This is a genomic window from Micromonospora craniellae, from assembly GCF_014764405.1.
In the GTDB taxonomy this organism is placed as follows: domain Bacteria; phylum Actinomycetota; class Actinomycetes; order Mycobacteriales; family Micromonosporaceae; genus Micromonospora; species Micromonospora craniellae.
In genome coordinates, this window is record NZ_CP061725.1 from 5,910,410 (window position 1) to 6,141,095 (window position 230,686).

Consider the following 230,686-nt stretch of genomic DNA (forward strand, 5'->3'; position numbering starts at 1 on the left):
TCCGGTCTGCCGGTCTGGACCTGCGCCGAACTGCTGGCCGAGCCCGCCACCGAGCCATCCCGGGCCGGGCCGACCACCGCCGACCCCGGCGCGTCTGTCGCCCGACGCGGTGACCTCGCGCAGATCCTCTACACCTCGGGCACGACCGGACGCCCCAAGGGGGTGGCCGCCAGCCACGCCAACCTCACCGCCGGTGCCCCGCACCATCCACACCGGCTGGCCCTGGCCCACTCGGAACGGTTCCTGCACGCCTTCGCGATCGGCACCAACGCCGGGCAGACCATGCTGCTCAACGCGTTGACCGCGAAGGCCGCCGCACTCACTCTGCCCCGGTTCACCCCGGCCCGGTTCGCCCGGCTGGTCGAGGCCGCCGGTACCGGCACCGTCTTCGTCGTCCCGTCGATCGCCGTCGAGCTGCTCGACTCCGGTGCCCTGCGCGGGCGGGACACCAGCGGCGTACACCTGATCGGCTCCACCGCCGCGTTCCTCGCACCGGCGGTCGCGGCCCGGCTCGCCGAGGCGTTCCCGCAGGCCACCGTCGTCAACTACTACACCTCCACGGAGGCGGCCCCGGCCCAGACCACGATGATCTACGACCCGTCCCGGCGGGACGCGGTCGGTCGGCCGGTCGGCGGCCAGCTCATGGTCGCCGACGCCGACGGCAAACCGCTGCCCGCCGACACGACCGGAGAGGTCTGGCTGCGCGCGCCCTTCCCCCGCGCCTACTACCGCGACGAGGCGGCCAACCGGGCCACCTTCCGCGACGGGTGGGTCCGCATGGGCGACGTCGGCCGGATCGACGCCGACGGCTACCTGTACCTCACCGACCGGCACCAGGACGTGATCAAGACCGGTGCGTTCAAGGTCTCCACCCTGGAGGTCGAGGCGGCGCTGCACGAGCATCCGCTGGTCGCCCAGGTCGCCGTCGTCGGTGTCCCGCATCCGGTGCTCGGCGCCGCCGTGGCCGCCGCCGTGGTGCCCCGGCCGCAGGCCGGGCCGGACGGCCTGTCCCTGCCCGTGCTGCGGGGTTTCCTCGCGGACCGGCTGGCCGACCACCAGTTGCCCGCCCGGCTCCTGCTGCTCGACGAGCTGCCCCGCAACGAGGGCGGCAAGGTGCTCAAACGGCAGCTCACTCACCTCTTCGAGAACTGACCACCACCAGCACAACCCTGGGAGCAGATGTGGGCACCGCCGAGGCGACCTCCGCACAGCACGCAGTCTGGTTCACCGAGCGGGCCGGCGTCGCCGGCACGGCTTATCACATGGCACTGGGCGTACGGTTCGCCGCCGGACTCGACCGTCGGGCCCTCGTCGCGGCCTGCGAGGCGGTGATCGAACAGCATCCGATCCTCGCGGCCAGGATCACCGGCGACGCCGACGGCACCCCGCGCCTGGCGCCGGCCGACACCCGTCCGACGGTCGGCTTCGGGGAACTGACCGATGCGCGGGTGGCCGAGGAGATCGCCCGCACGTACGACCTGGCGGCCGGACCGCTGGCCCGGTTCACCCTGCTCACCGACGCCGACGACACGCACCTGCTGCTCGTCACCGCCCACCACCTGGTCTTCGACGGCATGTCGAAGGGCATTCTCGTCCGGGACCTGGCCGCCGCGTACGCCGCCGCCCGCGACGGCGGATCCGTGGCCCCCGCGCCCGACGAGTACGCGGGCCTCGCGGCTGCCGAACAGCAACGCGTCACCGTCGACCTGCCCGGCGCCCGCGACTACTGGACGCGGCACTGGTCCGGGCCCGCCGACGTCGTCCTGCCCGGCCTGCGGCGGCTGCCCACCGGCGCGGAGCCCGGTGCCGCCGTGCCCGTCGACCTGCCCGCCGATCTGGTCGACGGCGTCGACCAGGCCGCGCGGTCGATCGGGGTGACCCGCTTCGAACTGCTCTTCGCGGTGCTGCACGCGCTGCTCGCCCGCTACGGCAACCGGGACACCCCGGTCGGGGTGGCGCTGTCCACCCGCACCCCCGAGCAGGCCGACCGGATCGGACTGTTCGTCAACGAACTGCCCGTCGTCGCCGACCCGGCCGGCGGGACCTTCCGCGCGCACGCCCACGCCGTCCGGGCCCGGCTCCGCGAGGTGTACCGGCACCGCGCGGTGCCGTTGGCCCAGGCCGTGTCCGGCCTGCGTCCCGCACCGGCGTTGACCCCGGTCAGCATCGGCTACCGGCGGCGCGGCGGCGCACCGGTCTTCGCCGGGGTGGCCAGCGAGGTCGACTGGACGCTGTTCTGCGGTGCTGCCCGCAACGCGTTGCACGTCCAGGTGGTGGACGCGCCCACCGGCCTCACGGTCAGCCTCCAGCACAGCCCGGCGGCCATCGACACCGCCGTCGTTCGCCGCATCGGCGGACACCTGCGCACCATGCTGGCCGCCGTGGTCGCCGACCCCGATCAACCGGTGGCGGAGCTGCCGCTGCTGCCCGCCGACGAGTTCGACGAGGTCACCCGGGCCTGGAACGACACCGCCCGGGCGTACCCGGCCGACGCCACCGTCCCGGCCCTGTTCACCGCCCGTGCCGCCGTGGACCCGGACGCGGCGGCCGTGGTCGACGGTGACCGGACGCTGAGCTACGCCCAGCTCGACACCGCCGCCGCCCGGCTCTCCGCACTGCTGTGTCGGCGGGGCGTCGGGCCCGGCTCCCTCGTCGCGGTCGCGCTGGACCGCTCCTGGACGGCGGTGGTGACCGTGCTGGCGGTGTGGCGCTGCGGGGCCGCGTACCTGCCGGTCGACCCCGGCCACCCGCCGGCCCGCCGGCAGGCCGTGCTCGCCGACGCCGCCCCGACACTGGTCGTGACCGGCGTCGCCGCGCCGGACCCCGCGTGGCCCACGCTGGTCCTCGACCGCAGCGACCTGCTCGACGGACCGGCACCGACCGAGCCCGTCACCGGTGCCCCGCCGACCGCCGACGATCTCGCCTACGTGCTCTACACCTCCGGGTCGACCGGACACCCGAAGGGCGTGGCGGTGCGCCACGGGGCGCTGGTCAACCTGCTGCTCGGCGTACGCGACCTGCTGGGTGGCGGCCCGACGCACCGGTGGCTGCACCTGACCTCGCTGTCGTTCGACATCTCCACGGTGGAGGTCTTCCTGCCGTTGATCACCGGCGGCACGGTGGTCGTCGCCTCGGCCGTCAGCGCCCTGGACGGCGCCGGTGTCCTGCGGTTGATCCGCGCCGCCGGTGTCACCCACGCCCAGGCCACCCCGTCCGGCTGGCGGGTGCTGCTGGAAGCCGGCCTCGGCGACCGGACCGAGTCGGCGGGCGGGGACGTCCCGCTGGTCGCGGTCGCCGGCGGGGAGGTGTTACCGGTCGCACTCGCCCGGGAGCTGCGGTCGCGCACCGCGCGCCTGATCAACGGGTACGGCCCGACGGAGGCGACCGTGTACGCGACCATGGCGGAGATCCCGGCCGACCCCGATGAGATCACCATCGGCCGGCCGCTGCCCAACGTACGGGCGTACCTGCTGGACGAGGCGGGCCGTCCCACGCCCGTCGGGCTGCCCGGGGAGCTGTACCTGGGCGGCGTCGGGGTGGCCGCCGGCTACCGGGGGCGCGACGATCTCACCGCCGAGCGGTTCGGGCCCGATCCGTTCGGGTCGGCCGGTGACCGGTTCTACCGCACCGGGGACCGCTGCCGGTGGCTGCCGGACGGGCGGATCGAGTTCCTCGGCCGCCTCGACGACCAGGTCAAGATCCGGGGGCACCGGATCGAGCTGGGCGAGATCGAGGCCCGGCTGCTCGACCACCCCGAGGTCACCGCTGCGGCCACGGTGCTGCGGCGTGACGCCGAGGAGCCCCGCCTCGTCGCGTACGTGGTGCCCCGGCCGGGCGCCGTCCCGGAGCCGGTCGAGTTGCGCCGGCACCTGGCGCTGACCCTGCCGGCGGCGGTGCTGCCCAACGACTACGTGACGCTCGACCGGCTGCCGCTGAATCCGAGCGGCAAGGTCGACCGGGCCGCCCTGCCCGCACCGGCGCCCCGCGACGTGGTGGCCGAGACGCCCGGCGGCGTGGTGATCGAGGCATCCGGCAGTGACGACGATCCGGTGGTGGAGCAGCTCCGGCTGATCTGGCAGGAGGTGCTGCGGATCCCCGACATCGGCGTGCACGAGGACCTCTTCGACCTCGGCGGGCACTCACTGACGGTGACCCGGATCAGCGGCCGGATCCAGCAGCGGCTCGGCGTCGAGGTGCCGCTCGACGCCTTCTTCGACACCCCGACCATCGCCGAGATCGCCGACATCGTCCGGCAGTCCGGGAAGGAGTTCTGATGACCGGTATCCCCGACCTGCGGGCACGGATCGCGGAGTTGGTCAGCGAGGCCACCGGAGGGGAGGTCGCGGCGGCCGACGTCCTCACCGGTGGGTCCATGATCGCGTTGGGCGTCGACTCCCTCGGACTGCTGCGCCTGGTCGACGCGATCGAGCTGGAGTACGGCGTCGAGGTCGAGCTGACCGGCGACGGCCGTCCCCTGGACACCCTGGACGACCTCGTGGCGTTGCTGGCCGACGCCGGTCAGTGAGCCGGCTGCCCCGACCGCCGGACCTCGGCCCCGGGTGACACCGGTGCGTCCCCGGCACCGGGCCGTCGTGGACCCGGTGCAGGGACACCCGTGCTCAGCTCGCCGTGCAGGTCGGTGTCGGTGCGCTGGGCGTGCCGGTGGCGGACCCGAGGAAGCCGAAGGCGGTGCTGGCGCCGGCGGCCAGCGCGCCGTTGTAGCTGACGTTGCGCGCGGTGACCGTCGAGCCCTGGCTGGTGACGGTCGCGTTCCACGCCTGGCTGACCGTCTGGCCGGTGGCGAAGGTCCAGGTCACCGTCCAGCCGCTGATCGCCCGGTTGCCGGCCGTGACCCGTACCTCGCCCTGGAAGCCGCCGGACCACTGGCTGGTCACCGTGTACGTGGCCGTGCAGCCGCCACCACCCGGCGGGGGAGTGGTCGGGGGCGGCGTGGTGGGCGGGGGCGTGGTCGGCGGGGGCGTGGTGGTGTGTCCGCCCCAGCCGGCGGTGGAGTCCAGCCAGGCCGCCCGGCGCAGCATCCAGTCCCGCATCACCTGCACCTGGCCCTGCCAGGTGGGAGCGGTCGGCGTGACGAAGAAGCTGATCATCCGGGTGGTCAGGTTGGGCCAGCGCTGGAAGTTGCGCTGGGCGCCGTTGGCCAGGGGCGCGCTCAGCGCGTTGATCCGGGCCTGCAACGAGGCGTCGGAGAGCGGCCCACGGCGAAGCGTCTGCCACCGTTGCCGGACCTGGTTCACGAAGGCAGGATCGCGCAGCAACTGGGTGTACCAGTCGTTCGCCACCGGCTGTCGGACCTGCTGGTGCTGCCACCCGGAGGTCTGGTCGTTGGCGAAGAAGCCGCCCACGCCGAAGCTCAGGTCGTAGTCCCAGAGCGGACCGGCGAAGATCTTGGTGTCCCGGTCCTTGTAGAAGTACGCGCTGCGGACGTACGAGTCCATCTCGCGGCTGAGTTCGTTGACGATGAGCTGGTCGATGAAGGAGTCCACGTCGATGTACGCCCGGTAGCCGCTGACCGGGTCGGCGAAGTCCGGTGCGCGCAGCACGTCGTGGAACTCCTGGATGTGGGTGCGCAGCCAGTCCCGCTGTTCCGGCTGCAACGGCGACGGGTCGGCCACCTCCAGGTAGTTCCAGCAGCTCGCGGCCGGACCGGTGCATGGCAGCGTGGGCTCCTCGGCGGCCATCCACTCGAACTTCCAGATGTAACCGCCGGTGATCCTCGGCAGCGTCCGGTCGTCGGCACGCAACTGCTTGAGGTCGAGGCGGTTCTTGGAGTTCTTGATCGTCTCCACGATCATGTAGACGCCCAGGTAGTCGTCGGCCCCGACCGGACCGGCGTCAGTGTTCAGATAGAACTCGGCGAAGGCGTAGCGCGGGGCGGGCAGGCCCATCTCGCGGCCGAGGTCGTAGACGAACGCCTCCCGGATCAGTGCCTTGTCGGTGAACGGTCCGCGCAGCACCCAGTCCGAGTCGGCGGGCATACCCAGCACCGGATAATCGGCGTCGTCGTCCTCGTTGTCCCAGAACTCGACGCGGAACGGCGTCTTGTCGAACGTCGCCGAGGACTGGCCGCGCAACCGGAAACCGGCCCGGGTGGCCATGGTGGGCGCGGCACCCAGCGAGGTGGTCCCACCGCCCGGCTCGAAGATCATGGTGGTGGCGTCGAAGTACTCCCGGTCCGGCCGCCCCGCGCCGTACGAGTCGATCAGGATCACCGGCAGGTCGTGGGCGGTGGTGGTGTTCTGAGCGACGTACATGGCGGTGCCCGGCGCGCCGGAGGCGGTCTGCCCGACGAAGGCCTGCGCCCGCAGTTGGGTGGTCCGGGTGAAGCGCAGCGCGGTGCCCGAGTAGACCGGCGACTGCGCGGTGGGCAGGTTCCCGTCGGTGGTGTAACGGATCTGCGCGCCGCTGACGGTGGTGCTCAAGGCCACCGTCAGCGCGCCCTGGAAGGTACCGCTGGGCACCGAGAAGACGATGTCGCCGACCAGGTCGTCGGCGGCGGATGCGGCCGCCGCGTCGGCGGCGGTCCGGGTGGCGGCGCCGGTGGTCGGCTCGGCGCCGGCGGGCGACGGTGACGGGGCGAGCAACCCGGCGACCAGCACGGCGACGGCTGCGATCGCGGCGGTGCGCAGTGGTGCCGCCGCGGTGCGGACGGTCAGACGCACGATGCCTCCTGAACGGATCGATGGGGGATGGTGGTCGGTGCGGTGCCCACCGGTGCGGTGCCGCCCTGGAAGTGCCGCCGCAGTGTGCGTCGCCACGGCGAGTCCGGCAGGTCCGGACGGAGGGCGGCCAGCCCGGTGGCGTACTTGGAGATGCGGACGGGGCGCAGCCCGGCACGCCAGAGCAGCCGATCCGCGTGCGTGGCGGCGGAGCCGGTCTTGGTCTCCACCACGGCCAGGTCGGGCAGCCGCAGGACGAGGTCGCCGTCCTGCCAGGTCAGGGCGGTGTCGACGGTGACCCGGCTGGCGGTGGCCGGCAGCAGCAGCGTCGTCCGCCGGTATCCGGTGACCAGGACCGGTGCCAGGGTGCTGCCGGAGGCGGGCGCGACCGCCTCGCGCACCAGGGCCTCGTCCACGAAGGCGCGGCCGGGGCGCACGGTGGCCCGGTCCTGCGGGTGGTACGGCAACCGGTGCTTGGTGATGCTGCCACGCGCCCCGCTGATCTTGACTTCCAGCCAGCACTGGGCGGAGTCGAGGTAGGTGCGGGTCCGCACCTTGAACCGCCGCCGCCGCCGGTAGGCCGCGCAGTGGTAACTGGCCAGCAGCGGGGTGTCGAAGTAGACCGACTCGTAGCGGAAGCTGCGCTCCCCGTCGATCTCCAGCACCTGCGCGTACGCGGCGAGCTGGCCCAGCAGGTCGGGCAACTGGTGGACCGGGACGACGTACTTGCGGTCCACCCTGGTCTGCAGGGCTGCCTGCCCGAGGACGTCGGCCAGTCCCACCGGGGTCATCGCCGCCAGGACCGGGTCGACCGGCGACGCGGTCACCGGTGGGCTCCCGCCGGTGCGGCAGTGCCGGCCGCGGCCGTGGCGCTGCTGGGCCGGCCCTTCACCGAGTACCGGACGTCCACCACGGTCGTCTCGTTGACCAGGTCGAGTCGCTGCACGGTGACGACGTGCACCCGGCCGCCAAGGAGCTGTTCCAGTTGCGCGACGAGCGCGAGATGGTCGGTGACCGCCGAGTCGAGCACCAGGATCTGGTGCCGGTAGTGGCGGAGCAACCGGGGATGGTCGCCGAGGAACATCACCACCAGGATGAGACCCATCAGCCCGGCACTGAGCCAGAGCTGGGTGGTGCTCAGCGCGCCGAGGATGCCCAGCGCCAGCGCCGAGAAGTAGTACGCGACCTCGTGCTGGTCGAGTTCGGTCGACCGCAGCCGGATGATGGACAGTACGCCGAACAGGGCCAGGCCCAGACCGAGCCCGGCACCGACGTTGCTGGCGCTCAGGGCGCTAGCAACCGCCAAAACGCCGACGTTGACGCCCAGGTAGGCGACGACGAGGTCGCGGCGGCGGTGGCGGGGGAAATAGAGCCCGAAGACGAGCAGGGCCACCGCGCCGACGTCGATCGCGAACAGGATCAGCTGCGACATCTCGTACGTTCCTCCTGGGTCGCCACCGCGCCGGCCGGCGATCGTCCACAGCACCTCCGACGCACCGTGCAGGACCGGCCCAACGCCACCGAAATTTCCGGTGAACTTGCGGGAAGTAGTCCGGGAATATTAGACCGACGGTTCGTAGCAGGTCAATAACTCTCGGTATTCTTCTCAGTGGCGGGGCGTGGACGCCCGGTGTCTGGAGGCGTTGTCACACGTCGAGCCGCCGCCCTCCGGTGAGGTCGGTCCAGGGGGCGGGCGGATGTTCGCGCCGCTGCGAGTGTCGGTGCGCTTCCTGGTAACCGGAATTTGCGAACTACTTCCGGAAGTCATTGTCGATCGGCCGGCTGGCCCGCCGACCTCATGCGCGGTCCGTCGCTCGCGGAGGTGGCCGCGCAGCAGATCGACGTGCGCTCGTGGAGCCGGTCCCGGACTTCCGGTCACGTGACTGCGCTGACCCGCTTCCGCGGCGCTATGCGACCACCATGCTGCGGGCCTGGGTCAGGCCCCCGACCATCTCTCGTAGAGCGGCGACGATCGACGCCTCGTTCTCCGGCCGTAGCCGGGACACCGGGACGGAGATGCTCACCGCGTCCACCGCCGGGGACGACAGCGGCACGGCCATCGCGAAGCAGACGATGCCCTCGGCGTTCTCCTCGCGGTCGACGGCGTGACCGTCCGTCCGGACGTCGGCCAGCGCGGCGTGCAGGGCGTCGCGGTCACAGACGGTGTGCGGGGTGAGGCGGGGCAGCGGCCAGGTCAGCATCGTGTCGACAATGTGCTCCGGGTGCCCGGCCAGCAGGGCCTTGCCGAGGGCGGTGGCGTGCGCCGGCAGTCGGCGCCCGATCGCGCTGTAGAGCCGCAGCCGGTGAACCGACTCCCGCTTGGCCAGGTACACCACCTGGTCGCCGTCGAGCCGGCCCAGGTGGACGGCCTCGCCGAACCGGCGGGACAACTCGTCGAGGACGCCGCCGAGCAGGCCGACCCGGTCGTCTCCGTCGAGATAGGCGGCGCCGACCCGTAGGGCCCGCAGGCCGAGCCGGAACCGGGTGCCGGTGTCGTCGGCCTGCACCCAGCCGCGACTGGTCAGCGTGCGCAGCAGCCCGTGCAGGCTGCTCTTGGGGATGCCGAGGGCCCGGGCCAGGTCGCCCAGTGCCCACGAGCGTGGCTGGTCGGCGAGCAGTTCGAGCAGGTCGAGGGTGCGTCCGGCCGACTTGACGGGCTGGAACTCCTCTGGCGCGGTGGGCACCGGCCCACTCTAGCGAAGCCGGTACGCCTCCAGTAAGGTCACGTACGTGACTGACGTTCAAGGATCTGAACAGCTTACCGTTGGACGGGTGCTTCCGGTCGTGGTCCTCGACGACGCCCGGCACGCCGATCCACTCGCCTCGGCGCTGGTGAAGGGTGGTCTGGCGGCGATCGAGGTGACTCTGCGTACCGCTGCCGGGCTGGACGCGATCGCGGCGGTGGCCGGGCGGGGTGACCTGACCGTCGGTGCCGGCACCGTGCTCACCGTCGCGCAGGCCGAGCGGGCCGTCGCCGCCGGCGCCCGGTTCGTGGTGACCCCCGGTTTCGCGCCCGCCGTGGTGCGCTTCTGCCAGGAGGCCGGAGTGCCGGTGTTCCCCGGCGCGGCCACCGCGACCGAGATCCAGATGGCCCTCGACGCCGGTCTGAACGTGGTCAAGTTCTTCCCCGCCCAGCAACTGGGCGGCACTCCGATGATCAAGGCGCTCTCGGCGCCGTTCCGCGACGTACGGTTCATCCCCACCGGCGGCATCACGCCCGCCGTGATCGACGACTATCTGGCCCTGCCCGCCGTGCTGGCCGTCGGCGCCACCTGGATGGTGGCGTCGGACCTCGTCGCCGCTGAACGGTGGGACGAGATCACCAGCCGGACCGCGTCGGCGGTGGCGGCGGCGGAGTCTCGTGGCGGCACGCAGCGCAGCGGAGCGCCGGCATGAGCGAGCAGGTTACCGGGCTGAGCCCACGTCCGAAGGACGAGTGCCGGTTCGACCTGGTCTCGCTCGGCGAGGTCATGTTGCGGCTCGACCCCGGCGAGGGGCGGGTCCGCACCGCCCGTCAGTTCCGGGCCTGGGAGGGCGGCGGCGAGTACAACGTCGCCCGGGGCCTGCGCCGCTGCTTCGGCCTGCGGACCGCGGTGGTCACCGCGTTCGCGCAGAACGAGGTCGGCCGGCTGCTGGAGGACCTCATCCTGCAAGGGGGAGTGGACACCAGCTTCGTCAGCTGGCTGCCCTACGACGGCATCGGTCGCAGCGTCCGCAACGGCCTGAACTTCACCGAGCGTGGTTTCGGCGTACGCGGCGCGGTCGGCACCTCCGACCGGGGCCACTCCGCCGCCAGCCAGCTCAAGCCGGACGCCGTGGACTGGGACCACCTCTTCGGCACGCTCGGGGTGCGGTGGCTGCACACCGGCGGCATCTACGCGGCGCTGTCGGAGACGGCCGCGGAGACCGCCGAGGCCGCCATGACCGCCGCCCGCCGGCACGGCACGATCGTCTCCTACGACCTGAACTACCGGCCCAGCCTCTGGAAGGCGGTGGGCGGCCAGGACCGCGCGCAGGAGGTGAACCGGCGCCTCGCCGCTCTGGTCGACGTGATGATCGGCAACGAGGAGGACTTCACCGCCTGCCTCGGGTTCGCGGTGCCGGACACCGACATCCACAGTGGCGCCCTGGACACCGGCAACTTCAAGACGATGATCGAGGCTGTCGTCGAGGCGTACCCGAACTTCAAGGTCGTGGCGACCACGCTGCGTGGGGTGCACAGCGCGACGGTCAACGACTGGGGCGCGGTGGCCTGGTCGGGCGGCGCGTTCGCCGAGGCGACCCACCGGCCCGGCCTGGAGATCCTCGACCGGGTCGGCGGCGGCGACAGCTTCGCCTCCGGGCTGATCTACGGCCTGCTGGAGCGCGACGGCGACCTGGCACAGGCGGTGGAGTACGGCGCTGCGCACGGCGCCCTGGCGATGACCACCCCCGGCGACACGTCGATGACCAGCCTGGCCGAGGTGGAGGCCCTGGTACGCGGAGCCGGGGCCCGGGTGCAACGCTGAACGTCGGCCGGCCGGGTCGGGACTCACCCGATCCGGCCGGTGAGCACGGTGACTCGCACGTGCTCGCGGAACCGTGTCTCCGGATGCAGCGCGTCGCCGATCATCGTGGACAACTCGGACCGCTTTTCGGGCGGGGGCAGGGCGTCGAGCGGGAAGGCCGAGTGGACGCCACCGACAAGCTCGTCGAGGTCGATCTCGTCGGTGTAGTCGACAGCCGTCACGGCCACTTCGTAGCCGGCCCGGTCGAGTCCGGCGCGATACCGGTGCTGACGCTCGATCGTGGCCGCGGCGAGTGTTCCGTGACGACGGGGAGTGACCGGCTCGTCGGCCCGGCGATGTCGGTGTCGGCGACTATCCTCACGCCTCGTGACCTCGCAGCTGAACGACCTTCCCACCGACCTGGCCGAGCTGTTCGCCGACGCGCAGTCGCGCCGCCGCACTCTGCCCGTGTCACTCCCGCCCGGCCGGACGGTCCACAGCGAAGAGGGCGACGACGACGAGCGCCCCGCGTTGTGGCTCAGCGACGGTCCGGCGCCGTCGGGACTGTGGCCGGATCTGCACGCGGCGCACGCCGGGTCGGGGCTGTGGCCGCTGCTCCTCGACCATCTGCACGGCGCGCCGGATCGCCCCTGGGCCGACGGTGAGCTGTGGCCGGCGAGCAGTTCCGACCCGGCGGAACACGATCCCGAGCGGCTGCTGGCCAGGTGGTGGTCGGACCACACCACCAACTACGAGGGCGGTGAGCCGACCAGGAGGCAACTCGCCGTGACCGCGCCCTACGGTCAGGACTGGCCCGGTCTGGCCGCACCGGCACCGCCCCGGGTGGCGCCGCAGGAGCACGCCGACCACTGGGCCGAGCAGTTGTCACTGGCCCAGCCCGACATGCGGCTCGGTCTGGTCGCCGCCGAGCGGGGCAGCGACGCGCTCGCCGTCCTGGGCTGGCAGGGGCCGGTCAACTACACCAACGACGCCGGCCGGCTCTCCGCGGTGCTGCGCAGCTGGGAGGACCGGTTCGGGGTCCGCGTGATCGGCCTCGGCTTCGCCGAGCTGTATCTGTCGGTCGCCGCTCCGCCGACGACGGTCGAGGAGGCGCTGCCGATCGCGGCCGAGCACTTCGCCTTCTGCCCGGACAACATCTGGCAGGGGCAGAGCCCGTGCACGCTCGCGGGTTACGCGGACCGCATCGTCAACGCCCCGACCTGGGCGTTCTGGTGGGACTGACGGTCGGGGACCTCAGGCGGCGGGGTGTTCGGCCGGCTCGGTGGTGAGGGTGACCAGGAACGCCGCGTGGTCGGTCGTCCCGCGCATGCCGATCGACCGGCTGGCGGTGATCGTCAGGTCGGGGGTGGCCATGAACTGCTGCACCCCGCCGTCGTGCAGATGCTGGTAGCCGGCGGGTACGCAGGACCGCACGTCGGGCGTGCCGCCGTGCCGCAGGTTGAGGTCGCCGCTGACCACCGTGGGCTGATAGCCGGCACCCGCGTGCAGCTCGGGTACGGCCACCCCGAGCAGGTGCCCGCACTGGGCCAGCGCCAACGTGGAGCTGGTGTACGCCAGGTGCGTGGTGCAGGCGTAGAACACGGTGCTGGCGTCCACGCAGAGCCAGGCGCGCTGCTCCGGGTCGGCCGGGTCCTGCGCCGGGAAGACCCCCCGGTGCAGCTCGTGCCCCCGGTACGGGTCGGCGGTGTGGGTCAGCACGCCGACGCCGTACTGCTGGCCGTTGACGCAGCGGTAGGGCTCTCCGGTGCGGCCGTTGCGGGCGGGCTGGAAGGCCGCGACCACGGTGCCGGAGTGCACCTGCTTCATGGTGCGCTCCAACGCGTCCACGTCACCGGAGCAGATCTCGTTGAGCGTGACGATGTCCGGGCGTTCGGCGCGGATCACCTCGGCGGCCTGGTCCACCGCCCGCCCGGTGTAGCAGCCGGTGGCCATCCCGCTGTTGCACAGGTTCATCTGCAACACCCGCAGCGGGGTGGGTGCGGTGGCCGGGGCGGTCGCCGAGCAACCGGCCAGCAGCGCGGTGGCCGCGAGCAGGCCGAGGGCGGCGCGCAGCGGACGGGGGACGCGGAAGCGACGACGAGCCAATGCACCTGCCCTGGACGTGCGGAGGGGTGGCAAGTGTATCGACCGCTCCGTCCCGGTCGTGACGCTGTGCGATCGGCGTGGTCGGGCTGGGTGGCCACACCGATCGTGTACGTGGCGTCCTGCTTGAGCAGTGCCGTGCTGCCGTCGGTGACGATCTCGGTGTACGCGAGACCGTTCTGGTGCCGCAGGTACCGTCCGGTGTGCCCGTGTGTGGTCACCTGCAACGATCGGCGGGCGCCCACCGGCAGCGCGACCGGTTGCCGGGGCGTGATCGACCGGGACGCGTCGATCAGGGCGCGATTGACGGCGCGTACCCGGGCCTCGTCCGTGGGCTGCCACTCGTACGCGAAGAAGCCGCCGCTGGGGCTGTACTCGTGCCCGGGTGCCCGCAGTCCCAGACCGCCGAACTCGCCGAGCACCGCGATCCGGGAGGCGGACGGCACGGGGGACCAGCGGCGGGCGTTCGGTACCGGCACGGTGAACTCGGTGAACCCGCCGGTGGCGGTGCGGCGGTAGTGCAGGTGGTGGCGGTTGTCGGCGGCGGCGCGCTGCACCCCGGACAGGGCGCTCTCCACCGGGAACGGCACGTTGACCCGTTCCGGCAGATCGACGCCGAACTGCGGGGCGTCTTCGGTGGCACGGCCCGGGCGGGGTGGGCGGATCACATCGACATCAATCATCATCTATGGCGGGCCGTCGGTGGGTCGGGCGCCGGGCGCCGGGTTCAGTCCCGCAGCGGGTACGGGATGAAGGTGCTGCGGTTCTCGTCCAGGTCCAGGTGCCGGCTGATCGGCGGGGCGGCCCGCTGCGGGCAGGTCATCCGTTCGCAGGTCTTGCAGCCGGGCCCGATCGGGATCGCCGCCTCGGACGCGTGCAGATCCATCCCGGTGGAGTAGACCAACCGCCCGGCGTGCCGTGTCTCGCAGCCCAACCCGATCGCGTACACCTTGCCGGGTTGGCCGTAACCGCCGTGGTGACGGGTGATGGTGCGGGCGATCCAGAGGTAGCGCTGCCCGTCGGGCATCGCGGCGACCTGGGTGACCACCCGGCCGGGCGCGCCGAACGCCTCGTAGACGTTCCACAGCGGGCAGGTGCCGCCGGTGCGGGAGAACGGAAAACCGGTGGCGGACTGCCGCTTGGACATGTTGCCGGCCCGGTCCACCCGGACGAACGAGAACGGCACGCCGCGCGCCCGGGGACGCTGCAACGTGCTCAGCCGGTGGCAGACCGTCTCCCAGCCGATGGCGTAGTGCTGGGTCAGCAGGTCGATGTCGTAGCGGCGATGCTCGGCGGCGGCCAGGAAGTGCTCGTACGGCAGCAGCAGCGCCGCCGCGAAGTAGTTGGCTAGGCCGACCCGGGTCAGGATCTGGGTCTGCACGTCGTCGAAGTTCTCCGACTCGACGATCTCGTCGATCACGTCGGCGAACTCCAGCAGCGCGATCTGCGCGGCCATCCGCATCGCCTCCTGCCCGCCCCGCAGCGAGGTGGACAGGTGCAGGGTGCGGGTCTGCGGGCGGTAGCGGTGCAGGTCGCCGCCGAGCGAGCCGGCGTCCTCGCGGGTGACACGTACCCCGTGCCGCTGCGCCAACCGTTCGCGCAGCAGTACGCGCACCTCGCCCCGGCGCAGCGCCATCCGGGCGGCCAGCCGCTCGGCCTCCTCGTCCAGGTCCGGCACGTAGTTCTGCCGCCGGTAGAAGAACTCGGTCACCTGGTCGTGCGGGCTGCGTCCGAGCCGTTCCCGGTCGCCGACCAGCTCGGCGAGCTGCTCGTCGGCCTGCTGGTAGCGACGGTGCAGGTCGATCACGGCGGCGGCCACCTCGGGCAGCCGGGTGGCGAGTTCGGTGAGCTCGGTGATCCCGGCCCGGGCGGGCAGGGCCTCGCGCAGCCCGGCGACCAGGCGCGGGGTGTCGTGCGCGGCGAACACGGTCGGGTCGACGCCGAACAGTTCGGTGATGCGTAGCAGCACCGGGACGGTCAGCGGGCGGGTGTCGTGCTCGATCTGGTTCAGGTAGCTCGGGGAGATGCTGAGGTGGCGGGCCAGCTCGGTCTGGCTGATCCCGCGTTCCTCGCGCAGCCGGCGCAGGCGGGCGCCGGCAAAGGTCTTGGTCATCGCCGCAACCTCCCGATCGGCGGACTGGGTCGGGCCACATTAGCACTGCTGCGAATAGAGGCTTTCGCAACTTTGCAAAATCGCTCTCCGGCTTTTCAATAATTGGCTATTTCCGTCTCTCGACCTGCCCCGACAGTCCGTGTGACCGTGAGTGGCACACCGGTGGGCGGCGTCGGCGTCGACGCGCCGATGGGTCAATCGAGAAGCCGAAGGGGATGAATGCGATGCTTTCCACGGTCGAGCAGTTGCAGCACGAATGGGAGACCAACCCCCGCTGGCGCGGAGTACGGCGCAGCTACCGCGCCGAGGACGTCATCCGGTTGCGCGGCGCCATCGGGGAGGAGCACACCCTGGCCCGGCACGGGGCCAACCGGCTGTGGCGGCTGCTCAGCAGCGAGGACTACGTCCACGCGCTGGGCGCGCTCACCGGCAACCAGGCGGTGCAGATGGTCCGCGCCGGGCTCAAGGCGATCTACCTGTCCGGCTGGCAGGTGGCCGCCGACGCCAACCTGGCCGGGCACACCTACCCGGACCAGAGCCTCTACCCGGCCAACTCGGTGCCGGCCGTGGTGCGCCGGATCAACAACGCGCTGCTGCGGGCGGCCCAGATCACCACCGCCGAGGGCGACACCTCGGGGATCGACTGGCTGGCGCCGATCGTCGCCGACGCCGAGGCCGGTTTCGGCGGTGTGCTCAACGCGTACGAGCTGATGAGCGCGATGATCGCGGCGGGCGCGGCCGGCGTGCACTGGGAGGACCAACTCGCCGCCGAGAAGAAGTGCGGCCACCTCGGCGGGAAGGTGCTCATCCCCACCGGGCAGCACATCCGCACCCTGGAGGCGGCCCGGCTCGCCGCCGACGTCGCCGGTGTGCCGACGGTGGTCGTGGCCCGTACCGACGCGCAGGCGGCCACGCTGCTGACCACCGACGTGGACGAGCGGGACCGGCCGTACGTCACCGGCGAGCGCACCGCGGAGGGCTTCTACCGGGTCCGCAACGGCATCGAGCCGTGCATCGCCCGAGGGCTGGCGTACGCCCCGCACGCCGACCTGATCTGGATGGAGACCAGCACGCCGGACCTGGAGGTGGCCCGCCGCTTCGCCGAGGCGATCAAGGCCGAGCACCCGGACCAGATGCTGGCCTACAACTGCTCGCCGTCGTTCAACTGGCGCAAGCACCTCGACGACGCCACCATCGCCAAGTTCCAGCGCGAGCTCGGCCACATGGGATACAAGTTCCAGTTCATCACGCTGGCCGGCTTCCACGCGCTGAACTACTCGATGTTCGACCTGGCCCGGCGCTACGCCGCCGAGGGGATGCCGGCGTACGTCTCGCTCCAGGAGCGGGAGTTCGCGGCCGAGGCGGCCGGCTACACCGCGGTCAAGCACCAGCGTGAGGTGGGCACCGGCTACTTCGACCTGATCAGCACGGTGCTCAACCCGGCCGCCGAGACCACCGCGCTGCGGGGATCGACCGAGGAGGAGCAGTTCGCATGAGGTACGAGATCATCGGCCAGGTGGCGGAGCGCTTCGACGAGGTGCTCACCGCCGAGGCGCTGGAGTTCCTGGTCACGCTGGACAGCGAGTTCTCCGCCCGCCGGGTGGCGCTGCTGGACACTCGACGGGCCCGCCGGGACCGGTTCGCCACCGGCCAGCTACCCGACTTCCTGCCGGATACCTTCGGCGTCCGTGCCGACCCGAGCTGGCGGGTGGCACCGCCCGCGCCCGGACTGGAAGACCGGCGGGTCGAGATCACCGGCCCGCCGGACCGCAAGATGACGATCAACGCGCTGAACTCCGGAGCCCGGGTGTGGCTCGCCGACTTCGAGGACGCCACGGCCCCGACCTGGGACAACGTCATCCGTGGCCAGCTCAACCTGATGGACGCCCTGGACCGCCGGATCGACTTCACCGACGCGCGCGGCAAGCGGTACGCCCTCGGCGACGACCTGGCCACCATCGTGGTCCGTCCACGTGGCTGGCATTTGGTGGAGAAGGGGATCGTGGTGGACGGTCGACCGATCTCGGCCAGCCTGGTCGACTTCGGGCTCTACCTCTTCCACTGCGCCCGGCGGCAACTCGCGGCCGGCGCGGGGCCGTACTTCTATCTGCCGAAGCTGGAGGACCACCGCGAGGCGCGGCTGTGGAACGACGTCTTCGTCTTCGCCCAGCACTACCTTCGGCTGCCGCAGGGCACGATCCGGGCGACCACCCTGATCGAGACGATCACCGCCGCGTTCGAGATGGAGGAGATCCTCTATGAACTGCGGGACCACTCGGCGGGGCTGAACGCCGGCCGGTGGGACTACATCTTCAGCATCATCAAGAACTTCGGGCAGTGGCCGGACTTCGTCCTGCCGGACCGGGCCGAGGTGACGATGACCGTGCCGTTCATGCGCGCGTACACCGAATTGCTGGTGCGGACCTGTCACCGGCGCGGGGCGCACGCGATCGGCGGGATGGCCGCGTTCGTGCCCAGCCGCGACCCGGCGGTCAACGAGACGGCGCTGAGCCGGGTGCGGGCCGACAAGGAGCGGGAGGCCGCCGCCGGCTTCGACGGCTCCTGGGTGGCCCACCCCGGCCTGGTGCCGACCTGTCGTGGGGTGTTCGACGCGGTGCTCGGCGCGCGCCCGCACCAACTCGGCCGGCAGCGCGACGACGTCGAGGTCACCGCCGCCGACCTGCTCGCCGTGGACAAGACCCCCGGTCAGGTCACCGAGGCGGGACTGCGATCGAACATCGCGGTGGCGCTGCGCTACGTCGACGCCTGGCTCGGCGGGGCCGGTGCGGTGGCCCTGTGGAACCTGATGGAGGACGCGGCGACCGCCGAGATCGCCCGCTGCCAGGTCTGGCAGTGGCTGCACCACGGTACGCCGCTGGCCGGCGGCGGCAGCGTGACCGAGGAGCGGGTCCGGACGATCCTCGCCGAAGAACTGGCCGCCCTGGTCGAGGGGCGCGGTGACACCGCCGGGCGCGAGCGCGCCGGGCACGCGGCGCGCATCGTCGAGGAAACCGCCCTCGGCGAGGACCTGCCCGCCTTCTTCACCACCGGCGCGTACGCCCGACACCTCAGCCCGGTGCGCCGCCCGGCCCCGGCCGCCGGATGAGGTATCCGGTGCTCCGGCGGCAGGGCCCGGCGGGACGTCGGGTGCGGGCCATGTCGGTCGGGCCCGGTCGGACTGAGCGCGGCGGCGGAATGTCATCGGGCGGGTGCGGGCCATGCCGGTCGGGCGCTATCGAGCTGAGAGCGTCATCGGATCGGAGCTTCTAGCGGCCATCGCTGGGAGTCGCGGAGCGGGGGGGGGGTGAGTCGCCAGCCGGGTGGTCACGACGGGCGACTGCACAAACGGCTCAGCTCGATAGTGGTCTCACCCGATACCACGAGGGCACGAACGCCGGCGGCGAGGTCGACCGCCACCCGGGCCTGGTCCCGCCGCCGTCGACCGGGAGGCGGCGAGACCAGGCCGGTCGGTCAGGTGTCGATCCGGGTGATGTTGCGGATCTTGTTTGAGGCGTCCAGCGCCGCCACCTTGTACGCCTCGGCCAGCGTCGGGTAGTTGAACACCGTGTCGACCAGGTAGTCGACCGTGCCGCCGCAGCCCATCACCGCCTGTCCGACGTGGACGATCTCGGTGGCGCCGGTGCCGAAGACGTGCACGCCCAGCAGTCGGCCGTCGTCCGGCGAGACGAGCAGCTTCAGCATGCCGTACGAGTCGCCCACGATCTGGCCTCGGGCCAGCTCGCGGTAGCGGGCGATGCCCACCTCGAACGGCGTGGTGCTCTCGGTCAGCTCGTCCTCGGTCTTCCCGACGAAGCTGATCTCCGGGATGGTGTAGATGCCGATCGGCTGCAACTCGTGCATCGGGCGTTCCGGCTCGCCGCAGGCGTGCTGGGCAGCCAGCCGGCCCTGTTCCATCGAGGTGGAGGCCAGCGCAGGGAAACCGATCACGTCACCGACGGCGTAGATGTTCTCCACGGTGGTCCGGTAGTTGGCGTCCACCTCGATCCGGCCGCGCCGGTCGGCGGTCAGCCCGGCCGCCTCCAGGCCCAACCCGTCGGTCTGGCCCTGCCGTCCGGCCGAGTACATGACCGTGTCCGCGACGATCCGCTTACCGCTCTTGAGTACGCAGAGCGCCGCGTTCTGGTGCTTCTCCACCGCGGCGACCTCCTCGCCGAAGCGGAACGTCACCGACAGGTCGCGCAGGTGGTACTTGAGCGACTCGACGATCTCCTCGTCGCAGAAGTCGAGCATCCGCTCGCGGCGTTCCACCACCGTCACCTTGGTGCCCAGCGCGGCGAACATGGAGGCGTACTCCATGCCGATCACGCCCGCGCCGACCACCACCATGCTGCGCGGCACGGCCTGGAGGTTGATGACTCCGTCGGAGTCGACGATGGTGCGGTCGTCGAAGTCGACGCTGTCCGGTCGGGCCGGGCGGGTGCCCGCAGCGATGATGGCCTTGTCGAAGGTGATTTTCGAGTCCCGTCCGGAGCCGCCGTCGACCCAGACCGTGTGCGGGTCGGCGAAGCGGCCGGTGCCGGTGATCAGGGTGACCCGGTTGCGGGTCAACTGGTTACGGATGACGTCGGTCTGGCGGTTGATCACGTGTTGGGTCCGGGCCGCCAGGTCGCTGACGGTGATCTCGTCCTTCACCCGGTAGCTGCTGCCGTAGAGGTCTCGTTGGCTCAGGCCGGTCAGATAGAGGACGGCCTCGCGCAGGGTCTTCGACGGGACGGTGCCGGTGTTGATGCAGACCCCGCCGAACATGTCGCGCCGATCCACGACGCCCACCCGCCGGCCGAGTTTGGCGGCGGCGATGGCGGCCTTCTGGCCGCTCGGCCCTGAGCCCAGTACCAACAGGTCGTAGTCATACACGATCACTAGCGTCGCAAGATGGCGTGGACCGCGCCAGGGCTGCCGACCAAGCGGTACGAGGGTTTACCTTCCTGGAATGTTGGCACGTTCGGCCATCCCCCCACCGCTAGCTGATCATGCTAGGTTAGGCTTACCTTACAGGAGGTGTGCATGGGGTTCGCCGCACAGGTGCGCGAGTTGACCAGGGCAGACCATCGGGCCGCGCAGAACGTGACGTACTTCGACGCCCTGCTGTCGGGGCAACTCGACCGAGCCGGGTACGCCGCGCTGTTGGAGCAGCTCCACGTGGTCTACCAGACGATCGAGGAGGCCGCCGAGGCGATGCGGGAGGACCCGGTGGCCGGACCGTTCGTCGTCGACGAACTGCACCGGTTGCCGCGGATCGAGGACGACCTGCGGTTTCTGAACGGCCCGGACTGGGCCACCCGGATCGCGCCGAGCCACGCCACCCGACAGTACCAGGAACGTCTGCGGGAGGTCGCGTTCACCTGGCCGGCGGGCTTTGTGGCCCACCACTACACCCGGTACATGGGTGACCTCTCCGGCGGGCAGGTGATGGTGCGGGCGGTACGCCGCACGTTCGGGCTCGACACCGACGGCGTCCGCTTCTTCCTCTTCCCGGACCTGGACGCGAAGGATTTCAAGCAGCACTACCGCGAGTTGCTCGACACGGCGCCGTGGGACGAGGTCGAGCGGCAACGCTTCCTGGACGAGGTGTCGTGGGCGTACCGGCTGAACACCGAGATGATCGCCGAGCTGGGCCGGGACGTGGTGCGGGGGAGCGCCGCGTGAGTGCGCCGAACCCGTTTCCGCCCGAGGTGGTGGCGGCCGTGATGCGGCACATGAACACCGACCACGCCGACGACTGCCGGCTGATCTGCCAGGGGCTGGGCGGTCGACCGACCGCCACGGCGGCCACCATGTCCGGAATGGACGCCGAGGCCATGTACTTCGCGGCCACCGTGGACGGTGCCCCGGTCCCGGTGCGGGTGTCCTTCAGCGCCCCGCTCACCGAACGGCGGCAGATCCGGGCCGAGGCCGCCCGGATGTACCGGGAGGCGTGCGCGGCGCTGGGCCTGACGCCGCGCCCCGACGCGAGCTGACCCCGTTCGATGTCGGGCGGCCCGCCGGTCACACCGGCGGGCCGTCACCCGTCGGTGCGGACCGGCATCACCAGCGGCGCACCCGTGCGCGGATGCGGCAGCACCTCGATCTCGTGCTGATAGACCTCACTCAGCCGGTCGGCGGTGAGCACCTCGACCGGCGGCCCGTCGGCGACCAGCCGCCCGCCGGCCAGCAACGCGATCCGGTCCGCGTACGCGGCGGCCAGCGCCAGGTCGTGCAGGACCACCACCACCGCGCCGCCCTGGCGGGCCCGCTCGCGTGCCAGCCGGAGCACCAACTCCTGGTGGTGCAGGTCCAGTGCGGCGGTCGGCTCGTCCAGCAGGAGCATCGGGGTGCGCTGGGCGAGCACCCGGGCCAGCGCGACCCGCGCCTGCTCGCCGCCGGAGAGCGCGGAGAAGACCCGGTCGGTGAAGGACTCGGTGCCGGTCAGCCGCAGGGCCTCGTGTACCACGTCGTCGTCCTCGGCGGCGTACCGGGTGCCCGCCCAGGGGGCGCGCCCCATCGCGACCACCTCGGCGACGGTGAACGGGAACGTCATGGTGGCGCGTTGCGGCAGCACGGCGCGGAGTCGGGCCAGCTCGACCGGGGTCCAGCGGTGCAGCGGGCGGCCGGCGAAGGCGATACCGCCACCGGCCGGCGGCAGGTCGCCGCAGATGGCGGCGAGCAGGGTGCTCTTGCCGGCGCCGTTCGGCCCGACCAGCGCCAGCAGTTCCCCGGCCCGTACGTCGAGGGTCACGTCGGTCAGGATCGGCCGGCCGCCGCGCCGGACACTCAACCGGTCGACCCGCAGACCGATCGGTTCACGGCCGATCTCGGTCCTCATCCCCATCCTCCCGCCCGGGCCCGGGTCCGCCGCAGCAGCCAGAAGAAGCACGGGCCGCCCACCACGGCGGTCAGCACGCCGAGCGGCAGTTCCTGGTAGTCGACCAGGGTGCGGGCGGCCAGATCCCCGGCGACGACCACGATGGCCCCGCCCAGCGCGCTGGCCGGCAGGAGCAGCCGGTGGCCCGGCCCGGCGACCATCCGGACCAGGTGCGGCACCACCAGCCCGACGAAGGAGATCACGCCGGTGAAGGCCACCGCGGCGGCGCCGAGCAGCGCGGTCACCCCGATCATGGCCAGCCGCAACCGTTCCACGTGGACGCCCAGATGCCGCGCCGACCGGTCACCGAGCGCCAGCAGGTCCAGGCGTCGGGCGGTGGCGACGGCGATCGCGATGCCGAGCGCCGCGCAGGGCGCGGTGACTCCCACGGCCGACCAGTTCGCCTGGGCCAGGCTGCCGAGCTGCCAGAACGCGATGGCGCGTACGGCGTCGGCGTCACCGAAGAACATCAGCAGGCCGATCAGCGCGCCGGCCACCGCGTTGACCGCGATGCCGGTCAGCACCAGCGTGACCACCTCGGTGCGTCCGCCGGTCCGGGACATCGAGTAGACCAGCCCGGTGGCGACGAGGCCGCCGAGGAAGGCCCCGACCGCGACGGTCCAGCCACCGAACGTGGCGACACCGGTGATGATGACCGTGGCGGCACCGACGGCGGCGCCCGAGGAGACGCCGATGACGCCCGGCTCGGCCAGCGGATTGCCGAAGACGCCCTGCATCAGCGCGCCGGCGCAGCCGAGCGCGGCCCCGACGACCACGGCGAGCACGACCCGGGGGAAGCGCACGACCCAGAGTGCGCTCTCGCCGTGCAAGGCGCTCGGCAGTGGCCCGACGTCGAGTCCCACGCGGTGCAGCAGCGATCCGAGCACCTCGGCGGGCGGCACCTGGACCTGCCCGGTGCCGGCCGCGACCAGGCAGAGCAGGACCAGGGTGACGCTCAGCCCGACCAGCAGCAGGGTCCGTCTCACGTGCACGGTCGGTGGACCGCCTCGGCGAGGGCCTGGATGGTGCGGCCGGTCCGGGCCCCGAAGCTCAGCAGCATCCCGTCGTCCATGTCCACGATCCGGCGATGCTGACCGGCCGGGGTCTGGCCGACGCCGGGCAGGGCGAGCAGTCCGTCGACGCCCTTGACCGACTCCAGCCCCTCGGTCATCACCAGGATGACGTCCGGTGCCGCGTTGATCAGACCTTCGCTGGTCAGTGGCCGGAACCGGGACAGTCCGATCTCGGTGCCGGCGTCGGTCGCCCCGATGGCCCGGATCATCTCGTCGGAGCCGGCGCCCTTGCCGCCGATCAGGTACACCCCGGCGGTACCCCGGACGTAGAGGAACGCGATGCGCAGGGGCGTACCGTCCGCCGGGGCGCTGCGGCGGGCCTCGGCGATCTCCGCGTCGACCCGGGACACCAGGAGTTCCCCGGCCGCTGGTACGCCGAGCGCGGCGGCGATGGCGCGGATGTTGCGGGGGATCGCGGCGAGACTCTGTTCGTCGTCGATCAGGACCACCGGGATGCCGGCCCGGCGGAGCTGGGTGAGCACCTCGGGTGGGCCGATGCTGGTGTCGGCGAGTACCACCGTGGGGTTCAGCCGCAGCACGGCCTCGGCGGCCAGGTCGTGGCCGGCGGGCGTGACCACCGGCAGGTGCGCGGCGGCGGCGAAGGTGGTGGAGGTGTCCCGGCCGATCACCCGGCCGCCAAGGCCGAGGCTGAACACGATCTCGGCGATGGACCCGTACAGGTTCACCGGGAGGATGCGGCTGGCGTCGGTGACGGTGACCTTCGTCCCGTCGGCCGAGTCGACGGTGGCCGGCAGGCTGCTGCCGGGATCGCCGCCGACCGGGACGACGTCGGTGTCGGCGACCACGGCGGTGGCGGGTCCGCAACCGGTCGCCGGGGTGGCGCCCGGTGCGGTGGTGGCGGCGTCGCAGGCGACGAGACCGAGCAGCGCGGGCAGCGCCAGCAGGGCGGGCAGCAGCCGCCTCATCGCTGTCCCTGCCGGCGTCGGCGGATCCGCAGGACGACCAGCAGGACCAGCAGCGCGGCGAGTCCGGCCACGATCGTGGTGAACCAGCGGCCGGCCGGTCCACTGTCGCTGACCTGGGTGGTGAGCAACGGCTGGTCGGCGCTGACCGGGTCGGCGCCGGTGCCGCCCGCACCGGTGGTTCCGCCGGCCTCGGCCGGGGCGGATCCCTCGACGGCGTCGGCCGAGGGGGGCACCCCGGCGGGCGCGCCGGAGGCGGCCGGTGCCGGTGCGGCGGAGGTCCGGGGGGTGCCGCCGGGCGCCGGGGAGGCCGGGGGGTCGGCCCGGGTGCTCGGGCTGGCCGCCGGTGCGGCGAAGGTGACCGGGACCTTGACATCCTGGGAGCGGTCGGAACTGCGGGTGTGGTCGTTGCGGCTGGCCACCACGCAGCGCCGGACGGTGCAGTCCACGTCGCCGATCGTGGTGGTCAGCCGGAGCCGGACGCTGAACGAGCCGCCGGAGCCGTACGGGACGGCCAGCCCCTCGCCGTACGCGGGCGGGTTCGACGAGATCCAGTGCGAGGCGCCGCTGGCACCGCTGGTGTCGATGCCGCCGCCGCAGGGCGAGGGTGGCGCACCGGTGCCGTTGTCGACGCAGTACGCGACGTAGATGCCCTTGGCGGTGTCGTAGCCGGAGCCGGAGACGGTGACGGTGGAACCGGCGAGGGGGATCGCGGTCGTCCGGCTGACGGAGAGGCGCTGGCCGTCGGGGCCCCTGCCGACCGTGTCCGCGTACGCGGGGCCGGCCGCGAGGGCGCCGATCACCAGCAGCACCACGCTGACCAGGGCGGCGGCGAGGCGGGCAGGCATGAGTGACCTCCGATAACTGGTTAGGCTAACCTAAGTAGATCTTGGGGGTTGCGCAAGAGGGTGTTCGGAGGATGTCGCAGAGGATTAGGTGAGCCTAACCTAATCGGGCCCTACTCCCTCCGAGAGGAAGACCCATGTCCGTACCCAGACCCGGCGGTATCCGCCGACGGTCGTGCCGGTGGGTGTCGGCAGCGGTGCTCGGTGCCGCCGCGTCACTGGCCGTGGTGGCCCCGGCGACGGCGGCGCCGACCGACGTCACCGCAGGAAGCCTCGACTGGGGCTTCAAGAGCTCGTTCCGGGCGTACGTCTCGACCGGTAACGGCAACCCGCCGATCGGGGTCGCCGACGGTGCCACCCGCAACGCGGACGGCACCTTCAAGTTCCCGGTCACCGGCGGCACGTACGACAGCGCCACCGGCGCGACCACCGTCAACTACGGCGGCACGGTCGTGTTCTCGTACCCGTCGCATTTCTTCAAGATCACCCTGGCCAACCCCACCGTGGTGGTGGACGGTGCCGGCGGTTCGTTGCTCGCCGACGTCGACCTCGAGGTCAGCGGCGGCGGGTTCGAGCCGGTGCAGATCGAGCAGGCCGCCATCGCCACCCTCGGCACCGGCGGCGCCAGCCCGACCGTCTCGGGTGACACGGTGAGCTGGAGCAACCTGGCCACCATGCTCACCGAGACCGGGGCCAGTGCCTTCGCCGGCTTCTTCACCGCCGGCACGGCCCTGGACCCGACATCGTTCACCTTCACCACCGGCCCGGGCGGCGGCGGTCCCGCCACCCCGTCGGTGACCGTGGATCCGTCCGCCGCCCTCGACCCCGAGGGGACGTCGGTCACCGTCACCGGCTCCGGGTTCGACCCGGACGCCAACGGCGGCGTCGGCGTCTACGTGGCGTTCGGCCCGAAGGTCGACAACCACTGGACGAACTCCCGCCCGTACAAGCCGGTGAAGTGGGTGCACAAGAACGCCTCGTCGTCCGCGGCGCAGGTCAGGCTCGCCGCCGACGGCACCTTCTCCACCACGTTGGACCTGGTGCCGAGCTACACCGACGGCAACGGCGACACGGTCGACTGCACGGTGACCCAGTGCTACGTGCTGACGTTCGCGGCACACGGCTCCGGCGACCGCAGCCAGGACACCTTCACGCCGGTCACCTTCCGGGGTGCCACCGGTGGGCCGAGCGGCGCCGAGCAGGAGATCACCGCCACGGTGCTCCAGTCCGGCCCGCTGACGCTGACCTCGTCCGGCAGCGCCGTGACGCTGTCGGACGTGCACCCCGGCGGGGTGGCCGACGGTGCGCTCAACGCGGTGACGGTCAGCGACCTGCGCGGCACCAACGCCGGCTGGAACGTGGTCGGTCAGGTGGAGGACTTCACCAGCGCGCTCGGCGGCACCATCGCCGCCGACAACCTCGGCTGGACGCCGAACGCGTCCGTGCTCGCCGACAATCTGGTGGGCTCGGCCGGGGTGGTCACTCCGGGCGGGCAGGCCAACCCGGGTGATGGCACGGGTCTGGGCGGCGCCCGTACCCTGTGCGGCTCCGCGGCCGGCGCCAGCGCCGGCAGCTTCCGGTGCGGTGCCGACCTGGGCCTCGGGGTCCCGGCCGCCACCGGTCCCGGTGACTACACCGCCACCCTGACCCTGACCCTGTCCTGACGCGTGGAAGGGCATCTTGTTGTGCGCAGACCGATGACGAGGTGCCCTTCCCCGCACCTGGTCGCCGTGACCGTGGTCCTCACCGTGCTCGCCACCGTGCTGGCCGGCGGACCGGCCGTCGCCCTCGCCGCGCCGGCCCCCGCGCCGTCGCCGAGCGACGCCGGGTTCACCTGGGCGGTGCAGCCGTCCGGACCGTCCGGCCCCACCGGCCGCAGCTACTTCGTCTACGACGCCGAACCCGGTCAGGTGATCGAGGACCGGGTGGCGCTGACCAACCTGAGCAAGACCACGATGACCTTCGCGGTGTACGGCGCCGACGCCTTCACCACCGACGACGGCGGCTTCGCGCTGCAACCGGCCAGCCGCCCACCGGTCGACGTGGGCGCCTGGACCCGGTTCGCCGAACGCACCTACCGGGTGCCGGCGGGCGAACAGGTTATCGTGCCGTTCCAGGTCGGCGTGCCGGCCAACGCCAGCCCCGGCGACCACGCCGGTGGCGTGGTCGCCTCGATCGCCCAGGTGGCGGAGGGGGGCGGGCAGGTCAGGCTCGACCGTCGCGTGGCCGCCCGGATCTATCTGCGGGTCGCCGGCCCGGTGCGCCCCGGCCTCCAGGTCGAGGCGATGCGGATCGGCTACGACAACCCGATCAACCCGTTCGGCACCGGGCCGGTCGTGGTCAGCTACCGGCTGCGCAACACCGGCAACACCCGACTGACCGGCACCACCCAGGTACGCCTGACCGCGCCGTTCGGTCTCGGGCTGGCCCGCACCGAGCCGGTCACCGTGCCCGAGCTGCTGCCCGGCGCGGCGATCACCGTCACCGAACAGATCAACGGCGTGGTGCCGGCCGGACGGCTGGCCGCCGCCGTGGCCGTCGACCCGGCCACCCCGGACCGGATGCTGCCCACCGTGACCCGCACCGCCGTGACCTGGGCCGTGCCCTGGGTCTGGACGGCGGTGCTGCTCGCCGCCCTCGGCGCGCTGCTGGTCAGCCGGGTGCGGGCGATCCGGCGGCGCCGGTCGACGCCGGCATGAGGTGGCTCGCGTACGGTGTCGCCCTGCTCGCCGGCCTCGCCCTGGCCGGCGCCCCGGCCCCGGACCCACGCGTGGCGGTGGACCGGGCCGAGGCGAAGCCGGGGGAGCAGGTGCTGGTCCGGCTCACCGGCTGGCCCACCGGCACCGTCGTGATCGAGCTGTGCGACGCGGGTACGCCGCCCCGCTGCGCGGTGGACACCTCGGCGCAGATCCACCTGCCCGCCACGGGTACCGGCGGCGCACCGCTGACCGTCGCCGCGCCGCCCGGTGGCTGTCCCTGTCAGGTGCGGGTGCGCACACTGGACGGTCGGCTCTCCGCGACCACGCCGCTGGGCGTGACCGGCGCGATCCGGCGATCCGGCGGCACCGTCCGGCAGACTGGAACCCGCCCCCCGGTCGTCGTCGGGGCGCAGGTCGAACGCGACGGCGGCTGGCCCGCCCTGTTCGGTGCCTCCGTGCAGCGGACCGTGGTGCTGCGGCTGCGCAACGACGAGCCGGTGCCGGTGGCGGTGGCCCTGTCGTTCACCGTCGGTCGGGGACCGGAGCCGACCGGCTTCGTCGCGTCCCCGGACACGCCGGACCTCGCCGCCGGGGAGGAACGCCTCGTGCGGATCCCGATGACCCTGCCGGCACCGGCCGTCGGCGACTACCGGATCCACGGCGAGGTGGTCACCTCCGGCGCGGCCCGCCGGGTGGAGGCGACCACCGACCACCAGCCGTGGGGGCTGGCCGGGCTGTTCGGCTTCGCGCTGCTCGTGCCGGTGGCGGCTGAGCTGCGCCGCCGCCGGTCTTCCGGGCGCTGAACCGCCCACTGCCCGGCCCGCTCCGCCCGCCTCCGGCGCGTCGATCAAGGACTCTGGAGGTGGCCGTCGGCACCGGCCTCAACCTGCCGCACTACCCGGCCGACGTGCAGCTGAGTGGCGTCGACTGGAGTCCCCGTACGGTGCGGCCGCCTCCCACCCGCTGCTGCGCGCCGCGCAGCACGTCGTCGACCTGGTGAGCGTGCCGTTGCAGGGCGAGCACTACACCCGTCGCCCGCTGCACACCCTGCGACAGCTCGACGTCGAGGTGCTCGTCACCGAACGACTCAGCTACGGCGCCATCGAACGCGTGCACGCCCGCCGGGCCTAGCCGGGCACCGAGGGACGGGACCTACCAAACTCGTACCGTTCGCCCTGTTTTGCCGACTCCGGCCAGGGTACCGCGATGCCATCCGGTCCTAATGTTCCAGGAGGTAGTCGCCGAGATGGATGCCCGCAATCCCGCAAAGGTGGTCAAGGAAGCGGTGGAGTCCGCTGCGGAGAAGGTCACCGACACCCTGACGTCAGAGGTGCCCGGCAAGCCCGGTAGCGCCGAGCCGACGGTGCCGGAGCCGACCACGCCGCAGGACCCGCCGCCACCCAAGCCGGAGCAGGGCAGCCCGCAGACCCGTACGCCGACCGGCGCGCGGACCGGTGCTCCGGCCGCTGCCGACGGCCAGCAGGGCGCCTACCTGACCACGGCACACGGGGCGCGGCTGCGCGACACGGACCACTCGCTCAAGGCGGGGCCCCGGGGGCCGGTGCTGCTCCAGGACCACCACCTGCGCGAGAAGCTCACGCACTTCGACCACGAGCGCATCCCGGAGCGGGTCGTGCACGCCCGGGGCGCGGGTGCGCACGGCGTGTTCACCGCGTACGGCGGGGCCGAGGCGGTGACCCGGGCGGGATTCCTCCGCAAGGGCCGTACCACCGACGTTTTCGTCAGGTTCTCCACCGTCCTCGGATCGCGCGGCTCGGCCGACACCGTGCGCGACACCCGGGGCTTCGCGACGAAGTTCTACACCGACGAGGGCACCTTCGACCTCGTCGCCAACAACATGCCGGTCTTCTTCATCCAGGACGCCATCAAGTTCCCCGACATCGTGCACGCCGCCAAGCCGCGTCCGGACCGCGAGATCCCGCAGGCCCAGGCCGCACACGACACGTTCTGGGACTTCGTCTCCCTGCACACCGAGGCGCAGCACCACGTGATCTGGAACATGTCCGACCGGGGCGTCCCGCGCTCGTACCGGACCATGGAGGGCTTCGGGGTGCACACCTTCCGCCTGGTCAACGAGGCGGGGGAGACGGTGCTGGCCAAGTTCCACTGGAAGCCGAAGCTGGGCGTGCACTCGCTGGTCTGGGAGGAGGCCCAGATGCTCGCCGGCATCGACCCGGACTTCCACCGGCGCGACCTGTACGACGCCATCGAGGCGGGCGCCTTCCCGGAGTGGGAACTCGGTCTCCAGATCTTCCCGGACACCCCCGAGGAGACGTTCGCCGGCATCGACCTGCTCGACCCGACGAAGATCGTGCCGGAGGAACTCGCCCCGGTGCAGTTGGTCGGCAGCCTGACGCTGAACCGTACGCCGACGAACTTCTTCGCCGAGGCCGAGCAGGTCGCCTTCCACGTCGGCCACCTGCCGCCCGGCATCGACGTCACCAACGACCCGCTGTTGCAGGGCCGCCTCTTCTCGTACGTCGACACCCAGCTCACCCGTCTGGGCGGGCCGAACTTCGCGCAGATCCCGGTCAACCGGCCGCACGCGGCGGTCAACGACATGCGGCGGGACGGCTTCCACCAGCACGCCGTGCATGCCGGGGTGGCGCCGTACCGGCCGAACTCGCTCGACGGCGGCAACCCCTTCCCGGCCGGCGACGCCGAGAACGCCTTCGTGGACGTGCCGGTACGCGTGGCCGAAGCGCCGAAGGTCCGGGCCAGCCCGGCGTCCTTCGACGACCACTTCAGCCAGGCGCGACTGTTCTGGCTGAGCATGTCCCCGGTGGAGCGGGAGCACATCGTCCGCGCCTACACCTTCGAGCTCGGCAGGTGCTACCACCAGGCGATCAGGGAGCGGCAGCTCCAGTGCCTGGCCAACATCGACCCGGTGCTCTGCGCCCAGGTCGCCGCCGGTCTCGGGCTGCCCGCGCCGGAGCCGACCATGCCGCTGGCCGACGTCACGCCCAGCCCCGCGTTGTCCCAGCTGGGACGGCAGTGGCCGACCGACGGGCGGATGGTGGGCATCGTCGTCGACCCCGACGTCGACCTCGACACCGTCCGCGACGTCCGCCGGGCGATCTTCGCCGCCGACATGGTGCCGCTGTTGATCGCCCCGCACGGCGGCCTGATCGGTGACCTGCCGGCGCAGCGCAGCTTCGCCACCGGTCGGTCGGTCGAACTCGACGCGCTGCTGGTCGCCGCCGCGCCGGCTCCGGCGCCGGACGCGCCACCGGCCCCCGACTCCCAGGTCGGCGCTCCACCGGCCGCCGGCCCGGTGGATCCCCGGGTGCTGCTGATGGTCGAGGAGTGCTGGCGGCACGCCAAGGCGATCGGTGCCTGGGGCTCCGGTGTCGCCGTGCTGGAACAGGCGGGCGTCGGCGGCACGCCCGGCGTCGTCACCGGGGACTCCGGCGAGGACGTCTTCGCGGGGGTGCACCGGCTGGTGGCCGACCACCGGGCCTGGGACCGGCTCTCCGCCTCGGTCGGCTGACCCACCGATCTGCCCCGGGACGGTCCGTCGCGCGGCGGCGGACCGCCCCCGCATCCGTGCACTGTCGGTCGCGCCCGTGCACTCACAGCCCTCCCCGGCCCCGTCGGGCCAGCGCCCTGGCGGCGCTGCCGCTGCGCACCGACTTCCACGAGTTCCCCGGGCGCTCACACCGGACGTGTGCGGAGCCCGGCTGGGAGCAGGTCGCCGACTACGCCCTCGACTGGGCCCAGCGCCACGCGGTCTGAGCCGGTGGGCTCCCGCCGGTACGCCGTCGGGAGCCCACGTCGGCTCACCCGGCGACCAGCATGCCGACGTCCACCCCCAGCTCCGGTGCGCAGTGCAGCAGGAACGCGGGCCACACGCTGCCGGTCCGCGCCCAGATCCACCCGAGCGCCAACCCCATCACCGTCGCGAAGAGGCCACCGGCGACGTTGAACCCCCAGACGCCGTCGAGGTCGACGAGGAGGCCGTGCCCGGCACCGAAGACCACACTGGTGAGGACGACGCCCCAGCCGACCGGCGCACCGAGCACGACCCAGGGAGTGCCGAAGGCACGGTCGAGCACCGCGAGCATCGCCGCGCGCCAGATCAGCTCCTCGGTCAGGTTCGGGATCGTGGCGTTGTAGGCCACCTGTTCGGCGCCCACCGCCGTGGCGGCCGACGGATCCAGCGCGACCGCCAGCGCGGTGAGCCCGACGAAACCCCCGAAGACGACGGCGATGGTGAGCAGCGCCGGCCGGGCCGAGCCGGGCGTGATACTCAGCCGCAGGCCCGCCTCGGCGCGCGCCCACCGGTGCAACATGCCGAACAGGACGGCCAGCCAGACCAGGTCGAGCACCTTGCCCTGCCAATGCCGATCGAGCGCGTCGAACACCGGCAGCGGCGCCATCCGCCCGGAGACTGCGGTGAGCAGCACGAGGTAGGCCACCACGGCGACCGCGAGCCAGGTGCCGGGTGACCCCGCGACCTGCCGCGCCGCTGCGGTGCCCCGCCGTGCCGCCGTGACCAGGATGAGGACCAGCAGCGTCACGAGCAGTGTGACAATCAAGGTCAGGGCCCAGGCCGTCGCCACCGCGACACTCCGGGTGGCCTCACCCAGCCCGTCGGGAACGATCCACGCGTACGCGACGAAGACCACCGCGAGCGGAACCAGCACGGGTACCACCCACCGGCCCGTCTCCGTCGGTCGCACCAGTCGCCCGACGTCCCCCGAGTCCGTCCCCAAGATCCTCATGCAAGCCGACGTTACCCTGCGCCCGCCAGTCGACCCGGCGGGGCGAGGCTCCTGTGCTCGGCCCCTGTCGACCTGACAGCACAGACGGATCGCACCCGCACCCCTTGCGCCAGTTCGCTGAATCGTGTGTCGTCGTCAGCGGACCATCGGGGGCTGGAAAGACGACACTCGCGCACCTTCTCGCCGGGAGGATCGGTTGCCCAGCGATCTGCCGGGACGAGATCAAGGAGGGCATGGTCCATGCGGCCGCCGACGGCAGGACGAGAAAGCTGTCCGTCGTGCCCTCGGCGACCATCAGACCCATGCCGTCGGCCACCACGGCTTTCGGCCCGTCCGGCTCGACGTGCCCGAGATCGAGTTGGACACCAGCGACGGCTATCGCCCTCGCCTCGACGAGATCGTTGCCTTCGTGAACGCCGGGCGATGAGCCACCGATGGAGCCACAACTTGCCCCCGTCCGCGCCGTCGTGACGGTGCACGTCTCATCGTGGCGGTGTAGCTGTTCGCACGTCGGCGTGTCGCCCAGCCACACTGCCACGATTAGGGGAATCATGTCGCGCTTCCTGTCATTCGCGAGGTCGTACCAGACGGGTGGTTCGACCAGCCCTTGGGGCGGTTCTCTGACGGGGAGACGCTGCCAGTGGTCGGCGGGAGACCGCCCGGGTGCTGCCCGGGCGGTCTGCGTCGTCGGTGCTGGTGCGTTCACGCGTTCTGTAGCGCCTGGTGCAGGCGGCGGGCCTCGGTGACCAGTCGGCTGGAACCACCTCGGGCGGCCACCTCGGCGAGGCCGGGGACGTCGAGGCGTACCCCGGTGGCGGTGGCGGTCTCGCTGGCCAGGGTCAGCACGTCGATGGTGCCGCGTGGGGCGGTCGGCGGGGTGAGCAGTGCGGGCAGCGTGGCGGCCAGCAGTCGCCAGACGGTCAGTGGTACGCCGGCCTGGGCGGCGTCGCGCAGTGGCTCGACGGCCCGCGACAGTTTGACACGGTCCCTGGTGACCAGCGCGCCGAGTGCCGTGCCGGTGCCCGCCGCGTCGAGCTGGCCGGCGGCGGCGAGGGTGAGCAGGGCGTCCAGGGTGGCCACCCGGTCGGGGGCGTGCCGGGCGCCGAGGCCGTACGCCACCGCCAGGTCGAGGGCGATCCCGCCGGGTCCGGTGATCTCGGCGAGCAGCGGCAGCACCGCCGTACCGTCGCGCTGGTCCAGGTCGGCGGTGTTGGCGACGAGGGGGAGCACGGAGGCGGCGACGACGCCCCGGTGACCGGGCAACAGCGAGGGCCACAGGTTCACCCAGCCGAAGTGCTCCACGCCGATCGAGGTCGGGTGCAGGGTGAGCAGCCCGTCGGGGTCGGCGTGACCGTCGGGCGGGCTCAGCTCGACCAGCAGCCGCTCCGGCGGCATGTACGGATGGTCCCAGCTGTACCGGCCCTGCCGCTTGCGGTGCAGGGTGCTCTGCCGCATCACCGGTTGCGGCAGTCCACCGTCGCGCAACCAGGTGGCGAGGCGGTCACCGGCCGGGGTGCCCAACGCCGCCGCCGTGCCGGCGACCGCCTCGTCAGCGTCGGTCGGCAACCGCAGCAACGCCTGGGTCAGATCCCAGTGCCCGGGTGTACGCGCACCGAGCGCCGCGAGTCGTTCCACAAGCGCCAACGGGTCGATGGTGCCGTTGGCGGCGGTGGGCAGGGCCAGCAGTCCGGTATTCCCCGGGTCGTTGACGTGCACGCCGATCTCGGCTAGCCGGGCGCGCAGCAGCCGGTGCACCGGGGGCACCCGGGGGTTCGTGCCGACCAGCTCCGGTGCCGACGGTTCGCTGCGGCGGACCGCGTCGAGCAGCGCCTGCCACCGGGAACGGGGGCGGGCGGGTTGCTCGACCCCGGCGCTTTTGAGCACGTCGACAAGCACCTCGCAGAGGCAGAGCGGGTCGTACTGGTGTTCGTTCGCCCACGACCAGTGCCGGCGTTCGATCACCGGGGCGAGGGCGGCGTGCACCCGGGGACCGTCGGTGGCGGTGAGTCGGACCATCCCGTCGAGGATCCGCTCCAGCGGAGTGCCCTGGTATCGGGTGCCGAGCAGCGCGGCGACCTCCTCGGCCAGCTCGTCGACGTCGGTGATCGGCGCGGGGGCCGGTGCGGACGGTGCCGGGGCGGGCAGGTCGTCGCCGCGCGGACCGGTGCGGGCAGGGCCGAGGTCGGGTGGCTCCGGCACCACGCCGTGACGGGCGGCCAGAGCGGCGGCGCGGTCGCGCAGCTCGACGGCGGGGTGGTCGGCACCGAGTGCGATCACCTCGGCGATCTCGGTGGCCCGGTCGGGGTGCTGGCGGGCCAGCTTGTCGAGCCAGGTGAGCTGGGTGCGGACCAGCGCCTTGTCGGGCCGGGTGAGCACCTGGCGGGAGGCGTCGAGGACTGACTCCAGCTCCAGGTCGGGCACCTGACGCAGCGCCTTCTGCGCCATGGTGGCCACCGGCGCGGGCGCGTCGGTGAGCAGGCGCAGGTGGTCGGTGGCGCGGGCGGCGATCTCGGCGCTGCTCAGCGCGAGCAGGCCGAGCAGGGTGGTGAAGGCGCGCAGCGCGGTCGGCCGGTCACCGCGCAGCAGGCGGCCGAGCGCACCGTCGACGAGTGCCGTCCGTTCGACCACCCCTTCGGCGCCGAGCTGGGCCAGCGCGGTCAGCAGGGCGTGCCGCTTCGGCTCGTCCCAGCTCTTCCAGTGCACGTCGAACATCATCTGCGTGCCGATGCCGTCCGCCTCGAACAACCGGGGCAGCATGGCCGGCAGGAACGGGTCGTCGCGGATCCGGTCCGCCACCGGGGTCGGGGCGCCTCGGCGACCTCGGTCGGGGAACTGCACGGCGGTCAGCCACAGCTGCACCGAGCGGTCGTCGGTGGGCGGCGGCGACCCCTCGACCCGCAACACCTCGGCGACGAACAGCCAGTCGTCGACCCAGGTGCGTTGGCCGAACCGCGCGGCCACCCGGTATGCCAGGTCACCGAGCCAGGTGACGCCGCGTTCCTGCGCGACGGCGAGGACCAGCCTGGCGGCCCGGGTGCCGTCCACCGGCACCGAGGCGCGCCCGATGATCGCGGCGGCCTGGGCGGCGGTCGGCAGGCAACCGACGACGGCGACCGCGAGCGCGGTGCCCGACCCCGTGGTCCACCACGTCTCCTTGTCCCGCTTCTTGAACCAGGCGGTCAGCTCCACGCCGATCTCGCGGCGGCGCGGCTCGGGCAGCCCGGTCAGCGCCTCCGCGACCTGCTCGGCGGAGCCGTTGCCGACCAGGTCGAACAGGTCGCTGGTGCCGCCTTCTGCCAACTCCTGCCGACGGCGCGGCATGCTCTTGATGATGTCGACCCGCGTAGGGCGCCTCACACCCGCTCCTCGACCCGGTTGGTGACCATCATGCGGGCGGCCAGGGCGTGCCGGCACGGCCCCCGTTGCCCCCGGTGCTTGGCCCACCAGGGGCAGGTGCAGGTGAGCGCGCCGTCGGGCAGCAGCCGGACCCGGTAGATCTGGTCGCCGCTGCGGATGGTGGCCGACGCCCCGTCCGCCTGCACCGCGCCGGCGTCGAGCAGCGCCCGTGCGCCGACCAGCCGGGGGTTGTCGCGCTCGGCCCGGCCCGCGTCGTACGGCATGACCCGGTGGAAGTATGCCGCCTCGGAGACGTCGTAACCGACCCGACCGGCGGTGCCGAGCTGCGCCAGCGCGCCCCGGACCCGGTCGGCGTCGATACCCGCCTCGCCTGCCAGCCGGTCCACGTCGACGGTCGGATCCCAGGACAGCAGCGCGGAGACCAGCTCGGCGTCGTCGACCACGTCGTCACCGGCCAGTGCGGTCAGCGCCGCGCCCTCGCCGGAGAAGCCACGGTAGGGCTCGGGGGAGAGGGTCAGCGAGAGCCGCAGCGCCCCGGTGTCCAGCTCCCACACGCTGGGTAGCGGCGCGGAACCGGCGCGCACCGTCGGGCCGTACACCCGGAGGGTCTTCGCGAAGCGCAGCATCGGGTGCAGCGCGACCAACCGGCTCGGCCCGGCCAGGCAGGCCGCCCCGGGGACCGGACGCGAGGTCAACCGCAACGACCGGCCGGCGGGCACCACCCAGAGCACCGAACGGCTGCCGCCCTTGGGCAGTCGCCGCAGGAACGTGGCGGCCTCGGCCGCCGACAGTTCCGCGCGGGGCTCGAAGCGGGCGGCGAGCACCTGCACCTCGGCGAAGCCACGCAGCCAGCGCACCGGCAGTGGGACCTTCTTCTCGACCACCTCGCCGTTCATCGTCGACACGGTCAGGTCGTCGGGGCCGACCGACATGTGCAGCGGATCCAGCCCGCCGACCCGGGACAGCGCCTCCCGCAGCGGCGTGTTGACGTCCACGTTGGTGGTGCCGTGCTCGACCACGTCACCGTCGAGGCCCTCGGGCAGCGCGTCGAGGCGGGCGTACACGCCGCAGCAGCCGGAGAAGGACTCGAAACGAAGCCGGTCGCGGCTGCCGGTGACCACCGGGTCGAGGCTGGCCGGGTCGACCGGCCGGTGGTAGCGGGTGCGGGCCACCTCGGCCACCGCCAGCAGGCCGACCGCCGCCGCCTGCGGCGTGGTCAGGAAACCACGGAAGAAACGGGGATTCGGGGTGGGCCCGCCGCTGGTCTGGAGGGCGAGCGCGCCGCCGCCGAGCGCGGAGGGGGCGAGGTACCGGTACGTCTGCACTGCGTTCACGCCGTCGGACGGTAGAGCACGCCCCTGACACGAGTCGGTGCGCGCTCGTTTCGTCACCGGTGGCCGGTCGCGTCCGCCCATGTACACGACCCAGGTCACCGCGCACGTCGCGGCACCACGCTCGGCGGTCAGTGGACCGCGACGGCCAGCGGCTCCGCGTCGGGCTCCGGAGCGTCGAGCTGGGCCGGCCGCACCACGAGGTGCAGCACGACCAGCGCCGACGCCATGCCACCGGCCACCACCAGGGCCATCGCCACCGCACCGTTGCCGAGGACCCCGACCATCGGCGCGGCCACCGCGCCGATGCCGAACTGCACCGAGCCGAGCAGCGCGGAGGCGGTGCCGGCGGCCTCGCCGTGCCGGGTCAGCGCCACCGCCGGGGCGTTCGGCAGCGCCAGACCGGCGGCCGCGAGCACCACCCACAGCGCCGCGAGCAGCGCCGGCAGGCCACCGAGCCCGGTCGCGGCGATACCGAGCAGCACCAGACCGGCGACGGTGCCGACCAGCAGGGCGCTGGCCAGGATCCGTTGCGGCGAGTAGCGGCGCAGCAGGCGTACGTTGGCCTGGGTGGCCGCGATCAGACCGATAGCGCCCGCGCCGAAGGCGAACCCGAACTGCTGCTCGTCGAGGTCGTGCTGCTCCTGCAGGACGAACGAGGAGCCGCTGACGTAGGCGAAGATCGACGCCATCGCCAGCCCGGCCACGAGCACCAGCCCGACGAAGGGCCGGTCGCGCAGCAGCGAGCGGTAGAGGCGGGCGGTGGACACCACGCCACCGCGCTGGCGGCGGGCCGGCGGCAACGTCTCCCGCAGACCGAACACGGCGACCAGCATCAGCAGGACGCCGAAGACCGCCAGCGCCGCGAACACCCCCCGCCACTGGGTCCAGCGCAGCAGTTCGCTGCCGAGGGTCGGCGCGAGGACCGGGGCGGCACCCATCACCAGCAGCAGGCGGGACAGCACCTGCGCGAAGGCCGTACCGCTGAACAGGTCACGGACCACGGCCATGGCGATCACGGCGGCGGCCGCGGCGCCGAGGCCCTGGACGACCCGAAGCGCGCCGAGCACGGCGATGCTCGGCGCGAGCGCGCACAGCACGGAGGCGACCACGTGCAGCGCGGTGCCAGCGATCAGCGGCTTGCGCCGACCGACGGCGTCGGAGAGCGGACCGATCAGCAACTGGCCCAGCGCGAGGCCGACCAGCGTGCCGGTGAGGGTCAACTGGACCGCCGCCGAGCTGGTGGCGAAGTCGTCGCCGATCGCCGGCAGCGCCGGCAGGTACATGTCGATGGTCAGCGGCCCCACCGCGATCAGTGAGCCGAGGACGAGGATGAGCCGGAGGCGTTGCCGGGGGCTCATCAGGTCGCCCGGCATCAGCGCGCCCGGCGGCGGGGCGCTCATCGGGCGACCTCCGGCCGGTCCGGACGCTGAGCAGGCAGTGGTGCAGCGGTCATAACTGGCTCCACCCCGCGACCGGCGAGCTGATTCCCGGTCGGCGTATTGGTAACGCAGCTCACAGCCGGTCGGGCGCCGGTGGACCCCCGGCCGACGGGTGCCGAGGCCAGGTCGCCCCGGCCGGCCGCCTTCGACCACGCCGACCAGGTGCCGGAGGTCAGCGAGTACGCGCTGGTGCGGACCGTGCCGGTGATGACATCGCCGACTCCAGAATGGACGGTGGCGGAAGCATGCCGCCGTCAGGCGGCTCGGATGAGGTCTGCGGCGCGCCACGCCAGCGCCATCACCGGCGCGTTCAGATAGCCGCTGACCAGGGTCGGCAGCACCGAGGCGTCCACGACCCGCAGGCCCGTCACGCCCCGGACCCGCAGCTGCGGATCCACCACGAAGTCGTCGTCGGGACCCATCGCGCAGGTGCCGACCGCGTGGTACCCGCAGTACCCGAGCGCCAGCCCCGCCTGGATGATCTCGTCGTCCTCGCGGACCGCCGGGCCGGGCAGCGTCTCGACGGAGATGCGCTTGGCGATCGGCCCGGTGGTGAACAGTTCCCGGGTCCGCCGGAAGGCGTCGACCGCCACCCGGCGGTCGTGCGCCGCGTCGAAGTAGCCGGCGACGATCCGGGGCGGCGAACCCGGGTCGGCGGAGGTGATGGCGAGGCTGCCCTCGCTCTCCGGCCGGGTCACCGTGACCTGCGCCATCAACCCCGACTCGGCCTCCAGCTCCAGCGCGCGTCCCGGCCGTCGAGGTGCCGCCGAGAAGGGCGCGACCAGCAACTGCGCGTCCGGGTGCCCGGCGGTCGGCGTGGCGCGGATGTACGCACCGACGTCGAACACCGGCAGGGCCAGTAGTCCCCGCCGGGTCAGCAGGTAGCGCAGCAGCTCCCGGCCCTGCCCGAGCGGCCCGCTCAGACGCGGGTTGTAGCCGACCCGTCCGGCCAGCCGGAACTGGATCGGGGTGGTCCGGTGCTCCCGCATCCCGGCACCGACCCGGGGCCGGTCGAGCAGCACGTCGACCCCGGCCCGGCGCAGCACCTCGGCCGGACCGATCCCGGAGACCTGCAACAACTGTGGGGTGGCGATCGCCCCGGCGGCGAGGACCACCTCCGCCCGGGCCCGGAAGTCGACCGGCTGCCCGCCCCGGAGGGCGTGTACGCCGACGGCGCGACCGTTCTCCACGAGAACGCGGCGGACGACCGTGTTCACCGCGACGTGCAGGTTGGGTCGGTGCCGGACCGGGTGCAGGAAGGCGTCGGCGGCGCTGCTGCGGCGGCCGTCGCGGATGGTGGCCATCAGGTAGCCGATCCGCTCGTCATCACCGGCGTTCAGGTCGTCCGTCCGGCGCCAGCCGAGTTCCTCCCCGGCCGCGATGGTCTCCTCGCAGATCTCGTCGGTGCCGGTGGCGGTGGACAGTCGCAGCGGGCCGCCGGTGCCGCGTACGTCGGAGGCGCCGAGCGGGTTGTCCTCCAGCCGCTTGAAGATCGGCAGCATGGTGTCCCAGCCCCAGCCGGGGTTGCCGAGGCGTACCAGCTCGTCGTAGTCGAGCCGGTCGCCACGGGCGTACACCATGCCGTTGATCGAGCTGGACCCGCCGACCAGCCGTCCGCGCTGCCAGACCTCCTGCCCGCCGGAGGGCACCTCGGCGGAGTAGTGCCACGCGGTGCGCCGGTCGTCCATCAGCCGGCTGAAGCCCTTGGGGATGCGCACCCACGGGCTGCCGTCCCATCCGCCGGCCTCGATCACCAGCACCCGGACGTCGGGATCCTCGGTCAGGCGGTTGGCCAGCACGCAGCCGGCCGAGCCCGCGCCGACCACCAGGTAGTCGTACACGGTCATGGGGAAAACCCTCCGGTTCGACGGCCCGGCAGGGACCTACCGTATTGCGTCGGTCACGCAGAAGGAAGAAGTGGGCGATCCGTGCCAGAAATCTTTACGCGGAGTAATCAGAGGTTGCCGTGAAGCCCGCCCGGCGACCGGTCTGCTGACACGTCGACGGGAGGTGCACAGTGGACGCGAATCCACGCCGCCACCACATCCTCGCCGTGACGCGTCGTCAGGGTGACGTCGACGTGCGGAACCTCGCCGCCGAGCTGAGCGTCGCGCCGGAGACCATCCGCCGCGACCTCAGCCTGCTGGCGCAGCAGGGCCTGGTCCGCCGCACGCACGGCGGCGCCTACCTGGGCTGTTCGGCGAGCGGGGCCGCGGCCGACGGGCTGGACCGGCCGCGTGGCGCGTCCTACCGACTCAGCGCGAACGCCAGCACGATCGCGGCGACGAGCGCCACCACGGCCAGCACCAGGGCGGTGATCTTCGCCGCGCTGTACGGGCGCTCACCGATCACCTCGCCGGTGCGGGCGTTGACCAGGATCTGGTACGACCGGCCGGCGTGCAGGTAGGCGGCGATCCAGACCGGCAACAGCATCAGCTTGTACGTCACGTCCGAGTAGCTGGTGTCGACGGAGTCGACGCGCTGTTCGTCGCCGCCGATGTCGCGGCGGCAGTCGCCGGCGATCACCGGTGCCATCCGGGCCTTCGCCGTGGTCAGCCCCGCCTCGGGCTCGGTGTCGTAGCGCAGCGCGTGATAGCCGGCCAGGTAGTCCCCGTGGTACGCGACCGCCTCGGTCAGCGGCCACGGGGCCAGCCGGTCCAGCTGCTGCTCCGGCAGGTACCGGGTGGCCGGGACCAGCACGTCGTCGAAGTCCCGCCGGACGGTGCCGCCGGCCGGATACCATCGGGTGCGGCGTACCTGCCGGGTCCGCATCTCCGCCTTGCCGTCGACGATCACCGTGTAGTTCTCGGTGACCCAGTAGTGCTGGCCGCGCTGCCCCCGGTACTGCGACACGGTCCGCGCGTCGAACGTCCAGTGCGGCAGGTAGGTGCCCTTGAGCGTCTCCGCCTCGCTGACCTTCTTGAGGCTGTTCGGCGCGAACCAGCGGCTGCGGCACCAGGTGCCCAGGGCGGTCCGCACACCGCTGCGGTCCACCGCGAACGGCAGCACCCCCTCCGGGGCGATGAGGCTGCCCGTCGCCTGGTCGGCCACCAGCGGCGCGGCGCAGAACTGGCACCGCTTCGCCAGCGCGTTGCTCTCGGTGCGGGCGCCGCAGCCGGGGCAGACGAAACTGTGCGCGCCGACCTGCGCCACCGGCTTGCGCGGCAGCGTGGCCAACTGGGCGTACGCGTGCTCGCGTACCTCCCGGCCGGCCCCGGCGATCTCCTGCTGGCGCCCGCAGTACGGGCAGCGCAGCACCGCCGCGCCCGGCGCGTACTCCACCCGGGCCCCGCAGCCGCCGCAACCGAACGTCGGCGGGGGAACGGTCGCGCCGTTCATCGCGGGGGCAGCGGCGGCGGGACGCTGGCCAGCACCGAGGCGAGCTCGGGAAGCTGCCCGGCGGGCTGCCACTGAGCCATGCCGGCCCGCCAGGCCAGCGTGTCCGGGCCCAGCGTGCCGGCGGCCACCTGGGTGGCCAGCCCACCGAGGTCGAACGGGCCCTGCCGCTGCCCGGCGACTCCGATGAACCACTGGGTCTGGGGCGGCAGCGGCGGCGGCTCGGCGCTCGGCGGCGGTGTCGGGGCGTGCGCCGCCGGTGCGTGGTGTGCGGGCGCGGCCTCGCCGGACATCGTGCGGGCCATCTGTTGCCCCATGGCCATGCCCATCCCGAGTCCGACGCCGGCACCCGCCTCGCCGCCCGGGTTCCTGGCCGCCTCCTCCAGCGCGGTGGCCGCCTGGAACTGGGTGAACCGGTTCAAGTCGCCGACCGCGCCCATGCTGGTCCGCTTGTCCAGCGCCCGCTCCACCTCCGGCGGCACGGAGATGTTCTCGATGACGAACGTGGGGATCGCGATACCGACCTCGGCCAGCTCCGCGGTCAGCACCCCGGCCAACCGTCGGCCGATGGCGTCCTGGTGGGCGGCCAGGTCCAGCAGCGGCACCCCGGCCGTGGCGAGCGCCCCGCCGAGCCGCCCCACGATGAGCTGCCGCAGGTACTCCTGCACCTCCTCGGTGCGGAACTGCGGGTCCGTGCCGACCAGCTCCCGCAGCAGTCGCTGCGCGTCCACCACCCGCGCCGCGTACGCGCCGAACGCGCGCAGCCGGACCACGCCGAACTCGGCGTCCCGCAGGATCACCGGGTTCTGGGTGCCCCACTTCATCTCGGTGAACTGCCGGGTGTTGACGAAGTACACCTCGGCCTTGAACGGCGAGTTGAAGCCGTACTTCCAGCCCTTGAGGGTGGACAGGATGGGCAGGTTACGGGTCTCCAGGGTGTAGGTGCCGGGCGGGAAGGCGTCGGCGATCTGCCCCTCGTTGACGAACACCGCCGTCTGCGACTCGCGCACGACCAGCTTGGCGCCCATCTTGATCTCGTTCTGGTACCGGGGGAAGCGCCAGACGATCGTGTCCCGGCTGTCGTCCAGCCACTCCACAATGTCGATGAACTCGCCCCGGAGCCGGTCCATCAGCCCCATCGCGCCTCTTCCTGTCGGTCCCGTGATGATCAGCGTTGCGGGCGACCGTACCAACCGGCGACCAGCTTCCCGGGCGGGGTGCGGCAGTCGGCCGGATACCGGACCGCCGGCCACGGCCATGCGTGGCTGACCGGATCGTTCCGCAGCGCAGCCCGATCGTGGCTGGTGCGGGCCCGTGCCGTCGCCACCCGCACCACAGCGCGACCGTAGACCGTGCTTTCGGCAGGCGCGGCTCCTGCTATCGGCCGGTGTGGTTCCGGCCCGCGTTCCGATGAGTGGTGCCTCCGCGAGCGCCACCATGGCGTCATGAAGGCGATCGTTCAACAGCGGTACGGCTCACCGGGCGTGTTGCGACTCCAGGAGGTCGACAAGCCGGCTCCCGCCGCGCACGAGGTCCTGGTGCGGGTGCATGCGGCCTCGGTCAACGCGCGGGACTGGCACGTGTTGCGGGGCGACCCGTACCTGGCGCGGCTGGCCGCGCCGCAGATGATGGGCCTGCGCGGCCCCACGCGGAAGATCCGTGGTACCGACTTCGCCGGGCGCGTCGAGGCGGTCGGTTCCGGGGTGGACCGGTTCCGCCCCGGCGCCGAGGTGTACGGCGACACCGGGGACGTCCACGGCGCGTTCGCCGAGTACGTGTGCGTCCCCGCCGAGCAGATCGAGGCCAAACCGGCGAACCTCAGCTTCGCGCAGGCGGCCACGATGCCGCTGGCCGGCAGCACCGCCCTGTCGGGCCTGCGGGACCTGGCACAGCTCCGGGACGGTCAGCACGTCCTGATCAACGGTGCCTCCGGTGGCGTGGGTACCTTCGCCGTCCAGATCGGCAAGGCCCTCGGGGCCACGGTGACGGCGGTGTGCAGTACCAGGAACGTCGACCTGGCCCGCTCCCTCGGCGCCGACCACGTCGTCGACTACACCACCCACGACTTCGTCCGCCTCGGCCGGCGCTACGACGTGCTGCTCGACCTGGTCGGCAACCGCTCCCTGGGCGACCTGCGTCGGGCGCTGGCGCCGGGAGGGACGCTTGTGCTCTCCGGTGGCGGAACCTCTCGTGGCCGACCCGGTCTCGTCGGTCCGATGGGTCTGCTCATCGGGGCCCAGGTGATGGCCCGCGTCGCCCGCGAGCGGATCCTCGTGCTCCCGACGCCGCTGAGCCGCGAGCTGCTGGCGGCGCTCCGCGAGCTCGCCGAGGCTGGCATGGTGAGCCCGGTCATCGACCGGACCTACAAGCTCGACGAGGTGCCCGAGGCGATCCGGTACATGGAGGTCGAGCACGCCCGCGCCAAGATCGTGGTCACCGTCTGAACCACCTGCGGTCGGGGTGGGACCGCTCAGGACCGGTGGATCGAGCCGTCGAGGTCGGTGAGCGGACGACCCGATCCGCCCCAGGACTGGGCGATGATCTCGGCGGCGATCGCCACGGCCGTCTCCTCGGGCGTGCGGGCGCCGAGGTCCAGCCCGATCGGCGAGGAGAGCCGGGCCAGGGCGGCCTCGTCCACGCCCGCCTCGCGTAGCCGGCGTATCCGGTCGTCATGGGTACGCCTGCTGCCCATCGCGCCGATGTACCGCGCGGACGTGCGCAGGGCGACCTGGAGCAGCGGTACGTCGAACTTCGGATCGTGGGTCAGCACGCAGAGCACGGTGCGCTCGTCGACGGTGGTCGAGGCGAGGTACTCGTGCGGCCAGCGCACCACGAGGTCGTCGACGTCGGGGAACCGCTTGCGGGTGGCGAACACCGGGCGGGCGTCGCAGAGCGTGACGTGGTAGCCGAGGAATCGGCCGATCCGGGCCACTGCGGCGGCGTAGTCGATCGCGCCGAAGACGATCATCCGGGGCGGGGGGACGTACGACTGGACGAAGACCGACACCTCGTCGCGGCGCTGCTCGCCGTGGGTACCGAGATGGACGGTGCCGGTGCTGCCCTGGGCCAGCATCCCGGCGGCCTGCTGCGCCACCGCGCGGTCCAGGTCGGGCTCGCCGAGGCTGCCGGCGACCCGGTCGGGCCAGACCACGAGCTGCGCGTCCCCGATCGACGCGGTGGCCACCGGCCGACCGGCGGTGATCGCGTCGAGCACCGCGTCGGTCTCGGTCAGTGTGACGCCCGGCTGCACCAGGACCTCGATGGTGCCGCCGCAGGTCAGACCCACCCCGAACGCGTCGTCGTCGCTGACCCCGTAGATCTCGGTGCGCGCCTTGCCGGTCTCGATGGCCTCCCGGCAGAGCTCGAAGACCGCGCCCTCCACGCACCCGCCGGAGACGCTGCCCAGCACCTCACCGTCGGCGTTGACCGCCATGGTGGCGCCCGGTTGCCGGGGCGCCGAGCGCCAGGTGCGTACGACGGTCGCCACGGCGAACGCGACGCCGGCCGTACGCCAGTCCGTCAGTCCGTCCGCGATGTCCCGCATGGCTGCACCATCCGTGGACACCGGTGTCATCGTCAACCCGACCTAAGTAATTGCTTAGGTCGACGTTGACTTTGTAAACGGCCCCGACCAGATTCTGGCGGGACCCCGGAGGAGCGACATCATGCAGGTTCCGGCACCGTTCGAGTACGAGCGCGCCACCAGTGTGGACCAGGCCATTGGTTTGTTGGAGAGGCTGGGCGGCACAGCCCGGCTGATCGCCGGTGGGCACAGCCTGCTGCCGATGATGAAGCTGCGCCTGGCCAATTTCGACTATCTGATCGACATCAACGATCTGCACCCGGAACTCGGGTACATCCGGCCCGGCCGGCACGAGTTGCGCATCGGCGCCCTCACCCGGCACCGCGAGCTGCTGGAGTCCGCCGAACTGGCCGCGGCGTTCCCGATCTTCGCCGACGCGGAGCGGGTGATCGCCGACCCGATCGTGCGCAACCGGGGCACCCTGGGCGGCTCGCTCTGCCAGGCGGACCCGTCGGAGGACCTGTCGGCGGTCTGCACCACGCTGGACGCGAGCTGCGTGATCCGGGGACCCGGCGGGGTGGAGCGGATCGTGTCGATGGAGGAGTTCCACGTCGGACCGTACGAGACGGCGGTCGGCGAGGCCGAGATGCTGATCGAGGTCCGGCTGCCGGTACGCCCCGGCGGCGGCAGCGCGTACGAGAAGGTCGAGCGCCGGGCCGGCGACTGGGCCGTGGTCTCGGCCGGCGCGGCGATCTGGCTGGACCGCGGCGTGATCTCCGACGCCCGGGTCGGGCTGGCCGCGGTCGGCCCGAACACCACCGGCATCCCGGAGGTCTCGGCCGCCCTGCGCGGGCAGGCGCCCACCGAGAGCGTGTTCGCCCGGGCCGGGGAGATCGCGGCGAGCCAGTGCGAACCGGTCACCGACCAACGCGGCAGTGCCGACTACAAGCGGCATCTGGCCGCCGAGCTGACCAAACGGGCCCTGCGCCGGGCCGCCGAGCGGGCGAGGAGCTGAGCATGCAGGTCACCATGACCGTCAACGACGTCGAGGTCACCCGGGAGATCGAGGGCCGGCTGCTGCTCGTGCACTTCCTGCGGGACGTGCTGGGCCTGACCGGCACGCACTGGGGCTGCGACACCAGCAACTGCGGCACCTGCGTGGTCTGGCTGGACGGCGAGCCGGTGAAGTCGTGCACAGTGCTCGCCGCGATGGCCGGCGGCCACGAGGTGCGTACCGTCGAGGGGCTTGCCTCCGGCGCCGAGCTGGACCCGGTGCAGCAGGGCTTCATGCAGTGCCATGGCCTCCAGTGCGGCTTCTGCACGCCGGGCATGATGATGACCGCGCGGGCGCTGCTGAACCGCAACCCCGACCCGAGCGAGCCGGAGATCCGCGAGGCGATCTCGGGCCAGATCTGCCGCTGCACCGGGTACTCCACCATCGTCCGGTCCGTACGCTGGGCCGCCGTGCACGAGCAGACCGCCGCGGCCCAGGTCGTCGAGACCACCGAATCACCCGCCGCCGGCGAGATCTCCGACGCCGGCCAGCCTGCCGGGAGCCCCGCATGACGACCGTGCACGAGCCCGTGGACACGTTCCACGACAACGACCAGAAGCCGGTCGGGTACGGCCGGATGCTGCGCAAGGAGGACCCGCGCTTCGTACGCGGCCGGGGCCGCTACGTCGACGACGTGCACCTGCCCGGCATGCTGCACCTCGCCATCCTGCGGTCGCCGGTGGCGCACGCCCGGATCGTCTCCATCGACACCAGCGCCGCCGAGGCGTCGCCCGGGGTCAAGGCGGTGGTGACCGGGGCGATGCTGGCCGAGCAGAACCTGGCCTGGATGCCGACGCTCTCCAACGACGTGCAGGCCGTGCTCGCCACCGACAAGGTGCGCTTCCAGGGCCAGGAGGTGGCCTTCGTGGTCGCCGAGGACCGGTACGCCGCCCGCGACGCGCTGGAACTGATCGACGTCGAGTACGACATCCTCGACCCGGTCGTCGACGTGCGCCGCGCGCTGGAGCCGGACGCCCCGGTGATCCGCGACGACCTCGACGGCAAGACGAACAACCACTGCTTCGACTGGGAGACCGGCGACGAGGCGGCCACCGAGGCCGCGTTCGCCCGTGCCGACGTGGTGGTCAGCGAGGACATCGTCTATCCCCGGGTGCACCCGGCGCCGATGGAGACCTGCGGCGCGCTCGCCGACTTCGACCCGATCGAGGGCAAGCTGCGGCTCTGGTCCACCACCCAGGCGCCGCACGCTCACCGCACCCTCTACGCCATCGTGGCCGGCCTGCCCGAGCACAAGATCCAGGTGATCTCGCCGGACATCGGCGGCGGGTTCGGCAACAAGGTGCCAATCTACCCCGGGTACGTCTGCGCCATCGTCGCCTCGATCGTCACCGGCAAGCCGGTGAAGTGGATGGAGGACCGCTCGGAGAACCTGATCAGCACCGGCTTCGCCCGCGACTACATCATGCGCGGCGAGATCGCGGCGACCCGGGACGGCCGGATCCTGGCCATCCGCACCAACGTGCTGGCCGACCACGGCGCGTTCAACGGCACCGCCGCGCCGGTCAAGTACCCGGCCGGGTTCTTCGGCGTCTTCACCGGCAGCTACGACATCGAGGCCGCCTACTGCAAGATGACCGCGGTCTTCACCAACAAGGCCCCCGGCGGTGTCGCGTACGCCTGCTCGTTCCGGATCACCGAGGCCGTGTACCTGGTGGAGCGGATCGTCGACTGCCTCGCCGACGAGTTGGGCATGGACCCGGCCGAGCTGCGGCTGAAGAACTTCATCCAGCCCGAGCAGTTCCCGTACACGACGAAGACCGGGTGGGTCTACGACTCCGGCGACTACAAGCCGACCATGCGGCTGGCCATGGAGATGGCCGGCTACTCCGAGCTGCGCCGCGAGCAGGAGGAGAAGCGTGCCCGGGGCGAGCTGATGGGCATCGGCATCGCGTTCTTCACCGAGGCCGTCGGCGCCGGTCCCCGCAAGAACATGGACATCCTCGGGCTGGGCATGGCCGACGGCTGCGAGCTGCGCGTGCACCCGACCGGCAAGGCCGTGGTCCGGCTCAGCGTGCAGTCGCAGGGGCAGGGCCACGAGACCACGTTCGCGCAGATCGTCGCCGAGGAGATCGGCATCCCGCCGGACGACATCGACGTGGTGCACGGCGACACCGACAACACCCCGTTCGGCCTCGGCACGTACGGCAGCCGGTCCACCCCGGTGTCCGGGGCCGCCGCCGCGCTGGTCGCCCGCAAGGTCCGGGACAAGGCCAAGATCATCGCCTCGGCCATGCTGGAGGTGTCCGTCGCCGACCTGGAGTGGGAGAAGGGCGCCTTCCACGTCAAGGGCGACCCGGGCAAGTCCGTCACGATCCAGGACATCGCCATGCGCGCGCACGGCGCCGGTGACCTGCCGGACGGGATCGAGGGCGGACTGGAGGCGCAGATCTGCTACAACCCGTCGAACCTGACCTACCCGCACGGGGCGTACATCTGCGTGGTCGACATCGACCCGGGCACGGCCCAGGTGACGGTGCGCCGGTTCATCGCCGTCGACGACTGCGGCACCCGCATCAACCCGATGATCATTGAGGGGCAGGTGCACGGCGGCCTGACCGACGGCGTCGGCATGGCGCTGATGGAGATGATCGCCTTCGACGAGGACGGCAACTGCCTCGGCGCGTCCATGATGGACTACCTCATCCCGACCGCGCTGGAGGTGCCCGACTGGGAGACCGGCTACACGGTCACCCCGTCGCCGCACCACCCGATCGGCGCCAAGGGCGTGGGGGAGTCGGCCACCGTCGGCTCGCCACCGGCGATCGTCAACGCGGTCGTGGACGCCCTGAAGCCCTTCGGCGTCCGGCACGCCGACATGCCGTTGACGCCGTCGCGGGTCTGGGACGCCATGCGCGGCCAGGCCCGACCGCCGATCTGAGGAGGCGACGTGTCGACGACGATCGCCGAACGCGCCCGTGAGCTGAGCGCCGCCCGGGAGCCGTTCGTGCACGCCACGGTGGTCCGCGCGCAGGAACCGACGTCGGCGCGGCCGGGCGACGACGCGGTGATCCTGCCGGACGGGTCGATCGAAGGCTTCGTCGGTGGGGCGTGCGCCGAGAGCTCGGTCCGCGCCGCCGCGTTGGACACCCTGCGCGACGGCGACACCCTGCTGCTGCGGGTGCTGCCGGACGGCACGGACACCTTCCCCGACACCCCGGGTGCGCGGGTGGTGGTGAACCCGTGCCATTCCGGCGGCGCGGTCGAGATCTTCCTCCGGCCGATGCTGCCCGCGGCGGTGCTGGGGGTGGCCGGCAACACCCCGATCAGCGCCGCCGTGGCGACGCTGGCGAGGTTCCTCGACTTCGAGGTCGTCGAGGCCGGTGACTACTACGGCGCGACCGCCGTGGTGGTGGCCGGTCTCGGCAAGGGCGAGCCGGAGGCGATCCGGGCCGCGCTGGACGCGGGCGTGGGCCATGTGGCGCTGGTGGCCAGCCGTACCCGGGCCGCCGCGCTGCTCGACGAGCTGACGCTGACCGACGACGAACGTGCCCGGGTGCACGCGCCGGCGGGGCTGGCCATCGGCGCGCGTACCTCGTCGGAGATCGCCCTGGCGATCATGGCCGACGTGGTCCGCGCGGTCCGGTGCGACGACCTGCGCCCTCCTGCGGGCGCGCCCGTGGTGCGGCCCCGGCAGGCGGTGGACCCGGTGTGCGGGATGACGGTGACCGTCGGACCGGACACCCCGCACGCCCGGGTGGACGGCGAGGACCACTGGTTCTGCTGCCCCGGATGCCTCGCACGCTTCACGGGCGGGTAGCCGTGAACGTGACCGGTCTGGTGCTCGCCGCGGGCGCGTCGGTACGCCTCGGCGAGGCCAAGCAACTGCTGCCCTACCGTGGGCGGACCCTGCTCGACGCCACCCTGGACCTGGCCCGCTCGTGCGGCTTCGGCCAGCTCCTGGTGACCCTCGGCGGCGCGGCGGACCGGGTCCGGGACCGGGTGGACCTGACCGGGTGCGAGGTGGTGGAGAACGCGGCGTTCAGCACCGGCTGCGGCTCCTCGATCAGCACCGCCGTGCGGGCGGTCGACCCGGGCGCCGACGCGCTGGTGCTGCTCCTCGGCGACCAGCCCGGCGTCCGCGCCGACGACGTGCGGCGGCTCGCCGCCACGGACGACACCCCGCTGGCGGTGTGCCGGTACACCGACGGGCTGGGGCATCCGTTCCGGTTCGGCCGCGCGGTCTTCGCCGACCTGGCCGACCTGCACGGCGACAAGGCCGTGTGGAAGCTGCTGCACTCCGGCCGCCATCCGGTGACCGAACTGTCCGTGGACGGCCCGGTGCCGATCGACGTGGACACCCGCGCCGACTACGAGCGACTGCTGACGGGTGAGACCCGGTGAAGGACGCGCAGGACGTCGCACGCCGCCTCGACGCCGTCGACTACCTGACCGACGACGGCCTGGCGATGGCCCTGTTCCTGGCCGTACGTCTCGGCAAGCCGCTGCTGCTCGAAGGGGAGCCCGGCGTCGGCAAGACCGCCGCCGCCAAGGCGCTGGCCCGGGCGATGGACACCACGTTCATCCGGTTGCAGTGCTACGAGGGCCTGACCGCCGGTGAGGCGCTCTACGAGTGGAACTACCAGCGACAACTACTCGCCATCCGGCTGGCCGAGGCGCAGGGTTCGCGGCTGACCGACGGCGACCTGTTCAGCGCCGAGTTCCTCCAGGAACGGCCGATCCTGCGGGCGGTACGCCACCCGGGGCCGGTGCCGCCGGTTTTGCTGATCGACGAGATCGACCGCGCCGACGACGAGTTCGAGGCGCTGCTGTTCGAGTTCCTCGGCGAGGCCGGCATCACCATTCCGGAACTCGGCACGTTCACCGCGCACACCCCGCCGATCGTCGTGCTCACCTCCAACCGCAGCCGGGAACTGCACGACGCGCTGCGCCGCCGTTGCCTGTACCACTGGATCGAGTTCCCGGCGCCGCAGCGGGCCGCCGAGATCGTCCGCCGGGCGGTACCGACCGCCACCGAGCCGCTGATCCGCACCGCGACCGAGTTCGTCGGCGCCGTACGCGGTCTGGAGTTGGACAAGGCGCCCGGGATGGCCGAGGCCATCGACTGGGTGGCCGCGTTGTCCGTACTCGGTGCCGCCGACCTCGCCGGGGACGACGTCCTGGGGACCATCGGCACGATCGCCAAGACCCCCGACGACCGCGTCACCGTGGCCGCCGCGCTCGGCACACCCCCAGCAGGGTCAGTGCTCGGCACATACCAGGGGGGCCAGTGCTCAGCACCTACCAGGAGAGTCAGTCGTGAAGCTCAACAATGATTTCGTGGTCAACATCCCGATCGAGCGGGCCTGGGCGGTCCTCACCGACCTGGAGGGGATCGCGCCCTGCATGCCGGGCGCCCGCCTCACCGGCGTCGAAGGCGACGTCTACAAGGGCAAGGTGAAGGTCAAGGTGGGCCCGGTCGTCTCCGAGTTCGCCGGCACCGCGCAGTTCGTCGAGAAGGACGACGCCGCGTACCGTGCGGTGATCGACGCGAAGGGCCGCGACGCCCGCTCGGCGGCGAACGCCGCCGCCGTGGTGACCGCCGCCCTGCGGCCCGACGGTGACCGGACCCTGGTCAGTGTGGACACCGACCTGCGCATCTCGGGCAAGCTGGCCCAGTTCGGCAGCGGCATGATCAAGGAGGTGTCGGGCAAGCTGCTGGCCCAGTTCGTCACGAACCTGGAGGCCAAGCTGGCGGCCGAGGAGACCACCGCCGCCGCCACCCCGGCCTCGGCCGACGCCGGCCCCACCTCGGCTACGTCGAGCTCCGCGACCGCCTCGCCCGGGCCCGCAGCCACGACCGTCGAGGAGACGGCGACCACCGGACCGACCGTGCCGCCCGCGACCTCGGGAGAGACCGCGACCGGGGATACCGCGGCCACCGGGGACACCGCGTCCTCGGGGGAGACCGGTACCGCTGGGGAGACCGCCACCGGCGGTGGGACCGCGACCACCGGGCAGGCCGCGACCGCCGCAGCGACGGCGAGCGCCGGACCGGCGCCGGTATCCGTCGCGCCCGTGACCCGGGGCGCCGCCACGTCCACGCCGTCCGCCGCCGCCCCGGCCCGGACCGACAGCGACGACGAGGCGCTGGACCTGCTCAGCATCGCCGGTGGGTCGATCACCAAGCGCGTGGTGCCGCTGGTCGTCGGTCTCATCGTGGTCGGCGCGGTGATCGCCTGGTTCATCGCCCGCAGGTGACCTCCGGCGTGCTGCGCGGCGTCGACCGGGCCGCGTTCGCGGTGGCGCTGGCCGACCGGTTGCGGCGGGCCGGCGTCCCGGCCGGGCTCACCCAGGTCGACGACTTCGTCCGGGCGCTCGTCGCCGCGCCTCCGGCGGACCGGTCGACGTTGTACTGGAGCGCCCGGGTCAGCCTGGTGCGCCGGCACGCCGATCTGGCCACCTTCGAGGCCGTCTTCCAGGCGGTCTTCGCCGACGCGCCGCCGCTGCCGTTGACCCGCGCGGCGGCGGCCGGGCCGGGCCGCCGTGACGAGGTGCACGTGCCGCTGCCCGCCGCCACCGACAGCACCGGGTCGGGCGGTGGACTGCCCTGGGCGACGCTGCCGCCGGCGGTGGCCGAGGCGGAGGAGTCCGACGCGGCGCTGCGACTGCCCGAGCGACGCCCGGCCGCCCTCGCCGGGCTCGCCGACCGGCCCTTCGAGGACCTCGACGACGGGCAGGTGGCGCTGCTCGGCGAGGTTCTGCGGGCCGCCGTGCACCGTTGGCCGACCCGGCGTACCCGGCGGCACACGGTCAGCCCGGCCGGTCGGCGGATCGCGCTGCGGCCGACCGTGGCCCGGGCCCGCCGGACCGGGTGGGAGCCGGTGGAGGTGGTACGCGAACGGCAGGTCCGCCGGCCGCGTCGGGTGGTGCTGCTCTGCGACGTCAGCGAGTCGATGCGCGCCCAGGCGACCGCCTACCTGCACCTGATGCGGGCGTTCGCCACGGTCAGCGACGCCGAGGTGTTCGCGTTCGCGACGACGTTGACCCGGCTCAGCACCGTGCTGCGGCACTCCTCGCCGGTCGAGGCGGTGGACCGGGCCGGGGCGGCGGTGACCGACCGGTTCGGCGGGACCCGGATCGCCACCAACCTGCGTACGCTGCTCGGCTCCCACCAGGGCGAACTCGTCCGTGGGGCCGTGGTGGTGATCGGGTCGGACGGCTGGGACAGCGACCCGCCCGACGACCTCGCCGCCGCGATGGCCCGGCTGCGCCGTCGGGCACACCGGATCGTGTGGTTGAACCCGCGCGCCGGTGCCCCCGGCTTCGCCCCCCGGGTGGCCGGCATGGCCGCCGCGCTGCCCTACTGTGACCGGCTGCTGCCCGCCGGTACGTTCCAGGATCTGCTGGACGCCGCCGGTCAGCTCCAGAGCGTGACGTGGACCGCTGGTTTGAAGTGACCCACGCTGACGCCCGCGCCGCGCATCATCGCCTGGATGGCGCGGGACGTGGAGGCGAACCGGAACAGTTCCGCCGCGGCCGAGGGCGTGCCCGCGCCATCCAGCAGCAGCGAGTGCCAGCCGTCCTCGGTGGGGGTGTGCGTGCCGGCCAGCAGCAGGAGGTCACCGTTGCGGACCTCCGGCGCGACGGTGAACGCGGGCGCGGGCGCGACGCCCTTGCCCCGTTTCGCCTCGCCTAGCGCGGCGGCGTGGCTCTGGAAGATCTGCTGCTGGTCCTCGGGTACGGCCAGCCGGCGCAGCATCGCCGGGACCGCACCCAACTGGGTGGTGGCCGACGGTCCGAGCAGCCAGGTCTGCTCGCGCAGTTGGGCCGCCGACGCCCGGACGCCGGCCAGCGGATGGTCCGGTCCGACGACGGTCACGAGCCGGTAGTTCATCACCGGCCGGCAGGTGATCGCCGGGTCGACGACCGGCGGCTGGGGCCCGATCGCGATGTCCACGGCGCGGGTCAGCAGCAGCGTCTCGAAGGCGCCCGCGTCACGTACGCTCAGTTCGACGTCGAGGTCGGCGGCGCGCCTGGTGAACAACTCGATCAGGCCCGGCGCGGCGAGTTCGGCGAAGAGGCTGCAGGCGGCGACCCGCAGCATCCGGCGGCCCCGTGCCGCAGCGGTCACCTCGACCACCGTCCGGTCCTGCAGGCCCAGCAGCTCCGAGGCGCGGCTGGCCAGCCGCAGACCGCCGGGGGTGAAGGCGAGCCCGACGGCGGTACGGGAGAACAACTTGTCCCCGAACTCCTTGCGCAGTTGCGCGATGTGCAGCGAGACGGCCGACTCGGAGACGTCGAGCTGCGCGGCGGCCTGCTTGACCGAGCCCATCCGGACCACCGCGACGTACGCGCGTAACTGTGCCGGGGTCATCGACGTCGTCCCTCCTCCCACCCCGATCTCACGATCCGGACGGTCCCTCGCAGCGAACCCGATCATGCCTGTTACGCCGCGTCGCCGCCAACCCTGCCTCGTCTTGACCCTCGACATGGTCGAGGGCGCAACCTGGTGCGGTGCGGGACAGCCGACCCGCCCGGTGCGCCACCCGCCGCGGACCGCCACCGGTCACCGACTCAGCAGAGGGACAACCATGTCAGAGTCCACGACGGACGTGAACGACGCCGTGATGGACCGCCACCACGACATACTGCGGGTGCGGTCCTTCCTGCCGTCGCTGCGGCTCAACCTGGCCGACGCCCACCGCCGGGCCGGCGACGCCACCGAGGCACGCCGCCATCTGGCGGTGACGGACCTCGCCGCGCTTCCGGAGGACGGGTACGGCACGATGATCCGGTCCGGCGTCGAACGGGCCCGACAGGCGCTCGACGCCGGGTCGACCGCACCGCTGGCGCCCTGACCCGCGCCGCCGTGACCGGTCCACCCGGGCCGGGCGACGACGGGGTACGGCAACCTGGAGGTGTAACCCGTCGAGTCGCAGGGGTGGCGAAGTCACGTGAGGCGAGTCCTGGTCTTCTCCCGGACCACCGGATACCGGCACGACTCGATCCCGGCCGGTGTCCGGGCCCTGCGCGACCTGTGGCCGGACGTGGTGGCGACCGAGGATCCGGACGTCTTCACCGGTGCCAAGTTGGCCGACGTCGCCGCGGTCGTCTTCCTCAACACCAACGGCACGGTGCTCACCGACGCCGGCCGGACGGCGCTGGAGGCGTACGTGCGCGGGGGCGGAGGGTTCCTCGGCGTGCACTCCGCCGCCGCCACCGAGTACGACTGGCCGTTCTACGGCGAGTTGGTGGGCGCCGGGTTCGACCGGCATCCGCAGGTGCAGCCCGCCACCGTCACGGTGACCGATCCCGATCATCCGGCCACCGCCCACCTGCCCGCCCGTTGGCCATGGGTGGACGAGTGGTACGACTTCCGGTCGTATCCGCGCGCCCGGATCCTGCTGCGGGTCGACGAGTCCACGTACGACGGTGGGCGCACCGGGGTCGACCACCCGCTGGCCTGGTGCCACGACCGGCTGGGCGGGCGGGCGTTCTACACCGCACTGGGGCACACCGTCGAGGCGTACGCCGACGGGACGTTCCGCGCGCATCTGGCCGGGGCGCTGCGCTGGGTGACCGGCGTGCCCCGGCCCGACGGCTCCACCTGACCCCTTGCCGACACCTTCCCGGCTGCTCTACAACGATGCCGGTGCCGCCGTCGCTGTGCGACCGGGCCGTCCGCGTCGCGCAGGTGCGGCGGCGACACGGGACGGCGTTGCCGCAGGCGGCGATGGTCTTCGTGGCCCGCCACCCGACCGTCGTGTCGGTGGTCGTCGGGATCCACACCGCCACGCAGGTCGCCGACAACGCGGCTCTCTTCGCCGCACCGGTGCCCCGACACGCTCTGGGTCGAGCTGGTCAGCGAGGGGCTGATCCCGGCGCAGGACCGGCCCCGGGAGCCGTCGGCGTGATGGACACGTCCTCGCCGTCGACCCGGACGCGGACCGGGTCGCGGTGCGGTGCCCGGTCGGCCACCACCGTGAAGTCGACGACCCGGCCGTCCCGCCAGGTGCAGTCGACCCGGTAGCCGCCGCGGGCGCGCAGGCCCCGGAAGGCCCCGTCGGCCCACTCCCGGGGCAGCGCCGGCAGCAGGTGGATGGTGCCCTGGTGGCTCTGCAGGAGCATCTCGACGACGGCGGCGGTGAGCCCGAAGTTGCCGTCCAGCTGCATCGGTGGATGGTCGCAGAGCAGGTTGTCCAGCGTGTTGTAGCGCAGCAGGCCACGGATCATGTGGCGGGCCCGCTGCGCCTCGCCGAGACGGGCGAAGACCGCGGCCCGCCACGGCCATGTCCAGGAGCGGCGGCTGTCGCCCCGCACGGTGGACTCGTCGAACGGTACGCTGGCGCGCTCGCCGCACCGCGCGGTGAGCGAGACCAGGGCCGCCGCCGCCAGGTCCGGGGTCGCCGTGGGGGTGATCTGGCGGCCCGGGAAGACCGCGAACAGGTGTGAGGTGTGGCGGTGCACGTCGTCCGGGTCGTCCCGGTCGGTCAGCCACTCCTGGAGCTGGCCCCACCGCCCGATCCGATGCGGCGCGAGCCGGGCCCGCAGGTCGGCGACGACGCTGCGGTGTTCGGCGTCGACGCCGAGCGTCTCGGCGCAGTCCAGGTAGTTCTGGAAGAGGTCGGCGACGATCTGCTGGTCGTACGTGACGCCGTGCTCGCGTGGACCGTGCTCCGGCGACCAGCCGTCCGGCGCGACGAGTCGGCCGTCCCGCTCGATCAGCCGGTCCTGCCAGAACTCGCAGATCTCCTTGATCATCGGGTGGGCGGTGTCGCGCAGGTAGGCGAGATCCTGAGTGAAGGCCCAGTGCTCGTAGAGGTGCTGCGCGTACCAGGCGCTGGCGACGGTGTTCCACTCCCAGGCGTTGCCGCCGAAGATGCTCTGACTGGTCCGGGCCGTCCAGCCCCGGGTGTCGGCGCCGAAGGCGTGGCGGGTCGCGACGCGGCTCGGCACCGCCACCTGACGGACGAACTCGATCAGCGCGCGGTGGCTGTCGCTGAGGTCGGCCGTCTCGGCCGCCCAGTAGTTCATCTGCACGTTGATGTTGGTGTGGTAGTCGCAGGCCCACGGCGGTCGGTCGCTGTCGTTCCAGAGGCCCTGGAGGTTGGCGGGGAGCCCGCCGGGCCGGGAGGAGCTGTGCAGTAGGTAGCGGCCGAGGACGAACATGGTCTGTTCGAGTGCGGCGTCCTCGCCGCCCGCGCGGTAGCGGGCCAGGCGGGCGTCCGTGGGCAGCGCGACGATCTCGTCGTCGGTGTGCCCCCAGGTCACCGAGACCCGCCGCGCCACGCTGGTGCTGTCGGCCAGATGCGTCTCGCGCAGCGCCGGGTAGGACCGGTTCGCCGCGCCGTCGAGGGTGGCCTCGACGGCCGGTTCCGGCGTCGCGCCACGCCACCCGGAAGAGGCGTCCAACCGGTAGTCGGTGCGGGCGTCCAGCAGCAGCGTCATCCAGGTCGCCGCCCGTACCCGCAACCGCGCGCCCACGGCGGTGACCACGCCGTCGGTGTCGGCCAGCCGCAGCCCGGCCGCGTACCGCAGGCCGTTGCCCAGCCGGCCCCGGAAGGCGGCGGTACGCGCGGTGGCATCGACGGTCACCGGCGCGCCCTGCGCACTGGTGAGGGCGATGTCGCAGTCGAGCGGGCCGGCGCGTTCGGCCTGGTAGCGCAGTACCAGCACGTCGGCGGCGCGGCTGGCGAACGCCTCCCGCCGGACTCGCTGCCCGGCGACGGCGAAACCGGTGGTGTGGATCCCGGACTCCAGGTCGAGCGCGCGGTGGTAGTCGACCACCGGGTCGCGGACGGCCGGACTCGACGGGTCGGCGGCGGCCGGAGCGGTCGACGTGTCGAAGGTGAGCAGCAGGTCACCGAAGGGGCGGTAGCACCCGAAGCCGGTGTCGCTCAGGTCGAAGTCGTCGTCGGGCCGACCGGCGAGGGCGTTGTCGTAGCCGTCGGCCCCGCCCCACAGGCTCTGCTCGTTGAACTGGACGCGTTCCCGTTCCGGCCCGCCGAAGAGCATGGCACCGAGCCGACCGTTGCCGATCGGCAACGCCTGGGACTGCCAGTCGGCGGCGGGCCGCTGGTACCAGAGGCGGTGGCGGCCCGGCGGACCGTCGAGTTCACGCGGCATCCTGCGGGCTACCCGGCCGCCGCGAGGACGTCCCGGATCATCCGGTGGCCCTGCTCCTCGAACCGCTCGTCGCCCACCCGGTACGCCCACCCCGCGGTGCCGATCGCGTCGCGGACCCGGGTCCGGTGCCAACTCCCCGGCTCGCGCGGGTCGGTGCCGTACCCGTCCAGGAACGCCGCCTCCAGCGCCGGGTTCCGGCGGAAGTCCTGCACGGCCAGCCGTCCGAAGTCGGTGTACGCCGGTCGCAGCGCGGCCCGGCCGAAGTCGATGACGCTCACCCGGCCCTGGTGGACCAGCCAGTTGCGGGGCTGCCAGTCCCCGTGTGTCGGCACGAGCGTGGCCGCTGGTGTCGGCCAGGCGGCGATCTCGGCGCGGAGCCGCTCCACCGTGGCCGGGGCGATGCGGTGCGGACCGGCGAGCCAGGCCAGCGCCCGGGCGTTCTCCCGGCTCTCGTGGTCGTCGTCGACGACCGTGGACTGCGCGTGCAGCAGGGCCAGCAACTCGCCCGCCTGCCGATAGGCGGCCGGATCGTCGACGTGTGCGGTGTCGAGCACCAGGTCGCCGGGGAGATAGCGGGTGACGAGCAGTCTGGCGGACTCGTCGCCGTGCACCAGGACCGGTGCGCGCTCCCGGCTGGTCCACGGCGTCAGCCAGTGGTGGTGGGCGCGCAGTTCCCGTGCGATGTGCTGGTCCTCGGGCCCACCGGCCTTGACGACGTACCGCGCCCCGTCCCGGGAGATCTCCAGCACGGTGTTCGGCAGCAGGTCCCAACCGAGATCCCGGGTCACCGTGGCACCGGGTAGCCACCGGTCCAGCAGTTCCCGCTGTGGTAGGGAGAGTCGGTCGCGTACGGAGGTCACCGCCGGATCCTACGTGCGGGCGGCGCGACGGCGCAGCCGCCGGTGACCGGCCCCGGTCACCGGCGGCTGCGCCACGATCCGTCCTACTCGGTCGCCGCCGCCCCGATCGCCGCGATGACGCGGGGGCGGAGTTCGGCGGCGCGGATGACCGCGTCCACCGAGCCCACCTCGACCGCCCGCGCGATGTTGTGCACCCGGTCGAACTCGGTGGCCACCTCGCCGAGCTTCTCCGCGCGGACCGACGAACGGAGCTCGTCGAGTTCGGCGCTGAGCGTGGCCCGGTCGGCGCCGGACGTGGACACCACGCGGGCCTCCAGGTCCCGTACCCGGGGGTCGGTCGCCGTGCGGGCGTCGACGTCGCGGGAGAACACCACGGCGGCGGCCGGGGCGCCACCGAGCACCGAGGCGTACGAGCCCTCCAGCGCCAGCACCGTCATGCGGGGGTTCAGCGCCTTGGAGAACACCACGAACGCCCCACCGTGGTACCGCGAGATGACGCAGAACACGATCGGGCCCCGGAAGTTCACGATGGCCCGGCCGATCTCGGCGCCGTACTCCAGTTGCAGCTTGCGCATCGACTCGGGCGACCCGTCGAAGCCCGACAGGTTGGCCAGCACCACCAGCGGCCGGTTGCCGCTGGCCGCGTTGATCGCCCGCGCGGCCTTCTTGGAGGAGCGGGGGAACAGCGTGCCGGCGGTGTACGTGTCCGGGCCGTCGGTGGGCGGGAAGCCCCGGCGCGGCACCGCACGCGACTCGATGCCGAGCAGGCAGACCGGTACGCCGCCGAGGTGGACGTCCTGCACCACTGCGGTCTCCGCGTCGGCCATGCCGGCCCACCGCTCCAGCACCGGGTGGTCCTGGTCGGACAGGGCGCGCATCACCGTACGGATGTCGAAGGGCTTCTTGCGGTCCGGGTTCGCCACCGGGGAGAAGATCTCACCGACGGTCGTGAAGTCGCTGCCGGCCACCGCGTGCGGGAAGTCGGAGACGTCCCGGTCGACGGGGTCGGTGGTGGCGCCCGGTCGCGGTCCCTGCTCGCCCGGCGCGACGTACGTGTGCTCGTAGTGCGACATCAGCACGTCCCGCGCGGCGGGCAGGTCCGGCGCCCAGTACTGCGCCTGCCCGTTGGGGCCCATCACCCGGTCGTAGCCGCCGATGCCGAAGTTGTCCTCGGCGGACACCCCACCGGAGAAGTCCAGCGAATGCTTGCCGGTCAGCACCATCGCCGAGTCCGGCGTCATCACCAGCACACCCTTGGTGTGCATGAGCATCGTCGCCTCGGCGTTCCAGTACGGCTGCGCACCCACGTTGATGCCCGCGACCACGATGTTGATCTCGCCGCCGTCCTGGGTGAACTCGACGATCCGCTTGAGCGCGGCGGCCACCCAGTCCATGTTCTCGGTGCCCGAGCTCATCGAGATCCGGGCGCCGGCGGAGAGCGCGTACCACTCCAGCGGCACCCGCATCCGCTCGGCCAGGTCCAGGGCGGCGATCACGCGGCGGCACTCCGGCTCGGAGAGCGCGCCCAGCGACTTGGTCGGGTCGCCGAGCAGCACCACCCGGGTCACGCCCTGCGGGTGCCGAACGGTCGGGGTGGTGACCACACCGGCGACGAGCGCCGCGTGGTTGCGGCCCTTCGGTCGCTCGACCGGCACCAGCACGTGGTCGTCGTCCAGGTCGTGCTCGACGAAGTCACCGAGCAGGCGGGTCAGCTCGTACGGGTAGACCGTGTTGCGGCTGCTCGCCCCCAGCACCTTGAGCCGGTAGTCGTCGAGCGGCTCGACCGGCTCGACCGGCGGCTCGCCGACGGTCAGCTCGGCACCGCCGGTGGCGTCGAAGGAGATCCGTACCGCGATCTTGGTCAGCTCGCCGGTGCGCCGGTTGCGCTGCCGACCGATGAACAGGATCTCCTCCAGCCCGGCGCCGGCCGTGGTCGGGCGGATCCGGGCGGCGAGGTTCTCCATCTCCTCCAGGGTGAGGCTGCTCGGCGGCCAGACGTAGATGACGATCCGGTTGGTGTGGAAGCGCTTCTTCGACGACCGGCGTGACTGCGCCCGCCGGATCGAGTCGAGGCAGGCGGCCACGGTGTCCTCGGTGGTCGGCAGGGCGACCAGCCGGCCGTCCTGCTCGCGCAGCTCGGTCAGGTCGCGGATCTGCGCGAACGCGACCAGCCGCTCGTCGGACGGGTTCTCCCGGGCCACACACTGGAAGAGGTAGACCTCCTCGTCCGCCGACGGCAGCCGGGTCAGGTCGAACTTGTGCAGCCGCTCCAGCTGCATCCGCTGTGCGATGTACGGGTGCAGGCCGCGGATCAGCCGCTCCTCGACCAACCCGGAGCCCGACGGGCGGAACGTGAAGTGGTGGTGCATCACCGCCCCGCCGCTACCCGCGACGGTGGTGGTCAACCGGCGGACCTGCGGCGGCAGCGGGTGCGCGTTGAGGATCGCCAGCAGCGCCGCCGCCATCGCGTCGAAGCGCTCCGGCTGGTTCTCCCAGGCCAGGTAGATGTCGGCGTCGACGGTGGGGCCGTTCTCGGCCAGCTCGGCGAGTCCGCGCAGCGCGTCGCCCAGCGTGTCGAAGCCGACGGCGGCCGAGACCAGGTCGGAGTCCGCGCGCGCGGCGACCACGAAGCGGCAGCCGGCCACCTCGCGGCTGGCCACCCCGGTCAGTCCCTTGTTGCCGTAGTAGCGCCGGGTCAACACCTCCAGCATCACGGTGTTGTCCAGGTGGCCGCGCTGCAACCGCTGGCCGAGCAGCCGGACCAGCGGCTCGGTGCTGCGGACCATCGCCGCGATGCGCTCGGCGCGGTCCGACGCGTCCGGCTGCGTGTCCAGGTGCCGCAGGTGCCGGCGGACCTCGGCGTAGACCCGGGCCCGGTTGCGGCGCAGCAGCGGTTGGGCGAACCAGGCGAAGGCGACCCCGCGCGCGAGGTCGGCGATCACCGGGAAGCGGACCTGCGTCGCCGCCAGCAGCCGTTCCAGCGCGAGGCCGGTCGGTTCGCGCAGCGCCTCGTCCGGCGGCGGCTCCCGCAGCCAGGTACGCAGCAGCGTCGCGACGACGGTGGCGTCGGCTGCCGCCCGCTGCTGCGCGAGGAAGATCCGGAAGACGGCTCCCTCCAGCTCGGGGGCGCGGTCCAGCTCGGCGACGCCGTAGTGCCCGAGCGCCCGGGCCAGCTTGGCCTGGAAGGCGTCCGGCACGCCGGCCCGCTCGACGTCGAGGCTCTGCAGGTAGGCGTGGAAGTACTCCCGGGCGCTGTGTACGTGGGCGGCCTCACCGTCCTCGCCGCTCGGCCGGTTGCGGCTCAGCTCGGCCAGGTCGGCGAAGACGTCGACGAGGTCGAGTTCCTCGGCCAGCGGCCGGTGCCCCTCCTCGGTGGCGGTCTGCCGCGCGGCCAGGTACTCGTCGAGCACGCGCCCGCCGTCGTGCGGGTCGACGTCGAAGCCGAGCAGCAGACCGCGCAGGTCCTCGTGACCGCGCCGGACGCGCTGGCGGGCCGGGAGCTGCGCGGGCCGGGTGGGCAGGTCCAGTTCGACGGCGGCCACCGGGGCCTCAACCGTCTCGGCGGCCCCGTCGGTCAGCGGCTCCAGCCGCAGCAGGGCCGCGCCGGCCTCCACCTGGCTGCCGACCGAGACGGCGCACTCCTTCAGCTGCGCCCGGAACGGTGCCCGCAGCACCGTCTCCATCTTCATGGCTTCCAGCACCAGCACCGGCGCGCCCGCCTCGATCTCGGCGCCGAGCGCCAGCGGTGTGGCGACGACGAGCGCCGGCATCGGCGACCGGAGCACCCCGCCCTCGTCGCGGCTGACCCGGTGCGCCACGCCGTCGACCTCGACCAGGTGGACCGGGCCGTGGGTGCCGGTGAGCAGCCGGTGCCGGGCACCGTTGACGACGATCTGCCCGGTGTGCCGGTCGAAGCGGTCCAGCTCCACGTCGGCGGTGCGCACCGCGCCGCCCGCCTCGATGCCGACCCGGAACCGCTGCGCGCCGGTGCGGGCCACCCGCATCCGGTACGTGACGCCCCGCAGCTTGAGGTCCAGCGGCCGCCCGCTGGCGTGCCGCACCTGGGGACGCCCGCCGGAGGCGGTGGCCAGCAGCCGCTGCCGCTCGACGCGCTCCTCCTCCTCGTACGCCTCGATGGCGGCGGCGGCCAGCGCGATGCCGGAGTGCCGGTGCGTCACGAGCCCGCCAGTGCCCCGGACCCGGTCGATCCAGCCGGTGTCCGCGCTGGCGTCGATCACCTCGGGCTGGTCGAGCAGGTCGAGCACGAAGCTCTTGTTCGTCGCGCCACCCTCGATGATCACCGTGGTGTCGGCCATCGCGCGGCGCAGCCGGCCCAGGGCCTCGTCCCGGTCCCGGCCGTAGGCGATGATCTTCGCGATCATCGAGTCGAAGTCGGCGGGGATGGTGTCGCCCTCGCTGACGCCGGTGTCGACCCGGATGCCCGGGCCGGCCGGCAGGTCCAGCCGGGCGATCCGGCCGGGGGAGGGCGCGAAGTCGCGGTCCGGGTCCTCGGCGTTGAGCCGGGCCTCGACGGCGTGCCCGCGCTCGACCGGCGGCCGGCCGGCGAGCCGCCCGCCCGAGGCCACGTGCAACTGGGCCTTGACCAGGTCGAACCCGGTGGTGGCCTCGGTGATCGGGTGCTCGACCTGGAGGCGGGTGTTGACCTCCAGGAAGGCGAACAGCCGGTCGCCCGGGTGATAGAGGAACTCGACGGTCGCCGCGCCCCGGTAGCCGACCGCCACGGCCAGCCGCTCGGCCGACGTCTTCAACTCGGCCGTCTGCTCGGGGCCGAGCACCGGCGACGCCGACTCCTCGATGACCTTCTGGTTGCGGCGTTGCACCGAGCAGTCCCGGACGCCGAGCGCCCAGGCGGTGCCCTGACCGTCGGCGATCACCTGGACCTCGACGTGCCGGGCGCCGGTGACCAGGCGCTCCAGGAACACCACACCGCTGCCGAAGGCCCGCGCGGCCTCCTGGCTGGTGCGCTCGTACGCGTCGGCCAGCTCCGCCTCGTCGGTGATCACGCGGATGCCGCGTCCGCCACCGCCTGCGGTCGCCTTCAGCATCAGCGGGTAGCCGATCTCGGTGGCCGCCGCGCGGGCGGCGTCCAGCGTCTCGACCGCGCCCCGGCTCCACGGCGCCACTGGCACACCGACCTGCTCGGCGAGCAGCTTCGCGCCGATCTTGTCGCCGAGCTGGCGCATCGCGTCGGGACTGGGCCCGACGAAGGTGACCCCGATCTTCTCGCACAGCTCCGCGAAGGCCGGATCCTCGGCGACGAAGCCCCAACCGACCCACGCGGCGTCCGCGCCGGTCTCCACCAGCGCCCGCTCCAGCGTCGCGAGGTTCAGGTACGGACGCGCGGCGGCGGGTCCGAGGTCGTGGGCGATGTCCGCCTCGCGGACGAACGTGGCGGTACGGTCGACGTCGGTGTACAGGGCCACGGTCTCGATGCGGACGCCGGTCTCCGCTGCCAGCTCCCGGACCGCGTGGATGAGCCGCATCGCGGCCTCACCACGGTTGACGATGGCGATACGGCTGAACACCCGACGGACCCCTCCGGTAGACCTACGGCGACACGCGTCAGGGCACGGTGGCCCCCGCACAGATCACCCTTCTGCCTACGGGCAACCAGCGCCATGTCGTAACCGCCGAACCCTGGCCAGCCCGAGTTGTGGGAACCCCACAAAACCTTTTGGCGGTCGCCTACGTGGCGGCGGCTGCGGCGAGGCAGTCAGGCCAGGTCGAGGACGCCGACGGTCTGGCCGCCGCTGCATTCACCCGTCAGGCGGAAGCCCAGCCGGAGATAGAAGCCCGCCGGCCCCCCGGCTCGCGGCTCCCAGGTGACGTAGGCCCGGGTCGCACCGTCCGCGCGGAGTTGCGCGCACACCGCCTCGACGGCGAACCGCCCGTAACCGCGCCCCTGCGCGTCGGCCGCGATGTTCAGCCGCCACAGGCCCGAGCGCCGGTCGTCGGGGTCGACGGCCGGGTCCCAGGGGATGTCCCGGAAGGCCATCACGAAGCCGACCAGCCGGTCGCCGTCATGGATCAGCCTGGGCCAGGCGTGTTCGGGGAAGACGTACGCCTCGGCCAGCGACTTGACCACCGGCGAGACCAGGTCCTGCTGGTCCGGGCGTACGGACAGGGCGAGTGCCGCCTCGTAGTTCTCCGGAGTGATCTGCACCAATCGCACGAGCGCACCGTAGTGGGTCACCCGTTCAACCGACGACCGGTTTCCGTCCCGTCGGTGGGCCCCCTTTTCAGCATGCTCTCAGCGTGACCGACTACTCTCTGCTGCTCATGGATGATCTTCCGCATCATAGTCCGAGGCCCCTCGTCGTCCCGGTCGCCCGTACGGCCGTCGACCCGCGACAGGGGCTGACTCGTGTCTGAATGGATCCTGCTCGGAATAGGCCTGTTGCTCACCGTGGGCACCGGCATGTTCGTGGCGTCCGAATTTGCCTTGGTCAATCTGGACCGGGGTGAACTCGAAGCGCGCCAGTCCCGAGGCGAGAAGCGGCTCGGTCCGACGATCGCCGCACTCAAGATCACCTCGACGCACCTGTCCAGCGCACAGCTCGGCATCTCGCTGACCACCCTGCTCACCGGTTACACCTTCGAACCCGCGGTCAGCTCGTTGCTGGCCGACCCCCTGGGCGCGGTCGGCGTACCGGACGGGGCGGTGACCGCCGTCGGCGCGATCGTCGGCATCCTGCTGGCGACACTCTTCTCGATGGTGATCGGTGAGCTGGTGCCGAAGAACTTCGCGCTCGCCGTGCCGTTGCAGACGGCGAAGTTCGTGGTGCCGTTCCAGGCGCTGTTCACCACCGTGCTGAAGCCGGTGATCCTGCTGTTCAACAACACCGCCAACGCGGTGATCCGGGCCTTCGGCATCGAGCCCAAGGAGGAGCTCTCCGGAGCCCGCAGCGCCGAGGAACTCAGCTCGCTGCTGCGCCACTCGGCCCGGGCCGGCGTGCTGGACCCGGACCACGCCACGCTGCTGGACCGCACGCTGCGCTTCGCGGGGCACGACGCGTCGGACGTGATGACGCCCCGGGTCAGGATGACGGCGGTCGACGCCTCGGCCACCGCCAACGAGATCATCGAGCGGGCCACCGCGACCGGCCTGTCCCGGTTCCCGGTGATCGGCCGGGACGTCGACGACATCGTCGGGGTGCTGCACGTCAAGCGCGCCTTCGCGATCCCGCCGACCGAGCGCGCCGGGGTGCGGGCGCAGGACCTCGTCGTCGAGCCGGCGCGGATACCCGAGACCATGCACCTCGACGTGCTGCTGCCGACCCTGCGCGGCGGCGGCCTGCAGTTCGCGGTCGTCTACGACGAGCACGGCGGCACCGCCGGGATCGTCACCCTGGAGGACCTGGTCGAGGAGATCATCGGCGATCTGGAGGACGAGCACGACCGGGCCCGCACCGTCATGCGGCGCCGGGGCCGGTCGGTCTACTTCGACGCCTCGCTCCGCCCGGACGAGATCTTCGAACGGGCCCGGATCGTGGTCCCCGAGGACGAGGAGTACGACACCGTCGCCGGCTTCGTCACCGCCCACCTCGGCCGCTTCCCCAAAGTCGGTGACGAGGTGGCCATCGAGGGCGGCCTGCTCCGCGTCGAACATCTCAACGGTGTCCAGGCCGACCGGCTGCGGTACGTGCCCACCGAGACGACCGACGAGTCCGGCGCGGACCGCCGGGCCGACGACCGCCAGGAAGGGGCGATCCGATGAGCGCCTACCTCCCCGGCATCGTCTGGCTGTTCATCCTGCTGGTGGTCAACGCGTTCTTCGTCGGCGCCGAGTTCGCGGTGATCTCCGCCCGGCGGTCCCAGATCGAACCCAAGGCGCAGGCCGGCAGTCGGGCGGCGCAGACCACGCTCTGGGCCATGGAGCACGCCACCCTCATGCTGGCCACCAGCCAGCTCGGTATCACCGTGTGTTCGCTGCTCATCCTGAACGTCTCCGAGCCGGCGATCCACCACCTGCTGGAGATCCCGCTGGCGAACACCCCGCTGTCGCCCGGCATGGTCTCGGTGCTCGCGTTCGTCGTGGCACTGGTGCTCGTCACCTTCCTGCACGTGGTGTTCGGTGAGATGGTGCCGAAGAACATCTCGTTCTCGGTGCCGACCCGGGCCGCGTTGATCCTCGCCCCGCCGCTGGTGGTGGTCGCCCGGATCTTCAACCCGATCATCTGGAGCCTGAACGGGATCGCCAACGGCATCCTGCGACTGTTCCGGGTCACTCCGAAGGACGAGGCCACCAGCACGTACACGCTCGACGAGGTGGCCACCATCGTGGCGCAGTCCACCCGCGAGGGTGTGCTCGTCGACGGCAACGGCGCCCTCACCGCGGCCGTCGAGTTCACCGGCAAGACCGTCGGTGACGTGGAGGTGCCGCTGACGGACCTGGTGGTGCTGCCGACGACGGTGACGCCCGCCGAGATCCAGCGGGCGGTGGCCACGCACGGATACTCCCGCTACCTGCTCAGCAACGACGAGGAGCCCAGCGGGTATCTGCACATCAAGGACGTCATGGACCTGACCGGCGACGCCTGGACCAGCCCGGTCCCGGCGAAGCGGGTCCGTCGGCTCGCGTCGGTCCGGCGCGACAGCGAGTTGGAGGACGCCCTGGCCGCGATCCGGCGCAGTGGCGCCCACGTGGCCCGGGTCCTCGACTCCGACGGCGGTTCCACCGGCGTCATCTTTCTCGAGGACATCGTCGAGGAACTCATCGGCGAGGTCCAGGACGTGACCACCCGCTGACCGGACACGTCTCACCGCACTCCGACCACCGGCGACCCGGCCAAACTCAGGGTCGCCGGTGGTCGGGGGACGTGGCGGACCGTCCCTGTTCGGAGGGCGGTCGGGGGACGAACCGGGTCGGTTGCGCCGAGGTGATCGGGGACTACCGGTTTCCCGTCCGGGCTGACAGGCTCTGGGCACCGTGCGGCGGGGCGGGTCGGGGTCCCCGTCCCCGCGCCACGGCCGACCGGCAACCACTGCCGGCCGGGGCGGCTCGGCCGGAGGGGAAGCAGGGGTGCGACGACTGCGGCGGGTCGCCGTCTCGGGTCTCGGCACGTTCGTGCTGACCGTGCTCCTGCCGGCCGGTCCGGCCCAGGCTGCCGCCCCGACGCCGTTTCCACCGGGCACGCCGCTGACCAGGGCCGCCGGTGTGTTCAGCGCAGTCATCCTGTTCGCCCTCGCGGTGGCGGTGCTGCGTGGTGGCCCCCGCCCGACACCTCCGCCCGGGGCAGGTCCCGATCCGTCCCCGGACGCCGATCCGGCGCTGCCGGCCGCGTCGGGACGTCAGGTCGCCGTCCTGACGCCGGACGCCTCCGCCCCGGCACTGACCCTGACCGACCGCTTCTCGCCATCACACACCGAGGAACTGCCCGCCCACACCGCCGTTCGGCCCCGCCCGGCGGGGCTCGCCGTCGCGCCGAGCCCGGGTACGCGGTTCCACCCGCCGGTAGGACGGACCGCCCCGGACCGGTCCAGGGTCGATCCGTACACCCTGGCAGTCGAGGTCAGCCTCGACGGCCGGACGGCCACGGTGTCGCTCGACGGTGCCCGCGCCGGTCGTCCCGGCCCGCCGCACACCTGGTGCCCCGGTGCCGAGGCGTCCTGCTCGGCGCCCCTCGCGCTCCTGCTCGGCGAGGCGTCCGGCCGCTGCCTCCGGGTCGACCTGGCCCGCTGCCCGGACGCGGTAGCCGTCGGCGGGCCGCCGACTCAGCGATGGTGGTACACGCTGCGGCTGGTCCGTCAGGTCATCGCCGCCGGTGGTCAGGTCACCGTGGTGGGCGACCTGATCGACGACCGCTTCCCGGCGCAGTGCCACCGGGTCGCTGCCCTCCGCCGGGGTTGGCTTGCGGCGGTCTGCCATGAGTCGCCGGGTGGTCGCCGTCAGCCGGTGACCGTGGGAAGCGAGGAAGGCGTCCGCCTCTGCGGGCGCTGCGCGCCGCAGTTCTCGGACGGCTACACCCACGGAGGTCTGTACGAAGCGTTCTGGATCGTCGAGCAGCAGATCGAGGAGTTTGATGGGGGTGTCGGTCTCTCCGGCCCGGATCAGTTGGAAGGCTGCGGTGATCGCGGTGCGCCGTTCCCAGACGCTCGGTGAGTGGGCGAGCATGAAGAGCGGTGCGTGGGACCTTCCCAGCAGGTAGTCACCCACGACACGAGGGGCCGCGCGGTCGACGAGGTCCCAACTGTCGATGTGTTCGTGCTCGGCGAGGTACAGGTCGAAGAGGGCTTTTCGGTCGTCGGCGGAGATGGCGCGCGCTCGGGCGCGAAAGTCGAGGATGCACACCGCGACGAGGCGTGCTTCATACCATTCACTTCTCAGTAGCGTCCGCACGTCGTCGAGTGAGGTGGACCGCAACGACTTCGCGAGATCGAACACGAACTTCATGCGGACGCCGATGACCTGATCGATGGGTATCCGCCTGCTGGTTCTCTCCCGCTCGTCCGGGGTGGCCAACTCGCGGAGTCGAGTGATGATCGCGTCGGGGGAGTCCGGTTCACCCATGCGACTGGTTGTCCGGTGCGAGGGGCTGAACCAGCATGGTGCGCCAGGTCTCCTGGGCGGGCCAATCTGTGGGGTTCGGTGTGCTGTCGAGTTTGAACCATTGGTACGTCTCCCATGGCGCACCTACGGGAACGAGCCCGGCACTGTCGCCCTCGGCCAGGGCGGCGTATGCCCCGCCGAGGCGCTGATGGCTCCCGAAGTGCAGGTGGGTGAGTGCCGGCCCTTTGTGGAGGGAACCCACGGAGACGGTGTCGTCACCGATGATCGTGTCGTCCACCGGTAGCCCTACTTCGACATCCATCTCTGTCTCGTCGACGGAGTGGTATCGCACGTATGCATGCTCGGATGACGCCTCGCCCTGGGTCTGCAGGGTGGACCAGATCGCAGCGAGCGCTCGCCCCTGACAATCGCGCAACTGCGTGACAGCGACGGTTTCCCGGACAAAGAGAACTCGGGGAATGTGGATGTGCTGGATGTCGGTGGAGTTGCTCGGTGATCCGTGGAGCCTGGTGATCATGCGGGACATCATCTTCTGCGACCACCGCTCGTTCAGGGAACTGCTCACGAAGTCGGGAGAGCACATCACCCCGCCCACGCTCTCACGCCGACTCGCGGATCTCGTGGACATGGGCAGTAAGCATTCAGGGCCACTCCATGACGTAGCCGTTGGTGGCAGTGTGTGATGGGTGGTGGCGGTCGTTGCTCGTGGTGGGTTAGCCGGGTGCCCAGGCGGGTGGTGTCCAGGGTCGGCCGAGGATGGCGTCGCGGATGGCGGTCATGACATCCGCGCCGTGTTTGGTCACTGTGGAGACGTAACCGCGGATGGCGTAGCGGTGTTCGGTGACCTTCTCGCTGGTGAGCCGTCCGGAGATCTTCTGCTGGGTCTTCGCGGGCCGTAGGTCGCGTTCGGCCTGGTTCGACGTGGGTGGGATGCGCAGGTCGGTGGTGAATCGCAGGATGTCGGCTTCTCGGTCGTGGAGGTCTTCCAGCAGTGCCCGGTGTTTCGGCTGTTTACGGCCGTCCACCCGGGCGACCTCCTTGAGCCCGATCCGCACGCCGTGCCGGTAGGCGTCGATCAGCGGGCCGGCGATGTGTTCGCCGATCGCGGGCAGGTTCTGTGCGCGGGCGAGGTTCGCGGCGTGGACGAGTCCCTGTAGCGCCTGGCGGATCTGGATCGGCCAGTGCGCGTCGGGGTAGGTCTCGGCGGCGTCCTGACAGTCGCGGATCAGGTGGGCTACGCAGAGTTGGTGGACCAGGTGGGCGAAGATCTTCGCGTCGTAGTTCTGGTAACGGTCGTGCACGACCACCCCGGTCAGGTCCGGCAGGACGAACACCTTGAACGTGTCGAGGCTGCGGTCACCGAGCAGGTACCAGGTGTAGAGGCGGGTGCAGGCGACCAGAAGGTACTTCTTGACCTTGCGGGCACCGACCCGGATCGGGGTCTCGTCGCAGGAGACCACATGCGCGAGGGCGATCAGCGTGCGGATGATCCGGTTCGACTCGGCCACCCCCGCCGCGGCCCGGCCGATCAACGCGTGGACGAACCCGTCCGACGGACGCGAGCCGGTCAACGCGGCGACCAGGTCAGCGCACCGGGCCACCGGAATCGCGTGCACCACCATCAGATAGACGCACCACGCCTGAAGATTCGGCCCGTACGAGACGCCTGCGTCCGGCACCCCCTCGGGGCGGGCCGCCACGTGCATCGCCCCGCACCCGCAGCGCACCGCGTGCCGATCATGCTGGGTGACCGTCGCCGTCATCGCCGGCACATCGACCTGCTGATGCGAGGCGTAAACCCCCAGATCAGCCGCCGATGCCAGATCCGATCCGCATCCACACGGCCCGCCCGGAAAATGATCCACAATGCCGTCCGGAAACGGTGACCAGGACAGCTGCGCACCCGGCGCACCCCGCTGCTTACCCCGCGACCGCTTACCAGCACCGGCTGCCGGCACCGGCGTGGACACCTCCGCCGGCGGCGTCCGTCCCGGATCATCATCCTTCGACGGCGGCATCCCCGAGTTCCCACTGTTACGCGACACCAGGCGTTCCAACCGCGCGACCCGATCAGTCAACTCCCGGTTCGCCTGGGTCAACTGTTCCACCTGAACGATCAGCCGTCGCGTGAGTCCGATCAACTCCTCGCGCGACAACTCCTCCAAGCCCGGCACCCACCGATCACAACACATCGATCGCACCCGGCCGCGCATCGACACACCGTCAAGATCGACCCAGCCCGTCAATCACAGACAGCCACTCACGGCCACCACCCGGAGTGGCCCTGAATGTTTACCATGGGCATGCTGACCAAGGAGGACGTCCCGTGCGGGATGCAAGGCGCCTACTCGCTGACCGAGAAGGGGATCAGTCTCGTTCCGCTCCTGTTCGAACTCGCCGTCGTCGGATCGATGCTCGATCCGACGACGCAGACGACCGTGCCGCAGTACGCGGACCTCTACGGCCACCCCGAACGGATCGCCGCTTTCCAGGACGAGCTACGCAGCCGCCACCTGCCCGCAACTCCCACGGTCTAGGGGACCGGCGGTCGGGTGGACTCGCGCAGTGCCCAGGCGACCGCCGCCACCGCTACCGGTGACAGCCATCCCAGCCCGGCCGCGACGGCCCGTACCGCACCGAGCAGGTCCGCCGGCTCGTGGTGCCCGTACACCAGGCAGCCCTTGAACGGCGCACGCAGCATGGTGCTGATGGCGCGGTGTTCGGTGGCGGCGGTCAACGCGATCACCGGTGATCGCCGGGCCAACGCCCGCACCAGGTCGGTGCCCTCGGGCGCGGTGATCCGATCGTCGAGCAACGTCACGGTGGGCCGCATCCGATCGGCGAGTGTCACCGCCTCACCGGCGTCGCCGGTGAGGGCGACCACCCGGATCTGTTCCCCGGTATCGAGCACGGTGCGGATCACCGAACGCTCGCCCGGGTGCGGATGCGCGATCAACACCCTGATCGTCGGCGCGGTGCGACCGGCCGCGCGTACCTGCCGACTAGCCATCACGCCGATGTCGCGCCTGGGCTGATACGGCTGCCATCCGGTCCCCGCTCCCGTCGGTCTCGGGCGGTGCGACGTCACCACCGACCACACAACGGTGCCGGGGCGCGCCGCGTTCAGCCCGTCACCGATCCGGCGTGCCGTCCGGGCCCGACCAGCGCACCACCGCCTCCGTGCGGTTCGTCACACGCAGCTTGGCGAAGACGTGGTTGAGGTGGTTCTTCACGGTCTTCTCGGTGAGCAGCAGGCGTCGGGCGATCGCCGCGTTCGAGTGTCCGGCGCAGAGCAGTTCGACCACCTCCTGTTCCCGCCGGGTCAGGCCGAAGTCCTGCCGCATCATCTGGATCTGCTCGGCCCGGCCCACCGTGTCGCGTTCCCGGTTTGCCTGTTCGCGCAGCACCGCGATGGTGACCGAGGCGCCCCGGGGGGAGAGCCAGCCCTGGCCGGCGGCGACCGCCTGCACGGCGCGCAGCAGTTCGGCCGGCTCGAACTCGCCGTGCACGAGGTATCCGCTGGCGCCGCCGCGCAGCATCCCGGCGATCAGCTCGTCGTCGGAGTCGCTCGTCAACACCAGCACGGAACTCTGCTGGGCGAGCTGGTGCACGACGCTCAGCCCGTCGGCGATCGGCATGCGATGGTCGAGCAGGGTCACGGTCGGACGCAGCCGGGCCGCCACGGCCACCGCGGTCCGCCCGTCCGGGGCCTCACCGACCACGCGTACGTCCTCGGCGCTGGCGAGGTAACCGCGGATGGCGGTCCGGACGATCGGATTGTCGTCGACGATCAGTACGTCGATCATCGGGAGGCCACCTGGCGGGCGCGGCCGGACTCCGGCACCGGGCCGGACAGCGGAACCCGTGCCACCACCCGGGTGCCCCGACCGACGCGGGACTCGACGCGCAGGGTGCCGCCGACGGCGTGGGCCCGCTCGGCCATGCCGACGATCCCGAAGCTGCCCGCGCCGGAGAGGCCGGTCAGATCCCCGGGCATCGGGAAACCCCTGCCGTCGTCGGTGATGGTGAGTTCCACATGTGCCTCCGAGCGGTGGAGTACTACCTGGACCAGCGTCGCCTCTGCGTGCCGGGTCACGTTCTGCAACGCCTCGCTGAGGATCTGGGCGAGTTCGTAGCGGGCCGCCACGGGAGGTTCGACCGCGTGCGCGATCACCTGGACCGGGACGTCACTGCGCGTCGACCACTGGGCGCAGATGCTCCTCACGTTATCCGGGAAGGGCCGGTCCGGCAGGTCACGACGCAGGCCGGCGAGCAGGTCGCGGGCCTCGCGGACGGCCGCGTCGGCCCCCTCGGAGACGGTGCCGGCGAGTTGCTCGGCCAGGTCCGGCTGGCGACGGAGCAGACCGGGCAGCGCGACCGCGGCGAAGGAGACGCCGCGCAGCGTCTTGGCCACCGAGTCGTGCAGCTCGCGGGCGAGGCGCGCCCGCTCCGAGGCGGCGGCGGACCGCTGTGCGGAGGTCACCGTCGCCACCGTCGCCTCGATGTAGCGGGCGAGCGCGGCGGTGGCCACCGCGGCCCCGAACCCGCAGACGATGTTGATCATAGGGAAGGCGAGCATGAAGGGTACGGCGACCGAGGCGCCGGCCGCGCCGCCGTCGGCGCGCAGCAGCTGCGTCGCGACGGCGAAGCCGAGGACCGCGTTGACGGCCCACAGTGGCAGCCCGTGCGTACCCAGCAGTGCGCCGGTGAGGGCGGCGTGGCCGGCCGCGTAGCAGAAGAAGCCGATCCCGCCGCCGCTGACCACCAGCACGGTGACCATCAGGGCGGCGTCGAGCGCGAGGAAACTCAATCGCCACCGGATCGTGTTCGGCCACGTGCTCAGCACGGTGACCTGCACCGCCGTCGTCGCGGTGATCAACCCGAGGGTGATGACCGCCGCCCACGTGTCGTCGACCAGCCGCAGTCCCACTCCGACGGCGGCGATGGTCACGACGAGCCGGCCGAGCAGGACTGCCCGGCAGAGAGCGGCATACGCGACGAACCGGCTCATCCGTTGTCGTCAGCTGATCGTGATCTTGTCGATGTCAGGTGCCGGCTTGTCGCTCCAGAGCCGGACCGCGACGCGTCCGGCCGGGACGGTCGCGTCGAACTGGAAGCTGCGCGGCGAGTCCCAGTCCGTGCCGGTGACGGAGAAGGAGTGTTGGCCGGCGTCGTTGATGGAGACCCGGAGGTCCCGTAAGCCGTCCGCTGTGTAGTCCACGGTGACGGTCCGGCGACCGGCCTCGGGGACGTCGAAGTATGCGGTGAGGGTGCCCAGGTAGCGCACCCGGGCGCCGCCGTCGCAGGCGGAACAGGTGGCGACCTTGGCACCGCCGCCGAGGGTGTTGCCCGCAGCCTCGGCCTGCACGGTGAGCGGCGAGAACGGCTCGGCGCCGGTGGTGGCGCCGGTGGTGGCGGTCGGGCCGGGGCTCCGGCTCGTCGTACCGGTCGTCGCGGGTCTCCGCGACGGTGTGGCCTCCGGAGCCGGCAGGGCCGTACCGCCACCGCCCGAGTGCGGTGTCGCGCTCGGGCGGTGGCTCGGTGTCCGCCCGGGCTCGGTCGGGGCGGTGGGGCCGGCGGGTTCCTGACCGGTCACGCTGGGCGGGGCGCTCGACGGGTCGCCCTGGCTCTGCGTGGAGTCCGACCGACCGTCGCCGTCGTTCGAGAGGATCAACGGCGGGATCAGGACCGCGGCCAGCACCATGGCGCCGGCCAGGCTGCCGATCCCCGCCCAGAGAGGCACCCGCAGGGATGTCGAGTCCGTCGAGGTGTCGAGGAACCGCTGGTCAGGGCCGCTGCTGTCCGAGGGCGGGTCAGACGGCACCGTGGAACCCCCTGAGTCGGGAGTCAGGAATCGGACGAGGGGCCCGCTTCTCCGTAAGCACGGCAGCGAATGTACACAACACCCATGTGTAGTTGCCTCGGCAAGGGTCGCTGTTAGCTGACCGTGACTTTGTCAATGTCCGGCGGTGGGCCGCTGTCGTTGTAGAACGTGACGGCGGTGCGGCCGGCAGGTATCTGTGAGGTGAACTGAAAGCTGCGCGGCGTCTCCCAGCCACCTCCGGTCACGGTGAAGGTCTGCGGTGCGCCACCGTTGACGACCACCTTCAGGTCCCGGGGGCCGTCGGCCGTGTAGCCCACCGTCACGGTGCGCGACCCGGCGGCCGCCACGTCCAGATAGACGGTGAGTCGGCCGAGATAGCGAACCCGGGCGCCGCCGTCGCAGGAGTCGCAGTAGGCGGTCTCCGCGCCGCCGCTGCGGAGATTGCCGGGGGCCTCGGCCTGGACGGTGACCGGCCGGAACTGCGCGGCCGGGCTCCGGCTCGGCGTGCTGCTCGGAGCGGCCGCGGCGGGCGTCGGCCGGACCGGCGTGCCTGGCGTGCCCGGCGTCGTGGCGGCCGGGAACGGCCCGGCGGTCGTCCGGCCGGGCGACGGCGAGGCCGGGCCGGTGGTGGTGGCGGCGGACACCGTGCTCTCCGGGGTGGTGCTCGGGGTCGGTCCGTCCTCCGCACCCAGCGGCGACAGGGCCGGCGGGGTGGACGGCTCCACCGGTGCCTGCGACGGCATCTGGTCCAGGGCGCGCATGCTCCCGTCCGGCGGTTCCGGCTGCCGGAACGTGGACCACAACACGATCACGCCGAGACAGGCCAGGGCGGCCGCGCCGACCAACCGCCACAGTCCGGGACCGGTCGGACCGGGTTGATCATCGCTTGCCGCAGACATGGCCCCGACGGTAGACGCCGGGCGGTGCCCGTTCCTGAGCCGAAAGACCCAGTCGGGCCCAAAGTGGTCAAGGGCCGGTCCGCTGGGCCCTGGACGGCCCAGAGCTGGGTCCTACGCCTCATTCCCCGGGTGGCCGGGCGTGGTTAGCGTACCGCGACATTCGTCGCCGACGAACGGATCGAGACCTCGGAGGTTCCATGCCAACCCGCGACCTGCCCGCGTCCGGGCCGCGCCGCCGGCCGCGCTGGCGGTACTGGATGGTGGCGGTGACCCTCGCCGTCACCGCCGCGCTCACCTCCTGGACCGCGATGGGACCGCTGCGCCTGGCCGCCGGCGCGGAGACCCCGCTGTCCCAGGGCAAGCCCGCCACGGCCTCGTCCAGCGAGGGTGACCGCTGGTCCGCCGAGCGCGCGGTCGACGGCGACACCAGGTCCCGCTGGTCCAGCACGTTCACCGACCCGCAGTGGCTGGGGGTGAACCTGGGCGCACCGGCCCGGATCGACAGCGTGGTCCTGCAGTGGGAGTCCGCGTACGCCACCGAGTTCGAGATCCAGGTGTCGCCGGACGGGCTGGCCTGGACCTCGATCTACCGGACCAGCACCGGCGCCGGCGGCACCCAGCGCCTCGACGTGTCCGGCGAGGGCCAGTACGTGCGGATGTACGGCACGAAGCGGGCCACCGGGTACGGCTACTCGCTGTGGGAGTTCCAGGTGTTCGGGGCGTTGACCGACGCGAGCGCCACCCCCGGCGCCCCGCAGACGTCGGGGGCCGCCTCCGGCACGCCCAGCGCATCCAGCACCCCGGGACCGAGCAGCCCGAGCCAGTCGCACCCGGCGGGCCACGGCACTGTCGCGCCGAGCCCCGCGGACTACGTGCTCGCCGAGCGGCCGGTCACCGGTGTGACGCCCTCGACGGCGAACCCGCCCCGCCGCGACCACCGCGAGTTCCAGGCCAACTGCGCGGTCAGCCACCGGCTGGAGGACGACCCGATCGTCTTCTTCAACCGGCCCGGGGCGTCGCACGACCACACCTTCATGGGCAACACCACGACGAACGCGGCGAGCACCATGGAGTCGCTGCCGAGGGGTGGGACCACCTGCCGGGTGCCGGGCGACAAGTCGGGCTACTGGATGCCGACGCTGCTCAACGGGAACACGCCGGTCGTACCTCGGGGCCCGCAGGTCATCTACTACAAGAGCGGCGTACGCGACTACACCAGCGTCCGTCCGTTCCCGCCCGGCCTGCGGTTCCTCGTCGGCAGCCCGATGACCACCGCCGCGCAGTTCGAGTCCTCGCCGGCCTACCAGAAGGGCTGGGAGTGCGGGAACAGCTACGACAACGTGGACTTCCCGGCGAACTGCCCCGCAGGTTCCCAGCTCAACGTCCGGATGCAGGCGCCGAGTTGCTGGGACGGGCGGCACCTGGACACCCCCGACCACGTAAGCCACATCGTGTACCCGGTCAACGGCGCCTGCCCGACCAGCCACCCGGTCGCGGTGCCGATGATCGAGTTCAAGATGGCCTGGCCGGTCAGCGGTGACATGTCGCAGGTGCGGCTCTCCAGCGGGCGGGGCTACTCGTTCCACTACGACTTCTACAACGTGTGGGACACGCCGACCCTGGCCGCGCTGGTGAAGCACTGCATCAACGCCGGCCGCCAGTGCGACAGCCGGGGCTTCGACCAGTTCGAGCCCGGTGCGGGCGCGGCCCTCGACGAGCAGTACCAGGTGCCCGGCAGCCGTACCGTCCTGGACCGGACCGGTTGGACCGCCACCGCTTCCGGCGGCGGCGCGGGCACCCCGGCGCGGATGTTCGACGGTGACACCGGCACCCGGTGGACCTCCGGGGCGCCGATGGCCAACGGGCAGTCGTTCACCGTCGACATGCGGTCGGTGCGTACGGTCAGCGGTCTCTCGCTGCTCTCCACCGGCGACGACCACGCCCGGGGCTACCAGGTGCTCCTCTCCACCGACGGAAGGAACTGGACCGGTCCGGTCGCCAGCGGCAAGGGCTTCACGAACCAGACGCTGGTGGACTTCGAGGCCCGGGACGCCCGCTACGTGCGGGTGGTGCAGACGGGTTCGGCCAGCAACTGGTGGTCGGTGGCGGAGTTCACCGTCTTCTCCGGCTGAGTTCTCCCATGCGACGAGGCGGGCGTGGCCCGGTCCAGGTCCACGCCGCCTCGCCCTGTCAGGTTGACTGATATCAGTCAATATGATAATCGGCCGGCGGTCTCTCCTCCTTGGCCCGGCGGTGGTTGACTCACGGTGATGTTCCGGCAACGTCTAGCGCAAGGAGATCCACGTTGGATAATATCCCGGTCGTCAGTTCAGTGACATCGCCAATTCGGGGTGTGCCGCCGGTGGAGGGACAATTCCGTGAAGCGTGACCAGTCACCTGTGTTGCCTGGCGACGGTGCCACGGACTACGCGCGTTATATGCGTACGGAGGCGTTGCTCGGTCTGCAGCGGTCCCCAGAGGAGATGATCCACCGCGACGAGCTGCTGTTTCAGGTGGTGCACCAGTCCACGGAGCTGTGGCTGAAGCTGGCGGCGGCCGAGCTGGCCGAGACGGCGGCCCGGGTGGACGCCGGGGAACTGGTGACGGCCGAGGCGCTGTTGGGTCGGGCGACCCTGGGCATCCGGCTGGTCACCGACCAGATGGAGATGCTCCGGCACCTCTCGCCAGCGGATTTTCAGGCCATGCAGCCTGCGTTGGGGAACGGGTCCGGCGCCGAGTCACCGGGGTGGCGGCAGGTCCAGACGCTCAGCCGGCGACTCGGCCGGGCCTTCCAAGACCATCTCGACGCCCGGGGGACCGCCCCGGCCGCGCTGCCCGACCTGGACCCGACGGACCCGACGCACCGGCTGGCCGAGGCCATGGTGGAGTGGGACGAGCGGGTGTCCTCGTGGCGGGTGCGGCACTACCAGGTGGCGCTGCGGATCGGCGGTCACCCACCGGCCGGCACCCCGGGCAGCCCGGCGAACATGCTCGCCAAACTCGTCGGGCACCGATTCTTTCCGGAATTGTGGCAGGTGCGTCTACGCACCCCCGACACGGAATCCGCCGCCCTGCACTGATTTTTCCTCGGCCCTCGGCCGACCCGGTTGCGATCCTCTTCGGAATGTCGAGGTGCGGTTCCGTGCGCGAATTGACGAGTTGGTCGGCGGGCGTGGCCGATCCCGGTGCATTTCCCTACGACCCGGTGGTCGACGCATTTCACCGGGTCGGCAAACATTTCGTCGACAAGGAGCTGCTCGCCCGGCTGGACGAGGCGCGCGCGAGGGTGGCCGGGCACGACGAGCGGGCCCGGCTGCTGCGCGACTTCCTCGACGTCGCCCTGGACAAGTGGGACGGCCGCTACGACTACCGCAGCTACCTCGCTCTGCGGCTGCTCCGGCTGCCCGACGGGACGGACGATCCGCCACCCGTCGGTGGGGGAGACGCCCGGCGGGTCCGCGACCGGCTCGTCGTCCGGCTGGTCGCCGACGCGGTGACCTTCGAGTTGGCGAGCGCCGCCAAGGTCACCGGACTGTTGCCGGAGCAGCGCCCGGGGCGGGCGGTGGTGGCCAAGCGCTGCCGGCTCGGTGTCCGCGCCGCCATGCCCGCCCTGGCCCGGCTCGGCCTGACCGAGACGATCGACGACGCCACGCCCGCCACCGCCGCCACCGCGCTGGCCACCGTCGCCGCCGGCCTCGACACCACCGGCGACCCGCCGCTGCGGCTGAGCATGTTGCCGGTCCACGTGACCCACGACGAGTACCTGTTCATCCGGGTGCTGCAAGCCTACGAGTGCGTCTTCGCCGGAGTCGCCGACGAACTCCGGGCCGTGGTGGTCGCCCTGCACACCGGGTCGCCCGCCCCGGCGGTCGACCGGCTCGGGTACGCCCGCGAGCTGCTCGGCACCGCCGGTTCGCTGTTCTCGCTGCTGGCCACCATGCAGCCCGCCGCGTTTCAGACGTTCCGGCAGTACACCGAGGGTGCCAGCGCCATCCAGTCCCGGTCGTACAAGCTCGTGGAGTCGCTGTGCCGTACCCCCGCGCCGCAGCGGCTGGACTCGGTGGCCTACCGGTCGGTGCCGGAGGTCCGCGCCCGGGTACGCGACGGCCAGCCGACCGTCGACGAGGCGTACCGCCGCGCGGTCCACGAGGGCCGGCTGGCCGAACCGGCGCGCCGCATGGTGGCGGCCGGCATGGGCAGGTTCGCCGAGGCCCTGGCGCAGTGGCGGCGAACCCACTACGGGGTGGCGGTGCGGATGCTGGGCCGCCGTCCCGGCACCGGCTACACCGAGGGCACGCCCTACCTGGCGGCGGTACGCGACCTGCCGGTCTTCGACGCCGTCGACCCCTACCCGCCTCGTCCGACTGGAGACCGTCCCGAGTGAACCCCGCCGACCTCCCGCCCGGCCCCGACACGCCGGCCTGCCTCGACCCGGCCGTGCACGCGGCGCTGCGCGCCGAGTTCCCGCTGCTGCGTTCCTGTGTCTACCTGAACAACAACTCCACGGGGGCGGTGCCCGCCGGTGCCGAGCGGGTGCTGCACGACTACTGGGACACGCTGCGCACCTGGCGTGACGACGCCTGGCAGGACTGGCACGTCGGTCTCGACCGGTACGCGGACTCGGTGGCCGCCCTGCTCGGCGCGCCACCGGGCAGCGTGGTCACCGACGCCAACCTGAGTACGCTGCTGGCCCGGCTGGCCTCCTGCTTCGACTACCGGCCGCCCCGCGACCGGGTGGTCATCACCGACCTGGAGTTTCCGACGGTCCCGTTCGTCTTCCGGGCGTTCGGTCGCTACGGCGCGCGACTCGACGTGGTCGGCACCGGCGGACCGGACCTCGACCAGGACGCCCTCCAGGCCCGCCTGGACGAGCGGACGCTGCTGGTGTGCGTCACGCACGCCGCCTTCACCTCCGGCGCCACCGTGGACCTGCCCCGGCTGGTGGAGGCAGCCCACCGGGTCGGCGCGCTGGTGGTGGTGGACGCCTTCCAGACCGTCGGGGTAGTGCCGCTGGACGTCACCGCGCTGGGCGTCGACGCCGTCCTCGGCGGCGCGAACAAGTGGCTCTGCGGCGTCGGCACCGCCTTCCTCTACCTCCGGCCCGACCTGGTGCCGCACCTGGAACCGGCGGCGACCGGCTGGCAGGCCGGCGACCGGGCGCTGACCTTCCAGCCCTCCACCGGCTGGGCCCCCGGCGCGCGCCGGTTCGCCGGTGGCACGCCGTACCCGCTGACGTCGCTGGTCTCCCAGGTCGGGCTGGACCTGCTGGCCGGGGTCGGCGTACCGGCGATCCGTCGGCACTCGCTCGCCCTCACCCAGCGGGTCCTGGACCGCGCCGCGCAGGCCGGCATCGCCGTGGTCAGCCCGACCGCCGCGCACCGGCGCGGCGGCGTGGTGTTCCTGGATGTGCCCGACGGCGAGGCGGTCAAGCGACGGCTGGCCGCGCAGCAGCTGATCTGTAGTTGGCGCGGCCACCTGCGGGTCGGACCGCACGCCTACAACACCCTCGACGAGATCGACGCGTTCATGGACGCGTTGGGCAAGGAGTTGGGTCGATGACCGTCACGCTCTCCCCGCGCGCGTTGATGAGCCTGCTCGCCAACGGGCCCAAGGCCATGGACGTGCTGGAGACGGCGCTCGCGCTCGGGCTGCTCGACGAGCTGGAACCTGGCCCGGTCCGCCTCGACGCCCTGGCCGCCCGCTGCCAGGTGCGCCCGCTGCGGCTGTACAAGTTCCTGGACTGCCTGGAGAGCCTCGGCTTCCTCGTCCGGGAGGAGCCGAGCGACGACATCGGCGCCACCCGCTACCGGGCGGTGCCCGGACTGCGCGCGGCGGTCGAGGCGGTGGTCGGCCCGGACGCGGTCGAACGGGACCGGGACCGCTATCCGTGGCGGTTGCTGCACGGCCGGCTCGCCGACAGCCTGCGGGGCGAGGTGAGCATCGGCGACGACGACTTCGCCTGGCCACCGAAGACCGACGCACAGACCGCCGACTTCGAACGCAGCATGGCCGTCGGGCTCGGACCGGTCGTCGAGGCGGTACGGCAGCACGCCGCCCGCCTCTGGCCGGGCCGGCGCCGGCTGCTGGACGTGGGCGGGGGCGACGGCACCCTGGCCGCGCACGTCCTGGACACCGCGCCGGGGCTGTGTGCCGACGTGTACAACCTGCCTGCGGTGGCGCCGCTGGTGGACCGCAACCGCATCGCCCGCGGCCATCCGGACCGGCTCGGCTTCGTCGGCGGCGACTTCCTCACCGGGGAACTGCCCCGGGGCTACGACGCGATGTCCTTCGTCCGCGTCCTGCACGACTGGCCCAACGAGGTGGCCGGGCGACTCGTGGCCCAGGCGTACGCGGCCCTGGAACCGGGCGGCCTGCTGCTGATCTGCGAGGAGTTCCGCACCCCTGACCGGCTGGCCATGCAGTTCTTCTGGAGCTACTTCCTGATCGGCGTCGACACCTGCGTGAGCCGGCTGCGCGAGGCCGGCTACTACACCGCGCTGCTCGCCGACACCGGCTTCACCGAGGTGGCCGTGCTGCCCGGCACCTGGGAGCTGGTGACCGCCCGGAAACCGGCTGGCCAGGGGTGAGCCACACTGCGCCGTGCAATGGGCGATCCATTCCCTTCTCGTACGGCGATCGGGTCCGTGCACCATTTGCCGACCGATTCATTGAATCGTCCCCACTTTCGGGCGGGGCAGGGGGCAGCGGCCGTGATTGTGCTCACGACCGGCACCCCTGATGCAGGTGGAAGCGCCTGTGGTCTCCCTATGCTGGCGCCAGATGATCGTCCGTATCCCACCGGTCCCCGGGTGTACCGGGGCGGGCGGCGGGCGCCTTGCGTGAGGCGGGGAGGAAGTAGCGAGCAATGACCGGCTCCACACGGATCTGGGACGGGTTGTCCATTCCCGCCCCCGGCACCTACCGACTCGACCCGGCGCACAAACGAATCGGTTTCCTCGCCCGGCACATGATGGTCAGCCCGGTGCGCGGCGAGTTCCGGGACGCCACCGCGCAGATCCTCGTCGCCGAGGACCCGCTTCGATCGACGATCGAGGCGACCATTCAAGCGGCCAGCCTCGACACGGCGAGTACCGACCGGGACACTCACCTGCGCAGCGCAGATTTCCTCGATGTGGAGGCGTTTCCCACCCTGGAGTACCGCAGTACCGGAATTGCGCGGCTGGAGAAGACCGATCCGATCTTCTACTGGGCGAAGCTCAAGAACCATCGCCTCGGTCGGCGGGCGGGCCCGGAGTCGGCCGCCCCGGCGTCCCCGGCGACCGCCCGGTTCGTGCTCGCCGGGGAGTTGACCGTCAAGGGGATCACCCGTGCGGTCGACCTCCAGGTCGAGTTCGGCGGTGCCCGGCGTGACCCGTACGGGCAGGACATCTTCGGGTTCAGCGCGACGGCGGAGATCAACCGTGAGGACTACGGCCTGGTCTGGAACGTGGCCCTGGAGAGCGGCGGGGTGCTGGTCGGCAAGAGCGTCCGTATCGAGATCGCCGGTGAGGCGATCCGGCAGGCATAGCCTTCACGCCGCGTTCACCGCAGCTTCCTGGCCGAAACGCATCCATCGATCGCGATGTCTGCGACAATTCGGCTGTGCCTGCCATTCCCGTCAGGCGGGAGCCCCCACCCGCCGCGGCAGGTGACAGTCAGGAGTCGTCCAGTGGCTCACGTCCGTACGGCCGCCCTCGCCACGGTGGCTGCCGTCGCCCTGTCCCTCGTCGTGGCCCCGTCGCCGGCGGGCGCCACCCCGCCCAACATCCCGTCGCACAGCACGGCGGTGAGCCGGCTCGGCGCGCTGACCGTGGCCGCCGAGTCACACCGGTCCAGCTACCGCCGGGATCTCTTCCCGCACTGGATCACGATCACCGGCACCTGCAACACCCGCGAGCAGGTCCTCAAGCGTGACGGCAGCAACGTGGTCGTCGACGCCAACTGCTACCCGACCTCCGGGTCCTGGTACAGCCCGTACGACGGGGTGACCCGGACGAACCCGGCCGAGATCTCCATCGACCACGTCGTGCCGCTGGCCGAGGCATGGCGCTCCGGGGCCTGGTCCTGGACCACCGCCCGTCGGCAGACCTACGCCAACGACCTGGGTGGGCCGGAGCTGTGGGCGGTCACCGGCAGCGTCAACTCCTCCAAGGGCGACCGGGACCCGGCGGCGTGGAAGCCGCCGCGAGCGGCCTTCCACTGCACGTATGCCCGGGCCTGGATCCAGGTGAAGTGGTACTACGGCCTCTCCGTCGACAGCGCGGAGAAGTCGGCGTTGACCGGCATGCTCAACACCTGCTGACCGCCCCACCCGGCTTGCGTGTAAGGAAGGGCCCCCTGCTAACGCCTCGTGCATAGGAAGGGTCCCTTCCTTACATCCGGGTGTCGGCTGCTCCGTCGCCAGAAACTGAATCCCGTTTACCATTACTGCTGATCCGCGGAGGCAGGGGGGTGTCTCCGGAGGGCGGATCGGCGCGGAGGGGAACACGGGTGCGGGGCGTACTCACGGGCTTTGCCGTCATCGCCACCGTCATCGCGATCGGCTACCTGGTGGGGCGCATCGGGCTGCTGGGGCCGGAGGGGCCCGCCGTGCTGTCCCGGGTCTCCTTCTTCGTCGCGACGCCCGCGCTGCTCTTCGAGACCGTCTCCCGCACCGACGTGTCCGCCGTCTTCTCGTCCGCCCTCCTCGTCACGCTGATCGGCACCACCGTCGTCGCGGCCCTCTTCGCGGCCGTCGCGATGCTCTGGTGGCGACGACCGGCGCCCGAGGCGACGATCGGCGCCCTCGCCGCCTCGTACGTCAACGCGGGCAACATCGGCATCCCGATCGCGGTCTACGTCCTCGGCGACGCCGCGTTCGTCGCGCCGGTGCTGATGTTCCAGGTGGCCGTGATGGCGCCGCTCGCGTTCGCGGTGCTGGAGTCGGCGGCGGCGCGGGAGCGCCGGTCGGTGGTCCGGGCGGCGGTCCGGCCGCTGGTGAACCCGATCACCGTCGCCTGCGGCCTGGGGGTGGCCGTGAGCGTCGCCGGCTGGTCGCCGCCCGAGCCGTTGATGCGACCGGTGGAGCTGGTCGCCGCGATGGCGGTGCCCGCCGCGCTGCTCGCCTACGGACTGTCCCTGCGCGGGGCCCCGCCGCCCGGCTCCGGTGACACCGCGTGGGACGTCCGGCTCGCGGTGGTGCTCAAGACGCTGGTCCACCCGGCGGTCGCCTACCTGGTGGCCCGCTACGGGCTCGGCCTGTCCGCACCGCTGGTGCTGGCCTGTACGGTCACCGCGGCCCTGCCCACGGCGCAGAACGTGTTCGTCTACGCCGTCCGCTACGGCCGGGGCGTGGTGCTGGCCCGTGACGCGATCCTCCTGTCGACCGTGACCGCCGTCCCGGTGCTGATCGCCGTGGCTCTGCTCGCCGGCTGACCGCCGCCGTCCCCGCACCCCGAAAAGCTTTCGAATCCTTTTCGGCTCACGGCGTTGGCGTCACCGAGGCCATTGCGCTTCCTTCACCACCTGATTTCCGGTGGCGGTTGGAGGTCGGGTCGGGGCGCGATCCCGGCCGCCGAACTTCTTGCCGAAATGGTTTTCGGGGAGCACGCTGTCGGCTGACAGTGATGTCTGTCGATCATCTGTCGTGTCGGCGCGCACCGCGTCGGCCCGTCGCCGGTGCCGATCCGCGGGCACCGGCACCACCACCGTCCCGCCCCCGTCCCCGTCGACTGGAGACCTCGATGCGACGACGACCCGTTGTCCGCACCCTGGCCGCCGGCTGCGCCGCCGCGCTGGCCGCGACCCTGGCCCTCACGGCGCCCGCCACGGCCGCCAACCCCATCATCACCACCATCTACACCGCCGATCCCGCACCGCTCGTGGTCGGCAACACGATGTACGTCTACGCCGGGCGCGACGAGGCGCCGGTGGGCACCAACAACTTCGTCATGCGCGAGTGGCACGTGCTCTCCACCACCGACGCGGCGAACTGGACCACCACGGCGCCCGCGCCACCATCGGCACCTTCGGCTGGGCTGGCTCGGACGCCTGGGCCAGCGAGGTCGAGCACCGCAACGGCCGGTACTACTGGTACACCTCGGTCAACGGCAACGGCCCCGGCTGGATGAACACCGCCTCCACCTCGCACGTGTCCGCCTGGGAGAGCCTGGCCGCGATCAACAACGGCGGAGTGCCGACCAGTTCCGCCGACCGCGGCAACCTGGCGTACGGCAACTGGCCCCAGCATGGCGCCCAGTGGATCGAGTACCGCTGGCCGAACGCGCAGAACATCAACCGCACGGCCACCTACTGGTTCGACGACAACCAGGGCATCGACCTGCCCGCCTCCTGCCGGGTGCAGTACTGGAACGGCGGCGCCTACGTCGACGCGCCGAACCAGTCGACCTGCTCGGTGGCCGGTGAGGCTACTCCACCGGCGACACGATGCAGGCCATCTACGACGCCGAGAGCAGCGGCACCGACTTCTGGATGGACCGGCTGCTGGCCCGCCCGGGCAACGACCCGGGCGGCACCTGGCTGATGACCCGGGGCCGGGGACTGTTCATGTACACCCACAACCCCTCGGTGATCGGCTTCGGCGGCAACACCGCCTACTGGGACAACATCAGCAGCCAGGGCGCCTACACCGTCACGGTCGGCTCGGGCACCCTCACCGAGCAGGTGGCGCAGCGCTGGCAGGCGCCCAGCCACTGGCGCAGCGTGTACACCGGAGGCTCGCTGCGTGTCGACGTCACCAAGTTCATCACCAACCAGATCGTCGCGGTGACCAACCTGACCGTCACCAACACCGGCTCGGCCAGCAGCACCGTGCCACTGCGGGTCACCTCGCCGTACGCCACCTCGGGCAGCGGCAGCGAGCTGAGCGGCAGCCGGCAGGTGAAGAACAACCCCACCACCATCCGGCCGCGCCTCTCCGCCGACGGCTTCACCGTCAGCAGCGGCGGCCTGAACCGGTCGGTGACCCTTGGCGCGGGGCAGAGCGTCACCACCAAGGTGCAGCTGGGCGTGGTCACCGACGAGATCCCTGAGTCGCTGACCGAGTACACCGGTTACCGCAACGCCACCCCGGCCAGCGCCTTCGCCACCCACGTACGCGAGTACCACCGCTGGTGGGCGGAGAACGTGCCCTACATCGACGTGCCCGACGCGGCCATCAAGAAGAACATCTACTACCGCTGGTGGCTGATGCGCTTCAACCACCTGGACGTCGACATCCCGGGCCAGGACTTCCAGTTCCCCATCTCGATCGAGGGGGTGACCGGCTACACCAACGCCATCGTGCTGACCCAGCCGATGCACGTCGACGACCTCAAGTGCCTCCGCAACCCGATCTACTCGTACGGGCCGTGGCTGTCGGTCGGGCAGCCGGCGTCGACCTGACCTCGACCACGCCGAACCTGGCCCAGGGCGCGACGACGACGGCGTCGTACACCGCCTCGGGCACCTCCACCGGCGCGGCGGTCGACGGGTTCCCCACCAACGCGCCGATCTGGGGGAGTACCGGGTCGTCGAACGCCACCGACTGGTACGAGGTGAACCTCGGTCAGACCCGGACCGTCGACGACGCCTGGCTGTACTTCCGGGACGACCGGGCCGGCAACCGTTACCGGGCACCGGCGTCCTATCAGGTCCAGTACTGGAACGGCAGCACCTGGGTCAACGCCGCGAACCAGGTGAAGACCCCGGCGGCGGCACGGGCCAACCACAACCGGGTCCGGTTCACCCCGATCAGCACCCAGCGGATCCGGGTCCAGCTCACCCACGCCTCCGGCTTCCGCACCGGTCTGACCGAGCTGAAGCTGTACGCCCGGGGCGGCGGTCCACCGCCGTCGGGCAACCTGGCCGGGGCGGCCACACCGTCGGCGTCGTACACCTCAGCCTGGGAGTCGGTGGCCGCGCTCAACGACGGCATCGATCCGCCGTCGTCGAACGACACGGTCAACCCGCGCTGGGGGACCTGGCCGAACCAGGGGCAGCAGTGGGCGGAGCTGACCTGGCCCACCGTGCAGACCCTCGGTGCGGCGGAGGTCTACTTCTTCGACGACAACGGGGGAGTGCGGCTGCCGGCGTCGTGGCGGTTGCAGTACTGGACCGGCACCGCGTACGCCGACGTGCCGGGAGTCGGCGGGTATCCGATCGCGCTCCACCAGTACAACCGGGTCACGTTCCCGTCGGTGAGCACGACCCGGTTGCGGGTGGTGCTGGAGAGCGGCGCCGGCTCGGTCGGACTGTTGGAGATAAAGGCGACCGGATGAACGGTCGGTGACCGGCGCGGCGGGCGGGTGGTGCACCTGACCGCCGCGTCCGGGGCCGGTCAGGGGTGCTCCGCGCGCTCCGGTGCCCGACCGACCCGGATCGCCAGCCGGTCGAGATAGCGCATCTGGAGCGCGACCAGCGCGACCAGGAACAGCAGCAGCAACGGCAGCGGGAGCACCGCGCCGAGGGCCAGTTCGTCGGCGCTGATCCGGCCGGTGGTGCCCTGCGCCATCGCCTCGACCGGCGCCGTCCGGGTGCCCGGGGTCTGTCCCACGATCCACGGCCACAGCAGTTGGCCGGAGCTGACCAGCCAGGTCACCAGCCCGGCCAGCAGCACCATCGGTGCGGCCGGGGCGAGCATGGTGCCGCCGAACCCGCCGCCGGCCCGCCAGCCGGGCTCCAACCCACGGAACAGCAGCGTGAAGAGGAACAGCGCCGGGATGCTGACCCAGCCGGGCGGCATCACCCCCAGGAAGGTGTTGACCTGGTCGAGGTCGCGGGTCCGCAGGTAGGACTCGATGGCGAGCGGCCCGGTGCCGACGAACAGCCACGGCGCGAACGGCAGCAGGAGCAGCTCGCTGAACCGGCCCAGCGGGCGCAGCCCGCCGATGGCGAAGCCGCCGGCCACGGCGACACCGATCGTGACGATCGTCGTCACCAGGGTCGGCAGCCAGGTCCAGATGAGCAACTCGGGCAGACCGGTGGTCGACGCCGGGCCGAGGTCGCTGGTGAACCGGAAGCTGCGACTCAGCCACGGCCACGCTACCCACAGCATCAGGCCGACGGCGACCAGACCCGCCACGGCCAGCCCGATCCGGGCCGGGCCGCTGCCCTCGCTCGTCGGGCCACTGTCCCCGCTGGTCGCGGCGTCCGGCGGGGTGGACGCCGGCCAGGCCAGGGCGGCGGTGCTGTGCGGCGGGGTGCTGGCGTCGGACGCGGGCCAGGCCGGTGCGGCGGTCGCTGCCGGCGCGGACGTGATGGGGTAGCGGGCCGGGGTGTCGGCGAGCTCGATCCGGGCGCGGGTGACCAGCAGCAGCGTCGTCGCGGCCAGGCCCAGCACGGCCAGGACGGCGAGCAGCAGCACCGCGTCGGCGGAACCACGGCCGACGTCCATCCGGGCCAGGGACTGCACGACGATGGTCGTCAGCGGGAACGGGGCGCGGTTGCTGGCGGCCAGCAGCGGTGCGACGAAGCTCTGCAACGTGGCCGCGACGATGCCGAGCACCAGCAGGCCGGCCACGGTCGCCGCCGCGGGCAGCGCGTCGGCCGGGCGGCGACGGCCGCGCAGCGTGGCGAGGAAAGCGGTGGTGGCGACGGCGACGACCAGCCCGGCGCTGCCGACCGCGGTCAGCTCCACGAGCGTCGCGTACGGGCGGTCCAGGGCCTGTCCGGGTTCGATGCGGTCGAGGCGCCAGGCGAGGATCAGCGCCACCGGGGCGTACCCGGCGACCGGCACGGCCAGCAGGGCGCGGGCCGCCAGCCGGGACCGCCGCCCGGCCTGGTCGGCGAGCAGGGCCAGCAGCGGGGCGACCACCAGGGCCAGCACGAGCGGCACGAGCGCCACCAGCAGCGTCATCCGGTACTCGCCGACGACGCCCTGCTCGAAGCGCTGTCGGTAGTGCTCGGCACCGACGTCGGTCGGCGGGCCGAGCAGGTTGTCCCGGGTCGTCGACCGCGAGATCGCCAGCCCGGTGGGCAGCAGATAGGACCAGAGCAGGGCGAGGAAGGCGGGAAGCAGCAGCACGAGCCCGATGCCGACGCGGGCGCCGGTGCCCAGTCGGGTGGATGGTGTCGTCACGGAGAGTACCGGGCTGGTCATGGTGCTCCTCGCCTCGTCGGATCCCTGGCCGGGCCCGACGATAGGCGAAATGATCAAGCCGGGCCACCGGAGCGTGTGCTTTTCGTGCGCAATGCAAGGAAGGGCCCCCTGCTAACGCCTGGGGTAGAGCAGGGGTCCCCTCCTTACATGCGCCCGCCTCGTGCTGTCGGCGGTCAGCCGAGCGCCGCCACCAACTCGGCGACCTCGGCGGCGCAGCCGTAGGAGAGCGTCACCCCGGCGCCGCCGTGGCCGTAGCAGTGCACCACCGGGCCGTGCGCGGTCCGTTCGGTCTCCAGCCGGACGCTCGGTCGGGCGGGACGCAGCCCCACCCGGTGCGCGAGGACGCGGGCCGCGCCGAGCGCGGGGACGAGCGCCGTGCAGCGGGCCACGATCTCTTCCGCCGTCTCCGGTCGGGCGTGCCGGTCCTCGTCGCCCTCCTCGGCGGTGCCGCCGAGCAGCACCGTGTCCGTCCGGGGTACGACATAGCGCAGCCGCCCCGGGTCGGTCTGGTCGAGCAGCCACTCGTCGAGGCCGACCTGCGTGACCACCACGACCTGTCCGCGTACCGGGGTGAGGGAGCTGTCGCCGGTCAGCTCCCGCGCCGCCAGGCCGGTGCAGTTGACCACGGCGTGCACGCCGTCGGTGAAGGCGTCGGAAAGGGCGGTCACCCGTCCGGGCCGGATCTCGACGCCCGCGCGCACCGACCGGTCCCGCAGCCAGGGTAGGTGCCGTGCCATGTCCACCACCGGCACGGTCAGTTCGTACCCGTCGACGTATCCGGGCGGCAGCCGGTCGCCGCGGACCCGGTCCAGCGTGGGCACCGCGGTCCGCCACCACGGCTCGGCGGTGGGTCGGCGGAACAGCTCCCGCCCGAGGCGCAGCCGCACGCCGGTCGCCGGGTCGTCGGCCAGCCCGCACAGCACCCGGTAGGTGGTGGCCGACCAGCCGGTCACCCGGGTCCGGGGATGGGCGCGGTAGGGGTACCAGAGCGCCGCGGCGACCGACGACGTGGTCTGCTCACCCGTCCCGGCGGCGATCACGTCGACCCGGTGTCCCGCCTGCGCGAGGCGGAGGGCACAGGTCAGGCCCACCACACCGGCACCGACGACCCTGACCCTCATACCTGGAGATCACACCACACCTCCGGGTCGTGGGGAATTCTCAAGGTTCCCTCAACCGCGCAGGTGAAGATCTATCGCTCTCGTTCGTCGCCGCTAGTTTCACGGCAACCGATGGACGTGCGTGACACGCCACAAGCAGGAGGAGGGGAGATGCGACGCACACGACTGCGTCTCGCGCTCTTCGCGCTGCCCGCCCTGGTGGGCGGAGTTCTCATGGCGGCGGCATCACCCGTGCCGGTGGGCGCGGTGCCCGCCGATCCGGGTGGTCCGGCCGACACCCTACGGTCCCATCTCGACGCGCACGACCAGGTCAGCCACGTCCGCGTCCAGTTGTCCGGCGCCGACATGGTGGACAAGGTGGTCGCCGCCGGGTTCGACCTCGAGCATGGTCTCACCCGCGTGCCGGACGGCATCGAGGGCGAGGTGGCGGTGACCGCCGAGCAGCGCGTGGCGCTGGAGGCGATGGGCGTGAAGATCCTCGCCGACGACGAGGGCTTCGAGTGGAGCGACGAGGCCGACGGGGGCCTGCCGGCCTCCGCCGCCCGCACGTTGGCGGCGGCCGGACACGACAACACGGTCCGGATCGCCCGCGCCGACTGGTTCACCACCAAGGGTCAGGGTTTCCTGTACGTCGAGGCGCGCACCACGGAAGGCAGCCAGACCGCGCCGATCGTCGGGATGCACGTGGAGAACGACTCGGGCAAGGGCACCGAGTTCGCCTTCGCCCGGACGATGAGCCGGTTCGTCGACTCCGGGCAGTACATGTTCCACCGGAACCTGTTCAAACTCGACACCGTCCGGACCGGATCCAGGTGACCAGTTCGATCGGTGGCGTGGTCACCGGCGCGGTCTCCGACTGGCTGGAGGACGGCACCCCGCCGCTGACCGCGAACCCCGGCTACCGGTCGGACTTCGTCGACGGCTACAAGCACCCGCAGCAACTCTTCGCCCGGGCCGAGGAGATCGCCCGCCAGTTCCCGCAGATCGCCGAGATCGTCTACCTGCCACACCGCACGAACGGCTACCAGCGCAAGGCGCAGGCCACCATCGGCGGGACCGGGCAGTCCGCGGTCGTGGTCAACTCGGCGGCGTGGGGGCACGAGGGCGGTAACGACGTCACCGTCGAGTTCGTGCACCGGGGCGGGGGAGAACCTGCCGCTCGCGGTCGAGGTGACCGGCACGGCGGTGCGCGTGGTGCTGGCCACGAACGGCAGCGGCGCGCAGGCCAGCACCGCCGCCGAGGTGGCGCAGGCGTTGCGAACCCGGTCGCAGGGGCTGATCGACCGGGCGCATCCGTACCGCAGCAACGCCGGCACCGGCGTCGTGGCGCCGACCACCGGCCCGGTGGCGCTGACCGACTTCCTGGACCAGAAGCGGGTCGGCGCACCGGAGGGTGAGGTGCCCCGTGGTCCGGCCACCATCCCGGTGCTGCGGATCGGCAAGCACCGCGACGGCCGTAACCCGGGCGTCCTGATCCAGGCGCAGGACCACACCCCGCCCGCCGCTGGGCGACGAGGCGTTCTACTGGCAGTCGGCGGCGCGGATCCTGTCGCAGGTGAAGGCGCACCGGCAGACCGTGGTGACGCCGCAGAACGTCGGCGGTTCCTCGGACGTCTCGGATCGCCGCAGAGTGGGGCAAGGACAAGAAGAAGCCGACGTCCACGCTCGTGCCTGGCGGCGGCCGGTACGCGGGCCCGGTGGACGTCCGGTTCGAGACCAGCGAACCGGCCACCATCTACTACACGACCGACGGCAGCCGCCCCACCCTGGTTCTCGCCGCGCTACCAGGCGACCGAGTTCCGGGAGCCGGGTCAGGTGTTCCGCGTGACCGAGACGACCACGTTCCACTGGTTCTCGGTCGACACGGCGGGCAACGTCGAGAAGGGCTACGACCCGTCGAAGAACGCGCAACAACTACCGCAAGGCGACGGTCACCATCACCCGGTAGCCGGCCTTCGGTGACGACACCTCGTCGGTGCGGGTCGCTCCGCGCCGACGGGGCGTTGTCGTGCGCGCGTCGACGTGGACCGTCGCCGACGCGCGTCGGGAACACCGCACCGGGTACGTCCCCGGGCGACCCGGACCGCGCCTGCGGGCGGCAGACGGCCCGGGCCGCCAAACCCAGCGACTACTTCCCGCCGCTGGGCGCCTCGGTGATCCTCGGCAGTCTCGCCGCCACGGTACTCACCTGGCGCGACCGGCGGCTGCGCTGGTGGGTCGCGGCCGCGACGGCGGTCTTCGTGGCCTGCGAGTTCCTTTTCTTGGCGGTCTTCTTCTGGCCGCGTAACGAGATCATGTTCGTGGACCCGGTGGGCACCCACTCCCCGGAGTACCTGCGTCAGGTCGCCGCCGAGTTCGTCGCCGGGCACTGGGTACGCCTCGCTGGCGGCGCGGTCACGGCGGCGCTGGCCTTCACCGCGCTGCTGCGCTTCGTCCGCGACACGGCCCGCGCGACCGGTGACCAAGCGGTGCGGGCCGTGTCCTGAGAGCCTGCGGGAGAGGATCGGCAGGCCAGCACGGTGGTGGGCTCGACGGCGCGTGCTATCAAGTAGGCGTGAATCATGATCGTGTTCCCGCCGCGTTTCCGGTTACGGCGAATGGCTGAGCGCAGACTGAGGACCGGCCTCGCGTTCGTGCTCGGCATGACCATGTTGTCGGGGTGCGCCGTCGACAAGGGCAGCGCCCTGGCCGCCGACTTCGAGGCCGACTGGGCCGGCACGCCGGACGTGGCGAGTGTCCAGGCCAACGCCGAGAACACGTTGCCCTTCTTCGGCTCGACGACCGGCACGTTGACCGTCCAGGAGGGCACCTCCGCCGACCGGGTCAGCGAGCTGGCGGGCGAACTGCGGCAGTACGTCGCCGGCCGCGACGACGTCTCGGGCAAGATCAACGCCGCCGACATCACCTTCGCCGTGGTCCCGGACGGCGCCCGTAACGACGAGGTGGTGTCGTTGTGGCGGTCGATGAGCACCGACTCCCAGGTGACGTCGGCCCACATCTCGCGCCCGTCCCGAGGCGACATCGACCGGTGGCGGATCGTCGGCGCCGCCCCTGACGTGGTCGGCGCGATGGAACTCTTCGACGACCTGACCACCGGCGGCGGCCGACACGGCACGCTGACCGGCGTCACGACGGTGCTGATCTCCACCGACCGCACCGTCGAGCCGGCCGTCTCCGTGGAGACCGGTGCGGACGGTGCGGTCCCGGTGGAGGCGATCGCCGCGTTCCGGGCGGTCGTCGGCAGGTATCCGATGGTCCGGGCAACCCTGCGGGTCGACCGGGTCAGCATCGTCCTGACGCGGCCCGAGGACCGGGTTGCCGCCGAGGAGGTGGCCCGGGCCCTGGCACCGAACATCGGCACCGTCGAGGTGACCAGCCAGAACCGCTGAACCACGGCGGCCGGGCCCGAGGCGATGACGGTTCACACCGAAGATGCCACTGGTTCGATCCCAGTATCGCCCACCGATAGTCCCTGACCTGGGGAAACGTGAGTCCGTGGTTGGCAGTGCGCGAACCGCCTCGGCCAGATGTGCGGTGGGCTGGGGAAACGCGTTCTTGCGGGGTGCGGGTCCCGCGTAGCGGTCGCGTGGTTCGAAGCCGATGCGTCGGCCGTCTGCCTACACTCGGCCAGCGTTGACGTTGCTCTCTTCCCCACGACTGGACCCGAGTCCGGACGCGACCCCGGACGCCTGGTCTCGCTTATCCGGTGTCAGCGCTACTCTCGCCCGAGGTCGGCGACCAGAGCAGCGTCGGCTGCCCTGGCACCGGCACCCGCGCTGTGCCAGCGGCAGCTGCCGCCGCTTTCGATTTCTTGAGCTACTTATTGCCGCGCTGTCGCCTCGCCGCCGGAGGTGCGCCTGTCGAGCCCGCTAACTACTCGACGTGACCACTCTTCGTACACATGATCTTCCCGACAGTGTCGGTCAAACCACCCGGATCGCCAGTCGATGATATTGGCATTCGATGATGCGCAGGTCAGGGTGGTGATCATTTCTCGCGGGGGAGGGCGTCGCTTTGGCTGATTCTGTTTATTTCTTGCATGCTCAGGGGCGGCCTCGTCGGTCGCGCTGGCCAGCGGTTGCGCTGGCGGTCGCGGTGCTCGGGTCAGGGTTTGACGTGGTGGACGGGTCCGGCGTCGCATTCGCGGCTTCCTCGTCGGCCCCGGATTGCTCTGTGACGGAGGCTGCGGACGAGGCGGCTGCTGCCGTGGTGGCGGCCGAGTGTGGTGTGTCGGTGGAGGCGGTGAGTGAGCGGACTGAGTTCGAGCAGGTGGTGGTCGATCCGTCGGGTACGCAGACGTTGACGGTGGCTGCGGTGCCGCAGCGGGTGCGCCGGGCTGACGGTTCGTGGGCGGCGATTGACCCGACTCTGTCGGTGTCGGGCGGTGCGGTGGTGCCGGCGGCGACGCTGACGGATGTTCGTTTCTCGGTTGGTGGGTCGGGGCCGCTGGCGACGTGGCGGAGGGGCGGTTCCTCGTTGACTCTGTCGTGGCCGTTGGGGGCGTTGCCCACGCCGCGGCTGCGTGGTGCGACTGCCGTGTACGAGGGTGTGCTGCCCGGTGTGAACCTGCATGTGACGGCGTTGCGGGAGGGGTTTTCGCACGCGGTGGAGATTTTGACTCCGGCTGCGGCGGCGAACCCGGCGGTGCGTCAGATTCGGTACGCGCTTGGTGGTGACCTCCAGGTCGAGCCGGATACAGGTGGTGGGCTGCGGCTGATTGATGCGGCCGGGGAGACGGTGGGGGTCACTCACGCGGCGTCGATGTGGGACTCGTCGGTGGATCCGGCGATCGGCGGCGAGGTGATCTCGGCGCGTGGTCTTGATCGAGTGGAGGCCGCGTCGGCGATGGGCGCGGAGCCGAGCGTCACCTCGCGGCGGGCGGGTGTCGCGCTGGAGGTCGGTGACGGTGAGCTGACCGTGTTCGCGGACGAGGCGATGTTGGATGACCCGACGGTGACGTGGCCGGTGTTCGTGGATCCGCCGTTCAACGGGTTGCGGTCGAAGTGGGCGTACGCGAACAACGCGAACAACAACTGGGATGTGGGTAACCGGGCCTGGGTTGGTCGGAACGATTACGACGGGGTGTTGTATCGGTCGTTCTTTGATTTCAACGTGTCGACGTTGCGTGGTACGCAGATCCTGTCGGCGAAGGTGACCATGAAGCTGGACCACTCGTGGTCGTGTACGCCGACGTGGGTGCACCTATACCGGACCAACACCGATGGGATCACGGTGTCCAGCGGGGCTCGGATGGCCTGGTCGACACGTCCGTTGCCGTCGTCGAACTGGCTGGACTCGTGGGAGGGCAACGCGAACGAGGCCGGTGGCTGCGGGACGATCCAGCCGGACGCGGACGCGGTCTTCGAGGGCGCCACCCTGAGGAACGACGTGCAGGCGCGGGCGACGGCGAACGCCACGACCTACACGGTCGGATTGTGTGCCTGCAACAGCGACGGTGATCATGAGGCCGTCCAGGGCCGGTGGAAGAAGTTCTTCACCGGCCACACGTACCTGATCGCGACGTACGACAAAAAGCCGAACCCGCCGGTCGCGCAGCCGTTCTCCACCACGACGGACTGCTACAAGGCGTGCTCGTCGCCGGCGGTGGTGCGCACGACGACGCCGACGTTGCGGGCGAACGTGTCGGATCCCTACAACGGAAACCTGACTGGACGTTTGTTTCACCTTCGCGTCAGTAGCGACCGATTCACGTTCCGACCCCGGTAGCGCGAAATGCCAGGCCTGGCCTGAAATAGAAACATCTCGCCGCGCACTACCCTGACCGGAATCGGCGCTTTTCACCCCGCGATCGTGTCTGATTCACCTTCACCCGACATCGACGCACATGGCGTCCGCCGAGCCGGGCCCCAGACGCCATACGCCTACTGCATGACCGAACGGCGCCCCTACCCGTCCGACCTGTCCGACGCCCGATGGGCGCTGATCGCACCCCGCCTGACCGCCTGGCGACAGGCCCGCACCGACGCCGGTGTCAGTGGACGCGCACCCACCCACGACCTGCGCGACATCTTCAACGCCATCCTCTACGTCAACCGCACCGGCATCGCCTGGCGCCACCTACCCCACGACTTCCCGCCGTACCGCACCGTTTACGGCTACTTCGCCGCCTGGAGCAAAGAAGGCATCTTCACCGAACTCAACTACCAGCTCACCGGCCTCGTCCGCGACCACCACGGCCGCACCATCGAACCAACTGCGTCCATCATGGACAGCCAGAGCGTGAAGACCTCCACCAACGTCCCACTGTCCACACAGGGCACCGACGCCGGCAAGAAGATCGTCGGCCGCAAGCGTGGCATCCTCACCGACACCCTCGGCCTCCTCCTCGCCGTCATCGTCACCGCCGCCAGCGCCAGCGACAACGCCATCGGCATGGACCTGCTCGACCGGGCCACCGCCGCCTACCCCACCCTGACCAAGACCTGGGTCGACGCCGGCTTCAAGAACCGCGTCATCGAACACGGCGCCGCACTCGGCGTCGACGTCGAGATCGTCACCAAGGACCCACAGATCAAGGGCTTCAGCGTGGTCAAACGGCGATGGGTCGTCGAACGCGTGCGCCGTGAGGCGCTGATTGATCGAGTGGAGGTGAGAGACCTTCGCCGCCGTCCTGTCGCAGCAGGGTGGTGAAGCTGGGGGCAGCCTGATCCGGGAGGTGCCGGGGAGGGTGGCAAGCGGCCCCGACAACGCCGGGACGTAACCAGTACTGCCAGATGGCGCGGGTCCGGCAAGCGAGACGGAGAGGTATACGCGAGGAACCGGTGTCTGAAGCCTCCTAACGATCCCTACCAGCTCGAACCTGGCGGATGTGGGCTGGGTGCGGTGCGTCCTGGTCCTCTTCTCTCGGGACGGGGAACTCCTGCGGCTGCTGACGTTCGGCGGTCCGGGAGGCCACGGTGAAGTGCTGCGGGGTAGCCGTGGCGATGCCGCGGGGGTATAGCCGGGTGCCTCCTTCGTCGAGCGATCAGTCAGTGAACACGGGAACTTTCCCGGCTTTGCCCGGGGCCGTCTCAGCCAGAGACGACGCCTCGGGTTGGGTTCACCGTCGGCCGATCGGGTCGGGAGAGGGCGGAGCCGCCGTAGTACTCCGAGGCCGGGAGAGCCGGTCACATGGGGAAGGGCGGCAGCGAGATCGCAAGGGAGGTACTGCAATGCCCGAAGACACGGTGGTGGATACCGCCGTCACGTGGCCGACCCCGGAAGAGGCATGGACGCGGGTACGGGGAATGCAGATCAAACTGCACCGTTGGGCGGCGGCCGACCACGGTCGCCGGTTTGACGATGTCTACAACTTCGTCAGCGACCCCGCCACGCTGGTCGTGGCGTTGCAACGGGTCGCCGGGAATGCCGGAGCCCGCACTGCCGGAGTGGACGGCGTCACCGCTGTCCACGTGAGCATGGCCGGGCCCGAAGTGTTCCTGGACCATGTCCGTTCCCTGCTGAAGACCGGCACGTTCCGGCCACTACCAGTACGGGAGAAGATGATTCCCAAGACCGGCGGGAAACTACGCCGGCTGGGGATACCGACCATCACGGACCGTGTGGTCCAGGCAGCGCTGAAGCTGGTCCTGGAGCCCATCTTCGAGGCGGATTTCCAGCCTTGTTCGTATGGGTTCCGGCCGAACCGGCGCGCGCACGACGCGATCGCCGAGATCCATCATCTGGCCACCGCCGGTTACCGGTGGGTGCTGGACGCGGACATCGAGGCGTGCTTCGACCGTATCGACCACCCGGCCTTGATGGGTCGGGTGCGAGCGCGGGTGAAGGACAAGCGAGTGCTCGCGCTGGTGAAGGCGTTCCTCAAGGCCGGGATCATGACTGAGCTCGGCGAGCGGAACGAGACCACGTCCGGCACACCCCAAGGAGGGATCCTCTCACCACTGCTGGCCAACATCGCGTTGTCGGTTCTCGACGAGTTCTTCGTCGAGCAATGGGCGGCAGCGGGCACCGGCCAGCAGCGCAGGCAACGACGCGCCAAAGGACTGGCGACGTGGCAGTTGGTCCGCTACGCCGACGACTTCCTCGTCCTGGTCCATGGCAACCAGGAACACGTCGAGGACCTGCGCGACCAGGTGAGTACCGTTCTGGCGACGATGGGCCTGCGCCTATCTGAGTCCAAGACCAGGATCACCCACCTTGCCGACGGGGTCGACTTCCTCGGCTTCCGCATCGTCTGGAAGCGGAAACGAGGAACGGACAAGTGGCATGTATACACGTTCATCGCCGACAAGCCGGTCCAGGCGCTGAAACGGAAGATCAAGTCACTGACCCGCCGGTTGTCGCACCTGAGCTACCGGGAGACGCTGGTCAAGATCAACTACATCCAGCGTGGATGGGCCAACTACTTCAAGCACGCGGTCGCCAAGCACACCTTCTCCCACCTGCAGAACTTCATCTGGTGGCGAGTGATCAACTGGGTGATGCGCCGCAACCGCATGACCTGGAGAGCCATCCAGCGATGGCTGCGCACCCCGCAAGGGTGGCAGCCCATCGCCTTCGACGGGGTCGAGTTGTTCAAGATGGCGAAGGTCCCCGTGACCCGATACCGCTATCGCGGCACCAAGATCCCGAACCCCTGGCAGCCCACACCGACAAGCCCACCCCCAACGGCATGACCTCGTGGAGAGCCCGGTGCGGTGAGAGTCGCACGCCGGGTTCGGCGGGCGGGTCCGGGAAACGGACCTGGAGCAATCCAGGCACCGCGCCCGGGCCCGACCCAACACCATCGGCTGGCTCATGCACCACCGCCGCCTCGTCCGCGACTACGAAGCCCGACCCGACCACTCCGCCAGCATGATCACCCTCGCCATGATCGACAACCTCGCCAAACGCCTCACCGCCGAAACCACCCCAACCTGGCGAGAACCCCTAAAAACACAACACACGCAGAATACGTGAATCAGACGTCCTCTGAGTTGATGTGAAGGCCCGGAGGGTGTTAGCTTTTCCGACACTCTCCGGGCATTTCGGTCAAATGACGGCTCTTCGAACTTGAGCGGAGTTCGCGACTGAGTGCGGCCCGAGCGTGAGGGCTCGCAGCTCATCAGTGATCATCTGAGTGTCTAGATCGGATAGTCACAAGTGAAGAGCTGCGAGCATGGTCAACGATACGACCCGGCTGCTGGGCCTGGACGGCCTGGTGGCCGATCGGGTCGAGCTGCACCCGGACGGTTCCCCCGTAGTTCACCTGTCCACCGGTGATGAGCAGGCACGATGCTGCCCGCAGTGCGGGTTCCGGGCCGTGCGGGTGAAACAGTGGACCACGACCCGGCCACGAGATCTGCCGATGGCGGGGCGGACGGCCCGGCTGCGGTGGCGTAAACGACGCTGGCACTGCGACCAGCCCGGATGCCCCCGCAAGTCGTTCACCGAACAGGTGCCGCAGGTCCCGGCACGGGCCCGGATCACCGGTCGGCTGCGCTACGCCGCCGGCGCTGCGGTCGCCGACGGTAACCGCACGATCGTGCAGACCGCCCGTGACCTGGGCCTATCCTGGCCGATAGTCGCTGCGGCGTTCACCGCACACGCCACGACGGTGTCACCGACCGAACCGGCCCCGGTGAGCGTGCTGGGCATCGACGAGGTCCGCCGCGGTAGACCACGCTGGAGTCTCGACGAGGTCACCGCGTCGTGGACCACCACCGTCGACCGCTGGCACGTCGGATTCTGCGATCCCGGCGGCGGGCAGGGGCTGCTCGCCCAGGTCGAGGGCCGCACCAGCAAGGCAGCAACCGACTGGCTCACCGCTCGCCCCACGGCCTGGCGTGAGCAGGTCCAAGCCGTCGCGATCGACATGCGCACCGTGTTCAAGGCCGCGATCCGCGAAGCCCTGCCGCACGCGTTGCTGGTCGTGGACCACTTCCACGTAGTCCAGTTGGCCAACCGGGCCGTCACCGAGGTCCGCCGCCGCATGACCATGACGCACCGCGGCCGCCGCGGTCGGGCGAGCGATCCGGAATGGCAGCAACGCAACCGGCTGACCAGGTCGGCAGCTCGGATGCGCGCCGAGCACGTCGACCGACTGACCGACACCCTGGAAAACCTGCCGACGAAGACCGGCACGCCGATCCTGACCGCCTGGAACGCGAAAGAGGACCTGCTCGACCTGCTCGCGCTGGCCCGCACCCACCCGGACAGAGAGACCACCGCCCGGCTGCTACATCGCTTCTACGCCGCTGCGCCGCCTCTGACCTGCTCGAACTGCACCGCCTCGCGACCACGATCGAGACCTGGTGGCCGGAAATCCTCGCGTTCCTGCACACCGGCATCACCAACGCCGGCTCCGAAGGCGCTAACCGCGTCATCAAAACCGTCGCCCGCGACGCCTACGGATTCCGGAATCCGGAGAACCAGCGACTACGGACCCGCACCGCCACCACCCGCCGGCACCGCGGACACCTCAACCCCGCTCAACTTCGAAGAGCCCAAATGCCACCCGCCGACGAAGGTCTGCATCGCGGCGACGTCACCGGTCTCTCTGGCTTGCCGCAGGCCGTCGAACAGCGCCTGGTCTTGCTCGCGCCGTTCGATGAAGGTGCGATCAAAGTAGTCGCGCAGCACCCGCTCGGATGCCTTGATCCGCTCGACTTCGGTCTCCCGGTACGCCCGGAGCATCTCTCGCTTGGTGCTCTCGATCTCGTGGATCTCGATCACCTCGCGGCTCGCTGTGATCAACTGCCTCAACGCGCCCAACGCGTCCGCCGCGCTGATCCCCCGTGTGACTGATCAGGTGGTCGCTTCGGCGGTGGGTAGCCAGGGACGGCCGGCGGCGAGTCGCGGACGTAGACCGCCCGTCGGACGAAGCGCCGGGAACTTACAAGCGAGTGGTCGGATGCCCCTGCCAGGGCGCGAGTCACTGGCGTGTCAGGGGGTTATGAGGGGTCGGGCTGGTCGGTAGCGTTGGCGGTGGTGGCGGCCGTTGGGTCGGTGGTGCGTCCTGCGCTATGCGAGGGGGTTCCGGGTGGATTCCTTGCCGGAGTTGACGTTCGGGCAGCGGTTGAAGGTCTATCGGGAGCGGTCCGGGAAGTCTCGGACGGTGCTGGGTGGGTTGGTGGGTCGTAGCGCCGAGTGGGTCAAGGCGGTGGAGACGGATCGGATCCTGCCGCCGCGTATTCACATGCTGGATCGGATCGCGCGTGCTTTGAAGATCGACGTGTCGGCCTTGGCGGCGGAGTTGGGTAATCGGTCTGCTGTGGTCAACGGGCCGGAGCATCCGGCGTTGGTGTCGGTCCGGGCGGCCCTGAATCAGGTCGCGCTGCCCGATGACGCCCCGCCGGTGTCCTTGTCCGGGCTGCGGGAGCGGCTTGCGGCGGGGTGGCGGGCGCGTCATCAGGCGGCGGATCACCGTACGGTGCTGGGCGGGTTGTTGCCGGGGTTGTTGCGGGACGGGCAGCGGGCCGTGTTGGCGTACGAGGGTGGCCGGCGGCGTGAGGCGCAGGCCCTGTGGGCGGAAACGCTGGGGTTGGCGCAGATGTTCGTCGCCTATCAGCCTGCTGCGGAGTTGTTGTGGCGGGTGACGGATCGGGCGATGGTGGCGGCGCAGGAGTCCGGTGATCCGGAGGCGATCGCCCGTGCGGGGTGGTTCCTGTGTCAGGTGCATCGGGAGGCCGGTGACTGGGACACCGCGATGAGGGTGACGCTGGAGGTGTTGTCGGCGTTGGAGTCGGGGGCGGCTGACGGGAGCGCGAATCTGTTGGCGTTGTGGGGGGCGCTGAACTTCGAGGCCGCGTACACGTCTGCTCGTGCTGGTGAGGAAGGTCGTGCCTGGCGGTACTGGGACCGCGCGGACCAGGTGGCGCAGCGCCTGCCGGAGGGCTTCTATCAGCCGCAGACGTCGTTCTCCCGGGTCGTCATGGGTGCTCACGCGGTGACGGTGGCGGTGGAGTTGCAGCAGTCGGGCGAGGCGGTGCGGCAGGCCCGTCGTCATGATGCGGCGGCGATTCCGTCGAGGCCGCGTCGGGCACGCCACCTGATTGAGGTCGCGCGGGCGTACTACGGCAAGGACGACAAGGAAGCGACCGTGGCGGCGCTGCGGCAGGCGTACGACTCGGCTCCGGAGACGATCCGGTTCAACGGGTACGCCCGTCAGATCACCGTGGACCTGCTCGACGGTCCGCGTTCCACCCGGGACGACGCTCGTGACCTGGCGGCGAAGGTCGGACTCGTCTCCTGAACCAGGGGTAGGAACCTTACCCAACCCACTCGGCCACCGAACGTAGCTTCTCGCTCACGGGATGCGGTGGTCGGTGCGAGTCACGCCCGGCCGCCGTGTCCCTCAGCCAGAGGGCGACGATGCTGCCGCCCTCGTGAGCGACGAGGGAGAGACACGTGCGGCGCGTCTGCAACTGCGGAGCCGACCTGCCGTGCCGGGCCCGGCATCGGATACCGATCAACCGAGGGCACTGGCCGCAGGCGGAGGACCAGCGGTGACCAGCCACGGTCCGGTCATGCCGATCTGGAGCTGCGGGGGCTGCGACATGCCGTGGCCGTGTCCGACGCGGCGGCGGGAGCTGCGCGCGGAGTACGCGGACGCGTCGGTGTCGCTGGCGCTCTACCTCGGTGCCTATCTCGTCCAGGCCGCCGAGGACATGCCCTGGGCACCCGCCGGCGCCCTGCACCGCCGCTTCATCGGCTGGACCAGACAGCCGCCGGAAGCACAGCAGCGAACTACAGGTCGCGGACGCTGACGGACCCCGCCGCACGGACGCCCAGAACTTGCAAGCGAGGGGTCCTCCACGCGCGACGTGTCGGGGTACCGTCCGACTAGGTGGTGACCGTTGAGGTCGCCTGGCCTCTTGAGCTTGGAGCGGCGCTATGGCCTCGTCCGTCGACCCGTGCTTCGGGGTAGCGCTGCATGAGTTTCGGGAGCGGCGCGGTCTGTCGCTTCGCTCCCTCGGGCAGCTCGCCCATCGGAGCAAGAGCCATCTGCACGAGTTGGAGGCGGGGCTCAAGGCTCCGACGGTCGACACAGCTCGTCACCTGGACCGCGTTCTCGGCGCGGGAGGTGTGCTTGCCCGGTTGGTGGAGGCGCCGATCGACCACGCTGCTGAGGCTGGCGAGTTGCGAGCGAGAGTCGCCGCCAGTGACGTCGGCGGAGATGTGCTCGATCGGATCGAGCAGGGCGTCGACGATCTTGCCAGTTCCTATCCGACGATGGCCCCTGCGGATCTTCTGCCGTTGGTGCGGCGGCATCTCGCCTATGTCGGGCGGTTGTTGGACGGGCGGGTCACGCTTGCTCAACAGCGGCGGCTGCTGGTTGCCGGTGGCTGGTTGGCGGTGCTGCGTGCGACCGTGCACATCGACCTGCGGCAGAGGGCCGCTGCGGCTGCCCACTTGCGAGCCGCCCGTGATCTCGCCGAACATGCTGAGCATGGCGAGATCCAGGCATGGTGTCTCGAAACCCGCGCCTGGGACGTGCTGACTCAAGGTGACTACCGGACGGCGCTTGATCTTTCCCGTCAGGCACAGCGGATCGCTCCGAAGGGGAGTTCTGCCCGCATCCAGGCGACTGCTCAGGAGGCTCGTGCGTGGGCTCGGATCGGGGATGTCGGTGCTACCCGACGAGTGTTGGACCGGGTGGAGCGGCTGACGGCGAACCTGCCTGTTCCTGAGCGAGCCGAGCACCACTATCGCTACGACCCGGCCAAGGCCGCCGCGTACACGGCCACGACTTTGGCGTGGGCGGGTGACCCCGGTGCCGAGCAGGTAGCGCGGGCGGTGTTGGCCGACCTGGATCCGTCCGGCGATGGGGGAGCGCGACCGCGCCGGTCCGCATCGGCCCGTCTCGACCTTGGTCTTGCCCTGGTCGCTGCCGGTCAGCCGGATGAGGCGGTGGCTCTGGGTGCGCAGGCGGTGGCGTCCGGGCGGGTGGTGCCGTCGAACTGGTGGCGGGCTGCGGAATTGCTGGCGAAGGTGGAGCAGTCGGGGACGCCAGAGGCGGCGACGTTGCGTGAGGCGTGCATCGAATACGCGCCGGGGCGGCAACCACCAGCGGACAGCACACCTAGTTAGCGGACGCTCACCCTCTGGCTCTGTGGGCGTGTCCGACGTGACGCTGGACCTCACTGAAACCGGGCGCGGACGAGGCACATCAGCAGGTGCCCTCCATGCCCTGACTACGGAGGGCCGGCCACATGACGGTGAATATTCGACTCCTGCGGAGAGTTGTCAGCCGGTACTTCCCGTCATCGCCCTCGGCGGCTCCCGGCATCGGAGAACGCATCCAGGCAATTGAGCAAGAGGCCGCCCGGCGACGGTTGTTGGACCTCGCGCGAGGCGTACCACCGCACCCGGCGTCGGGTGGGGATGCCTTGTGGTCGAAGCGGCGCATCTCGTACGACGAGTATCTGTCGGCCACGGCACTGACCCTCGCCCGCCGGCATCGGCCGGTCTGGTGTTGGCGGCGATGGCGGCGGGTCTGTCGGTGCGGAGCCGACTTGCCCTGCCAGGCCCAGCTCCGAATCTCGATCGAGCGCGGCCACTGGCCCGGGACCGGTGAGCGGTGAGCGGTGCGGAGCAAGCGATCCTGGCGGACCACCTTCGAGGACGTGACGGCTGGTTTCTGGGCGGTGTGCGGTGACCGTCCACGGTCCGGTCATGCCGATCTGGAGGTGCGGGGGCTGTGACCTGCCGTGGCCGTGTCCGACGCGACGGCGGGAGCTGCGCGCCGAGTACGCGGACGCGCCGGTGTCGCTGGCGCTCTACCTCGGGGCCTACCTCATCCAGGCCGCCGAGGACATGCCCTGGGCACCCGCCGGCGCCCTGCACCGCCGCTTCATCGGCTGGACCAGACAACCGCCGGACACACAGCAACGAGGCACAGCAACCATGCCAACCGAAACCGAACACCGCCAGACCGGATGACCTCGTACGACACCCGATCCGACCAGCCTGCCGTGATCGCACACCGAACGGCGGCGAATCGTCACGGCGGATTCATGTCGTAACATCGTCCTGTTTCTTTCCTGGGCGGTGCGGAGGACCGCATGGACGATGTGACCCTCCGGGCGCTGCGACTCGTCGAGGAGGCCCAGACCGGCGCCGCCGCCCCGGCGTTGGCGACCGCCGAGACGACGCTGCGCGAGGCCACCGGTGAGATCGCCGACGGACCGGCGGCGATGCATTTCGCCCGGGTGGTGGCGTTGACCCGGCTCGGCGAGCTGCGTGCCGCCGTCGCCGCCGCCGACCTGATGCTGGCCGCCGCGGACCGCGAGGGCAGTGCCGGATGGCGGTCGTGCGCGCTCTCGCTGCGCGCCACCCGGCGGCTGCGCGTCGGTGACCAGGACATCTCCGAGTACGACGTGGAGGCGGTGCTGCGGGACCTGGTCAGCGCGGAGACCGCCCTGCTCGTCGACGAACCCGACCCGGTGATCATGGGCAACGCGCACACCGGGATCGCCATCGGCTACGCCCAACTGCGTCTCTACGAGTTGGCCGCGCCGCAGTTCGAGGCGGCCTACGAGACGACCCGGCACCCTCAGTACCCGGACAACGGCAACCGGGCCATGTGGCTGTGCAACCTCGCCGAACTCAACCTCCAGTGGGCACTGGAGCTGTACCAGGTGGGTCAGGTCGCGGTGGCGGAGCGGCACACCACCATCGCCGAGTCGCACGCGACCCGGGCGGCGACCGAGGCGTCCGGCCCGCAGGCGCGGGTGTGGCGGCTGCTGGCGCTGCTGTACGCCGCCTGCGCCCGCGCCGACCGCCAGGACCCGGCCAGCGCGGCGACCGACATCCCCCGGTACGCGGCCCTGCTGGAGGACTCCGGCCTGCGGCAACAGCAGGAACTGCTGCTGTGCCGACCGTTCCACGCCGTCGCGTTGCGCCGTTCGGGGCGACCGGGTGAGGCGCTACGGGTCATCGAGCAGGCGGTGTCCGCCCTGCCGGCCGAGACCGACTGGCTGATCTCGGCGGCCCTGCACCGGACGCACGCGGTGCTGCTGACCACCAACGGTTCGTTGGACGCCGTACCGGGGCTCACCTACGGTGACGCGCTCGCCGAACTGCTCTGGCGGCAACGGCACCGCTGGCTGCACACGGCGATGACCATGCAGTCGTACGACGTGTTGCGCTGGCAGCACGAGCAGGCCGAGCGGGCGGCGCAGACCGACCCGCTCACCGGCGTCGCCAACCGCCGCGGGCTCGACGTCTTCCTGCGGAACCTGGCCGCCACCGGCACCTCCGCCGACCGGCTGGTGGCGGTGCTGGCGGTGGACATCGACCGGTTCAAGCACATCAACGACTCGCTGGGCCACGCCGTCGGCGACGAGGTGCTGCGGGCCGTGGCGCAGGTGCTCACCGCCAGCGTCCGTAAGGGCGACTTCGTGGCCCGGCTCGGCGGCGACGAGTTCGTCGCGATCCTGCCCGACGCCGACACCGCCGACGGCACGAAGGTCGCCCGGCGGGCGGTGGCCGCGGTGGCCGGTATGGCGACGTGGAGCGCTCGGGTGAGCGTCGGCGTGGCCAGCGGGCCGGCGTACTCCGTCGGCGACGCCCTCACCCAGGCCGACCGCGCCATGTACGCGGCAAAACGCGCGGGCGGAAACCAGGCGACCTACCGCCCGGCGGCCGTCGAGCAGTGATCCGCGAACCCGTGGTCGACATCGGCGACTACTGTGTGTGCGATAGTCGGCGACGGAGGAGGACCACGTGAAGCCCTGGCACCTTACCGCTGTGGTGATCACCGTGGCGCTGCTCGGATTCGTCGTCTGGGTCGTCATCGCATTCCTTCAGGGCCGGCGCGGCGGTCCGTCGGATCGGTGACGCCGGGCCGGTCGCCGTTCGGGCACCGGGCCGCCGGTGTGCTGACAGTCCGGTCGGGCACCGGGCCGCCGGTGCGGCGCGTCGGTCGGGGCGGCTACCCTGCGGCGGTGGCTGTCGACGCGGAACGGTTGGCGGCGTCGTTGGCGGTCCGGCTCGACGCGGTCACCTTCACCGACCTGACCGTTGACCAGGTCACCGCCCGGCTGATCGACGAGGTCGTGCACTGGGCGGGGGAGCAGGGCTGGCGGGTCTACCGGCGCGCGCCCAGCGTGGTGCCGTTGCCGCCGCCGATGTCGGATCGGCAGTCGGTCCTCGACGTGGCGTGTGCCCGCCCGGACGGACCGCCGGTCGTCGTCGAGGTCGACCATGGCACCCGGCGGCGTACCTGGGACAAGCTGCTCGCCGAGGCCGACGCCGGGCGCGTACCGCTGTGGGTGCGGTGGGGCGCCGGCCGGTTCGCCGCACCGCCGCCGCCGATCCTGATGGTCACCTGCGAGGTGTCCGGGCGGACGGACCCGGCCGGCGGACGTCTGCACAGTCGGCTGCCGCGCACCGACATGCCGCCGCCGGCGCACTCCGCCGCGCGGGTCGGCGAGGCGTCCCCCGTCGAGCTGCCGCTCCCGCCGCCCGGATCCTGACGGCTACCTACCCGACCTCCGGTGCGGGCCGGCGCTGAGCCTGGCCGGTCAGCGGCCGACGTAGGCCGCCAGGTGCTCTCCGGTGAGTGTGGAGCGGGCGGCGACCAGGTCGGCCGGGGTGCCCTCGAAGACGATCCGGCCGCCGTCGTGGCCGGCGCCCGGACCGAGGTCGATGATCCAGTCGGCGTGCGCCATGACCGCCTGGTGGTGCTCCACCACGATGACCGACCTACCGGCGTCCACGAGCCGGTCGAGCAGGCCGAGCAGGTGCGTCACGTCGGCGAGGTGCAGGCCGGTGGTCGGCTCGTCGAGGACCCAGACGCCGCCCTTGTCGCCCATGTGGGTGGCGAGCTTGAGCCGCTGCCGCTCGCCACCGGAGAGCGTGGTGAGCGGCTGGCCGAGGCTGAGGTAGCCGAGACCGACGTCCATCAGCCGCCCGAGGATGGTGTGCGCGGCCGGCGCACGCGCCGCACCGGCGCCGAAGAACTCCCGGGCCTCGCTCACCGGCATCGCGAGCACCTCGCTGATGTCACGACCGCCCAGGTGGTACTCCAGCACCGAGGCGTCGAACCGCCGGCCCTCGCACTCCTCGCAGGTGGTGGCCACCCCGGCCATGATCCCCAGGTCGGTGTAGAGCACTCCCGCACCGTTGCAGGCGGGGCAGGCGCCCTCGGAGTTCGGGCTGAACAGGGCCGGCTTCACCCCGTTCGCCTTGGCGAACGCCTTGCGAATCGGTTCGAGCAGGCCGGTGTAGGTGGCCGGGTTGCTGCGGCGCGATCCCCGGATCGGGGTCTGGTCCACCGACACCACGTCCGCCCCGGGCGGGATCGACCCGTGTACCAGCGAACTCTTGCCGGAGCCAGCGACCCCGGTCACCGCGACCAGCACGCCGAGCGGGATGTCGACGTCGACGCCCCGCAGGTTGTGCGTGGTCGCGCCCCGGATCTCCAGTGTGCCGGTGGGCTTGCGGACCGACTTCTTCAGGGCGACCCGGTCGTCCAGGTGACGCCCGGTGACGGTGCCGCTGGCCCGCAGCCCGTCGACGGTGCCCTGGAAGCAGACGGTGCCACCGGCGGCGCCCGCGCCGGGACCGAGGTCGACGACGTGGTCGGCGATCGCGATGGTGTCCGGCTCGTGCTCCACCACGAGCACCGTGTTGCCCTTGTCCCGTAGTCGCAGGAGCAGGTCGTTCATCCGGGCGATGTCGTGCGGGTGCAGCCCGGTGGTGGGCTCGTCGAAGACGTACGTGGCGTCGGTGAGCGAGGAACCCAGGTGACGGATCATCTTGGTGCGCTGCGCCTCGCCGCCGGAGAGCGTGCCCGCCGGCCGGTCGAGAGAGAGATAGCCCAGCCCGATCTCCACGAACGAGTCCAGGGTGTGTCCCAGCGCGGCCAGCAGCGGGGCCACCGACGGCTCGGCCAGGCCGTGCACCCACTTCGCCAGGTCGCTGATCTGCATCGCGCAGGCGTCCGCGATGGTGACACCGTTGATCTTCGAGGATCGGGCGGCCTCGCTGAGCCGGGTGCCGCCGCAGTCCGGGCAGGTGGTGAACGTGACCGCCCGTTCCACGAAGGCCCGGATGTGCGGCTGGAGCGACTCCTTGTCCTTGGCCAGGAACGACCGCTGCACCTTGGGGATCAACCCCTCGTAGGTGAGGTTGACCCCCTCAACCTTCACCTTGGTCGGCTCCCGGTAGAGGAAGTCCTGCATCTCCTTCTTGGTGAACTTCCGGATCGGCTTGTGCGGGTCGAGGAAGCCCGACTCGGCGTACGTCCGCACCGTCCACCAGCTGTCCGACTTCCAGCCGGGGATGGTGAAGGCCCCCTCGGCGATCGACTTGGAGTCGTCGTAGAGCTGGCTCAGGTCGATGTCGGAGACCGAACCCCGACCCTCGCAGCGCGGACACATGCCACCGGTACGGGTGAACGTCTGCCGCGTCGACTTGCCGGCCCCACGCTCCACGGTGATCGTGCCACTGGCCTTGACCGAGGCGACGTTGAAGGAGAACGCGTTGGGCGAGCCGATGTGCGGCTTCCCGAGCCGGCTGAACAGGATGCGCAGCATGGCGTTGGCGTCGGTGGCGGTGCCGACCGTGGACCGGGGGTCGGCGCCCATCCGCTGCTGGTCGATGATGATCGCGGTGGTCAGCCCGTCGAGGACGTCCACCTCGGGCCGCGCCAGCGTCGGCATGAAGCCCTGCACGAAGGTGCTGTAGGTCTCGTTGATCAGCCGCCGTGACTCGGCCGCGATGGTGTCGAACACCAGCGAGCTCTTGCCCGACCCGGAGACCCCGGTGAACACCGTCAGCCTGCGTTTGGGGATCTCGATGCTGACGTCCGCGAGGTTGTTCTCGCGTGCGCCGTGCACGCGGATCAGGTCGTGGCTGTCGGCGACGTGCGCCGCGCCCGCCTGCGAGCGGCTCTTCAGGACCGTGCTCATCGTGTCTCCCTCTGTCTTACCCGCATCCCGCACCCGGCCGGACAGCGGTTCAGGCGACCTGCTGGATGCGGATCAGGTTGCCGGCAGGGTCGCGGACCGCGCAGTCGCGTACCCCGTACGGCTGGTCGGTCGGCTCCTGGACGATGTCGGTGTCGCCGGCCTGCAACTGCTCGAAGGTGGCGTCGACGTCCCGGGTCGCCAGCACGATGCCGGCGTACGTGCCCTTCGCCATCATCTCGGCGATGGTGCGGCGCTCGTCCTCGGTGACGCCCGGGTCGGCGTGCGGCGGGTGCAGGACGATGGAGGTGCCGGGCTGGTCGGGTGGACCGACCGTGATCCAGCGCATCCCGCCGTACCCGACGTCGTTGCGGACCTCGAAGCCGAGCGTGTCCCGATAGAAGCGCAACGCGGCGTCCGGGTCGGTCTGCGGGAGGAAGCTCGCATGAATGGTGATGTCCATGCCGGTCACGTTAGTTGCGGCTGCCTGACCTGTGCTTCTCGATTCCTGATCGGTCTGGTGACCTGCTTCGACAGGCAGGCCGGGAGGCCCGCCGTCGCCTCGGTCGCCTCGCGTCGGTAGACACTCGGCGGCATACCGACCAGCTCGGTGAAGCGGCTGCTGAACGTGCCCAACGAGGCGCAGCCGACCGCGAAGCAGACATCGGTGACGCTCAGGTCGCCGCGCCGCAGCAACGCCATGGCGCGCTCGATGCGCCGGGTCATCAGATAGCCGTACGGTGACTCGCCGTAGGCGAGCCGGAACTGCCGACTGAGGTGCCCGGCGGACATGTTCACCCCACGGGCGAGCGCCTCGACGTCGAGTGGCTGGGCGTACTCGCGGTCGATCCGGTCCCGGACGCGGCGCAGTCGCGCGAGATCGCGCAGGTGGGCCGCTTCGGCGGGGCTGCTGGTCACCCGCCGAATGGTGTCACGTCGCGGCGGAGATGCCCAGGACCACCGGACCTCACATGAGCAGCGGGCCCCGGTCGACTCGTCGACCGGGGCCCGCTCGCCCGGTGCGGAAGGTGGGAGCCGGGCCGTGCTCCATCAGCCTGCGGACGACCGTCGTCGCACCCTCATGATTGGATCACCATCGTGGCCGGTGTCCCCGGCCGGGAAGGACGATGACGGCTGTGGGTTCCTCCGAGGGGCGGGTGCCGCCGGTGCGGCAGTTGCGGTTGGTGGTCGAGGCCGACGACTACGAGGCGGCGGTGCGCTTCTACCGCGACGTGCTGGGCCTGCCCGAGCAGGCGGCGTACTCCGGCGGCGACGGCGCCGAGGTGGTGATCCTGGACGCCGGCCGGGCCACGCTGGAGATCGCCAACCCGGCACAGAAGCGGATGATCGACGACGTCGAGGTGGGCCGACAGGTCGCGCCGCGCATCCGGGTCGCGTTCGAGGTCGACGACGCCCAGGCCACCACGGAACGGCTGGTCGCCGAGGGCGCCTCCGAGGTGGCCCCGCCGACGACCACGCCGTGGCAGTCGGCGTACGGGTGGTCGACCTGGACGTCGAACTGTCCGAGGCGCAGCGGTTCGCCAACCCGACCGTGGTGGCGCATCCGGACGGCGGGGTCGTGGTGCTGGCCGGTGTCGACCGTGCCGTCTTCGTCGCCGGGCCGGACGCCGCACCGGTGCCGCTGCGGGTGACCGGTCTCGACCGGATCGCCACCGTCCGTCCGCTGCCCCTGATGCACGGCGGATCGGCCGTCTCCGACAGCCCGGTCTGGCACCTCGTGCTCTCGCACGGCAACCTGATGGGCGATCTGCGGTACGCGGCACCCCTGCGCGTCGACCTCCCGGCGGGCGCGGTGCACTGGGAGGCCGAGCCGTGGCAGCTCGCCCCCGACGACTTCCCGGTCGACCTCGCGGGCATCCCGGAGCACGACCCGCACGTGTCGCTGACCGCGACGCTGCTCCGTGCGGGTGTGCGGTACGTGTGCTCGGAGGGCTCACGGATCCGGAACAACGTGGGCTCCGGGGCCGACTACTTCAGCTGCGTGACGCTGGACGCCGACGGCGCGGTGGCCGAGTGGACATACCAGGACTCCGGGTGGAAGCAGGTCAGCGGCAAGTGGGCGATCCGGGGCCGGTTCACCGGCTGCGGTGGGTACGCGCTGCTGGCGCCGGTCTTCCGTCGCCTGTGGAACGGACGTACCCGGGTGTTGCGGCTGGCCGACGGGGAGCTGCTGACGCCACGGCTGCCGCGCGGCCTGACCAGCGCCGAGATCCTCGACCACCATCTCGACCGTGGCTGGTGGCTACGCCTGGACGACGAGGTCGTGGCGGTCCCGGACATCCTCGGTTGACGGATCGCGCGTGGGTGGTCGGCGCGGAGGTGACCGTCGCCGCGTACACTGGCCGGCATCTGGCCGCGGATCGCGGCCCTCGCGCGAGGCGGTGATGGACATGGTGCTGGTCACCGTCCGCCGCTCGCGCCTGCGACGACGATAGTCGTCCGCTTCTTCGCGCGTTCCTCTCGTCGTGCCCGCCCTGCGCGTGCGGCCGACGTGTCTCGTGACGATCCTGCCCATCCCCACCGGGAGTCCCCGTGACCGTGCCCTCGCTGGCCTCGTCGTTGTCCGCCGCCGTCACCACCGCTGCCGCCGCGCTGCCGGGATTCGTCCCGCTGGTCCGCCGATCGGGGCGCGCCGACTTCCAGGCCGATGGGGCGCTGGCGGCGGCGCGGACGCTGAGGCGCAACCCCCGGGACGTGGCGGCGGAGATCGTCGCGGCCCTGCCGGCCGGAGGTCTGGTGGCCGCCGCCGAGGTCGCCGGGCCGGGATTCGTCAACCTCGGCCTGACCGACACGGCGTTGCTGGCCCAGGTCGCCGGCCGACTCGCCGATCCCCGGCTCGGCGTCGGCACTCCCGAGGCGGGCGTCACCACCGTGGTCGACTACTCGCAGCCGAACATCGCCAAGGAGATGCACGTCGGCCACCTACGCTCCACGATCATCGGTGACGCGCTCGTGCGGATCCTGGAGCACCTGGGCGGGACGGTGGTGCGGCGCAACCACGTCGGCGACTGGGGCATGCAGTTCGGGATGCTCATCCAGTACCGGGTCGAGCATCCCGCACCGGTCACCGAGGCGGCCACGATGCGCGGGCTGGCCCTGCTCTACCGCCAGGCGCGGGCGGCGTTCGACGCCGACCCGGCGTTCGCCGAGCGCTCCCGGCGGCGGGTGGTGGCCCTGCAGGGCGGCGATCCGGAGACGACGGCCGCCTGGCGGCGGATCGTGGCCGAGTCGACCCGCTACTTCACCGAGGTCTACGACCTGCTCGGCGTGCGGTTGACCGGCGCCGACGCGGTGGGGGAGAGCGCCTACAACGCCGCGCTGCCCGGGGTCGCCGCCGACCTCGCCGACCAGGCGGTGGCGGTGACCAGCGACGGCGCGCTCTGCGTCTTCTTCGACGACGTGCGCGGGCCGGACGGCGAACCGACGCCGCTGATCGTGCGCAAGCGCGACGGCGGGTTCGGGTACGCCGCCACCGACCTCGCCGCGCTGCGGCAGCGGGTCACCGATCTGCACGCCGACCGGCTGCTGTACGTGGTCGACGCCCGGCAGTCGCTGCACTTCCGGATGGTGTTCGACACCGCGCGCCGGGCCGGGTGGCTGCCACCGACCGTGCCCGCCGCGCACGTCGCGTTCGGCACCGTCCTCGGCGCCGACGGGCGGCCGTTCAAGACCCGGGCCGGTGACACCGTCCGCCTGGTCGACCTGCTCACCGAGGCGGTGGACCGGGCCCGCGAGGTGGTCGCCGCCAAGAACCCCGGCCTGACCGGCGCGGCGCGTGACGAGCGGGCCCGGCAGGTCGGCATCGGCGCGGTCAAGTACGCGGACCTGGCCACCAGCCGGACCCGCGACTACACCTACGACCCGCACCGGATGCTGGCGCTGACCGGCAACACCGGGGTCTACCTCCAGTACGCGCACGCCCGGGTGCGGTCCATCCTGGCCCGGGCCGACGGCGCCGACGAGACCGTCGACCCGGGCATCGTGCTGGCTCCGGCGGACCGGGCGCTGATCCTCGACCTCGACGGTTTCGCCGACGTGCTGGACGAGGTCGTGGCCGGGTACGAGCCGCACCGGCTCTGCGGTCACCTGCACCGGCTGGCGCAGAGCTTCACCACGTTCTACGAGCGGTGTCCGGTGCTGCGGGCCGAGCCGCCGTACCGGGGCACCCGGTTGGCGCTGTGCCGGCTCACCGGCGACACCCTGCGTACCGGACTGGGGCTGCTCGGCATCGACGCCCCCGAGCGGCTCTAGCGTCTCGTGCGGCGCAAGCGTCGTCGGGGCAGGGCTTCGGTGTAAGGAGGGGTCCCCTGCTAACGCCTGGTGTATAGCAGGGGACCCCTCCTAACTCGGAAGTAGACCCACTTCCTCCCGATTAGGGCCGCTTCGCGTAGCGGAGCGACAAGGACTAACACCCAGGGCTCAGCGCGGCTCGGACAGCCAGGGGTCGAGGCTGTCCGGTGCCGCGACGGCCTGCCGGACCCGGTCCTGTTCCGCCGGGGTCAGACGGAGGGACCGCAGCCGCTCGCCCCACTCGGTTACCCGCTCCGGCTCGTCCAGCGCGTCCGACAGCTCGATCAGGCAGGCCAGCGCCACCGCCTGCGCCACCGGTGGCGCGGCCTCGCCGTGCCGGCGCATTCCCGAGTTGAGCGCCCGGAGCGCCGCCCGGTCGTCGCGCTTGAAGTCGCGCAGGATCCGCGCGTTGTCCAGCACCCGGGCCAGTCCGGTCAGCTCCTTCGCACCGCCGTAGTCGAGGTCCGCCGGCTCGTCGCGTCGGATGAAAATGACCGTGTTGCCGGACGGGTCGACGATGCTGAACCGCGACGCGCCGGGCCGGTAGCGGGTGATCCGGGGCAGCCCTCGGGAGAGCACCTTGCCGTAGGTGCGACGCATCGCCTCGCTGAACGTCGCGTGGTAGGGCGCGACCGAGTCGACCAACACCAGACAACTGCCGGTGTTCTCGGCCGCCGGGTCGAGGCCGCGCGGTGCCGGGCCGTAGTGCAGCTCGAAGCCGCTCCACCGGAAGGCCAGATAGACGTACGGCTTGCGCTGCTCGTAGGTCACGGTGAAGCCGAGTGCCCGCCAGAAGGCGAGCATCTCCTCCGCCGAGGTGCAGGGCAGCAGGGGCACGGTGGTCTCGTTCGGGCGGACGCGGTCGTCGGGTTGCTCCTGCGGGTTCGGCTGCGACATGCCGGCAGTGTGCCAAGACCTTCCGGGCCGGTTCGAGATCCCCGGTCGTGTGGCGGACCGACGCGGTCTGATCTCGCGTGGACCGTCGGACGTGGGAGCGCCCGTCGTGGCGTACGTTCACACCATCGCGAGGGACCGAGCCGATCGAGGGATCGACACCCGTCTTGACAGCCGGCGAAGGGGCGTCGAGACTTCGAAACAAGCCCGAAACAGTGATTCTCGCCGATCGGTTTCGAGGGCTTGTTAACGCTAACAGTGGTTCTGATCCGGTGCGTCCGAGGAGAGTCGCCGATGCCGAGAGTCCTGGCCCGGGTGAGCGCCCTGCTCACCGCCTTCCTGCTGATGGTGTCCGCCGCGCCCGCGCCGCGCGCCGACGCCGCCGCACTCGACCCGTTCACCGGATACCTGATGGCGCACTTCATCGGGGAGTCGGCGAACGGCGAACAGATCTACCTCGCCCACAGCCGCGACGGGCTGACCTGGCGCGACCTGAACAACGGCGCGCCCGTCCTGCTCTCCACCATCGGCACGAGGGGCGTACGGGATCCCGCCCTGGTCCGCTCGCCGGCCGGTGACCGCTACTGGATCGTCGCCACCGACCTGCGTATCGCCAGCGGCACCTCGTGGAACGATGCGGCCAACCGGGGTAGCACCAACCTGGTGGTGTGGGAGTCACGCGACCTGGTGAACTGGTCCGCCCCGTGGCTGATCAACGTCGCCGGAGCGATTCCCGGCGCCGGCAACGCCTGGGCGCCCGAGGCGATCTACAACCAGGCCACCGGCGACTACGTCGTCTACTGGGCCACCAACTCCGCGCGCAACGGCGTCACCAAGCACCGCATCTGGTACGTGCGGACCACCGACTTCCGCAGCTTCACCGCACCCCAGCTCTACATCGAACGCCCCGGCACCCAGGGGCTGATCGACACGCAGATCGTCGAGGTGCCGAACAGTGTCGGCGGCTACCGCTACTACCGGGCCTCCGCCGACGGGCACATCACCATCGAGGCCAGCAACTCGATCCTCGGATCGTGGACCACCCTCGGGAACCTGTCGCACCTCGGCATCTCCAACGGCACCGGCGGCGGCAACGTGGTGGAGGGGCCGATGTGGGCCCAGTTCAACGGTCGCAACGAGTGGGCGCTCTGGCTGGACCAGTACGCCACCGGGCGCGGGTACCTGCCGATCACCTCGACGAACCTGGGCAGTGTCACCAACTTCCGGACCCGCACCGACCACGCCATGGGCGGCACCCGCAAGCGGCACGGCTCGATCCTCAACCTGACCGCGGCCGAGGAGAGCCGGGTGCTCGCCCGCTGGGGCGCCACCACGCCGGTCAACCGGATCCAGGCGTACACCCACCAGGACCGGTACGTGCGGCACGTCAACTACGACGTCCGCATCGACCCGAACGTCAACCCGGCCCAGGACGCCCAGTTCCGGGTGGTGCCTGGACTGGCGACGGCGTCCGGACACGTCTCCTTCGAGTCCGTCAACCATCCCGGGTACTACCTGCGGCACTACGACTTCGACTTCGTGCTGGCGGCCAACGACGGCAGCGCGGTCTTCGCCGCCGACGCCACCTTCCGGCAGGTCGCCGGGCTGGGCAACGCAGCCTGGAGTTCGTTCCAGTCCTACAACTACCCCGACCGGTACATCCGGCACTACGACTACCAGCTACGGCTCGACCCGGTCGGCGACACCCAGGCGCGCAACGACGCCACCTTCCGGGTCACCTCATAGCCGCGCACCCCGGTCCCACCCACGATCAGGGGCGTCGTGGGTGGGATCGGGGTGGATGTGTCGCGGGAGGCCGGCGGGCTCGTACGGCTGCCCCGGGATCGTGGACGGGACAGCGGGGAGGACTGGCGGTGCTGCTACGTCGACTGCGTGCCGGTCCGCGCGCCGATGAGCGCTGACCGTTCAGGCGGGGTCAGCGCCCCGCCGGTCGGGGCGTACCGACCCGGGTGACGCCGGAGCCGTGCTCGACCAGCGGCGCGACCAGCGCGGCCAGGACCCCGCCGAGCAGCGGGAAGACGATGAACACCCAGAGCTGACGGAGAGCGAGCCCACCTTCGAAGATCGCCGGCCCGAAGGCCCGCGCCGGATTCACGGCCGCCCCGGTCAGCGCGAGACCGACCAGCACCGTCGCGCCGAGCGTCAACCCGATCGCCAGGCCGGCGAAGCCGGACAGGTCGGTGCTGCGCTTGCTCACCACCAGCACGACCAGGACCAACAGGAACGTCAGGAGGGTCTCCAGCAGCATCGCGCCACCGGCGTTGATGTGGGTGCCGTAGCCGGTGGTGCCCAGCACACCGGTCTGGTCGGTCACGCCGCCCCACCGCACCAGCACCCAGAGCAGGAACGCGGCCACGGTGGCTCCGGCGAACTGCGCGACCCAGTACGCCACCGCCCCGATCAGTGAGATGTTGCCGGTGAGCAGCACGGCGAGGGTCACCGCAGGGTTCACGTGACTACCGGAGAGCTGACCGATCGTGTAGACCAGCGCGAGCACGACGAACCCGAACGCCAGCGAGACCACCACCACACCGCCCTCGGTGCGGGCGGCGACGGCGCTGCCCACACCGATGAACACCAGCAGGAGTGTGCCGATGAACTCGGCCACGTACCGCCTGAGGTCGACCATGGCGCCAGTCTCGCCGAGTCCGCCCGACGCCGTCGGACATACCGCAAAGCTGCGACCGAGAGCCCGGATCGTGGCACTGTGGCTGGCGCGGGCACGGCGTGTCGGACAGCTAGAGTGCCACGATCCTGCGAAGCGAGGTCAGTGCAGCCGGTCCGGGCGGTTCAGGCGCCGGTAGACCGGTGCCAGCCGTTTGTGCAGGTCCCGGTAGGCGGCGAAGATCTCGTCGTAGGTGGCCCGAAGCGCCGGGTCCGGGGCGAAGACCCGGTCGGTCCGCATCAGGTCGGGTATGTCGGCGAAGGTGAGCTGGCCGGTGCCGACCGCGCCGATCCAGCCCGCGCCCCGGGCGTTGACCGCCAGCGGCTGGGCGTCGCGCCGGATCTCCACGTCGAGCACGTCGGCGAAGATCTGGCACCAGGAGTCCGACAAGGCGCCGCCGCCGGTGATCGCCATCGAGGTGACCCGGGCACCGAGGAACCGGTCCACCGCCCCGGCCAGCCAGCGGGTGTTGAAGGCGACTCCCTCGAAGACCGCCCGCAGCAGGTCGGAGCGGTTGGTGTCGAGCGAGATGTTGAGGAAGGCGGCGCGCAGGTTCGGGTCGTCGACGGGGGCGCGTTCGCCGTACAGCCAGGGGGTGTAGAGCACGCCGTTGGCGCCCGGCGGCACGGTCGGGATGATCGCGTCGAACGCGTCGAAGATGCTGCCCTCGTCCCGGCTGACGTGCCCGGCGGCGAGCAGCGGGTCGTCGTACTCCACGACCTTGTCCCGGAGCCAGGTCAGGTTGGCCCCGGCGGTGGCCTGGAGGGCGGTCATCAGGTAGCGGTCGCCGATGGCGCAGGGCACCGACGCGATGCCCGCCGCCACGTCGGTCTTCTTGCCCGGCACGTGCGCCGCGATCCACGACGAGGTGCCCAGGTACAGGTGGGGTTCGTTGTCGCCGGTGGTGCCCGCGCCGATCGCCGCCGCGGTGTTGTCGATCGCGCCGGCCACCACCTCGACCGACTGCGGCAAGCCGAGGTGCGCGGCGGCGGCCGGGGTCAGTGTGCCGATCACGTCGGTGCAGGCCACGATCGGGGGCAGCTTGTCGGCGTCGATGCCGCAGTCGGCGACCAGGGCGGGGGAGTAGCGGATGTCGCCGGGCCGCCGGTTGTCGGTGACCCAGGAGGTCAGGATCGAGTCGACGGTGGCCACCGTCCGTCCGGTCAGCTTCAGGTTGATCCAGTCGAGGACGTTGAGGAACGACGTGGTCCGCGCGTACACCTGCGGCATCTCGTCGCGGACCAGCAGCATGTGCGCGGCCGGGTCCTTGCCGGTGGGCGAGGGCATCCCGCCGGTGAGCCGCAGCCACCGCGCGATGCGGCGCACCGACATCCCCTGGTACGCCGGGAAGCCGCCGAACTGTCGACGCAGGTGGGGTGCGCCGCGCATGTCGAGCCAACTGATGCACGGGGTCAGCGGCTCCCCGGCGGCGTCCACCGCGATGGTCCCCTCGCCCTGCGTGGACGCGCACACCGCGCGGACCGCCCGCATCTGCTCCGGATGCGCCCGGCCCAACTCGGCGGCGACCTCCCCGAGCGCCGTCCACCACGCCACCGGGTCCTGCTCGGCGCCGCCGCCGGGCAGCACCCGCAGCGGCACCGGCCGCTCGGCCCAGCCGGTCACCGTGCCGTCGGCGGCGACCAGGGCCGCCTTCATCCCCGACGTGCCGAGGTCGATCGCCAGTATCTGCGGTGCGCTGGCCGCCACCCGCCTCAGACTCCCTCGACCTGCGCGAAGACCCGGTCGAACCGGGCGAGCGCGTCGTCGATCACCTCGTCGGTGTCGGCCATCGAGGTGTACATCCGGGAGCCGGCCAGCGTGATGATGCCGTGCGCGGTGTACGCGGCGCCCATCTGCTCCATCAGTCGCTTGCGGGCCTTGTTCTCGCGCAGCAGCTTCACCGGGTTGCGCATGTCCAGCAGCATCACGCCGCTGCACTCCAGGTGCACGATCGACCCCTGGTTGTACGCGACGTACGGCAGGCCGTACGTGTCGATCAGCCGTTGCAGGCCCCGGGCGAGCCGGTCACCGGCGCGCCCGGCGATCACCGGCGCGTTGGTGCGGGCCATCTCCTCGATGGCGAAGTACCCGGCCGCGCAGGACAGCGGGTTGGCCGACAGTGTCCCGCCGACCTGGATGTGCGCGCCGCTCTTGCCGTCCAGCCCGGAGCCGAAGACCGCCATCACGTCGGAGCGCCCGCCGACCCCGCCGGCCATCGGGTACCCGCCGGAGACCGCCTTGCCCAGCACGGTCAGGTCCGGGGTGACGCCGAAGTAGCCGGCCGCGCCGCCCAACCCGAGGCGGAAGCCGGTGACCACCTCGTCGAAGACGAGCAGCGCGCCGAACTCGTCGCACAGCTTGCGGACCCCGGCGTTGAAGTCGCGGGGCGCCGGCCGGGTGCCGGACTCCGGGCCGACCGGTTCCACCACCACCGCCGCCGTGCCGCCGCGTAGCCGGTTCTCCACCAGCTTGCGCTTGAGCTGCCCGAGGTCGTGCGGGAACGCCTCCCGGGTCCGGCTGGTCGCCCCGAACGGGATGCCCTTGGCGTTCATCCGGTACGTGCCGGGCACCCGCAGCCCGTACACCATCGTGTCGGACCAGCCGTGGTACGCGCCGCCGACCTTGATCACCATCTTCTTGCCGGTGAACGCGCGGGCGCCCCGAACGGCCGCCATCACCGCCTCCGTGCCGGACCCGAGGGAGCGGTACATCTCCACGTGCGGCATGAACCGGTGGATGATCTCGGCGAGCTTGAGTTCGTACTCGTGGAACAGGCCGGTGACCGGCCCGGAGGCCCGCACCACCTCGGCCACCCGCTCGTTGACCGGGCCGTAGTTGCTGCCCAGGATCGTCGGCCCGCCGGCCTGGAGGAAGTCGATGTAGGTGTTGCCGTCCCGGTCGACCAGGTACGCCCCGTCGGCCTTGGAGATCGCCAGCGGGAACGGGTAGTTGAAGGCCAGATTGTGCTGCACCCCGCCCGGGATGCGCCGCTTGGCGCGGTCGGTGATCTCCTTGCTGGCCCGGCACTTGGTCTCGAAGTAGTTCAGCACGTCGCGCATCGCGTCGTGGCGCAGCCCGCGCAGCGGCTGGGCGGTCAGCGCCTTGAGCCGGCGCATCACGTCGTCGACGTCGGGATACTCGCTGATGGCGTACCCGAGCCGGGCGGACTCCGCCCCCGGCGCCGCGCCCTCGTCGACGGTCTCGACGTCGGCGGCGGTCCCTGGGGTGGCGGCGGTCGCGTCGGCGCTGGGCAGGTCCTCGTCGGCGGGTACCCGCAGCGGCTCGACCGCCTCGGTGATCTGCGCGGCGATCCGCTTCTCGTCGGCGCGCAGCTTGCCGAAGGCGATCTCGCGGATCGCGGTCGGGATGGTGTAGACCCTGCCCGCCTCGCTGGTCAGCGCCAGCAGGTACGCGATGGAGACCTTTTCCAGCAATGCCATGTTGAACACCGCCCGGTCCGGGTCGGTGCCCACGGCCACCACCCCGTGGTTGGCGATGATGAAGGCGTTGTCGCCGCTGGCCACCTTCTTCTGCACGTTACGGGCCAGGAACCCGGTACCGGACGGGGCGTAGTCGATGATCGCCACCTCCCGGCCGAGGAAGCGCACCTGCTCGTCGGTGAGCGCCGGGATCGGCTTGCGCAGGAAGGCCAGCGCCGACGCGTACGGCTGGTGGGTGTGCACGATCGCGTTGACGTCCGGGCGTTCCCGATAGATGTTGGCGTGCATTCCGCACTCGATCGACGGCTTGAGGTCGGCACCGGAGCCGTCGGGCACGTGCTTGCCGTCGAAGTCGACCAGGCAGATGTCCTCGACCCGCATCCGGTCGTAGTCGTAGTTGCTCGGGGTCACCGCGTACAGCCGGTGGCCGGGCACCCGTACCGAGACGTTGCCCTCGGTGGCCTTGAGGTAGCCCCGGGCGAGCATCGTCCGGCACATGTCGACCACGTGCTGGCGGGAGAGTCGGTGCTGCACGGTGCGCTCCTCGGTCGGCTCGTCGGCGGGCTCCATCCTCGCCGGGCGGACGGATCGAAACACCGTCCCGTGGGCAGCGAGAATCGGCGGCTCATTTATCCCGGCGTGACAGAATCGGCCGGTGAGCGCCCCCGTCTCCGCCACCCCCTGGCAGCGTCTCCCCGCCGACCTGGCCGCGGCCATGCGTCCGCACCTGCCGTCGACGGTGGCCGCCGTGGCGGGCGCGGTCACCGAGGCCACGCCCGCCTTCGCCGGCATCGCCGACGACACCAAGTTCGTCCGCGACGTGCACACCGCCGTCCAGGTCGCCCTCGACCGGTTCCTCGAACTGGTCGGCACCGACGAGCCCGCGTTGCCGCCCCGGATCCGGGAGGTCTTCGTCGCCCTCGGTGCCGCCGAGGCCCGCGAGGACCGGGGACCGGAGGCCCTGCTCGCCGCCCTGCGGATGGCCGCCCGCCTGCTGCTGCGTACCGCCTCGCGGTCGCTGGCCCGGCTCCGCCCGGTCGACACCGAGGAACTCATCGACCTCTCCGACGCGGTCAGCGCGTACGTCGCCGAACTGGCCGCGGCGAGCACCGACGGGTACGCCCTCCAGGTGCGCGAGCAGGCCGGTGAGGGTGACCGCCGCCGGCAGCTCGCCGACCTGCTGCTGCGCGGCGACGGGATGCCCGGCGCGGTGGTGGCGGCCGCCGCCCGGATCGGCTGGCCGGACCTGGACACCGTGGTGCCGGTGCTCCTGCCGCCCGACCAGGCCCGCGACGCCCGGTTCCGCTACGGCGTCGACGGCCTGGTCATCGAGCGCGGCCGGGACGCGGTGCTGCTGCTGCGGGCCGGTCCCCGGGCGGCCCGCGCCCCGCTGGCCGAGGCGCTGGCCGGTCGGCGGGCCGTGGTCGGCCCCGAGCTGGACTGGCCCCAGGTGCCGGCCGCCGTACGCCTCGCCGAACTGGCCGCCGGGCTGGTCGGCCCCGACCCCGGCCCGGTCTTCGCCGACGACCACCTGATCCCGCTGACCCTGCGCGGCGAACCGGGCGCCCTGGCGGTGCTCACCGCCCGCCGGCTGGCGCCGCTGGCTCACCTGCGCCCGGCCCAGCGGGACAACCTGCTGGTCACCCTGCACTCCTGGCTGCGGCACTGGGGCTCGCGCGCCGAGGTCGCAGCCGAACTTTTCGTCCACCCGCAGACGGTCAGCTACCGGCTCAAGCGCCTGCGCGAGCTCTACGGCGCCGACCTGGACGACCCGGCGACCCGCTTCGAGCTGCTGGTGGTGCTCACCAGCCACCTCAACGCCCCACCGCCCCGCGTCGGCCGACCGGACTGAACGGCGTGGTCACTCGGCCGTCGGCGTGACGAACTCCGGTTGGTCGAGTACGCGCAGCCAGGAACCGTCGGGCTGCCGTCGGACCACCTGGGCGCGGGCACCCGCGCCGTCCCTCGGCGGGGTGGAGGTGAGGGCGAGATCGCCGGACCGGAGAGTCGGCAGCGGCTCCTCCGGCTCGAAGCGGGGCCGGTTCGCCAGCACCTTCTCCCACAGGGCCTGGATGGCGGCGCGCCCGACGTCCAGCAATCCAACAGATAGTTCTTCTGGTATCTAGAATTCCCGGTCATGGAGTTGAGGCAGTTGGAGTACTTCGTCGCGGTCGCCGAGGAGGCCAACTTCACCCGTGCCGCCGAACGGGTGCGGATCAGCCAGTCGGGCGTCAGCGCGCAGATCCGGGGGCTCGAACGCGAACTCGGCGCGACCCTGTTCGACAGGTCCACCCGGACCGCGACCCTCACCGACGCCGGCCGGGCCGCACTCGCCCACGCGCGGGCGGCCCTCGCCTGCGCCGACGCGGTGCGGCAGGCCGTCGACGACGTGACCGGACTCGTCCGGGGCAGCCTCACCGTCGGCATGGTCACCGGCTGCACCGTCACGCCGTTCTTCGAGGCGTTGGCCGCGTTCCACCGGGCGCATCCCGCAGTGGAGATCACCCTGGTCGAGGAGACCTCGGTCCGGCTCCTCGACGCCGTCCGCTCCGGCGCCGTCGATCTCGCCCTCGTCGGCACCGCCGACGCCACCGCGCCCGGCCTGAACACCGTCACCGTCGTCAGCGAGCGTCTCGTCGCCCTGGTGCCACCGGAGCATCCGCTCGCGAACCGGACGGCGGTGGCGCTCGCCGACCTGGCCGCGTACCGGCTCGTCTGCATGCCGGAAGGCACCGGCATCCGGACCGTCCTCGACCGCGCCTGCCTCCGCCACGGCGTCCGGCCGACCATCGCCGTCCAGGCCAGCGCCGCGGACGCCATCGCCGACCTGGCCGCCCGTGGGCTGGGCGTCGCGGTCCTCAGCGAGTCGATGACCGGGCACTACGAGAGTCGCCTGACCGCCCTGCGGATCGACGACGTCGACGAACCGGCCCGACTGGCCCTGGCCTGGTCCGCGACGCCGGGTCCCGCCCTCGACCGGTTGGTCGCACACTGTCGCGACGCCCTGCCGGGCTCCCGCCGCTGACGGACGGCGTCTGCGGAATTGACGTGCGCGGCGACGCACCGGAGTTGTTAGGCTGGCGGCGCGCGGGTCAGCCGCGCGATCTGGCACGAGGAGCGCGACATGCTGTCGGGGGACGACGACATCTCGGGGTGAGCGGCCCCGCCGCCGACCGGCCACTGCCGGGGCGGCCTGTCATGTCACCGCCCTGTCTGTCCGACCGGGGCGCCGGTCGCGTCCCGGCCTTCCTCCCGAGGTCTCACTGCCATGTCCGACGTCTGCGTCGTCTGCACCAACCTCTCCTTCTCCTGGCCCGACGACACCCCCGTGTTCCGGGACCTGTCGTTCACCGTGCCGCCCGGCCGCACCGGCCTGGTCGCGCCGAACGGTGCCGGCAAGTCGACCCTGCTGCGCCTGATCGCGAGGGAACTGGCCCCCGCCGGGGGCGGGGTGACGGTCGAGGGGGTGCTCGGCTACCTGCCGCAGGACCTGCCGCTCGCCGGTGAGCTGACCGTCGCCGAGGTGCTGGGCGTCGCCCCGGCGATCGCGGCGCTGCGGGCGATCGAGGCCGGCGACGCCAGCGAGGAGAACTTCACCGTCGTCGGCGACGACTGGGACGTCGAGGAACGCAGCCGCGTCGAACTCGCCCGGCTCGGTCTGGACGAGGTGGCGCTCGACCGGCCGCTGCACACGCTCAGCGGCGGGCAGGTCGTCTCCCTCGGCCTGGCCGCCCAACTGTTGCGCCGCCCCGACGTGCTGCTGCTCGACGAACCCACCAACAACCTCGACGTCAACGCCCGGCACCGGCTCTACTCGGTGCTGGAGAACTGGTCCGGCTGCCTGCTGCTGGTCAGCCATGACCGGATGCTGCTGGACCGGATGGACCGCATCGCCGAACTCGACGGCGGACAGCTCCGGTTGTTCGGGGGGAACTTCACCGCCTATCAGGAGGCCGCCCGGGCCGCCCGGGAGTTGGCCGAGCGCACCGTGCGCAGCGCCGAGTTGGAGGTCAAGCGGGAGAAGCGGGAGATGCAGCAGGCCCGGGAACGGGCCGAGCGCCGGGCCGGGAATGCCGCCCGCAACCTCGGCAACGCCGGTCTGGCCCGGATCGTCGCCGGTGGACTCAAGCGCAGCGCGCAGGAGTCGGCCGGACGGGCCCAGCAGGCGCACGCCAGCCGGGTCAGCGATGCGCAGGGACGCCTGGACGAGGCCAGCCGGGCCCTGCGCGACGACCAGGCGCTGACGCTGGATCTGCCGGAGACCGACGTGCCCGCCGGCCGGACGCTCGTCGAGGGACAGCGGATGCAGGTACGGCACGACGGCCGTCCACTCTTCCCCGGCGACGGTCTGGAGCTGACCATCCGTGGCCCGGAACGTCTCGCGCTCACCGGCCCCAACGGCGTCGGCAAGTCGACGCTGCTGCGCCTGTTGACCGGGGAGATCGCGTCCGACGGCGGGCAGGTGCGTCGGGCCGACGGCCGGGTGGCGTACCTGTCGCAGCGGCTGGACCTGCTCGACCTCGACCGGACGGTGGCGGAGAACCTCGCCGCGTACGCCCCGGAGCGCCCGCAGTCGCAACGGTTGAACCTGCTGGCCCGCTTCCTGTTCCGGGGCACCCGGGCCCAGTTGCCGGTGGGCGTGCTCTCCGGAGGTGAACGGCTGCGGGCCACCCTCGCCTGCGTTCTCTACGCCCAACCCGCCCCGCACCTGCTGCTGCTCGACGAGCCCACCAACAACCTGGACCTGGTCAGCGTGGGCCAGTTGGAGAACGCGCTGAACGCCTATCGGGGCGCGTTCGTGGTGGTCAGCCACGACGAGCGCTTCCTGCACGACATCGGCGTGCAGCGGTGGCTGTGTCTCGACGGTGACGGCCTGCGCGAGGTCCCGGCCCCGGACGCGGACTGAGTGAAGGTGGGTGGATCAGAACGGGCGGAGAACCAGGCCGGCGGCGCGCGGGTCGCCGTCGTGGACGAGCGACTCGAAGGCGCCGACGTCGTCGAAGGCGAAGGCGTACGCCTTGCCCATGTTGGCGTGGATGATCCGGGCGTACTGGTTGGTCGGGTTGTTGCGGTAGAACTCGGCGGCGTTGGTGCTGGGTTGGGTGTGGATGGTGCCGAGGGTGCCCCGGTTCAGCGCGGCGCACAGCGTCCGGGAGATCGGGCCGACCACATGGTCGTTGGGGGCGGGCAGGTCGCCGTCGCAGCCCCACACGCTCGCCGACGAGGGGCGGTTGAACGAGGCGACGACCTGTCCGGCGCTGTGGGCGAAGGCCATCACCCGGCCCGACGTACGTCCGAAGTAGCGGACGGCTGGCCGGTCGCCGAAGGGCACCACGGTCAGCGTGCGGCTGGTGTACGCGTTCCACGCCGAGGCGATGTAGGAGTCCAGGTAGGTGCTGCTGAACAGACCCGCCCCGGCGGCCTTGCCCGGCGCCAAGACCCGCAGCACGGTGCCGTCGGCGCGGGTGTGGACGGTGTTCGCCCAGCCGGACTGGGACCGGATGCCGTTGATGATCGCGTTGCGGCCGTTGGCGACGATGTCGCCGGTCCGCTTGGTGACGCCGTTGGCGCCGGTCACGGTGACCGCGTGCGGCACCGCGAACATGTCCACCTGGGAGCTGTTGAGCCACAGCCCGCGTCGTTGTAGGTGAACTCGCTCCAGTCGAACAGGATGTTGCGGTTGGCGTCGCCGACGGCCCACGGGGCGGGCTGCACCAGGCCGGTCGGGGTGAGGAAGAACTTCAGCTTCTCGCCGAAGGAGAAGTAGACGCGACCGGAGAAGCCGCGCGGGAAGCGGATGGTCGCGTTGGCGCCGTAGGTCGGTCCGGGGATCGACGCGTCGGGCGCGGGCGACGGCGGGATCTGCCCGCCGGACCAGGGGATGAACGTGCCGCCCTGGTTGACGTACCCGTCGGCGGTGGCCTGGCGGCAGGAGGTGGGGGATCTCGACGACATCACCGGACTGCTGGCGGCCTACCCGGCGCGGTGGTCCGCGCGGCCGGCGAGGACAACGGCCGGACCTACCGCTTCACCGCAATCGGGGAGTGAGCAGTCATGACATTCGGATCGCACATCGCCGAGTTCGCCGACCGTCCGGTGGTCGAGGTGCCGCTGGACGGGCCGCTGCCGACCGTGACCGGCCCGGTCTCGTGGAGCGTCAGCCATCCTGACTTCGACGACCACAGCGAAGACGCGCTCTCCGAGGCGTTCGCCGCCACCTTCGAGCGGTTCGTCGCGCAGGCCGGTCCCACGGTGGAGTCGCTGGTCATCGAAGGGGAGCACCGGAAGAGCAGCGAACGACGACATGTGCCTTGTGACCACACTCAACCTCCGACCTGACCGCGTTGGCGGCGCGACCGTAACAGGCAGCTCCGACAGCCCCGGGGAAGATCGTGCTGATCGAGTAGACCGTGCTCGCGGCGCTGGCCGTCGGTGTCGCGGTGGCGGCTGTCCCGGCCGGACAGTGAGCTTGCGACGCGCTCGATCAGGCCGCCACCGTCCCCGCCCGGTCCGCACGTGAGGTGGCCGGCGCAGGCGACGCCGGTCCCGCCGATCCGGCGCGGATGAGAGCGCTACCGGCCGCGTACCCGGTGCGTCTCGTACGCCCAGATGGCGATCTCGACCCGGTTCCGCGCGCCGAGCTTGGCCATCAGGCTCGCCACGTGCGTCTTCACCGTGCTGAGACTGACGTGGAACTCGCCCGCGATCTCGCTGTTCGTCCGGCCCCGGGCCACCGCTGTGAGGATCTGCTCCTCCCGGTCGGTGAGCGGCTCGACGGGCTGCCGGGGTGGCGCGGCGGGTCCGGCGTCGGCGAAGGCGTGCAACAGGCGGGTGGTGACGCTGGGCGCGATGAGCGCGTCACCGTCGGCCGCGGCGCGTACCGCCTGGGTCAGCAGCACCGAACCGGCGTCCTTGAGCAGGAAGCCCCGGGCTCCGGCGCGCAGCGCGGCGTAGACGTACTCGTCGAGGTCGAAGGTGGTGATGACGACGACGGCGAGCGGCTCGGCGACCCGAGGCCCGGCGAGCCGCCGGGTCGCCTCGATACCGTCCACACCGGGCATCCGGATGTCGAACAGGCACACGTCGGGACGCAGCCGTCGGGCCAACTCGACCGCGTGGTGACCGTCGGCGGCCTCACCGACGACCTCGATGCCCGGCTGGGCGTTGAGGATCATCGTGAGTCCGCTCCGGACGATCTCCTGGTCGTCGGCGACGACCACCCGGACCGGCCGGTGGCCGTCGTCGACGGACAGGTCCGGCCGCCCGGTCGTCGGTCGGGTCACGCGGCGACCCCGGCCCTGGGCAGGACGGCGTCGACGATCCACCCCTGCTCGGGACCCGGCCCGGCGGCACAGCTGCCGCCGAGCAGCGCCGCGCGTTCGGCCATCCCGGCGAGCCCGTACCCGGAACCGAGGACCGGCCCGGCCGGGCTCTCGCCGTCGTCGCTGACGCGCAGCCGGACCAGGGCGTCGTCCACCTCGACTCGTACCCGGATGCGGGTCGCGTGCCGTGCGTGCCGACGCGCGTTGGTGACCGACTCCTGGACGAGTCGGTAGACCGCGCGGTCCACGGACGGGGCGAGCGTGCCCGCGTCACCGACGATCTGCACCTCCACGGCCGGGCCCTCCGGCGTGCCGGCCACGAAGCGGGTCAGGTCCGCGATGCGTGGCGTGGGTGCCAGCGCGGCGGGTTCGTCCGTCCGCAGCACCCGCACGATGCCGCGCATCTCGGCCAGCGCCCGCGACGCCTCGGCCTCGATGAGCTGCAACGCCTCGATCGCCGTCTGCGGGTGGGTGGCGGCCACGGCGAGACCGGCCTGGGCGCGGATCGCGATCGCCGACACGTGGTGCGCGACGGTGTCGTGCAGGTCGCGGGCGAGTCGTTCGCGTTCGAGCAGCGCGAGCTGGTCCAGCTCGCGCTGCCGGGCCCGGGCCCGGTACCGCACGCTGGTGCCCAGCGTGGCGACCGCGAACAGCACGACGAAGGCGGCGACCGTGTCCGCGAGACCGGCCTGACCGGCGCCGGCCCACAGGCCCAGCTTGCCGAGCACGATCGCGCCGCCGACCACGGCCGCCCGCCCGGAGCCCCACCGGAACAGCGCGTACACCAGCAGCAGGACGAACGCCAGGACGACCTGCCGGAGGGCGTCCCGGTCGGTCAGCAGCGGGACCAGCCCGCAGGTGCCGAAGGCGAGCGCGACCATCGACAGTGGCCGCGTCCGGCGCCACAACACCGTGGCCGTCAGCGCCACCGCCACGGCCACCGACAGCGGTCGCCAGGCCAGATCCGGCCGGACGAGACTCTCGACGAGCGCGGCCGGCGCGAGCACCGCGAGCAGCAGCCAGTCCCGCCACACGCGACGCGGTGCGCCGGACGGGGCGGGCTCCTCCCAGATCGAGCGCAGCAGACCCGACACGCCTCCATCGTAGGAACGGGACGGCCGCTTCGGATCGGCCCAAAGTACGAGCGACCGCGCCGAGGTGTCCGGGGTGGACGATGCGGCGGCGCCGGTGAACCGGACCGGCCGGTACGGCGTACCAGACGGTGACGGGCGTGACGGTCCTACCGTCGGGGTACTGGGTCCGGCGTCGAGGCGGGAGGCACAGGGTGCGGGTAGGTGGGGCGCAGCATCGCCGGGGGAGGCTCGCCGGCCTGGCGGTGGCGCTGGTGGCGGCGGCCGCGTGCATGGTGGAGCCGGTGGGGGAGCCGACCGGGCCGACCGAACCACGGGACCCGGCCTCGCCGAGCGCCGAGGTGACCCGGGCCGACGGCACCGACACCGTGGAGGAGTTCGAGCAGGACATGGCCGACGCCACGCGGCTGGCCGAACGGTACTGGGCCGATTACTTCCGCGCCTCCGGCCGGTCGTTCCAGCCGATCCGCCGGATCATCCCGTACGAGCGGGACGGCGAGATCTCCTGCGGCGGGCAGGAGGTGCCCCGCAACAACGCGGTCTACTGCACGGTCAGCGACTACATCGCCTACGACGTCAACTGGTCGTTCCGGGCGTTCCGGCAGATCGGCGACGCGTTCGTGTTCTACCTGCTCGGTCACGAGTACGCACACGGCATCCAGACCCGGCTGGGCATCCGCTACGACTTCACCATCCAGCAGGAGTTGCAGGCCGACTGCATGGCCGGGGCCTACCTCGGCGACTCGGTGCGGGCCGGCACCCTGACCCTCGACGAGGGCGACCTCGACGAGTTCAACGAGGGTCTGCTGGCCGTCGGTGACGACCCCGGTCAGCCGTGGTTCGCCGAGGGCTCGCACGGCACCCCGGAGCAGCGTTCCGTGATGTTCTTCCGTGGTTACGAACGTTCCCTGGCCGCCTGCGACCTCGGTTGACGAAGGTCACCGCGCCGGACGGCGCGCGCCGGGTGGCGGCGGCGGGCTGGAAGGATCGACCGGGTACCCGACCCGAGGAGGATCCGGTGAGCAGCGCCCGACCGGCCGCAGTGCTCTTCGACATGGACGGCACGCTCGTCGACAGCGAGCGGCTGTGGGACATCGCCCTGCAGGAGCTCGCGGAGAGCTACGGCGGCACCCTCTCCGTCGCCGCCCGCCGCGCGATCGTCGGCACCGGGATGGCCGACTCGATGCGGATCTTGCACGACGACCTGGGCCAGCCGCACCGGGATCCGCAGGTGAGCGCCGAGTGGATCAACGCCCGCATCCTGGAGCTGTTCCGCACCGGCCTGCAGTGGCGTCCCGGCGCGTTGGCGCTGCTCGGCGCCGTCCGGCAGGCCCGGATCCCGACCGCGCTGGTCACCTCCAGCGGCCGGGCCCTGGTCGAGATCGCGCTGGACACCCTCGGCCGGGACAGCTTCGACGTGGTGGTGTGCGGTGACGAGGTGGACTCCACCAAGCCGCATCCGGAGCCCTACCTGACGGCGGCGCGGCTGCTCGGCGTACCGATCGACGAATGTGTGGCGATCGAGGACTCGGCGACCGGGGTGGCCAGCGCGGTCGCCGCCGGCGCGGCGGTGCTGGCCGTACCGGCGGAGGTGCCGCTCACCCCCCGCGACGGCGTACACCAACTGGAGAGTCTGCTCGCCGCGGACCTGGACCTGCTCGCCGCGCTGCTGGTCCGGTTGCGGGCCTGAGCACCGTCGCCGCCCTGCGGAACCGACCGGGCCCCGGCGCCACATCGATGTGGCGCCGGGGCCCGGTCGTACGGCTCAGTCGTGGGCGATCGCGCCCAGGACGTTGATCCGGGCGGCCCGGATCGCCGGCAGGACGGCGGCGACCACACCGATGATCGCGGCCAGACCGAGGAAGAGTCCCATCTGGCCCCAGGGCAGCACCAGGTCGTTGATCCCCTCGCTGCGGAGCGCCTCGACCACCGCGGCGCCGAGGCCGGCGCCGACCACCACCCCCAGCAGCGCGCCGAAGACCGAGATCACCACCGCCTCCACGGTGATCATGCCCATGGTCTGCGACCGCCGCAGTCCGATGGCGCGCAGCAGGCCCAGCTCGCGGGTCCGCTCCAGCACCGACAGGGCCAGGGTGTTGATGATGCCGAGTACGGCGATCACGATGGCCAGCGCCAGCAGGATCTGGATCATCGTGAGCAGCGTGTCGAGCAGACCGGCCTGCTGCTCCACGAAGGCGTTCAGGTCGACCACCGACACCTCGGGGCTGTCCGCCAGCAGCGCCTCGATGCGCGGCTGGACGTCGGCGACCGACGCGCCCGGTTCGAGTTGGACGAAGCCCTGGCTCGGCCGCGGGATGGTGAAGTTGCGGGCGGCCTCCGTCGGCAGCACCATCTGCAGACCGGTCACCAGGGGAGAGTCCTCGAAGACGCCGGTGACGGTGTACGTGTTCGGCTCGCCCCGGGACAGCTGCACCGACATCGTCGAACCGACCGACAGGCCCCGCGCCTTCGCGGTCTCCTCGCTGACCAGCATCTGCCCCGCACCGATCCGGTCGATGTCACCCGCGACGGCATTCAGGCTGTAGACCTGGCGCAGCGCGGCCGGCTCGGTCACGGCGCCGACGAAGGTGCGCTCGTCGTCGACCATGGCCAGGTCCCCGTAGAGACCGTCGGCGACGCGTACCCCGGGGATCGCCTTCGCCTCCTCCAGCACCTCCGGGTCGAAGGTGGGCGGACGGGGGCCGCTCTGCGCCCCGGCGATCACCAGCTCGGCCTTGATGCTCTCCTGGGCCAGGCCGCTGATGCTGCTCTTGGCCGAGTCCAGGATCACCGTGATGCCGGTGACCAGCGCGATACCGACCATCAGCGCGGCGGCGGTGATGGCGGTGCGGCGCGGGTTACGGCCCGAGTTGAGTCGGCCCAGCTTGCCCGGCACCCAGCCGGCGAAGACCGAGCCGAGCGCCGCCACCACCGGCTTGCTGATCAGCGGCGTCAGCAGGGCCACCCCGATGAAGGCGAACAGCACGCCACCGAGGATGGTGGCCAGCGTGTTGCCGCCCGCGTGACCGCCCAGCCCGAGGAAGAGCAGGACGGCGCCGACCGCGGTCACCAACGCCCCGGCAACGGTGATCTTGGTGAGCGGGCGGTCCGGGGTGGCCACGTCCTGCATCGCCGCGATCGGCGGGATCCGGGCGGCCCGCAGCGCCGGCAGCAACGCCGCCAGCACCGTGATCACCAGACCGACCGAGAAGGCGCCGATCACCGCCGACGCGGGCATGCTCAACCCGGTCAGCTCCAGCCCACCCGAGACGGAGCTGAACAGGTACGCCAGCGACGCGCCGACGCCGAAGCCGGCCGCCAGTCCGAGCACCGAGGCGATCAGGCCGACGGCGATCGCCTCCAGCACCACCGAACCGATGATCTGCTTGCCGCTGGCACCCACCGCCCGCAGCAACGCCAGCTCGCGGGTGCGTTGCGCCACGATGATCGAGAACGTGTTCAGGATGAGGAACGTGCCGACCAGCAGCGCCACGGCGGCGAAGCCGAGCAGGATCCGGTTGAAGAAGGTCAGCCCCTCCTTCAGCCCGGCGGAGGCGTCGGCGGAGAGCTGCTCCCCGGTCTTGACCACGTAGTCGTCGCCGAGCGCTGCGGCCACGCTGTCGCGCAACGCGTCGTCGGAGACGTCCGACGCGGAGGTGACCGTGATGCTGTTGAAGACGTCCGCCTCGCCGAGCATCAGCCGTTGGGCGACCGGAGTGGTGAACATGACCTCGTTGACGCCGCCGAGGGAGTCCCGGTCACCGCTGTAGCCGAAGACGCCGACGATGGTGAAGTCCTGCCGGGGGCCCAGCGTGAGCACGCCCACCCGGTCGCCGACGGCGACCTTGCCCGCGTTCGCCAACGCCTGGTTGATCACGATCTCGTCGTCGGCCCGGGGCTCGCGCCCCTCGCGCAACTGCACCAGGTCGCTCTCGCCGGGCCAGTTGCCACCGAGCTGCGGCGGCCCGAACGAGGCGACCACCTTGCCGTTGCTGCCGATCATCCGGGCACCGTCGGCGACCACCACGCCGGTCGCGTCGGCCACCCCCGGCACCGCCCGGACGGTCTCCACCAGGTCGGCCGGGAAGGGCGCCTGGACCAGCTCGCCCTCCATCTCGCCGATCGCGACCTTCGGCCTCGCCGATACGCTCACGTCGACTTCCTCGTACGCCTCGGCGAAGAGTTGGTCGAAGGTACGTCCGAGCGTGTCGGTGAGCACGAAGGCGCCGGAGACGAACATGACACCGAGCACCACGGCCAGGCCGGACAGGACCAGCCGTACCTTCCGCGCCAGCAGGCTCTTCAGAGTCGCCCGGAACATCAGCCGGCCACCTCGGCGGGCGTGTCCAGCTTCTTCATCGTGTCCAGCACCGTGTCGGCCGTCGGCTCGATCAGCTCGGAGACGATCAGCCCGTCGGCGAGGAACACCACCCGGTCGGCGTACGCGGCGGCGGTCGGGTCGTGGGTCACCATGACGATGGTCTGGCCGTGCTCACGCACCGAGTTCCGCAGGAAGTTGAGCACCTCCGCGCCGGCCCGCGAGTCGAGGTTACCGGTCGGCTCGTCCGCGAAGATCACCTCGGGACGGGCCACCAGCGCCCGGGCGCACGCCACCCGCTGCTGCTGGCCGCCGGAGAGCTGCGCCGGCCGGTGGTCCAGCCGGTCCCGCAGCCCGACCGTGTCGATCACGACGTCGTACCAGGCCGGGTCCGGCTTGCGGCCGGCGATCGACAGCGGCAGCAGGATGTTCTCCTTGGCCGTCAGCGTGGGCAGCAGGTTGAACTGCTGGAAGATGAAGCCAATCTTGTCCCGACGCAGCTTGGTCAGGCCCGAGTCACCCAGACCGGTGACCGTCGTGTCGCCGACGTGCACCGTCCCCCGGGTCACCGTGTCCAGCCCCGCCAGGCAGTGCATCAGCGTCGACTTGCCGGACCCGGACGGGCCCATGATGGCCGTGAACCGGCCACGCTCGAACTCGGCGCTGACCCCCCGTAACGCGACGACCTGGGCCTCGCCGCTGCCGTACACCTTCCACACATCGCTCGCCCGGGCTGCGGCCGGTGCCGACTGGCCTGTCGTAGCGGTCACGTCTCGTACCTCTCCGTCGGTGTCAGATCGCGCCGCCCCCGCTGGTGCGGCACGAGTCCATCTTCTGTGCTGCCCGACGCGGTTCCGTCCGACTCCGGGCGGAGACGGGGCGGATTTCCGGGTGCGGGTACCCCCTAAGCGCCGTCAGGGTTGGCCCCGACGCCGCGCCGGTCGGCCGGTAGTCGCGGCCGACGCGAGTTCATCGTGAACGCTGCCCCCGTGTGAGGGTCAACAACATTTGGTCAACGGCGGTCACTGTAGGTGACGTATGCAACGCGTTCGTTACGCACCCGGCCGGACCAGGCCCGATTCGTACGCCAGCACCACCGCCTGCACCCGGTCGCGCAGCCCGAGTTTGGTCAGCACGTGCCCGACGTGGGTCTTGACGGTGGTCTCGCTCACCGACAGCGCCCGGGCGATCTCGGCGTTGGACAGCCCCCGGGCGACCTGCACCAGCACCTCCCGCTCCCGCTCGGTCAGCGCGTTGAGCCCCTTCGGGGGCACCGCCGCCGGGTCGGGCAGAGCCTCGGCGAAGCGGTCCAGCAGCCGACGCAGGATGCGCGGGGCCACCACCGCGTCGCCCGCGGCCACCGTGCGGATCGCGGTGACCAGGTCCTCGGCCGGTACGTCCTTGGCCAGGAAGCCGCTCGCCCCGGCCCGCAGCGAGCCCACCACGTACTCGTCCAGGTCGAAGGTGGTCAGGATCAGCACCCGGACCGGCAGCCGCGCGTCGACGATGGCCCGGGTCGCGGTCACCCCGTCCATCCGGGGCATCCGGATGTCCATCAGCACCACGTCGGGCAGCAGCCGGCGGGACAACTCCACCGCCTCCGCCCCGTCACCGGCCTCGGCCACGATGTCCAGGTCGTCCTCCGCGCCGAGCACCATCCGGAAGCCGGTACGCAACAGCGGCTGGTCGTCGACGAGCAGGATTCGGATCGGTCGGCGCGACGGTGTCGGTTCGGTCATGTCGTCCTCCACGTCCGCCGTCACCTGGACGTCCCGGCGTCCAGCAAGGTCTCGACCGGGATCCGCGCGTGCACCCGGTAACCGCCGCCGGGACGTGCACCGGTGCGCAGGACACCACCGTAGAGCGCGACCCTCTCCCGCATCCCGACCATGCCGTGCCCGACTCGGTCGGTGTCCGGCAGCGGACCTCGACCGGTGTCGGTGACCTCGACCTCCACCGCGTCGTCGGCGAAGCTCACCCGGACCTGCGCGGTGGCCGCGCCGGCGTGCTTGAGCGCGTTCGTCAGCGCCTCCTGCACGATCCGGTACACGGTCAGCGCCTCGCCCTCGGCCAGCGCGGCGGGTGCGCCCCGGACCGTCAGCGTCACCGGCAGACCGGCCTCGCGTACCTGCTCGACCAGGGAGTCGATGCCGGCGATCCCCGGCTGCGGCGCCAACTCGGCCGCCGGTTCCGCCTCGGTACGCAGCACGTCGAGGAGCCGGCGCAACTCCCGCAAGGTGGCCCGGCTGGTCTCCTCGATGGTGCCGATCGCCTCCTCGGCGGCGTCCGGGTCGCGCCGCAGCACCCGCCGTACGCCGGTCGCCAGCACCCCCATCACGCTCACATGGTGGGCCACCACGTCGTGCAGTTCCCGGGCGATGCGCCGCCGCTCGTCGGCGACCGCCTGTTCGGCCAGGGCGTGCTGGGTGGACTCGGCGACCCGGGCCCGTTCCCGCAGCGCCTGGGTGCTGGCCCGCCGGGAGTGCACCGCCCGGCCCACCGAGAACGACACGATGCCGACCAGGAGGTTGTTCGCCACCAGGTAGGCGGAGCCGACCTGCGGGATGTCCGCCGGTGGCGCCAGGGAGTTCACCACCGCCACCGTCAGCCACAGCGCCGCCGCCGTCGCCAGCGCTGACCGCGTCGGACGGTACGCGGCCATCGTGTAGGTGAGCACGACGAAGGTCAGGGCCTGCGTGGCCGGGATCACCTCGATCGCGGCGGGCAGCGCCAGGGTCGCCAGCGCGGCCAGCACCGCCGGCCACGGCGCCACCCGGCGCAGCACCACCGGCGCCGCGCACAGCAGACTCCAACCCAGCGCCACCGGCAGCGCCCGGGGCCAGAACTCCCGGGGGGTCAGCAGGGTGAACAGGACCTCGGCCAGCACCAGCCCGACGACCAGCAGCGCGTCACCGGCCAGCGGGTGCCGACGCAGCCACTCCCTCGGATCCGTACCCACGCTCCGACGCTATCCGCCCGTTCGGGCGAAAGATCGTCTTCTGCGGTGAGCTTCTCTCCTCCCCAGGGAGGAGAGAAGCTCACTCGTCGGCGCCCGGGGCCGCCGGGCGGGACCGGGCGTCGCGTGGCGGATCGGCCGCCGCCACCTGCTCCGGGAAGGGCGGTGGAGTGCCGCCGAAGCTGGGGCACCGGGCCTGGTGGCTGCACCAGTCGCACAGCCGGCTCGGTCGGGGACGGAAATCCTGGTTTGCGGTGGCCTGCTCGATCGCCCGCCACAACGCCACCACCGTGCGCTCGAAGCGCACCAGCTCGTCGGCGTCGGGGGCGTAGTCGCACACCTCGGCGTCCTTGAGGTAGAGCAGCCGCAGCACCCGGGGCACCACGCCCCGGGTCCGCCAGAGCACCAGGGCGTAGAACTTGAGCTGGAACAGGGCCCGGGCCTCGAACGCCTCCCGTGGGGCACCGCCGGTCTTGTAGTCGACCACCCGCAGCGCGCCGTCCGGCGCCACGTCGAGCCGGTCGAGATAGCCACGGATCAGCAGCTCGTCGTCGACCACTGCGGAGATCAGGCTCTCCCGCTCGGCCGGCTCCAGGCGGCGCGGGTCCTCCACCGTGAAGTAGCCCTCCAGCAGCGCCGTCGCCGAGGCCAGGAACTGCGCCACGGCGGCCGGATCGTCGCCCTCGAAGAGCCCGGAGAGCTCCGGCTGCTCGGTGACCAACCGGTCCCACTGCGGTGCGACGAGATCACCGGCCGCCTCCGGGGTGCGCCCGGCCGACGGCAGGTCGAACAGGCGCTCCAGCACCGCGTGCACCAGCGTGCCCCGGGCCTGCTCGACCGTGGGCCGCTCGGGCAGGCGGTCGATGCTGCGGAACCGGTAGAGCAGTGGGCAGGTCTTGAAGTCGGCGGCCCGCGACGGAGAGAGCGAGGCGCGCACCGTCGCCGGCAGCTGCGTCGGAGTCGGGGTCTGTCGGGTGATCACCGGATCCGCCGTCATGCCCGGAAGGTTAGGGCACGCGTGTGACAGGAGCACCGGGAGGTGATCTCCCGCCGCGTAGCATCGGGCCGGTGGAACAAGGGAGTCGACCGCGCGCCGGCCGGCGTCCCGGTCTGCGGGTGGGCCGGGTCTTCGGGGTGCCGCTGTACCTGAACGCCTCGATCCTGCTGCTCGCCGTGCTGATCATCGTGCTGTACGGCGAACTCGCCGGCCAGCGCCTGCAACTCTCCCCGCTCGGCGGTTACCTGGTCGGCGCCGGGTTCGTCGTGTCGCTGCTCGGCTCGGTGCTCCTCCACGAACTCGGGCACGCCCTCACCGCCCGACGGTTCGGCATCGGGGTGCGCGGGATCACCCTGGAACTGCTCGGCGGGTACACCGAGATGGACCGCGATGCCCCGTCACCCCGGGTGGATCTGCTGGTGTCCCTGGCCGGCCCGGCGGTCTCGGCGGTGCTCGGGGCGATCGCGGTCGCCGCCACGCTGGCCCTGCCCGACCGCACCGTGGCCGACCAACTGGCGTTCCAACTGGCGGCGAGCAACATCATCGTCGCGGTCTTCAACATCCTGCCCGGCCTGCCGCTGGACGGCGGGCGGGCACTGCGGGCGGTGATCTGGGCGGTCACCCGCAACCGGCACGCCGCCACCGAGGTGGCCGGCTGGGCCGGGCGCGTACTCGCCGTGGGCACCGCCCCGCTGGTGGCGGTGCTCTACGCGGTGGACGTCCTGAGCCTGTTGGCCCTGCCGCTGACGGCGCTGGTCGCGCTCACCCTCTGGCACGGTGCCGGGCAGCCGATCCGGATGTCCCGGATCGGCCGCCGGCTGCCCCTGGTCGACCTGGCCCGGCTGGCTCGACCGGCGTTCGCCGTTCCCACCGGCACCCCGCTCGCCGAGGCGCAGCGCCGCGCCGCTGAGGCGGCGACGAATCAGCCCGTGACCGGCGCGGCTCCGGCGGACCACCTCGTCACCGGCGCGGTCCCGGCGGACGGCGGCGCTCCTGATTCCGCCGGTCCCTCCGGCGCGGCGCGGGGGACGAACGCCGCACTGCTGGTGACCGACTCGGCGGGCCGGCCGGTGGCGGTGGTCGACCCGGCCGCCGCGGCGGCCGTGCCGGAGGCCCGCCGCCCCTGGCTCGCCGTCGACGCGGTGGCGCGATCCGTCGCCGACCTGCCCACCCTGCCGGTCGACACGGACGGGGAACGGGTGCTGGAGCGGGTGCAGGCCCACCCGGCCGCGCAGTACCTCGTGACGGCAGGCGAAGATGTCGTCGGCATTCTGCACATCGCGGATCTGGCGCGACTGCTCGAACCTCACCGGAAGATGAACACGTGACCGTGACCCACTCCGCCGGCCCGGCCACCCCGGGCAGCGACCTGCCCGCCGAGAAGGCGGAGCCGCCCGCCGTGCACCGCGGGCCGTTCCGGCCCGGTGACCGGGTGCAGTTGACCGACCCGAAGGGCCGGATGCACACCATCACCCTGGAACCGGGCAAGGAGTTCCACACCCACCGGGGCATCCTCGCGCACGACGCGCTGATCGGCCTGCCCGACGGCAGCGTGGTCAGCACCTCCGGCGGGGGCACCGCCTTCCTGGCACTGCGTCCGCTGCTGTCGGACTACGTGCTGTCGATGCCGCGCGGCGCACAGGTGATCTACCCCAAGGACTCGGCGCAGATCGTCGCCATGGGCGACATCTTCCCGGGCGCGAAGGTCCTGGAGGCCGGCGCCGGCTCCGGCGCGCTGAGCTGCTCGCTGCTGCGGGCCGTGGGCACCTCCGGCGAGCTGCACTCGTACGAGCTGCGGGACGACTTCGCCCAGATCGCCCGGCGCAACGTCGAGGCGTTCTTCAACGGGCCGCACCCCGCCTGGCACCTGCAGGTGGGCGACGTGGGCGGGTGCCCGGAGATCGGCTTCGACCGGATCATCCTGGACATGCTGGCCCCGTGGGAGAACCTCGAGATGGTCGAGCGGGCGCTGCTGCCCGGCGGCGTGTTCATCGGTTACGTCGCCACCACCCCGCAGCTGTCCGAGCTGGTCGAGGCGCTGCGCGAACGGGGTGGTTGGACCGAGCCGCGCGCCTGGGAGTCGATGGTGCGGGACTGGCATGCCGAGGGGTTGGCGGTCCGGCCCGACCACCGGATGATCGCCCACACCGCCTTCCTCGTCTCCGCGCGTAAGCTCGCCCCCGGAGTCACCGCCCCGCCCCGGCGGCGCAAGCCCAGCAAGGGCAGCGAGGCGTACGCGCAGCGGCGGCAGGCGCTCCGCGCGGCGGAGGCGGCCCGACAGGCGCCGCCCGACGGCGCCGAACCCGACACGACGCAGGAGACGGACAGGCCGTGACGGCGGATTGGGGCGGCGGGGAGTGAACGGGCTGATCCTCGACGCGGGCCGACGCGGGCCGGTGCCGCCGGCCCGGGCCGGCGGGGTGGGGTGACGGCATGAGCCGTCCCGGTTTCGGCGGTGGCGACCTGCCGGCGGTCTTCCCGGACTGGTCCCCGTACACCGACCTTGAGTCGGCGGCCCGCGCCTACCTGCGCGATCCCGACGTCGCCCTGGAGGCGCTCGGCGGCGTGCTGCGGGGCGCCTCGGTGCTCGGCTTCACCCTGGAACGCTTCGTCAACGAGGTCAACGGGGTGTGGCAGGAGGTCGTCGTCTGCGACGGCAGTCGGCTGGTGCTCTGGCACGGCGAGGACGTGCCGCCGGGGGAGGGCCCGCCCGGTTCGATGACCTCGTCATTGCGGGTCGTGCCGGTCTCCTCGGTCACCGAGGTCGGCTGCCGGCGTCGGCTGTTCCGCCACGACAACGGCGAGATCCGGGTCGACAGCATCGACGTCTACCTGCTGCTGACCTCGCTGGACGAGTCACCGCCGAGCGAGGAGGCCGCCGGTGGGCCCCGGCACGACGCGTTGCGGTTCGGCAAGACCCTCGACGACGGCGGTGCCGGACAGATCGCCCGCCTGGAGGAGTTCGCCCGACTGGTCGCCTCGGTGGTCGGCCGGCCGCTGCTGTAGCGGCGGGGCGACCACCGCCGTGCCGCCGGCGACCGTGCCCGACGTGGCCGGGCCGGTCACTCCTCGGCGTCCGGGCCGGCCACCTCGACGCCGTCGCTGCCGCGTACGACGTGGATGCACTCGCCCGGGCACTCCTTCGCCGAGTCGATCACCTCAAGGCGCAGGTGCTCCGGCACGTCCACCCGGGCGCCCGGCGTCTGCTGGAGCTCGCCGTCGGGGCCCTTGACGTAGGCCAGGCCGTCGATGTCGAACTCGAAGACCTCCGGCGCGTACTGCACGCACAATCCGTCACCTGTGCACAGGTCCTGGTCCACCCAGACCTGCAGTTGGTCTGTCGCGACCTCGACCACCGGCGCACCCCCCATGTTCTCCCGTCCCACCCCACGACGGTACCCGAATGCCCGTACCCGCCCTGCTACCCACCCTTGGCGATCAAGCTTCGGTGACGGGCGCGTTGCGGAGGACCGAATCGGGCTCATAGCGGCTAGTGTTAGGGCAGAACGTTCGAGCCCCCCGGGGAGGTGGGACGTGGCACGCAGCGACGACGCGGACTCGCGCGCCGCACGGTGGGAGAAGGAGGCCCACGATCTCTCCACGCAGGTCGCGTTCCTGCAAGAGGAACTCGCTCTCGTGCGGCGCAAGTTGACCGAAAGCCCCCGACACGTCCGGCAGCTCGAAGAGCGGCTGGCGGCCACCCAGGCGCAGTTGGCGCGGCTGACCGAGAACAACGAACGGCTCGTGAGCACCTTGAAGGAGGCTCGCGCGCAGATCGTGACGCTCAAGGAGGAGATCGACCGTCTCGCCCAGCCCCCCAGTGGCTACGGTGTCTTCCTGGCCCGGCACGAGGACGGCACGGTCGACGTCTTCACCGGCGGGCGCAAACTGCGCGTGGCCGTCTCGCCCTCGCTGGACGTGGGTGAGCTGCGGCGTGGCCAGGAGGTCCTGCTCAACGACGCACTCAACATCGTCGACGCGTTCGGGTTCGAGCGGGTCGGCGAGGTGGTCATGCTCAAGGAGGTGCTGGCGGGCCCCGACGGTGTCCCGGGTGACCGGGCGCTGGTGGTCTCGCACTCCGACGAGGAGCGGATCGTGCACCTGGCCGAGACCCTGATCGGCAGCGCGATCCGGGCCGGCGACTCGCTCATGATCGAACCCCGCTCGGCATACGCGTACGAGCGGATTCCCAAGAGCGAGGTCGAGGAACTGGTCCTGGAGGAGGTGCCGGACGTCGACTACACCGACATCGGCGGCCTGCACTCCCAGATCGAGCAGATCAGGGACGCGGTGGAACTCCCGTTCCTGCACGCCGACCTGTTCCGCGAGCACCAGCTCCGGCCGCCGAAGGGCATCCTGCTCTACGGTCCGCCCGGCTGCGGCAAGACGCTCATCGCCAAGGCGGTCGCCAACTCGTTGGCGAAGAAGATCGCCGAGCGGCGGGGTGAGGAGAAGCACACCAGCTTCTTCCTCAACATCAAGGGTCCCGAGCTGCTCAACAAGTACGTCGGCGAGACCGAGCGGCACATCCGGCTGATCTTCCAGCGGGCGCGGGAGAAGGCCGGCGAGGGCACTCCGGTGATCGTCTTCTTCGACGAGATGGACTCGATCTTCCGGACCCGAGGCTCCGGTGTCTCCTCCGACGTGGAGAACACCATCGTCCCGCAGCTCCTCAGCGAGATCGACGGTGTCGAGGGCCTGGAGAACGTCATCGTCATCGGTGCCTCCAACCGGGAGGACATGATCGACCCGGCGATCCTGCGGCCTGGTCGGCTCGACGTGAAGATCAAGATCGAGCGTCCGGACGCCGAGGCGGCCAAGGACATCTTCTCCAAGTACATCCTCTCCGGCCTGCCGCTGTCCGCGGACGACCTGGCCGAACACGGTCAGGACGCCCAGGCCACCGTCGCGGCGATGATCGACGCGGTGGTGCTGCGGATGTACTCGGAGACCGAGGAGAACCGCTTCCTCGAGGTCACCTACGCCAACGGCGACAAGGAGGTCCTGTACTTCAAGGACTTCAACTCGGGCGCGATGATCCAGAACATCGTGGACCGTGGCAAGAAGATGGCCATCAAGGAGTTCCTCACCTCCGGTCGTAAGGGGCTGCGCCTGCAGCACCTGCTCGACGCGTGCGTCGACGAGTTCCGCGAGAACGAGGACCTGCCCAACACCACCAACCCCGACGACTGGGCCCGCATCTCCGGCAAGAAGGGCGAGCGGATCGTCTACATCCGCACGCTCGTCTCCGGCGGCAAGGGCACCGAGGCCGGTCGCTCCATCGAGACCGCGAGCAACACCGGCCAGTACCTCTGACCGGTCGCGCCACCGGGGCCCGTGACGCGACGCGTCACGGGCCCCGTCGCGTACCTCCTCTTCGTCGAACCGGGTCGGACCTGGCAGATGCTGCACGCGACGCCCGGGCCGGATCCGCCTGGTGACCACCGACTCCGGCGTGCGCTCCCGGGCCGAGAGACCGCTGCGTTCGCTGCCCGAGACACACGAGCGGGCCACCATCGAACCCATGATCGTCGAACGGCCGGGGGACTGAACGGTGCGACCCGCGGCGTTCCGACCCCACCGGCACGCCCCCGCGTGCCCGACCGGCGACTACGCTCGACGTGACGGGGGACCGGTCGGGCAAGCGAAGCGGGTAGGTCGATGAGCGTAAGACGGATCATGGGCACCGAGGTCGAGTACGGCATTTCCGTGCCCGGTCAGGCCAGTGCCAACCCGATGGTCACCTCCTCCCAGGTGGTGAACGCCTACGGCGCCCGCCCGGAACTCAACCGGGGCGGTCGGGCCCGGTGGGACTACGAGGAGGAGTCACCGCTGCGGGACGCCCGCGGCTTCACCTACTCCGGAGCCGCGTACGACCCGGCCGAGGCGCTCGCCGACGACGACCTCGGGCTGGCCAACGTGATCCTCACCAACGGGGCCCGGCTCTACGTCGACCACGCGCACCCGGAGTACTCCACTCCGGAGGTGACCACCCCCCGGGACCTGGTGCGCTGGGACAAGGCGGGGGAGCGGGTGATGGCGGAGGCGGCGCGCCGGGCGGCCACCATCCCGGGCAGCGCGCCGATCCACCTCTACAAGAACAACACCGACAACAAGGGCGCCAGCTATGGCGCGCACGAGAACTACCTCATGCGCCGGCAGACCGCCTTCGCCGACATCGTGGCGTACCTGACCCCGTTCTTCGTGACCCGGCAGATCGTCTGCGGCGCCGGTCGCGTCGGCATCGGGCAGGACGGCGGCCAGAGCGGCTTCCAGATCTCGCAGCGGGCCGACTTCTTCGAGGTCGAGGTGGGTCTGGAGACCACCCTCAAGCGACCGATCATCAACACCCGGGACGAGCCGCACGCCGACGCCGACAAGTACCGCCGTCTGCACGTCATCATCGGCGACGCCAACCTGTCCGAGATCTCCACCTATCTGAAGGTGGGCGCCACCGCGTTGATCCTCACCATGATCGAGGAGAAGGCGCTCGGCCCCGACCTCGGCATCGCCGACCCGGTCGGTGAACTCCGCGCGGTCAGTCACGACCCGTCGCTGACTCATCGAATGCGGCTGCGCGACGGCCGCCGGCTGACCGCGTTGGACGTCCAGTGGGCGTACCTGGAGCGGGTGCGCGCGTACGTGGAGGACCGGTACGGCAGCGACGTCGACGAGCAGACCAGCGACGTGCTGGACCGCTGGGAGAACGTGCTGGACCGGCTCGGACGCGACGTGATGCTCTGCGCCGACGAACTGGACTGGGTGGCCAAGTTGCGGCTGCTGGAGGGCTACCGGGACCGGGAGAAGCTTGGGTGGGGCTCGCACAAGCTCCAACTGGTCGACCTGCAGTACTCCGACGTCCGGCCGGAGAAGGGGCTCTACCACCGCCTGGTGTCCCGTGGGGCGATGAAGACGCTGCTGCCCGAAGCCGAGACGCAGGCGGCGATGACCGAGCCGCCGGAGGACACCCGTGCCTACTTCCGGGGCCGTTGCCTGGCGCAGTACGCCTCCGAGGTGGTCGCCGCCAGTTGGGACTCGGTCATCTTCGACGTCGGGCGGGAGTCCCTGGTCCGGGTGCCGATGATGGAGCCGGAGCGGGGCACCAGGCGGCACGTGGGTGCGCTGTTCGACAAATGTGCCAGTGCCAAGGACCTGCTGGAGACCCTGACCGGCGGCTGAGCCGTGCCGGCCGTGCTCTCGTTCGGTGCTCGCGCGCCGGTCCGGTACCGGCGCGCGACGGGCGTTTCGTCGTTCCCGCGAGGTAAGTTCATCGCAGACGATCGTGGAGGAGGCAACAGTGGCCACTCGTGACAGCGGCGGTCAGTCGCAGACGGGCAAGTCCCGTCAGGGTGAGGAGATCGAGGACGTCACCGTCGAGGCGAATCCGGAGGTCGCCGAGCGGCACGCCGAGATCACCGAGGACGTGGACGATCTCCTCGACGAGATCGACTCCGTCCTGGAGGAGAACGCCGAAGAGTTCGTGAGGGGGTATGTCCAGAAGGGCGGAGAGTAGGACTGATGTCCGGTTCTCCGGCCGTGCTGCCGCAGCTACGCGGTCTGTGGTGAACCCGATCCGGAACTTGTGGACCACGATCATCGCACCGGGTGGGTGCGCGGGATAATCTGCTTCAACTGCACCGGTGGTCTTGGCCAGTTCCGTCACAGTCCTACGAGGCTGGCCAGGGCCATCACGTACCTGAGAGGAACCACGTGGCAGCGGGTTTTGATCCATCCGGGCGTCTACCAGATGTGTTCACCAACGCGGGGACGTCCTCCTTCACCACGTTCTTGAGCAAGGTGGCCCCCGAGTTGCTGCCCGGCCGCCGGCCGCTGCCGCCGGGGATGGCCGCCGACCTGGCCCCGCACGCCACCACGATCGTCGCCATCGTCGCCGACGGCGGTGTGGTGATGGCCGGCGACCGGCGGGCCACCATGGGCAACCTGATCGCGCAGCGCGACATCGAGAAGGTGCACCCCGCCGACGCGTACTCGCTGGTGGGCATCGCCGGGACCGCCGGGATCGGCATTGAGCTGATGCGGCTGTTCCAGGTGGAGCTGGAGCACTACGAGAAGATCGAGGGCGTCATGCTCTCGCTCGACGGCAAGGCCAACCGGCTCGCCGCGATGATCCGGGGCAACCTCGGGGCGGCGATGCAGGGGCTGGCAGTGATCCCGCTGTTCGCCGGCTTCGACCTGGCGGCCAAGGACCCGGCGCGGGCCGGGCGGATCTTCAGCTTCGACGTGACCGGCGGCCCCTACGAGGAGACCGGCTACGACGCGATCGGCTCGGGTTCGCTGTTCGCCAGATCGGCGTTGAAGAAGCGGTTCCGGGCCGGGCTCTCCGTCGACGACGCGGCCCGGCTGGCGGTGGAGGCGCTCTACGACGCGGCCGACGACGACACCGCGACCGGCGGACCCGACCTGACCCGGCGGATCTTCCCGGTGGTGATGACCGCGACGGCGGAGGGGACGTACCGGCTGACCGACGCGGAGACGGCGGCGCTCGGCGAGAGCGTGGTCGCCGGCCGGATGGAGAATCCGGGCGGCTGAGCCCGTCCCCGCCCCACCTGAACGCAGTTCCCCCAGCACAGCGCCCGAAGGAGAGCCGCCGCCGTGGCCATGCAGTTCTACGCCTCGCCCGAACAGATCATGCGCGACCGTTCCGAGCTGGCCCGCAAGGGCATCGCCCGGGGACGCAGCGCGGTGGTCCTGAGTTACGCCGGTGGGGTGCTCTTCGTCGCGGAGAACCTCTCCAGCACCCTGCACAAGGTCGGCGAGATCTACGACCGGATCGGCTTCGCGGCCGTCGGTCGCTACAACGAGTTCGAGAACCTGCGTCGGGCCGGGGTGCGGATGGCCGACCTCAACGGGTTGAGCTACGACCGGCGTGACGTCACCGGCCTGGCGCTGGCCAACACGTTCGCGCAGATCCTCGGCACGATCTTCACCGAGCAGTCCAAGCCGTTCGAGGTGGAGATCTGTGTCGCCGAGGTGGGCACCACGTCGGACGACGACTCGCTCTACCGCCTCACCTACGACGGTTCGGTCACCGACGAGCCGGGCCGGATGGCGATGGGCGGCCAGGCCGATGCCATCTCCGGGGTGCTCAAGTCGAACCACCGGCCGGACATGTCGCTCGGCGAGGCGGTGAAGGTGGCGGTGCAGGCGCTGGGCAGCGTCGGTGGCGAGGGCGGTGCTGCCCGCACGATCGCCGCCGACCAGTTGGAGGTGGCGGTCCTGGACCGTAACCGGGTGGGACGTACCTTCCGGCGGATCACCGGTGCGGCGCTGACCGGTCTGCTCGACGGCGGCGCGGCCGGCGAGGCGGCGGCGGAGGGCGACCGGGCGGAGCCCCCGACCACGCCGACCGAGGAGGCGCACAAGCCGACCACGTCTGCCGGCTCGGCCGACCTGGAGGACAAGCCGGGCGACAAGCCCGACGCCTGACGCCGTACCCGAGCTCCCGCGACCTGGAGGTTCCCGGCGCCCGACAGTTTCGACTGTCGGGCGCCGCGGTCTCGTCGACCTCGAACTCGCCGGTCGCTTCCCGCCCGGCACCGACCTCGACGCGGTGTGGGAACGGGCGGTCGCGACCTTCGTCGGACGGTAGCTCAGCGACGCGCGAGCAGCGGCCGCACCAGGGCCCACCAGGCAGCGGCGAGGGCGTTGAAGACACCCATCCCCGGCGGCGCGGCCACGTTGGAGGGCGCCACCCGGGCGGTCATCAGGTCGGCGATCACCCCGTCGCCGACGGTGCGTTCCGACTGCAACCGGCGGCGGCGGGCGCGTACCCAGTCGCGGTGCCGCCACAGCCAGCCCCAGCCGCGCGTCTTCTGCCGGGACCAGCCACCGGCGAGCGCGGCGGCCAGCATGGCGACCTCGGTGAGCAGCAGCATCGGTGCCAGCAGGGCCAGGGTGCGGCCCTGGTAGGCGGTGAGCAGGGTGAGCAGCCGGTTGCGTTCGACCAGGTAGAGCTTGAGGTCGTTGCGGGAGAACTCGTAGTGGTGCCGCACCACGGCGTCCGGTACGTACTCCAACCGTTGGCCGCGTTGCCACAGCCGCAGGCTGAGCTCGGTGTCCTCGTGGTAGGCGAAGTACTCGGCGGGGAAGCCGCCCAGCTCGGTCCAGCGGGCCCGGCCGATCACGAAGCAGCAGCCGCTCAACGACGGTACGACGGTGCGCCGGGCGTGGTCGCGAGCGGGTTCGCCGTTGCCGCCGGCCCAGGACAGGCCGGTGAAGTGCAGCGGATTGCCGGAAGTGTTGATCAGGTCGAGGTCGTGGGCGAGCCGGATGGAGGCCATCGCGGCGCCGACCCCCGGTTCGGCGGCCACCGCGACCACCTTGCCCAGTGCGTCGGGGGCGACGACGGCGTCGGAGTTGACGAAGGCGAGCCAGTCGCCGGTGGCGTCGGCCGCGCCGACGTTGCAGCCGCCGGAGTACCCGGTGTTCTCGTCCGGCCGGACCACCTGGACCCCGGGCAGGCCCTTGACCAGGTCGATGCCGTCGCCGGTGCAGCCGTTGTCCACCACCACCAGGTCGATGTCGACGCCGGTGCTGGCCAGCACGGCCGCAGCGGCGTCGACCAGCCAGGGCTCGGGACCGTAGGCGAGCATCACCGCGGTCACGCGGGGTGGGCTCATCGGATGCCTCCGGGGGTGCTCGCGGACACCGGGACCGCGACGGGCGGGGTGGGGGTGGAGGTCCGGCGGCGCAGCCGGGTGACCATCACGGCGACGACCACCAGGGACCCCACGGTGTAGCCGAGTTCGACGCGCAGCGCGACGGTCAGCGGGGCGAGTGTGGCGACGGCCAGCGCGGCGACCCCGGCGATCCACGCCACGGCCTGCGCGTGGTGCTGGTCGCGGGCGAGCAGCGCCTGCCCGAGGACCATCGCCCACAGGTAGGCCAGGGTGGCCAGGCCGAGCCAGGCGAAGTCACCGTGACCGAGGACGTCCGGGGCGTCGAAGAGGACCTGGACCAGCCACGGGCCGAGCAGTGTGCCCAGCACGCCGCCGGCCACGCCGAGCGCGGTGACGACGGCCAGGGCCCGGCGCAGCAGGGTGCCGAAGGCCGCCCGGTCGCCGGTGGCGGCGGCGGTGGACAGGCCGGGCAGCAGCGCGGCCTGCATCGAGCCGAACACGAACAACGGGATCCGGACCAGCACCAGCGCGGAGAGCAACGCGCCGGCGGTCGCCACGTCGGCCGGGGCGAGCAGCCGTACGTTGATCACGCCGACGTTGACCACGACCTGGGCGAGCAGGCTGGAGACGGTGAGCAGGGCCAGCCCGCGCAGCAGGGCCGGCCAGGGCAGGGCCGCGCCACCGCCGGCAGCCCGGATCACCGGTGCCACGGTCGACGCGACGCCCAGCAGCGGGGCCACGACCAGCACCAGCGCGTACGCCATCGGCGAGTCGACCCCGGCCAGGCCGAGGAGGGCGACCAGCCCGATCCGCAGTCCGCCGTCGATGCCGAGCTGGGTGCCGTACCAGCCGAACTGCCGCAGCCCGGAGAGCACGCCCCGGGTGGTGTGCGCCACGGCCAGCGCGGCGAGCGCGCCGCAGAGCGCCCACACCAGCCCGGTGTCACCGGCGAAGAGACGGTCGGCGAGCAGGTCGGTGGCGGCGACGCAGGCCAGCACCAGCAGGCCCAGCATGACGGCGGCGACGGTGACGCCCTTGGCCAGCACCGGGCCGGGCGGCGATCCCCGGGTACGGCGGGCGGCGACCAGCCGGGCCACCTCCTGCTCGACCGGCAGGAACACGCCCAGGCCCACGGTGAACACGAAGGACCAGAGCACCGACAGCGACGAGTAGTCCCCGGCGGTGAGGTTGTGCCCGGCCACCGCCAGATGCACGTACGAGGCCAGGCCGACGATGGCCAGACCCGCGCCGACGGGGACGGTGCCGGGCGGGACGAGACGGAGCAGGCGACCGATCACCGGCGGATGAGGGCCAGCGTGAGTACGGCCAGCGCCCGGCCGAGGTAGACCATCGCCTTGGCGGGGGAGTGGCTCGGTGTGCCGGCCATCCGCCGCCGCATCGCCACCGGCACCTGTTGGATGCGGTAGCCGCGACGGGCGGTGTGCACCAGCGTCTCGACCGTGTCGCCGAGGTACTCGGCGGGGTACCACTGGGCGAACATCTCGATCATCCGCCGGTTGCCGGCGCGGAATCCCGAGGTGGTGTCGGTCAGGGTGGTGCCGGACAGGCCGGAGAGCACCATCGACAGCATCCCCATCGCCCAGCGCCGGGGGCCCCGCACCGCGTACTCGCCCTCACCGGCGAACCGGGCGCCGATCACCAGGTCGTAGTCGTCGAGCAGGTCGACCAGCTTCGGCACGTACCGGGGATCGTGCTGGCCGTCGGCGTCGATCTGGACCGCGACGTCGTAGTCGTGCTCGTACGCGTACCGGTAGCCGAGGCGCATGGCGCCGCCGACACCGAGGTTGTACGGCAGCCGGGCGACCCGGGCGCCGGCGGCGGCGGCGACCGCCGAGGTGCGGTCGGTGGAACCGTCGTCGACCACGAGCACGTCGACGCCGGGCAGCTCACCCCGGACCTCGCGGACCACGTCGGCGATGGACCCGGCCTCGTTGAGCGCCGGGATGATGACCAGGAGCCGCTTGCCGTTAACCATCGCGGGACACCAGCTCGGCCCGTTCGGCCCGGTCGGCCTCGAACTCGGCGCGGATCAGCGCGACCTCCTCGGCCAGCGTGCGGGTCTCCTCCTCCAGCGCACTGACCTCCCAGCTCAGATGGATGCAGACGAGCAGCAGGAAGACGATGCCGAGGAAGAGCACGAGGCTGACGCCGGAGGCCACGCCGAGCCGGTCGGCGACGCCGTCGAGCAGCCGGGGGAACAGCGACAGGGGAATGATCACGAACAGCAGCCCGAGCCAGAGCATGCCGTACTTCTCGCGTAGCTGCCGTCGGCGCAGCAACTCGACGATCGTGGCCAGCAGGACCAGACCGGTCAAGCCGGTGACCAGGGTGAGCTTCATGCGACCTTCCACGGGGAGGGTGGAGCGGCGAGGGCGAGCGCGTCGCTCAGCGCGGCGTGCCAGTCCGGTAGGGGTGACAGCCCGGCGGCGGCCCATCGATCGTGCCCTAGCACACTGTACGCCGGTCGTGCGGCGAGACGCGGAAAGCGGTTGCTGGTGATCGGCCGGATCCGGTCCGGATCGAGCCCGTGCAGGACGAACGCCGCCCGGGCCAGGCCGTACCAGGTGGTCTCGCCGGCGCAGGTGCCGTGGTAGACGCCGGGGGCCGCACGACCGGCCAGGGCCGCCCCGGCCAAGGCCCTCACCTGCCGCGCCAGGGCGTACGACCAGGTCGGCTGGCCCCGCTGGTCGTCCACGACGTCTAGGAACTCGCGCTGCGACGCCAGCCCGAGCATGGTGCTGACGAAGTTGCGGCCGTGGGCGCCGTACAGCCAGGCGGTGCGCACCACGTAACCGGCGTCGGGCAGGAGCCGGGTCACGGCCAACTCCCCGGCGAGCTTGCTCCGGCCGTACGCGTTGATCGGCGCGGTGGGCGTGTCCTCTCGGTACGGGGTGGCCGCGTCGCCGGGGAAGACGTAGTCGGTGGAGAGTTGGATCAGGCGGGCGCCGTGCGCGGCGCAGGCCGTGGCGAGGTGCGCCACCGCCTCGCCGTTGACCCGGGTGGCCGCGGCCTCGTCCGACTCGGCGCCGTCGACGTCGGTCCACGCGGCGGCGTTGACCACCACGTCGTGGCCGGCCACTGCGGCGTGCACGGCGGCGGCGTCGGTGACGTCGAGGTCGGCCCGGGTGGCGGGGGTCACCGTGTGCGCGGTGGCGAGCACCTCCACCAGGTCCCGTCCGAGCATTCCGCCGGCACCCGTCACCAGCGCCCTCACGCGGACTGCGCCCCGGTCAGCGGTTCCCACCAGGACCGGTTGTCCCGGTACCAGCGAACAGTGTCGGCGAGGCCGGCCTCCAGCGGGATGCTGGGGGCGTACCCCAGCTCTTCGTTGATCTTGGAGATGTCCAGCGAGTAGCGGCGGTCGTGGCCCTTGCGGTCGGGCACCACCACCACCCGGCCCCAGTCGGCGCCGCACGCGTCCAGCAGCATGCCGGTCAGCTCCTTGTTGGTCATCTCGGTGCCGCCGCCGATGTGGTAGATCTCGCCGGCGCGGCCCTTCTGCTGCACCAGCGCGATGCCCCGGCAGTGGTCGTGCACGTGCAGCCAGTCCCGTACGTTGCCGCCGTCTCCGTAGAGCGGCACCGTCCGCCCGTCGAGCAGGTTGGTCACGAACAGCGGGATGACCTTCTCCGGGAACTGGTACGGCCCGTAGTTGTTGGAGCAGCGCGTCACCACCACGTTCAGGCCGTGCGTGCGGTGGTACGCCAACGCGAGCAGGTCGGAGCCGGCCTTCGAGGCCGAGTACGGCGAGTTGGGCGCCAACGGCCAGTCCTCGGTCCACGAGCCTTCCGCGATCGAGCCGTACACCTCGTCGGTGGAGACGTGCACGAACCGGCCGGTGCCGTGCCGCAGCGCGGCGTCGAGCAGCGTCTGGGTGCCCAACACGTTGGTGGTGACGAACGGCGCGGCCCCGGCGATCGAGCGGTCGACGTGCGACTCGGCGGCGAAGTGCACGATCACGTCGTGCCCCGGTACGACCTCGTCGACCACCTCGGCGTCGCGGATGTCGCCCCGCACGAACCGGAACCGTGGGTCGTCGCGGACCGGATCGAGGTTGGCCGGGTTGCCGGAGTAGGTCAGGGCGTCCAGCACGGTGACGCCCGGAGGCTCCACCGGGGGTACCCCCTGCGCGCTGCCGCCGGGTGCCCCCAGCAGCATCCGGACGTATTCCGAACCGATGAAGCCGGCGCCGCCGGTGACCAGGATCCTCACGGATCTGGAAGTCTACGCGAATCCGCCGTAAACCAGCGGTTGCGCCGCGTCGCCTGCGCCGGTTGCTCCCGCTACGCTCCCCAGGTGCGTGGAATCCTGCTCGCCGGCGGCACCGGGAGCCGACTGTGGCCGATCACTCGGGCGGTGTCGAAGCAGCTGATGCCGGTCTTCGACAAACCGATGATCTACTATCCGCTCTCCACCCTGGTGATGGCCGGGGTGCGGGAGATCCTGGTGATCACCACCCCCGAGGAGCAGGCCCAGTTCGAGCGCCTGCTCGGCGACGGCAGCCAGTTCGGGCTGCGCCTGGAGTACGTCGCCCAACCCCGCCCGGAGGGCATCGCCCAGGCGTTCGTGCTCGGCGCGGACTTCATCGGTGACGAGGCGGTCGCCCTGATCCTGGGCGACAATATCTTCCACGGCGTCGGCCTGGGCGGCCGGCTCGCCGCCGCGGGCGACCCCGTCGGCGGGCGGATCTTCGCCTACCCGATGGCCAACCCGCAGGCGTACGGCGTCGTGCACTTCGACGACGACGGTCGGGTGCTGTCGATCGAGGAGAAGCCGGCCCGGCCCCGGTCCCGGTACGCGGTGCCCGGACTGTACTTCTACGACAACCGGGTGGTGGAGATCGCCCGCGGCCTGACCCCCAGCGCCCGGGGCGAGCTGGAGATCACCGCGGTGAACGAGGCGTACCGGCGGGCCGGGGAGCTCTCGGTGACCATGCTGGACCGGGGTACCGCCTGGCTGGACACCGGCACCTTCACGTCGCTGATGCAGGCCGCCGAGTTCGTCCGGGTCATCGAGGAACGGCAGGGCATGAAGATCGGCTGTGTCGAGGAGGTGGCCTGGCGGGCCGGCCTGATCGACGACGCGCAGCTGCGGACGCTGGCCGAGCCGCTGACCAGGAGCGGGTACGGCGACTACCTGCTCGATCTGCTGGCCCGCGAGCGCGGCGACCCGGTCGACCGGACCGTGCCGGTGCAGGTGACCCCGTGAAGATCCGTCCGCTGGGCATCGAGGGGGCCTGGGAGATCGTCCCGCAGCAGCACGGCGACGCGCGCGGGCTGTTCCTGGAGTGGTACCGCTTCGACCGGCTCGCCGAGGCGGTCGGGCACCCGCTGCGCCTGGCCCAGGGTAACCTCTCCGTGTCGGCCCGCGACGTGGTACGGGGCATCCACTTCGCCGACGTGCCGCCCGGGCAGGCCAAGTACGTCACCTGCGTACGAGGTGCGGTGCTCGACGTGGTGGTGGACCTGCGGGTCGGCTCGCCGAGCTTCGGCCGCTGGGAGGGCGTGCGCCTGGACGACGTGGACCGGCGCGCGGTCTACCTGGCCGAAGGACTCGGCCACGGCTTCTGCGCGTTGACCGACGACGCGACCCTCACGTACGTCTGCTCGACCACCTACAACCCCACCGGCGAGCACGGGGTGCATCCGCTCGACGAGGAGTTGGGCATCGAGTGGCCGACCGCGTCACCGCAGCTCTCCGACCGGGACGCCGTCGCGCCGAGCCTGTCCGAGGCGCGGCAGCGGGGGCTGCTGCCGGACTACGACACGTGTCGGGCGTACACGGCGGGCCTGGCCGGCGCGGGGCTTCCCGGCAGCCCCTGATCGGCCGGGAGCGACGCGTACGGGCCGCGACAGTGACGAAGCGGGCCTCCGTACGGCTAATGTCTCATCATGGAGCGGCGAATCTTCGGTCTGGAGACCGAGTACGGCGTCACCTGCACCTACCGTGGGCAGCGGCGGCTGTCCCCTGACGAGGTAGCCAGATACCTGTTCCGCCGAGTGGTGTCCTGGGGCCGGTCGAGCAACGTCTTCCTCCGCAACGGCGCACGGCTCTATCTGGACGTCGGCTCGCACCCCGAGTACGCCACCCCGGAGTGCGACTCGGTGGTCGACCTGGTCGCCCACGACCGGGCCGGTGAGCGGATCCTGGAGGGGCTGCTCATCGACGCGGAGAAGCGGCTGCACGACGAGGGCATCGCCGGTGAGATCTATCTGTTCAAGAACAACACCGACTCGGCCGGCAACTCCTACGGCTGCCACGAGAACTACCTGGTGTCCCGGCACGGTGAGTTCGGTCGGCTCGCCGACGTCCTGATCCCGTTCCTGGTCACCCGGCAGTTGATCTGCGGCGCCGGCAAGGTGCTACAGACCCCGCGTGGTGCCGTCTACTGCCTGTCCCAGCGGGCCGAGCACATCTGGGAGGGCGTCTCCTCGGCGACCACTCGCAGCCGTCCGATCATCAACACCCGGGACGAGCCGCACGCCGACGCCGAGCGGTATCGCCGCCTGCACGTCATCGTCGGTGACTCCAACATGAACGAGGTCACCACGCTGCTCAAGGTCGGCACCGCCGACATCGTGCTACGGATGATCGAGGCCGGGGTGGTGATGCGCGACCTCACCCTGGAGAACCCGATCCGGGCCATCCGCGAGGTGTCGCACGACATCACCGGTCGCCGCAAGGTGCGGCTGGCCTCCGGCAAGGAGATCAGCGCCCTGGAGATCCAGCAGGAGTACCTGTCCAAGGCGATCGAGTTCGTCGAGCGGCGCGGCGGCGACCAGGCCGCCAAGCGGGTGGTCGAGCTGTGGGGCCGGGTACTGAGCGCGGTGGAGACCGGTGACCTGGCGCCGGTCTCCCGCGAGATCGACTGGGTGACCAAGCTCCGGTTGATCGAGCGCTACCAGCGCAAGCACGACCTGCCGCTGTCGCACCCCCGGGTGGCGCAGATGGACCTCGCCTACCACGACCTGCGCCGGGGGCGCGGGCTCTACGCGCTGCTGGAGCGGCGTGGCGACGTGGACCGGGTGGCTACCGACCCGGAGATCTTCGAGGCGAAGGAGACGCCGCCGCAGACCACCCGGGCCCGGCTGCGGGGCGAGTTCATCCGGCACGCGCAGGAGAAGCGGCGGGACTTCACCGTCGACTGGGTACACCTCAAGCTCAACGACCAGGCGCAGCGCACCGTGCTGTGCAAGGACCCGTTCCGGGCGTACGACGAGCGGGTGGAGCGGTTGATCGCCAGCATGTGACCGGGCGCACCCGGGCCTGTCCGCGCGCCGGACGGGCCCGGGTAGGCTGGTCGGGCCATGATTCCTCCCGAACCCTCCATTCCGGGCACCGAGCGGCAGAGCTGGATCGAACGCCGCCGTGAGAAGGTGCGTGCCGAGATCGAACGCAACCGCCGGGGCGAGTACACCGTCCCGACGTGGGTGCTCGCGCTGGCCCTGGCCCTGATGGTCGGCGGCATACTCGCCTTGATCATCTTCGCCTGAGGTGTAAGGAAGGGTCCCCTGCTAACGCCTACGGCATAGCAGGGGACCCCTACTAACACACGCTCACGTTCCGGCTCGCTGCGTGGCCGGCGGTGCCTCAGGAAGCGGCGGGTGGTGGGGGCGTCGTCGACGTGAGGCGGGCCGCGTACCGGCCGGCTGCCGCGGCGGCCAGGAAGTAGGCGTGGTCGGCGTCCAGGCCGCGCCCCATCGTCGACAGCGGCACCGGGCTGCGCCGCAGCGCCGCGTCCAACCCCGTGTCGTCCACCCGTACCAGCGTGTGCCGGTCGGCCAGCGGCGCCAGCGCCGCGTCGACCTCGGCGGCCAGCACCGGGTCCAGGCCGTCGGGCGCCACCAGCTCCGCGCGGGCCAGCGCCACCCGCCCGTACGAGGTCAGGCTGTGGTGCGACACGCCTTGGTGCCGTGGCCGAGGGTCGGCCGCGGAGATCCGGAGCGAGCCGACCGGCCGCCCGCCCAGCGCGGCGATCGCGTTGACCGCCTCGCCCACCGCCACCCCGGAGAAACCCCAGCGGGTACCAGTGCCCAGGTTGCCCGGCCCCTGCGCCACCACGGCGATGTCGGCGTCGAGTACGTGCCGGGCGGCGAGCAGCCCGCTGTGCAGGGTGGACGCCTCCAGGTCGCCGCCGAACGCCTGCCCGACGCTGATCGTGCCGGCCAACTCGTCACGTAGCCCGGCCAGGGTCCGGGAGAACCAGGCGGGCAACGCCCCGCCGTCGGTGAGCAGGTACGCCACCCGGGCGTGCGGCGCGTCGGCCCGGATGCCGGCCAGGATCGCCGGCAGAGCCGAGTGCAGGTCGGCGGTCACCACCGGCAGGCCGCCCAGATCCTCGGCGGCGGCCAGCACCTCGCGGTGCGGCGACGCCTCCTCGTCCACCCCGAGCAGGATCGGCTGCAACGGGGTGTAGCGCGCCTTGACCAGGTGGCCCGCGTCGCGGGAGTCGAGGGCCTGCGGCGGGTCCTGCGGCAGCCGGTCGGGCACCGCCACCACCATGGCGTACCCGCCGGTGCCCAGACCCATCAGCAGCGCTCCGGCGTTGAGCAGCACCCGGTCACCGGGCTCGGGCTCACCCACCAGCTCCGGGTACGCCAGCGCCCGCATCGACGTGCCGTCGGTCAGCTCGACGTCGAGCTCCACGGCTCCGGCCCACCGCCGCCGCAGCGTCGCCACCACGCCTGCCCGCCATCGCACCATCCCCGCACGCTAACCCCCACCCCACCGCCCGCTCACGCCCGGGTACGGATGTAAGGAAGGGACCCTTCCTATACACGAGGCGTTAGTAGGGGACCCCTCCTTACATCCGGAGGCATCCGGGGGCGGCGCGGGTGCGTGGGGGGAGCGGCGCGACTGCTAGCGTCTACGCCGTGTCGCGAAGTCGCACTGAACGCCTGGTCAACCTGGTGATCTGCCTGCTGTCCACGCGGCGGTTCCTGACCGCTGCGCAGATCGCCGCGACCGTGCCCGGTTACGAACACGAACCCGACGACGCCCGTGAGCACGAGGCCTTCCAGCGCAAGTTCGAGCGTGACAAGGCTGAACTGCGGGAGTTGGGCGTACCGCTGGAGACCGGGACGGCGAGCGCCTTCGATACCGAGCCGGGTTACCGGATCGCCCAGCGTGAGTATGCCCTCCCCGACATTCACCTCAAACCGGACGAGGCCGCCGCAGTCGGCATCGCCGCCCGGCTCTGGCAGCACGCCGGCCTGGCGGCCGCCGCCTCCTCCGGGCTGGCGAAGCTGCGTGCCGCCGGGGTGGACGTGGATCCGCAGGCCACCCTCGGCCTGGAACCCATGGTGACGGTCGATCCGGCGTTCGCCCCGCTGACCGCCGCCGCGCGGGACCGGCGCGAGGTCCGCTTCGACTACCGGGTACCGGACCAGGACGCCCCTACCCGCCGCCGGCTGCAACCGTGGGGCGTGGTCTGCTGGCGTGGCCGGTGGTACGTGGTCGGCCACGACCTGGACCGCGACGCCACCCGCTGCTTCCGGCTGTCCCGGGTCGCCGGTCCGGTCCGGGCGACCGGCGGGTCCGGCGCCTACCAGCCGCCGACCGACGTCGACCTGATCAGCCACGTGGCCCGCTGGTCCGGCCCGGCCGAACGGCCAGGCCGGGCGACCGTGCTGGTGACCTCCGGGCGGGGCGCCGGCCTGCGCCGCTGGGCGGTCGAGGTGACCGCCGGGCCGGAGGCCGACCGGTTGGTCCTGCCCTACGCCGACGCCGACTCCCTGGCCGGGCATCTGGTCGGCTACGGGCCCGACGTGCGGGTGCTCGACCCGCCGGAGGTACGTGAGGCGGTCATCCAGCGCCTCAAGGAGATCGCCGTCCGGCACGACGACATGGCGGTAGTCCGGTGAGCGCGAGGAGTGAGCTTGCGAGCCCCGCAGTCGCGAACGAAAGGCCAGCTCGGTGAGCGCGAGGATCTCTTCCCGTGCCTCGGCCGACCGGTTGGCCCGGCTGCTCAACCTGGTGCCGTACCTGCTCGCCCGGCCCGGCATCGAGATCTCCGAGGCCGCCGGCGACCTGGGCGTCACCGAGCGTCAGCTCCGCGAGGACCTGGAGCTGCTGTGGGTCTGCGGGCTGCCCGGGTACGGCCCGGGTGACCTGATCGACATGGCCTTCGACGGCGACCGGGTGACCATCATCTACGACGCCGGGATCGACCGGCCGCTGCGACTCACGCCCGACGAGGCACTGGCCCTGGTGGTGGCGCTGCGGATGCTCGCCGAGACGCCCGGGGTGGCCAACCGGGAGGCGGTCGAACGGGCCCTCGCCAAGATCGAGGACGCCGCCGGTGACCAGGTGGCGGCCCCGGTGGAGGTACGGCTGCCCGGCGACACCGGTCGGGTCGAGCAGCTGCGCGCCGCCGTGGAGAGCGGCCGGGCGCTGCGCATCACGTACTACACAGCGGCCCGGGACGAGACCACCGAACGCGTCATCGACCCGCTGCGGGTGCTGATGGTCAGTGGCCGGACGTACGTCGAGGCGTGGTGCCGCCGGGCCGAGGCGGTCCGGTTGTTCCGGGCCGACCGGATCGACGCGGTCACCGAACTGACCGAGCTGGCCGTGGTGCCGCCGCAGGCCCGCCCGCAGGACCTCAGCGACGGCGTGTTCCGGCCCTCGTCGGAGCTGCCGCTGATCACGCTGCGCATCGGCCGGGGGGAGCGGTGGATCACCGAGTACTACCCCTGCGAGCGGGTCGAGTCCGACGGCGAGCGCTGGGTGGTCTCGCTGCGGGTCACCGACCTGGGCTGGGCGCGCCGGTTCGTGCTCGGCCTCGGCCCGGACGTCACCGTCGTCGCCCCGGCCGAACTGGCCGAGCAGGTCCGGGACGCGGCCGGGGCGGCCCTGGAGGCGTACGCGACGCCGGTGTCGCGGGGTGCGGACCCGGCGGGGCAGGCAGCCAGGCAGTAGGCTGACGCCCGTGCTGAAGTGGATCGTGCTCGCGCTGGTGCTGGTGCCGTTGGTCGTCCTCGCGCTGGCGGTTCGTCCGGTGCTGGCCCGGTTGCCGCATCTGCGCCGGGCTGTCGGGCGGTTGCAGCGGCGGGCCGACGAGGCCGCCGCGCTGAGCGCCGCCGCGGAGAGCCTCCAGCAGCGCGCCGAGAGCCTGCAGAGCCGGTTGGAGACGACCGAGCAGCGGCTGACCCTGATCCGCGCAAGCCGGGGCGGCTGAGGGCCTACCTGCCCCGATCCGACCCCGCATGATCGAGTTCGGTGGTTGACGGGACGCTCGTACGTGGTCGAGACTTCACCCACCGGGACGCCCCTTCGCCCGGCGGGTGGCAACAGCCGATGACGCACGTACGATGGGCTGCGGTACACCCTCATCGACACAGAGCGACTGGAGTTTCCCATGGGTGCCCTCAGGCCCTGGCACATCGCCGTACTCGTGGTCGTGATGATCCTGCTCTTCGGTGCGAAGCGGCTTCCCGACGCGGCGCGCTCCCTGGGCCGCTCGCTGCGGATCATCAAGGCGGAGACCAAGAGCCTCGCCGACGACGACCGCGATCTCGCCGGCAAGGCCGACGCGCAGGCCGGCTACCAGCCGTACCCGCCGCAGCAGCCCACCCAACAGGCACCTCAGCAGCCGCCGTACCAGGGCACCGTGCAGCAGCCGCCGTACCAGGGCACCGTGCAGCAGCCGCCGTACCAGGGCACCGTGCAGCAGCCGGTTGCCGACCCGGTGCAGCGCGTCCGCGAGAACTGATTCCGGAGGCCGATCACCGTGGCCTTCGGACTCCGCAAACGCGGGCCGAGCAACTTCGAGCGGGCCTCCGACGGCTCGATGACCCTGGTCGAGCACTTCCGTGAGCTGCGTACCCGGCTGTTCAAGGCGTCGCTGGCCATTCTGGTCGGCTTCGGCATCGGAATCTGGCTGGCTGGTCCGGTCCGCCATTTGTTGTCGCAGCCGTACTGCCAGCTTCCCGGCAGTACGACGCCCGACGGTCGATGCAACTTCGTCCAGCTCGGCCCGGCGGACCTCTTCCTGCTCAACCTGAAGATCGGGTTGTGGGTCGGGTTGATCATTGCCGCGCCGATCTGGCTGTACCAGCTCTGGGCGTTCATCGCGCCGGGCCTGCACCGCAACGAGCGGCGGTACGCGTACGTCTTCACCGCCCTGGCGGCACCGCTGTTCGCGGCCGGCGCGGTGCTGGCGTACTTCGTGACCTCCAAGGGCCTGGAGTTTCTGCTCCAGGTCTCCGGCGACGACATCAACACGACGCTGGACATCACCCGCTACATATCGTTCGTCACCAACCTGATTTTGCTGTTCGGGGTGGCGTTCGAGTTCCCGCTGATCGTGCTGATGCTCAACTTCGTCGGCATCGCCAGCGCGAAGAAGCTGCTCGGCTGGTGGCGGATCGCGGTCTTCCTGTTCTTCGCCTTCGCGGCGGTGGTCACTCCGACGCCGGACCCGTTCGGTATGACCGCGCTGGCCCTGTGTCTGTGCGCGCTCTATTTCGCTGCGGTCGGGGTGGCGTTCCTCAACGACAAGCGGCGCGGACGCGGCAAGGAAATCTACGCCGGTCTCGACGACGACGAGGTCTCGCCGCTGGAGTCCGACCCGGAGCCGGTGCAGGCGGGCGCGCGGGTGGAGGCGTCCAGCCCGATCGACTCCCCGGAGCCGGTCACCGCACCCAGGCCGATCGAGCGTCGCTTCGACGACGTGACCTGACCCGAACGGTCACCACGAACGCCGCCCCCGACGGGGGCGGCGTTCGTGCTGCGGGGCGGGCGGAATTCAGCCTTCCACCGCTGACCTCACGACCGGGTGGCGGGTACGGTGCACGCCGTGACCGCAGACGATCACCTCCCGAGTCCCGACGGGCCCGTCGCCGTACTGGCGAATCCGACCGCCGGGCGTGGCCGGCGCCGGGGCCTGCTGCCGGAACTGGTGGACCGGCTCTCGGCCGCCGGGCGCCCGGTCCGGCTGCTGCGCGCGGGCAGTGCGGTCGAGGCGGAGGCGGCCTGCCGGGCGGCGGTCGGCGAGGGCGTGTCCGCGCTGGTCGCGGTGGGTGGCGACGGCACGGTGCACCGGGCGATGCAGGCGGTGGCCGGCACCACGGTGCCGTTCGCCCCGGTGCCGGCCGGCACCGGCAACGACTTCGCGATCGAGACCGGCTTCCCGAGCGATCCGCGCGCGGCTGCGGACGTGGTCGCGGCGGCGCTGCGCGAGGGCCGCAGCCGGCCGGTCGACCTGGCCAGGATGACCGGGTACGACGGGGCGGTGCGCTGGTACGGGGCCGTGCTCGCGGCCGGCTTCGACGCGATCGTCAACGAACGGGCCAACCGGATGTGGTGGCCGAGGGGCGCCCGCCGCTACGACCTGGCGATCCTGGTGGAGTTGGCCCGGCTGCGCCCGCGCCGGTACACCCTCACTCTCGACGGCGAGCGGGTCGACGTTGACGCGGTGCTGGTGGCGGTCGGCAACAGCGCCAGCTACGGCGGCGGAATGCGGATCTGCCCGGACGCGGACCCGACCGACGGGCTGCTCGACGTGGTGGTCGGCGGCCGGTTCGACCGCCGTACCCTGATCCGGGTCAAGCCGCGCATCTACGCCGGCACCCACGTCGAGCACCCGCTGGTGCGCACCTTCCGCGCCCGCACCGTGACCGTGGCCGCCGAGGGCATCACCACCTACGCCGACGGCGAGCGCTCACTACCCCTCCCCGTCACCGTAACCGCCACCCCCACCGCCCTCCACCTCCTCCGCTGACCCCAACCTGCCTACCACCCTCGCCCCACCGCCCCTCACCCTCACGCCGCCCCCTCACGCCGCCCTCGCCCCGCGCCGTCGATCATGGAGTTGTGGCGACCTAAAATGCGGATAAAAGTGGCGAAACGAGTCCCGCAACTCCATCATCGCGGGTACCGGGTACCGCCCTGCCCTGTTGATCAAGGAGTTTTGGCCATCCAAACCCGCAGGGCATGGCCAAAACTCCTTGATCAACGGGTGGGGTGGGGCAGGGTGGGGCAGGGGCGAGTTAGGGGTGCGGGTGGGGGAGGGGGTGGGGGTGGGGGAGGAGGTCTAGGACGGAGCCTAGGCCGTTGGGGCGGCCTGGGTCGGCGGGGGGCAGGACCAGCGCCGCGCAACCGGCGGCTACGGCTCCGGCGTCGGCGGGGGTGTCGCCGACCATCAGTGACTCCTCCGGGTCGACGCCGAGCATGCCGCAGGCGCGCCAGAAGATCGCCGGGTCCGGCTTGCAGCGGCCCACCTCGTAGGAGAGCACGAACGCGTCGACCAGGTCGGCGAGGCCCCAGGCGTCGAAGATCGGCCGCAGGTCGAAGCCGATGTTGCTGACCACGCCCACCCGTACCCCGGCCGCGCGCAGCCCGGCGAGGGTGGGGGCGGTGTCCGGGTACGGCACCCAGCCCTCCGGCACCAGCACGCGCTCGTAGAGGGCGTCGGCGAACCCGTCGATCCCGGCGTCGACCGTCGCGGCAAGCCCGGTGTACGCGTCCCGGTGGGCGTGCGGGTAGAGGTCACGGTCGGCCCAGAGCTCGGCCAGCCGGGGCGGTACCCGGCCAGGGAGTGGTCCACCGGCGCGACCGGCGGTGAGCAGCCGGTCGGCCAGCGAGGTGGCGCGCATCCGGTCCAGCGTCACGCCACACGCCGCCGCGGCGGCCAGCACCCACTCCCTGGGCTCCTCCACCTGGGCGAGCGTGCCGTGGAAGTCGAGCAGCACCGCCCGTACGGGCCGGCGGGACGGCCTCCGGCGGGCGTCGTCGACGCCGGGCGCGGCGTCGGTCGGTTCGGGATGATCCGGCACGACGTGCACCCTACCGACCCACCCGGACCGCTCTGCCGGACGGCCTTGCCGGGTGGCCGTCGGTGGCACGCACTAATCTTGGTGACATGTCGAGCCCCGCCGAGCGGTACGCCGCGGCGCGCCGCCGGGCCGCCCAGGCCTCACAGTTCCCGGCGCTGGAAGCGTTCACCGCCGATCTCGGGTTCGACCTCGACGACTTCCAGCGGGAGTCGTGTCAGGCCCTGGAGCGGGGCAGCGGAGTGCTGGTGTGCGCCCCCACCGGGGCCGGCAAGACCGTGGTCGGCGAGTTCGCCGTACACCTGGCGCTGCGGGGTGCCCCGGGTCAGCCGGCGCCGGCCGACGGTGCCCGGCGCAAGTGCTTCTACACCACGCCGATCAAGGCGCTGTCCAACCAGAAGTACCACGACCTGGTCGACCGCTACGGCGCCGAGCAGGTGGGGCTGCTCACCGGCGACAACGCCATCAACGGTGACGCGCCCGTGGTGGTGATGACCACCGAGGTGCTGCGCAACATGCTCTACGCCGGCTCGGCGACCCTCCAGGGCCTGGCGTACGTGGTGATGGACGAGGTCCACTACCTGGCCGACCGGTTCCGGGGCGGGGTGTGGGAGGAGGTCATCATCCACCTGCCCGCCTCGGTCACGCTGGTGTCGCTGTCGGCGACCGTGTCCAACGCCGAGGAGTTCGCAGACTGGCTGATCACGGTGCGCGGCGAGACCACGGTGGTGGTCAGCGAGCACCGTCCGGTGCCGTTGTGGCAGCACATGCTGGTCGGCAAGCGGATGTTCGACCTGTTCCACGATGCCGACGCCGCCCGCAAGCACGACGTGCACCCGGAGTTGCTGCGCTACACCCGGGACACGGTGCGCCGCCTCGACCTGGGCGAGGGGCGGTCGGCCGGGCCGGGCGCCGGGCGGCGGGGACCACGCTGGCGTGGCCCGCTGCGGCCGGACATCGTCGACCGGCTGGACCGCGATGGGCTGTTGCCGGCGATCCTGTTCATCTTCAGTCGCGCCGGTTGTGACGCGGCGGTGCAGCAGTGCCTGGCGGCCGGGCTGCGGCTCACCTCGCCCGAGGAGCGCGCGGAGATCCGCCGGGTGGTGGAGTCCCGGATCACCGCCATCCCGGGCGAGGACCTGTCGGTGCTGGGCTACTGGGAGTGGCTCGACGGCCTGGAGCGCGGGCTGGCCGCCCACCACGCCGGGATGCTGCCGGCGTTCAAGGAGGTCGTCGAGGAGCTGTTCGTCCGGGGGCTGGTGAAGGCGGTCTTCGCCACCGAGACGCTCGCCCTGGGCATCAACATGCCGGCCCGCTGCGTGGTGCTGGAGCGGCTGGTGAAGTACAACGGCGAGGCGCACGTCGACCTGACCCCGGGGGAGTACACCCAGCTCACCGGGCGGGCCGGGCGGCGGGGCATCGACGTCGAGGGGCACGCCGTGGTGGTGTGGTCCCCGGAGACCGATCCGCGGCACGTGGCGGGGCTGGCCTCGACCCGGACGTACCCGCTGCGGTCGAGCTTCCGGCCGTCGTACAACATGGCGGTCAACCTGGTCGGCAGTGTGGGTGCGGCACCGGCCCGCGAGTTGCTGGAGTCCTCGTTCGCGCAGTTCCAGGCGGACCGGTCGGTGGTTGGCCTGGCTCGGCAGGTGCAACGCAACACCGAGACCATCGAGGCGTACGGCGCGGAGGCGGCCTGCCATCACGGCGACTTCGACGAGTACTTCGCGCTGCGGGTGGCGATCGCCGACCGGGAACGGGCCATCGCCCGCCAGGGGCAGAGTCAGCGCCGGGCGGCGGCGGTGGCGGCGTTGGAACGCCTGCGGGTGGGTGACGTGATCCGGGTGCCCTCGGGTCGCCGTGCCGGGCTGGCCGTGGTGCTCGATCCGGCGGCGGGCGGGTTCAGCGAGCCCCGGCCGCTGGTGCTCACGCAGGACCGGTGGGCGGGCCGGATCAGTCCCGGGGACTTCACCACCCCGGCGGAGGTGTTGGCGCGCATCCGGGTGCCCAAGCACTTCAACCACCGCAACCCGGCCGCCCGGCGGGACCTGGCGGCGCAGGTCAGCGGCACCGGCCTGGACCGGCACTCCCGTCGGGGCGCGCGGGGTCGGCAGTCGGGGGAGGACCACCGGTTGACCCAGCTGCGCACCGAGATGCGGCGGCACCCCTGCCATGCCTGCCCGGAGCGGGAGGAGCACGCCCGGTGGGCGGAGCGTCGGCGGCGGCTGGAGCGGGACACCGAGGAGTTGCGGCAGCGGGTCTCCGGGCGGACGGGGTCGTTGGCCCGTACGTTCGACCGGATCGTGGCCCTGCTCACCGCGCGCGGCTACCTGACCGGCGAGGGTGCGGTGACGGACGCCGGGCGGATGTTGGGGCGGATCTGGACGGAGGCCGACCTGCTGGTGGCGGAGTGCCTGCGGCGCGGGGTCTGGGACGGGTTGTCTCCGGCCGAGTTGGCGGCGGCGGTCTCGGTGGTGGTCTTCGAGGCGCGTCGGGACGTCGACGAGCGGGCGTCGCTGCCGCGTGGCGCGGTCGCCGAGTCGGTGGATGCGACGTTGAAGCTGTGGAGCGAGATCGAGGCCGACGAGGCGGCCCGGGGCCTGGCCGTCACCCGGGAGCCCGATCTGGGCTTCGCCTGGCCGGTCTACCGCTGGGCCCGGGGTGAGGCGCTGGCGAAGGTGCTGGCCAGCGGGCACGAGTTCGACGGGGAGATGCCTGCCGGCGACTTTGTGCGGTGGGCCCGCCAGGTGGTGGATCTGCTCGGGCAGTTGGCCGACTCGGGTGGCGCCTCGACCGACCTCCGGGCCACGGCCCGGCAGGCGATCACCGCCGTCAATCGGGGGGTGTTGGCCTACCATTCGCCCGCTTGACGGTGACGGGTCGAAAATCGACGCATCGCTGAGTGATCGCGGCGACACTGCGTGAAGTGTCTCCAAACGCCTATTGTGCCTGCTCGGGTGCTCCCCGATCATGTCTTCGGCGCGTTCGCTACGCGCTGGTAGCAGTTCTGGGGGGAGCCCTCGTGGCGGAAATCAATCACTTTGAATACGGATGGATCACGCCGGCGATCAGTTATGCGCTGTCGGTGCTGGGTTCCATCCTGGGCCTGATCTTCGCGGGGCGGATCCGGATCGCACCGACGACCGGACAGAAGATCTGGTGGGGGACGCTGGCGGCATGGGCGCTCGGCGGTACCGCGATCTGGACGATGCATTTCATGGCGATGCTCGGCTTCGCGGTGACCGGATCGCGGATCCGCTACGACGTGCCGATCACCGTCGCCAGCGCGCTGCTGGCGGTGATCGCGGTCGGCATCGGTCTGGCCATCGTGGGCACCGGCCGGCTGTCGGCGGTGCGCATCCTGGCTGGTGGCCTGTTCACCGGTCTCGGCGTGGCGGCGATGCACTACAGCGGTATGGCCGCGATGCGGCTGGACGGCCAGTTGAACTACGACACGCTGCGCGTGGCGGCGTCGATCGTGATCGCGGTGGTCGCCTCCACCGTGGCGCTCTGGCTCGGGGTGACCGTCCGTCGTGGAGTGGCGATCTTCGGCTCGGCGCTGGTGATGGGTGTGGCGGTCAACGGCATGCACTTCACCGGGATGAGCGCGTTGTCGGTGCACCTGCACGACCAGCGGAGCGAGATCTCCGGTGCCACGGTCAGCACCATGCTGCTGCCGATCGTCCTCTTGGTGATCTTCGGCATCGTGGGACTGGTGTACGCTCTGCTCGCCGCACCGACCGACGATGACCGGGCCGCGATGGCGTACCTGGACTCTCTGCGGGACGGAACCGTCAACAACGCGCCGGTCCCGGCCGCCGTCACCGCTCCCGACCCGGTCGGGCTGCGCGCCCGGTCGAGCCTGGCCCGTCCGGGCGCACAGTTTCCGTCCCGCCGGGACCGCCCGACGCGCTGAGTGTCGGCCCGGCCCCGGGCAGGATGCGCGTGCCCCCGAGCAACGGCGCTCGGGGGCACGCGCATCCTGCCCGCCCCACGGTCCCGGACCGTGGACGGTCGCGGAAAGTGTCGTACCCCGCACCCACGATGTATTCATGGCTGTCCCCGCCCTCACCCCAGGCGCCGTCCCGCCGCGCTCGCTGCCGCTGCGCGAGGCGCGCACCCGGCTGAGTCAGCTCGTCGCGATGGCGGAGCTGACCGACACCGTCACCGTGATCACCCGCGACGGCGATCCCCGGCCGGTCGCCGCGGTCGTGCCGGCGAGCGCGTTACGCACCGCCGCGCAGGCCCGCGCCGACACCGACCGGCTCGCCGAGGTCACCGCCGGCTGGGCCCGCCGGCTGGAGGCCCAGCGTGAGCAGAGCGGCCGTCGGCACGCCGCCGAACTGCGCGCGGTGACGACCGCGTTGGCCGAGGTCTGGGCCGAGCTGGAACGACGCACCCCGGCCGGCAGCGACCCCGCGCTCACCCGGCTCCGCGCGGCACACGGCCACCTGCTCGCCGGCTGATCACCGACCGGTCGCGCGCCCGTCGGCGTACCGGCCGGTCCGCCCCTTGAGGCGCCGGCCCAACTCCCGGGCGATCTCCCGGTCGGCGTCCCGGGCGGCCAGCGCCTGCCGCTTGTCGTACGCCTTGCGGCCCTTGGCCAGCGCCAGCTCGACCTTGGCCCAGCCGCCCGAGAAGTACATCGACAGCGGCACCAACGTGATCCCGCCCTCGCGGGTCTGCGCCAGGATGCGCTCGATCTCCACCCGGCGCAGCAGCAGCTTCCGGGTGCGACGGGGCGCGTGGTTCGTCCAGGTGCCGTAGCCGTACTCCGCGATGTGCAGGCCGTAGAGCATGATCTCGCCGTCGCGTTCCTGTGCGAAGGCGTCGACGAGCGAGACGCGCTTCTCGCGCAGCGACTTGACCTCGGTGCCGGCCAGCACGATCCCCGCCTCGTAGGTCTTGAGGATCGTGTAGTCGTGCCGCGCCTTGCGGTTCGACGCGACAACCGTCCGCTCGCTGCCACCGGAGGTGCCCACCCGGCGAAGGATAGTGCCTTGGCCGCCCCGGCCGCGCAGGCTCACCCGGCCCCGTCGACCGATCGCCGTCCGGTGGACGACGCCGGCCTGGCATCGGACGACGCCGGCCCGGTGGCACCCGGTGCGGTGCGGCGGGCCCGTGCCCGTAGCCGGGTGGGCAGCTCGGCCACCGCGGCGGTGAACCGCGGATCCGACTCATCCGGCCCGTGACCGATGATCGGCGGGGGCACGCTGTCCCGGAGCCGACCACGGCGTTACGAGCAGGCCGGTGCCGACGAGTTCGGCCGACGCCCGCCGCGTCACCGCCCAGGGCTGGTCGGCTGTCACCGGGTCGGCGCGACCGCGTCGGCGGCGGAGACGTCGAGGAGCTGGGACAGGGCGGCGAGACGGGCCGGGACGATCCAGTAGTAGACCCACGTGCCGCGACGCTCGCAGTCGATCAGCCCGGCCTCGCGCAGCACCTTGAGGTGGTGGGAGATCGTCGGCCCGGTCACGGTGAACGCGTCGGTCAGCTCGCACACGCGCGCTGCTCGACCTCGGCCGGTGCGTGTCCCATGCCGAGCGCGGTCATCAGAACGACGCGCTTCACCTCTCGGCTCTGCGCAAGGTCGAGGAACGCGCGTACCGCGGAGCCGAGACCGGTGACCGAGCGGTGCCCGTCGTCTCCGCCGGGCACGATCAGGAACACCCGGTCCACGCCATTCTCGGCCGAACCCCGGTGGCCCAGCACGAGGGGGTAGAGCAGGCCGTCCATCGTCGCGACCAGCACGTCGACGACCGCCGGGACCGCGAACCGGGGCGCGAACGACCCGGAATCCACGCCACGCTGGACGGCCTCGACGAACGGTTGACGGTACTGCTCGGCCAGGACGGCGGCGTGGGCGCGGAGCTCGGCGTCGTGTGCGGCGGCGATCCAGAACTCCATCAGCATCCGCCACGGGTCCCGGCATCTCCGCGTTCGGACAATACCGCCACCACCTGGGCGCGCCTGGCCCCACCAGCGCGCCGGGTACGCGCCGCTCTCTGTTCGATCATGTCGGTACCGTGTCACCATACGGTACCGGCATGATCGAGGGGTGGCTCACGCCGTCGTTCGCCGGTGCGGAACTCTCCGTCGCCCCGAGCGGGTGCGGTGGTCACGGCAGCCACCCGAGGAACCGCCGATGCAGCAGCCCGGCCGGCGCCCACCCCATGTCCTGACTGGCCGCCACCAGACACGCGCCCAGGTAGAGCGCCAACGACACCGGAGCCTGGTCGTACTCGGCCCGCAGTTCCTGACGACGCGTCCGGCAGGGCCAGGGCGCATCACATCCCGCGCAGGTCCAGATCGGCGCCACCGGCCCGTGCGCCGTCATGACGCCTCTCCCGGCCAGTGGCCACGATTGATCGGCACTCGGTGCCGCACTCGGCACGGCAGATCCCGACCGCACCGACACGTCACCCGCCGCAGCACGTGGTTCCACCTCGGCCGGTGCCGACGGGCGAACGTGAGAGCCGCAGCGAGCAGGAACTCGTTGTAGGTCATCTGCCGGACCATCTGCCCCTCCTCTTGTGAGGGGCGTGGCGGCCGGGCCACGCCCGGTCATCCGGCCACCACACCCAGTCACACCGTCCCACGCAACACAACAATCCGCAATATGCGAATTCCCAAGGTGCGGGCGACTGTCATGCGAAAGGGAATCGCGTCGATTCTGTGGCACGATGGCGGCATGGCCACTCGTCAAAGTCCCACCGTCCAGCGGCGACGGCTGGTGCTCACCTTGCGGAAGCTCCGTGAGCGGGCCGGCTACACGTCCGCAGATGCGGCCCAACAGGTGGATCACGACGCAAGCTGGCTCAGCCGCGTCGAGAACGGCGACGTGCGTCCACACCCGAACGACGTACGGGCGCTCCTGGCGTTGTACGGAGTCGAGGGCGACCAGGCCGAGGCGGTGGTCGCCGTAGCGCGTCAAGCGAAGCAGCGTGGGTGGTGGCAGCGGTACGGCGACGTCCTGCCCGACTGGTTCACGGCGTACGTGGGCATGGAGTCCGAGGCGTCGGTCATCCGCACGTACGAGTGCCAGATGTTCCCGGGTCTGCTTCAGGGCGAGGAGTATGCCCGTGCGGTCTTCCAGACCGGTCCGATACCTCTGCGAGACGACGAGATCGAGCGACAGGTGTCACTCCGCATGGAACGCCAGAAGATCCTGGCCGAGGATGACCCGCCGATACTGCGAGTGGTGATCGACGAAGGAGCCGTCCGCCGCGCGGTGGGAGGCCCCGAGGTGCTGCACCGGCAGATCAGACTCCTGGTCGAGCACTCCACTCGGAGTAACGTCCAGGTTCAGCTACTGCCGTACTCCACCGGCCTCGGCTTCGACGGCAGCTTCGTCATCCTCGACTTTCCGCCCCTGCCGGAGCCCTATCCAGACGCCGCCGAGGAGAGGATGGTGTACGTCGGCACTCTCACCGGCGCGCTGTATCTGGACCGACCTGCGGAGATCTCGGCATACGCCACCGCTCATGAACAACTGCAGGCCGTCGCGCTCGGACCGAAGCCCACCAGGGATAGGCTTCTCGCGTTGGCTGAGGAGTTGGTCAAGTAGGAGGACCCGCATGAACCCGAGTCGCTTGACCTGGCGCAAGAGCACCCGGTCGGGATCGACCGGGAACTGTGTCGAGGTGGCCGACAATCTCCCAACGGCGGTCGCCGTGCGGGACAGCAAGGATCGGCAGGGGCCGGTGCTGTCGTTCACCACCGGCCAGTGGGCCGGCTTCGTCCAGGGTGTCAAGGGCGGCAGATTCGTCGCCTGAGCGGCGGTGTCGCGGTCTCGGGGCCACCTCAGGTCGGTACGCCGAGTCGGTCGAGCAGGCGGCGGCGGAGCGCGCCGAAGGCGAGGTCGTCGGGAGTACGGGTCGGGCCGAGGGGCACGCTCAGTTCTTCGGCGATGACGCCGGACTCCAGCAGGAGCAGCCGGTCGGCGAGCAGCAGCGCCTCCTCGACGTCGTGGGTGACCAGCAGGGCGGCGAAACCGTGTTCGGCGCGCAGTCGACGCAGCAGCGCCTGCATCCGGAGTCGGGTGAGCGCGTCGAGCGCGCCGAACGGCTCGTCGAGCAGCAGCACGTCGGGTTCGCGTACCAGGGCTCGGGCGACCGCGACCCGCTGTGCCTGGCCGCCGGAGAGCTCGGCGGGCCAGGCGCGGTGACGGTCGGCGAGGCCGACCTCGGTCAGCACCGGGCCGCTCTCGAACAACGACCACTCGGCGTCCGGGGCCTCGCCTCGCGCCTTGACCAGGCTGAGCCCGCCGAACCGCTGGTAGCCGATGCGCAGGCGGGGGGTGTCGTCGTCGCCGCTCGCCGACCCGCCGCACGCGGTGAGGCCGGCTGCGGCGACCAGGGCGAGCGCCGTGAGCACGGTGGTGCGGGCGCGACGCGGGGGAGGGGTACGCATGGGGTCTCCTGGACACAGCGAAGGGGGGACATCGACACGAGTCCGTGCGGCAGCAGCTCACCGAGGTCACCGAACGGCTGAAGTTCCTGGTCGCCTTCCGGCCCGGCCTGCTCTCGCCCACCCTCGCGGCGCAGATGGGCGCCACGTTCCAGCGTCTCTCCGAGGGGCGGCTGTTGGTCAACACGGTCACCGGCGGTGAGTCGCACGAGCAGCGGGCGTACGGCGACTTCCTGGACAAGGACGCCCGGTACGCCCGTACCGACGAGTTCCTGCACGTGGTGCGGGCGCTCTGGCGCGGCGACACGGTCGACCAGGCGGGTCCGCACGTCCGCGTCGAGCAGGCCCGCCTGGCCCGACTGCCCGAGCCGGAGCCGCCGGTCTACTTCGGCGGCTCGTCGGCCGCCGCCGGCCCGGTGGCCGCCCGGCACAGCGACGTCTACCTCACCTGGGGCGAGCCGCCGGCGCAGGTCGCCGGGCCGGCGTCGGCCTGGTCCGTGGTGGCGCGGGCACCGCCCTGGTGGGCAGTCACACCGAGGTGGCCGACCGGATCGCTGAGTACCACGCGCTCGGCCTCGACGAGTTCGTCCTCTCCGGGCATCCGCACGTGGAGGAGGCCTACTGGTTCGGCGAGGGGGTGCTGCCGATCCTGCGCGCGCGGGGGCTGTGGCATCACCCGGCGGGCGCACCAACGGTGTCGCAGCGGCGCAGGAGTCGGGTGTTGATAGGTCAGGGCGCGCCCGCGCGGGCGTTGCCGATCGCGTCCTTGTGACCCCAGCGACCCGGGATGTCGAGCAACTCGATCCGGCCGAACCGCTGCGGTATCGCCGGATGCACCACCAGATGCTCGCCGTACGGCTCCAGGCCGAGCAGGGTGCGCAGCAGCAGGAAGATCGCCCCGGTGGCGGACGCCTGCGGGCTGTTCGACGCCGGATACGGCACCGGGAAGCGCGTCAGCTCCCGGTCGTAGCCCGCGAACGACTCCGGTACCCGCCCGGCGAAGTGCCGCGCCGCGTCGATCACGCTCTCCGCGATGACGCCCGCCTCGGCCAGGAAGCCGTACCGGCGCAGGCCCATCGCGATCAACGAGTTGTCGAACGGCCACACGGTGCCGACGTGGTAGCCGAGCGGGTTGTAACTGACCTGCCCGGTGGCGAGCGTCCGCACCCCCCAGCCAGAGAACAGCCGGGGCCCGAGCAGGTGGTCGGCGACCGCGGCGGCCTTGTCGTCGTCGGCGATGCCACTCCACAGCAGGTGCCCCATGTTCGACGCCAGCGCGTCCACCCGGTCGCCGTCGGGGCCGAGCGCCAGCGCGAAGTACCCGCCGTCGTCGATCCAGAAGTCCCGGTTGAACCGCTGCTTGAGCTCCGCCGCCTGCTGCTCCAGGCGGTCGGCGTACGCCGGGTCGGCCCAGAACTCGCGGGCCAGCCGGGCGCCGCGCCGTTTCGCGTCGTACGCGTAGCCCTGCAACTCGCACGTGGCGCGGGGCAGTCCGGGTACCCGGCCGTCGCGGTAGCAGATCGCCTCCGGGGAGTCCTTCCAGCAGTGGTTCTGTGCCCCGCTGCGTTCGTTGCGCGGCTGGTACCAGACGTACCCGTCACCGCGCACGTCGCCGTACCCGTCGATCCAGCGCAACGCCGCCCGGGCGGTGTCCTCCAACTCGCGGACCAGCGCGCCATCACCGGTCCAGCGTTCGTACTCGTCGAGCAGCACGACGAACAGCGGGGTGACGTCCGCCCCGCCAAAGTACGGCGACTGTGGACGCTCCTCGAAGGCCGCCATCTCGCCGTACCGGAACTCGTTGAGGATCTTTCCGGGTTCCTCGTCCCGGAAGTCGTCGAGCACCGTGCCCTGGCTCAGTGCGAGCATGCGCAGCGTGGTGGTGGCCAGGCGGGGCACGAAGGGCAGCGTCTGGAAGCAGGTGAAGATGCTGTCGCGGCCGATGAGCGTCGCCGACCAGGGCAGCCCGGCCGCCGGCATCGACTCGTGCGGCGCGGCCAGCGGCGTGTAGCGCAGACCGGCCAGGTCCACCAGCCCGCGCCGGTAGGTGGTGGTCATCGGTTCCCAGTCGCAGGTCAGCTGAGGTGCGTCCGCCAGCCACTCGCTCAGGTCGTGTTGCAGCCGCGCCCCCTTGAGGTGCCCGTGGTGACCGAGTCGCGTCCGGACGTCCTCGCCGTTCGGGCTCGGGACCAGGCCGGTCACCTGGAGCGTCGTGCTCCACCTGCCCTGCCGGTCGACCCGGATCCGGAACGTCAGCCCGCGCTCGTCGACCTCGGCGGGCTCGCTGGAGGAGACGTCGGTGAGCCGGTGGAACTTCTCCCGCCGGTAGCCCAGCCGCAGACAGCCGTCGGACACCTCGCGATAGCCGCGCAGCGATGAGGCGCGTGGCCAGACCACGTTGTAGATGGGAGCGAAGTCGCTGTCCACCTCGACGCGCAGGACGTGGTCGACCGGCGCGCCGGTGTGGTTGAGCACGGTCAGTCGCTCGACGAACCCGTAGCCCGAGATCCACCGGTCCCGGATCACCGACACCTTGGCGTCCACGTAGTGGGTCGGGTGGCCGGGCACCAGGAAGAACCGGATCTGGTAGTAGCTGGGGTCGTGCACGGCCAGCGGATTCACCTGCTCCCCGTCCAGGCTCAGCCGCCAGGTGGACAGGAACCGCGTGTCGAAGGCGAAGAAGCCGCTCGGGTTGGTGGCACTGAACACCATGTCCCCGTTGTCCTCGCTGAGAGCGAAGACATTGCCGTCGAGGATGCGGACCAGTTTCTTCACGTCACATCCGCTCCCCGGCCTGGCTGCGGCGGCCGGCCACCTCCCGTGGGTGACGGGCGCCCGGTGGCGGTGCGAAGATCCGCTCAAGCATGAGCACGAGCCGGAACTCGCCGTCCGCGGAGAAGTCGTTGCGTAGCCACGCGGGCAGCGGCTTGACCTCGCCGCGTGCCATCTGCAGGAACAGCATCTCGTCGGTGGAGATCACGGTATCCGCCGGGGCCGCGTCGCCACGCGAGACCGTCACCCGCCCACGGTCGATGCGGACCCGCCAGTGATCGACGTGGTCGGGGTAGCGCAGGTCGAAGCGGAGCGTGCCGGAGACCTGGCGCAGCATCCGACCGCCGCCACGAACGAGATCGTCGAAGAAGTGGCGTACCGCCTCGGACATCCCCCCACCTCCTGGTGATCGACGGCGCCGGGCGGGCGGGGCCGCCGCCGGGCGGGCGTGCCGCTGCGGTATCTGTCACCTTAGCGGCTTTGATGCGCATACGGGCGGGTCTGCTGCCGCGACCGTCAGGATTTGCCATTGGATTCCCGTACCGGCGCACCTATGGTGGTGCGATGCATCCCGCCGCGCTGTTGGTCCGCGCCGCCGTCGCCACGGCGGTGCCACTGGCGGCTGCGCTGGGGCGGTGCACCGCGACCCGATCGGCGTGGGCCGCCGCGCGGGCCGGTCACAACCAGCCGCGCCCCGCCGGCCGGAGCCCCCCGGCATAGCGTCCACACCACCAGGACGGCCAGGGGCGAAGCGGACAGCTTCGGCCCTTTTCTATTTTCGGGAAGAGGGAATGCAGATGAGCATCGATACATACGACCAGCAGTGGCGCACCGAACTCCAGGCGACGTTGACCCATGAGTTCGAGGCCCAGACGGCCCGGCTCACCCAGTTGACGGCCGACACCGGCGACCCGGCGGAGGCGCACACCAACGCCGCGCTGATCGCCGCCACCCGGCAGAGCCTGGAGCGGATCTCGGGGGCGCTGCGGCGTCTGGCCAGCGGCAGCTACGGCACCTGCGAGAAGTGCGGCACCGCCATCCCCCGGGAGCGTCTCGAAATCCTCCCGCACGCCAGGTTCTGCGTGCCCTGCCAGCAGAAACACAACGGCTGACGCGGGTGCCGGCTGCCGCGCCTACCGGCGCGGCAGCGCCCCGCCGTCGCCGAACCGATCGACGGGCGGCGGGCCGGGGGGCAGACTCGGCAACGCGGCCGGCTGGCCGATCAGGCTGGCGGTGACGCTGGCGGTCATCCCGTCGGGCCGACGGGTGAGGGTCAGCGCACCGGTCAGCTGGTGAGCCAACCAGAGGCCGCGCCCACCGGCGGTGGTGGTGGCCGGCGGATGCGCCGGCAGGTCGGCGTCAGGCTGGTCGCCGTGGTCGGAGACCTCGCAGACGAGCAGGTCGGCCCGCCGGATCAGGTCCAGACGTCCCTGGCCGCCGCCGTGCAGCACGGCGTTGGTGACCAACTCGTGCACGGCCAGGACGAGATCCTCGGCCAGGTCCCCGGTCAGGCCGGCGGCGGCGATCTGCGCGGCGAGCAGGTGCCGCAGCGGGGTCACCGTCTGTGCGGTGAACCACTCGGACAGCAGACAGGTCTCCTCGCCGGCCCCCGACGACCGGCCGCCGGTGCCACCGGCGTCCGGGTGGGCGAGGTTGCTCATGCAGGCAGATTACGTCGTCCGCCAGCATCTGCGACTCTTGCAGGAGAGCAAGTATTACTGTCGGGGTGCTGCTCGGGGGCAACGAGTCCTGCCTCTTCCGCACGCACGGACCTCCCGGTGAGCCCGGCCGCCGGATCGACCGGGCGCGGCAGTGCGCCGGTGGTCTCCAGGATGAGCGTGGCGACCGCCTCGGGATCGTCGCTCATCGGTACGTGTCCACAGCCGGACAGGGTCTGCACGCGGGCGCCCGGTAGCTTGGTGCGGGCCCGTTCGGCCTGGTGGACGCCGAAGATGCGATCCCGGTCACCCCAGCCGATGGTGACCGGCACCGCGCACGCGCCGAGTGTGACGCAGTCGACCCGGTAGCCCCGGGCGGCGCGGGCGACGGTGCCGAAACCCGCGCATCGGCGCAGGGCCAGGGCGTCGGCCAGGGCACGTTCGGCGTCCAGCGCCGCCGGGCGGGCCACCAGCGGGCCGAAGCACCATGCGCGCAGGCCCGGCGAGCGCAGCGCGGCCCGGATCAGCGGCGTCGGCAGGTGGCTGGTGACCCGCATCCAGCTCAGGGCGCGCAGCGCGCGGCGTCGCTCGGCGTCGGTGAAGAACCCGGCGGGGGAGAGCGCGGTGGCCGAGGCGACCAGGCCGGACGCGGCCAACTCCAGACCGATCGCGCCGCCGAGGCTGTACCCGGCGACGTGCGGACGGTCCAGCCCCCAGTCGGCGAGTACCGGCCGCAGGGTCGCGACGATGGCTGCCATGTCGGTGGGCATCCCCGTCGGCGGCACCGGGGACTCACCGAAGCCGGGCAGGTCGATCGCGATCACGTCGTGGTGGGCGGCGAGCCGGTCGAAGACCGGCTCCCATGCCTGGTGCCGGTGCCCGATGCCGTGCACGAGCAGCAGCGGCTCGCCGGTACCGGCCCGCCGGAAACGCACCGTCATGCGCCGTCCCCCTCCACCGAGGTACGCCCGAAGGAGCGACCCAGCAGGCGTACCTCGTCCTCCATCTGCGCGACCATGGTGGTACCGCCGAAGCGGCTGATCAGCGCATCGGACATCCGGCTCTGTGCGATCGGCCGCAGCGCCTGGACCAGGCCGATCGAGCGCGGCACGTACACCTTGCGGCGGCGGCGCTCGATGCCGCGCAGCAGTTCCTCGGCGCACCGCTCGACGCCGACCACGGTGTTCAGCGGCCAGGGCAGCCGGCGTTGGGCCTGCCGGAACGAGGCCAGATCGTCGCGCAGGTCGCGGACCAGGTCGGTGTCGATCCAGATGGGATGCGCGGTGCCCACGGTGAGCCCGTGCCGGCGGTTCTCCAGGCGCAGGACGTTGCCGAACTGCTCCGCCCCCGCCTTCGACGCGCAGTACGCGGCCATCCCCGGCATGGCGCCGAAGGCCGCCGCCGAGGAGACGATCAGCACGTGGCCCCGGGCGGCGAGCACCTGCGGCAGGGCCGCGCTGACGGTACGCACCACACCGGTGAGGTTGACCTCGATGGTGCGTACGAGCGCGTCGACCGGCCCGAGCGCGACGGTCCCCAGGTTCGCGATGCCGGCGTTGGCCACCACCACGTCGATGCCGCCGTACCGCTCGACGGTGGAGGTGACGGCGTCGTCCAGCGCGGACTGGTCGGTCACGTCCGCCTCGTACCAGTGTCCGTTCAGCTCGGCGGCGAGCTGCCGCAGCAGCGCCGGCTCCAGGCCGACCAGCGCGACGCGGGCGCCTCGGGCGGTGGCGCCCCGGGCCAGCGCGGCGCCGATGCCCCGGGCCGCTCCGGTGATCAGGACCGTCCGGTCGCGAAGGTCGTACCGCATCGGCGTGCTCCCTGTCCCGGTCGGCGCCGCCGGTGGTGGTGGCGCGGTGGGCGACGGGACGGAACCAGACCGTACCGCGACCCCGGACGGCAGCTCGTCGGAGGCGCCGGCCGGGCTGTCGGCGGCGCGTGCCGACGTCGTCCTGCTGCGGACATCGGGGCGGACATCGGGAAGGATCGGCCCGACGACCACGACGAGAAGGAGACCCCCGCATGGCTGACTTCGTCGGCGCCGTGGACCAGGGCACCACCAGCACCCGCTTCATGATCTTCGATCACGGCGGTACCGAGATCGGCCGTCACCAGCTCGAACATCAGCAGATCCTGCCCCGGGCCGGGTGGGTGGAGCACAACCCGCTGGAGATCTGGGAGCGGACCCGGACGGTCGTGCGTACCGCCCTGAACACGCACGGCCTCGCCGCCGCCGACCTCGCGGCGCTCGGCGTCACCAACCAGCGGGAGACGACGGTGGTGTGGAACCCGCGCACCGGCCAGCCGTACTACAACGCCATCGTCTGGCAGGACACCCGTACCGACCGGATCGCCGCGGCGCTTTCGCGCGACGGCCGGGGCGACGTGATCCGCCGCCGGGCCGGCCTACCTCCGGCGACCTACTTCTCCGCCGGCAAGATCCAGTGGATCCTGGAGAACGTCGACGGTGTGCGGGCCGCCGCCGGTCGCGGCGAGGCGGTCTTCGGCAACACCGACACCTGGCTGCTCTGGCACCTCACCGGCGGCACCGACGGCGGAGTGCACGTGACCGATCCCACCAACGCCAGCCGGACCATGCTGATGGACCTGGAGACGCTGGACTGGGACGACGAACTGCTGTCGTTCTTCGACATCCCCCGGGCCATGCTGCCGGCCATCCGTCCCTCGTCCGATCCGCACGCCTACGGCAGCACCCGGCCCGACGGTCCCTTCGGCGGGCCGGTCCGGATCACCGGCGACCTGGGTGACCAGCAGGCGGCCACCGTCGGGCAGGTCTGCTTCGCGCCCGGCGAGGCGAAGAACACCTACGGCACGGGCAACTTCATGCTGCTCAACACCGGTACGGAGCTGGTCCGGTCGAAGGCGGGCCTGCTCACCACCGTGTGCTACCAGTTCGCCGGAGCGGACCCGGTCTATGCGTTGGAGGGGTCGATCGCGGTCACCGGCTCGGCCGTGCAGTGGCTGCGCGACCAGCTCAAGATCATCAACAGCGCGGCGCAGAGTGAGGACCTGGCCCGCCAGGTCTCCGACAACGGCGGGGTGTACTTCGTGCCCGCCTTCTCCGGACTGTTCGCCCCGTACTGGCGGTCCGACGCGCGGGGGGCCATCGTCGGGCTGTCCCGCTACAACACCGACGCCCACGTCGCGCGGGCCACCCTGGAGGCCATCTGCTACCAGAGCCGGGACGTGGCCGAGGCGATGGCCAAGGACTCGGGCGTGGCCCTGGAGAGCCTCAAGGTCGACGGCGGTGTCACCGTCAACGACCTGTGCATGCAGTTGCAGGCGGACATCCTCGGGGTGCCGGTCAGCCGGCCGGTGGTCGCCGAGACCACCGCCCTCGGCGCCGCGTACGCCGCCGGCCTGGCGGTCGGCTTCTGGCGCGACACCGACGAGCTGCGGGAGAACTGGAACGAGAGCCGGCGCTGGCAGCCGACCTGGTCGCCACAGCAGCGGGCGACGGGCTACGCCGGTTGGCAGAAGGCGGTACGACGCACCCTCGACTGGGTCGACATGGACTGACCGGGCGGCGGTGGGGGGCGCGTTTCGATGACATTTCGTGAATGTGTCATTACCGCGTGTTGGTGTCGCGTTCCCGGGATGTCCGGTCGGTCTGCCTTAACATCCCGATGTCCGGCAGGTGCCGGTGTGGGACAGGGAGGGGCAAACATGCGGATCACCAGGGCGATCGTGGCGATCGTGGTCGTATTGTCGGCGGGCGTACTGGCGGGCACGGCGAACGCGGCAGAACCGTCACCGTTCACCGTGGTCAACGGGTCGATCAACCCGGCGACCGGCACCCCCGTGCCCCCGTCGGGCACCCACGCCACGCTGTGGCGCAACAGCAGCCACGCCACCACCGTCCTCCAGGGCTCCGGCCAACTCGTGGTGGGCGCGATCGGCGACGAGTGCGACGGCTGGCCGGTCGTCCGGGTGAGCGTGGGCGGCCAGCCCGTCGGCGAGGTGACCGTCACCAGCGGCACCGACTACGGCAGCTACCTCGTCGGCGCCCCGTTGGCGTACGGGCGGCACTCCGTCCGCGTCGAGTTGGTCAACGACCGCTACACCGCCACGTGTGACCGCAACGTGCACGTCGCGTACGCCCGGACGCAGGCGGCCGGTCCGGTCGACACCACCTTCGGCTTCGCGGTGGTGCCCGACACCCAGGAGGAGGTGCTGACCGCGGGCGACACCCGGATGCGGCAGCGCATCGACTGGCTGGTGGCCCAGCGCGCCGCCCTGGACCTGCGCTTCGTCACCCACTCCGGGGACGTGGTCAACTACGACACCCCCGACCACGTGCAGTACGCTCGCGCCAGCGCCGCCCTGCGCCCGCTGGAGGCGGCCGGTCTGCCGTACACGCTGGCGGTCGGCAACCACGACACCCAGGTCTTCGGCCCCGACGGCGCGCAACGCCGCCCGGCCGGGCCCTTGCTGCGGGACACCACCACCTTCAACCGGTACTTCACCGCCGACCGCTTCGGGGTGGTCGGCGGGCGGTTCGAGCCGGGCAAGGTGGACAACGTGTACGCCACCTACCGCGCCGGTGGGGTGCAGTGGCTGGTGCTGACCCTGGAGTTGTGGCCCCGGCGGGCGGCGGTCGCCTGGGCGCAGCGGGTCGTCGCGGCGCACCCCCGGCACAACGTGATCGTGGTGACCCACCACTTCCTGGAGAGCGACGCCACCATCGGCCAGAGTGCCGGCTTCGGATCGACGAGCCCGCAGTACGTCTTCGACAACCTGATCCGGCGGTACGCCAACATCCGGTTCGTCTTCTCCGGACACACCGGCACCGCGGCGTCCCGGGTGGACATCGGGCTGCACGGCAACCGCATCCACTCGTTCCTGCAGACGTTCCACTCGCCCCGGACCAACCCGGTCCGGCTGGTGGAGATCGACACCGCCGCGAACTCGCTGCGCACCTGGATCCACGCGCCGTACACCGACGAGGACTTCCCCGCACACACCCGCACATACCCAAACCTAGGCCTACTCCGCTGACCCCCACCCCCACCCCCACCCCCACCCCCCCACCCCACCCCCCGCCCCGCAGCGGTTGATCAAGAAGTTCTGGTCGGTGCGTGCGCCCGTGGGCGGCCAAAACCTCTTGATCAACCCGGGTCTCTGGGGTGCGTGGTGGTGGGGGCCTGGGGTGGGTGGGTGGGTGGTGGGTGGGGGAGTGTCTCGTAACTAGGTCGAAATCGTCTCAATATCGGGGTTGGATTCGAGATGGCGGTAGACGGTGGCCCGGGAGACTCCGAACTCGGCGGCGATCTCGTTGGCTGAGTGGGTGCCGGCGAGGTGCATCCGGCGGGCCGCCGAGACCTGGTCCGGACTCATCGAACGCGGCCGCCCCGGCCGCCGCCGGCCGCCGCGTGGGCGCGGATCGACGGCTGCCGGGACGGACGGCTTGTCGGGGCCGGTGCCTGCGGCGTCACCATCGTCGGCAGCACCGCCGTCACCATCGTCGGCAGCACCGTCGGTGGTGCCGGTGGCAGTGCGGGTGGCAGTGCGGGTGACGGCGGCGGTCGCCCGCTCGGCCGGCGGGCCGTCCGCCAGCAGGCGGCGGACGCCGTCGAGCATGTCCTCGCGCAGGTCGTGCTCGGGCACCTCGGTGAGGAAGAGCACCGGGTCGCCGCACATGGCCAGCGCCTGCACCGCCCGGACCCGCTCCCGTACGCCCGGATTCGGCCCGGCCACGATCTCGTTGGCCCGCATGGCGATGCGCATCAGGCGCTGGTAGTTGGTGCCCCGGTCGACCAGTGCCAGATCGTGGTAGAGCATGCCCAGCGAGTCCCGGTGGGCGAGCATGACGTCCGTCCAGCCCTCCAGGAGCGACCACCGGCCCTGTCCCGCAGGCAGGGCCCCGGCACGGTCGAGCACGTTCTCCAGGTCCCGCACGAACGGCTCGGCGAGGTCGGTGAGCAGGTGCGCCTTGCTGGGGAAGTGATAGAGGATCGCCGCCTTGGTCAGTCGCAGGCGTTCGGCGATCTGGCGTAGCGAGGTGCGTTGGTAGCCCTGCTCGGTGAACATCTGCCGGGCTGTACGCAGGATCCGGCTGCGCGTGTCGTCGACTTCCTCCCAGCTCATGGCGTTCAGCCTAGCGGCTCCTGACCGCCGGACGGGGACCTGCGCGAAGCCACTTACCGCTGGTCAGTACAGTGGGGTGGTCGGCACACCGAGCGACAGGAGGCACCCATGTCCGTGATCTCGATCGAGAACCTCGTCAAGACCTTCGGCGGTGTACGTGCCCTCGACGGGCTCGACCTGACGGTGGAACCGGGGGAGGTGCACGGTTTCCTGGGACCCAACGGCGCGGGCAAGTCCACCACCATCCGGATCGTGCTCGGCCTGCTGCGCCGCGACTCCGGGCAGGCACGCGTCCTCGACGGCGACCCGTGGCGGGACGCGGTCGCGCTGCACCGGCGGCTGGCGTACGTGCCCGGTGACGTCAGCCTCTGGCCCAACCTCACCGGCGGGGAGGCGATCGACCTCTTCGGCGCGTTGCGCGGCGGTCTCGACGAACGCCGCCGCGACGAGCTGCTGCGACGCTTCGAGTTGGACCCGACGAAGAAGTGCCGCACCTACTCCAAGGGCAACCGACAGAAGGTCGCCATCGTCGCCGCCTTCGCCTCCGCCGTGGAGCTGTACGTCCTGGACGAACCCACGTCCGGCCTGGACCCGCTGATGGAGGCGGTCTTCCAGGAGGAGGTCCGCACGCTCACCCAGGCCGGCGCGAGCGTGCTGCTCTCCAGCCACGTGCTCGCCGAGGTGGAGGCGCTCTGCGACCGCGTCAGCATCATCCGGGACGGGCGCACCGTGGAGTCCGGCAGCCTCGCCGAGCTGCGCCACCTGGCGCGTACCACGGTGACCGTCGAGACCGCACGGCCGCTGACCGGGTTGGAGGAACTGCCCGGCGTGCACGAGGTCCGGCCGGTCGACGGCCGGGTCAAGCTGGAGATCGAGCCAGCGCACCTGGACGCCCTCCTCGGCCACCTGGTCCGGTTCGAGGTACGCGCCCTGACCAGCACGCCGCCGACGCTGGAGGAGCTGTTCCTGCGGCACTACGGCGACAGCGGCGACGCCGAGCGGCAGACCAGCGACGCCGAGCGGCAGGGCACCGCCGGAGGTGTTCGATGAGCGCCTTCACCGGCACCGGGCGGCTCGCCCGGCTCGCGCTGCGTCGGGACCGGACCCGCCTGGCGATCTGGGTCTTCGGCACACCCCTGATCGGCTACGGCTTGGCCGAGAGCGTCGCCAGCCTCTACCCGGACGAGCAGACCCGCCTCGGCTACGCCGAGACCGCGTTGTCCAGCGTGGTCGCCCGCGCCTTCAACGGCCCGATCGCGAGCGCCGACCTCGGCGCGGTGGTGGTCGCCGAGACGTACCTCACCCTCACTCTGCTCGCCGCGCTGCTGAGCACCTTCGCCGTGGTCCGGCACACCCGGCAGAACGAGGAGACCGGGCGCGCCGAACTGCTCGGCGCCGCCGTCGTCGGCCGGTACGCCCTGCTGACCGCCGCCCTGCTGGTGGTGGTCGGCGCGAACCTGGCCTCCGCCGCGCTGCTCGCCCTGGTCTTCGTCGGCACCGGGCTCCCGGTCGCCGGCTCGGTGGCCGCCGCCGCCGCGATCGGCGGGGTCGGTGTCGCCTTCACCGGCGTCGCGGCCGTAACCGCCCAGGTCTCGGTCAGCTCCCGGAGCGCAAACGCGCTCGCCGCGGCCGCCGTGGGCGTCGCGTTCCTGCTGCGCGCCGCCGGTGACGTGCTCGGCGAGCGTGGCGGCGACGGCACCCGGCTGGACAGCGCCTGGCCGACCTGGCTCTCGCCGCTCGGCTGGGGCACCCAGGTACGCGCCTTCGGCACCGAACGATGGTGGGTCCTCGCGCTGCCGCTGGCCCTGCTGGTGGCCGGAGTCGCGCTGGCCTACCTGCTGGCCGAGCGCCGGGACCTCGGCGCCGGCCTGCTGGCCGCGCGGCGTGGACCGGCCCGCGCGGGCTCGGGGCTGCTCGGGCCGGTCGGCCTGACCTGGCGGTTGCAGCGGGGCGCACTGGCCGGTTGGACCGTGGCGGTGGTGGTGCTCGGCCTGTCCATGGGGGTGGCCGGTCACGAGGTGGACGCGATGATCGCCGAGAACCCTGCGGCGGCCGAGGTGATCGCCCAGCTCGGCGGTGGGGCGGAACTCGTCGACGCGTACCTGGCCGCGATCATCGGCCTGTACGCGCTGACCATCGGCGCGTACGTGGTGCAGGCCCTGCTGCGGACCCGCAATGACGAGTCCGACGGCATCCTGGAGGCGCTGCTGGCCACGGCGTTGAGCCGGACCCGGTGGCTCGGCACGCAGGTGTGCGGCGCCGTGCTCGGCGCGGTGTGGCTGGTGCTGCTGGCCGGACTCACCACCGGCCTCGGGTACGGCCTGGCGGCCGGTGACGCGATCGGCTGGACGATCGAACTGGGCGGCGCGGCGCTGCTGCGGCTGCCCGCCCTGCTGGTGCTCGTCGGGGTGGTGACCGCCCTGTTCGGCGCGGTGCCGCGCTGGTCGGTGGCGCTGAGCTGGACGGTGCTGATCGCCTTCCTGCTGCTCGGGCAGTTGGGCGCGGTGCTGGAGTTGCCGCAGGCGGCGCTGAACCTGTCGCCCTTCACCCACGTGCCCTCGGTGCCCGCCGCCGACCTCACGGTGCTGCCCCTGGTGGTGCTCACCGCCGTGGCCGCGGTGCTGCTGGCGGTCGGGCTGGGCGCGTTCCGGCGGCGCGACACCCCGACCTGAGGTGTAAGGAGGGGACCCCTGCTAACGCCTCGTGCATAGCAGGGGTCCCCTCCTTACACGCACCCGGTCATGTCGCCGGAACCCCAAGGGCGGTAGCGAGCTGGACGATCGTCGTCGGGGCGTGCGGGCTCCGGAGCACCTGGACGAGCAGGTCGCGGGCGGCGGGGCGGTGCCGGACCTCGGCGGGTGCGATGCTCTGTGCCTGCCGCAGGGTCCGGGCGGCGTTCGTGGCATCGTGAGCGTGCAGGTGCGCGCGAGCAGCGTCGATCAGGTGTGCGGCGCGATGCTCGACAGGCAGCCACCGCCAGCCGAGGCCTACGGTGGCCCTCTGATGCCAGGCCAGCGCCTCACCCGCATCGCCCAACTCCAGTGCCGCCAGAGTGCGCGCTGTGGCCACGGCGGTGGGTCCGAAGGCGGTGCGATGGTAGTCGTGGCCGTCGCCCACCCGGTCGGCCAGGTCGGCGGCCTCATCGAGCAGGTTGGCGGCGCCGCGCTCATGGCCGTCGCCGGCCGCCGCCAACGCGCCCTGCACGAGCAGCGTGCCGCACAGGGACAGGTACGCCGACGGGCTGCCGTCGAGGTCCGGCGGGGTGATCCGGTACGCGGTGGTCCGCATGGTCGACACCGCAGCGCCCGCCTGCCCGGTGGCGCGCAACACCGGCCCGAGCTGCACCGCCGCCGTCGCCACCAGCACCGCATCGCCGGTGGCGAGCGCCATCGCCCGGTCGGCGGCCAGCCAGGCAAGCTCGGTCTCACCGAGCTTCGTCAGCAGTGCCGAGCCGGCCCGGTACGCCTCCACCAGCGGTACGCGCCCCGATCCCGGATCGCAGGCGTAACCGCGCTGCGCCCCGCTGATCAGCCCGGGCAGCAGGTCGATCAACTGGGGGTAGTGGGCATGCTGGTAGGTGTTCCAGGCGTAAGCCACGCCACCGGCCAGTTGATCCGCCGCCGGTACCTCACGCTCGGGCACCCGCCGGCCTGCCACGATGTCGTATGCGGACAGTGCCGCCCGGATCCGCTCCACACCCGCCGCCCGCTCGTTGACGGCAGCGGTGTGGACCTGGCGGCCCAGCAGCACCGACTGCTCGACTCGCAACACGGCGGCGATCTCCGCGATCGTGGACACCTTGTCCAGCGACCGCGCACCACGTTCGACCTTGTCGACCCAACTCTTCGACTTGCCCATCCGGTCGGCGAACACCTGCTGCGACATGCGCCGCCGCCCTCGCCAGTAAGCCACCCGACGACCGATCGGCAACAACTCGTCACCCACGCCGCCACCGCCGATCCGGTACCGCCCGGGTCGTCTCCTCGACCGGTACGCGCTCCGCCTCGGCCTGGGCGAGCACCCGCCGCTTCGCCGCTTCCCGTTCGTTCGCCTGGATCTGCTCGCCCCTACTCGGCGTGCCGCCATCGTTCTGGCCGCTCATTCCCGACTCCTTCGTCACCAGAGGCGGCAGCGGAAAGGTCCAGACAAGGCCATCCTGTCACCGCTCGACTACGCTAAGGAATCGAGCGTTCGAGTCTGGGTACGTGGTGTACCCGGTGACGTGGCGTACCTAAAGGTCGGTGGCATTCATTCGACGGGCGAGGTCAACCGCCTCGGCGCGGATCGAGGCGGGCGACTCTTGGGACAGCCGGGTGATCAGATCCTGCGCCGCAGGCGAGTAACGGACCGTCTCCGGTGACGTCGCCTCGGCACGCGCCAGCAAGTGAAGGGTCGCTTCCTTCGCGCCCTCCAGATCGGCCGAACGTGCCAGTTCTACGTAATGCCGACCCCGACGCTCTGTCGAGGGGATCGATGCCGGGTCGAGGGCGTGGGCGCGGCGCTGCGCCTCGTCCGGATCACCGAGGTCTACTGCGCACATGACTGCGTACACGTTGACCAAGGGCCGCGACACGCGGGTCCGCAAGCCTACGAACCCTTCGGGCAGCGCCCGGTCGACGATCGACCGAGCGGTGTCCCAATCCGACCACGCGCCTTGGTCACCGGTCCGAGAACGCGTCAGGGCCGCGCAGAGGTGCAGATCAGCGAGTATCTCCGCCCATTCGGGGCCGCCGTCCGCTATGCGTGGTTCGATAAGGCTGCGTGCCTCCCGAAGTCGCTCCAACGCTTCGTCTCCGCGACCGACCGCGCGTAGCAGGTGTGCGGCATACCAGGTCGCCTGTGCGATAGCCAGTGGGTCGTCCGCGTCCAGGGCGGCGTTCATTCCGCGATCAACGGTCAACCAGACCAGCTCACGGTCGCCATGCCACGCCAGATACGCCTGAGCGAGATGGTAAGCCTGCGCGAGTAGGGCGAGGCTTGTGCGTCGATCATCACCGGAATGCAACCGCGCCGCCCGTTGGGTGGCAAGCAGCAGGCCAGGCAGGATTTCCCCTGCCGCCGTGCGCTGGTGTCGAGATGTGTGCCAGGTCTGCCATGCGGAATCGACCGCGCCTCGGAGATAGTCGGTGCTCTCCGGTTCGCCGTCGAGGGCAAGGTGCCAGGCGGTCAACGCACGGCGGACCTCGTCTACTGCGGGATGGCTAGCCCGACCGCCGAGAGACAGCGCCACGGACGGTCCGAAGAGGTCACCGAGATCCCGAACCCCGAGGTGTGGTGCCATCTGCTGCGCGGCACGAAGGGTCAGCGATCGGCGGCCGTTCTCGATGAACTTCACGGTGGTCGCTGATAGTCCGCTCAAGTTGGCGAGGCGTTCGCGGGAGAGTCCGACGGCACGACGTAGCCGCTCGACACGCTGGCCCGGCTTGAGCTGCTGTTCAGTGGTCACGAACCACACCTCACTACCTGGGGTACATCGTGTACCTCACGGTACGCGCAGCTTCCGGCAACGGGAAGAGATAGAAGCAGATCATTGCCCATGAGCGGTACGGACGTGGGAATCCCTCATCTCCCAGATGGTCGACGTGTCGTCGGTGGCGGTCCACACGAGATGGGTAGCGCCATGGAGATCATTTCCGTGTCGAGGAGACGGGTGAGGATGCGATTGACGCCGTCGTCAACGAAGCGCTGGACACGATCCTGGTGCTTGCGTTCGCCTCAGAGCACCTGGGACAGGAACCGGCGCAGACGCGGGTGCTCGGCCCCCACACCTGCATGCCCAGCGGCGCCAGACCGACCCCGATCAGCAGGATCGTCGCCGCTGCCGGCAGGCCGCGGAACACGTCGGTGTAGACCCGGGCCGGCCACCGCAACCAGCGGGTACGCGAGATGCCCGCGACGGCCAGCACGATGCCCATGGCCGAGCCGAGCAGGGCGGCGGTGACCGCGAGGATCAGCGTGTTCGGCAACCCGACGGTGATCATCTCGGGCAGCCGGGTCGAGGCTGCGCCCGGTGGCGTGGTCGTCCTGGACGGTGCCCTGCACGACCATCACCCGCTTGCCGGACAACTCGTCGAAGCTGGTCAGCGTCGAACCGGCTGGCACGTCGAGCCCGACACGGCGTTCACCCGTTATGACCACCCTCACGCGGGCGCGACGACGGGGTCGCGGCGGTGCTCGGGCACAACGGTGCCGGTAAGTCCACGCTGCGGCGGGTGGTCGACCGCTACCACGTGCTGGAGTCGGGGCGGGTCACCTCGGCCGGCGACGGCGCCAGCACCGTGGAGCGTACCGTCCGGCAGGCACTGGCGGTCTGAGTCCGCCTTGCCGCCGGGGACCCCTGCCCCACCCGCCCCCGGGTGGGGCAGGGGCCGTCCGGTGTCGCGACGCCACCCCGGACGGCCCCGCGCGGCCCGGGCCTGGAGTGGGCCGCGTCCTGGTGTGTCAGGCCAGCCGGATGGCGTCGCCGTCGACGGAGACGTTCGCGGCGGGCAGCGGGGACCCTGCCGGCCCGCTGCGCACCGAACCGTCGGCGATGTCGAACACACTGTTGTGGCAGGCGCAGACGATGGTGCCGTTGGTCACCGCGGTGACCGTGCAGCCCTGGTGGGTGCAGGTCGCCGAGTACGCCTTGATGGTTCCCGCCGTCGGCTGGGTGATGACCACCCCGGCGTCGGCGTAGATCTGTCCACCACCGACCGGGATGTCGGCCAGGGTGGCCAGCGCCGACGGCCCGCCACCGGCGTCCGGTGCGCCCGACGAGGACGGGTCGGCGCTGGGGTTCGCGGCGGGCGGCGGAGGTGGCGGGGGCGCCGACGTCGGCTGACCGTACGTCGCGCAGCCGGTCAGCGTGGCCACGCCCACCGCGCCGGTCCCGGCCAGCATGGCCCGTCGCGACCGGCAGCAGCCGGCCTGCTCGTGGTTCATCCGAGGTGCCTTTCGGTCAGAGCTGGAAACCGAACGTGGTGAAGTACCAGACCGACGAGGTCAGGAAGACACCGATCAGGGCGACGAACACCACCCCGCCGACCACGGGCAGCACCCAGCCGGCGAGCCCGCGCTTGGGCAGGGTCAGCATCTTCGTGGCGAACGCGCCGAAGAAGAAGCAGCCCAGCAGGGAGTGCATCAGCACCCGGGTGTCGAAGTCGGCGAAGCCGAGCGCGTACAGGCAGTGCACCCCGACCGGGACGGTGAGCAGGAAGGCGATCCGTCCCGACCAGCGGTGCGCGGCGCCGGCCCAGGACGGGGAGAACCCGCCGAGCCGGCCCCACATGGACAGTGCCGAGAGCAGTTGGATCACGGCGAAGAACGCCGCGCCGGTGCCCAGCCACACCTTCACCGTCAGCGGCGAGGAGAACCCCGCCACGTTGACCGCGATGCCGGTCGGGGTGTGGGTGCGGCCGTAGACGCCCAACGCCACCGCGACCCCCGCCCCGACCAGGAGCGGGACCACCAGCGAGGGACGCGGCCCCGGTGTGTTCGGCGGCGGGTCGTCGAGGTCGCGCATCACCTCCATCGACGGCTCCCGGGGGCGGCGGGGCACGGTCCGGACGCTGCTGTGGCGGTGCTGCGACATCACCGCGCCCCGGGGACGACCGGCGCGGCGGTGATGGTGACTCCGTCGACCTTGGTGGTGAAGAAGGCCGGGTCCAGCGGCGGCGCCGGGATGGGCTTGCCGTTCCAGGTGACGATGCCGATCTGGGTACCGTCCGGCAGCATGATCCAGCCGCCGTCGATGCCGGCCGCGCGGATATCGTCGGTCGCCCGGTAGATCGCCGGGGCGGTGCCCGAGCCGGACTTGACCACCGGGCTGTCGTCGGTCTTCTCCTCGGGCCGTGCGGTGAACTTCCACCGGCGTACGCCGACGATCATCTCACCGCTGGCCACGTCGCCCCGGATCACGCCGGTCAGCTTGGCGTCCTTGCCGGTCAGCTCGATCTTGCCATCGCGGACCGTGCCGGACAGCCACACCTCCATCTCCCGACCGTCGCAGACGTACGCCTCCGCCTTGCCGTTCTTGACGGTGATCGCGATGGTGGCGCCGTTCTCCAGCTCGCCGATCCAGTTCTGCTCCACCGAGTTGACCTCGGTGCCGGCCGACGACGGATCCCGGTCGGCCGGTGGCGAGGTCACGCCGGGCCGTGCGCCGTCCGGGGCGTCCGGGTCCACCTCCTGCTCGGCGGGGTCGTCCACGTCGTCCGCGACGTCGTCCTCGGTCCCGGTCGACGGTGCCGGCGCGGCGGCCGGTGGTCCGTTCCCGGCGGCGGGCTGGGTTCCCGGCGGGGATGCCTGCGCACTCATCGTGAACAGCACGGCGGCCGTCACCGCCCCCGAGAGGAGGGTGAGCAACGGGGTCATGCGCTTCATGGGCCACTCCCTTCGCCCCAGACGTACGGGCGGCGGCGGTGTATCGGTTCAATCGGCGCGGGAGAACCTTTGCCGGGCGGCCGAAACGGTGTCCGAGGTGATCCGTTCGGACAGGTGTCGATCACCCTGAGCGGTCGGTTGACCCACCGTCGGCGATATTTGCGCGCGGGGTGCCTGCCTGACGAATCCGATAACGACTACCATTACTCCGCTGTGGAGGTCCTCAAGGGACCGACGACCGCCGACGAGACGGGGTGGGCGATGGCCGCCGGTACCGACACGGACGCCGGTGGTGGCGGCCGCGAACTGCTCCGATCACTGGTGCGGGCGCAACGGGGACGACTCGCCTCGGCCGTGCTGCTCGCCGTCGTGGCGGTGGCGTGCCAGCTCGTGCCCTACCTGATGGCCTACCGGGTCGCGGTCGAACTGGTCACCGAGGCGGCACCCGACGGCGGCTCCCTGATCCGGTACGCCGTCGTCGCGCTGGTCGCCATCGCGGCCGGCACCGCGCTGATGGGCGGGGCCCTGGCGATCAGCCACGTGTGCGCCTACTGGTTGCTGTACCGGCTGCGTCAGCGTATCGCCGAACGCGTCTCGGTGCTGCCGCTCGGCGAGGTGACCCGGCGCGGCAGCGGCGGGGTCGGCAAACTCGCCATGGAGGACGTCGAACGCATCGAGGTCTTCGTCGCGCACATGCTGCCCGACGCGGTCGCCGCCCTCACCGTGGTCGCGGCCACCACCGTCTGGCTCTTCGTCATCGACTGGCGGCTGGCGGTGGCGGCGGTGGCGGTCGTCCCGCTGGCCATGCTGGCGATGCGGCACGCCACCCGGGGCTCGGGCGCGTGGGTGGCGCAGTGGCACGGCGCCGGGATGGCCATGAACCAGGCGGTCACCGAGTTCCTGCACGGCATCAAGGCCGTCAAGGTGTTCAACCGGCAGACCGACACCGTGGCCCGGGCCACCGACGCGGTCCGCCGGTACGTCGACTCGGAGACCCGCTGGGGGCTGGCCTTCCTGCCCGGCGGGGCCGCGTACTTCACGATCATGGCGGCCAACGTGGCCGTCGTCGTACCGGTGGGGCTCTGGCTCTACCGCGACGGCGCGGTCGACGTGCCCACCCTGCTGCTGTTCCTGCTGCTCGCCCTCGGCTACACCGGGCCGCTGACCAAACTCACCGGCTACAGCTCGCAGTTGCGCCAGGTGCGGTTCGGCGCCGACGAGATCGCCGCCCTGCTGGACAGCCCGGCGCTGCCGGACACCGCCCGCCGGGCGCCGCTCGGCCCGGCCTCGGTCGAGCTGGCCGACGTCTCGTTCGGCTACACCCCCGACCGGCGCGCCCTCGACGGGGTGAGCATCCACGCCGAGGCGGGCCGGGTCACCGCCGTCGTCGGCCCGAGCGGCTCGGGCAAGAGCACCGTCGCCCGGCTGGTCTCCCGGTTCTTCGACGTGGACGCCGGCAGCGTGCGGGTGGGCGGTGTCGACGTCCGGGACATGGCCGTCGACCAGCTCATGGACACGGTCGCGGTGGTGTTCCAGGACCCGTTCCTGTTCCACGACACGGTCCGGGCCAACCTGACCCTGGGCCGACCCGACCTGGACGACGAGACCGTGCACCGGGCCGCCCGCGCGGCGCGCTGCCACGACTTCATCCTCGCCCTGCCCCAGGGCTACGACACGGTGGTCGGTGAGCGTGGCGCCACCCTCTCCGGCGGCGAGCGGCAACGCATCTCGATCGCCCGCGCCCTGCTCAAGGACGCGCCGGTGGTGGTGCTGGACGAGGCGACCGCCTCCACCGACCCGGAGAACGAGATCGCCATCCAGCAGGCGGTGGCGAACCTGGCGACCGGGCGCACGCTGCTGGTCATCGCGCACCGGCTCAGCACCATCCGCGACGCCGACCGGATCGTGGTGCTGACCGACGGCCAGGTGGTCGAGACCGGCCGCCACGACGACCTGGTGACCGCCGACGGCACGTACGCGCGGCTCTGGGCCGACGCCACCACCAGCGCCCGATGGAGTCTCGGCGCCAGCGACGAGCGGAGCGGAGCGCGCGGATGAGCACCCTGACCTCACCCCCTGCCGGCCAGCAGGAGGCCCCGCCGGTCGGCACGGTCGCCGGTCGCACCGTGGCGCTGATCCGCCGGCTGTGGGAGCTGTCCGACCCCCGGCTGCGTCGCCAGCAACTGTGGGGGATCGTCGCCCGGATGGCGGCGGCGGTCTGCATCGCGGTGCCGATCTGGCTGCTCGTCGTGGTCCTGCAACGACTCCGCGAGGCCAATCTCGGCGGACCGCCGATCAGCCAACGCGAGGTGCTCTGGTGGAGCGCCATCGTGGTGGCCGCGACTGTCGGCCAGTTCGGTTTCGACCTGCTCGCGCAGAGGCAGAGCTGGGTGGCCTCCTTCGAGCTCCTCGGCGAGTTGCGACTGCGGGCGCTGGAACACCTGCGGCGGCTGCCGCTCGGGTACCACACCAAGCGGCAGACCGGTGACCTCACCGCGCTGGTCACACATCACCTCAGCGAACTGGAGCCGGTGGTCTTCGGCGCCGTACCCACCATCATCGGTGCGGCCCTGCTGCCGCTGGTGATCGCGGTGGGCCTGCTGTTCGAGGACTGGCGGATGGGCCTGGCCGCGCTGGCCACCATCCCGCTGGCGATGCTGGTCTACGCCTGGTCGCAGCGGACCTTCGCCCGGCTCGCGGCGGAACGCGCCCAGGCCAGCGGCCAGGCCGCCGCCCGTTTCCAGGAGTATGTCTCGGGCATCGCGGTGGCCCGCGCGCACGGCGCCACGGGTGAGCGCGCCGGGCGCCTCGCGCAGGCCCTGGTGCGGCACCGGGAGGCGAGCATCGGGCTGGTCAACAAGCTGGTCGTCCCGCTGGTGCTCTTCCTGACCGTGATCGAGCTGGGGCTGCCGGTGGTGCTCCTGGCCGGGGCCTTCCTGCTGATCGGCGGTGACCTGGCACCGGCAACCTTCCTGGTGTTCGCGGTGCTGTCGCTGCGGATCTACGGTCCGCTGCGGGCGATGGGTGAGCAGACCGAGAGCCTGCGGGTCGGCGAGGCGGCCGTGGACCGGCTCGGCGCGCTGCTGGCCGAGCCGGTGCCGGCGGAGGTACGCGCCGGACCGGCGCCGCAGGGCCACGATGTCGAGTTCGACCGCGTCTCCTACACCTATCCGGGGGCGTCCCGCCCGGCGCTGCGGTCGGTCAGCTTCGGGGCCACCGCCGGCACGGTGACCGCGCTGGTCGGCAGCAGTGGCGCCGGCAAGACGACCTGCCTGCACCTGCTGGCCCAGTTCTTCGCGCCGGACTCCGGGACGATCCGGATCGGTGGGGTCGACATCCGGGAGTTGGACAGCCGCACCCTCTTCGACGCGGTGACCGTGGTCTTCCAGGACAGCTACCTGTTCAGCGAGTCCGTCCGGGACAACATCCGGTTCGGTCGGCCGGAGGCCGACGACGACGAGGTGGACCGCGCCGCCGCGCAGGCCCGGGTGGACGAGATCGTAGCCCGGCTGCCGCAGGGCGCGGACACCCTGGTCGGCGAGGGCGGCGCCACCCTCTCCGGTGGTGAGCGGCAGCGGCTGTCGCTGGCCCGCGCCATCCTCAAGGACGCCCCGATCGTGCTGCTGGACGAGCCGACGGCGGCGATGGACGCGACCAACGAGCGACACGTGCAGCAGGCCCTGTCCGGCCTGATCCGGGACCGTACCGTGCTGGTGGTGGCGCACCGGCTGGGCACGGTGCGGCACGCCGACCGGATAGTCGTCCTCGACGCCGGCGAGGTCGTCGAGGTGGGAGGCCACGACGAACTCCTGGCCCGCGACGGCCGGTACGCGCGGATGTGGGCCGAGCAGGAGGCGACCCGGTCCTGGCGGCTGTAGCCGGGGTGGCCGGTGGGCCGGCCGCCGGTCGGGCGCGTCTCCCCGCCGGCGGCCGGGACAGCCTCAGGCGGCGATCCAGACGTTCTTGGGTCGCAGGAACTCTCGGACGCCGGCCTCGCCGCCGATCCGGCCCCAGCCGCTCTGCCGCACCCCGCCGAACGGGGCCGACGGCAGCACGCCGGGCACCCCGTTGACCCAGACGCTGCCCGCCGCCACCGCGCGGCTCACCCGGTGCGCCGTGCGCAGGTCGGTGGTGTGCAGGTACGCCCCGAGGCCGTAGCGGGTGCCGTTGGCCAGCCGGATCACCTCCTCCTCGGTGTCGAAGGAGGTGAACGCCAGCACCGGCCCGAAGATCTCCTCCTGCGCCAGCTCGCTGTCCGGGTCGACCTCCCCGAACACCGTCGGCGCGATGAAGTACCCGTCGCCGAGGTCGCCGCCGAGCCGTTCGCCGCCGGTGACCAGCCGCCCGTGTCCCTTGTCCCGGGCCCGGTCCACCACGCCCAGGATGCGGTGGCACGCCTGCTCGCTGACGACCGGACCCATCATGGTGCGCTCCTGGGCGGGGTCACCGAGCGGCACCCGGGCCAGCCGGGCGGCGACGGTCCGCAGCACCTCGTCGTAGACGGACGAGTGCACCAGCACCCGGGTGCCGTTGGCGCAGCCCTGGCCGCTGAGCGCGACGACGCCGCTCATCGCCAGCCGGGCCGCCATCCGTACGTCGGCGTCGGCGAAGATGACGTGGGCCGACTTGCCGCCCAGCTCCAGGCCCACCGGCAGGAGCCGCTCGGCGGCGGTGGCGAGGATCCGCCGGGCGGTGGCCCCGCCGCCGGTGAAGTGCACCTTGTCCACGCCCGGGTGCCGGACGAGCGCCTCGCCGCCGGACGCCCCGCCGGGCACCACGTTGATCACGCCGGGCGGGAAACCCGCCTCCAGGGCCAGCTCACCGATGCGCAACGCGGTGAACGGCGCCAGCTCGGAGGGCTTGAGCACGATCGTGTTGCCGGCCGCGAGCGCCGGTCCGAGCATCTGCGCGACCGACACCAGCGGGCCGTTCCAGGGGATGATCAGGGCCACCACGCCGTACGGCTCGTCCAGGGTGTAGTCGACGGCGCGGACCGGCCACGTCGGGACGACCTCCCCGCCGACCTTGTCCGCCCATCCGGCGTTGTATCGCAGGTGGTCCACGGCGACCCGGGGCATCACCGACGCGAACTGTCGGGGGCAGCCGTTCTCCAGCGTCTGCAACCCGCTCAGCTCGGTGGCGTGCCGCTCGACCAGTTCGGCCAGGGCGAGCAGCAGGTCCCGGCGTACGTTGCCGGGGGTGGCCCGCCAGCCGTCGAGGGCGGTACCCGCGGCACGGACCGCCGCGTCCATCTCGGCGGCGCCGCCCAGCGGCACGGCCGCGGTGACGCGTCCGTCGGCGGCGTACACGTGCTCGTGCACGCCGCCGGTGGTGGTGGCCGTGCGGGTGGCGCCGATCAGGGCGGCGGTGTCCGGGATCAGTTCGGTCGGAGCGGCGGTGACGGGCACGTGGTGACACCTCTTCCGGCTCGGTGCGCCATCCGATGGCGACGGTCAGCGGAGTATGTTGCGTCGAATCCTAGTGTAGTTTGTTGCGTTAGATAGCCCCCCGCCCGGACGGTCGGTCGGGTGGCGCACCGGATCGTTGGACCGAGGAGGCCGGTCGTGTCAGGACAGCTGTCGTACTTCGAGTTCGGGGTGCCGGACGTCGCGGTGGCCAGCAGCTTCTACGCCGAGTTGTTCGGCTGGAAGGTGCAGGCGCAGGAACACGGTGGGTCGATCGACACCGGGGAGGCGGCGGTGCCGGGCGGCTTCCACCGCGACCCCGGGCCGCCGCAGCACTACCTCTACTTCCGGGTGGACGACATCGACGCCGCCATCAAGCGGGTGCAGGAACTCGGCGGCGAGGTGGAGCCGATGCGTCCGGCCACCGAGGAGTGGGGCGCGTTCGCGGAGTGCCGGGACAACCAGGGACTCGCCTTCGGCCTGCACGTACCGCCGAAGCCCAAGGACTGAACGCGGCGCGAGGGCCGGGTGTCCGATCGGACACCCGGCCCTCGCGCGTCGGGGCGCGTCACCCCGCGACGTCACTGCTCCTCGGTGAGGAACCGGCCCGGTACGAAGCCGGTCCGGGCGGTGGAGAGCCCGCCGTCGACCGTGACCACCGCACCGGTCACGTACGACCCGGCGCGGCTGCACAGGTAGATGGCGGTGCCGACGATGTCGTCCGGTCGACCGATGCGCTGCAACGGCGTCACCGCGGCGATCTCCTCACCCATCGCCTCCAGCACACCGGCCATCATCCGCGACGGGAAGCTGCCCGGCGCGATCACGTTCGCGGTCACCGTCGGCGCGAAGTCGTGGGCCAGCATCCGGGTGATGTGGTGGATCGCCGCCTTGGCCGCGGCGGCCGAGTAGGTCGGCATCTCCGGCACCCGCTGGGCGTCGGCGCTGCCGATGTTGACGATGCGTGCCGGGTCCTCGGCGGTGCCCGCCGCCCGCAGCAGCCCGGCCAGCTCCCGCACCAGGAACAGCGGTGCCTTCAGGCCCAGGTCGAGCACGCTGTCCCAGGCATCGGCGGGAAACTGCTCCACCGGCGCGGTCCAGGCGGTACCCGCGTTGTTCACCAGGATGTGCAGCTGGGACTCGCGTTCGCCGATCTCCCGCGCCAGCCGGACGCACTCGGACTCGTCGGAGAGGTCGGCGGGGATCGCCACGCACGTCCCACCGCCGGCCGAGAGCTCCTGGGCCACGTCCTCGCAGTCGGACTTCGTCCGCGCGGTCAGGTAGACCCGCACACCGGCGGCGACGAAACCCTCCGCGATCATCCGGCCGATGCCCTGGGTGCCGCCCGTGACCAGTGCCGTCTTTCCGGCGACCGAGAACAACTCACTCATTGGAACCTCCACATGATGTGCTCCGGTGCGGCGCCGGTCCACGGCCGGCCCCGCGACGACTCGGGTCAGCGCGGCCCGGCGGACGTCTCCTCGTCCACCGCGAGCGCGCCCAGCGTGGCGTACGAGTCGCGGCCCGCCACGAAGTGCTGGGTGGCGGTACGCATGTCCCGCATCCGCCGTTGCAGCGGCGAGGTGTCGTACACCGCGGTACCGCCGGACAGCGTGTACGCGACGTCGACGACCTGCGCGCAGAGGCTGGTCACCTGCGCCGCCGCCGCGCGCAAACGGGCCCGGCCACCCGGTGACGCGGCGTCGGGTGCCGTCGCGGACTCGGCCGCCTCCGCGTACAGCAGCGCCCGGGCCGCGCGGTGCATGGTCTGCGCCTCGCCCAGCCGGTCCTGGAAGACCGGCGAGTCGGCGAGCCGCCGCGCGCTCAGCGCCGGACGTTTGCCGTCGGCGGCCAGGCGCACCAGGTCGGTCAGCGCGCCGTCGGCCAGACCGACCGCCACCGCACCGATGATCAGGCTGGACTGCGCGATGCGGTGGGCGGCGTCACCGTCCTGCGGGGAGACCGCGAGATGCTCCGGCACCCGCGCGTCCTCGACCGTCACGTCGTGGCTGGCGGTGCCGCGCAGTCCCAACACCTGCCAGGTGTCGAGGACCCGCACGTCGCGGGCCGGGACGAACAGGATGCGGGTGGCCGGTGTGCCGTCGGGCCCGACCGGCACGCTGCGACCGGACACCAGCACGCAGTTCAGATAGAACCAGGCGGCCCGGGGGCACCCGGTGACGAAGGGCCAGCGGCCGGTCACCCGCCACCCGTCTTCGCCGGTGCGGGCCCGACCCTTGGGCGCCACGGCGCCGGCGACGAGGGTGTCCGCGCCGTCAGCGAAGACCTCGTCCAGCGCGACGACCGGACCGCACCGGACGATCAGGTGCGACAGGGCCACCTGGCCCACCGTCCACGAGGTGGCCGCGTCGGCGCGGGCGAGCTCCTCCAGCACCGCGAGTACGTCGGGCAGGTCGAGCTGGTCGCCGCCGTGACTGGTGGGGGCGAACATCCGGAAGCAGCCGGCCTCGCGGAGGTCGTCGACGAGGTCGTCGGGGAGGCCGCGTCGCTGCTCGACCTCCTCGGCGTGCTTCGCCACTCGGGACGCCAGCTCGCGTACCCGGGACAGCGTTGGGTTCACGTCGGCCCCCTCCTGTGTTCGGTGTGTCGTGTTCGGACGCTATCTCTCGCCGCCGGGTGCTGTCCATGGCGCGCCCGCGTGGATAGAGTGTGTTGCGAAAACAACACACACGTGTGTCGCCGGAGGGGATACCGATGACGACTCCCATCGACCCGCAGGCCCGGGTCTTCGCGGTCCGCATGTGGACCTCGCTGCTGGCCACCCAGGAACTGCTCGCCACGTACCTCGGTGTCCGCCTCGGGCTCTACGACGACCTCGCGGCCAAGGGGCCCGGCACGGTGGGGGAGATCGCCGCGCGGGTCGGGGTCGACCCCCGGTACGCCCGCGAGTGGCTGGAACAGCAGGCGGTGGCGGGCGTCCTGACCGTCGACGACGCGTCGGCCCCGGCCGACGAGCGGGTGTTCACGCTGCCCGCCGCGCACGCCGAGGTGCTGACCGTCTCGGACAGCCCGCTGTCCATGTCGGCGCTGGCCGTCCTGCCGCTGGGCGGGGTGGCGGCGGCGCTGCCGGCGCTGCTTGAGGCGTACCGCAGCGGCGACGGGGTGGCCGACGCGGTCTACGGCGTCGACTGGCGGGAGGGGCACGCCGGGGCGAACCGCGCGATGTTCACCCACCAGATGGCCGGCTGGCTGCGCCGGCACGCCCCGGACATCCACACCCGACTGGTCGGCACCCCGGCCCGGGTCGCGGACGTGGCCTGCGGCGCGGGCTGGGCGGGCATCGGCCTGGCCCGGGCCTTCCCCCGGATCGCCGTCGACGGGTACGACATCGACCCCGAGGTGATCGCCGACGCCACCGGGCACGCCGCCGACGCGGGACTGAGCGACCGGGTCTCCTTCGCCGCCCGGGACGCCGCCGATCCCGACCTGGCCGGCACGTACGACCTGGTCTGCCTCTTCGACGCGTTGCACGAGATCGCGCGCCCGGTGGAGGTGCTGCGGGCCTGCCGGCGGCTGTGCGCCGACGGCGGCAGCGTCCTGGTGCTGGACGCCCGGGTGGCGGAGCGCTTCGCCGCACCGGCCGACGAGATCGAACGCTTCCAGTACGCGACCAGCGTGCTGCACTGCCTGCCGGCGTGCCGCAGCCAGCAGCCGTCGGCCGGCACCGGCACGGTGCTGCGTCCGGACGCCGTCCGGGACCTCGCGGCCGAGGCCGGTTTCGCGGCGGTCACCCAGCTGCCCATCGACGACCGCTTCCACCGGCTCTACCGGCTGATCGGCTGACCTCGCCGCGCGTCCGGCCACGGCGGGCAGGACGACGAAACGGCCGGCCACCCTCCACGGGTGGCCGGCCGGTGGCGTCCGAGGATCAGGCCCCGGCGTCGCGCTCCGCGATACGGCGCAGCACGTGCTCCTGCACCGCGCCGAGGTTGGTGATCGACCGGGCGGTCTTCTCGTCGATGGGTTCGAGGTCGAACTCGTCCTCCAGCGCGAAGGCGAGTTCCATCAGGGCCAGCGAATGGAAGCCGAGGTCCTGGACCAGGGCCGTCTCCTCCCCGCGCAGGCCGTCGGGGTTGGGCGCCAGGTCGAGCACGATGGCCTGGACCTGAGCGCGGATCTGCTCGTCGGACTGCTTCGGCCCCACGACCGTCGGGGTCTGCTCACTCATGGTCGCTACTTCCTTCCGGATCGCCCGGCTCACCGGAGCTGTGCGGGTTGATGGACGGGAACGGGTTCCGCGGGTCGATGCGGTCCCACAGACGGGGTCTGGCAACTGCGCAGCACGGCGGCGAGCACCGGCGCCGCGGCCGTGGTCCAACCGGCGACCGCCGCGTCGAGGTCGCCGAACTCCTCCTCAAGCACCGCCAGGCCGCGGACCGGCACCACGGCGCCCAACTCCACCAGCAGTGGCCGCAGTTGGGCGTCGGCGACGTAGCGGTGCTGCGCCCAGCCGGCGGTCATCACCGGTACGGCGACCGTGCCCGGAAGCAGGCCCTCGCGGGGGAGCATGTCGAGGAAGAGCTTCAGCAGGCCGGTGTAGGAACCCTTGAAGGTCGGGCTCACCACCACCAGCAGACCGGGGCCACGGACCCGGGCGAGCACCTGCTCCAGGGGCGCGTGCGCGGCGGTGCCGGCGATCAACCGGGACGGCAGGTCCGCGCCGAGTTCGGCCAGGTCGACCGGGTGCGGCTCGCCGAGGCGCACGCCGAGTTCGGCCAGACCGGTACGCAGCGCGCCGGTCACGTGCCGGGCCACGGCGGCGGTACGCGAGCCCCGGCGCGGATTGCCGATCAGGACGGTGACCGGTACGGACGGGGGGTCTGTCGGCGGGATCATCCGCTCGGGCGCGTGCTGCCGCAGGTCGGTCACCGGTCTCCTTCCGGTTCGGCCAGCAGTCCCCGCATGCGCAGGAGCGGCAGCACACCCTCACCGAAGGTGTACGCCTCCTCCAGGTGCGGCTGGCCGGAGAGGATCAGATGGTCCAGCCCGAGCGCGTGGTACTCCTCGATCCGGTCGGCCACCTCGACGTGGCTGCCGACCAGGGCGGCGCCGGCACCCGGGCGGACGAGCCCGTACCCGGCCCACACGTTCGGGTAGACCTCGAGGCTCTCGGTCCGGCCCTGGTGCAGAGCTGCCATCCGGCGTTGTCCCTCGGACTCGGTGCGCGCGAAGCGCCGCTGCGCGGCGGCGATGGTGTCCGGGTGCATCCCGGCCACCAGGCGGTGCGCGACGTCCCACGCCTCCTCGGCGGTGTCCCGGCTGATCACGTGGAACCGGGATCCGTAGGACAGCTCGCGGCCCTGCGCGTCGGCCCGGTCCCGGACCTTCTTCACCAGGGCGGCCAGTTGCTCGGGTGGTTCGCCCCAGGCCAGGTAGACGTCGGCGTGCCGGGCGGCCACGTCGTGCGCGGCGGCCGAGGAGCCGCCGAGGAAGACGGGCGGGGTGACCGGGTGTCCCCGGGTCAGTCGACCGGCGCGGACCCGGTAGTGGCTGCCCTCGAAGTCGTACGTGCCGCCGGACCAGGCGCGGCCGAACACGTCGAGGAACTCCTCGGCCCGGGCGTAGCGTTGGTCGTGGTCGAGCCAGTCGCCGTAACGCAACTGCTCGTCGCGGTCGCCGCCGGTGACCACGTTGAGCAGCAACCGGCCGCCGGAGAGGCGTTGCAGGGTGGCGGCCATCTGCGCGGCGATCGTCGGGGCCACCGAGCCGGGGCGTACCGCGACCATGAACTTCAGCCGGCGGGTCCGGTCCGCCAGGGCGGCCGACACCAGCCAGGGGTCCTCGCAGAACAGCCCGGTCGGCACCAGGGCGCCGGTGAAACCGAACCGGTCGGCGGCCGCCGCCACCTGCGCCAGGTAGTCGATGTCCGGCGCGCGCCGGACGTTGTCCGCCGGGTCGACGGGCGCGCCCTGCGGGGTCTTCGCCACCTCACGGCCGTCACCGTGGGACGGGAGGAACCAGTGCAGGTGAAGTGGCATGTGGACCTTCCTGTCACAGCAGTGGTCGTGTGAGCGGTCGCGTCCGGCGGGTACAGGCACCCCCGCTTCCTGCGCGCTACCAGGTAGGGCTGGTCGAAGCCTCTCAGCACCCGGATGCGGTGTCAAGAGTGTGTGACGCCAGTGTCGTGTTGTGTGGCGCTTGTTCGTGGTGCCGTCAGCCGCCGCGCCTGGTCCGCAGCGGTGCGGTCGGCTCGGCGGCCAGTCGGGCGGCCAGATCCGCGTAGCCGGCCAGGAAGGCGGTCGCCTCGGCAGGCGGGTACGCGGCGGTGCTGTGGTAGAAGACCGCGCGCAGGTCCGCCGCGCCGACCGGGGCCACGGCCAGCTCGAACTGGAACCGACTGCCCAGCCCGGGCGGCACCAGCAGTTCGAATCCGACGCCCGCCGACGCCGTCCGGTGCTGCACCTCGGCCATCACGTTGAACAGCACGTCGTCGGCCCGCCGCCCGCCGGTCTGCACCACGTCCAGCGGCAACATCTGATAGGGCAGATCCTGGTAGGTGAAGGCGCCGATGGCCGCCGCGTGGGCCTGCCCGATCAGGTCGGCGAAGGTCTCGGCCTGCCCGACCCGGGCGCGCAGCAGCACCATGTTGGCCAGCAGGCCGACGGTCTCCCGCAGCTCGGGACGCGACCGGTTGGCGAACATCGAGGCCACCGCGAGGTCGTCCTGGCCGGTGATGCGGTGCAGGTGGTGGTAGAACACCGCCAGCAGCACCGCGAACAGGGTGGTCCGCTGGGTACGGGCCAACGCGCGCAGCCGGGCCACCGCCTCCCGGTCGAGGTCGACCGCCGCGTCCGAGGTGGACGGCCCGTCCGACGGCGGCGCGGCGACGGCGGAGGTGCCCACCGCCGGCAGTTCGCTGCCGGCCAGCTGCCGCCGCCAGTACTCCCGGTGCCGGCGCAGCCCGTCGCCGTCGAGCAGCTCCTGCTGCCAGCGGACGCAGGTCGCGTACTGCCAGCCGGGATCGGGCAGCCGCGCCGGCACCCCGTTGGCCTGCGCGTAGAGCACACCGAGATCCCGGAAGAGGATGCCGGTGGACCAGGCGTCGGTGACCAGGTGGTGCAGGTTCAGGCAGAGGACGTGCTCGTCCGGCCCGAGCCGCAACAGCGTGCTGCGTGACGGCCACTCGGTCGGGTCGATCGCGGTCCGCAGCTCGGCGCGTACCGCCTGGTCGACGGCGGCGGCCGGGTCCGGCCGGTCGGACAGGTCCACCCGGCGGGCGGTGGTCGGTGCCGGCGGGTGCACCACCTGGGCCAACCGTGCGCCCCGACCGGTGAAGGTGGTCCGCAACGACTCGTGCCGGGCGGTGAGGGCGGACAGCGCGGCGTCCAGCGCGTCGGCGTCGACCCGACCGGTGAGCCGACACAGCAGCGGGCAGCTCAGGGCGCCGAAGTCGGTGCGGTAGTGCTTGATCATCCAGAGGAGACGTTGGGCCACGGAAGCTGGTGTCTGTTGGGTGTCCACGCACGGACCATAGCGTCACGCATTGGCATCGGTGAGGTCTGTGGGTACCTTGTGTCGTATGAGCTTTGTTGTGCCGGCCCACGTCGACACCACACTCACCTGGGACTACGAAGCCTCAGATCCACGGCTCGTGGCGCTCTACGAGCGAGCCAAGGAGGCCCAGTGGAAGGTCTCCGACGTCGACTGGTCGGTGCCGGTGCCGTTCGGTGAGCCGCTGCCGGACGACTCCGCCTTCGCCATGGCCGCGTTCGCCGACTCGCCGCTCGCGCCGCGCGGCCCCCGGGCCTGGGACGCGTTCCGGTGGGAGTTCCAGTCCTGGATGGTCAGCCAGTTCCTGCACGGCGAGCAGGCCGCGATGATCGTCGCGGCCCGGCTGGTGGAGACCGTGCCGGACCTGGACAGCAAGTTCTACGCCGCCACCCAGGCCGTGGACGAGGCCCGGCACGTCGAGGTCTTCTCCAGGTACCTGCGGGAGAAGATCCCCGAGCCGTACCCGGTCTCCGAGCCGTTGCGGGAACTGCTCACCGACATCCTGTCCGACTCGCGCTGGGACGTCACCGCGCTCGGGATGCAGATCATGGTCGAGGCGATCGCGATGGCCTCGTTCCGGCTGTCCAACAGCAGCTTCCACGACCCGCTGATCAAGGAACTGACCCACCTCGTGGCCCGGGACGAAGCCCGGCACGTCACCTTCGGCGTGCTCTCCCTCTCGGGGCTCTACGACCAGCTCACCACGGCTGAGCGGGCCGAGCGGGAGGAGTTGGTGCTGGACGCCGCGGCGCTGATCCGCCGGCGGTTCCTGCTCGACGACATCTGGGAGCGCCTTGAGGTCGACCGCGCCGAGGGCGTCGCCTTCGCCACCAACCACGACCTGATGATCAAGTACCGGCAGGCGGTGTTCTCGCGGGTCGCCGTGGCGCTCGGGCAGATCGGCCTGATGACCGACCAGGTACGCACCGGACTGGACAAACTGGGCCTGCTGCAGTTCGCCGGTGAGCGGCTGCGTATCCGAAGGGGGAGACTGGCATGACGGCCACCCGACGCAATCTCGACCTGACCGCCGTGGTCCGGCTCGGCGAGTTGGGGGACCAGATCACCCCGTTCGCCCTGCGGGCCGCCTGCGACCTGCGCATCGCCGACCTGCTGGCCGACGGTCCGCGACCGGTGTCGGAGTTGGCCGTCTCGGCCGGCGCGCATCCCGGGGCGCTGCTGCGCCTGCTGCGGGCGCTGGCCGCCCGGGGCGTGTTCACCGAGGTCGCCGACGCCACGTTCGCGCTCACCCCGCTGGCCGAGCCGTTGCGGGGCGACCACCCGATGTCGCTGCGCGACAGCTTCACCCTGCTCGACTCCGACGTACGGGCCTGGGCCGCGATCGGGCACACGCTGCGTACCGGGGAACCGGCTTTCGGGCACGTGCACGGCCAGGACTACTGGAGCTACCTCGCCGACCACCCGCAGGAGAGCGCCCGGGTCGACGACTGGATGCGCAGCGTGAACCACCTGCACCTGCGGACCGTGCTCGGGGCGTACCCGTGGCGTCGGTTCGGCACGCTGGTGGACGTCGGCGGCGGGACCGGTGGCTTTCTGGCCGGTCTGCTCACCCGCTTCCCCGGGGTGCGCGGGGTGCTGTTCGACCTGCCGCACGTGGTGTCGGGAGCGCCGAAGGTGCTGGCCGAGGCAGGCGTGGCCGACCGCTGTGAGGTGGTGCCCGGTGACGCCTTCGGCGCGGTGCCCGCCGGTGGGGACGGGTACCTGCTCAAGACGGTGCTGCCGGGCTTCGACGACGACGACGCGACGCGCATCCTCGGTAACGTGCGCGCCGCGATGCGGCCCGACTCGCGGCTGGTGCTGCTGGAGGCGGTGCTGCCGCCGGGGGACGCCTTCGACATGGCGAAACTCTTCGACGTGCACGCGATGGTGCTCACCGGTGGCGCGCACCGCAGCACCGAGGAGACCGGTCGGCTGCTGGAGCGGGCCGGGCTGCGGCTGACCCAGGTCGTCGGCACGCCCACGCTGACCGTGATCGAGGCGCTGCCGGCCGACTGAGCCCGCCCGCTCCAGCGGGTCGTCAACCGAGCCGGACCGGCACCGAGGCGTACGCCCGGAACGGGGTGTCGCGTTCGCGAACGGTGGGGCCGTCGGGTTCGAGCACGGCGAGGCGGGCCAGGCGGTCGAACACCACGGCACCCTCCATCCGGGCCAGGAAGGCGCCGAGGCACAGGTGGGCGCCCCCACCGAAGGCGACGTGCGGGTTGTCGGTCCGGCCCACGTCGAGGCGGTCCGGCCGGGTGAAACGGCGCTCGTCGTGGTTCGCTGAGCCGATCATCAGCACCAGGACCCGCCCCTTGCGTACGGTGCGTCCGCCGATCTCGATCGGCTCGTGCACGTAGCGGGCCGTGCCCTGGATCGGGGCGTCCCACCGCAGGAACTCGTCCACGGCGGTACCGGCCAGCGACGGGTCGGCCCGCAGCCGGTCGAGCTGGTCGGGGTGCGCCAGTAGGGCGGCGGTGCCGGTGGTGATCATGTGCACGGTGGTCTCGAAGCCCGCGAAGAACGAGAAGACGGTGTTGTCCACGATCTCGTCGTGGCTCAGGCTGTCGCCGGACTCCTCGACGTCGAGCAGCCGGGAGAGCAGGTCGTCGCCCCGGCGGGACCGGCGCTGGTCGAGCAGGTCGCCGATGTGCTCGCGCAGCCAGCGTACGGCCACGTCGGCGTCGGCGCGGGCGTGCTCGGGGACCACGGCGGTGAAGGCGCGACCGAGGTTCATCGCGTGCCGGCGGACGTCCTCGGTGGACTCCGGTGGGATACCCATCAGTCGGCAGACCACCCGGACCGGCAGCGGGTAGGCCAGCTCGGGGACCAGATCCATCCGGCCCGCCGCCACGGCCGGTGTGAGCATCTCGTCGACCAGTTCCTCGACGTAGGACCGCAGTTGGCGGACGACCGCAGGGCTGAACGCGCGGCTCATCAGCCGGCGTAGCCGGACGTGGTCCGGTGGGTCGCGGTAGAGCATGATGCGCTGGAAGAAGGCACTGGCGGGGCCGTCGCCCACGGACACCTCGTGGTAGCCGGCGGGGAACTCGCTGCCCAGCCGGGGGTCGTGCTGCAGGGCCACCACGTCGGCGAAGCGGGTGACGCCCCAACTGCCCGGCCCGATCCGGCACAGCGGGCCGGCGGCGCGCAGCCGGGCGTACTCGGGGTAGGGATCCTCGACGACGTTCGGGTCGAGGGCGTCGAACCGGGGTGCGAGGGTCGGTGCGCTCATCCGCCTAGTGTCTGTCGGTTTACCGCCGCCCGGCAAGAGCGATGACGACACACCACACACTCCGTCGGCCCGTCGGGACGTCCGATCCGTGCGGGTCAGGGGCTCCGTCGACTTTTGTCGGATGTTCGGCCGACGGCCGGTGGCCGATCACGTCCGGTGACCGGTACGCCCGAACGGGCATCGGGGGTTCTGCCCGACGCCGCGCCGCGGCCGCGGTTCGGGTGTCCCGGCGTCCAGGTCGAAGACGCTGCTCACCGTCGAGGCGTCGGCCCGGCGACCGGGGCCGGAGCGCGGCGACCGGAGATCTTCCCGTGTAAGCACGGAAAGTGACATACATTGTGCTCTATCGAAATCATCAGCCGGAGATAGTGCGCGGACGTCCCAGTATTGAAGCCGATTGGTTATTCCCATGTCGCGCGAGTGCGCTCTATGGTGTGAGATCAGCAGGAGGGGGGAATTGTGTTGCCTATGGTCAAGGCCCGGAGGGTGAGTCGAACCGCCGTAGCGATTTCCGTCAGTGGCAGCGTGGACCGGAGCACGGCGGGGTACGTGACCCGCGTCGCGGCGTACATGTTGGACCACGGTGACCTGCTGCCCGACCAGGTGGAACTGGACCTGACCGACGTCACCGGCGTCGACGAGGTGGGCTTCACCTCGCTCGTCGACGTCGCGGCCGGGGCGAGCGCGGCGGGGGCTGCGGTGGTCGTGCGCTGCGGGGCGGAGCGGGCCATGCTGGAGGGGCGGCGTGGCGGACGCGGCGTGGCGTCCGAGCAGATCGGGCGCATGCTGCGGCTGCACCTCAAGTTCCTGGTGCGTCGGCGCAGGTCGCGCCCGGCGGTGGCCGAGGCGCGGGTGGTGCGGTGGTGCCCCGGTCCGCTCGCCGGACGTCATCGGGGTTGACGGTATCTGTTACGGTGCGGACCGATCGGTCCGATAGAATTATGTGTGCCGTTTCAGCCCGATTCAGAAAGACTTAACCGGATCATCCGCGCACCGAGATCTGCAATTTGCATTCTCGGCCGATAGCATCGCGGCGGGTGGGAATGGCTTGCTTCGTGCCACGTGGATAATTGCAGGCTCAATCAATTGTGTTGTCAAGTGCCGCTCGTCCCGTCCGACCGGACGGGCCCGACCTACCCGACACCACCACCACCGTCCGGACGCGCCGCGTCGAACGCCGCCACCAGCCGTCGCGGTGCCCGGCGCCGCCAGGCCTCGGTGAGCAGTTCGGACAGCTGCCCGGGATCGACCCGGTCCAGCCGGGCGCTGGTCCAGCCCTGCCGTCCCCAGTGGTTGTCCGGCGCGCTGAAGGTCGCCGGGTCCTCGGCGAGCAGCGCCGCCTGTTCCTGCGGGTCGAGCCGCAGCATGACGGTGCCCGCGCCGGCCGGGAAGGCGGCGAAGATCTTGTTGCGGACCCGCAGGTCGGCGTTGTCGAAGTGGGCGCTGGCCTGCGCCTCGGGCAGACCCAGCGCCATCCGCCGGACCTCGTCCTCAGTGATCATCTCAGCCCTTTCCGGGTCGTGCCGGCCCGGACAGGGCCGGCGTGCTCAGGTCACCGGTGCGCCGCGCAGCCGGGCGAGCGGGACGTCGGCGTCGGCGACCGCGCGTCGCACCAGGGTCACATAGTCGCGGACGAAGGTGTCCGCCCACAGCGGGTCGAACTCCGCCCGCGAACACAACAGCAGGGCGGAGAGCTGGTCGCCCTGCGGCACCACCACGAACTCCAGCGCGAAGCGCCGCCGTTCGAGCTGTACCTCCATGTCGTCGAGCTCCTCGCCGGCCATGTCCGCCCGGGTCATCAGGCTGCCGAGCAACTGGAACAGCACGTCGTCGGTGCGCCCGGTGCCGCCCGCCACGGTGTCCGGCGGGAGCAGCTGGTGCGGCAGGTCCTGGTGCCGCATCGCGTCCATCACCGTGGTCCGGGCCTGGGCGATCAGCTCGCTCAGCGTGGTCTCCGGTGTGAAGCGCTCCCGAAGCAACACCATGCTGGCGAAGAAGCCCACGGTGTCGCGGACCTGCGGCTGCCCCCGGTTGGCGAACAGCGAGGCCACCGTCAGGTCGTCGGCGCCGGTCTCGGCGTACAGCAGGGCGTAGAACACGGCCAGGGTGACCGGGAACAGCGTGGTGCGGTGCCGGCGGGCGAGCTGCCGCAGCGCGGCGGTGGTCTCGGCGTCCACGTAGTGCTCCACCGAGATCCACGGAGGTTCGCCGTCGGGCACCGGACGCCGTCGGCGGGCGGGCACCTCCACCAGGCGTGCACCGGTCAGCTTGCCGGTCCAATAGTCGGTGAGCCGCTCCAGGTTCGGGCCGGAGAGCTGGTCGGCCTGCCAGCGAGCCCACTGCGCGTACTGCCACTGCGGGGCCGGCAGGTCGGCGGTCTCGCCCGTCTCGGCCGCGTACAGGGCGCGCAGGTCGCGGGCCAGCAACGCGTTGGAGTAGTCGTCAGAGCAGTAGTGGTGCAGGGTGAGCACCACCAGGTGGTGCTCCGGGTCGAGTCGGACCACCCGTGGTCGCAACGGCCACACCGAGGCGTCGACCCCGCCTGCCACCTCGGTGGCCACGATCTCCCGGGCGGCGGCGGCCGGGTCGGCCTCGGCCGACACGTCGGTCACCGGCACCGGCACCGGGCGTGGCTCGTGGATCTGCTGGCGCAGCCGGCGACCCCGTGGATAGGTGGTCCGCAGTGGCTCGTGCCGGGCCGTCAGGGCGGCCACCGCCCGGGTCATCGCCTCGTGGTCGTACGGACCACGCAGGCGCCACAGCACCTGTTCGTTGAGGGCGCTGTCCCGTCCCCGGTAGTGGTCCATCAGGGCCAGGAGGCGTTGACCGACGGAAGCGGGTTCCTCACGCACGAGCTCAGCCACGAGCCGAGCCTAGAGCAGCCGGTGGATCGTGTCGACTGTGTCGATAGATGTATGTAGGGTCTTGCCGCTCGGCGGGCACTCCCGGATAGTGCTCTGTATGCGAGCCGAGACCGCGCGTCCTCACCTGTCCGCGGCGTTCCTGGCGACCCAGGACGACCCGTACCCGGCGTACGCGCAACTGCGGGACCGTGGCCCGCTGTCCCGGGCCGAACTGGGTCAGTGGCTGGTCACCGGGCACTCCCTGGTGTCCACGCTGCTGCGTGAGGGCCGGCTGGAGAGCCGGATGCCGCCGGAGTACATGCGGATCACCCTCGGCGACGGCCCGGGCGCGGAGTTCCTGAACCGGATCGTGCTGACCCGTACCCCGCCGGACCACACCCGACTGCGACGCTTCATCGGCCGGGCGCTCGGCACCCCGGTGGCCCGCCGGCTGACCGGACACATCGGTGCGGCGGCCGACGCGCTGCTCGACCCCGCCCTGCAACGCGGCACCCTCGACGTGGTGACCGACCTCGCGGTGCCGTTGCCGGTCGGGGTGGTGTGCGACCTGATCGGGATCCCGGCCGAGGACCGGCCGGAGGTGCTGATCCGGGTGATCTCGCTGGCCAAGGTCTTCGACGCGGCGAACCTCACGCCGGCCGACCTGCACGACATCAACGCCGCGCTGCCCTGGCTGCACGACTACCTGGGCGGTTTGCTCTCCGCCCGGCAGGACGAGCCCGGCGGGCCGACGCTGGCCGGCATGTACTGGGAGGAGTCCGCCACCGACCGGCTGGCCGTGGCCGACTTCGTGGACAACATGCTCTTCCTGTTCCACGCCGGTTTCGAGACCACCATGGGTCTGGTCTCCAACGGCGTCGCGGCGCTGCTCGCGCACCCGGACCAACTGCGCCGGCTGCGCGCCGACCCGACCCTGGTGCCGTCGGCGGTGGAGGAGTTCCTGCGGTACGACGCGCCGATCCAGAACGTCATCCGGGTGGCCCGCGAACCGGTCGAGGTGAACGGTGTGAAGATCCGGGCGGGCCGGACCGTCCTGCTGCTGCTCGGGGCCGCCAACCGGGACGCCACCGTGTTCGCCGACGCCGAGCGTCTGGACGTCGGTCGGGACCCCAACCCGCATCTCGGCTTCGGGGGCGGGTTGCACCACTGTCTCGGCACCGCGATGGCCCGACTGATGTCGGTGATCGTCTTCGAGCGGTTGGTGCGGACGGTGGAGTTCCTGGGTCCGGCGGCGCCACCGGTCCGACGCCGGCACGCCAGCCTGCGCTCGTACGACCAGTTGCCGCTGTTGGTCCGACCGCGCTGACCCCGGGTGTGTCGGCTGTGTCGGTCGGACGTGGCTGGGTAGGGTGGATGTCGTCTGTCGACATCAGGAGGATCCACGCATGTCCGATGTGGTCGCACCGGTGATCCCTCTCCTGCGCTACCGGGATCCGGGTGCCGCGATCGACTGGCTCTGCTCCGCCTTCGGGTTTACGTCTACGTCGGCGACACCGTCGACGCCCACCACGACCGGGCGGTGGCGGCGGGCGCCGAGGTGGTCATGCCGCTCACCGACACCGACTACGGCTCGCGGGAGTACCTGGTCCGCGACCTCGAAGGTCACCTGTCGAGCTTCGGCAGCTACGCGCCGAAGCTCGACTGACCACCGACCGCGCAACGTCGGCTTCTTGTCGTCCGCCGGACGCAAAGAGCACATAGAGTGATTGTTCGTCCTGACAGACTCGCCCTATCGACTCCGAGGAGTGACTCATGGCCGATTCCTCCGTGCCGCCCACCGTCGCCCCCTACATCGCCTACGAGAACCCGGCAAAAGCCATCGAATGGCTGGTGAACACCTTCGGTTTCACCACGCTCGGTCTCTTCGACGACGGGCAGGGCAACGTCTACCACGCCGAGCTCAAGATCGGTGACCACGGTCTGATCATGATCAACCCGGCCAACGCCGGACTGCGGCTCGGCGAGCCGCGGGCGCTCGGCGCCGCCACCGCCGGCACGTTCGTCCGGGTCGAGACCGACACCGAGGTGGACGCCCTGCACGCCCGCGCGGTCGCCGGCGGCGCCGAGATCCTGCTCCCGCCGGAGAGCAAGCCGCACGACTCGTACGAGTTCACCTGCCAGGACCCGCAGGGCCACGTGTGGACCATCGCGACCTACCGGACCGCGCTCGGCTGACCCGAGCCCGACCGCGACACACCGCGGCCCCGGTACCTCCGTCGCGCGGAGGCGCCGGGGCCGCGGTTCGTGTCGGCCGAACCTGATCAGCGGCGGGGCAGCAGGAAGCTACCCAGCAGGGCCAGCGCGAAGCTGATCACGCTGAACCAGAGCGTGCCGACCATGGCCCGTTGGAAACTGATCTGGCTGGCCTCGAACGACCGCTGCTCGATCACCTCGACGGCCCGGTCACCGCCGCCGGCAGCCACGGTCGCGCTGTCGCAACCGGCCGGCGGCAGCGTCGGGTCGGCGGCGCCGAGCTGGGTGGTCACGCAGTCCCGGAAGCGTTGTCCGATCTGCTCGGCCTGACCTTCGGCGACACCGACGGCGACCAGGTCAGCGCGCAGACGCGGTCCCACGTCGTCGGTGGCGGTGGCCGCGTTGGTGGCGATCAGGCTGAAGAAGAGCGTGCCGCAGGCGGCGATGCCGAGCGTCACGCCGATCTGGTAGTTGGCGTTCACCACGCCGGAGGCCGATCCGGCCTGATGGCCGGGCACGTCGTGCAGGGAGTACCCCATCAGCGGCGGGAAGGTCATGCCCATCCCGGCGCCGCCGATGAACATCGGCACGAGCAACTGCCAGATGGTCACCTGCGGGGTGCTGTCGATGACCCACATGAACCAGAACATGCTGGCGATCAGCAGCAGCAACCCGATCTGCAGGCCCACCCGGCCGAGCTTGGGCGTGATCCAGCGGGCGGAGAGCCAGCCGAGCAGCGGCACGGCGATGTCCCAGGGCAGCCCGGCCAGCCCGGCGCGCAGGATGCTGTAGCCCACCCCGATCTGCACGTAGATCGTGATGACCAGGAAGAACGACATCACCGCGCCCTGGAAGAGGAAGACCACCACCAGGCCGGAGCTGAACGAGCGGTGCCGGAACAGCGACAGCGGCACCAGCGGCGACTCGGTGCGGGAGCGCTGGTGCAGCACGAACAACGCGAAGACGACGAGTCCGGCGACCATCATGGCGTACGTCCACAGCGGCCAGCCGTGCTCGCGGCCCTGCACCAGCGGGAACACGATCAGCATCACCGCGGCCGTGATCAGCGTCGCGCCGACCACGTCGAGCCGGTCCCCGCGCTTGCGCTCGGACTCGGGCAGCAGCGCCCGGGCGGCGAAGAACGCCGCGATGCCGATCGGGACGTTGACCAGGAAGATCATGCGCCAGCCGAGGCCGCCCACGTTCGCGGTGGTCAGCAGCGCGCCGACCAGCGGACCGCCGACCGTACCGAAGGCGAGCGCGGCGCTGAGCGCGGCGAACGCCCGGCCGCGTTCCTTGGGGGCGTAGAGCAACTGGATCAGCGTGTAGACCTGCGGCACCATCACCGCGCCCATCGCGCCCTGGAGGAAGCGCAGCACGATGAGCTGCTCGGGCGACTGGGCCATGCCGGCGAGCAGCGAGGTGAAGGTGAAGCCGGCGACACCGATCAGGAACATCCGGCGTACGCCGACGATGTCGCCGAGCCGACCGGAAATGATCAGCATCGAGGCGAAGGCGAGCGCGTAGCCGGCCACCAGCCACTGCATCGTGGAGGCGGTGGCGTTGATGCCGTCCCGGATCGACGGCAGCGCCACGTTGACGATGGTGATGTCGAGCAGGTCCAGCACGAACCCGGTGAGCACCACGATCAGGGCGAGGGTGCGCTTGCGACCGGTGACCGGAGGAACGAACTCGTCGGGTGGAGTCGCGGCCGGCGCGGGTGCCGACACCGTGTCGGTGTCGGCACCCGCCGACGTGCGAGTGTCGTCAGACATCAGATCCCTCTCCTGGGGTGCGGTGAACATGGCGGTGACGGGTGTGCCCCCTGATGTCCGGCAACGGAAGGAGATCACCCGGTCGCGCTAGGTCAGCAACTTATTGGAAATGTGTGTCGATGCGAAACCCGCCACACCGGAGCGGATCCGGTCGAGCAGGGGTGTGCCGTCGTGACTGGACACGACAAGCGCACCGTCGAGGCTCGCCAGCGCGGCGGCGTACCCGGTGGGAGCCGCCAGGTCGACGAGGTGCGGCCACGCGACGGGGGCAGACGCGCCCGCCCAGCACAGCACGGCGGCCGGCCGGTCCGGCGCGGTCACCGTGATCGTGGCCGGGTCGAGGGTCAGGCCGTCGCCGGTCGATTTGAGCAGTGCCTCCTTCCTGGTCCAGTAGCGAATGAAGGCGGTCGTGCGGTCCCGGTCGCCGGTGCCGGCGAGCACCGCGCGCTCGGCCGGGGACAGGGCGCGCGACGGGAGGGTCCGCCCGCGCAGCGCGATCCGCTCGACGTCCACGCCGACCTCGGTCCGGGTGGCGAACGCCACCGCGCACCACCGCCCGGAGTGCGCGACGGAGAACCGCACCGGTGCGGCGGGCGTGCGCAGCACCGGCTTGCCGTGCGGTCCGCCGCACTGCCGGCACACCGCCTCGAAACGCAGTCCGGTCGCCGGGGTGCCGAGCATCCCGGCGAGCACCAGCCGGGTCAGCGCCCGGGCGGTGAGGTGTGTCGCCCGCGATTGCGGGTCGGTGAACCCGGCGTGCCGGTGGCGTTCCGACGCGGACAGCAGGTCGAGCAGAAGCTCGTCGTCGGGTGGACCGACCTCGGCCCACCAGACCTGGCAGGTGCCCTCCACGGGTGGACCGGTCGCCATCGCGGGAGCCACCTCTCCGCCGGTGACCACCGGGGTCTGACCGGCCGTCATGCCGTCGTATGTGGAGCCTATTGCAAGTAGCATGTTCTTTCTACTGTACGTATCCGTGTCGGCTTGTTACGTTGGCGTCGGCACGGACTCGTGTGGCGGTGCCGGACAACTCCGTCGAACAGGGGAGACCCAGATTGGGCGTTGAGGCCGAACACACACGACCCTTCACCCGGGACGGCATGCGGGACGACATCGCCGCCGTCCTCGGTGAGCCACCCGGCACGGTCGCGGACGACGCCGACCTGCTCCAGCTCGGTCTCGACTCGATCGGCGTGATGCGACTGGTCGCCCGCTGGCACCAGCGTGGCGTGGCGGTGAGTTTCGCGGAGCTGGTCGAGGGACGCACCCTGGACGACTGGTGGCGGATGGTCGCCGGCCGGGTGCCCGGCGACGCGGCGGCCCCCGACGAGCCGCCGCTGGCCGTCGTGGACGCGGGCGAACCCTTCGACCTCGCCGCGATGCAACACGCGTACTGGGTGGGGCGGGGCGACGGCCAGGCCCTCGGCGGGGTCGGCGCGCACTTCTACAACGAGTTCGACGGCAGCGGCGTGGACCCGGCCCGGCTCGACGTCGCGGTCCGGGCGCTGCTGCGCCGGCACGGGATGCTGCGCGCCCGCTTCGACGACGACGGTCGGCAGCGCATCCTCCCCGAGAGCCCCTGGCCCGGACTGACCGTGCACGACCTGCGGGCCCACGACCACGACCACGCCGAGCGGATCCTGCTCGACCTGCGCGACCGACTGTCGCACCGGCGGCTGGACGTGGCCCGTGGCGAGGTCTTCGACGTGCAGCTCTCCCTGCTGCCCGACGGCGGTACGCGCGCCCACGTGCACATCGAGATGCTGGTGGCCGACGCGCACAGCTTCCGGATCCTGATGTCGGAACTCGCCCGCCTCTACCGGGACCCGGACGCCGAGCTGGCGCCGATCGGGCTGGACTACCCGAGCTACCTGGCGACCCTGCGCGAACGCCGGGTCGGCGAGCGCGACGCGGACCAGGCGTACTGGCAGGCGCGCCTGCCCGAGCTGCCCGGCCCGCCGGAGCTGCCGCTCGCCGTCGATCCGCAACAGGTCAGCGGCCAGCGGGTGGCCCGACACCACCACTGGGTCGCCGCCGACCAGGTCGACCGGCTGACCCGCCGCGCCCGCGCGTACGGGCTGACCCTGCCGGTGCTGTTCCTGGCCGCCTTCGGTCACGTGCTCGGCCGGTGGAGCGCCGCCGGCCGGTTCCTGCTCAACCTGCCTCTCTACGACCGGCAGCCGGTGCACCCCGACGTGGCGCACCTGGTCGGCGACTTCACCAACCTGCTTCTGCTGGAGGTCGACACCAGCACGGAGCGCGACTTCGCGGCCTTCGCGCGGGCGGTGCAGGAGCGGCTGCGCGCCGACGCCGCCCACCCCGGCTACACCGGAGTGGACGTGCTCCGGGACCTGACCCGGCTGCGCGGCGGCACGCCCGTCGGCGCCCCGGTCGTCTTCACCAGCGCGCTCAGCCTCGGCGAACTGTTCGACACCGAGGTGCGCGAGAGCTTCGGCGCGCCCGGCTGGACCATGTCGCAGACCCCGCAGGTGTGGCTGGACGTGCAGGTCACCGAGCGCGAGCACGGACTGTTCGTCAACTGGGACTGCGTCGAGGAACTCTTCCCGGCCGGGCTGGTCGCCCAGATGTTCGCCGCGTACCTGCGGATCCTCGACTGGCTGCTCGACGACGACGCGGACTGGGCCGCGTACCCGCCGGAGCTGCTGCCGGAGCGGACCCGGCAGGTGCGCGCGGCGGCCAACGACACGGCCCGCCCGGTCCGCCGTCGGCGGCTGCACGACGACTTCTTCGCCCGGGCCGCCGCCGAACCGGCCCGCCCGGCGCTGCTCTGGGGCACCGACGGCCGGCTCGGCTACGGCGACCTGGCCGCGCAGGCCGACCGCGTCGCCGGGGCGCTGGTCGCCAACGGGCTGCGCCCCGGCGACCCGGTGGCGGTCACCGTCGAGAAGGGACCGCGGCAGGTCGTCGCGGTGCTCGGCGTGCTGCGGGCCGGCGGCGTGTACGTGCCGGTCGGCGTCGACCAGCCGGCCGCCCGCCGGGAGCGGATCCACACGGTGGCCGGCGTACGGCACGTGGTGGCCGGCGTACCCCTGCCGGAGCTGCCCGCGGACGTGTGCGTGATCGACGTGGCAGACCGCTCCCACCCGCCGGCCGGACCGGTTCCCGGCAGCGACGACGACCCGGCCTACCTGCTGTTCACCTCCGGCTCCACGGGTGAGCCGAAGGGCGTGCAGGTGCCGCACCGGGCCGCGGTCAACACGATCGACGACATCGACCGGCGCTTCGACATCGGCCCGGACGACCGGGTGCTCGCGGTCTCGGCCCTCGACTTCGACCTCTCCGTGTACGACATGTTCGGCATGCTGAGCGTCGGTGCGGCGCTGGTCTGCGTCGGCGAGGACGAGCGGCGCGACGCCGACCGGTGGGTGGAGCTGGTCCGGCGGCACCGGGTGACGATCTGGCAGTCCGTGCCGGCGTTGCTGGACATGCTGCTGACCGCCGGCACCGACGGCGACCTGCCGCTACGGCTGGCCCTGCTCGGCGGCGACTGGGTCGGGCTCGACCTGGCCGGACGGCTGGCCGCCCAGGCACCGGGCGCGACCCTGGTGGCGCTCGGCGGCACCACGGAGACCGCGATCCACTCCACCGTCCAGGTGGTGCCGGTGCCGGTGCCCGACGACTGGCGCTCGGTGCCCTACGGCGTACCCCTGGCCAACCAGCTCATGCGGGTGGCCGACCCGGCGGGCCGGGACCGGCCCGACTGGGTCACCGGTGAACTCTGGATCGGCGGCCGGTCGGTGGCCGACGGCTACCGTGGCGACCCCGACCGCACCGCCGCACAGTTCCGCGAGATCGACGGGGTGCGCTGGTACCGCACCGGTGACCTGGCCCGCTACCACCCGGACGGCACGGTCGAGTTCCTCGGCCGGGCCGACGCCCAGGTCAAGATCCGGGGCCACCGGATCGAGCTGGGGGAGATCGAGACCGCGCTGGAACGGCACCCCGCCGTCCGCCGGGCGGTCGCGGTCGCCCTCGGTACGCCCCGACAGCTCGCCGTCGCCGTCACCACCGAGACCGACCTGGACCCGGCCGCGCTGCGCGACTGGCTGGCCGAGCAGGTGCCCGGGTACATGGTGCCCGAGCGGGTGGTGCTCACCGACGACCTGCCGCTGTCGGCCAACGCCAAGATCGACCGGCGGGCGGTGACCCACCTCGTCGAAGCCGCCCGACCCGGACCCGCGCAGCTCGAACCGCCGGTCGGCGACGTCGAGCGCGAGGTGGCCCGGATCTGGGCCGACCTGCTCGGGGTTCCCGCCGTCGGGCGGCGGCAGAGCTTCTTCGCCGCCGGCGGCGACAGCCTGGTCGCCACCCGGTCGATGGCCCTGCTCAGCGCCACCGGGCTGGACGGCGCGAACCTGCGCCAGTTGTTCGCCACCCCGGTGCTGGCCGACTTCGCCGCGACCCTGCGCCGCGCCGAGGGGGACCGCCCGGTCGCCGCCGAACTGCGGGCCGACCCGGCCAACCGGTACGCGCCCTTCGCACCCACCGACGTGCAGCGGGCGTACTGGCTGGGACGCAGCAGCGAGTTCGCCCTCGGCGGCGTCGGCTCGCACTGGTACTGGGAGTTCGACGGCGCCGACGTCGACCTCGACCGCCTGGAGGACGCGGTCAACCTGCTGGTCACCCGGCACGACATGCTCCGCGCGGTCTTCGACGACGACGGCGACCAGCGGGTGCTGGCCGAGGTGGACCGGTTCCGGATCACCGTCGGCGACGGCGGCGACGAGGAGCTGCGCGACCTGCGGGAGCGGATGGCCCACCGGGTTCCCGACCCGGGCCGCTGGCCGCTGCTGGAGATCGCCGCCGTCCGGTACGCCGACGGCCGGGTCCGCATCGGGTTCAGCTTCGACTACATCGTGCTCGACGCGCTCAGCATCGTGATCTTCTTCGACGAGCTGACCACCCTCTACGCCGACCCGGCGGCGTCGCTGCGCCCGGTCGGGGTGACCTTCCGCGACTACGTGCTGGCCGACTCGGAGACCGTGGAGGAGGACCAGCGGTACTGGCGGGAGCGGCTGGACGACCTCCCGCCCGCGCCACCGCTGCCGCTGGCCGTGGACCCGGACACCGTGGTCGCCCCGCGCTTCGTACGCCGGGAGGACCGCCTCGACCCGACCCAGTGGGCACGGCTGACCGAGCAGGCCCGCCGGCACGGGGTGACCCCGGCCAGCGTCCTGGCCGCCGCCTTCGCCGAGGTGCTGTCGGCCTGGTGCGGTCGCGGGGAGCTGACCCTCAACCTCACCCTGTTCAACCGCCGTGACGTGCACCCCGACATCAACAACATCCTCGGCGACTTCACCTCCCTGCTGCTGCTGGCCCACCGGGCGGGGGAGGGGGACACCTGGCTGGACGTGGTCCGGCGGACGCAGGAGCAGGTCTGGGAGGGGATGGCCCACGACTCGGTCTCCGCGCTGTGGGTGCTGCGTGAACTCGCCCGCCGCCAGCAGGGCGGCGCGGTGAGCATGCCGGTGGTGTTCACCAGCGCGCTCGGCGTCGCCGGCGGCATGAACGAGATGTCGTTCCCCTTCGGCGAGCTGGTCTGGGGCATCTCGCAGACCCCGCAGGTCTGGCTCGACAACCAGGTGATGGAACGCGACGGCGGACTGGTCTACAACTGGGACTCGGTCGACGAACTGTTCCCGGCCGGACTGCTCGACGCCATGTTCGACGCGTACCGGGCGCTGCTGCTGCGGCTGACCACGGCGGACTGGGCGGCGGTGCTCCCGGTGCCGCTGCCGACCGCGCAGCGGCGGGTCCGGGACGCGGTCAACGACACCGCCGGCCCGCTGCCGACCGGGCTGCTGCACACCGGCTTCTTCACGCACGCCGCCGCCACGCCCGACGCCACGGCCGTGGTCACCGCCGACGGCGTGCCGGTCGACTACCGCGAACTCGCCGTGCGGGCGCTGCGTCTCGGCGGGGCGTTGCGCGCGCACGGCGTCCAGCCGGGCGACGCCGTCGCGGTCACCCTGCCGCGCGGCGTCGACCAGGTCGCCGCGGTGCTCGCCGTGCTCGCGGCGGGCGGCCACTACGTCCCGGTCGGCGTCGACCAACCGGCCGAGCGCCGCGACCGGATCTACTCCCGGGCCGGGGTACGGGCCGTCGTCGCCCGGCCCGACCTTCCCACCGGGCATCCGGTGGTGGCGCCGGACACGCCCGCCATCGCGCTGACCGCACCGGTCGAGGTGGACCCGGACGGGCTCGCCTACATCATCTTCACCTCCGGCTCCACCGGCGAGCCGAAGGGCGTGGAGATCACCCACCGGGCGGCGCTGAACACCGTCGACGACATCAACACCCGCTACGGCGTCGGCCCCGACGACCGGGTCCTGGCCATCTCGGCCCTCGACTTCGACCTGTCCGTGTACGACGTCTTCGGGCTGCTCGGCGCGGGCGGCGCGGTGGTCTGCGTCGCTGACGAGGACCGGCGGGAGGCGCGCAGCTGGGCCGCCGCCGCCCGGCAAGCCGGTGTCACGGTCTGGAACTCGGTGCCCGCGCTGCTGGACATGCTGCTGGTCGCGGCGGACGCCGACGGCCTGCCCGACGGGCTGCGGCTGGCCCTGCTCTCCGGCGACTGGGTCGGGCTCGACCTGCCCGGCCGGCTGCGTGACCGGTGCCCCGAGGCCCGGTTCGTCGCCATGGGCGGCGCCACCGAGGCGGCCATCTGGTCCAACGCCTGCGACGTCGACGTGGTGCCCGCGCACTGGCGGTCCGTGCCGTACGGGCTGCCGCTGCGCAACCAGCGCTACCGGGTGGTGGACCCACGCGGCCGGGACTGCCCCGACTGGGTGCCCGGTGAGCTGTGGATCGGCGGCGTCGGGGTGGCCCGGGGCTACCGGGGCGACCCGGAGACCACCGCGCGGCAGTTCGTCACCGTGGACGGGCAGCGGTGGTACCGCACCGGGGACCTCGGCCGGTACTGGCCCGACGGCACGCTGGAGTTCCTCGGCCGGGTCGACTTCCAGGTCAAGATCCGTGGACACCGGATCGAGCTGGGGGAGATCGAGGCGGCGGCGGAGGCGTACCCGGGGGTGGCCCGCGCCGTCGGGCTGACCGTCGGCGAGGGTACGCACCGGCGGCTGGCGCTGGCCGTGGTCGCCGCCGACGAGCCGGTCGACGAGGTGGCGCTGGTCGGCTTCCTGGGGTCTCGGCTGCCCAGCTACATGGTGCCGGAGCGGGTGGTCGGCGTACCCGGGCTGCCGCTGACCGCCAACGGCAAGGTGGACCGCCGGGCGTTGACCGCCGAGGTGGACACCGAACCCGATGACGCGGCCGACGAGAGCCCGCGTGGGGACAGCGAGAAGCTGATCGCCGAGATCTGGGCCGAGGTGCTCGACTGCGAGCGGATCGGCCGGCAGCAGAGCTTCTTCGCCCTGGGTGGGGACAGCCTGCTGGCCACCCGGCTGGTGGAGACGCTGCGGCTGCGCCACGGTGTGGAGTTGTCGCTGCGGCAGCTGTTCCTGGCGCCGACCGTGGCGCAGTTGGCAGACGTCTTCGACGCCCACCGCGGCGCGGTGGAACCCGGTGACTTCGAGGAGGGCACGATATGAGTCAGTCGTCCGCCGGTGACCTGCTCGCCGAGTTGGAGAGCGTAGGGGTGCGGGTCTGGTTGGAGGCCGGTCAACTGCGCTTCCGGGCACCGCAGGGGGCGATGACGCCGGATCGCCGCGAGGCGCTGCGCGCCCGCCGCGACGAGATCGTCGCGCACCTCGACCACGCCGCCGGCACCGGCACCCTGGTCCCCGACCGGGCGCACCGGCACGACCCGTTCCCGGTCACCGACGTGCAGGCGGCGTACCTGCTCGGGCGGGGGGAGACGTTCGCGTACGGCGGCGTCGCCTGTCACGGCTACGGCGAGCTGGTCTATCCCGAGCTGGACCCGGACCGGATGACCACCGCCTGGCGGGCGCTGATCGCCCGGCACGACATGCTCCGCGCGGTGGTGGAGGCCGACGGCGCGCAGCGCGTCCTCGCCGAGGTGCCGCCGTTCGAGGTGCCGGTGATCGACCTGACCGGACGCGCCGACGCGGTGGTCGAGGCGGGGATCAGCGCGGTCCGCGCCGAGATGGACCACCTGGTGCACACCCCCGACCGGTGGCCCCTGTTCGCCGCCCGGATCACCCGGGCCGACCGGCGGACCGTGCTGCACGTGTCGATCGACTTCCTGATCGCCGACTTCATCAGCGTCCAGGTGGTGCTCGACGAGCTGCACCGGCTCTACCACCGACCGGACGAGCCGCTGCCGCCGCTGGAGATCACCTTCCGGGACTACCAGCTCGCCGAGCGCGCGGTGCGGGACAGCCCGCGCCACGAGCGGGACCGGCAGTGGTGGCTGGCCCGGGTCGACGACCTGCCGGCCGCGCCGGAACTGCCGACGGTGGCCCGTCCCGCGGACAGCGAGGGCCGGTTCCGTCGCTGGGAGACCCGGCTGTCGCCGCAGGTCTGGGAGGGGCTGCGGCAGCGCGCCGGCCGGCACGGGGTCAGCCCGTCCGGCGCGGTGCTGGCCGCGTTCGCGGACACCATCGCGGCGTACAGCCGGCGGTCCCGGTTCACCCTGGACATCACCCTGCTCAACCGGGCACCGGTGCACGAGCAGGTCAACGCCCTGGTCGGTGACTTCACCTCGGTGGACCTGCTGGCCGTGGACGCCGACCCGACCCGCCGGTTCGACGAGCGGGCCCGGGACCTGCAGGCGCAGCTCTGGGAGGACCTGGACCACCGCTCGTTCAGCGGCATCGAGGTGATGCGGGAGATCGCCCGCCGGCAGGGCGCCGAGGCGGCGATGTTCCCGGTGGTGTTCACCAGCGCCATCGGCATCACCTCCGCCGGAGCCGCCGCCGACGGCGCGCCGCTCGGGGAGCTGGGCTACGGGATCAGCCAGACGCCGCAGGTCTGGATCGACTGCCAGAACATCGAGCGCGACGGTGGCCTGGTGTCCAACTGGGACGTCCGGGAGGAGGTCTTCCCGGACGGCGTGGTCGACGACATGTTCGCCGCGTACGACGCGTTGCTGCACCGGCTCGCCGGTGACGACGCGGCCTGGACCGGGACCGGGCACCCGGAGCCGCCCGGCGCGACGCTTGCGCGCCGTGTCGAGACCAACCGGACCCAGGCGTCGGTCCCCGCCGGGATGCTGCACGACCGGGTGGTGTTGCAGGCGCTGAGCACCCCGGACCGGCCCGCCGTCGTCGCCGCCGACCGCACGCTGGACTACGCCGAACTGCTCGGCCGGGCGGCCGGGGTGGCCGAGGCGCTGACCGCCGCCGGCTGCCGCCGCCAGGAACTGGTCGCGGTGGTCATGGATCGCGGCTGGGAGCAGGTCGTCGGGGTGCTCGGCGCGTTGCTGGCCGGCTGTGTGTACGTACCGGTGGACACCTCGCAGCCGGCGGCGCGCCGCCGGACCATCCTGACCAACGCCGGGATCCGCTGCGCGCTGACCCAGTCCGGGGTGGACCGGGACGGCTGGGCCGAGGGGCTGCGCCTGCTCGACGTCGACCTGTTGGGCACCGGGCAGCCGCAGCCGGTCGAGGGCTCCGGCGACCCGGAGGAGCTGGCGTACGTCATCCACACCTCCGGCTCCACCGGCACCCCCAAGGGCGTCATGATCAATCACCGTGGCGCGGTGAACACGGTGCTCGACATCAACGACCGCTTCGGCGTCGGACCCGACGACCGGGTGCTCGGCCTGTCCAACCTCGGCTTCGACCTGTCGGTGTACGACATCTTCGGGCCGCTGTCGGTGGGCGGCGCGGTGGTGCTGCCCGACCCGCGGCGCCGCGGCGACCCGTCGCACTGGGCCGACCTGGTCACCACGCACGGCGTCACGGTGTGGAACTCGGTGCCCGCCCAGTTGCAGATGCTGCACGACTACCTCGTCTCCGCCACGGTCACCGTGCCGGACGGGCTGCGGCTGGCGATGCTCTCCGGCGACTGGATCCCGGTGCCGCTGCCGGACCAGATCCACGCCCGGGTGCCCGGCCTGCGGATGGTCAGCCTCGGCGGGGCGACCGAGGCGTCCATCTGGTCGATCTGGTACCCGATCGAGCAGGTCGACCCGGACTGGCGCAGCATCCCGTACGGTCGCCCGCTGACCAACCAGAGCTTCCACGTGCTCGACGCGGCCCTGCGACCACGCCCGGACCTGGTCACCGGCGAGTTGTACATCGGCGGCGTGGGGCTGGCGCTGGGCTACCTCAACGACCACGAGCGCACCGCCGAGCGGTTCGTCGTGCACCCGCAGACCGGTGAGCGGTTGTACCGCACCGGTGACCTGGGCCGGTACCTGCCCGACGGCACCATCGAGTTCCTCGGCCGGGAGGACCTCCAGGTCAAGATCCGGGGCTACCGGATCGAGTTGGCCGAGATCGAGGCGGCGCTGGGCGGGCACCCGGCGGTCGCCGGGGCGGTCGTGGTGGTCGACGGGGACGCTCCGCTGGAGCGGAGGCTGGCCGCGTTCGTCGAGCCGGCCGGCCGGCCGGTCACCGCCACGCAGGCCGAGCACGACCAGACGGCCGTCCAGCAGCTCGGCGTGGACGCCTGCCGCGACGCGGACACCACGCTCGACGGTGTCGACCGGGACCGCTACCTGACGTACGCGCACCGGCTGGACGACGTCGCGCTGCCGGCCATGGTGGACGCGTTCCGCGCCGCCGGGCTGTTCGCCGTCGGCAGCCGGCACACGACGGCGGACCTGCTCGACACCGCGCGCGTCGCACCCCGCCACCACCGGCTGGTCCGGCGCTGGCTGCGCGCGCTCACCGGCGCCGGCCTGCTCGACCAGGACACCGACGGCCGGTACGGGCTGACCCCGGCGGGCGCGGCGGCCGACACCGACGCCGGGTGGCGGGAGGTCGAGCAGCTCGCCGACGCTGAGGACCGGGAACTGCTGGACTACTTCCGGGCCAGCACCGGACAACTGCCCGCCCTGCTGCGGGGCGAGGACGACCCGCTGGCGCTGCTGTTCCCGCAGGGCCGGGTGGACGTCTCACAGGGGCTCTACGAGCGGACGCTGTTCAACCGGTGGGCCAACGAGGCGGCGGCGGCCCTGGTGCGGCGGATCGCCGAGCAGCGGATCGAACCCGGGTCGCTGCGGGTGCTGGAGGTCGGCGCCGGGGCCGGTGGCACCACCGCCGCCGTGCTCGCCGCGCTCGACGGGTACGAGGTGGACTACCTGGCCACCGACCTGTCCCCGTTCTTCCTGGGCGAGCTGCGGACCCGGTTCGGTGAGCGGCCCGGCCTGCGCCTGGAGGCGGTCGACATCGACCGGGACCTGGCCGGGCAGGGGCTGTCCCCGAACTCCTTCGACGTGATCGTGGCCGGCGACGTGCTGCACGCCAGCGCCGACGTGGGCCGCGCGCTGGACCGGCTGCGCGAGGTGCTCGCCCCGCAGGGCTGGCTGGTCGCCTGCGAGATGACCCGCGACCACCACCAGATCATGACGTCGCTGGAACTGCTGGTACGGGTCGACGAGGCCACGGCCGACTTCACCGACCTGCGCCAGGGCACCGAGCAGGTCTTCCTCGACCGCCGGTCCTGGCTTCAGGTGCTGGGTGCGGCCGGCGCGGCGCAGCCGCTGTGCCTGCCCGAGCCGGACGGCTTCATCGCCGAGCTGGGCATGTGCGTGCTGGCCGCCCGGTTCAAGACCGACCGGGTGCGGATCTCCCGGGACGACCTGACCGAACACCTGGCCGGGCGGCTGCCGCAGTACATGGTGCCGGCGGTGGTCCAGGTCGTCGACGCCCTGCCGCTCAACGCCAACGGCAAGGTCGACCGGGCGGCGCTGCGTCGCCGGCTGCCCCGGCGGGGCACGACCACCGTCGCCGGGTCCGGCGCCCTCGGCAGCGACCTGGAACGCCGGATCGCGGCGGTCTGGGCCGAGGCGCTGCGGCTGCCCCGGGTCGGCCGGGACGAGAACCTCTTCGAACTCGGCGGGGATTCCCTGGTCGCGGCCCAGATCACCGGCCGGATCCTGGAGGAGGTCCCGCAGGCCGCCGGTCTCTTCTTCGACCAGCTGCTGCGGCAGGTGCTGGAGCAGCCCACGGTGGCCGCGCTCGCCGGGCACATCGAGGCCGAGTCGGCCACCGCGGTCACCGCGTCGCCGTCGGTCGAGGCCACGTCGAGTGGGGACGGGCTGTCCCTGCTGCACGAGGGCGTCGAGGGAGCGCCCTGGGTGCTGGTGCCCGGCGGCGCCGGTGTCGACCCGTACGCCGAGCTGGTGCCGCACCTGGCGGCGACCGGTCCGGTGCTCGGGTTGGCCCCGGGCGCGGCCGACGACCTGCTCCGGGTCGCCGCCGCGCAGGCCCGCCTGGTCACGGCGGCCGGACACCCGGCGGTACGGCTGGTCGGGTACGGCCTCGGCGCCACGTCCACGCTGGAGGTGGCCCGGTCGCTGATCGAGGCCGGCGGGCAGGTCGACGCGGTGGTGCTGATCTCGCCGTGGCGACCGGCGGCCACGGGTGACCCGGCGGCGGTCTACCGGGCGGAGACCGGCGCCGGGGAGCCCGGCGAGGACTTCGCCGCGCGGCTGGCAGCCGTCACCCGGCACGAGCCGACGCTGTACGCCGGTGACCTCACCGTGCTGCGGCCCACCGGCGCGGTGCCCTACGACGCGCAGGACCTGGAGTTCTGGGCCGACCTGTGCCTGGGCGACGTCCGTACGGTCGATGTGGACGCCGACCACCTGACGGTGCTGGGCCCGGCGGCCGGTACGGCACTGGCGGCCCTCGACCCGGAGCCGGCGCGGTGACCGCGGTCGCCGTGCTCGGCGCCTCCGGGGCGGTCGGGCGGGCGGCGCTGGAGCTGTTGCGGTCCTGGGACGTCGGCCCGCTGCGGGCCGGCGCCCGGCGTCCCCCGCAGGTCGACGGCGTCGAACGGATGGTCGTCGACGCCCGCGATCCGGCCGACCTGGCCCGGTTCTGCGCCGGCGCCCGGGTGGTGCTCAACTGCGCCGGCCCGGCCGTCGAGCTGGTCGACGGGGTGGCCCGGGTGGCGGTGGCGGCCGGTGCCGACTACGTCGACGCGGCCGGCGACGACGCGCTGCACGCCGCGGTGACGGCGGTGGCCGACGGCAGCGGCCGGGCCACGGTGGTGTCGGCGGGCATGATGCCCGGACTGACCGGGCTGCTGCCCCGGCTGCTCGCCGCCCACCTGCCCGACGGCGAGCGGCTGACCGGGTACGTCGGTGGGCGGGACCGGTTCACGCTGACCGCCGCCGTGGACTACGTCGCCGCCGACGAGAGTTTCGGCTGGCCCGCCGCAGCCTGGCGGGACGGCCGGGTGGCGCGCAACGCGCTGCGCCCGGTGCCGGAGCTGACCCTGCCGTGGTTCCCCGAGCCGGTCACCGCGCAGCCCTACCTGGGCACCGAGACCGCCCGGGTGGCCGCCGCGCTGGGGCTGCGGCAGGTCGACTGGTACTCGGTCTTCGCCGGTGAGCGGGTGCTGGCCGCGCTGCGCGCCGTGCCCGGGGCGCCCGAGGGTGGGCACCGGGAGGCCGGCGCGCGACTGTGCCGGGCGGCGGAGCTGGACCTGTTCGGCCACCAGGCGTACCAGAACCTGGTGGTCACCCTCTCCGGGCCGGGCGGGGAACGGGCCGCCGTGGTCCGCAGCACCGGCGCCAGCGAACTCACCGGCAGCATGGCCGCGCTGACGGCCCGGGCGGTGCTGGCCGGCGCGGTGCCGCCGGGCGTCTGGCACGCCGACGAGGTCCTCGACCCGATCGCCACCGTCACCGAGTTGGCGGCGGTGCCGACGGTGCCGCTGGCCACCGTGGTGGCGGACGTCTCCGCCGTCGAGCAGTACGAGGAGGACGTGATATGAAGCGACCCACCCGGGTGGTCGTCTGCGGCACCCGGTTCGGCCAGGTCTATCTGGAGTCCTTCCGCGAGGCGGACCCGAGCTTCCAGCTCGCCGGGGTCCTCGCCGGCGGCAGCGACCGGTCCCGGGCCTGCGCCGCGCACTACGGGGTGCCGCTGTACACGGCGGTGGACCAGTTCCCCGACGACATCGACATCGCCTGCGTGGTCATCCGGGGCGGGCTGCTCGGTGGCCGTGGCTCCGAGCTGGCCATGGAGTTGATGGCGCGCGGCGTACACGTGCTCCAGGAGCACCCGCTGCACCACGACGAGCTGGCCCGCTGCCTGCGCCAGGCACGCCGGCACAAGGTGGTGTACCAGCTCAATCCGTTCTACCGGCACATCACGCCGGTCCGCCGGTTCCTCGGCGCGGCGGGCGAGCTGCTGCGCCGCCAGCCAGCGCGCTATCTCGACGTGGCCTGCGGCTTCCAGTTGGCGTACTCGTTGCTGGACCTGCTCGGTCAGGCGCTCGGCGGGGTGCGACCGTGGCGGTTCACCGAGCTGCCGGCGCTGCCCGCGACGGTCACCTCGGCGACCGAGCTGGACCTGCCGTTCCGCAGCCTGGACGGGGTGCTGGCCGGGGTGCCGGTCACGCTGCGAGTGCAGAACCAGATGGACCCGGCCGACCCGGACAACTACGCCCACCTGATGCACCGGATCACCATCGGCACCGAGGCCGGCAACCTCACGCTGGTCGGTACGCACGGCCCGACGGTGTGGACCGCCCGCCCGGACTTTCCCCGCGAGGTCGCCGGCATCGGCGCCGACCCGCACTTCGCCGCCGACCGTGACACCAGCACGCCCAGCGCGGTCACCTTCGGTCCGAGCGAGGTGCCGCACTACGACACGGTCTTCGGCACCACGTGGCCGCAGGGGGTACGCCGGGCACTGTGGACCCTGCGGGACACCGTCGAGCGCGGCGAGGACCCGTTGCGGCAGGGGCAGTACCACCTGACGCTGTGCCAGCTGTGGCAGGAGCTGACCGCGATCCTCGGTCCGCCGGAGCTGGTCTCCGCCGAGCCGCCCCGGATGCTCGGCGCGGAGGACCTGGCGGCCCTGGCGGCGGCCGGTGCGGCGGCGGTGGCCGACCCGGCGCAGACGCGGGAGCCTGCGGGGGTGGGCGGGTGACCTCGGTGGAGACCAGCGCGCGACGGTGGCTGCGCTGCTACCGGCCCCGGCCGGCGGCCACCGTGCGCCTGGTCTGCTTCCCGCATGCCACCGGCAGCGCGCCGTTCTACCGGA

196 protein-coding genes and 9 pseudogenes (2 of these 205 cut by a window edge) are annotated in these 230,686 nt (G+C 71.9%); 113 read left to right on the plus strand and 92 right to left on the minus strand.

Translation table 11 applies throughout. The features are described 5' to 3' along the window. The 3 genes in view from ID554_RS26840 to ID554_RS26850 are tightly spaced (at most 29 nt apart) and all read left to right on the plus strand, a layout consistent with a single transcriptional unit that may run on beyond the window. Positions 1-1,152, plus strand: the 3' portion of a protein-coding gene (locus ID554_RS26840) for a class I adenylate-forming enzyme family protein (RefSeq protein ID WP_223884271.1). The gene continues 384 nt to the left of window position 1, outside the view; the window shows 1,152 of its 1,536 coding nt (coding positions 385-1,536); its start codon lies beyond the left edge, outside the window; the stop codon is at positions 1,150-1,152. Between the two features lie 29 nt (positions 1,153-1,181). Beyond that, positions 1,182-4,274, plus strand: a complete 3,093-nt coding sequence (locus tag ID554_RS26845; RefSeq protein WP_199489236.1) for a non-ribosomal peptide synthetase — start codon at positions 1,182-1,184, stop codon at positions 4,272-4,274. Beyond that, positions 4,274-4,525 carry an acyl carrier protein gene (locus ID554_RS26850; RefSeq protein WP_117228875.1) on the plus strand — a complete coding sequence of 84 codons (252 nt, stop codon included), beginning with the start codon at positions 4,274-4,276 and terminating at the stop codon, positions 4,523-4,525. Before ID554_RS26845 ends, ID554_RS26850 begins: the two co-directional genes overlap by 1 nt. A gap of 94 nt (positions 4,526-4,619) precedes the next feature. On the opposite strand, the pseudogene ID554_RS33405 reads toward ID554_RS26850, so the two are convergent. The 5 genes and pseudogenes from ID554_RS33405 to ID554_RS26870 form a co-directional block, all read right to left on the minus strand. Then, positions 4,620-4,988: pseudogene (locus ID554_RS33405) on the minus strand (cellulose binding domain-containing protein); the annotation flags it as partial. An 87-nt stretch (positions 4,989-5,075) separates the two neighbouring features. Further along, a pseudogene (locus ID554_RS26855) lies at positions 5,076-6,776 on the minus strand (CotH kinase family protein); the annotation flags it as partial. Then, entirely contained in the window at positions 6,671-7,504 is an 834-nt protein-coding gene (locus ID554_RS26860; RefSeq protein WP_223884272.1) for a polyphosphate polymerase domain-containing protein, read from the minus strand. The pseudogene ID554_RS26855 and the gene ID554_RS26860, both read right to left, overlap by 106 nt. After that, positions 7,501-8,109: a DUF4956 domain-containing protein gene (locus ID554_RS26865; RefSeq protein ID WP_117228923.1), complete on the minus strand. Its 609-nt coding sequence runs from the start codon at positions 8,107-8,109 to the stop codon at positions 7,501-7,503. Before ID554_RS26865 ends, ID554_RS26860 begins: the two co-directional genes overlap by 4 nt. A 475-nt stretch (positions 8,110-8,584) precedes the next feature. Continuing rightward, on the minus strand, positions 8,585-9,361 hold the full coding sequence (locus ID554_RS26870; protein WP_117228876.1) for an IclR family transcriptional regulator: 777 nt from the start codon (positions 9,359-9,361) through the stop codon (positions 8,585-8,587). 46 nt (positions 9,362-9,407) lie between these two features. On the opposite strand from ID554_RS26870, the gene eda reads away from it, so the two are divergent. Continuing rightward, positions 9,408-10,073, plus strand: coding sequence for a bifunctional 4-hydroxy-2-oxoglutarate aldolase/2-dehydro-3-deoxy-phosphogluconate aldolase (gene eda / locus ID554_RS26875; protein WP_117228877.1), 666 nt, complete (start codon positions 9,408-9,410; stop codon positions 10,071-10,073). Continuing rightward, complete coding sequence (locus ID554_RS26880) at positions 10,070-11,185, plus strand: sugar kinase (RefSeq protein ID WP_117228878.1); 1,116 nt, start codon at positions 10,070-10,072, stop codon at positions 11,183-11,185. The genes eda and ID554_RS26880 overlap by 4 nt, the downstream gene beginning before the upstream one ends. 23 nt (positions 11,186-11,208) lie before the next feature. On the opposite strand, the gene ID554_RS26885 is transcribed toward ID554_RS26880, so the two are convergent. After that, a complete protein-coding gene (locus tag ID554_RS26885) occupies positions 11,209-11,406 on the minus strand; it encodes a hypothetical protein (RefSeq protein WP_147333491.1) in 198 nt (65 codons plus the stop codon). Between the two features lie 145 nt (positions 11,407-11,551). Between ID554_RS26885 and ID554_RS26890 the strand changes: the two genes are divergently transcribed. Next, positions 11,552-12,406 (plus strand): DUF4253 domain-containing protein, encoded by an 855-nt coding sequence (locus ID554_RS26890; RefSeq protein WP_199489237.1) that lies wholly within the window; start codon positions 11,552-11,554, stop codon positions 12,404-12,406. Between the two features lie 12 nt (positions 12,407-12,418). Here ID554_RS26890 and ID554_RS32845 read toward each other — a convergent pair whose 3' ends face one another. The 3 genes from ID554_RS32845 to ID554_RS26900 are packed head-to-tail and all read right to left on the minus strand — an operon-like array spanning position 12,419 to position 15,380. Then, positions 12,419-13,237 (minus strand): endonuclease/exonuclease/phosphatase family protein, encoded by an 819-nt coding sequence (locus ID554_RS32845; protein ID WP_396888571.1) that lies wholly within the window; start codon positions 13,235-13,237, stop codon positions 12,419-12,421. Beyond that, complete coding sequence (locus ID554_RS33280; RefSeq protein WP_223884273.1) at positions 13,135-13,950, minus strand: AbfB domain-containing protein; 816 nt, start codon at positions 13,948-13,950, stop codon at positions 13,135-13,137. Before ID554_RS33280 ends, ID554_RS32845 begins: the two co-directional genes overlap by 103 nt. 44 nt (positions 13,951-13,994) lie before the next feature. Next, entirely contained in the window at positions 13,995-15,380 is a 1,386-nt protein-coding gene (locus ID554_RS26900; protein ID WP_117228881.1) for a short-chain fatty acyl-CoA regulator family protein, read from the minus strand. Between the two features lie 224 nt (positions 15,381-15,604). Between ID554_RS26900 and aceA the strand changes: the two genes are divergently transcribed. Together aceA and aceB are read left to right on the plus strand one after the other, a co-directional pair. Then, positions 15,605-16,876: an isocitrate lyase gene (gene aceA, locus ID554_RS26905; protein WP_191088934.1), complete on the plus strand. Its 1,272-nt coding sequence runs from the start codon at positions 15,605-15,607 to the stop codon at positions 16,874-16,876. Then, on the plus strand, positions 16,873-18,486 hold the full coding sequence (gene aceB / locus ID554_RS26910) for a malate synthase A (RefSeq protein WP_117228883.1): 1,614 nt from the start codon (positions 16,873-16,875) through the stop codon (positions 18,484-18,486). The genes aceA and aceB overlap by 4 nt, the downstream gene beginning before the upstream one ends. Positions 18,487-18,851: 365 nt before the next feature. Here aceB and sthA read toward each other — a convergent pair whose 3' ends face one another. Further along, on the minus strand, positions 18,852-20,255 hold the full coding sequence (gene sthA, locus ID554_RS26915; protein WP_117228926.1) for a Si-specific NAD(P)(+) transhydrogenase: 1,404 nt from the start codon (positions 20,253-20,255) through the stop codon (positions 18,852-18,854). A gap of 150 nt (positions 20,256-20,405) precedes the next feature. Here sthA and ID554_RS26920 point away from each other — a divergent pair, with 150 nt between their 5' ends. After that, positions 20,406-21,047, plus strand: a complete 642-nt coding sequence (locus tag ID554_RS26920) for a biliverdin-producing heme oxygenase (RefSeq protein WP_117228927.1) — start codon at positions 20,406-20,408, stop codon at positions 21,045-21,047. Next, positions 21,044-21,358 carry a DUF2470 domain-containing protein gene (locus ID554_RS26925; protein ID WP_117228884.1) on the plus strand — a complete coding sequence of 105 codons (315 nt, stop codon included), beginning with the start codon at positions 21,044-21,046 and terminating at the stop codon, positions 21,356-21,358. Before ID554_RS26920 ends, ID554_RS26925 begins: the two co-directional genes overlap by 4 nt. A gap of 44 nt (positions 21,359-21,402) precedes the next feature. On the opposite strand, the gene ID554_RS26930 is transcribed toward ID554_RS26925, so the two are convergent. Genes ID554_RS26930 through ID554_RS26945 form a run of 4 tightly spaced genes read right to left on the minus strand, consistent with a single transcriptional unit; the run spans position 21,403 to position 25,086 of the window. Continuing rightward, on the minus strand, positions 21,403-22,203 hold the full coding sequence (locus ID554_RS26930; protein ID WP_117228928.1) for a heme ABC transporter ATP-binding protein: 801 nt from the start codon (positions 22,201-22,203) through the stop codon (positions 21,403-21,405). Next, on the minus strand, positions 22,200-23,228 hold the full coding sequence (locus ID554_RS26935) for a FecCD family ABC transporter permease (RefSeq protein WP_117228929.1): 1,029 nt from the start codon (positions 23,226-23,228) through the stop codon (positions 22,200-22,202). Before ID554_RS26935 ends, ID554_RS26930 begins: the two co-directional genes overlap by 4 nt. Continuing rightward, positions 23,225-24,241, minus strand: coding sequence for a heme/hemin ABC transporter substrate-binding protein (locus tag ID554_RS26940; RefSeq protein WP_117228885.1), 1,017 nt, complete (start codon positions 24,239-24,241; stop codon positions 23,225-23,227). The genes ID554_RS26935 and ID554_RS26940 overlap by 4 nt, the downstream gene beginning before the upstream one ends. Continuing rightward, positions 24,238-25,086, minus strand: coding sequence for a hypothetical protein (locus tag ID554_RS26945; protein ID WP_117228886.1), 849 nt, complete (start codon positions 25,084-25,086; stop codon positions 24,238-24,240). The genes ID554_RS26940 and ID554_RS26945 overlap by 4 nt, the downstream gene beginning before the upstream one ends. A 134-nt stretch (positions 25,087-25,220) precedes the next feature. Here ID554_RS26945 and ID554_RS26950 point away from each other — a divergent pair, with 134 nt between their 5' ends. The 6 genes from ID554_RS26950 (at position 25,221) to ID554_RS26970 (ending at position 31,293) form a co-directional block, all read left to right on the plus strand. Continuing rightward, complete coding sequence (locus ID554_RS26950; protein WP_117228887.1) at positions 25,221-26,747, plus strand: HtaA domain-containing protein; 1,527 nt, start codon at positions 25,221-25,223, stop codon at positions 26,745-26,747. Between the two features lie 33 nt (positions 26,748-26,780). Beyond that, positions 26,781-27,782, plus strand: a complete 1,002-nt coding sequence (locus tag ID554_RS26955) for a WxL protein peptidoglycan domain-containing protein (protein ID WP_117228888.1) — start codon at positions 26,781-26,783, stop codon at positions 27,780-27,782. Further along, positions 27,779-28,585, plus strand: a complete 807-nt coding sequence (locus ID554_RS26960; protein ID WP_117228889.1) for a hypothetical protein — start codon at positions 27,779-27,781, stop codon at positions 28,583-28,585. The genes ID554_RS26955 and ID554_RS26960 overlap by 4 nt, the downstream gene beginning before the upstream one ends. A 59-nt stretch (positions 28,586-28,644) precedes the next feature. Then, positions 28,645-28,782 carry a hypothetical protein gene (locus tag ID554_RS32080; protein WP_199489239.1) on the plus strand — a complete coding sequence of 46 codons (138 nt, stop codon included), beginning with the start codon at positions 28,645-28,647 and terminating at the stop codon, positions 28,780-28,782. After that, on the plus strand, positions 28,779-28,913 hold the full coding sequence (locus tag ID554_RS32565; RefSeq protein WP_263407309.1) for a hypothetical protein: 135 nt from the start codon (positions 28,779-28,781) through the stop codon (positions 28,911-28,913). Before ID554_RS32080 ends, ID554_RS32565 begins: the two co-directional genes overlap by 4 nt. 115 nt (positions 28,914-29,028) lie before the next feature. Next, a complete protein-coding gene (locus ID554_RS26970) occupies positions 29,029-31,293 on the plus strand; it encodes a catalase (protein WP_117228930.1) in 2,265 nt (754 codons plus the stop codon). 289 nt (positions 31,294-31,582) lie between these two features. On the opposite strand, the gene ID554_RS26975 is transcribed toward ID554_RS26970, so the two are convergent. Further along, positions 31,583-32,449, minus strand: coding sequence for a CPBP family intramembrane glutamic endopeptidase (locus ID554_RS26975; RefSeq protein WP_158573772.1), 867 nt, complete (start codon positions 32,447-32,449; stop codon positions 31,583-31,585). Between the two features lie 274 nt (positions 32,450-32,723). Here ID554_RS26975 and ID554_RS26980 point away from each other — a divergent pair, with 274 nt between their 5' ends. Beyond that, positions 32,724-32,954 carry a hypothetical protein gene (locus tag ID554_RS26980; RefSeq protein WP_223884274.1) on the plus strand — a complete coding sequence of 77 codons (231 nt, stop codon included), beginning with the start codon at positions 32,724-32,726 and terminating at the stop codon, positions 32,952-32,954. A gap of 275 nt (positions 32,955-33,229) precedes the next feature. On the opposite strand, the gene ID554_RS26985 is transcribed toward ID554_RS26980, so the two are convergent. The 4 genes from ID554_RS26985 to ID554_RS27000 all read right to left on the minus strand — a co-directional run bounded on the left by ID554_RS26985 (position 33,230) and on the right by ID554_RS27000 (position 40,504). Further along, entirely contained in the window at positions 33,230-35,884 is a 2,655-nt protein-coding gene (locus tag ID554_RS26985; RefSeq protein WP_223884275.1) for a DUF6493 family protein, read from the minus strand. Then, complete coding sequence (locus ID554_RS26990; protein WP_117228891.1) at positions 35,881-37,218, minus strand: SWIM zinc finger family protein; 1,338 nt, start codon at positions 37,216-37,218, stop codon at positions 35,881-35,883. The genes ID554_RS26985 and ID554_RS26990 overlap by 4 nt, the downstream gene beginning before the upstream one ends. 128 nt (positions 37,219-37,346) lie before the next feature. Continuing rightward, positions 37,347-38,576, minus strand: a complete 1,230-nt coding sequence (locus tag ID554_RS26995; protein WP_117228932.1) for a multidrug effflux MFS transporter — start codon at positions 38,574-38,576, stop codon at positions 37,347-37,349. A 335-nt stretch (positions 38,577-38,911) separates the two neighbouring features. Then, positions 38,912-40,504: a GMC family oxidoreductase gene (locus ID554_RS27000; RefSeq protein WP_117228892.1), complete on the minus strand. Its 1,593-nt coding sequence runs from the start codon at positions 40,502-40,504 to the stop codon at positions 38,912-38,914. A gap of 233 nt (positions 40,505-40,737) precedes the next feature. Here ID554_RS27000 and ID554_RS32570 point away from each other — a divergent pair. Beyond that, a pseudogene (locus tag ID554_RS32570) lies at positions 40,738-40,785 on the plus strand (hypothetical protein); the annotation flags it as partial. 119 nt (positions 40,786-40,904) lie between these two features. Here the strand turns inward: ID554_RS32570 and ID554_RS27010 are convergent. Continuing rightward, the gene (locus ID554_RS27010) at positions 40,905-41,996 is read right to left on the minus strand and encodes a hypothetical protein (RefSeq protein WP_117228893.1); all 1,092 of its coding nucleotides are present in this window, start codon (positions 41,994-41,996) and stop codon (positions 40,905-40,907) included. Beyond that, entirely contained in the window at positions 41,993-43,132 is a 1,140-nt protein-coding gene (locus tag ID554_RS27015) for an SPFH domain-containing protein (RefSeq protein ID WP_117228894.1), read from the minus strand. Before ID554_RS27015 ends, ID554_RS27010 begins: the two co-directional genes overlap by 4 nt. Before the next feature lie 306 nt (positions 43,133-43,438). Here ID554_RS27015 and ID554_RS27020 point away from each other — a divergent pair, with 306 nt between their 5' ends. Beyond that, positions 43,439-44,437 carry an NAD(P)-dependent alcohol dehydrogenase gene (locus tag ID554_RS27020; RefSeq protein ID WP_117228895.1) on the plus strand — a complete coding sequence of 333 codons (999 nt, stop codon included), beginning with the start codon at positions 43,439-43,441 and terminating at the stop codon, positions 44,435-44,437. A gap of 26 nt (positions 44,438-44,463) precedes the next feature. On the opposite strand, the gene ID554_RS27025 is transcribed toward ID554_RS27020, so the two are convergent. Continuing rightward, entirely contained in the window at positions 44,464-45,537 is a 1,074-nt protein-coding gene (locus ID554_RS27025; protein ID WP_117228896.1) for an XdhC family protein, read from the minus strand. 121 nt (positions 45,538-45,658) lie between these two features. Here ID554_RS27025 and ID554_RS27030 point away from each other — a divergent pair, with 121 nt between their 5' ends. From ID554_RS27030 to ID554_RS27065, 8 genes are read left to right on the plus strand one after another with little or no spacing between them, the layout of a single operon-like run. Continuing rightward, the gene (locus tag ID554_RS27030) at positions 45,659-46,531 is read left to right on the plus strand and encodes an FAD binding domain-containing protein (protein ID WP_117228897.1); all 873 of its coding nucleotides are present in this window, start codon (positions 45,659-45,661) and stop codon (positions 46,529-46,531) included. A gap of 2 nt (positions 46,532-46,533) precedes the next feature. Next, complete coding sequence (locus ID554_RS27035) at positions 46,534-47,082, plus strand: (2Fe-2S)-binding protein (RefSeq protein WP_117228898.1); 549 nt, start codon at positions 46,534-46,536, stop codon at positions 47,080-47,082. After that, positions 47,079-49,469 (plus strand): aerobic carbon-monoxide dehydrogenase large subunit, encoded by a 2,391-nt coding sequence (locus ID554_RS27040; protein WP_117228899.1) that lies wholly within the window; start codon positions 47,079-47,081, stop codon positions 49,467-49,469. Before ID554_RS27035 ends, ID554_RS27040 begins: the two co-directional genes overlap by 4 nt. A 9-nt stretch (positions 49,470-49,478) precedes the next feature. Beyond that, the gene (locus ID554_RS27045; RefSeq protein WP_117228900.1) at positions 49,479-50,348 is read left to right on the plus strand and encodes an XdhC family protein; all 870 of its coding nucleotides are present in this window, start codon (positions 49,479-49,481) and stop codon (positions 50,346-50,348) included. Next, positions 50,321-50,932: a nucleotidyltransferase family protein gene (locus tag ID554_RS27050; RefSeq protein WP_223884277.1), complete on the plus strand. Its 612-nt coding sequence runs from the start codon at positions 50,321-50,323 to the stop codon at positions 50,930-50,932. The genes ID554_RS27045 and ID554_RS27050 overlap by 28 nt, the downstream gene beginning before the upstream one ends. Next, positions 50,929-51,864, plus strand: coding sequence for an AAA family ATPase (locus ID554_RS27055; protein WP_117228902.1), 936 nt, complete (start codon positions 50,929-50,931; stop codon positions 51,862-51,864). The genes ID554_RS27050 and ID554_RS27055 overlap by 4 nt, the downstream gene beginning before the upstream one ends. Next, complete coding sequence (locus ID554_RS32575) at positions 51,848-52,789, plus strand: SRPBCC family protein (protein ID WP_117228903.1); 942 nt, start codon at positions 51,848-51,850, stop codon at positions 52,787-52,789. The genes ID554_RS27055 and ID554_RS32575 overlap by 17 nt, the downstream gene beginning before the upstream one ends. After that, complete coding sequence (locus tag ID554_RS27065; protein ID WP_117228904.1) at positions 52,786-53,988, plus strand: vWA domain-containing protein; 1,203 nt, start codon at positions 52,786-52,788, stop codon at positions 53,986-53,988. Before ID554_RS32575 ends, ID554_RS27065 begins: the two co-directional genes overlap by 4 nt. Here ID554_RS27065 and ID554_RS27070 read toward each other — a convergent pair. Beyond that, a complete protein-coding gene (locus tag ID554_RS27070) occupies positions 53,949-54,905 on the minus strand; it encodes a LysR family transcriptional regulator (protein ID WP_117228905.1) in 957 nt (318 codons plus the stop codon). The genes ID554_RS27065 and ID554_RS27070 overlap by 40 nt on opposite strands. A 217-nt stretch (positions 54,906-55,122) precedes the next feature. On the opposite strand from ID554_RS27070, the gene ID554_RS27075 reads away from it, so the two are divergent. Next, a complete protein-coding gene (locus tag ID554_RS27075) occupies positions 55,123-55,389 on the plus strand; it encodes a hypothetical protein (protein WP_117228906.1) in 267 nt (88 codons plus the stop codon). A 96-nt stretch (positions 55,390-55,485) separates the two neighbouring features. Then, positions 55,486-56,142 (plus strand): ThuA domain-containing protein, encoded by a 657-nt coding sequence (locus ID554_RS27080; protein ID WP_117228907.1) that lies wholly within the window; start codon positions 55,486-55,488, stop codon positions 56,140-56,142. A gap of 250 nt (positions 56,143-56,392) precedes the next feature. Here the strand turns inward: ID554_RS27080 and ID554_RS27085 are convergent, their stop codons facing one another. From ID554_RS27085 to ID554_RS27100, 4 genes are all read right to left on the minus strand, one after another. After that, the gene (locus ID554_RS27085; RefSeq protein WP_117228908.1) at positions 56,393-58,657 is read right to left on the minus strand and encodes a glycoside hydrolase family 95 protein; all 2,265 of its coding nucleotides are present in this window, start codon (positions 58,655-58,657) and stop codon (positions 56,393-56,395) included. 8 nt (positions 58,658-58,665) lie between these two features. Continuing rightward, positions 58,666-59,517, minus strand: coding sequence for a phosphotransferase (locus ID554_RS27090; RefSeq protein WP_199489240.1), 852 nt, complete (start codon positions 59,515-59,517; stop codon positions 58,666-58,668). Positions 59,518-59,600: 83 nt separating this feature from the next. Then, entirely contained in the window at positions 59,601-65,063 is a 5,463-nt protein-coding gene (locus ID554_RS27095) for an ATP-binding protein (RefSeq protein ID WP_117228909.1), read from the minus strand. 188 nt (positions 65,064-65,251) lie between these two features. Continuing rightward, positions 65,252-65,710 (minus strand): GNAT family N-acetyltransferase, encoded by a 459-nt coding sequence (locus ID554_RS27100; protein WP_117228934.1) that lies wholly within the window; start codon positions 65,708-65,710, stop codon positions 65,252-65,254. A 192-nt stretch (positions 65,711-65,902) separates the two neighbouring features. Here ID554_RS27100 and ID554_RS27105 point away from each other — a divergent pair, with 192 nt between their 5' ends. Continuing rightward, on the plus strand, positions 65,903-67,255 hold the full coding sequence (locus ID554_RS27105; protein ID WP_117228910.1) for a hemolysin family protein: 1,353 nt from the start codon (positions 65,903-65,905) through the stop codon (positions 67,253-67,255). After that, positions 67,252-68,286 carry a hemolysin family protein gene (locus tag ID554_RS27110; protein ID WP_117228911.1) on the plus strand — a complete coding sequence of 345 codons (1,035 nt, stop codon included), beginning with the start codon at positions 67,252-67,254 and terminating at the stop codon, positions 68,284-68,286. Before ID554_RS27105 ends, ID554_RS27110 begins: the two co-directional genes overlap by 4 nt. A 610-nt stretch (positions 68,287-68,896) precedes the next feature. Here the strand turns inward: ID554_RS27110 and ID554_RS33285 are convergent. The 3 genes from ID554_RS33285 to tnpC all read right to left on the minus strand — a co-directional run bounded on the left by ID554_RS33285 (position 68,897) and on the right by tnpC (position 72,222). Further along, positions 68,897-70,048, minus strand: a complete 1,152-nt coding sequence (locus ID554_RS33285) for a DNA alkylation repair protein (protein WP_199489241.1) — start codon at positions 70,046-70,048, stop codon at positions 68,897-68,899. Beyond that, positions 70,041-70,613, minus strand: a complete 573-nt coding sequence (locus ID554_RS27120) for a hypothetical protein (protein ID WP_147333493.1) — start codon at positions 70,611-70,613, stop codon at positions 70,041-70,043. Before ID554_RS27120 ends, ID554_RS33285 begins: the two co-directional genes overlap by 8 nt. A 148-nt stretch (positions 70,614-70,761) precedes the next feature. After that, positions 70,762-72,222 (minus strand): IS66 family transposase, encoded by a 1,461-nt coding sequence (gene tnpC, locus ID554_RS27125; RefSeq protein WP_117231431.1) that lies wholly within the window; start codon positions 72,220-72,222, stop codon positions 70,762-70,764. A 129-nt stretch (positions 72,223-72,351) separates the two neighbouring features. Between tnpC and ID554_RS27130 the strand changes: the two genes are divergently transcribed. Then, positions 72,352-72,585, plus strand: a complete 234-nt coding sequence (locus tag ID554_RS27130) for a hypothetical protein (RefSeq protein ID WP_147333588.1) — start codon at positions 72,352-72,354, stop codon at positions 72,583-72,585. Here ID554_RS27130 and ID554_RS27135 read toward each other — a convergent pair. From ID554_RS27135 to ID554_RS27155, 5 genes are all read right to left on the minus strand, one after another. Further along, on the minus strand, positions 72,582-73,058 hold the full coding sequence (locus tag ID554_RS27135) for a response regulator (RefSeq protein WP_117230855.1): 477 nt from the start codon (positions 73,056-73,058) through the stop codon (positions 72,582-72,584). The two genes, ID554_RS27130 and ID554_RS27135, sit on opposite strands and share 4 nt — an antisense overlap. A 121-nt stretch (positions 73,059-73,179) precedes the next feature. Continuing rightward, positions 73,180-73,854, minus strand: coding sequence for a response regulator (locus ID554_RS27140; protein ID WP_117230854.1), 675 nt, complete (start codon positions 73,852-73,854; stop codon positions 73,180-73,182). Further along, entirely contained in the window at positions 73,851-75,059 is a 1,209-nt protein-coding gene (locus tag ID554_RS27145; RefSeq protein ID WP_117230853.1) for a sensor histidine kinase, read from the minus strand. Before ID554_RS27145 ends, ID554_RS27140 begins: the two co-directional genes overlap by 4 nt. A 9-nt stretch (positions 75,060-75,068) precedes the next feature. Beyond that, positions 75,069-75,872, minus strand: a complete 804-nt coding sequence (locus tag ID554_RS27150) for a hypothetical protein (protein ID WP_117230852.1) — start codon at positions 75,870-75,872, stop codon at positions 75,069-75,071. 113 nt (positions 75,873-75,985) lie between these two features. Further along, positions 75,986-76,771 carry a carbohydrate-binding protein gene (locus tag ID554_RS27155; protein ID WP_147333587.1) on the minus strand — a complete coding sequence of 262 codons (786 nt, stop codon included), beginning with the start codon at positions 76,769-76,771 and terminating at the stop codon, positions 75,986-75,988. Between the two features lie 197 nt (positions 76,772-76,968). Here ID554_RS27155 and ID554_RS27160 point away from each other — a divergent pair, with 197 nt between their 5' ends. The 11 genes from ID554_RS27160 to ID554_RS32100 all read left to right on the plus strand — a co-directional run bounded on the left by ID554_RS27160 (position 76,969) and on the right by ID554_RS32100 (position 89,028). Beyond that, positions 76,969-78,903, plus strand: a complete 1,935-nt coding sequence (locus tag ID554_RS27160) for a DUF1996 domain-containing protein (protein WP_117230850.1) — start codon at positions 76,969-76,971, stop codon at positions 78,901-78,903. Positions 78,904-79,149: 246 nt separating this feature from the next. Continuing rightward, the gene (locus ID554_RS27165) at positions 79,150-79,851 is read left to right on the plus strand and encodes a tryptophan 2,3-dioxygenase family protein (protein ID WP_117230849.1); all 702 of its coding nucleotides are present in this window, start codon (positions 79,150-79,152) and stop codon (positions 79,849-79,851) included. A 62-nt stretch (positions 79,852-79,913) separates the two neighbouring features. Further along, positions 79,914-81,155 carry a tryptophan 2,3-dioxygenase family protein gene (locus ID554_RS27170; RefSeq protein WP_223884278.1) on the plus strand — a complete coding sequence of 414 codons (1,242 nt, stop codon included), beginning with the start codon at positions 79,914-79,916 and terminating at the stop codon, positions 81,153-81,155. Beyond that, complete coding sequence (locus ID554_RS27175) at positions 81,152-82,330, plus strand: aminotransferase class V-fold PLP-dependent enzyme (RefSeq protein ID WP_117230847.1); 1,179 nt, start codon at positions 81,152-81,154, stop codon at positions 82,328-82,330. Before ID554_RS27170 ends, ID554_RS27175 begins: the two co-directional genes overlap by 4 nt. After that, positions 82,327-83,358 carry a methyltransferase gene (locus ID554_RS27180; protein ID WP_117230846.1) on the plus strand — a complete coding sequence of 344 codons (1,032 nt, stop codon included), beginning with the start codon at positions 82,327-82,329 and terminating at the stop codon, positions 83,356-83,358. The genes ID554_RS27175 and ID554_RS27180 overlap by 4 nt, the downstream gene beginning before the upstream one ends. Before the next feature lie 278 nt (positions 83,359-83,636). Then, positions 83,637-84,299 (plus strand): YceI family protein, encoded by a 663-nt coding sequence (locus tag ID554_RS27185; protein ID WP_117230845.1) that lies wholly within the window; start codon positions 83,637-83,639, stop codon positions 84,297-84,299. A gap of 141 nt (positions 84,300-84,440) precedes the next feature. After that, complete coding sequence (locus ID554_RS27190; RefSeq protein ID WP_223884279.1) at positions 84,441-85,073, plus strand: HNH endonuclease family protein; 633 nt, start codon at positions 84,441-84,443, stop codon at positions 85,071-85,073. Positions 85,074-85,261: 188 nt separating this feature from the next. Next, the gene (locus tag ID554_RS27195) at positions 85,262-86,185 is read left to right on the plus strand and encodes an AEC family transporter (RefSeq protein WP_117230843.1); all 924 of its coding nucleotides are present in this window, start codon (positions 85,262-85,264) and stop codon (positions 86,183-86,185) included. Positions 86,186-86,708: 523 nt separating this feature from the next. Beyond that, positions 86,709-87,293 carry a hypothetical protein gene (locus ID554_RS27200; RefSeq protein WP_191088641.1) on the plus strand — a complete coding sequence of 195 codons (585 nt, stop codon included), beginning with the start codon at positions 86,709-86,711 and terminating at the stop codon, positions 87,291-87,293. Then, positions 87,197-88,153, plus strand: a complete 957-nt coding sequence (locus ID554_RS32095) for a hypothetical protein (protein ID WP_223884280.1) — start codon at positions 87,197-87,199, stop codon at positions 88,151-88,153. Before ID554_RS27200 ends, ID554_RS32095 begins: the two co-directional genes overlap by 97 nt. Then, the gene (locus ID554_RS32100) at positions 88,120-89,028 is read left to right on the plus strand and encodes a discoidin domain-containing protein (RefSeq protein WP_223884281.1); all 909 of its coding nucleotides are present in this window, start codon (positions 88,120-88,122) and stop codon (positions 89,026-89,028) included. Before ID554_RS32095 ends, ID554_RS32100 begins: the two co-directional genes overlap by 34 nt. A gap of 59 nt (positions 89,029-89,087) precedes the next feature. On the opposite strand, the gene ID554_RS27210 is transcribed toward ID554_RS32100, so the two are convergent. Both ID554_RS27210 and ID554_RS27215 read right to left on the minus strand, forming a co-directional pair. Further along, positions 89,088-90,848, minus strand: coding sequence for a sugar ABC transporter permease (locus tag ID554_RS27210; RefSeq protein ID WP_117230842.1), 1,761 nt, complete (start codon positions 90,846-90,848; stop codon positions 89,088-89,090). Between the two features lie 173 nt (positions 90,849-91,021). Further along, a complete protein-coding gene (locus ID554_RS27215) occupies positions 91,022-91,969 on the minus strand; it encodes an FAD-dependent oxidoreductase (protein WP_117230841.1) in 948 nt (315 codons plus the stop codon). Positions 91,970-92,119: 150 nt separating this feature from the next. Here ID554_RS27215 and ID554_RS27220 point away from each other — a divergent pair, with 150 nt between their 5' ends. From ID554_RS27220 to ID554_RS27290, 15 genes and pseudogenes are all read left to right on the plus strand, one after another. After that, the gene (locus tag ID554_RS27220) at positions 92,120-92,785 is read left to right on the plus strand and encodes a hypothetical protein (RefSeq protein WP_117230840.1); all 666 of its coding nucleotides are present in this window, start codon (positions 92,120-92,122) and stop codon (positions 92,783-92,785) included. Next, complete coding sequence (locus ID554_RS33290) at positions 92,782-93,366, plus strand: hypothetical protein (protein WP_117230839.1); 585 nt, start codon at positions 92,782-92,784, stop codon at positions 93,364-93,366. Before ID554_RS27220 ends, ID554_RS33290 begins: the two co-directional genes overlap by 4 nt. 561 nt (positions 93,367-93,927) lie before the next feature. Then, the gene (locus ID554_RS27230) at positions 93,928-94,455 is read left to right on the plus strand and encodes a DUF1772 domain-containing protein (RefSeq protein ID WP_223884716.1); all 528 of its coding nucleotides are present in this window, start codon (positions 93,928-93,930) and stop codon (positions 94,453-94,455) included. 111 nt (positions 94,456-94,566) lie between these two features. Further along, complete coding sequence (locus tag ID554_RS27235; RefSeq protein ID WP_147333586.1) at positions 94,567-95,358, plus strand: hypothetical protein; 792 nt, start codon at positions 94,567-94,569, stop codon at positions 95,356-95,358. A gap of 784 nt (positions 95,359-96,142) precedes the next feature. Beyond that, the gene (locus ID554_RS27240) at positions 96,143-97,696 is read left to right on the plus strand and encodes a hypothetical protein (protein WP_117230836.1); all 1,554 of its coding nucleotides are present in this window, start codon (positions 96,143-96,145) and stop codon (positions 97,694-97,696) included. Positions 97,697-97,858: 162 nt separating this feature from the next. Continuing rightward, positions 97,859-98,587: pseudogene (locus ID554_RS27245) on the plus strand (IS5 family transposase); the annotation flags it as partial. A 554-nt stretch (positions 98,588-99,141) separates the two neighbouring features. Beyond that, positions 99,142-100,605, plus strand: a complete 1,464-nt coding sequence (gene ltrA, locus ID554_RS27250) for a group II intron reverse transcriptase/maturase (protein WP_199489335.1) — start codon at positions 99,142-99,144, stop codon at positions 100,603-100,605. Positions 100,606-100,711: 106 nt separating this feature from the next. Beyond that, positions 100,712-100,888: pseudogene (locus tag ID554_RS27255) on the plus strand (IS5 family transposase); the annotation flags it as partial. A 199-nt stretch (positions 100,889-101,087) separates the two neighbouring features. Then, positions 101,088-102,715 (plus strand): annotated as a pseudogene (locus ID554_RS27260) (ISL3 family transposase). Between the two features lie 235 nt (positions 102,716-102,950). After that, on the plus strand, positions 102,951-104,162 hold the full coding sequence (locus ID554_RS27265; RefSeq protein WP_117227879.1) for a helix-turn-helix domain-containing protein: 1,212 nt from the start codon (positions 102,951-102,953) through the stop codon (positions 104,160-104,162). 253 nt (positions 104,163-104,415) lie between these two features. Beyond that, positions 104,416-104,676, plus strand: a complete 261-nt coding sequence (locus ID554_RS27270) for a hypothetical protein (RefSeq protein WP_117227878.1) — start codon at positions 104,416-104,418, stop codon at positions 104,674-104,676. A 127-nt stretch (positions 104,677-104,803) separates the two neighbouring features. Next, on the plus strand, positions 104,804-106,000 hold the full coding sequence (locus tag ID554_RS27275; protein ID WP_117227877.1) for a helix-turn-helix domain-containing protein: 1,197 nt from the start codon (positions 104,804-104,806) through the stop codon (positions 105,998-106,000). Positions 106,001-106,564: 564 nt separating this feature from the next. Further along, a complete protein-coding gene (locus ID554_RS27280; protein ID WP_117227876.1) occupies positions 106,565-106,852 on the plus strand; it encodes a hypothetical protein in 288 nt (95 codons plus the stop codon). Between the two features lie 122 nt (positions 106,853-106,974). Then, positions 106,975-108,570, plus strand: coding sequence for a GGDEF domain-containing protein (locus tag ID554_RS27285; RefSeq protein WP_117227875.1), 1,596 nt, complete (start codon positions 106,975-106,977; stop codon positions 108,568-108,570). Between the two features lie 288 nt (positions 108,571-108,858). Continuing rightward, complete coding sequence (locus ID554_RS27290) at positions 108,859-109,389, plus strand: hypothetical protein (protein ID WP_117227905.1); 531 nt, start codon at positions 108,859-108,861, stop codon at positions 109,387-109,389. A 48-nt stretch (positions 109,390-109,437) separates the two neighbouring features. On the opposite strand, the gene ID554_RS27295 is transcribed toward ID554_RS27290, so the two are convergent. The 3 genes from ID554_RS27295 to ID554_RS27305 are packed head-to-tail and all read right to left on the minus strand — an operon-like array spanning position 109,438 to position 112,743. Beyond that, positions 109,438-111,828, minus strand: coding sequence for an excinuclease ABC subunit UvrA (locus ID554_RS27295; RefSeq protein WP_117227874.1), 2,391 nt, complete (start codon positions 111,826-111,828; stop codon positions 109,438-109,440). Between the two features lie 49 nt (positions 111,829-111,877). Next, the gene (locus tag ID554_RS27300) at positions 111,878-112,288 is read right to left on the minus strand and encodes a VOC family protein (protein WP_117227904.1); all 411 of its coding nucleotides are present in this window, start codon (positions 112,286-112,288) and stop codon (positions 111,878-111,880) included. Between the two features lie 5 nt (positions 112,289-112,293). Next, the gene (locus ID554_RS27305) at positions 112,294-112,743 is read right to left on the minus strand and encodes a helix-turn-helix transcriptional regulator (RefSeq protein WP_117227873.1); all 450 of its coding nucleotides are present in this window, start codon (positions 112,741-112,743) and stop codon (positions 112,294-112,296) included. A 218-nt stretch (positions 112,744-112,961) separates the two neighbouring features. Between ID554_RS27305 and ID554_RS27310 the strand changes: the two genes are divergently transcribed. Together ID554_RS27310 and argS are read left to right on the plus strand one after the other, a co-directional pair. After that, positions 112,962-113,477, plus strand: coding sequence for a VOC family protein (locus ID554_RS27310; protein WP_223884284.1), 516 nt, complete (start codon positions 112,962-112,964; stop codon positions 113,475-113,477). A gap of 901 nt (positions 113,478-114,378) precedes the next feature. After that, the gene (argS, locus tag ID554_RS27315; RefSeq protein WP_117227870.1) at positions 114,379-116,097 is read left to right on the plus strand and encodes an arginine--tRNA ligase; all 1,719 of its coding nucleotides are present in this window, start codon (positions 114,379-114,381) and stop codon (positions 116,095-116,097) included. Positions 116,098-116,265: 168 nt separating this feature from the next. Here the strand turns inward: argS and ID554_RS27320 are convergent, their stop codons facing one another. Next, the gene (locus tag ID554_RS27320; protein ID WP_117227869.1) at positions 116,266-117,033 is read right to left on the minus strand and encodes a VOC family protein; all 768 of its coding nucleotides are present in this window, start codon (positions 117,031-117,033) and stop codon (positions 116,266-116,268) included. Positions 117,034-117,324: 291 nt separating this feature from the next. On the opposite strand from ID554_RS27320, the gene ID554_RS27325 reads away from it, so the two are divergent. After that, on the plus strand, positions 117,325-118,776 hold the full coding sequence (locus tag ID554_RS27325; RefSeq protein WP_117227868.1) for a glycoside hydrolase family 43 protein: 1,452 nt from the start codon (positions 117,325-117,327) through the stop codon (positions 118,774-118,776). A gap of 190 nt (positions 118,777-118,966) precedes the next feature. Here ID554_RS27325 and ID554_RS27330 read toward each other — a convergent pair whose 3' ends face one another. From ID554_RS27330 to ID554_RS27340, 3 genes are all read right to left on the minus strand, one after another. Continuing rightward, positions 118,967-119,680, minus strand: coding sequence for an MIP/aquaporin family protein (locus ID554_RS27330; protein ID WP_117227867.1), 714 nt, complete (start codon positions 119,678-119,680; stop codon positions 118,967-118,969). 138 nt (positions 119,681-119,818) lie between these two features. Then, positions 119,819-121,423 (minus strand): xylulokinase, encoded by a 1,605-nt coding sequence (locus ID554_RS27335; protein WP_117227866.1) that lies wholly within the window; start codon positions 121,421-121,423, stop codon positions 119,819-119,821. Between the two features lie 5 nt (positions 121,424-121,428). Then, positions 121,429-123,690, minus strand: coding sequence for an aminotransferase class III-fold pyridoxal phosphate-dependent enzyme (locus ID554_RS27340; RefSeq protein WP_117227903.1), 2,262 nt, complete (start codon positions 123,688-123,690; stop codon positions 121,429-121,431). 121 nt (positions 123,691-123,811) lie between these two features. Here ID554_RS27340 and ID554_RS27345 point away from each other — a divergent pair, with 121 nt between their 5' ends. Beyond that, positions 123,812-125,008, plus strand: coding sequence for a PucR family transcriptional regulator (locus ID554_RS27345; protein WP_223884285.1), 1,197 nt, complete (start codon positions 123,812-123,814; stop codon positions 125,006-125,008). Positions 125,009-125,017: 9 nt separating this feature from the next. On the opposite strand, the pseudogene ID554_RS27350 reads toward ID554_RS27345, so the two are convergent. Continuing rightward, positions 125,018-125,245 (minus strand): annotated as a pseudogene (locus ID554_RS27350) (DUF4440 domain-containing protein); the annotation flags it as partial. A 48-nt stretch (positions 125,246-125,293) separates the two neighbouring features. On the opposite strand from ID554_RS27350, the gene ID554_RS27355 reads away from it, so the two are divergent. Both ID554_RS27355 and abc-f read left to right on the plus strand, forming a co-directional pair. Continuing rightward, on the plus strand, positions 125,294-126,181 hold the full coding sequence (locus ID554_RS27355) for a LysR family transcriptional regulator (protein WP_117227864.1): 888 nt from the start codon (positions 125,294-125,296) through the stop codon (positions 126,179-126,181). 243 nt (positions 126,182-126,424) lie between these two features. Then, positions 126,425-128,062 carry a ribosomal protection-like ABC-F family protein gene (gene abc-f / locus ID554_RS27360; protein WP_117227863.1) on the plus strand — a complete coding sequence of 546 codons (1,638 nt, stop codon included), beginning with the start codon at positions 126,425-126,427 and terminating at the stop codon, positions 128,060-128,062. A gap of 15 nt (positions 128,063-128,077) precedes the next feature. Here the strand turns inward: abc-f and ID554_RS27365 are convergent. Further along, positions 128,078-129,066 (minus strand): annotated as a pseudogene (locus ID554_RS27365) (beta-1,3-glucanase family protein); the annotation flags it as partial. 144 nt (positions 129,067-129,210) lie between these two features. Between ID554_RS27365 and ID554_RS27370 the strand changes: the two are divergent. After that, positions 129,211-129,495, plus strand: a complete 285-nt coding sequence (locus tag ID554_RS27370) for a hypothetical protein (protein ID WP_117227862.1) — start codon at positions 129,211-129,213, stop codon at positions 129,493-129,495. Positions 129,496-129,728: 233 nt separating this feature from the next. Here the strand turns inward: ID554_RS27370 and ID554_RS27375 are convergent, their stop codons facing one another. Together ID554_RS27375 and ID554_RS27380 are read right to left on the minus strand one after the other, a co-directional pair. Continuing rightward, positions 129,729-130,439, minus strand: a complete 711-nt coding sequence (locus tag ID554_RS27375) for a response regulator (protein WP_223884286.1) — start codon at positions 130,437-130,439, stop codon at positions 129,729-129,731. Then, entirely contained in the window at positions 130,436-131,572 is a 1,137-nt protein-coding gene (locus ID554_RS27380) for a sensor histidine kinase (RefSeq protein WP_117227861.1), read from the minus strand. Before ID554_RS27380 ends, ID554_RS27375 begins: the two co-directional genes overlap by 4 nt. 191 nt (positions 131,573-131,763) lie before the next feature. Here ID554_RS27380 and ID554_RS27385 point away from each other — a divergent pair, with 191 nt between their 5' ends. Then, positions 131,764-132,501, plus strand: a complete 738-nt coding sequence (locus ID554_RS27385; protein ID WP_117227860.1) for a neutral zinc metallopeptidase — start codon at positions 131,764-131,766, stop codon at positions 132,499-132,501. A gap of 110 nt (positions 132,502-132,611) precedes the next feature. Beyond that, entirely contained in the window at positions 132,612-133,259 is a 648-nt protein-coding gene (locus ID554_RS27390; protein ID WP_117227900.1) for an HAD family hydrolase, read from the plus strand. A 75-nt stretch (positions 133,260-133,334) separates the two neighbouring features. On the opposite strand, the gene ID554_RS27395 is transcribed toward ID554_RS27390, so the two are convergent. From ID554_RS27395 to ID554_RS27415, 5 genes are all read right to left on the minus strand, one after another. Then, the gene (locus tag ID554_RS27395; protein WP_117227859.1) at positions 133,335-135,890 is read right to left on the minus strand and encodes an ABC transporter permease; all 2,556 of its coding nucleotides are present in this window, start codon (positions 135,888-135,890) and stop codon (positions 133,335-133,337) included. Next, on the minus strand, positions 135,890-136,657 hold the full coding sequence (locus ID554_RS27400; protein ID WP_117227858.1) for an ABC transporter ATP-binding protein: 768 nt from the start codon (positions 136,655-136,657) through the stop codon (positions 135,890-135,892). Before ID554_RS27400 ends, ID554_RS27395 begins: the two co-directional genes overlap by 1 nt. A 282-nt stretch (positions 136,658-136,939) precedes the next feature. After that, positions 136,940-137,626, minus strand: coding sequence for a response regulator (locus ID554_RS27405; protein ID WP_117227899.1), 687 nt, complete (start codon positions 137,624-137,626; stop codon positions 136,940-136,942). 20 nt (positions 137,627-137,646) lie between these two features. Next, positions 137,647-138,846, minus strand: a complete 1,200-nt coding sequence (locus ID554_RS27410; RefSeq protein WP_117227857.1) for a sensor histidine kinase — start codon at positions 138,844-138,846, stop codon at positions 137,647-137,649. Positions 138,847-138,925: 79 nt separating this feature from the next. Continuing rightward, positions 138,926-139,840 carry a RecB family exonuclease gene (locus ID554_RS27415; RefSeq protein ID WP_117227856.1) on the minus strand — a complete coding sequence of 305 codons (915 nt, stop codon included), beginning with the start codon at positions 139,838-139,840 and terminating at the stop codon, positions 138,926-138,928. Positions 139,841-139,953: 113 nt separating this feature from the next. Between ID554_RS27415 and ID554_RS27420 the strand changes: the two genes are divergently transcribed. The 3 genes from ID554_RS27420 to ID554_RS27430 all read left to right on the plus strand — a co-directional run bounded on the left by ID554_RS27420 (position 139,954) and on the right by ID554_RS27430 (position 142,846). After that, positions 139,954-141,168, plus strand: a complete 1,215-nt coding sequence (locus ID554_RS27420; RefSeq protein WP_117227898.1) for a site-2 protease family protein — start codon at positions 139,954-139,956, stop codon at positions 141,166-141,168. 41 nt (positions 141,169-141,209) lie between these two features. After that, entirely contained in the window at positions 141,210-142,175 is a 966-nt protein-coding gene (locus ID554_RS27425; RefSeq protein ID WP_117227897.1) for a tRNA (adenine-N1)-methyltransferase, read from the plus strand. 98 nt (positions 142,176-142,273) lie between these two features. Beyond that, complete coding sequence (locus ID554_RS27430; RefSeq protein WP_117227855.1) at positions 142,274-142,846, plus strand: hypothetical protein; 573 nt, start codon at positions 142,274-142,276, stop codon at positions 142,844-142,846. A 56-nt stretch (positions 142,847-142,902) separates the two neighbouring features. Here the strand turns inward: ID554_RS27430 and ID554_RS27435 are convergent, their stop codons facing one another. Then, on the minus strand, positions 142,903-143,196 hold the full coding sequence (locus ID554_RS27435; RefSeq protein ID WP_117227896.1) for a ferredoxin: 294 nt from the start codon (positions 143,194-143,196) through the stop codon (positions 142,903-142,905). 178 nt (positions 143,197-143,374) lie between these two features. On the opposite strand from ID554_RS27435, the gene arc reads away from it, so the two are divergent. The 6 genes from arc to prcA all read left to right on the plus strand — a co-directional run bounded on the left by arc (position 143,375) and on the right by prcA (position 149,287). Then, on the plus strand, positions 143,375-145,156 hold the full coding sequence (gene arc, locus ID554_RS27440; RefSeq protein ID WP_117227854.1) for a proteasome ATPase: 1,782 nt from the start codon (positions 143,375-143,377) through the stop codon (positions 145,154-145,156). Positions 145,157-145,501: 345 nt separating this feature from the next. Further along, a complete protein-coding gene (gene dop, locus ID554_RS27445) occupies positions 145,502-147,019 on the plus strand; it encodes a depupylase/deamidase Dop (protein WP_117227853.1) in 1,518 nt (505 codons plus the stop codon). Between the two features lie 118 nt (positions 147,020-147,137). Continuing rightward, positions 147,138-147,353 (plus strand): ubiquitin-like protein Pup, encoded by a 216-nt coding sequence (locus ID554_RS27450; RefSeq protein WP_111218203.1) that lies wholly within the window; start codon positions 147,138-147,140, stop codon positions 147,351-147,353. A gap of 96 nt (positions 147,354-147,449) precedes the next feature. Then, positions 147,450-147,632: an endonuclease domain-containing protein gene (locus ID554_RS27455; RefSeq protein ID WP_233527413.1), complete on the plus strand. Its 183-nt coding sequence runs from the start codon at positions 147,450-147,452 to the stop codon at positions 147,630-147,632. Beyond that, the gene (gene prcB, locus ID554_RS27460) at positions 147,551-148,390 is read left to right on the plus strand and encodes a proteasome subunit beta (protein ID WP_117227852.1); all 840 of its coding nucleotides are present in this window, start codon (positions 147,551-147,553) and stop codon (positions 148,388-148,390) included. The genes ID554_RS27455 and prcB overlap by 82 nt, the downstream gene beginning before the upstream one ends. A gap of 63 nt (positions 148,391-148,453) precedes the next feature. Next, positions 148,454-149,287 carry a proteasome subunit alpha gene (gene prcA / locus ID554_RS27465; RefSeq protein WP_117227851.1) on the plus strand — a complete coding sequence of 278 codons (834 nt, stop codon included), beginning with the start codon at positions 148,454-148,456 and terminating at the stop codon, positions 149,285-149,287. Positions 149,288-149,451: 164 nt separating this feature from the next. Here the strand turns inward: prcA and ID554_RS27470 are convergent, their stop codons facing one another. Genes ID554_RS27470 through rfbB form a run of 6 tightly spaced genes read right to left on the minus strand, consistent with a single transcriptional unit; the run spans position 149,452 to position 154,713 of the window. Beyond that, complete coding sequence (locus tag ID554_RS27470; RefSeq protein WP_117227850.1) at positions 149,452-150,480, minus strand: glycosyltransferase family 2 protein; 1,029 nt, start codon at positions 150,478-150,480, stop codon at positions 149,452-149,454. Further along, a complete protein-coding gene (locus tag ID554_RS27475; RefSeq protein WP_117227849.1) occupies positions 150,477-151,778 on the minus strand; it encodes a lipopolysaccharide biosynthesis protein in 1,302 nt (433 codons plus the stop codon). The genes ID554_RS27470 and ID554_RS27475 overlap by 4 nt, the downstream gene beginning before the upstream one ends. Next, positions 151,775-152,476, minus strand: a complete 702-nt coding sequence (locus ID554_RS27480; RefSeq protein WP_117227848.1) for a glycosyltransferase family 2 protein — start codon at positions 152,474-152,476, stop codon at positions 151,775-151,777. The genes ID554_RS27475 and ID554_RS27480 overlap by 4 nt, the downstream gene beginning before the upstream one ends. Next, positions 152,469-152,840 (minus strand): DUF2304 domain-containing protein, encoded by a 372-nt coding sequence (locus ID554_RS27485; RefSeq protein WP_117227895.1) that lies wholly within the window; start codon positions 152,838-152,840, stop codon positions 152,469-152,471. Before ID554_RS27485 ends, ID554_RS27480 begins: the two co-directional genes overlap by 8 nt. Then, a complete protein-coding gene (gene rfbD, locus ID554_RS27490) occupies positions 152,837-153,715 on the minus strand; it encodes a dTDP-4-dehydrorhamnose reductase (RefSeq protein ID WP_199489174.1) in 879 nt (292 codons plus the stop codon). Before rfbD ends, ID554_RS27485 begins: the two co-directional genes overlap by 4 nt. Further along, on the minus strand, positions 153,712-154,713 hold the full coding sequence (rfbB, locus tag ID554_RS27495) for a dTDP-glucose 4,6-dehydratase (protein ID WP_117227847.1): 1,002 nt from the start codon (positions 154,711-154,713) through the stop codon (positions 153,712-153,714). Before rfbB ends, rfbD begins: the two co-directional genes overlap by 4 nt. Positions 154,714-154,797: 84 nt before the next feature. On the opposite strand from rfbB, the gene rfbA reads away from it, so the two are divergent. The 4 genes from rfbA to ID554_RS27515 all read left to right on the plus strand — a co-directional run bounded on the left by rfbA (position 154,798) and on the right by ID554_RS27515 (position 157,994). After that, the gene (gene rfbA / locus ID554_RS27500; RefSeq protein ID WP_117227846.1) at positions 154,798-155,709 is read left to right on the plus strand and encodes a glucose-1-phosphate thymidylyltransferase RfbA; all 912 of its coding nucleotides are present in this window, start codon (positions 154,798-154,800) and stop codon (positions 155,707-155,709) included. Further along, a complete protein-coding gene (locus tag ID554_RS27505) occupies positions 155,706-156,323 on the plus strand; it encodes a dTDP-4-dehydrorhamnose 3,5-epimerase family protein (protein ID WP_117227845.1) in 618 nt (205 codons plus the stop codon). The genes rfbA and ID554_RS27505 overlap by 4 nt, the downstream gene beginning before the upstream one ends. 69 nt (positions 156,324-156,392) lie before the next feature. After that, on the plus strand, positions 156,393-157,751 hold the full coding sequence (gene pafA / locus ID554_RS27510) for a Pup--protein ligase (RefSeq protein ID WP_117227844.1): 1,359 nt from the start codon (positions 156,393-156,395) through the stop codon (positions 157,749-157,751). A gap of 57 nt (positions 157,752-157,808) precedes the next feature. Beyond that, complete coding sequence (locus tag ID554_RS27515) at positions 157,809-157,994, plus strand: hypothetical protein (protein WP_117227843.1); 186 nt, start codon at positions 157,809-157,811, stop codon at positions 157,992-157,994. Between the two features lie 97 nt (positions 157,995-158,091). Here ID554_RS27515 and ID554_RS27520 read toward each other — a convergent pair whose 3' ends face one another. After that, positions 158,092-159,204: a DUF3866 family protein gene (locus tag ID554_RS27520; protein WP_117227842.1), complete on the minus strand. Its 1,113-nt coding sequence runs from the start codon at positions 159,202-159,204 to the stop codon at positions 158,092-158,094. A 170-nt stretch (positions 159,205-159,374) separates the two neighbouring features. On the opposite strand from ID554_RS27520, the gene ID554_RS27525 reads away from it, so the two are divergent. From ID554_RS27525 to ID554_RS27550, 6 genes are all read left to right on the plus strand, one after another. After that, on the plus strand, positions 159,375-160,364 hold the full coding sequence (locus ID554_RS27525) for a helix-turn-helix transcriptional regulator (RefSeq protein WP_117227841.1): 990 nt from the start codon (positions 159,375-159,377) through the stop codon (positions 160,362-160,364). A 52-nt stretch (positions 160,365-160,416) separates the two neighbouring features. Next, positions 160,417-161,421: a helix-turn-helix transcriptional regulator gene (locus ID554_RS27530; protein WP_117227840.1), complete on the plus strand. Its 1,005-nt coding sequence runs from the start codon at positions 160,417-160,419 to the stop codon at positions 161,419-161,421. Positions 161,422-161,431: 10 nt separating this feature from the next. Next, positions 161,432-161,680 carry a hypothetical protein gene (locus ID554_RS27535; protein WP_117227839.1) on the plus strand — a complete coding sequence of 83 codons (249 nt, stop codon included), beginning with the start codon at positions 161,432-161,434 and terminating at the stop codon, positions 161,678-161,680. Positions 161,681-161,860: 180 nt separating this feature from the next. Further along, positions 161,861-162,214, plus strand: coding sequence for a Sec-independent protein translocase subunit TatA (tatA, locus tag ID554_RS27540; protein WP_117227838.1), 354 nt, complete (start codon positions 161,861-161,863; stop codon positions 162,212-162,214). An 18-nt stretch (positions 162,215-162,232) separates the two neighbouring features. Beyond that, positions 162,233-163,183 (plus strand): twin-arginine translocase subunit TatC, encoded by a 951-nt coding sequence (tatC, locus tag ID554_RS27545; RefSeq protein WP_117227837.1) that lies wholly within the window; start codon positions 162,233-162,235, stop codon positions 163,181-163,183. Positions 163,184-163,291: 108 nt separating this feature from the next. After that, positions 163,292-164,224 carry a diacylglycerol kinase gene (locus ID554_RS27550; RefSeq protein WP_117227893.1) on the plus strand — a complete coding sequence of 311 codons (933 nt, stop codon included), beginning with the start codon at positions 163,292-163,294 and terminating at the stop codon, positions 164,222-164,224. A 268-nt stretch (positions 164,225-164,492) separates the two neighbouring features. Here ID554_RS27550 and ID554_RS27555 read toward each other — a convergent pair whose 3' ends face one another. Continuing rightward, the gene (locus ID554_RS27555) at positions 164,493-165,278 is read right to left on the minus strand and encodes an HAD family hydrolase (RefSeq protein ID WP_117227892.1); all 786 of its coding nucleotides are present in this window, start codon (positions 165,276-165,278) and stop codon (positions 164,493-164,495) included. 86 nt (positions 165,279-165,364) lie between these two features. Here ID554_RS27555 and ID554_RS27560 point away from each other — a divergent pair, with 86 nt between their 5' ends. The 3 genes from ID554_RS27560 to ID554_RS27570 all read left to right on the plus strand — a co-directional run bounded on the left by ID554_RS27560 (position 165,365) and on the right by ID554_RS27570 (position 169,741). Continuing rightward, the gene (locus tag ID554_RS27560) at positions 165,365-168,145 is read left to right on the plus strand and encodes a DEAD/DEAH box helicase (RefSeq protein ID WP_117227836.1); all 2,781 of its coding nucleotides are present in this window, start codon (positions 165,365-165,367) and stop codon (positions 168,143-168,145) included. Between the two features lie 152 nt (positions 168,146-168,297). Further along, positions 168,298-169,191 (plus strand): MHYT domain-containing protein, encoded by an 894-nt coding sequence (locus tag ID554_RS27565; RefSeq protein WP_117227835.1) that lies wholly within the window; start codon positions 168,298-168,300, stop codon positions 169,189-169,191. A 136-nt stretch (positions 169,192-169,327) separates the two neighbouring features. After that, entirely contained in the window at positions 169,328-169,741 is a 414-nt protein-coding gene (locus ID554_RS27570) for a type II toxin-antitoxin system Phd/YefM family antitoxin (protein ID WP_117227834.1), read from the plus strand. Here the strand turns inward: ID554_RS27570 and smpB are convergent, their stop codons facing one another. The 4 genes from smpB to ID554_RS27590 form a co-directional block, all read right to left on the minus strand. Next, positions 169,742-170,257, minus strand: a complete 516-nt coding sequence (gene smpB / locus ID554_RS27575; RefSeq protein WP_117227833.1) for an SsrA-binding protein SmpB — start codon at positions 170,255-170,257, stop codon at positions 169,742-169,744. A gap of 323 nt (positions 170,258-170,580) precedes the next feature. Beyond that, positions 170,581-170,778: an ArsR/SmtB family transcription factor gene (locus tag ID554_RS27580; protein ID WP_117227832.1), complete on the minus strand. Its 198-nt coding sequence runs from the start codon at positions 170,776-170,778 to the stop codon at positions 170,581-170,583. Next, positions 170,766-171,311 carry a TetR family transcriptional regulator C-terminal domain-containing protein gene (locus ID554_RS27585; RefSeq protein WP_117227831.1) on the minus strand — a complete coding sequence of 182 codons (546 nt, stop codon included), beginning with the start codon at positions 171,309-171,311 and terminating at the stop codon, positions 170,766-170,768. The genes ID554_RS27580 and ID554_RS27585 overlap by 13 nt, the downstream gene beginning before the upstream one ends. 82 nt (positions 171,312-171,393) lie before the next feature. Continuing rightward, positions 171,394-171,612 carry a hypothetical protein gene (locus tag ID554_RS27590; protein WP_117227830.1) on the minus strand — a complete coding sequence of 73 codons (219 nt, stop codon included), beginning with the start codon at positions 171,610-171,612 and terminating at the stop codon, positions 171,394-171,396. 354 nt (positions 171,613-171,966) lie between these two features. Here ID554_RS27590 and ID554_RS27595 point away from each other — a divergent pair, with 354 nt between their 5' ends. Together ID554_RS27595 and ID554_RS27600 are read left to right on the plus strand one after the other, a co-directional pair. After that, a complete protein-coding gene (locus ID554_RS27595) occupies positions 171,967-172,842 on the plus strand; it encodes a helix-turn-helix domain-containing protein (RefSeq protein WP_117227828.1) in 876 nt (291 codons plus the stop codon). Between the two features lie 10 nt (positions 172,843-172,852). Then, positions 172,853-173,050, plus strand: a complete 198-nt coding sequence (locus tag ID554_RS27600) for a DUF397 domain-containing protein (protein WP_117227827.1) — start codon at positions 172,853-172,855, stop codon at positions 173,048-173,050. Between the two features lie 28 nt (positions 173,051-173,078). Here ID554_RS27600 and ID554_RS32110 read toward each other — a convergent pair whose 3' ends face one another. Beyond that, the gene (locus tag ID554_RS32110; protein ID WP_223884289.1) at positions 173,079-173,687 is read right to left on the minus strand and encodes an ATP-binding cassette domain-containing protein; all 609 of its coding nucleotides are present in this window, start codon (positions 173,685-173,687) and stop codon (positions 173,079-173,081) included. A 56-nt stretch (positions 173,688-173,743) separates the two neighbouring features. Here ID554_RS32110 and ID554_RS27610 point away from each other — a divergent pair. After that, positions 173,744-174,456 (plus strand): annotated as a pseudogene (locus tag ID554_RS27610) (LLM class flavin-dependent oxidoreductase); the annotation flags it as partial. Here the strand turns inward: ID554_RS27610 and ID554_RS27615 are convergent. Beyond that, a complete protein-coding gene (locus ID554_RS27615; RefSeq protein ID WP_117227826.1) occupies positions 174,414-176,459 on the minus strand; it encodes an amylo-alpha-1,6-glucosidase in 2,046 nt (681 codons plus the stop codon). The pseudogene ID554_RS27610 and the gene ID554_RS27615 sit on opposite strands and share 43 nt — an antisense overlap. A 1-nt stretch (position 176,460) precedes the next feature. Continuing rightward, on the minus strand, positions 176,461-176,847 hold the full coding sequence (locus ID554_RS27620) for an SCP2 sterol-binding domain-containing protein (RefSeq protein WP_117227825.1): 387 nt from the start codon (positions 176,845-176,847) through the stop codon (positions 176,461-176,463). 406 nt (positions 176,848-177,253) lie between these two features. Here ID554_RS27620 and ID554_RS27625 point away from each other — a divergent pair, with 406 nt between their 5' ends. Then, on the plus strand, positions 177,254-177,568 hold the full coding sequence (locus ID554_RS27625; protein WP_117227891.1) for a TraR/DksA family transcriptional regulator: 315 nt from the start codon (positions 177,254-177,256) through the stop codon (positions 177,566-177,568). Positions 177,569-177,589: 21 nt separating this feature from the next. Here ID554_RS27625 and ID554_RS27630 read toward each other — a convergent pair whose 3' ends face one another. Genes ID554_RS27630 through ID554_RS27640 form a run of 3 tightly spaced genes read right to left on the minus strand, consistent with a single transcriptional unit; the run spans position 177,590 to position 179,927 of the window. Beyond that, the gene (locus tag ID554_RS27630; protein WP_117227824.1) at positions 177,590-178,117 is read right to left on the minus strand and encodes an ATP-binding protein; all 528 of its coding nucleotides are present in this window, start codon (positions 178,115-178,117) and stop codon (positions 177,590-177,592) included. Beyond that, a complete protein-coding gene (locus ID554_RS27635) occupies positions 178,114-179,055 on the minus strand; it encodes an alpha/beta fold hydrolase (RefSeq protein ID WP_117227823.1) in 942 nt (313 codons plus the stop codon). Before ID554_RS27635 ends, ID554_RS27630 begins: the two co-directional genes overlap by 4 nt. Then, the gene (locus tag ID554_RS27640) at positions 179,052-179,927 is read right to left on the minus strand and encodes an SDR family oxidoreductase (protein ID WP_117227822.1); all 876 of its coding nucleotides are present in this window, start codon (positions 179,925-179,927) and stop codon (positions 179,052-179,054) included. The genes ID554_RS27635 and ID554_RS27640 overlap by 4 nt, the downstream gene beginning before the upstream one ends. Positions 179,928-180,139: 212 nt before the next feature. Here ID554_RS27640 and glpK point away from each other — a divergent pair, with 212 nt between their 5' ends. Continuing rightward, on the plus strand, positions 180,140-181,657 hold the full coding sequence (gene glpK / locus ID554_RS27645) for a glycerol kinase GlpK (protein WP_117227821.1): 1,518 nt from the start codon (positions 180,140-180,142) through the stop codon (positions 181,655-181,657). 147 nt (positions 181,658-181,804) lie between these two features. After that, positions 181,805-183,136, plus strand: a complete 1,332-nt coding sequence (locus ID554_RS27650) for a carbohydrate-binding domain-containing protein (protein WP_117227820.1) — start codon at positions 181,805-181,807, stop codon at positions 183,134-183,136. Between the two features lie 189 nt (positions 183,137-183,325). On the opposite strand, the gene ID554_RS27655 is transcribed toward ID554_RS27650, so the two are convergent. Then, positions 183,326-184,225 carry a TetR family transcriptional regulator gene (locus tag ID554_RS27655; RefSeq protein ID WP_117227819.1) on the minus strand — a complete coding sequence of 300 codons (900 nt, stop codon included), beginning with the start codon at positions 184,223-184,225 and terminating at the stop codon, positions 183,326-183,328. A gap of 108 nt (positions 184,226-184,333) precedes the next feature. Between ID554_RS27655 and ID554_RS27660 the strand changes: the two genes are divergently transcribed. Further along, positions 184,334-185,275 (plus strand): ABC transporter ATP-binding protein, encoded by a 942-nt coding sequence (locus ID554_RS27660; protein ID WP_223884290.1) that lies wholly within the window; start codon positions 184,334-184,336, stop codon positions 185,273-185,275. Further along, positions 185,272-186,897, plus strand: coding sequence for an ABC transporter permease (locus ID554_RS27665; protein WP_117227818.1), 1,626 nt, complete (start codon positions 185,272-185,274; stop codon positions 186,895-186,897). Before ID554_RS27660 ends, ID554_RS27665 begins: the two co-directional genes overlap by 4 nt. Positions 186,898-186,964: 67 nt before the next feature. On the opposite strand, the gene ID554_RS27670 is transcribed toward ID554_RS27665, so the two are convergent. The 4 genes from ID554_RS27670 to ID554_RS32120 all read right to left on the minus strand — a co-directional run bounded on the left by ID554_RS27670 (position 186,965) and on the right by ID554_RS32120 (position 190,206). Continuing rightward, the gene (locus ID554_RS27670) at positions 186,965-188,170 is read right to left on the minus strand and encodes a helix-turn-helix domain-containing protein (RefSeq protein WP_223884291.1); all 1,206 of its coding nucleotides are present in this window, start codon (positions 188,168-188,170) and stop codon (positions 186,965-186,967) included. Then, on the minus strand, positions 188,163-188,327 hold the full coding sequence (locus ID554_RS32115; RefSeq protein WP_223884292.1) for a hypothetical protein: 165 nt from the start codon (positions 188,325-188,327) through the stop codon (positions 188,163-188,165). The genes ID554_RS27670 and ID554_RS32115 overlap by 8 nt, the downstream gene beginning before the upstream one ends. A 129-nt stretch (positions 188,328-188,456) precedes the next feature. Further along, positions 188,457-189,671 carry a helix-turn-helix domain-containing protein gene (locus ID554_RS27675; protein ID WP_117227890.1) on the minus strand — a complete coding sequence of 405 codons (1,215 nt, stop codon included), beginning with the start codon at positions 189,669-189,671 and terminating at the stop codon, positions 188,457-188,459. 181 nt (positions 189,672-189,852) lie between these two features. Then, positions 189,853-190,206, minus strand: a complete 354-nt coding sequence (locus ID554_RS32120) for an ABC transporter permease subunit (RefSeq protein ID WP_223884293.1) — start codon at positions 190,204-190,206, stop codon at positions 189,853-189,855. Positions 190,207-190,395: 189 nt separating this feature from the next. On the opposite strand from ID554_RS32120, the gene ID554_RS27685 reads away from it, so the two are divergent. Then, positions 190,396-190,539, plus strand: coding sequence for an ATP-binding cassette domain-containing protein (locus tag ID554_RS27685; RefSeq protein ID WP_117227816.1), 144 nt, complete (start codon positions 190,396-190,398; stop codon positions 190,537-190,539). Between the two features lie 127 nt (positions 190,540-190,666). Here the strand turns inward: ID554_RS27685 and ID554_RS27690 are convergent, their stop codons facing one another. Genes ID554_RS27690 through ID554_RS27700 form a run of 3 tightly spaced genes read right to left on the minus strand, consistent with a single transcriptional unit; the run spans position 190,667 to position 192,589 of the window. Continuing rightward, complete coding sequence (locus tag ID554_RS27690; RefSeq protein WP_117227815.1) at positions 190,667-191,149, minus strand: Rieske (2Fe-2S) protein; 483 nt, start codon at positions 191,147-191,149, stop codon at positions 190,667-190,669. 16 nt (positions 191,150-191,165) lie between these two features. After that, the gene (locus ID554_RS27695; RefSeq protein WP_191088937.1) at positions 191,166-191,738 is read right to left on the minus strand and encodes a DUF6529 family protein; all 573 of its coding nucleotides are present in this window, start codon (positions 191,736-191,738) and stop codon (positions 191,166-191,168) included. 59 nt (positions 191,739-191,797) lie between these two features. Then, a complete protein-coding gene (locus ID554_RS27700) occupies positions 191,798-192,589 on the minus strand; it encodes a hypothetical protein (protein WP_117227813.1) in 792 nt (263 codons plus the stop codon). Positions 192,590-192,802: 213 nt separating this feature from the next. On the opposite strand from ID554_RS27700, the gene ID554_RS27705 reads away from it, so the two are divergent. Both ID554_RS27705 and ID554_RS27710 read left to right on the plus strand, forming a co-directional pair. Beyond that, a complete protein-coding gene (locus ID554_RS27705; RefSeq protein WP_223884294.1) occupies positions 192,803-194,647 on the plus strand; it encodes an ABC transporter ATP-binding protein in 1,845 nt (614 codons plus the stop codon). After that, on the plus strand, positions 194,644-196,467 hold the full coding sequence (locus tag ID554_RS27710) for an ABC transporter ATP-binding protein (protein ID WP_223884295.1): 1,824 nt from the start codon (positions 194,644-194,646) through the stop codon (positions 196,465-196,467). The genes ID554_RS27705 and ID554_RS27710 overlap by 4 nt, the downstream gene beginning before the upstream one ends. 63 nt (positions 196,468-196,530) lie before the next feature. Here the strand turns inward: ID554_RS27710 and ID554_RS27715 are convergent, their stop codons facing one another. Next, a complete protein-coding gene (locus ID554_RS27715) occupies positions 196,531-197,997 on the minus strand; it encodes an aldehyde dehydrogenase family protein (protein ID WP_117227811.1) in 1,467 nt (488 codons plus the stop codon). A gap of 156 nt (positions 197,998-198,153) precedes the next feature. Here ID554_RS27715 and ID554_RS27720 point away from each other — a divergent pair, with 156 nt between their 5' ends. Continuing rightward, positions 198,154-198,504 carry a VOC family protein gene (locus tag ID554_RS27720; RefSeq protein WP_117227810.1) on the plus strand — a complete coding sequence of 117 codons (351 nt, stop codon included), beginning with the start codon at positions 198,154-198,156 and terminating at the stop codon, positions 198,502-198,504. 71 nt (positions 198,505-198,575) lie between these two features. Here ID554_RS27720 and ID554_RS27725 read toward each other — a convergent pair whose 3' ends face one another. Then, entirely contained in the window at positions 198,576-199,385 is an 810-nt protein-coding gene (locus tag ID554_RS27725) for an SDR family oxidoreductase (protein ID WP_117227809.1), read from the minus strand. A gap of 65 nt (positions 199,386-199,450) precedes the next feature. Further along, entirely contained in the window at positions 199,451-200,575 is a 1,125-nt protein-coding gene (locus tag ID554_RS27730; RefSeq protein WP_223884296.1) for an acyl-CoA dehydrogenase family protein, read from the minus strand. Positions 200,576-200,709: 134 nt separating this feature from the next. Here ID554_RS27730 and ID554_RS27735 point away from each other — a divergent pair, with 134 nt between their 5' ends. Further along, a complete protein-coding gene (locus tag ID554_RS27735) occupies positions 200,710-201,798 on the plus strand; it encodes a class I SAM-dependent methyltransferase (protein WP_117227808.1) in 1,089 nt (362 codons plus the stop codon). An 85-nt stretch (positions 201,799-201,883) separates the two neighbouring features. Here ID554_RS27735 and ID554_RS27740 read toward each other — a convergent pair whose 3' ends face one another. From ID554_RS27740 to ID554_RS27755, 4 genes are all read right to left on the minus strand, one after another. Then, positions 201,884-202,183 (minus strand): acyl carrier protein, encoded by a 300-nt coding sequence (locus ID554_RS27740; protein ID WP_117227807.1) that lies wholly within the window; start codon positions 202,181-202,183, stop codon positions 201,884-201,886. Between the two features lie 29 nt (positions 202,184-202,212). Beyond that, positions 202,213-202,884 (minus strand): NADPH-dependent FMN reductase, encoded by a 672-nt coding sequence (locus ID554_RS27745; RefSeq protein WP_117227806.1) that lies wholly within the window; start codon positions 202,882-202,884, stop codon positions 202,213-202,215. Further along, complete coding sequence (locus ID554_RS27750) at positions 202,881-203,993, minus strand: LLM class flavin-dependent oxidoreductase (RefSeq protein WP_117227805.1); 1,113 nt, start codon at positions 203,991-203,993, stop codon at positions 202,881-202,883. The genes ID554_RS27745 and ID554_RS27750 overlap by 4 nt, the downstream gene beginning before the upstream one ends. A gap of 175 nt (positions 203,994-204,168) precedes the next feature. Beyond that, entirely contained in the window at positions 204,169-205,476 is a 1,308-nt protein-coding gene (locus ID554_RS27755; protein ID WP_223884297.1) for a condensation domain-containing protein, read from the minus strand. 58 nt (positions 205,477-205,534) lie between these two features. Here ID554_RS27755 and ID554_RS27760 point away from each other — a divergent pair, with 58 nt between their 5' ends. Both ID554_RS27760 and ID554_RS27765 read left to right on the plus strand, forming a co-directional pair. Beyond that, positions 205,535-206,506 (plus strand): ferritin-like domain-containing protein, encoded by a 972-nt coding sequence (locus tag ID554_RS27760; protein ID WP_117227804.1) that lies wholly within the window; start codon positions 205,535-205,537, stop codon positions 206,504-206,506. Next, entirely contained in the window at positions 206,503-207,522 is a 1,020-nt protein-coding gene (locus ID554_RS27765; protein ID WP_117227803.1) for a methyltransferase, read from the plus strand. Before ID554_RS27760 ends, ID554_RS27765 begins: the two co-directional genes overlap by 4 nt. Positions 207,523-207,544: 22 nt before the next feature. Here the strand turns inward: ID554_RS27765 and ID554_RS27770 are convergent, their stop codons facing one another. Continuing rightward, positions 207,545-208,741: a cytochrome P450 gene (locus ID554_RS27770; RefSeq protein ID WP_117227802.1), complete on the minus strand. Its 1,197-nt coding sequence runs from the start codon at positions 208,739-208,741 to the stop codon at positions 207,545-207,547. A 525-nt stretch (positions 208,742-209,266) separates the two neighbouring features. Between ID554_RS27770 and ID554_RS27775 the strand changes: the two genes are divergently transcribed. Continuing rightward, on the plus strand, positions 209,267-209,641 hold the full coding sequence (locus tag ID554_RS27775) for a hypothetical protein (protein ID WP_223884298.1): 375 nt from the start codon (positions 209,267-209,269) through the stop codon (positions 209,639-209,641). Positions 209,642-209,874: 233 nt separating this feature from the next. Here ID554_RS27775 and ID554_RS27780 read toward each other — a convergent pair whose 3' ends face one another. Both ID554_RS27780 and ID554_RS27785 read right to left on the minus strand, forming a co-directional pair. Next, positions 209,875-210,243 carry an MmcQ/YjbR family DNA-binding protein gene (locus ID554_RS27780; RefSeq protein WP_117227800.1) on the minus strand — a complete coding sequence of 123 codons (369 nt, stop codon included), beginning with the start codon at positions 210,241-210,243 and terminating at the stop codon, positions 209,875-209,877. Positions 210,244-210,288: 45 nt separating this feature from the next. After that, positions 210,289-211,548 carry a condensation domain-containing protein gene (locus tag ID554_RS27785; protein ID WP_117227887.1) on the minus strand — a complete coding sequence of 420 codons (1,260 nt, stop codon included), beginning with the start codon at positions 211,546-211,548 and terminating at the stop codon, positions 210,289-210,291. 154 nt (positions 211,549-211,702) lie between these two features. On the opposite strand from ID554_RS27785, the gene ID554_RS27790 reads away from it, so the two are divergent. The 3 genes from ID554_RS27790 (at position 211,703) to ID554_RS27795 (ending at position 213,780) form a co-directional block, all read left to right on the plus strand. Next, on the plus strand, positions 211,703-212,911 hold the full coding sequence (locus ID554_RS27790) for a cytochrome P450 (protein WP_191088642.1): 1,209 nt from the start codon (positions 211,703-211,705) through the stop codon (positions 212,909-212,911). A gap of 150 nt (positions 212,912-213,061) precedes the next feature. Then, the gene (locus ID554_RS32595; protein WP_396888573.1) at positions 213,062-213,250 is read left to right on the plus strand and encodes a VOC family protein; all 189 of its coding nucleotides are present in this window, start codon (positions 213,062-213,064) and stop codon (positions 213,248-213,250) included. 107 nt (positions 213,251-213,357) lie between these two features. Next, on the plus strand, positions 213,358-213,780 hold the full coding sequence (locus tag ID554_RS27795; RefSeq protein WP_117227798.1) for a VOC family protein: 423 nt from the start codon (positions 213,358-213,360) through the stop codon (positions 213,778-213,780). Positions 213,781-213,866: 86 nt separating this feature from the next. Here the strand turns inward: ID554_RS27795 and ID554_RS27800 are convergent, their stop codons facing one another. Together ID554_RS27800 and ID554_RS27805 are read right to left on the minus strand one after the other, a co-directional pair. Then, complete coding sequence (locus tag ID554_RS27800) at positions 213,867-215,573, minus strand: DHA2 family efflux MFS transporter permease subunit (protein WP_117227886.1); 1,707 nt, start codon at positions 215,571-215,573, stop codon at positions 213,867-213,869. A gap of 87 nt (positions 215,574-215,660) precedes the next feature. Further along, entirely contained in the window at positions 215,661-216,494 is an 834-nt protein-coding gene (locus tag ID554_RS27805; RefSeq protein WP_223884300.1) for a 4'-phosphopantetheinyl transferase family protein, read from the minus strand. Between the two features lie 179 nt (positions 216,495-216,673). Between ID554_RS27805 and ID554_RS27810 the strand changes: the two genes are divergently transcribed. The 5 genes in view from ID554_RS27810 to ID554_RS27830 are tightly spaced (each overlapping or abutting the next) and all read left to right on the plus strand, a layout consistent with a single transcriptional unit that may run on beyond the window. After that, positions 216,674-223,144, plus strand: coding sequence for a non-ribosomal peptide synthetase (locus ID554_RS27810; protein ID WP_117227797.1), 6,471 nt, complete (start codon positions 216,674-216,676; stop codon positions 223,142-223,144). Beyond that, the gene (locus ID554_RS27815; RefSeq protein WP_117227796.1) at positions 223,141-228,339 is read left to right on the plus strand and encodes a non-ribosomal peptide synthetase; all 5,199 of its coding nucleotides are present in this window, start codon (positions 223,141-223,143) and stop codon (positions 228,337-228,339) included. Before ID554_RS27810 ends, ID554_RS27815 begins: the two co-directional genes overlap by 4 nt. After that, positions 228,336-229,409, plus strand: a complete 1,074-nt coding sequence (locus tag ID554_RS27820) for a saccharopine dehydrogenase NADP-binding domain-containing protein (RefSeq protein ID WP_117227795.1) — start codon at positions 228,336-228,338, stop codon at positions 229,407-229,409. Before ID554_RS27815 ends, ID554_RS27820 begins: the two co-directional genes overlap by 4 nt. Continuing rightward, positions 229,406-230,572 carry a Gfo/Idh/MocA family oxidoreductase gene (locus ID554_RS27825; protein WP_117227794.1) on the plus strand — a complete coding sequence of 389 codons (1,167 nt, stop codon included), beginning with the start codon at positions 229,406-229,408 and terminating at the stop codon, positions 230,570-230,572. The genes ID554_RS27820 and ID554_RS27825 overlap by 4 nt, the downstream gene beginning before the upstream one ends. Beyond that, positions 230,569-230,686, plus strand: the 5' portion of a protein-coding gene (locus tag ID554_RS27830; RefSeq protein ID WP_117227793.1) for a thioesterase II family protein. 638 nt of this gene lie beyond the right edge of the window; 118 of the gene's 756 nt are visible here — the first part of the coding sequence; the start codon lies at positions 230,569-230,571; its stop codon lies beyond the right edge, outside the window. The genes ID554_RS27825 and ID554_RS27830 overlap by 4 nt, the downstream gene beginning before the upstream one ends.

Bases quoted from the DNA above. Each gene is read 5' to 3' on its own strand.
- ID554_RS26850 (WP_117228875.1), top strand. From the start codon at position 4,274: ATGACCGGTATCCCCGACCTGCGGGCACGGATCGCGGAGTTGGTCAGC.
- ID554_RS26865 (WP_117228923.1), bottom strand. From the start codon at position 8,109: ATGTCGCAGCTGATCCTGTTCGCGATCGACGTCGGCGCGGTGGCCCTG.
- ID554_RS26880 (WP_117228878.1), top strand. From the start codon at position 10,070: ATGAGCGAGCAGGTTACCGGGCTGAGCCCACGTCCGAAGGACGAGTGC.
- ID554_RS33280 (WP_223884273.1), bottom strand. From the start codon at position 13,950: ATGATTGATGTCGATGTGATCCGCCCACCCCGCCCGGGCCGTGCCACC.
- ID554_RS26900 (WP_117228881.1), bottom strand. From the start codon at position 15,380: ATGACCAAGACCTTTGCCGGCGCCCGCCTGCGCCGGCTGCGCGAGGAA.
- aceA (WP_191088934.1), top strand. From the start codon at position 15,605: ATGCTTTCCACGGTCGAGCAGTTGCAGCACGAATGGGAGACCAACCCC.
- aceB (WP_117228883.1), top strand. From the start codon at position 16,873: ATGAGGTACGAGATCATCGGCCAGGTGGCGGAGCGCTTCGACGAGGTG.
- ID554_RS26920 (WP_117228927.1), top strand. From the start codon at position 20,406: ATGGGGTTCGCCGCACAGGTGCGCGAGTTGACCAGGGCAGACCATCGG.
- ID554_RS26930 (WP_117228928.1), bottom strand. From the start codon at position 22,203: ATGAGGACCGAGATCGGCCGTGAACCGATCGGTCTGCGGGTCGACCGG.
- ID554_RS26940 (WP_117228885.1), bottom strand. From the start codon at position 24,241: ATGAGGCGGCTGCTGCCCGCCCTGCTGGCGCTGCCCGCGCTGCTCGGT.
- ID554_RS26945 (WP_117228886.1), bottom strand. From the start codon at position 25,086: ATGCCTGCCCGCCTCGCCGCCGCCCTGGTCAGCGTGGTGCTGCTGGTG.
- ID554_RS26950 (WP_117228887.1), top strand. From the start codon at position 25,221: ATGTCCGTACCCAGACCCGGCGGTATCCGCCGACGGTCGTGCCGGTGG.
- ID554_RS26955 (WP_117228888.1), top strand. From the start codon at position 26,781: ATGACGAGGTGCCCTTCCCCGCACCTGGTCGCCGTGACCGTGGTCCTC.
- ID554_RS26960 (WP_117228889.1), top strand. From the start codon at position 27,779: ATGAGGTGGCTCGCGTACGGTGTCGCCCTGCTCGCCGGCCTCGCCCTG.
- ID554_RS26970 (WP_117228930.1), top strand. From the start codon at position 29,029: ATGGATGCCCGCAATCCCGCAAAGGTGGTCAAGGAAGCGGTGGAGTCC.
- ID554_RS26995 (WP_117228932.1), bottom strand. From the start codon at position 38,576: ATGAGCCCCCGGCAACGCCTCCGGCTCATCCTCGTCCTCGGCTCACTG.
- ID554_RS27000 (WP_117228892.1), bottom strand. From the start codon at position 40,504: ATGACCGTGTACGACTACCTGGTGGTCGGCGCGGGCTCGGCCGGCTGC.
- ID554_RS27010 (WP_117228893.1), bottom strand. From the start codon at position 41,996: ATGAACGGCGCGACCGTTCCCCCGCCGACGTTCGGTTGCGGCGGCTGC.
- ID554_RS27015 (WP_117228894.1), bottom strand. From the start codon at position 43,132: ATGGGGCTGATGGACCGGCTCCGGGGCGAGTTCATCGACATTGTGGAG.
- ID554_RS27020 (WP_117228895.1), top strand. From the start codon at position 43,439: ATGAAGGCGATCGTTCAACAGCGGTACGGCTCACCGGGCGTGTTGCGA.
- ID554_RS27025 (WP_117228896.1), bottom strand. From the start codon at position 45,537: ATGCGGGACATCGCGGACGGACTGACGGACTGGCGTACGGCCGGCGTC.
- ID554_RS27030 (WP_117228897.1), top strand. From the start codon at position 45,659: ATGCAGGTTCCGGCACCGTTCGAGTACGAGCGCGCCACCAGTGTGGAC.
- ID554_RS27035 (WP_117228898.1), top strand. From the start codon at position 46,534: ATGCAGGTCACCATGACCGTCAACGACGTCGAGGTCACCCGGGAGATC.
- ID554_RS27040 (WP_117228899.1), top strand. From the start codon at position 47,079: ATGACGACCGTGCACGAGCCCGTGGACACGTTCCACGACAACGACCAG.
- ID554_RS27050 (WP_223884277.1), top strand. From the start codon at position 50,321: ATGCCTCGCACGCTTCACGGGCGGGTAGCCGTGAACGTGACCGGTCTG.
- ID554_RS27070 (WP_117228905.1), bottom strand. From the start codon at position 54,905: ATGACCCCGGCACAGTTACGCGCGTACGTCGCGGTGGTCCGGATGGGC.
- ID554_RS27075 (WP_117228906.1), top strand. From the start codon at position 55,123: ATGTCAGAGTCCACGACGGACGTGAACGACGCCGTGATGGACCGCCAC.
- ID554_RS27085 (WP_117228908.1), bottom strand. From the start codon at position 58,657: ATGCCGCGTGAACTCGACGGTCCGCCGGGCCGCCACCGCCTCTGGTAC.
- ID554_RS27110 (WP_117228911.1), top strand. From the start codon at position 67,252: ATGAGCGCCTACCTCCCCGGCATCGTCTGGCTGTTCATCCTGCTGGTG.
- ID554_RS33285 (WP_199489241.1), bottom strand. From the start codon at position 70,048: ATGGGTGAACCGGACTCCCCCGACGCGATCATCACTCGACTCCGCGAG.
- ID554_RS27130 (WP_147333588.1), top strand. From the start codon at position 72,352: ATGCTGACCAAGGAGGACGTCCCGTGCGGGATGCAAGGCGCCTACTCG.
- ID554_RS27135 (WP_117230855.1), bottom strand. From the start codon at position 73,058: ATGGCTAGTCGGCAGGTACGCGCGGCCGGTCGCACCGCGCCGACGATC.
- ID554_RS27140 (WP_117230854.1), bottom strand. From the start codon at position 73,854: ATGATCGACGTACTGATCGTCGACGACAATCCGATCGTCCGGACCGCC.
- ID554_RS27145 (WP_117230853.1), bottom strand. From the start codon at position 75,059: ATGAGCCGGTTCGTCGCGTATGCCGCTCTCTGCCGGGCAGTCCTGCTC.
- ID554_RS27155 (WP_147333587.1), bottom strand. From the start codon at position 76,771: ATGTCTGCGGCAAGCGATGATCAACCCGGTCCGACCGGTCCCGGACTG.
- ID554_RS27160 (WP_117230850.1), top strand. From the start codon at position 76,969: ATGCCAACCCGCGACCTGCCCGCGTCCGGGCCGCGCCGCCGGCCGCGC.
- ID554_RS27180 (WP_117230846.1), top strand. From the start codon at position 82,327: ATGACCGTCACGCTCTCCCCGCGCGCGTTGATGAGCCTGCTCGCCAAC.
- ID554_RS27185 (WP_117230845.1), top strand. From the start codon at position 83,637: ATGACCGGCTCCACACGGATCTGGGACGGGTTGTCCATTCCCGCCCCC.
- ID554_RS32095 (WP_223884280.1), top strand. From the start codon at position 87,197: ATGCAGGCCATCTACGACGCCGAGAGCAGCGGCACCGACTTCTGGATG.
- ID554_RS27210 (WP_117230842.1), bottom strand. From the start codon at position 90,848: ATGACCAGCCCGGTACTCTCCGTGACGACACCATCCACCCGACTGGGC.
- ID554_RS27215 (WP_117230841.1), bottom strand. From the start codon at position 91,969: ATGAGGGTCAGGGTCGTCGGTGCCGGTGTGGTGGGCCTGACCTGTGCC.
- ID554_RS27220 (WP_117230840.1), top strand. From the start codon at position 92,120: ATGCGACGCACACGACTGCGTCTCGCGCTCTTCGCGCTGCCCGCCCTG.
- ID554_RS27235 (WP_147333586.1), top strand. From the start codon at position 94,567: ATGGCTGAGCGCAGACTGAGGACCGGCCTCGCGTTCGTGCTCGGCATG.
- ltrA (WP_199489335.1), top strand. From the start codon at position 99,142: ATGCCCGAAGACACGGTGGTGGATACCGCCGTCACGTGGCCGACCCCG.
- ID554_RS27275 (WP_117227877.1), top strand. From the start codon at position 104,804: ATGGCCTCGTCCGTCGACCCGTGCTTCGGGGTAGCGCTGCATGAGTTT.
- ID554_RS27285 (WP_117227875.1), top strand. From the start codon at position 106,975: ATGGACGATGTGACCCTCCGGGCGCTGCGACTCGTCGAGGAGGCCCAG.
- ID554_RS27295 (WP_117227874.1), bottom strand. From the start codon at position 111,828: ATGAGCACGGTCCTGAAGAGCCGCTCGCAGGCGGGCGCGGCGCACGTC.
- ID554_RS27300 (WP_117227904.1), bottom strand. From the start codon at position 112,288: ATGGACATCACCATTCATGCGAGCTTCCTCCCGCAGACCGACCCGGAC.
- ID554_RS27320 (WP_117227869.1), bottom strand. From the start codon at position 117,033: ATGTCGCAGCCGAACCCGCAGGAGCAACCCGACGACCGCGTCCGCCCG.
- ID554_RS27325 (WP_117227868.1), top strand. From the start codon at position 117,325: ATGCCGAGAGTCCTGGCCCGGGTGAGCGCCCTGCTCACCGCCTTCCTG.
- ID554_RS27330 (WP_117227867.1), bottom strand. From the start codon at position 119,680: ATGGTCGACCTCAGGCGGTACGTGGCCGAGTTCATCGGCACACTCCTG.
- ID554_RS27355 (WP_117227864.1), top strand. From the start codon at position 125,294: ATGGAGTTGAGGCAGTTGGAGTACTTCGTCGCGGTCGCCGAGGAGGCC.
- abc-f (WP_117227863.1), top strand. From the start codon at position 126,425: ATGTCCGACGTCTGCGTCGTCTGCACCAACCTCTCCTTCTCCTGGCCC.
- ID554_RS27370 (WP_117227862.1), top strand. From the start codon at position 129,211: ATGACATTCGGATCGCACATCGCCGAGTTCGCCGACCGTCCGGTGGTC.
- ID554_RS27395 (WP_117227859.1), bottom strand. From the start codon at position 135,890: ATGTTCCGGGCGACTCTGAAGAGCCTGCTGGCGCGGAAGGTACGGCTG.
- ID554_RS27405 (WP_117227899.1), bottom strand. From the start codon at position 137,626: ATGACCGAACCGACACCGTCGCGCCGACCGATCCGAATCCTGCTCGTC.
- ID554_RS27415 (WP_117227856.1), bottom strand. From the start codon at position 139,840: ATGACGGCGGATCCGGTGATCACCCGACAGACCCCGACTCCGACGCAG.
- ID554_RS27430 (WP_117227855.1), top strand. From the start codon at position 142,274: ATGAGCCGTCCCGGTTTCGGCGGTGGCGACCTGCCGGCGGTCTTCCCG.
- dop (WP_117227853.1), top strand. From the start codon at position 145,502: ATGAGCGTAAGACGGATCATGGGCACCGAGGTCGAGTACGGCATTTCC.
- ID554_RS27470 (WP_117227850.1), bottom strand. From the start codon at position 150,480: ATGAGCCCACCCCGCGTGACCGCGGTGATGCTCGCCTACGGTCCCGAG.
- ID554_RS27480 (WP_117227848.1), bottom strand. From the start codon at position 152,476: ATGGTTAACGGCAAGCGGCTCCTGGTCATCATCCCGGCGCTCAACGAG.
- ID554_RS27485 (WP_117227895.1), bottom strand. From the start codon at position 152,840: ATGAAGCTCACCCTGGTCACCGGCTTGACCGGTCTGGTCCTGCTGGCC.
- pafA (WP_117227844.1), top strand. From the start codon at position 156,393: ATGGAGCGGCGAATCTTCGGTCTGGAGACCGAGTACGGCGTCACCTGC.
- ID554_RS27515 (WP_117227843.1), top strand. From the start codon at position 157,809: ATGATTCCTCCCGAACCCTCCATTCCGGGCACCGAGCGGCAGAGCTGG.
- ID554_RS27520 (WP_117227842.1), bottom strand. From the start codon at position 159,204: ATGGTGCGATGGCGGGCAGGCGTGGTGGCGACGCTGCGGCGGCGGTGG.
- tatA (WP_117227838.1), top strand. From the start codon at position 161,861: ATGGGTGCCCTCAGGCCCTGGCACATCGCCGTACTCGTGGTCGTGATG.
- ID554_RS27560 (WP_117227836.1), top strand. From the start codon at position 165,365: ATGTCGAGCCCCGCCGAGCGGTACGCCGCGGCGCGCCGCCGGGCCGCC.
- ID554_RS27570 (WP_117227834.1), top strand. From the start codon at position 169,328: ATGGCTGTCCCCGCCCTCACCCCAGGCGCCGTCCCGCCGCGCTCGCTG.
- ID554_RS27585 (WP_117227831.1), bottom strand. From the start codon at position 171,311: ATGGTGACACGGTACCGACATGATCGAACAGAGAGCGGCGCGTACCCG.
- ID554_RS27590 (WP_117227830.1), bottom strand. From the start codon at position 171,612: ATGACGGCGCACGGGCCGGTGGCGCCGATCTGGACCTGCGCGGGATGT.
- ID554_RS27595 (WP_117227828.1), top strand. From the start codon at position 171,967: ATGGCCACTCGTCAAAGTCCCACCGTCCAGCGGCGACGGCTGGTGCTC.
- ID554_RS27600 (WP_117227827.1), top strand. From the start codon at position 172,853: ATGAACCCGAGTCGCTTGACCTGGCGCAAGAGCACCCGGTCGGGATCG.
- ID554_RS32110 (WP_223884289.1), bottom strand. From the start codon at position 173,687: ATGCGTACCCCTCCCCCGCGTCGCGCCCGCACCACCGTGCTCACGGCG.
- ID554_RS27620 (WP_117227825.1), bottom strand. From the start codon at position 176,847: ATGTCCGAGGCGGTACGCCACTTCTTCGACGATCTCGTTCGTGGCGGC.
- ID554_RS27625 (WP_117227891.1), top strand. From the start codon at position 177,254: ATGAGCATCGATACATACGACCAGCAGTGGCGCACCGAACTCCAGGCG.
- ID554_RS27630 (WP_117227824.1), bottom strand. From the start codon at position 178,117: ATGAGCAACCTCGCCCACCCGGACGCCGGTGGCACCGGCGGCCGGTCG.
- ID554_RS27635 (WP_117227823.1), bottom strand. From the start codon at position 179,055: ATGACGGTGCGTTTCCGGCGGGCCGGTACCGGCGAGCCGCTGCTGCTC.
- ID554_RS27640 (WP_117227822.1), bottom strand. From the start codon at position 179,927: ATGCGGTACGACCTTCGCGACCGGACGGTCCTGATCACCGGAGCGGCC.
- glpK (WP_117227821.1), top strand. From the start codon at position 180,140: ATGGCTGACTTCGTCGGCGCCGTGGACCAGGGCACCACCAGCACCCGC.
- ID554_RS27650 (WP_117227820.1), top strand. From the start codon at position 181,805: ATGCGGATCACCAGGGCGATCGTGGCGATCGTGGTCGTATTGTCGGCG.
- ID554_RS27655 (WP_117227819.1), bottom strand. From the start codon at position 184,225: ATGAGCTGGGAGGAAGTCGACGACACGCGCAGCCGGATCCTGCGTACA.
- ID554_RS27660 (WP_223884290.1), top strand. From the start codon at position 184,334: ATGTCCGTGATCTCGATCGAGAACCTCGTCAAGACCTTCGGCGGTGTA.
- ID554_RS27665 (WP_117227818.1), top strand. From the start codon at position 185,272: ATGAGCGCCTTCACCGGCACCGGGCGGCTCGCCCGGCTCGCGCTGCGT.
- ID554_RS32115 (WP_223884292.1), bottom strand. From the start codon at position 188,327: ATGAGCGGCCAGAACGATGGCGGCACGCCGAGTAGGGGCGAGCAGATC.
- ID554_RS32120 (WP_223884293.1), bottom strand. From the start codon at position 190,206: ATGATCACCGTCGGGTTGCCGAACACGCTGATCCTCGCGGTCACCGCC.
- ID554_RS27690 (WP_117227815.1), bottom strand. From the start codon at position 191,149: ATGAACCACGAGCAGGCCGGCTGCTGCCGGTCGCGACGGGCCATGCTG.
- ID554_RS27695 (WP_191088937.1), bottom strand. From the start codon at position 191,738: ATGGAGGTGATGCGCGACCTCGACGACCCGCCGCCGAACACACCGGGG.
- ID554_RS27700 (WP_117227813.1), bottom strand. From the start codon at position 192,589: ATGAAGCGCATGACCCCGTTGCTCACCCTCCTCTCGGGGGCGGTGACG.
- ID554_RS27710 (WP_223884295.1), top strand. From the start codon at position 194,644: ATGAGCACCCTGACCTCACCCCCTGCCGGCCAGCAGGAGGCCCCGCCG.
- ID554_RS27725 (WP_117227809.1), bottom strand. From the start codon at position 199,385: ATGAGTGAGTTGTTCTCGGTCGCCGGAAAGACGGCACTGGTCACGGGC.
- ID554_RS27735 (WP_117227808.1), top strand. From the start codon at position 200,710: ATGACGACTCCCATCGACCCGCAGGCCCGGGTCTTCGCGGTCCGCATG.
- ID554_RS27740 (WP_117227807.1), bottom strand. From the start codon at position 202,183: ATGAGTGAGCAGACCCCGACGGTCGTGGGGCCGAAGCAGTCCGACGAG.
- ID554_RS27750 (WP_117227805.1), bottom strand. From the start codon at position 203,993: ATGCCACTTCACCTGCACTGGTTCCTCCCGTCCCACGGTGACGGCCGT.
- ID554_RS27760 (WP_117227804.1), top strand. From the start codon at position 205,535: ATGAGCTTTGTTGTGCCGGCCCACGTCGACACCACACTCACCTGGGAC.
- ID554_RS27765 (WP_117227803.1), top strand. From the start codon at position 206,503: ATGACGGCCACCCGACGCAATCTCGACCTGACCGCCGTGGTCCGGCTC.
- ID554_RS27770 (WP_117227802.1), bottom strand. From the start codon at position 208,741: ATGAGCGCACCGACCCTCGCACCCCGGTTCGACGCCCTCGACCCGAAC.
- ID554_RS27780 (WP_117227800.1), bottom strand. From the start codon at position 210,243: ATGATCACTGAGGACGAGGTCCGGCGGATGGCGCTGGGTCTGCCCGAG.
- ID554_RS27785 (WP_117227887.1), bottom strand. From the start codon at position 211,548: ATGGACCACTACCGGGGACGGGACAGCGCCCTCAACGAACAGGTGCTG.
- ID554_RS27790 (WP_191088642.1), top strand. From the start codon at position 211,703: ATGCGAGCCGAGACCGCGCGTCCTCACCTGTCCGCGGCGTTCCTGGCG.
- ID554_RS27795 (WP_117227798.1), top strand. From the start codon at position 213,358: ATGGCCGATTCCTCCGTGCCGCCCACCGTCGCCCCCTACATCGCCTAC.
- ID554_RS27800 (WP_117227886.1), bottom strand. From the start codon at position 215,573: ATGTCTGACGACACTCGCACGTCGGCGGGTGCCGACACCGACACGGTG.
- ID554_RS27805 (WP_223884300.1), bottom strand. From the start codon at position 216,494: ATGACGGCCGGTCAGACCCCGGTGGTCACCGGCGGAGAGGTGGCTCCC.
- ID554_RS27810 (WP_117227797.1), top strand. From the start codon at position 216,674: ATGCGGGACGACATCGCCGCCGTCCTCGGTGAGCCACCCGGCACGGTC.
- ID554_RS27815 (WP_117227796.1), top strand. From the start codon at position 223,141: ATGAGTCAGTCGTCCGCCGGTGACCTGCTCGCCGAGTTGGAGAGCGTA.
- ID554_RS27825 (WP_117227794.1), top strand. From the start codon at position 229,406: ATGAAGCGACCCACCCGGGTGGTCGTCTGCGGCACCCGGTTCGGCCAG.